General features: G+C 36.5%; 207 protein-coding genes and 1 riboswitch (1 of these 208 cut by a window edge). Of the genes, 87 read left to right on the top strand and 120 right to left on the bottom strand.

Features of this window, described 5'->3' with window-relative positions; all coding sequences use genetic code 11:
• Nucleotides 1-562 carry the 5' portion of a GNAT family N-acetyltransferase gene (locus tag SB679_RS08805; protein ID WP_410701880.1) on the bottom strand. It extends 113 nt beyond the left edge of the window, so the window shows 562 of its 675 coding nt (coding positions 1-562); the start codon lies at nt 560-562; the stop codon falls past the left edge of the window.
• A 158-nt stretch (nt 563-720) separates the two neighbouring features.
• Between SB679_RS08805 and SB679_RS08800 the strand changes: the two genes are divergently transcribed.
• The 12 genes from SB679_RS08800 to nhaA all read left to right on the top strand — a co-directional run bounded on the left by SB679_RS08800 (nt 721) and on the right by nhaA (nt 16,104).
• The gene (locus SB679_RS08800; RefSeq protein ID WP_034709724.1) at nt 721-1,137 is read left to right on the top strand and encodes a helix-turn-helix domain-containing protein; all 417 of its coding nucleotides are present in this window, start codon (nt 721-723) and stop codon (nt 1,135-1,137) included.
• Between the two features lie 245 nt (nt 1,138-1,382).
• A complete protein-coding gene (locus SB679_RS08795) occupies nt 1,383-2,762 on the top strand; it encodes a porin (protein ID WP_410701879.1) in 1,380 nt (459 codons plus the stop codon).
• A 49-nt stretch (nt 2,763-2,811) separates the two neighbouring features.
• Entirely contained in the window at nt 2,812-4,383 is a 1,572-nt protein-coding gene (locus tag SB679_RS08790) for an MFS transporter (RefSeq protein ID WP_410701878.1), read from the top strand.
• 43 nt (nt 4,384-4,426) lie between these two features.
• Nucleotides 4,427-4,654: a DUF6814 family protein gene (locus SB679_RS08785; RefSeq protein ID WP_034709720.1), complete on the top strand. Its 228-nt coding sequence runs from the start codon at nt 4,427-4,429 to the stop codon at nt 4,652-4,654.
• A gap of 63 nt (nt 4,655-4,717) precedes the next feature.
• The gene (locus SB679_RS08780; protein ID WP_410701877.1) at nt 4,718-4,912 is read left to right on the top strand and encodes a hypothetical protein; all 195 of its coding nucleotides are present in this window, start codon (nt 4,718-4,720) and stop codon (nt 4,910-4,912) included.
• Nucleotides 4,905-7,610 carry an ATP-binding protein gene (locus tag SB679_RS08775; protein WP_410702098.1) on the top strand — a complete coding sequence of 902 codons (2,706 nt, stop codon included), beginning with the start codon at nt 4,905-4,907 and terminating at the stop codon, nt 7,608-7,610. Before SB679_RS08780 ends, SB679_RS08775 begins: the two co-directional genes overlap by 8 nt.
• Nucleotides 7,607-7,978, top strand: coding sequence for a response regulator transcription factor (locus SB679_RS08770; protein ID WP_410701876.1), 372 nt, complete (start codon nt 7,607-7,609; stop codon nt 7,976-7,978). Before SB679_RS08775 ends, SB679_RS08770 begins: the two co-directional genes overlap by 4 nt.
• Nucleotides 7,979-8,119: 141 nt before the next feature.
• The gene (locus tag SB679_RS08765) at nt 8,120-10,006 is read left to right on the top strand and encodes an AMP-binding protein (protein WP_410702097.1); all 1,887 of its coding nucleotides are present in this window, start codon (nt 8,120-8,122) and stop codon (nt 10,004-10,006) included.
• Nucleotides 10,007-10,067: 61 nt separating this feature from the next.
• Nucleotides 10,068-11,975 (top strand): acetate--CoA ligase, encoded by a 1,908-nt coding sequence (gene acs / locus SB679_RS08760; protein WP_410701875.1) that lies wholly within the window; start codon nt 10,068-10,070, stop codon nt 11,973-11,975.
• 261 nt (nt 11,976-12,236) lie between these two features.
• Nucleotides 12,237-12,602 (top strand): hypothetical protein, encoded by a 366-nt coding sequence (locus SB679_RS08755; protein WP_410701874.1) that lies wholly within the window; start codon nt 12,237-12,239, stop codon nt 12,600-12,602.
• A 110-nt stretch (nt 12,603-12,712) separates the two neighbouring features.
• The gene (locus SB679_RS08750) at nt 12,713-14,923 is read left to right on the top strand and encodes a RelA/SpoT family protein (RefSeq protein WP_410701873.1); all 2,211 of its coding nucleotides are present in this window, start codon (nt 12,713-12,715) and stop codon (nt 14,921-14,923) included.
• A 2-nt stretch (nt 14,924-14,925) separates the two neighbouring features.
• Nucleotides 14,926-16,104, top strand: a complete 1,179-nt coding sequence (gene nhaA / locus SB679_RS08745) for a Na+/H+ antiporter NhaA (RefSeq protein ID WP_410701872.1) — start codon at nt 14,926-14,928, stop codon at nt 16,102-16,104.
• On the opposite strand, the gene SB679_RS08740 is transcribed toward nhaA, so the two are convergent.
• A complete protein-coding gene (locus SB679_RS08740) occupies nt 16,101-17,114 on the bottom strand; it encodes a YihY/virulence factor BrkB family protein (protein ID WP_410701871.1) in 1,014 nt (337 codons plus the stop codon). The genes nhaA and SB679_RS08740 overlap by 4 nt on opposite strands.
• Nucleotides 17,115-17,436: 322 nt before the next feature.
• On the opposite strand from SB679_RS08740, the gene SB679_RS08735 reads away from it, so the two are divergent.
• Entirely contained in the window at nt 17,437-17,910 is a 474-nt protein-coding gene (locus SB679_RS08735) for a 23S rRNA (pseudouridine(1915)-N(3))-methyltransferase RlmH (RefSeq protein WP_410701870.1), read from the top strand.
• A 189-nt stretch (nt 17,911-18,099) separates the two neighbouring features.
• Here the strand turns inward: SB679_RS08735 and SB679_RS08730 are convergent, their stop codons facing one another.
• The 9 genes from SB679_RS08730 to secD form a co-directional block, all read right to left on the bottom strand.
• Nucleotides 18,100-18,552 (bottom strand): tRNA (cytidine(34)-2'-O)-methyltransferase, encoded by a 453-nt coding sequence (locus tag SB679_RS08730; RefSeq protein ID WP_410701869.1) that lies wholly within the window; start codon nt 18,550-18,552, stop codon nt 18,100-18,102.
• 77 nt (nt 18,553-18,629) lie between these two features.
• Nucleotides 18,630-19,442 (bottom strand): tetratricopeptide repeat protein, encoded by an 813-nt coding sequence (locus tag SB679_RS08725; protein WP_410701868.1) that lies wholly within the window; start codon nt 19,440-19,442, stop codon nt 18,630-18,632.
• A complete protein-coding gene (locus SB679_RS08720) occupies nt 19,439-20,005 on the bottom strand; it encodes a phosphatase PAP2 family protein (protein ID WP_410701867.1) in 567 nt (188 codons plus the stop codon). The genes SB679_RS08725 and SB679_RS08720 overlap by 4 nt, the downstream gene beginning before the upstream one ends.
• Before the next feature lie 3 nt (nt 20,006-20,008).
• Complete coding sequence (locus SB679_RS08715) at nt 20,009-20,344, bottom strand: twin-arginine translocase TatA/TatE family subunit (RefSeq protein ID WP_410701866.1); 336 nt, start codon at nt 20,342-20,344, stop codon at nt 20,009-20,011.
• A 353-nt stretch (nt 20,345-20,697) separates the two neighbouring features.
• A complete protein-coding gene (locus tag SB679_RS08710; RefSeq protein WP_410701865.1) occupies nt 20,698-21,153 on the bottom strand; it encodes a DoxX family protein in 456 nt (151 codons plus the stop codon).
• Nucleotides 21,154-21,199: 46 nt separating this feature from the next.
• A complete protein-coding gene (locus SB679_RS08705) occupies nt 21,200-21,847 on the bottom strand; it encodes a hypothetical protein (RefSeq protein ID WP_410701864.1) in 648 nt (215 codons plus the stop codon).
• An 85-nt stretch (nt 21,848-21,932) separates the two neighbouring features.
• Nucleotides 21,933-22,832, bottom strand: a complete 900-nt coding sequence (locus SB679_RS08700; protein ID WP_410701863.1) for a helix-turn-helix domain-containing protein — start codon at nt 22,830-22,832, stop codon at nt 21,933-21,935.
• Nucleotides 22,833-22,881: 49 nt separating this feature from the next.
• Nucleotides 22,882-24,117 carry a TCR/Tet family MFS transporter gene (locus SB679_RS08695; protein ID WP_410701862.1) on the bottom strand — a complete coding sequence of 412 codons (1,236 nt, stop codon included), beginning with the start codon at nt 24,115-24,117 and terminating at the stop codon, nt 22,882-22,884.
• 150 nt (nt 24,118-24,267) lie between these two features.
• Nucleotides 24,268-27,162 (bottom strand): protein translocase subunit SecD, encoded by a 2,895-nt coding sequence (gene secD, locus SB679_RS08690; RefSeq protein WP_410701861.1) that lies wholly within the window; start codon nt 27,160-27,162, stop codon nt 24,268-24,270.
• Nucleotides 27,163-27,381: 219 nt separating this feature from the next.
• Between secD and SB679_RS08685 the strand changes: the two genes are divergently transcribed.
• On the top strand, nt 27,382-28,752 hold the full coding sequence (locus SB679_RS08685) for a PQQ-dependent sugar dehydrogenase (RefSeq protein WP_410701860.1): 1,371 nt from the start codon (nt 27,382-27,384) through the stop codon (nt 28,750-28,752).
• A gap of 98 nt (nt 28,753-28,850) precedes the next feature.
• Here SB679_RS08685 and SB679_RS08680 read toward each other — a convergent pair whose 3' ends face one another.
• From SB679_RS08680 to SB679_RS08660, 5 genes are all read right to left on the bottom strand, one after another.
• Nucleotides 28,851-30,056, bottom strand: coding sequence for a hypothetical protein (locus SB679_RS08680; protein WP_410701859.1), 1,206 nt, complete (start codon nt 30,054-30,056; stop codon nt 28,851-28,853).
• Between the two features lie 82 nt (nt 30,057-30,138).
• Entirely contained in the window at nt 30,139-31,497 is a 1,359-nt protein-coding gene (gene hemN, locus SB679_RS08675) for an oxygen-independent coproporphyrinogen III oxidase (protein ID WP_410701858.1), read from the bottom strand.
• Between the two features lie 91 nt (nt 31,498-31,588).
• Nucleotides 31,589-32,500, bottom strand: coding sequence for a sialate O-acetylesterase (locus tag SB679_RS08670; protein ID WP_410701857.1), 912 nt, complete (start codon nt 32,498-32,500; stop codon nt 31,589-31,591).
• Nucleotides 32,501-32,623: 123 nt separating this feature from the next.
• Nucleotides 32,624-33,637, bottom strand: coding sequence for a WD40/YVTN/BNR-like repeat-containing protein (locus SB679_RS08665; protein WP_410701856.1), 1,014 nt, complete (start codon nt 33,635-33,637; stop codon nt 32,624-32,626).
• A 61-nt stretch (nt 33,638-33,698) separates the two neighbouring features.
• Entirely contained in the window at nt 33,699-35,342 is a 1,644-nt protein-coding gene (locus SB679_RS08660; protein WP_051881758.1) for an APC family permease, read from the bottom strand.
• 167 nt (nt 35,343-35,509) lie between these two features.
• Here SB679_RS08660 and pnuC point away from each other — a divergent pair, with 167 nt between their 5' ends.
• From pnuC to SB679_RS08635, 5 genes are all read left to right on the top strand, one after another.
• Nucleotides 35,510-36,175 carry a nicotinamide riboside transporter PnuC gene (gene pnuC / locus SB679_RS08655; protein WP_410701855.1) on the top strand — a complete coding sequence of 222 codons (666 nt, stop codon included), beginning with the start codon at nt 35,510-35,512 and terminating at the stop codon, nt 36,173-36,175.
• 10 nt (nt 36,176-36,185) lie between these two features.
• Nucleotides 36,186-36,851, top strand: a complete 666-nt coding sequence (locus SB679_RS08650; RefSeq protein WP_410701854.1) for a hypothetical protein — start codon at nt 36,186-36,188, stop codon at nt 36,849-36,851.
• A gap of 94 nt (nt 36,852-36,945) precedes the next feature.
• Nucleotides 36,946-37,713, top strand: a complete 768-nt coding sequence (gene dapF, locus SB679_RS08645; RefSeq protein ID WP_410701853.1) for a diaminopimelate epimerase — start codon at nt 36,946-36,948, stop codon at nt 37,711-37,713.
• 31 nt (nt 37,714-37,744) lie between these two features.
• A complete protein-coding gene (gene mltG, locus SB679_RS08640) occupies nt 37,745-38,770 on the top strand; it encodes an endolytic transglycosylase MltG (protein ID WP_410701852.1) in 1,026 nt (341 codons plus the stop codon).
• Nucleotides 38,771-38,939: 169 nt separating this feature from the next.
• Nucleotides 38,940-41,459 carry a TonB-dependent receptor domain-containing protein gene (locus tag SB679_RS08635; protein ID WP_410701851.1) on the top strand — a complete coding sequence of 840 codons (2,520 nt, stop codon included), beginning with the start codon at nt 38,940-38,942 and terminating at the stop codon, nt 41,457-41,459.
• A gap of 63 nt (nt 41,460-41,522) precedes the next feature.
• Here the strand turns inward: SB679_RS08635 and SB679_RS08630 are convergent, their stop codons facing one another.
• Genes SB679_RS08630 through SB679_RS08610 form a run of 5 tightly spaced genes read right to left on the bottom strand, consistent with a single transcriptional unit; the run spans nt 41,523 to nt 45,344 of the window.
• On the bottom strand, nt 41,523-41,975 hold the full coding sequence (locus SB679_RS08630; RefSeq protein WP_410701850.1) for an adenylyltransferase/cytidyltransferase family protein: 453 nt from the start codon (nt 41,973-41,975) through the stop codon (nt 41,523-41,525).
• An 11-nt stretch (nt 41,976-41,986) separates the two neighbouring features.
• Nucleotides 41,987-42,751, bottom strand: coding sequence for a methyltransferase domain-containing protein (locus SB679_RS08625; protein WP_410701849.1), 765 nt, complete (start codon nt 42,749-42,751; stop codon nt 41,987-41,989).
• 11 nt (nt 42,752-42,762) lie between these two features.
• Nucleotides 42,763-43,785, bottom strand: coding sequence for a UDP-glucose 4-epimerase GalE (galE, locus tag SB679_RS08620; protein WP_410701848.1), 1,023 nt, complete (start codon nt 43,783-43,785; stop codon nt 42,763-42,765).
• 17 nt (nt 43,786-43,802) lie between these two features.
• Nucleotides 43,803-44,213 (bottom strand): hypothetical protein, encoded by a 411-nt coding sequence (locus SB679_RS08615; RefSeq protein ID WP_410701847.1) that lies wholly within the window; start codon nt 44,211-44,213, stop codon nt 43,803-43,805.
• Between the two features lie 6 nt (nt 44,214-44,219).
• Complete coding sequence (locus SB679_RS08610) at nt 44,220-45,344, bottom strand: DegT/DnrJ/EryC1/StrS family aminotransferase (RefSeq protein WP_410701846.1); 1,125 nt, start codon at nt 45,342-45,344, stop codon at nt 44,220-44,222.
• Nucleotides 45,345-45,430: 86 nt separating this feature from the next.
• Here SB679_RS08610 and SB679_RS08605 point away from each other — a divergent pair, with 86 nt between their 5' ends.
• Nucleotides 45,431-47,035 (top strand): S8/S53 family peptidase, encoded by a 1,605-nt coding sequence (locus SB679_RS08605; RefSeq protein WP_410701845.1) that lies wholly within the window; start codon nt 45,431-45,433, stop codon nt 47,033-47,035.
• A gap of 409 nt (nt 47,036-47,444) precedes the next feature.
• Here the strand turns inward: SB679_RS08605 and SB679_RS08600 are convergent, their stop codons facing one another.
• Entirely contained in the window at nt 47,445-49,979 is a 2,535-nt protein-coding gene (locus SB679_RS08600) for a phosphoenolpyruvate carboxylase (RefSeq protein WP_410701844.1), read from the bottom strand.
• 106 nt (nt 49,980-50,085) lie between these two features.
• Between SB679_RS08600 and SB679_RS08595 the strand changes: the two genes are divergently transcribed.
• From SB679_RS08595 to SB679_RS08565, 7 genes are all read left to right on the top strand, one after another.
• A complete protein-coding gene (locus SB679_RS08595) occupies nt 50,086-50,754 on the top strand; it encodes a hypothetical protein (protein ID WP_410701843.1) in 669 nt (222 codons plus the stop codon).
• Nucleotides 50,755-50,843: 89 nt separating this feature from the next.
• Nucleotides 50,844-51,575 carry a hypothetical protein gene (locus tag SB679_RS08590; protein WP_410701842.1) on the top strand — a complete coding sequence of 244 codons (732 nt, stop codon included), beginning with the start codon at nt 50,844-50,846 and terminating at the stop codon, nt 51,573-51,575.
• Nucleotides 51,576-51,651: 76 nt separating this feature from the next.
• A complete protein-coding gene (locus SB679_RS08585; RefSeq protein WP_410701841.1) occupies nt 51,652-52,257 on the top strand; it encodes a hypothetical protein in 606 nt (201 codons plus the stop codon).
• Between the two features lie 95 nt (nt 52,258-52,352).
• The gene (locus SB679_RS08580; RefSeq protein WP_410701840.1) at nt 52,353-53,018 is read left to right on the top strand and encodes a hypothetical protein; all 666 of its coding nucleotides are present in this window, start codon (nt 52,353-52,355) and stop codon (nt 53,016-53,018) included.
• Nucleotides 53,019-53,309: 291 nt separating this feature from the next.
• Nucleotides 53,310-54,473, top strand: coding sequence for an iron-containing alcohol dehydrogenase (locus tag SB679_RS08575; RefSeq protein WP_410701839.1), 1,164 nt, complete (start codon nt 53,310-53,312; stop codon nt 54,471-54,473).
• 240 nt (nt 54,474-54,713) lie between these two features.
• Nucleotides 54,714-55,175: a lipocalin family protein gene (locus SB679_RS08570; RefSeq protein ID WP_410701838.1), complete on the top strand. Its 462-nt coding sequence runs from the start codon at nt 54,714-54,716 to the stop codon at nt 55,173-55,175.
• 63 nt (nt 55,176-55,238) lie between these two features.
• Nucleotides 55,239-55,895, top strand: a complete 657-nt coding sequence (locus SB679_RS08565; protein ID WP_410701837.1) for a GDSL-type esterase/lipase family protein — start codon at nt 55,239-55,241, stop codon at nt 55,893-55,895.
• A 167-nt stretch (nt 55,896-56,062) separates the two neighbouring features.
• Here the strand turns inward: SB679_RS08565 and SB679_RS08560 are convergent, their stop codons facing one another.
• From SB679_RS08560 to SB679_RS08450, 23 genes are all read right to left on the bottom strand, one after another.
• A complete protein-coding gene (locus tag SB679_RS08560; protein ID WP_410701836.1) occupies nt 56,063-57,415 on the bottom strand; it encodes a DEAD/DEAH box helicase in 1,353 nt (450 codons plus the stop codon).
• A 305-nt stretch (nt 57,416-57,720) separates the two neighbouring features.
• The gene (locus SB679_RS08555; protein WP_410701835.1) at nt 57,721-58,233 is read right to left on the bottom strand and encodes a hypothetical protein; all 513 of its coding nucleotides are present in this window, start codon (nt 58,231-58,233) and stop codon (nt 57,721-57,723) included.
• A 29-nt stretch (nt 58,234-58,262) separates the two neighbouring features.
• Nucleotides 58,263-59,912, bottom strand: coding sequence for an ABC1 kinase family protein (locus SB679_RS08550; RefSeq protein WP_410701834.1), 1,650 nt, complete (start codon nt 59,910-59,912; stop codon nt 58,263-58,265).
• Nucleotides 59,913-60,128: 216 nt separating this feature from the next.
• Nucleotides 60,129-61,637 (bottom strand): nitrilase-related carbon-nitrogen hydrolase, encoded by a 1,509-nt coding sequence (locus tag SB679_RS08545; protein ID WP_410701833.1) that lies wholly within the window; start codon nt 61,635-61,637, stop codon nt 60,129-60,131.
• Between the two features lie 206 nt (nt 61,638-61,843).
• Nucleotides 61,844-62,362 (bottom strand): hypothetical protein, encoded by a 519-nt coding sequence (locus tag SB679_RS08540; RefSeq protein WP_410701832.1) that lies wholly within the window; start codon nt 62,360-62,362, stop codon nt 61,844-61,846.
• 89 nt (nt 62,363-62,451) lie between these two features.
• Complete coding sequence (locus tag SB679_RS08535) at nt 62,452-62,976, bottom strand: hypothetical protein (protein WP_410701831.1); 525 nt, start codon at nt 62,974-62,976, stop codon at nt 62,452-62,454.
• 147 nt (nt 62,977-63,123) lie between these two features.
• Nucleotides 63,124-64,653 (bottom strand): glutamine-hydrolyzing GMP synthase, encoded by a 1,530-nt coding sequence (guaA, locus tag SB679_RS08530; protein ID WP_410701830.1) that lies wholly within the window; start codon nt 64,651-64,653, stop codon nt 63,124-63,126.
• Between the two features lie 156 nt (nt 64,654-64,809).
• Nucleotides 64,810-66,048: a phosphoribosylamine--glycine ligase gene (purD, locus tag SB679_RS08525; protein ID WP_410701829.1), complete on the bottom strand. Its 1,239-nt coding sequence runs from the start codon at nt 66,046-66,048 to the stop codon at nt 64,810-64,812.
• Between the two features lie 248 nt (nt 66,049-66,296).
• A complete protein-coding gene (gene purH / locus SB679_RS08520; protein ID WP_410701828.1) occupies nt 66,297-67,814 on the bottom strand; it encodes a bifunctional phosphoribosylaminoimidazolecarboxamide formyltransferase/IMP cyclohydrolase in 1,518 nt (505 codons plus the stop codon).
• A 130-nt stretch (nt 67,815-67,944) separates the two neighbouring features.
• Nucleotides 67,945-68,535, bottom strand: coding sequence for a GNAT family N-acetyltransferase (locus SB679_RS08515; protein ID WP_410701827.1), 591 nt, complete (start codon nt 68,533-68,535; stop codon nt 67,945-67,947).
• Nucleotides 68,528-69,094 carry a phosphoribosylglycinamide formyltransferase gene (purN, locus tag SB679_RS08510; RefSeq protein WP_410701826.1) on the bottom strand — a complete coding sequence of 189 codons (567 nt, stop codon included), beginning with the start codon at nt 69,092-69,094 and terminating at the stop codon, nt 68,528-68,530. Before purN ends, SB679_RS08515 begins: the two co-directional genes overlap by 8 nt.
• A gap of 153 nt (nt 69,095-69,247) precedes the next feature.
• Entirely contained in the window at nt 69,248-70,240 is a 993-nt protein-coding gene (gene purM, locus SB679_RS08505; protein WP_410701825.1) for a phosphoribosylformylglycinamidine cyclo-ligase, read from the bottom strand.
• 267 nt (nt 70,241-70,507) lie between these two features.
• Nucleotides 70,508-71,059: an NADPH-dependent FMN reductase gene (locus SB679_RS08500; protein ID WP_410701824.1), complete on the bottom strand. Its 552-nt coding sequence runs from the start codon at nt 71,057-71,059 to the stop codon at nt 70,508-70,510.
• A 37-nt stretch (nt 71,060-71,096) separates the two neighbouring features.
• On the bottom strand, nt 71,097-71,825 hold the full coding sequence (locus tag SB679_RS08495) for a pirin family protein (protein WP_410701823.1): 729 nt from the start codon (nt 71,823-71,825) through the stop codon (nt 71,097-71,099).
• A 158-nt stretch (nt 71,826-71,983) separates the two neighbouring features.
• Nucleotides 71,984-73,147 carry an MFS transporter gene (locus SB679_RS08490; RefSeq protein ID WP_410701822.1) on the bottom strand — a complete coding sequence of 388 codons (1,164 nt, stop codon included), beginning with the start codon at nt 73,145-73,147 and terminating at the stop codon, nt 71,984-71,986.
• Nucleotides 73,144-74,676, bottom strand: coding sequence for a GMC oxidoreductase (locus SB679_RS08485; RefSeq protein ID WP_410701821.1), 1,533 nt, complete (start codon nt 74,674-74,676; stop codon nt 73,144-73,146). Before SB679_RS08485 ends, SB679_RS08490 begins: the two co-directional genes overlap by 4 nt.
• Before the next feature lie 234 nt (nt 74,677-74,910).
• Entirely contained in the window at nt 74,911-76,329 is a 1,419-nt protein-coding gene (locus tag SB679_RS08480; protein ID WP_410701820.1) for an MFS transporter, read from the bottom strand.
• Nucleotides 76,329-76,850 carry a nuclear transport factor 2 family protein gene (locus tag SB679_RS08475; RefSeq protein WP_410701819.1) on the bottom strand — a complete coding sequence of 174 codons (522 nt, stop codon included), beginning with the start codon at nt 76,848-76,850 and terminating at the stop codon, nt 76,329-76,331. Before SB679_RS08475 ends, SB679_RS08480 begins: the two co-directional genes overlap by 1 nt.
• A gap of 25 nt (nt 76,851-76,875) precedes the next feature.
• A complete protein-coding gene (locus SB679_RS08470) occupies nt 76,876-78,729 on the bottom strand; it encodes a glycoside hydrolase family 13 protein (protein ID WP_410701818.1) in 1,854 nt (617 codons plus the stop codon).
• A gap of 72 nt (nt 78,730-78,801) precedes the next feature.
• Nucleotides 78,802-80,958, bottom strand: a complete 2,157-nt coding sequence (locus SB679_RS08465; protein WP_410701817.1) for a glycoside hydrolase family 97 protein — start codon at nt 80,956-80,958, stop codon at nt 78,802-78,804.
• 108 nt (nt 80,959-81,066) lie between these two features.
• Nucleotides 81,067-82,143, bottom strand: coding sequence for a SusE domain-containing protein (locus SB679_RS08460; protein WP_410701816.1), 1,077 nt, complete (start codon nt 82,141-82,143; stop codon nt 81,067-81,069).
• A gap of 20 nt (nt 82,144-82,163) precedes the next feature.
• Complete coding sequence (locus SB679_RS08455) at nt 82,164-83,762, bottom strand: RagB/SusD family nutrient uptake outer membrane protein (protein WP_410701815.1); 1,599 nt, start codon at nt 83,760-83,762, stop codon at nt 82,164-82,166.
• Nucleotides 83,763-83,767: 5 nt separating this feature from the next.
• Nucleotides 83,768-86,518 carry a SusC/RagA family TonB-linked outer membrane protein gene (locus SB679_RS08450; RefSeq protein WP_410701814.1) on the bottom strand — a complete coding sequence of 917 codons (2,751 nt, stop codon included), beginning with the start codon at nt 86,516-86,518 and terminating at the stop codon, nt 83,768-83,770.
• Between the two features lie 337 nt (nt 86,519-86,855).
• Between SB679_RS08450 and metG the strand changes: the two genes are divergently transcribed.
• Both metG and SB679_RS08440 read left to right on the top strand, forming a co-directional pair.
• The gene (metG, locus tag SB679_RS08445) at nt 86,856-88,892 is read left to right on the top strand and encodes a methionine--tRNA ligase (RefSeq protein ID WP_410701813.1); all 2,037 of its coding nucleotides are present in this window, start codon (nt 86,856-86,858) and stop codon (nt 88,890-88,892) included.
• Nucleotides 88,893-88,926: 34 nt separating this feature from the next.
• On the top strand, nt 88,927-89,610 hold the full coding sequence (locus SB679_RS08440; RefSeq protein WP_410701812.1) for a hypothetical protein: 684 nt from the start codon (nt 88,927-88,929) through the stop codon (nt 89,608-89,610).
• A 143-nt stretch (nt 89,611-89,753) separates the two neighbouring features.
• On the opposite strand, the gene SB679_RS08435 is transcribed toward SB679_RS08440, so the two are convergent.
• The 7 genes from SB679_RS08435 to SB679_RS08405 form a co-directional block, all read right to left on the bottom strand.
• Complete coding sequence (locus tag SB679_RS08435) at nt 89,754-90,458, bottom strand: class I SAM-dependent methyltransferase (RefSeq protein WP_410701811.1); 705 nt, start codon at nt 90,456-90,458, stop codon at nt 89,754-89,756.
• Nucleotides 90,459-90,743: 285 nt separating this feature from the next.
• The gene (locus SB679_RS08430; protein WP_410701810.1) at nt 90,744-91,556 is read right to left on the bottom strand and encodes a siderophore-interacting protein; all 813 of its coding nucleotides are present in this window, start codon (nt 91,554-91,556) and stop codon (nt 90,744-90,746) included.
• A gap of 101 nt (nt 91,557-91,657) precedes the next feature.
• Nucleotides 91,658-93,871, bottom strand: a complete 2,214-nt coding sequence (locus SB679_RS08425) for a TonB-dependent receptor (protein ID WP_410701809.1) — start codon at nt 93,869-93,871, stop codon at nt 91,658-91,660.
• 192 nt (nt 93,872-94,063) lie between these two features.
• Nucleotides 94,064-95,656, bottom strand: coding sequence for an MFS transporter (locus SB679_RS08420; protein WP_410701808.1), 1,593 nt, complete (start codon nt 95,654-95,656; stop codon nt 94,064-94,066).
• A gap of 173 nt (nt 95,657-95,829) precedes the next feature.
• Nucleotides 95,830-96,948: an HlyD family secretion protein gene (locus SB679_RS08415; protein WP_410701807.1), complete on the bottom strand. Its 1,119-nt coding sequence runs from the start codon at nt 96,946-96,948 to the stop codon at nt 95,830-95,832.
• A 23-nt stretch (nt 96,949-96,971) separates the two neighbouring features.
• Entirely contained in the window at nt 96,972-98,282 is a 1,311-nt protein-coding gene (locus SB679_RS08410) for a TolC family protein (RefSeq protein ID WP_410701806.1), read from the bottom strand.
• Nucleotides 98,283-98,371: 89 nt separating this feature from the next.
• Complete coding sequence (locus SB679_RS08405) at nt 98,372-99,217, bottom strand: helix-turn-helix domain-containing protein (RefSeq protein ID WP_410701805.1); 846 nt, start codon at nt 99,215-99,217, stop codon at nt 98,372-98,374.
• A 71-nt stretch (nt 99,218-99,288) separates the two neighbouring features.
• Here SB679_RS08405 and SB679_RS08400 point away from each other — a divergent pair, with 71 nt between their 5' ends.
• Nucleotides 99,289-99,762 (top strand): DUF962 domain-containing protein, encoded by a 474-nt coding sequence (locus SB679_RS08400; protein ID WP_410701804.1) that lies wholly within the window; start codon nt 99,289-99,291, stop codon nt 99,760-99,762.
• Here SB679_RS08400 and SB679_RS08395 read toward each other — a convergent pair.
• Complete coding sequence (locus SB679_RS08395) at nt 99,759-100,826, bottom strand: DUF2891 domain-containing protein (RefSeq protein ID WP_410701803.1); 1,068 nt, start codon at nt 100,824-100,826, stop codon at nt 99,759-99,761. The two genes, SB679_RS08400 and SB679_RS08395, sit on opposite strands and share 4 nt — an antisense overlap.
• Nucleotides 100,827-100,982: 156 nt before the next feature.
• On the opposite strand from SB679_RS08395, the gene SB679_RS08390 reads away from it, so the two are divergent.
• On the top strand, nt 100,983-101,867 hold the full coding sequence (locus SB679_RS08390; protein WP_410701802.1) for a DUF4349 domain-containing protein: 885 nt from the start codon (nt 100,983-100,985) through the stop codon (nt 101,865-101,867).
• 51 nt (nt 101,868-101,918) lie between these two features.
• Here SB679_RS08390 and SB679_RS08385 read toward each other — a convergent pair whose 3' ends face one another.
• The 4 genes from SB679_RS08385 to dnaA all read right to left on the bottom strand — a co-directional run bounded on the left by SB679_RS08385 (nt 101,919) and on the right by dnaA (nt 105,125).
• On the bottom strand, nt 101,919-102,296 hold the full coding sequence (locus SB679_RS08385) for a hypothetical protein (RefSeq protein ID WP_410701801.1): 378 nt from the start codon (nt 102,294-102,296) through the stop codon (nt 101,919-101,921).
• A gap of 68 nt (nt 102,297-102,364) precedes the next feature.
• Entirely contained in the window at nt 102,365-103,063 is a 699-nt protein-coding gene (locus SB679_RS08380) for an SAM-dependent methyltransferase (protein ID WP_034709624.1), read from the bottom strand.
• A gap of 32 nt (nt 103,064-103,095) precedes the next feature.
• Complete coding sequence (locus SB679_RS08375; protein WP_410701800.1) at nt 103,096-103,569, bottom strand: low molecular weight protein-tyrosine-phosphatase; 474 nt, start codon at nt 103,567-103,569, stop codon at nt 103,096-103,098.
• Between the two features lie 101 nt (nt 103,570-103,670).
• Nucleotides 103,671-105,125, bottom strand: a complete 1,455-nt coding sequence (gene dnaA / locus SB679_RS08370; protein WP_034709622.1) for a chromosomal replication initiator protein DnaA — start codon at nt 105,123-105,125, stop codon at nt 103,671-103,673.
• Between the two features lie 134 nt (nt 105,126-105,259).
• On the opposite strand from dnaA, the gene SB679_RS08365 reads away from it, so the two are divergent.
• The 5 genes from SB679_RS08365 to SB679_RS08345 all read left to right on the top strand — a co-directional run bounded on the left by SB679_RS08365 (nt 105,260) and on the right by SB679_RS08345 (nt 110,726).
• Entirely contained in the window at nt 105,260-105,673 is a 414-nt protein-coding gene (locus SB679_RS08365) for an acyl-CoA thioesterase (RefSeq protein WP_410701799.1), read from the top strand.
• Between the two features lie 98 nt (nt 105,674-105,771).
• Nucleotides 105,772-106,620: a prephenate dehydratase gene (pheA, locus tag SB679_RS08360; RefSeq protein ID WP_410702096.1), complete on the top strand. Its 849-nt coding sequence runs from the start codon at nt 105,772-105,774 to the stop codon at nt 106,618-106,620.
• Between the two features lie 531 nt (nt 106,621-107,151).
• Nucleotides 107,152-107,856 (top strand): hypothetical protein, encoded by a 705-nt coding sequence (locus tag SB679_RS08355; RefSeq protein WP_410701798.1) that lies wholly within the window; start codon nt 107,152-107,154, stop codon nt 107,854-107,856.
• A gap of 110 nt (nt 107,857-107,966) precedes the next feature.
• The gene (locus tag SB679_RS08350; RefSeq protein ID WP_410701797.1) at nt 107,967-110,183 is read left to right on the top strand and encodes a DUF2339 domain-containing protein; all 2,217 of its coding nucleotides are present in this window, start codon (nt 107,967-107,969) and stop codon (nt 110,181-110,183) included.
• 111 nt (nt 110,184-110,294) lie between these two features.
• Nucleotides 110,295-110,726, top strand: coding sequence for a hypothetical protein (locus tag SB679_RS08345; RefSeq protein WP_410701796.1), 432 nt, complete (start codon nt 110,295-110,297; stop codon nt 110,724-110,726).
• A gap of 54 nt (nt 110,727-110,780) precedes the next feature.
• Here the strand turns inward: SB679_RS08345 and SB679_RS08340 are convergent, their stop codons facing one another.
• Entirely contained in the window at nt 110,781-112,058 is a 1,278-nt protein-coding gene (locus tag SB679_RS08340) for a replication-associated recombination protein A (protein WP_410701795.1), read from the bottom strand.
• A gap of 102 nt (nt 112,059-112,160) precedes the next feature.
• Between SB679_RS08340 and yidD the strand changes: the two genes are divergently transcribed.
• The gene (yidD, locus tag SB679_RS08335) at nt 112,161-112,412 is read left to right on the top strand and encodes a membrane protein insertion efficiency factor YidD (RefSeq protein ID WP_034709616.1); all 252 of its coding nucleotides are present in this window, start codon (nt 112,161-112,163) and stop codon (nt 112,410-112,412) included.
• A gap of 442 nt (nt 112,413-112,854) precedes the next feature.
• The gene (gene lgt / locus SB679_RS08330; RefSeq protein ID WP_410702095.1) at nt 112,855-113,703 is read left to right on the top strand and encodes a prolipoprotein diacylglyceryl transferase; all 849 of its coding nucleotides are present in this window, start codon (nt 112,855-112,857) and stop codon (nt 113,701-113,703) included.
• Between the two features lie 81 nt (nt 113,704-113,784).
• Here lgt and SB679_RS08325 read toward each other — a convergent pair whose 3' ends face one another.
• Entirely contained in the window at nt 113,785-115,302 is a 1,518-nt protein-coding gene (locus SB679_RS08325) for an NAD(P)H-hydrate dehydratase (protein WP_410701794.1), read from the bottom strand.
• Nucleotides 115,303-115,555: 253 nt separating this feature from the next.
• Here SB679_RS08325 and mscL point away from each other — a divergent pair, with 253 nt between their 5' ends.
• Nucleotides 115,556-115,936, top strand: a complete 381-nt coding sequence (mscL, locus tag SB679_RS08320; protein WP_410701793.1) for a large conductance mechanosensitive channel protein MscL — start codon at nt 115,556-115,558, stop codon at nt 115,934-115,936.
• Nucleotides 115,937-115,984: 48 nt separating this feature from the next.
• Here mscL and SB679_RS08315 read toward each other — a convergent pair whose 3' ends face one another.
• From SB679_RS08315 to SB679_RS08305, 3 genes are all read right to left on the bottom strand, one after another.
• A complete protein-coding gene (locus tag SB679_RS08315) occupies nt 115,985-116,944 on the bottom strand; it encodes a D-2-hydroxyacid dehydrogenase (protein WP_410701792.1) in 960 nt (319 codons plus the stop codon).
• 90 nt (nt 116,945-117,034) lie between these two features.
• Nucleotides 117,035-117,439 (bottom strand): phosphoheptose isomerase, encoded by a 405-nt coding sequence (locus SB679_RS08310; RefSeq protein WP_034709612.1) that lies wholly within the window; start codon nt 117,437-117,439, stop codon nt 117,035-117,037.
• 191 nt (nt 117,440-117,630) lie between these two features.
• The gene (locus tag SB679_RS08305) at nt 117,631-118,047 is read right to left on the bottom strand and encodes a carboxymuconolactone decarboxylase family protein (RefSeq protein ID WP_410701791.1); all 417 of its coding nucleotides are present in this window, start codon (nt 118,045-118,047) and stop codon (nt 117,631-117,633) included.
• A gap of 107 nt (nt 118,048-118,154) precedes the next feature.
• On the opposite strand from SB679_RS08305, the gene SB679_RS08300 reads away from it, so the two are divergent.
• From SB679_RS08300 to gcvT, 4 genes are all read left to right on the top strand, one after another.
• Nucleotides 118,155-118,991, top strand: coding sequence for an AraC family transcriptional regulator (locus tag SB679_RS08300; protein WP_410701790.1), 837 nt, complete (start codon nt 118,155-118,157; stop codon nt 118,989-118,991).
• 134 nt (nt 118,992-119,125) lie between these two features.
• Complete coding sequence (gene idi, locus SB679_RS08295; RefSeq protein WP_410701789.1) at nt 119,126-119,635, top strand: isopentenyl-diphosphate Delta-isomerase; 510 nt, start codon at nt 119,126-119,128, stop codon at nt 119,633-119,635.
• Between the two features lie 3 nt (nt 119,636-119,638).
• On the top strand, nt 119,639-120,109 hold the full coding sequence (locus tag SB679_RS08290) for a hypothetical protein (protein WP_410701788.1): 471 nt from the start codon (nt 119,639-119,641) through the stop codon (nt 120,107-120,109).
• Between the two features lie 8 nt (nt 120,110-120,117).
• The gene (gcvT, locus tag SB679_RS08285; RefSeq protein ID WP_410701787.1) at nt 120,118-121,194 is read left to right on the top strand and encodes a glycine cleavage system aminomethyltransferase GcvT; all 1,077 of its coding nucleotides are present in this window, start codon (nt 120,118-120,120) and stop codon (nt 121,192-121,194) included.
• A 196-nt stretch (nt 121,195-121,390) separates the two neighbouring features.
• On the opposite strand, the gene SB679_RS08280 is transcribed toward gcvT, so the two are convergent.
• A complete protein-coding gene (locus tag SB679_RS08280) occupies nt 121,391-121,744 on the bottom strand; it encodes an arsenate reductase family protein (protein WP_084681362.1) in 354 nt (117 codons plus the stop codon).
• A 118-nt stretch (nt 121,745-121,862) separates the two neighbouring features.
• On the opposite strand from SB679_RS08280, the gene SB679_RS08275 reads away from it, so the two are divergent.
• The 4 genes from SB679_RS08275 (at nt 121,863) to SB679_RS08260 (ending at nt 125,960) form a co-directional block, all read left to right on the top strand.
• Complete coding sequence (locus SB679_RS08275; protein ID WP_034709606.1) at nt 121,863-122,333, top strand: acyl-CoA thioesterase; 471 nt, start codon at nt 121,863-121,865, stop codon at nt 122,331-122,333.
• Between the two features lie 35 nt (nt 122,334-122,368).
• Nucleotides 122,369-122,436: riboswitch (Fluoride riboswitch) on the top strand.
• Nucleotides 122,437-122,467: 31 nt separating this feature from the next.
• Nucleotides 122,468-123,775, top strand: a complete 1,308-nt coding sequence (locus tag SB679_RS08270; protein ID WP_410701786.1) for a voltage-gated chloride channel family protein — start codon at nt 122,468-122,470, stop codon at nt 123,773-123,775.
• Nucleotides 123,776-123,864: 89 nt separating this feature from the next.
• Nucleotides 123,865-124,737, top strand: a complete 873-nt coding sequence (locus SB679_RS08265) for a LysR substrate-binding domain-containing protein (RefSeq protein WP_410701785.1) — start codon at nt 123,865-123,867, stop codon at nt 124,735-124,737.
• A 287-nt stretch (nt 124,738-125,024) separates the two neighbouring features.
• Nucleotides 125,025-125,960: a YeiH family protein gene (locus SB679_RS08260; protein WP_410701784.1), complete on the top strand. Its 936-nt coding sequence runs from the start codon at nt 125,025-125,027 to the stop codon at nt 125,958-125,960.
• 80 nt (nt 125,961-126,040) lie between these two features.
• Here SB679_RS08260 and SB679_RS08255 read toward each other — a convergent pair whose 3' ends face one another.
• The 10 genes from SB679_RS08255 to SB679_RS08210 form a co-directional block, all read right to left on the bottom strand.
• Nucleotides 126,041-126,250, bottom strand: coding sequence for a hypothetical protein (locus SB679_RS08255; RefSeq protein WP_410701783.1), 210 nt, complete (start codon nt 126,248-126,250; stop codon nt 126,041-126,043).
• Between the two features lie 252 nt (nt 126,251-126,502).
• A complete protein-coding gene (locus SB679_RS08250; RefSeq protein WP_410701782.1) occupies nt 126,503-126,679 on the bottom strand; it encodes a hypothetical protein in 177 nt (58 codons plus the stop codon).
• 277 nt (nt 126,680-126,956) lie between these two features.
• On the bottom strand, nt 126,957-127,151 hold the full coding sequence (locus SB679_RS08245; RefSeq protein WP_410701781.1) for a hypothetical protein: 195 nt from the start codon (nt 127,149-127,151) through the stop codon (nt 126,957-126,959).
• A gap of 168 nt (nt 127,152-127,319) precedes the next feature.
• Nucleotides 127,320-128,567, bottom strand: a complete 1,248-nt coding sequence (locus tag SB679_RS08240; protein WP_410701780.1) for an MFS transporter — start codon at nt 128,565-128,567, stop codon at nt 127,320-127,322.
• Between the two features lie 74 nt (nt 128,568-128,641).
• On the bottom strand, nt 128,642-130,213 hold the full coding sequence (gene rny, locus SB679_RS08235) for a ribonuclease Y (RefSeq protein ID WP_410701779.1): 1,572 nt from the start codon (nt 130,211-130,213) through the stop codon (nt 128,642-128,644).
• A gap of 233 nt (nt 130,214-130,446) precedes the next feature.
• Entirely contained in the window at nt 130,447-130,734 is a 288-nt protein-coding gene (locus SB679_RS08230) for a cell division protein ZapA (protein ID WP_410701778.1), read from the bottom strand.
• Nucleotides 130,734-131,036 carry a hypothetical protein gene (locus SB679_RS08225; protein WP_034709599.1) on the bottom strand — a complete coding sequence of 101 codons (303 nt, stop codon included), beginning with the start codon at nt 131,034-131,036 and terminating at the stop codon, nt 130,734-130,736. The genes SB679_RS08230 and SB679_RS08225 overlap by 1 nt, the downstream gene beginning before the upstream one ends.
• A gap of 137 nt (nt 131,037-131,173) precedes the next feature.
• A complete protein-coding gene (locus tag SB679_RS08220; RefSeq protein ID WP_034709598.1) occupies nt 131,174-131,956 on the bottom strand; it encodes a porin family protein in 783 nt (260 codons plus the stop codon).
• 3 nt (nt 131,957-131,959) lie between these two features.
• Nucleotides 131,960-132,691, bottom strand: coding sequence for a bifunctional demethylmenaquinone methyltransferase/2-methoxy-6-polyprenyl-1,4-benzoquinol methylase UbiE (gene ubiE / locus SB679_RS08215; protein ID WP_034709597.1), 732 nt, complete (start codon nt 132,689-132,691; stop codon nt 131,960-131,962).
• A complete protein-coding gene (locus SB679_RS08210; RefSeq protein ID WP_410701777.1) occupies nt 132,688-133,257 on the bottom strand; it encodes a hypothetical protein in 570 nt (189 codons plus the stop codon). The genes ubiE and SB679_RS08210 overlap by 4 nt, the downstream gene beginning before the upstream one ends.
• A 102-nt stretch (nt 133,258-133,359) precedes the next feature.
• On the opposite strand from SB679_RS08210, the gene SB679_RS08205 reads away from it, so the two are divergent.
• Both SB679_RS08205 and SB679_RS08200 read left to right on the top strand, forming a co-directional pair.
• A complete protein-coding gene (locus SB679_RS08205) occupies nt 133,360-134,427 on the top strand; it encodes a 3-oxoacyl-ACP synthase III family protein (protein ID WP_410701776.1) in 1,068 nt (355 codons plus the stop codon).
• 70 nt (nt 134,428-134,497) lie between these two features.
• Entirely contained in the window at nt 134,498-135,703 is a 1,206-nt protein-coding gene (locus SB679_RS08200) for a metallophosphoesterase (RefSeq protein ID WP_410701775.1), read from the top strand.
• An 86-nt stretch (nt 135,704-135,789) separates the two neighbouring features.
• Here the strand turns inward: SB679_RS08200 and SB679_RS08195 are convergent, their stop codons facing one another.
• Both SB679_RS08195 and SB679_RS08190 read right to left on the bottom strand, forming a co-directional pair.
• On the bottom strand, nt 135,790-136,542 hold the full coding sequence (locus SB679_RS08195; RefSeq protein WP_410701774.1) for a polysaccharide deacetylase: 753 nt from the start codon (nt 136,540-136,542) through the stop codon (nt 135,790-135,792).
• A gap of 84 nt (nt 136,543-136,626) precedes the next feature.
• Complete coding sequence (locus tag SB679_RS08190; protein WP_410701773.1) at nt 136,627-137,592, bottom strand: NAD-dependent epimerase/dehydratase family protein; 966 nt, start codon at nt 137,590-137,592, stop codon at nt 136,627-136,629.
• 342 nt (nt 137,593-137,934) lie between these two features.
• Between SB679_RS08190 and ggt the strand changes: the two genes are divergently transcribed.
• Both ggt and SB679_RS08180 read left to right on the top strand, forming a co-directional pair.
• A complete protein-coding gene (ggt, locus tag SB679_RS08185; RefSeq protein ID WP_410701772.1) occupies nt 137,935-139,623 on the top strand; it encodes a gamma-glutamyltransferase in 1,689 nt (562 codons plus the stop codon).
• Between the two features lie 192 nt (nt 139,624-139,815).
• Entirely contained in the window at nt 139,816-141,096 is a 1,281-nt protein-coding gene (locus SB679_RS08180; RefSeq protein WP_410701771.1) for a dicarboxylate/amino acid:cation symporter, read from the top strand.
• A gap of 75 nt (nt 141,097-141,171) precedes the next feature.
• On the opposite strand, the gene SB679_RS08175 is transcribed toward SB679_RS08180, so the two are convergent.
• From SB679_RS08175 to gyrB, 5 genes are all read right to left on the bottom strand, one after another.
• Nucleotides 141,172-142,023: a diacylglycerol/lipid kinase family protein gene (locus tag SB679_RS08175; RefSeq protein WP_410701770.1), complete on the bottom strand. Its 852-nt coding sequence runs from the start codon at nt 142,021-142,023 to the stop codon at nt 141,172-141,174.
• 44 nt (nt 142,024-142,067) lie between these two features.
• Nucleotides 142,068-142,901: an RsiV family protein gene (locus tag SB679_RS08170; protein WP_410701769.1), complete on the bottom strand. Its 834-nt coding sequence runs from the start codon at nt 142,899-142,901 to the stop codon at nt 142,068-142,070.
• A gap of 102 nt (nt 142,902-143,003) precedes the next feature.
• Nucleotides 143,004-144,935 (bottom strand): transglutaminase domain-containing protein, encoded by a 1,932-nt coding sequence (locus tag SB679_RS08165; RefSeq protein ID WP_410701768.1) that lies wholly within the window; start codon nt 144,933-144,935, stop codon nt 143,004-143,006.
• Nucleotides 144,936-144,937: 2 nt separating this feature from the next.
• Nucleotides 144,938-146,830 carry a DUF3857 domain-containing protein gene (locus tag SB679_RS08160; protein ID WP_410701767.1) on the bottom strand — a complete coding sequence of 631 codons (1,893 nt, stop codon included), beginning with the start codon at nt 146,828-146,830 and terminating at the stop codon, nt 144,938-144,940.
• 113 nt (nt 146,831-146,943) lie between these two features.
• Complete coding sequence (gyrB, locus tag SB679_RS08155; protein WP_410701766.1) at nt 146,944-148,878, bottom strand: DNA topoisomerase (ATP-hydrolyzing) subunit B; 1,935 nt, start codon at nt 148,876-148,878, stop codon at nt 146,944-146,946.
• 432 nt (nt 148,879-149,310) lie between these two features.
• On the opposite strand from gyrB, the gene SB679_RS08150 reads away from it, so the two are divergent.
• Nucleotides 149,311-150,654 (top strand): cytochrome ubiquinol oxidase subunit I, encoded by a 1,344-nt coding sequence (locus SB679_RS08150; protein ID WP_410701765.1) that lies wholly within the window; start codon nt 149,311-149,313, stop codon nt 150,652-150,654.
• Complete coding sequence (locus SB679_RS08145; RefSeq protein WP_410701764.1) at nt 150,651-151,655, top strand: cytochrome d ubiquinol oxidase subunit II; 1,005 nt, start codon at nt 150,651-150,653, stop codon at nt 151,653-151,655. Before SB679_RS08150 ends, SB679_RS08145 begins: the two co-directional genes overlap by 4 nt.
• Nucleotides 151,656-151,776: 121 nt before the next feature.
• On the opposite strand, the gene SB679_RS08140 is transcribed toward SB679_RS08145, so the two are convergent.
• The 5 genes from SB679_RS08140 to SB679_RS08120 all read right to left on the bottom strand — a co-directional run bounded on the left by SB679_RS08140 (nt 151,777) and on the right by SB679_RS08120 (nt 157,148).
• On the bottom strand, nt 151,777-153,114 hold the full coding sequence (locus SB679_RS08140; protein WP_410701763.1) for a T9SS type A sorting domain-containing protein: 1,338 nt from the start codon (nt 153,112-153,114) through the stop codon (nt 151,777-151,779).
• Nucleotides 153,115-153,675: 561 nt separating this feature from the next.
• Nucleotides 153,676-155,373 (bottom strand): lysine--tRNA ligase, encoded by a 1,698-nt coding sequence (gene lysS, locus SB679_RS08135; RefSeq protein ID WP_410701762.1) that lies wholly within the window; start codon nt 155,371-155,373, stop codon nt 153,676-153,678.
• Between the two features lie 252 nt (nt 155,374-155,625).
• Nucleotides 155,626-156,552, bottom strand: coding sequence for a 23S rRNA (adenine(1618)-N(6))-methyltransferase RlmF (gene rlmF / locus SB679_RS08130; RefSeq protein ID WP_410701761.1), 927 nt, complete (start codon nt 156,550-156,552; stop codon nt 155,626-155,628).
• A gap of 3 nt (nt 156,553-156,555) precedes the next feature.
• Complete coding sequence (locus SB679_RS08125; protein WP_410701760.1) at nt 156,556-156,930, bottom strand: c-type cytochrome; 375 nt, start codon at nt 156,928-156,930, stop codon at nt 156,556-156,558.
• The gene (locus SB679_RS08120) at nt 156,930-157,148 is read right to left on the bottom strand and encodes a hypothetical protein (protein ID WP_034709580.1); all 219 of its coding nucleotides are present in this window, start codon (nt 157,146-157,148) and stop codon (nt 156,930-156,932) included. Before SB679_RS08120 ends, SB679_RS08125 begins: the two co-directional genes overlap by 1 nt.
• 137 nt (nt 157,149-157,285) lie before the next feature.
• Between SB679_RS08120 and SB679_RS08115 the strand changes: the two genes are divergently transcribed.
• From SB679_RS08115 to SB679_RS08050, 14 genes are all read left to right on the top strand, one after another.
• Nucleotides 157,286-157,930 carry a hypothetical protein gene (locus SB679_RS08115; protein WP_410701759.1) on the top strand — a complete coding sequence of 215 codons (645 nt, stop codon included), beginning with the start codon at nt 157,286-157,288 and terminating at the stop codon, nt 157,928-157,930.
• A gap of 250 nt (nt 157,931-158,180) precedes the next feature.
• Nucleotides 158,181-159,602, top strand: a complete 1,422-nt coding sequence (locus tag SB679_RS08110; protein WP_410701758.1) for an anthranilate synthase component I family protein — start codon at nt 158,181-158,183, stop codon at nt 159,600-159,602.
• A gap of 18 nt (nt 159,603-159,620) precedes the next feature.
• Nucleotides 159,621-160,217 (top strand): anthranilate synthase component II, encoded by a 597-nt coding sequence (locus SB679_RS08105; RefSeq protein WP_410701757.1) that lies wholly within the window; start codon nt 159,621-159,623, stop codon nt 160,215-160,217.
• Nucleotides 160,218-160,264: 47 nt separating this feature from the next.
• Entirely contained in the window at nt 160,265-161,251 is a 987-nt protein-coding gene (gene trpD, locus SB679_RS08100) for an anthranilate phosphoribosyltransferase (protein ID WP_410702094.1), read from the top strand.
• A gap of 46 nt (nt 161,252-161,297) precedes the next feature.
• Nucleotides 161,298-162,074 (top strand): indole-3-glycerol phosphate synthase TrpC, encoded by a 777-nt coding sequence (gene trpC / locus SB679_RS08095; protein WP_410701756.1) that lies wholly within the window; start codon nt 161,298-161,300, stop codon nt 162,072-162,074.
• Between the two features lie 2 nt (nt 162,075-162,076).
• A complete protein-coding gene (locus SB679_RS08090; protein ID WP_410701755.1) occupies nt 162,077-162,763 on the top strand; it encodes a phosphoribosylanthranilate isomerase in 687 nt (228 codons plus the stop codon).
• 30 nt (nt 162,764-162,793) lie between these two features.
• Nucleotides 162,794-163,318: a hypothetical protein gene (locus SB679_RS08085; protein ID WP_410701754.1), complete on the top strand. Its 525-nt coding sequence runs from the start codon at nt 162,794-162,796 to the stop codon at nt 163,316-163,318.
• Nucleotides 163,302-163,841, top strand: coding sequence for a hypothetical protein (locus SB679_RS08080; protein WP_410701753.1), 540 nt, complete (start codon nt 163,302-163,304; stop codon nt 163,839-163,841). Before SB679_RS08085 ends, SB679_RS08080 begins: the two co-directional genes overlap by 17 nt.
• Before the next feature lie 8 nt (nt 163,842-163,849).
• Nucleotides 163,850-165,037, top strand: a complete 1,188-nt coding sequence (gene trpB, locus SB679_RS08075) for a tryptophan synthase subunit beta (RefSeq protein ID WP_410701752.1) — start codon at nt 163,850-163,852, stop codon at nt 165,035-165,037.
• Nucleotides 165,030-165,572 carry a hypothetical protein gene (locus SB679_RS08070; RefSeq protein ID WP_410701751.1) on the top strand — a complete coding sequence of 181 codons (543 nt, stop codon included), beginning with the start codon at nt 165,030-165,032 and terminating at the stop codon, nt 165,570-165,572. Before trpB ends, SB679_RS08070 begins: the two co-directional genes overlap by 8 nt.
• Nucleotides 165,569-166,303, top strand: coding sequence for a tryptophan synthase subunit alpha (gene trpA / locus SB679_RS08065; RefSeq protein ID WP_410701750.1), 735 nt, complete (start codon nt 165,569-165,571; stop codon nt 166,301-166,303). The genes SB679_RS08070 and trpA overlap by 4 nt, the downstream gene beginning before the upstream one ends.
• A gap of 77 nt (nt 166,304-166,380) precedes the next feature.
• Entirely contained in the window at nt 166,381-167,109 is a 729-nt protein-coding gene (gene lipB / locus SB679_RS08060; RefSeq protein ID WP_410701749.1) for a lipoyl(octanoyl) transferase LipB, read from the top strand.
• A 260-nt stretch (nt 167,110-167,369) separates the two neighbouring features.
• Complete coding sequence (locus SB679_RS08055) at nt 167,370-168,326, top strand: protein-glutamine glutaminase (RefSeq protein WP_410701748.1); 957 nt, start codon at nt 167,370-167,372, stop codon at nt 168,324-168,326.
• A 111-nt stretch (nt 168,327-168,437) separates the two neighbouring features.
• Nucleotides 168,438-168,722, top strand: a complete 285-nt coding sequence (locus tag SB679_RS08050) for a hypothetical protein (RefSeq protein WP_410701747.1) — start codon at nt 168,438-168,440, stop codon at nt 168,720-168,722.
• Between the two features lie 107 nt (nt 168,723-168,829).
• Here the strand turns inward: SB679_RS08050 and SB679_RS08045 are convergent, their stop codons facing one another.
• On the bottom strand, nt 168,830-170,053 hold the full coding sequence (locus tag SB679_RS08045; RefSeq protein ID WP_410701746.1) for an MFS transporter: 1,224 nt from the start codon (nt 170,051-170,053) through the stop codon (nt 168,830-168,832).
• Nucleotides 170,054-170,299: 246 nt separating this feature from the next.
• On the opposite strand from SB679_RS08045, the gene SB679_RS08040 reads away from it, so the two are divergent.
• The 6 genes from SB679_RS08040 to SB679_RS08015 all read left to right on the top strand — a co-directional run bounded on the left by SB679_RS08040 (nt 170,300) and on the right by SB679_RS08015 (nt 174,866).
• The gene (locus tag SB679_RS08040; protein ID WP_034709866.1) at nt 170,300-170,932 is read left to right on the top strand and encodes an NAD(P)H-dependent oxidoreductase; all 633 of its coding nucleotides are present in this window, start codon (nt 170,300-170,302) and stop codon (nt 170,930-170,932) included.
• Between the two features lie 27 nt (nt 170,933-170,959).
• Nucleotides 170,960-171,394 (top strand): MarR family winged helix-turn-helix transcriptional regulator, encoded by a 435-nt coding sequence (locus tag SB679_RS08035; RefSeq protein WP_410701745.1) that lies wholly within the window; start codon nt 170,960-170,962, stop codon nt 171,392-171,394.
• 3 nt (nt 171,395-171,397) lie between these two features.
• Nucleotides 171,398-171,820, top strand: coding sequence for an organic hydroperoxide resistance protein (locus SB679_RS08030; RefSeq protein ID WP_034709550.1), 423 nt, complete (start codon nt 171,398-171,400; stop codon nt 171,818-171,820).
• Between the two features lie 636 nt (nt 171,821-172,456).
• Nucleotides 172,457-173,584 carry a lactonase family protein gene (locus SB679_RS08025; protein WP_410701744.1) on the top strand — a complete coding sequence of 376 codons (1,128 nt, stop codon included), beginning with the start codon at nt 172,457-172,459 and terminating at the stop codon, nt 173,582-173,584.
• Nucleotides 173,585-173,647: 63 nt separating this feature from the next.
• Entirely contained in the window at nt 173,648-174,217 is a 570-nt protein-coding gene (locus SB679_RS08020; RefSeq protein WP_410701743.1) for a hypothetical protein, read from the top strand.
• A 55-nt stretch (nt 174,218-174,272) separates the two neighbouring features.
• Nucleotides 174,273-174,866 carry a hypothetical protein gene (locus tag SB679_RS08015; protein WP_410701742.1) on the top strand — a complete coding sequence of 198 codons (594 nt, stop codon included), beginning with the start codon at nt 174,273-174,275 and terminating at the stop codon, nt 174,864-174,866.
• A gap of 17 nt (nt 174,867-174,883) precedes the next feature.
• On the opposite strand, the gene SB679_RS08010 is transcribed toward SB679_RS08015, so the two are convergent.
• The 9 genes from SB679_RS08010 to SB679_RS07970 all read right to left on the bottom strand — a co-directional run bounded on the left by SB679_RS08010 (nt 174,884) and on the right by SB679_RS07970 (nt 184,648).
• Entirely contained in the window at nt 174,884-175,513 is a 630-nt protein-coding gene (locus SB679_RS08010; protein ID WP_410701741.1) for a peptide deformylase, read from the bottom strand.
• Between the two features lie 237 nt (nt 175,514-175,750).
• Entirely contained in the window at nt 175,751-176,623 is an 873-nt protein-coding gene (locus SB679_RS08005; RefSeq protein ID WP_410701740.1) for a ChaN family lipoprotein, read from the bottom strand.
• A 363-nt stretch (nt 176,624-176,986) separates the two neighbouring features.
• Nucleotides 176,987-178,015 carry a hemin-degrading factor gene (locus SB679_RS08000; RefSeq protein ID WP_317742597.1) on the bottom strand — a complete coding sequence of 343 codons (1,029 nt, stop codon included), beginning with the start codon at nt 178,013-178,015 and terminating at the stop codon, nt 176,987-176,989.
• 7 nt (nt 178,016-178,022) lie between these two features.
• Entirely contained in the window at nt 178,023-178,673 is a 651-nt protein-coding gene (locus tag SB679_RS07995) for a class I SAM-dependent methyltransferase (RefSeq protein WP_410701739.1), read from the bottom strand.
• Between the two features lie 2 nt (nt 178,674-178,675).
• Nucleotides 178,676-179,449 carry a heme ABC transporter ATP-binding protein gene (locus tag SB679_RS07990; RefSeq protein ID WP_410701738.1) on the bottom strand — a complete coding sequence of 258 codons (774 nt, stop codon included), beginning with the start codon at nt 179,447-179,449 and terminating at the stop codon, nt 178,676-178,678.
• Nucleotides 179,449-180,489 carry an iron ABC transporter permease gene (locus SB679_RS07985; RefSeq protein ID WP_317742594.1) on the bottom strand — a complete coding sequence of 347 codons (1,041 nt, stop codon included), beginning with the start codon at nt 180,487-180,489 and terminating at the stop codon, nt 179,449-179,451. The genes SB679_RS07990 and SB679_RS07985 overlap by 1 nt, the downstream gene beginning before the upstream one ends.
• A complete protein-coding gene (locus SB679_RS07980) occupies nt 180,473-181,351 on the bottom strand; it encodes a hemin ABC transporter substrate-binding protein (protein WP_410701737.1) in 879 nt (292 codons plus the stop codon). Before SB679_RS07980 ends, SB679_RS07985 begins: the two co-directional genes overlap by 17 nt.
• A gap of 23 nt (nt 181,352-181,374) precedes the next feature.
• Complete coding sequence (locus SB679_RS07975) at nt 181,375-182,499, bottom strand: HmuY family protein (RefSeq protein ID WP_410701736.1); 1,125 nt, start codon at nt 182,497-182,499, stop codon at nt 181,375-181,377.
• 10 nt (nt 182,500-182,509) lie between these two features.
• Nucleotides 182,510-184,648 carry a TonB-dependent receptor plug domain-containing protein gene (locus SB679_RS07970; RefSeq protein ID WP_410701735.1) on the bottom strand — a complete coding sequence of 713 codons (2,139 nt, stop codon included), beginning with the start codon at nt 184,646-184,648 and terminating at the stop codon, nt 182,510-182,512.
• A gap of 94 nt (nt 184,649-184,742) precedes the next feature.
• On the opposite strand from SB679_RS07970, the gene SB679_RS07965 reads away from it, so the two are divergent.
• Entirely contained in the window at nt 184,743-185,543 is an 801-nt protein-coding gene (locus SB679_RS07965) for a T9SS type A sorting domain-containing protein (protein WP_410701734.1), read from the top strand.
• A 239-nt stretch (nt 185,544-185,782) separates the two neighbouring features.
• Entirely contained in the window at nt 185,783-187,084 is a 1,302-nt protein-coding gene (locus SB679_RS07960; RefSeq protein WP_410701733.1) for a T9SS type A sorting domain-containing protein, read from the top strand.
• A 274-nt stretch (nt 187,085-187,358) separates the two neighbouring features.
• On the opposite strand, the gene SB679_RS07955 is transcribed toward SB679_RS07960, so the two are convergent.
• The 6 genes from SB679_RS07955 to SB679_RS07930 all read right to left on the bottom strand — a co-directional run bounded on the left by SB679_RS07955 (nt 187,359) and on the right by SB679_RS07930 (nt 192,058).
• On the bottom strand, nt 187,359-187,649 hold the full coding sequence (locus SB679_RS07955; protein WP_410701732.1) for a putative quinol monooxygenase: 291 nt from the start codon (nt 187,647-187,649) through the stop codon (nt 187,359-187,361).
• An 87-nt stretch (nt 187,650-187,736) separates the two neighbouring features.
• The gene (locus SB679_RS07950) at nt 187,737-188,624 is read right to left on the bottom strand and encodes a sulfite exporter TauE/SafE family protein (RefSeq protein WP_410701731.1); all 888 of its coding nucleotides are present in this window, start codon (nt 188,622-188,624) and stop codon (nt 187,737-187,739) included.
• A 1-nt stretch (nt 188,625) separates the two neighbouring features.
• Nucleotides 188,626-189,867 carry a sulfate adenylyltransferase subunit 1 gene (locus SB679_RS07945; RefSeq protein ID WP_410701730.1) on the bottom strand — a complete coding sequence of 414 codons (1,242 nt, stop codon included), beginning with the start codon at nt 189,865-189,867 and terminating at the stop codon, nt 188,626-188,628.
• A 71-nt stretch (nt 189,868-189,938) separates the two neighbouring features.
• The gene (gene cysD, locus SB679_RS07940) at nt 189,939-190,847 is read right to left on the bottom strand and encodes a sulfate adenylyltransferase subunit CysD (protein ID WP_410701729.1); all 909 of its coding nucleotides are present in this window, start codon (nt 190,845-190,847) and stop codon (nt 189,939-189,941) included.
• A 21-nt stretch (nt 190,848-190,868) separates the two neighbouring features.
• Nucleotides 190,869-191,561, bottom strand: a complete 693-nt coding sequence (locus SB679_RS07935) for a phosphoadenylyl-sulfate reductase (protein WP_410701728.1) — start codon at nt 191,559-191,561, stop codon at nt 190,869-190,871.
• A gap of 89 nt (nt 191,562-191,650) precedes the next feature.
• On the bottom strand, nt 191,651-192,058 hold the full coding sequence (locus SB679_RS07930) for an RrF2 family transcriptional regulator (RefSeq protein ID WP_034709507.1): 408 nt from the start codon (nt 192,056-192,058) through the stop codon (nt 191,651-191,653).
• Between the two features lie 174 nt (nt 192,059-192,232).
• Here SB679_RS07930 and SB679_RS07925 point away from each other — a divergent pair, with 174 nt between their 5' ends.
• The 7 genes from SB679_RS07925 to SB679_RS07895 all read left to right on the top strand — a co-directional run bounded on the left by SB679_RS07925 (nt 192,233) and on the right by SB679_RS07895 (nt 197,832).
• Nucleotides 192,233-192,661: a DUF4268 domain-containing protein gene (locus SB679_RS07925; RefSeq protein ID WP_410701727.1), complete on the top strand. Its 429-nt coding sequence runs from the start codon at nt 192,233-192,235 to the stop codon at nt 192,659-192,661.
• 163 nt (nt 192,662-192,824) lie between these two features.
• The gene (locus SB679_RS07920) at nt 192,825-193,826 is read left to right on the top strand and encodes a hypothetical protein (protein ID WP_410701726.1); all 1,002 of its coding nucleotides are present in this window, start codon (nt 192,825-192,827) and stop codon (nt 193,824-193,826) included.
• A gap of 187 nt (nt 193,827-194,013) precedes the next feature.
• Nucleotides 194,014-194,652: a hypothetical protein gene (locus tag SB679_RS07915; protein ID WP_410701725.1), complete on the top strand. Its 639-nt coding sequence runs from the start codon at nt 194,014-194,016 to the stop codon at nt 194,650-194,652.
• Between the two features lie 218 nt (nt 194,653-194,870).
• Nucleotides 194,871-195,689, top strand: coding sequence for a DUF2314 domain-containing protein (locus SB679_RS07910; RefSeq protein WP_410701724.1), 819 nt, complete (start codon nt 194,871-194,873; stop codon nt 195,687-195,689).
• 93 nt (nt 195,690-195,782) lie between these two features.
• Nucleotides 195,783-196,352 (top strand): Crp/Fnr family transcriptional regulator, encoded by a 570-nt coding sequence (locus SB679_RS07905; RefSeq protein ID WP_034709496.1) that lies wholly within the window; start codon nt 195,783-195,785, stop codon nt 196,350-196,352.
• A 129-nt stretch (nt 196,353-196,481) separates the two neighbouring features.
• Nucleotides 196,482-197,219 carry an SDR family oxidoreductase gene (locus SB679_RS07900; RefSeq protein ID WP_410701723.1) on the top strand — a complete coding sequence of 246 codons (738 nt, stop codon included), beginning with the start codon at nt 196,482-196,484 and terminating at the stop codon, nt 197,217-197,219.
• 193 nt (nt 197,220-197,412) lie between these two features.
• Nucleotides 197,413-197,832, top strand: coding sequence for a DUF1801 domain-containing protein (locus SB679_RS07895; RefSeq protein ID WP_410701722.1), 420 nt, complete (start codon nt 197,413-197,415; stop codon nt 197,830-197,832).
• Nucleotides 197,833-197,976: 144 nt separating this feature from the next.
• Here the strand turns inward: SB679_RS07895 and gldG are convergent, their stop codons facing one another.
• From gldG to kbl, 5 genes are read right to left on the bottom strand one after another with little or no spacing between them, the layout of a single operon-like run.
• Nucleotides 197,977-199,644, bottom strand: a complete 1,668-nt coding sequence (gldG, locus tag SB679_RS07890) for a gliding motility-associated ABC transporter substrate-binding protein GldG (RefSeq protein WP_410701721.1) — start codon at nt 199,642-199,644, stop codon at nt 197,977-197,979.
• A 4-nt stretch (nt 199,645-199,648) separates the two neighbouring features.
• A complete protein-coding gene (locus SB679_RS07885; RefSeq protein ID WP_410701720.1) occupies nt 199,649-200,377 on the bottom strand; it encodes an ABC transporter permease in 729 nt (242 codons plus the stop codon).
• Nucleotides 200,378-200,429: 52 nt separating this feature from the next.
• Nucleotides 200,430-200,981 carry a CopD family protein gene (locus SB679_RS07880; RefSeq protein WP_410701719.1) on the bottom strand — a complete coding sequence of 184 codons (552 nt, stop codon included), beginning with the start codon at nt 200,979-200,981 and terminating at the stop codon, nt 200,430-200,432.
• Between the two features lie 20 nt (nt 200,982-201,001).
• Nucleotides 201,002-201,544: a hypothetical protein gene (locus SB679_RS07875; protein ID WP_410701718.1), complete on the bottom strand. Its 543-nt coding sequence runs from the start codon at nt 201,542-201,544 to the stop codon at nt 201,002-201,004.
• Nucleotides 201,545-201,566: 22 nt separating this feature from the next.
• On the bottom strand, nt 201,567-202,763 hold the full coding sequence (gene kbl / locus SB679_RS07870) for a glycine C-acetyltransferase (RefSeq protein ID WP_034709482.1): 1,197 nt from the start codon (nt 202,761-202,763) through the stop codon (nt 201,567-201,569).
• A 161-nt stretch (nt 202,764-202,924) separates the two neighbouring features.
• On the opposite strand from kbl, the gene SB679_RS07865 reads away from it, so the two are divergent.
• Nucleotides 202,925-203,803, top strand: a complete 879-nt coding sequence (locus tag SB679_RS07865) for a cupin-like domain-containing protein (protein ID WP_410701717.1) — start codon at nt 202,925-202,927, stop codon at nt 203,801-203,803.
• A 231-nt stretch (nt 203,804-204,034) separates the two neighbouring features.
• Here the strand turns inward: SB679_RS07865 and SB679_RS07860 are convergent, their stop codons facing one another.
• The 4 genes from SB679_RS07860 to priA all read right to left on the bottom strand — a co-directional run bounded on the left by SB679_RS07860 (nt 204,035) and on the right by priA (nt 212,259).
• On the bottom strand, nt 204,035-205,960 hold the full coding sequence (locus SB679_RS07860; protein ID WP_410701716.1) for a M1 family aminopeptidase: 1,926 nt from the start codon (nt 205,958-205,960) through the stop codon (nt 204,035-204,037).
• Between the two features lie 193 nt (nt 205,961-206,153).
• Entirely contained in the window at nt 206,154-208,097 is a 1,944-nt protein-coding gene (locus SB679_RS07855) for a M1 family aminopeptidase (RefSeq protein WP_410701715.1), read from the bottom strand.
• 82 nt (nt 208,098-208,179) lie between these two features.
• Nucleotides 208,180-209,649: a D-alanyl-D-alanine carboxypeptidase/D-alanyl-D-alanine-endopeptidase gene (gene dacB / locus SB679_RS07850; protein ID WP_410701714.1), complete on the bottom strand. Its 1,470-nt coding sequence runs from the start codon at nt 209,647-209,649 to the stop codon at nt 208,180-208,182.
• Nucleotides 209,650-209,811: 162 nt separating this feature from the next.
• A complete protein-coding gene (priA, locus tag SB679_RS07845) occupies nt 209,812-212,259 on the bottom strand; it encodes a primosomal protein N' (protein WP_410701713.1) in 2,448 nt (815 codons plus the stop codon).
• A 108-nt stretch (nt 212,260-212,367) separates the two neighbouring features.
• Here priA and SB679_RS07840 point away from each other — a divergent pair, with 108 nt between their 5' ends.
• The gene (locus tag SB679_RS07840; RefSeq protein ID WP_410701712.1) at nt 212,368-212,850 is read left to right on the top strand and encodes a hypothetical protein; all 483 of its coding nucleotides are present in this window, start codon (nt 212,368-212,370) and stop codon (nt 212,848-212,850) included.
• On the opposite strand, the gene SB679_RS07835 is transcribed toward SB679_RS07840, so the two are convergent.
• From SB679_RS07835 to SB679_RS07810, 6 genes are all read right to left on the bottom strand, one after another.
• Nucleotides 212,840-213,748 carry an AEC family transporter gene (locus SB679_RS07835; RefSeq protein WP_410701711.1) on the bottom strand — a complete coding sequence of 303 codons (909 nt, stop codon included), beginning with the start codon at nt 213,746-213,748 and terminating at the stop codon, nt 212,840-212,842. The two genes, SB679_RS07840 and SB679_RS07835, sit on opposite strands and share 11 nt — an antisense overlap.
• A 125-nt stretch (nt 213,749-213,873) precedes the next feature.
• Nucleotides 213,874-216,360, bottom strand: coding sequence for a beta-mannosidase (locus SB679_RS07830; protein WP_410701710.1), 2,487 nt, complete (start codon nt 216,358-216,360; stop codon nt 213,874-213,876).
• A 268-nt stretch (nt 216,361-216,628) separates the two neighbouring features.
• Complete coding sequence (locus SB679_RS07825) at nt 216,629-217,291, bottom strand: copper homeostasis protein CutC (protein WP_410701709.1); 663 nt, start codon at nt 217,289-217,291, stop codon at nt 216,629-216,631.
• Between the two features lie 17 nt (nt 217,292-217,308).
• On the bottom strand, nt 217,309-217,860 hold the full coding sequence (locus tag SB679_RS07820) for a hypothetical protein (RefSeq protein ID WP_410701708.1): 552 nt from the start codon (nt 217,858-217,860) through the stop codon (nt 217,309-217,311).
• Between the two features lie 20 nt (nt 217,861-217,880).
• A complete protein-coding gene (locus tag SB679_RS07815) occupies nt 217,881-218,873 on the bottom strand; it encodes an isoaspartyl peptidase/L-asparaginase family protein (RefSeq protein WP_410701707.1) in 993 nt (330 codons plus the stop codon).
• A gap of 16 nt (nt 218,874-218,889) precedes the next feature.
• Nucleotides 218,890-221,157 carry a family 20 glycosylhydrolase gene (locus SB679_RS07810; RefSeq protein WP_410701706.1) on the bottom strand — a complete coding sequence of 756 codons (2,268 nt, stop codon included), beginning with the start codon at nt 221,155-221,157 and terminating at the stop codon, nt 218,890-218,892.
• 104 nt (nt 221,158-221,261) lie between these two features.
• Here SB679_RS07810 and SB679_RS07805 point away from each other — a divergent pair, with 104 nt between their 5' ends.
• Complete coding sequence (locus tag SB679_RS07805) at nt 221,262-222,068, top strand: DUF4197 domain-containing protein (protein ID WP_410701705.1); 807 nt, start codon at nt 221,262-221,264, stop codon at nt 222,066-222,068.
• Nucleotides 222,069-222,163: 95 nt separating this feature from the next.
• On the opposite strand, the gene SB679_RS07800 is transcribed toward SB679_RS07805, so the two are convergent.
• A complete protein-coding gene (locus SB679_RS07800; protein WP_410701704.1) occupies nt 222,164-222,532 on the bottom strand; it encodes a hypothetical protein in 369 nt (122 codons plus the stop codon).
• 285 nt (nt 222,533-222,817) lie between these two features.
• Nucleotides 222,818-223,471: a CoA transferase subunit B gene (locus SB679_RS07795; RefSeq protein WP_410701703.1), complete on the bottom strand. Its 654-nt coding sequence runs from the start codon at nt 223,469-223,471 to the stop codon at nt 222,818-222,820.
• A 278-nt stretch (nt 223,472-223,749) separates the two neighbouring features.
• On the opposite strand from SB679_RS07795, the gene SB679_RS07790 reads away from it, so the two are divergent.
• The gene (locus tag SB679_RS07790) at nt 223,750-225,555 is read left to right on the top strand and encodes an ABC transporter ATP-binding protein (protein ID WP_410701702.1); all 1,806 of its coding nucleotides are present in this window, start codon (nt 223,750-223,752) and stop codon (nt 225,553-225,555) included.
• A 61-nt stretch (nt 225,556-225,616) separates the two neighbouring features.
• Here SB679_RS07790 and SB679_RS07785 read toward each other — a convergent pair whose 3' ends face one another.
• Together SB679_RS07785 and SB679_RS07780 are read right to left on the bottom strand one after the other, a co-directional pair.
• Nucleotides 225,617-226,318: a CoA transferase subunit A gene (locus tag SB679_RS07785; RefSeq protein WP_410701701.1), complete on the bottom strand. Its 702-nt coding sequence runs from the start codon at nt 226,316-226,318 to the stop codon at nt 225,617-225,619.
• A 174-nt stretch (nt 226,319-226,492) separates the two neighbouring features.
• Nucleotides 226,493-229,234 carry a fibronectin type III domain-containing protein gene (locus SB679_RS07780; protein WP_410701700.1) on the bottom strand — a complete coding sequence of 914 codons (2,742 nt, stop codon included), beginning with the start codon at nt 229,232-229,234 and terminating at the stop codon, nt 226,493-226,495.
• A gap of 290 nt (nt 229,235-229,524) precedes the next feature.
• Between SB679_RS07780 and rplS the strand changes: the two genes are divergently transcribed.
• The gene (gene rplS / locus SB679_RS07775; protein ID WP_034709455.1) at nt 229,525-229,881 is read left to right on the top strand and encodes a 50S ribosomal protein L19; all 357 of its coding nucleotides are present in this window, start codon (nt 229,525-229,527) and stop codon (nt 229,879-229,881) included.
• The last annotated feature ends 805 nt before the right edge of the window (nt 229,882-230,686 follow it).

Below are 230,686 nucleotides of genomic sequence, written 5' to 3'. Positions count from 1 at the left end.
TTTCTTTGAACTGAATATCCTCAGTCTCTTTATCTATCTTGGTATCAGGAACGAAAAGCATTGCTGTACACAGACAGTTCTTACGTTCCTTCATCATTAAAATTTCATAATTCACACAGTTCTTACAACCGCTCCAAAACTCCTCATCCTGTGTTAATTCAGAATAAATAACCGGCTTATACCCTAAGTCGCTGTTTATTTTCATTACTGCAAGACCTGTTGTTAACCCAAACACTTTTGCGGTAGGATATTTTTCTCTTGACAACTGGAAAACCCTATTTTTAATCAGGGTTGCAACGCCTCTATTTCTGAATTTCGGAGAAACAATTAATCCTGAGTTCGCTACAAACTGTCCATGTGACCAGGTTTCAATATAACAGAAACCTACCCATTCCCCATTCTCGGTAGCCACCACAGCATTGCCTTCCGAAATCTTTTTACTTAAATATTCGATGGAACGTTTTGCGATTCCCGTTCCTCTACGCTGCGCAGAATCATACATTTCCTGCTGTATTTCACTCACATACATTAGATGTTCGCATGAGGAAACTTCTATTTCCATTTATTTATCTGAATTTTTTGGCAAATTTAAAGCATAATAACTTTACAATCCAAATTAAAAAGATATTTTTTTCGTTTAAATCTATTTTACAAGATAATATATCTTATTTGATTTTTATAACTTTGCTAAATTATTATATATTTGCTAAAATACTATACATGGAAAAGAAATGCCCCAAATGCAACAGTGATAAAATTGTAAAAAGCGGTATTGTCAATGAGAAGCAACGCTTCCACTGTAAGGACTGTAATTATTATTTTACGGTAAAAAAATTAGGCAAAAAGATTGATGATTATTATGTAACCAAGGCCCTTCAATTGTATCTTGAAGGATTAAGCTATCGTGAAATAGAACGAATTATAGGCGTTTCGCATGTTACCATAAGTTCATGGATCAAGAAATACAACATCACAAGACCTCCTCATTCTGAGTTCCATCCGGTATATAAAATTTTAAAGCAGCACGAATTAGTGGATTACATTGCTAAGGAAGAAAACCTTAAAGATTCCGGGATTATTATCACACAGTTTGCAGACAAATACATGCTGATTAAGTGGGAGAGATTTAAGAAGTAAGAGTTTAGATAGTCAGACATTAGACATTAGACATTAGACATTAGACGCTAGACATCAGATTTCAGATTTCAGATTTCAGACTACCAACTTTACAAATAGACTAAACACCAACAACCAAACATCAATAACCAACAACTATCAACCACAAACTATACTATTACCATTAATATATATTAAATTTTTATACATAAATAATTAATTACAATTTGGCATTCACAAAATTAACGCCAAAAAATTGATAATTTATGAAGAAAATACTCACATTTATTGGATTAGCATTAATTAGCAGTTCACTCTATTCACAAGGCTCTCCTGATTATGGAAGCGGATTGAAATTAAACATCACTCCAGAAGGTGACAAGTACGTCAGATTCATTCTTTGGGACCAGTTTTGGGTAAGAAACACCCAAATGAACCCCGGGAGTATGGTAGGCGGAGAAGCTACTGACAATTCCTGGAGCCTGGGAAACCGAAGATTACGCGCCTTGGCGTACGCTCAGATTTCTAAAAGATATATGATTCTGGTTCATTTCGGAATCAACAACCAGACCTTCATCAACGGAGGTGCTTCAGGAACAACCGGAACCGGCGGCTATGGAAACGGAAAGAAACCTCAGCTGTTTTTCCATGATGCATGGAACGAGTATGCAGTTATTTTACCTGGAGAAGCCGGAAAATTCAGTTTATCTTTCGGTGCCGGACTGCATTATTATATGGGACTTTCCCGAATGACGATGGGCTCCACCTTAAATTTCCTTACCGTAGACTCCCCTATTTTTTCATGGCCTTTAATTGATAATTCAGACCAGTTTGCAAGACAACTCGGAATGTTTGCTAAAGGGAAGTATGGAAAACTCGAGTACCGGTTCAGTTTAAATAAACCTTTTGCTACGGATCTGGTTCCGGTGAATGTAACAGATCCCTCGAAAGCTGTCGCAGTAGACAACAACGGAAATCCCAGCTTTTCAAAAGCCGGATATGTGGAATATCAGTTTCTTGATGAGGAATCGAATACATTACCCTTTAAAGTGGGTTCTTATTTGGGAACAAAGAAGGTTTTCAATGTAGGTGCCGGTTTTTACCATCAGGCAGACGGAACGAGAACTTCAGTGAATTCAACGGTAGAAAAACATGACATTACCCTTGTTGCGGTAGATGCTTTTGCGGATATCCCTCTTGGAAATGCCAAGCATAAAATGGCTGTTTCAGCGTATGCAGGTTATTATAATTACCAATTCGGACCGAATTACATAAGAAATCTGGGAATTATGAATATCGCTTCCAGCGACCCTAATTTTATCGGCAATAAAGCGATCGCAGGTCCGGGAAATCTACAACCTACCATTGGAACAGGTAATATTATCTACGCACAGGCCGGATTGCTTTTACCCAGCCAGGCAGAGAAACCAAAAATCAGGATTCAGCCTTTTGCAGCATACACCCATAAAAATTTTGAAGCGTTGGACAAATCTTCTTCACAATTCGATGTCGGAGCCAACTGGCTCATCGATGGACATCACGCTAAGATCACTACCCAATATTCAACCAGACCCGTATACAACAGCCCAACAGAAAAACCGTCTTCAAAAGGCGAATTTATTCTTCAGTTTCAAATTTATCTGTAAAAACTCAGGATGAACGATCACTTTTAACTAAAATCTAAAATCAAATACTATGAGCGAAATCCAATACGATAACATGACCGAAAAGCAGAAAAACCGCACGATATGGAGTGTGATTACTGCGTCATCACTCGGCACCCTGATAGAATGGTATGACTTCTATATTTTTGGAAGTTTGGCCGTTGTTTTAGCTACAAAATTTTTCCCGGCAGATAATCCTACGGCGGCATTTTTATCTACTCTGGCCACATTTGCAGCCGGATTTGTTGTAAGACCTTTTGGAGCCTTGTTTTTTGGGAGATTAGGAGACATCATCGGAAGAAAATACACCTTTCTTGTTACGTTATTGATCATGGGGTTTTCCACTTTCCTGATCGGATGTATTCCAAGTTATGAAACCATCGGGTTTATGGCTCCCGTTCTGGTTTTAATTTTAAGATTATTACAGGGATTAGCATTAGGAGGAGAATATGGCGGTGCGGCTACTTATGTTGCAGAATATGCACAACCTCACAGAAGAGGTTACTGGACTTCATGGATTCAGACTACTGCTACAGCGGGACTTTTCATTTCACTGATTGTTATTTTGATTACGAAAAATACCCTTTCGGCAGATGAATTTGATTCCTGGGGATGGAGAGTTCCATTCTGGATCTCTATTTTAATGGTCGGAGTTTCATATGTGATCAGAAAAAACATGAAAGAATCTCCCCTTTTCGCCAAAGCAAAAAGCGAGGGAAAAACTTCTAAAAATCCTTTAAAAGAAAGCTTCGGCAATAAATACAATTTCAAATTTGTACTGCTGGCACTATTTGGTGCTGCAATGGGTCAGGGAGTCATCTGGTATACTGGACAGTTTTATGCGATGAGTTTCCTGCAAAAGGTAATGAATGTAGAATCAGCGCAGGTTGATTCCCTGATGGCTACTGCATTGCTTTTAGGTACTCCTTTTTTTGTGTTTTTCGGATGGCTTTCGGATAAGATCGGACGAAAAGCCATTATGATGACTGGAATGCTGGTGGCTATTTTATCGTACCGCCCTATTTACGACAGCATGTACAAGAGCATTAATCTTGAAAGCAAAACGGTTGCGGCAAATGGTATTACAGAAAAAAGAACCGCTAAAATCCATAAAGATATTGCTTCAGACAGTTTAGTTACTTTTCATAAAGAAACATTATTTACAGATGGAACGTTAATCAAAAAAGACAGTATTGTCCACTGGTCTGCCAGCGGGCCTGTGATGAAAGAAGGTAAAGCTGAAGAGCCAAAAGTTTCACAATCATTACGACTGAGTGATGACACGAAATGGTATCTGGTATTCCTTGTATTTATCCAGGTGATATTTGTAACCATGGTGTACGGGCCGATCGCAGCATTCCTTGTGGAGATGTTCCCGGTGAGAATCCGTTATACTTCAATGTCGCTTCCTTATCACATCGGTAACGGGGTGTTCGGAGGACTCCTTCCGGCAGTTGCCACTTATCTGGTGACGGTAGGAAAAGACGCAGGACACCCGACATGGTATCTTCAGGGGCTTTGGTATCCGATTGGGGTTGCTGCCGTCTGCTTATTGATAGGATTAATATATCTTAAAAATAAGAACAATAATATTCATGATTAAATACTGAATCACTTAAATTTTTATTAATTTTAATACTACTAAAATGAACGGACTAAAAAAAATATTTGGCATTCTCTGGATCTTAATGGCTTTGGTGGTGGGATATTTCGGAATTACTGTCATGGGGATTCCAAAAATCACCTCAGGAAAACAGGAAGATCTGGTATTCGGGATCATCATTATGTTTGTGCTGATGCCTATTATCTCCGGCGGACTGGCAATTTTCGGATATTATGCGTTAACCGGTGAATATTCGGACGACAAAGCTTAACAATCATTATTGATCATTGATGAGTGCCCTTTGCAGGTATTCATCAATGGTCTTTTATTACTCATGAAAAAGAGACACGAACAAAAACTGATTATCCTGAGCATTGGACTGATGATTGCTTTCAGCATTCCTATTTCACTGTTGTTCAACAGTGAAAAGGATGTTTTCAGCTATCCAACTATTCTGATGTATATATTCGGGATATGGATGATTTCCATTATTGTATCTTTTGTAATCGTAAAAAGGTATGATGAGTAGTTTTGCTTTATTTATCGTCGTTTTGCTCTATCTGGCACTTTTGTTCCTGGTTGCCCATCTGGCTGAGAAAAAAAGGAGTAAGATATGGATCAACAATCCTTATATTTACGCCTTATCACTTGCTGTATACTGTACGGCATGGACCTATTACGGAAGTATTGGAGTAGCTGCCACCAGCGGGCTTAACTATCTTCCGATCTACATTGGTCCTGTTATGATTATTCCTGCATGGATTTTCATTAATACCCGCATTGTACGAATTTCCAGAGTGAATAAAATAAGCAGTCTTGCCGATTTTATTTCTTTACGGTACGGAAACAGCAGGAGCTTCAGTGCTATCATTACCATTGTCTGCCTTTTCGCCATTGTTCCTTACATTGGATTGCAGATCAAAGCGATTTCAGAAACCTTTCATTTGGTGACGGAAACTCCAATGTCAAAAAATATACTGACTGATAATGCGACTTTTGTCGTTGTTTTGATAGCATTATTCTCCTCTTATTACGGAACGCGGTATGTGGATGCATCGGAAAAACGTCTCGGTATCATTTCCGCTATCGCTTTAGAGAGTTTTTTAAAACTGTTTTTCATTATTATTTTAGGTCTTTTTGTGATCTATTTTGCTTTTGACGGATTTTCAGATATTTATGAAAAAGCCAGTCAGTTCAAAGATTTTAAACAAAAAAATACATTTAACGGAATTGAAGGTGCTTTAAACTGGATGGTTTTATGTATGATTTCAGCTACAGCAATCTGTATTCTGCCGCGACAGTTTCATACCGCTATCGTTGAAAACAGACAGGAAAAACATATTAAGACCGCCATCTGGTTTTTCCCGCTTTATCTTTTAATCTTTACGATTTTCATCTTTCCTATTGCATGGGGCGGAAGGCTTATTTTTAACGGTCAGAATGTAAATCCTGAATTCTACTCTATCCTGATTCCGCAGCATTTTGGCAATACATTAATTACCGTATTGGTATTTCTGGGAGGATTAAGCTCTTCCATTTCCATGATTATTATTTCTGCCATCACCTTATCGATCATGCTTTCCAACAACCTGATTATTCCTTACGGATTGTTAGGAAAATTCAAATCAGAACATGAGGTTCAAAACACAAGAACCATCACCAATATCAGAAAGATAAGTATCTTCGCACTGGTTCTTATGGCGTTTGGGTTTTATAAATACTTCATCCTCAAAACGTCACTGGATTCTGTAGGATTGATTTCTTTTGTGGTGATCGGACAACTGGCACCGGCATTTTTCGGAGCGCTTTTCTGGAGAAGAGGAAGCTACAAAGGGGCTGTAATAGGACTTCTTGCTGGATTGGCGATTTGCTATTTCGGATTGATCATCCCCCAGTATTATTTCTCTTACAATCAGGAATTTAAAGGGGCCTTACGAGGTATTTATGATGTTTTTAATTTTTTCAGCATTCCTTATTTAAGCAGAATCCCGCAGATATTTTTCTGGTCAATATTAGTGAACACGAGCTTATTCGCCATTATTTCAGTGAGTATCAAAGGAAATTACCGCGAAAGAAATTTTGCCGAACTGTATGTGGATATCGATAAATACATCCAAAACCACGAAAATGCATTTATTTGGCGCGGAACCGCCTATGTTTCGGATATTAAAAATATCCTGGAGCGTTTTTTAGGTAAAAATAAAACCGAACAGGCATTAAGAATCTTTAATTTAAAATACAATATTGATTCCCAAACTGAAACGGCAGATTCAAGGTTCATAAAATTTTCAGAAAATCTTCTGGCAGGAAGAATCGGAACCGCTTCGGCAAAAATTCTGATCGAAGGAGTGACGAAAGAGGACAAGATCTCTTTAAAAGAGGTTTTAAATATTCTGGAAGAATCTAAAGAAAATATCACCATCAATAAAAAACTAACAGAACAGTCTGATGAACTTAAGCTCCTTTCTCATGAATTAAGAGCTGCCAACGAAAACCTCATCATCAAAGACCGTCAGAAAGATGATTTCCTGGATTCGGTTGCGCATGAATTAAGAACTCCTATTACCGCAATACGTTCAGCCGGAGAAATTTTAGCGGACGATGATGATATTCCGTTAGACATCAAAAAAGAATTTTTAAACAATATTATTACGGAATCGGACAGATTGAGTGAAATCATCAACGATATTCTTTATCTTGATAAACTTCAGCATGGTGAAATCTCCCTGCACATCGGGAAAAACAATATTATTGAAACCTATAAAAAAGCGGTCAATCCTCTGCTTCATCTTATCCAGCAAAAAAACATTCATTTAAGTGAGGTAGATCTCCTGAATCATTATATTTTTGAATATGACGAAGCAAGGATGATCCAGCTGTTCCAGAATATTTTAGGAAATGCCCTAAAATTTACAGATGAGCAGGGAACGATACAAGCGAAGTTATCTGAAAAGGAAAATGAATTGATTATTAAAATCTTCAACACCGGAAAAACAATTCCTGAGGAAGATCTTGAAATGATTTTTGATAAATTTTATCAGTCCAGAAATCAGAATATTTTAAAACCTACCGGAAGCGGGCTTGGTCTGGCTATTTCAAAAAAGATCATAGAAGCCCACCACGGAACCATAAAAGCCGAAAACAGCGGATTGGGAGTAACCTTTACGATTACCCTTCCCGAAAAAGAAATACAAGATGAAGTTGAACAAAACCAAAGTACAGTATGAAAAAGATCATCATTGCGGACGATGAACATAAAATTTTAATGTCACTGGAATACAGTTTCAAAAAGAACGGGTATGATGTATATATAGCAAGAGACGGAACTGAAGTATTGGATTTCCTTAAAACTATGGTTCCCGATGTTATTCTCCTGGACATCATGATGCCTAACCTCGACGGCTACAGCACCCTGGAGATTATAAAGCAAAACGAAGAATTTGAAAACACAAAAGTCATTCTTCTGAGTGCGAAAAACAACCCTAAAGATATCGCAAAAGGTATGGAAATGGGCGCTGATGCTTATGTAACGAAACCCTATTCTATTAAGAAGCTGATGCAGCAGATTGAAGAGATGTTTATTGAGGGAGAGTAGAGATATTAGATATTAGATATTAGATTTCAGACATCAGACATCAGACTATCAACACAACGTATAGGCTAAAAACCAAAAACTAAAAACTAAAAACCAACAACAGACAACAGACAACAGACAACCAAAAACCCAACACCCATGATCAATGCAGATGCCTTATTTAAAAGAAGTATAGAAGACAAAGAAAATTTCTGGAAAGAACAGGCCGGAAATATCAACTGGTTTGAATTCCCAACCGATATTCTTTCGCCGGATAAAAATAACTATCCGCAGTGGTTTGCAGACGGAAAGCTTAATATATGCTATTTGTGCATCGATCAACATATTGAAGACGGCTTCGGAGAGCAAACTGCCATTATTTATGATTCTCCGGCCACCAATCAGAAACTTCAGTATACTTTTAATGAAGCGAAAGAGGAAATAGCAAAATTTGCCGGAGGACTCGCTTCTTTAGGTCTGAAAAAAGGAGATACAGCAGTCATTTACATGCCGATGATTCCGCAAACCCTTTTTGCCATGCTGGCCTGTGCAAGAATCGGTGTGATTCATAATGTTGTTTTCGGAGGTTTTGCACCGCATGAATTGGTGGTAAGAATTGATGACTGTAAACCTAAAGCACTAATTACTGCAACAGCCGGTGTAGAAATCGCGAAGAGAATCCCTTATCTGCCACTTGTTGAAAAAGCCATTGAGCTGGCACAGGATAAAGTCGACCATATCATCGTCTACAACCGCAGACTCACTGAAAACAAACACGAAATGTTTGAGGGGATTATTGATTATGAAGAACTTGTTAAAAATTCAGAACCTGTAGACTGCGTTTCCGTAGAATCTACCCACCCACTCTATTTACTATATACTTCAGGAACCACCGGAAAACCAAAAGGAATCGTTCGCGATACCGGAGGTTATGCCGTAGCTTTGAAATTTTCCATGAAGTACATCTATGGAATCGAGCCCGGAGAAACCTATTGGGCCGCTTCGGATTTCGGTTGGGCTGTTGGTCACAGCTATACTGTTTACGGACCTTTACTGAATAGAAACACCACTATTATTTTTGAAGGAAAACCCATTATGACCCCTGATGCCGGAACATTCTGGAGAATCATTTCGGAATATAAAGTTGCAGCCATGTTTACGGCTCCTACTGCTATCAGAGCGATTAAAAAAGAAGACCCCAATGGAGAGTTAGTCAAAAAATATGATCTATCCCACTTCAAAAAGCAGTTTTTAGCCGGAGAACGGTGTGATGTGGCTACATTAGACTGGTTTGCAAAGCATATCGGGGTTCCCGCCATTGATCATTGGTGGCAGACAGAATCGGGATGGCCGATGCTCGGACTCATGACTTATGATGAGAATTACACCATCAAAAGAGCTTCTGCAGGCAAACCCATTCCCGGATACGATATCAAAATTTTTGATGAAAACGGATATGAATTAGATGCTCATCAGGAAGGCTATTTAATTATCAAACTTCCGCTTCCACCGGGAGCACTTTTAGGCGTCTGGAAAGACTATGAACGGTATCAGAAAAGCTATTTATCACAATACAACGGCTATTATTTCTCCGGAGACGGCGCCATAAAAGATGAAGACGGATACATTTTCATCACAGGAAGAGTGGATGATGTGATTAATGTTGCAGGCCACAGGCTTTCCACTTCGGAAATGGAAGAAATTGTTTCTTCTCATCCGGACGTTGCAGAATGCGCTGTGGTAGGAATTGATGACAATCTAAAAGGGCAAATCCCTTTTGCCACCGTTGTTGTAAAGAACAGTTCTCTCATTACTGAACAGGACCTGGAAAAAGAGATCATTCAGATGGTTCGTGAAAAGATCGGTGCAGTGGCTTTCTTAAAAAACGCAATGACTGTCAAACGATTACCAAAAACACGTTCGGGGAAAATTTTAAGAAAACTTATTCGAACCCTGCTGGACGGTAAAGAATTTCAGATTCCTTCAACCATTGATGATGAAAAAATCATTGATGAAATTCAGGAAAAAATCAGGGAATATAGGGCTTAAGCCACAAATTAAACATAAATTTAAAATATAAACATTACAATTTCAAAAAAAAGAAAGGGATATGAGAAATTACTTAATAGAAGATTTACCGCATTATTTTGAGGAATATAAAAAGTCTATTAAAAATCCTAAAAAATTCTGGGATAAGATAGCAGATCAAAACTTTGTATGGTATCAGAGATGGAGTAAGGTGGTGAAGTACGATATGAGTGAAGCCAAAATTACCTGGTTTAAAAATGCCAAATTAAATATCACCAAAAACTGTATAGACCGTCATCTTTCTGTAAGAGGTGAAAAAACAGCCATTATCTGGGAACCCAACGATCCAAAAGAAGAAGCCCAGCATATTTCCTACAATGAGCTCTATACCAGAGTAAATAAAACCGCCAACGTACTTCGTGAAATGGGTATTGAAAAAGGAGACCGCGTATGCATCTATCTTCCGATGATTCCGGAACTGGCCGTTACCATGCTGGCTTGCGCAAAATTAGGAGCTGTTCATTCGGTCATTTTCGCCGGATTTTCCGCTGCTGCCGTTTCCTCAAGAGTAAATGACTGTGGAGCTAAAATGGTGATTACTTCAGACGGAAGCTACAGAGGAAGTAAAGTATTAGATCTGAAAAGCATTGTAGATGAAGCGTTGGAAAAGACTCCTACCGTAGAACATGTTTTAGTGGTAAAAAGAACCCATAACGAGATTAGCATGAAGGAAGGAAGAGACCACTGGCTGGCTGATCTTTACGAAAAAGCCTCTCCGGATTTCGTTACGGTTATTATGGATGCTGAAGATCCGCTTTTCATCCTGTATACGTCGGGTTCTACCGGAAAACCAAAGGGCATGCTTCATACCTGTGCAGGATATATGGTGTATACTGCCTATACTTTTAAAAACGTTTTCAATTATCAGGAAAATGATATCTATTGGTGTACCGCAGACATCGGATGGATCACCGGACACTCCTATATTCTTTACGGACCACTCTGTAACGGGGCTACCACAGTAATTTTTGAGGGGGTACCTACTTACCCTGAAGCAGATCGCTTCTGGGAAGTTATCGAAAAGCACAAAGTAACCCAGTTCTACACCGCTCCTACCGCAATACGTTCTTTAGCAAAAGAAAGTACGGAATGGGTAGATAAACATGATTTAAGCTCATTAAGAGTAATCGGATCCGTAGGGGAACCGATCAATGATGAAGCATGGCACTGGTTCAACGATCATGTCGGAAAAAAGAAATGTCCTATCGTGGATACCTGGTGGCAGACAGAAACAGGAGGCATCATGATTTCTCCACTTCCTTTTGTAACACCTACAAAACCTACCTACGCTACCCTTCCATTACCGGGAATCCAGCCTGTACTGATGGATGACAAACGTAATGAAATTACAGGAAATCAAGTTACGGGAAATCTTTGTATCCGTTTTCCATGGCCGGGAATCGCCAGAACCATATGGGGAGACCACCAAAGATATAAGGAAACATACTTTACAGCCTTCCCCGGAAAGTATTTCACCGGAGACGGTGCATTGAGAGATGAGGTCGGTTATTATAGAATTACAGGCCGTGTAGATGACGTTATCATCGTATCCGGACACAATTTGGGAACAGCACCGATTGAAGACAGCATCAATCAGCATCCTGCCGTTGCAGAATCAGCGATTGTAGGCTATCCTCACGATATTAAAGGAAACGCTTTGTACGGATTCGTTACGTTAAAAGAAACCGGCGAAAGCCGCCAGAAAGAAAACCTTAAAAAAGAAATCAACCAGTTGATTGCAGATCAGATCGGTCCTATTGCAAAACTGGACAAGATTCAGTTTGTTTCCGGGCTTCCAAAAACACGTTCCGGTAAAATTATGCGTAGAATTCTGAGGAAAATTGCAGAAGGTGACTTCAGTAATTTCGGAGATATCTCTACCCTACTGAATCCTGAAATTGTTGAGGAAATCAAAAATGAAAGGATTTAAATATTAAAGGATAAAGGATATTCAATACAAACGGACTTTACCTAACTTATACGCTCTGCACAATAATCCGTGCAGAGTTTTTTTTGTCAAAAAAAACAGATTATTTAATCATAAAACTTAAACAAGTGTTCAATAGACATTTTCAAACATTTTAACAATATATTATAGATAAAATAATAAAACACAAATTATATTGATTTTTTTATAAAATAAATGAAAATTAATGAGTACCTTTAAGTAGAAATTTTAAAAACCATCACCATGTCAAAAATATTAGCTGGATTATTCGAACCTCACAGCGATTACAAAAAGCTTGAGACAGATTTGGAAAGTTTAGGTTTTGGAAACTCAGAGTATATCGTGTACGTTAACGATACCCAACACAATACTCAATATTTAGCCAGTGTGGCTGTACATGACAATGAGCAGGTGGAAAATGCTCAGAATATTTTCAATCAAAATTCTGTTTTAAAGACCTATTTATTTGAAAACATGACCATACAACAAGCTGAATACCATAATATTAAAAGATTTATCGATGCCCGAAGCAAAGCTGAAATCCACAACAGTCCGGATGTGAAAATAAAAAGTTCTACCCAAGGCATAGATTCAGAATTAAAATTTTAAATACATTAAATCTAATAACCGGGAATCCGCAGGCTTGTTCTGCGGATTTTTTAGTGTTTGAAAAGTGCAAAAATTTTCGTATTTTCGTTTAAATATAGGCATTAGCACAAATGAGTTACGATTTAGAACAAGAAAACAAAGAAATCCTTGCAAGATATAAGGACCTGATTTCTAATACTTACAGGACTTTGGATGAGGAAAATAATAAACTTATCCGAAAGGCATTTGATATTGCCTTAGATGCCCACAAAGATCAAAGGAGAAAATCAGGAGAACCTTACATCTACCACCCCATTGCGGTTGCCAAAATTGTGGCAACAGAAATAGGTCTGGGAGCAACTTCCATTGCCTGTGCCCTTCTGCATGACGTTATAGAAGATTCGGACTATACGTATGAAGATATTAAAAAGATTTTTGGCGAAAAAATAGCCAATATCGTGAATGGATTAACGAAAATATCCATCATGAACCATCAGAATATCTCCGTACAATCTGAAAATTACAGAAAGCTTCTTTTGACACTTTCTGAAGATTTCAGGGTGATTCTGATCAAGATTGCAGACCGTCTTCACAATATGCGTACGCTGGAAAGCATGGCTCCGGACAAACAGAAGAAAATTGCTTCTGAAACCGTCTACATCTATGCTCCGATGGCACACCGTTTAGGATTGTATAACATCAAATCAGAGCTTGAAGATTTATCTTTAAAATATAACAATCCGGATGTCTACACAGAGATTACGGAAAAATTGGAACTCGCGAAAGAAAACCGCGAACGATACATCGAAGAATTCAAAACGGAAGTTTCTGAAAGATTAAAAGATGAAGGCCTTAATTTTACCATCAAGGGGCGTGCAAAAGCAATTTCCTCCATTTACAGAAAAATGCTGAAGCAGGGCGTTTCTTTTGAGGAAGTCTTCGATAATTACGCCATCAGAATTATCTATAAATCCGATGCTAAAAATGAAAAATTTCTGGCCTGGAAAATTTATTCCATTGTAACGGATGTATACCACAGTAACCCTTCAAGAATGCGCGACTGGATTACCCAACCCCGTTCTACCGGATATGAAAGTTTACATCTTACCGTACTTGGACCTGATAAAAAATGGATTGAAGTCCAGATCCGTTCTGAAAGAATGGATGAAATTGCTGAAAAAGGGGTGGCCGCCCACTACAAATACAAGGAAGGCTATAAACAAAGTACCGATGACCGAAATTTTGAAAGATGGGTCACTGAAATTCGTGATATCCTTGAACAGCAGCAAAACTTATCAACTTCTGAGCTTTTAGATAATATTAAGCTTAATTTATATTCAAAAGAAGTATTTGTCTTTACTCCGAAAGGAGAAATCAAGATTCTTCCTACCAATGCTACAGCACTGGATTTCGCCTTTTCCGTCCATTCGGATTTGGGAATGAAGTGTCTTGGGGCAAAAATTAACGGGAAATTAGTTCCCATCTCATATGTTCTTCAAAACGGAGATCAGGTGGATATCCTTTCTTCTCAGAATCAGAAACCAAAATCTGACTGGCTGGAATTTGTTGTGACTTCAAAAGCTAAGTCTAAGGTCAAAAGCTACCTGAATTCACAAAAAAATCAGCTGGTAGACGAAGGCAAGGAAATTCTTCAGAGAAAACTGCGTCACGCAAAAATTAATTTTAATGATGAAGAGGTTAACAAACTTCAAAAATTCTTTAACCTTAAATCCTCTCAGGAACTGTTCCTTAAATTTCAAACCAATGAACTGGATGCAAGCAGCTTAAGAAAATACATTGAAAGTAAGAATATGTTCAATAATCTGCTTTCAAGATTCAGAAAATCACCAGCGAAGAATCAGCATTTCGTAGAGCCTAAAGAGCAGAATCTCGATATGATTATCTTCGGAAAAGATGGAGAAAAACTGAATTATAGCTATGCAAAATGCTGTACGGTAATTCCCGGAGATAAAATTTTCGGATTCATCACCATTTCTGACGGAATCAAGGTTCACAGTGATAACTGTCCGAATGCCATTAACCTGAGAGCACAATATGATTACAGGGTAATTCCTGCAAAATGGGTAAATGCCGAAAGCTTCAAAAACAGAGTAAAAATTGAGATTGAAGGGCTTGATAGAATGGGAATGATCAATGACATTACAGCTGTTATCAGCGGCAGTATGGGAATGGACATGAAGAGTATGTCTATTGAATCCAATGACGGAATTTTTACCGGCAGCATCAACCTGGAAGTAAAAAACAAGGGCCAGCTGGAAGAAACATTTAAAAAACTTAAAGATATTGACGGCGTTTCCATCGTGAGGCGATTACAATCTTAGATATGAATTTAACTCTATATTTCAAGAAATTTTTCAACAGCAGCCAATCATCGGGAATAATCCTTATTCTCTGTGTGCTGGCTTCATTACTAATTGCCAATTCATCTGCAGGCGAAGGCTTTCAGAGCTTTCTGGACAAAAATGTGGGGACTCATCTCTTTCATTTGGAATATCCTGTCAGCATCTGGATCAATGATGGATTAATGGCCATTTTCTTTTTGCTGGTAGGGCTTGAGATAAAAAGAGAAATGGTGGAAGGTGAACTTTCTTCCTTCAAAAATGCCTCTCTGCCCATTTTTGCAGCGGTAGGCGGTATGCTGGTACCGGCACTTATCTATACATTCTTCAATGCAGGTACGGAATATGCTAATGGCTGGGGAATTCCTATGGCTACTGACATCGCTTTTTCACTGGCAATTGTTTCTATGCTGGGAAAAAGAATTCCCAATTCCATCAAAATTTTCCTTGCTGCTTTGGCCATTGTGGATGATTTAGGAGCTATTTTAGTGATTGCCATCTTCTATACAGATCAGATTCATTGGATCTATTTACTTTTGTCCGCAGGGGTAACGCTTCTACTATTTTTGTTGAACTTTTTCAAGGTTACAAAACTTATTTTCTATATTATTCCGGGATTATTTTTATGGTATTTTCTGCATCATTCAGGAATTCATGCAACGATTGCCGGGGTTGTACTAGCTTTTTCAATTCCGACAAATGTCTCCAATGTCACTATTTCTCCTTTGGAAAAACTGGAGCACAAACTCCATCTTCCGGTGAATTTCCTCATCATGCCTATATTTGCTTTAACGAATACCAATATAGCTTTTAACAGTGAAATGGTTCAGGGAGTGACAAGTACATTAGGATTGGGGATTATTGGCGGATTGGTAGCGGGAAAACTGCTCGGTATTAACCTTTTCTCTTTTATAGCCATTAAAATGAAGCTAAGTTCGCTGCCTCAAAACAGTTCGTGGACACAGATGATTGGGGTTGGCCTGCTGGCAGGAATAGGTTTTACTATGTCAATTTTCATTGCATTGCTTTCCTTTAAAGACCAGATACCGATTCAGGATGAGGCAAAATTTGCCATTCTAATTGCTTCTTTTTTATCTGCTGTTCTGGGATTTACCGTATTAAGAATGAGTGCTAAAAAGGATCCTAACCTGATAGAAAATTAACTCTTTTTCTTGTAATTTTCTAATTTTCTGCGATGCTCTTCACTGCTTTCACCAGGTTCAGTGATCATGAAATGGTAATTGGCGGTTTCTTTTTTAATTTCATCGGACATTAATTTTTCGATCCGTAATTTTCTGATGGCCATATTCAGCTCATTCCCGAATAACAGTAGGTAGACATTCACATTCACCCAAACCATTAATAAAATCATACTTCCAATGGAACCGTAAAGAACGTTGTATCGGGCAATATCTTTCACATAAATCGCAAATAAATACGTGGTAGCCACGAACAATACCGTCGTGAGAATGGCTCCTGGAACCGCCTGTCTGAATCTGGAAATTTTCACTGTTCCCAGCCAGTAAAATAAGGTCAGAAGGATAAAATAAAACAGAGGGAAAGAGACAAATCCAATAATCTTGGAAAGGTTTTTCACCAGCCACGAAACATCATAAGCCGGGGTAAAAAGCTTCATAACGACCTCCACATAATAGACTCCGAAAAGTGCCATAAAAACGATGGTAATAAAGCCTATGGTAATAAAAAAAGAAAGGATGAATTCTTTTACATCGGTAAGCTTTTCGTCCGAATTTTCATTAAAACCATTAATAAGAGAAAAAGTGCCGTTGGTGGCAAATACCAATGCCAGAACGATCGTCAAATTACTGATTCCCTTCATATTCGGGATGATATTGGTCTCAATATATCCTCTCACATCATGTTCCATATTGGATGGAATAATGTTATGCATCAGGACTTCAAAAATATAAAACTGCAATTTGTCATAGTGCGGCATATACGGTAAAACGGAAAGCAGGAAAAGAAGAAATGGAAATAAACTTATCGTAAAACTCCAGGAAATTGCCGCCGCTTTTCTTCCAATATTCCCTTTAAAAATTCCCGAGATATAAATCTGAAACAGCTGCCAAAGCGATATTCCCAGAACAGGAATATGGATATCATCAAAAAAATCCTGAACCTTTATAATAAACCTGGGAACTTTTATAGCCATCTTATCTTATTTGTGTTTCCTTTCATACAGTTTTTTCAAATTACACCTTTAACTTCCGAATAAAGAAGCTAAAAAATCAAAAAAAACATGCAGAAGAGCAATTTCAATTAATCACAGTGAGTTGATCTTGTAAAAATACAGAATTTTTAGAACATAAGAAATTTGAGGATTATTCAACTGAAATACTTTATAATGAAGTGATATTTAATTTTCCATTTAGAGATCATCTCATAAACCCCGGTTCATCCCTATTCTTTCCCGTACAATCGTACCTCCACAAAAAATAGTATCTTTGGGCTTTCTATTGAAACCCTCTTAAGAAATGCGAATCAGTTTACTTTGTATCGGCAAAACAGACGATAAGGAAATCACGTCTTTAATCAATTATTACCTCACCCGACTTCCCAAGCACTGGAATTTTGAAATTACTGAAATTCCGGACGTTAAAAACACCAAAAATCTGTCACCGGACCTTTTAAAGAAAGAAGAAGCTAAACTTTTCATGAACGCTATCGACAAAAATGATCTGGTTGTGATTCTGGATGAAAAAGGAAAACAATTTACCAGCCGGGAATTTGCCCAGAAAATTGATACCTGGATGAATTCTTCCGTTAAAAAAGTACATATTTTGATTGGCGGTGCTTACGGCTTTTCTGAGGACATCTACAACAGGGCCAACGAAAAAATGTCATTATCTAAAATGACATTCACGCATCAGATGATCCGTTTATTTATTGTTGAACAGCTTTATAGAGCCGACCAGATCTTACAGGGAAAACCTTATCATAATGATTAGCAGGAGACTTCAGATGTTAGATATCAGATTTCAGACTATTTACTTTGTGTAAAGACTGAGAGAACAAAGAACAAAGATGCTAGATTTCAGACATTAGATTTTAGACTGTAAGCTTAACACACAGCCTAAACACTAAACACTAAACACTAAACACTAAACACTAAATACTAAAAACCAACAACCAATCACCTACTTCAAATCAATCTGTCTTTTCGCTTCACCAATCACAAAAGCAACTGAATTGGCAATATTAAAGCTTCGGATTAATTTTGACATCGGAATGGTTAAGTGATTGTCAAAAGAATCTAAAACCTCTTTACTCAAGCCTACACTTTCTTTACCGAAAACTAACCAGTCTCCGTCCTGGAAATCATTTTCTAAATATGATTTTTCAGCATGTGAACTCATTAAAAACACACGGGAATGATCCGGAATTATTTTCATCCACTCTTCAACATTGGGATATTCGGAAACATCAAGATGTACCCAATAATCCAAGCCAGACCTTTTTAAGTTTTTATCATTAATTACAAATCCAAATGGATGAATGAGGTGCAGTCTACTTTCTGTCCCCACACATAATCTTCCGATATTACCTGTATTATTAGGTATTTCCGGTTCTACAAGAACGATATTCAACATGTATATACTTTAGTAATTTTTAAATTGATGGTCTTACCCGATTGATTGTACAGAAAAACCTTATGATAATAATGAATCTATTTTGCAGGGCATTTAGCATAATAATCCGCCAATACAGCTTTTTCATATCCTAAACTGACTGCTTTATCCAAATTAGCGCAAGCTTCTTTTTGCTTAGCTCCATCAAGCAGGATTAACGCTTTAGTTACATAGGACTGTGCAAATTTTGGATCGATAGAAATAGCTTTATTAATATCAGAAAGGGCTTCTTTTTTTTTTTTCATTTTAAAATAAACATCTGCCCTGCCATTATATAACAGAGATTCAGGTTTTTCTGAAATCAACTGATTATAATCTTTTAAAGCTCCTTCCAGATCGCCGTTATTTTTCTTTAAGCTTGCTAATCCGGTTTTTGCGTAAATATTGTCCGGAGCAAAGGTTAAAATCTGGTTTAAATCTTTGATAGCCAATTCTTTTTTACCCTGGCTGTCGTAAATTTTGGAACGGGTTAAATATAAATCCGGATTTTCTGCATCTACACGAAGCCCGTTAGCAATATACTCCAAAGCTTTAGGCTTATTTCCTTTCTGGCTATATAGAGAAGCCAGGTTGGCATAGACAGAAACTGACATAGGATTGGCCTTCAAAGCTGATTCATAGGATTTAAAAGCCAGAGCAGTCTTCCCCAGCCTTCTTTGAGCTGTGCCCAGATTGTCATAATATTCTGCCTGGTATTTTTGGATTTGCTCTTTTTCCGCCAGCTTTGAATACTGTTCTTCTGCACATTTGTAATCTGCATTTTTAAAGCATTCGTCTGCTGTTTTTTTGTCTTGAGCGTACAGTGTACACGAGGTAAAAGCTAATGCTCCCAGTAATAAATGTTTTTTCATGGTGTTATATTCTGTTTGTTGATGACTTTTTTGGCGAGTGCACCAAAGCTCACTCCCAATAAAATTCCAACAAACGCCCCCACCAAAATATCTATCGGGAAATGCACTCCTAAATATATGCGACTATAGGAAACCACTATAGCCCACACAAATATAGCATAAGGAAACCAATTGAGTTTCTTTTTTAATAAAATACCAAGATAAGTTGCTAAAAAGAAGGTATTAGAGGCATGGGCAGAATAAAATCCAAACTGTCCGCCACATTTTACAATCCTCATATGATGCTCCAGTGCAGGGTCGTGGCAAGGTCTCAGCCTGGCTACTCCATATTTGAAAATACCCGCTAACTGATCAGAAACGGTAACTCCGATTGCTATAAATAAAAGAATAAAAACTAAAGATCTTAGTTTGAAATTTTTATATAAAAAATAAAGAAATATAATATAAAGTGGAACCCAGATCCATGTGCTTGAAATCAGCATCCAAAACTGGTCAAAAGAAGTATCCCCCAAATTATTAAGGTACAAAAAGACCTTCTTATCTTCCTGAATAAGCTCTTCCATGAATTATCTGCTTACAGGTCCTTCATATGTTTCGTCGTCGGCAGGCTTAGGTTTTGGAGGCTCATTAGAAGCGGTAGGATCACTAAGAATATCTTTCTGAACATCTTTCATTGGATTAAAGTCTTTAGCCGCATCCTTCACCTTCTCTATCTCGCGCTTAATCTCAGAAACCGGGTTGTCGGTTTCCTTCATAATTTCAGTTTTGATGTCCTCCACTGCACCACGCATTTTTCTAACACCTGACCCTAAGTCGCGTGCTATTTGAGGAAGTTTATCCGGGCCGAATAATACAACGATCGCTATCGCAATCAGTGCCATTTCTCCAATGCTTAATTCCATGCTGTAAAATTACAAAAGATTATACATATTATTATAGGTAAATACGAATTTTAAATAAATTTTAATAATTATGAGCGATTGGGTTGTTGGTTATCAGTTGTTGGTATTTGGTGTTTGGTTGATACGTTGAATTGAATTGATAGTCTGACGTCTGAATCTAGCATCTTGGTATAATCAATTATTAACAAAATTTAATTCTATATAATGGGAATTATATTGTCATTTTAATTATATTTACTCCAATAATATCGTATGTAACATCGTACATCACTTTCCATATATACTCATTCTTTCACAATGAAGCAGGGAACCCAAATTGGATTCCCTGTTTCATTAGTATCCTATTTTTTTGTTTACTCTTTATTTCTCCTGTTAAATATCCACTCATCTGCTGAAAACTTTCCTGCGCCTTCAAATAAAAGAGCAACCGCAATTCCTATTACCAGAATATCAAACTGGCAGCCCTCCCCTTTTTGAGTTCCGAACCAATTCATGAAAAATCCATTCTGAATGTGAGCCATCAACATAATGCCTATCATTAATCCGATAAATGATATGGCCCAAAGTCTCGTCGCATAGCCTATCAATAAAAGAAATGAGCCCAAAAACTCAACCATAATTACTGTAAGTGCAGCAACAAACGGTAGGTTTAGATCGTGTGTAAAGACGTCCATTGTTTTACTAAATCCCATTCCACCGAACAGCCCAAACACCTTCTGAAGCCCATGCGGAATAAAAATAATACTCAATGTCCATCTGAGAAAGGTCCCGGTCCATGTATCATTTGTTTTAAAGAATAAATGTTTCATAATAAAGATATTAAATAATTGTATACAATAACGATGATTTATATTTTTAGTTAAATAATTTAGCCGCAGCAAATACCCCGTAATTCTGCTTACTTTCTTTAAAAGGTCCGTAACTGTCAAAATTGGCTCCAGCACCAAAAGTGATGGATTTATAACTCAACCCTACTCTGAGCATCAAGTAGCTGCGGGCATGCTCGCCATCCTGGATGGTTTCGGAATAGAGTCCCTGGATGCGGGAATATCCTTTCCAGTTTTCATTGATTTTGGGTTTATATTCCATCATAACAAAACCTTCAGCAATACTACTTTTGGAAAACCCTATAAACCTTGGATTTACAATCAATAAAAAATCGTTGAAATTCTTGGAATACATAAATCCGGCAGTAGGCCGTAGACCGGTTGTGGGTGTATAATGAGAACCTCCCATCAAACGGATATTCTTGATGATCTCAAAGGTCAGATTAGCCTGAATCATGGCATCTTTAGAATGATCTTCCGACCATTTGGAAGAGATATTAGCCACACTGAAAAAGCCCAGTTTCTTACTTCCTTCAAATGTTTTATTCACTGTCATCTGGGAAGCAAATCCTTTGTTTCCAGCCAAGGCCTCAAATAGTACAGGTGGATTGGAGGGTGAAATACTGGTCTGGGAACTAAACAGCAGCGGAAGCAATCCGGCTGAAAAAAGAATCATTTTTCTCATGTTTTTAACCGTCATCAATTATATCCACAAAATTCTGAAATACAATAGAATAGGGTTAGAACAGATAAATCCAATATTAGGACAAATCAATCCCTTTCCGATAATCTGAAGGACTCATACCGCTATGCTTTTTGAAAAAGCGGGAAAAATAGGAAACATCGTCTACCCCTAACGTAAAAGCAATTTCTGAAACCGAAAGATGCGGCAACGAAAGCAAAGCCTTCGCTTCCATTAATAAAGCTTCATTGATAATTTCGGAGGCTGTTTTCCCAGTTGCATTTTTTATGGATTTGTTCAGATGATTGGGCGAAACACTGAGAAGATCGGCATATTCCTTCACTGAATGTAAATTTTGAATCTGATTGGTGATCAGTTTCCGGAACCGAAATACCAGTGCTTCATTCGCTGAAAGATCAGGGCGTGGGAGTTTCTCTATAAAATGCCGGATTTCCCCTAATACCGTAAAGAGGTACAAACGGATAAGATCAAGACCTTGATTATGACGGTAAAGTTCCTCCATCTGCTGAAGGATTACAAAAATTCTCTCCCGGTGTTCCTGATCGAGAAACAGAGTGGGATCATAGATAATATCAGCGTAATTCAGTATCTCCTGAAGGTATTTAAGCCCGGGCCCCTCTGCAATAAATTCATTGGAAAAATGGCAGTAGAACCCTTCCATATCGGGGCTATTATGGATAAAGGTCCGGATCTTATGAGGAGGAAGCATCATAATCATCCCTTCCTCTACTCCAAACAGGCTGGAACATACCATTTTTTCTATACTTCCTTTCCTGATGAATACAAAGTCATTGACCGTTTTCCGGTGCGGCTGGGAAGGAGTTTTAGCGTCTTTAAGTATGTGAAGCGGTTCTATAAAAAACTCATTCAGTTCTTTTTTAACCGCACTTTTTTCTTCCCAATCTATATCCAGGATGGGTTTGAAATCACCAGGTTTATATTGAGGAATACGGCTCATAAGATCTGTTTAATGTAAAATAATTTCTATCTTTTAACGATCAGCTTAATTACAGTTTTTTGATCTGATTTTTATTTTTTTTCTGAAAAGCATTATAAGTCATCACCACACTTATTGCCATTAAAATAAATGCCAGGAAAAAAGGTGCTCCTGAAAACTCAAAAGGTGCCTCATCATGGGTAAAGAAATAAAACAGATTGGTCATCAATGGAGGTCCTATGATGGAAGTTGCACTCATTAAACTGGTCAGTGCTCCCTGAAGTTCTCCCTGTTCATTGGATGGAACGCTTTTCGTAATCACCGACTGAAGTGCCGGCCCGCAAATCCCTCCTAAACAGTAAGGAACAAGAAATACAAACATCATCCAGCCTTCTGTAGCAAAAGCAAACAGCAGCATTCCTAATGCATATAAGGCTAATCCGTAATAAATACTTTTTTGCTCACCCAACTTCGGAGTAGTCCAGCGTATCAGCACGCCCTGAACCAAACCTACTAAAAGCCCAACTACTCCCAGTGAGATTCCAACCATTCTTTCTGTCCAGTTGAATTTATACATGGTGAAGAAGCTCCAGTTACTTTGTACAGCATGTCCTGCAATGTATATTAAAATAAGGGCAAAGATCAATCCTGAAATTTCCGGGTGTTTCCCTAAAAACTTAAATGAACCGACAGGATTAGCACGCTTCCAGTCAAATTCTCTTCTTTTATCTTTATCTAAACTTTCAGGAAGGACAAAATACCCGTAAAGGAAATTTAAAAGGCATAAACCTGCCGCTGCATAAAAAGGGACTCTTGCACCATAATGGCCCAATAAACCACCTAATACAGGCCCGATAATAAATCCAAGACCGAATGCAGCACCAATAAGACCAAAGTTTTTGGCCCTGTCTTTATCTGTGGAAATATCGGCAATATACGCACTCGCTGTTGTTACACTGGCTCCCGTAAGCCCGGCAATAATTCTTCCGAGAAACAGCCACCAGATGGTAGGCGCCAGTGCCAGGAAAATATAATCTACAGCAAATCCAAAGAGGGAGATCAGGATAATAGGTCTCCTTCCGTATTTGTCACTCAGGTTTCCTACAACTGGAGAAAATATAAACTGAGTAAAAGCATATGCAAAGCCCAGCCAGCCTCCATATTTTGCAGCTTCACTGATATCTGCATGAATAAGTTCCTCAATTAATTTCGGAACCACGGGAATAATAATCCCCCATCCTGTAATATCAATCAGCAGGGTGATAAATATGAAACCTATGGCTGCCTGTTTTTTTGAATTTTCCATAATCTTGCAAAAATAACGAAATCTAAAAAATAATGATTCTAAATTTCACAATATTAAAGAAGTATAATAATTAATTTATTGTTCTGTGTTTCTTCCACAAAAAAGGCCGCCTCTTTCGAAACGGCCTTACTTTATTTATTGTAGCTCAAATTACTTTGAAGCAAGTTCTTCTTTTGTTGAAGTTGTTCTTCCATGTACTTCGTCTTCTTTCCCTGTTTTAAGAAAATCATAAGCGATTGCCGAAGCAATGAATATGGATGAGTACGTACCGAATCCGATACCGATTAACATGGCAAACATAAATCCTCTCAGGTTATCTCCGCCAAAAATAAAGATGGCAAGGATTACAAGGATCGTAGTAAATGAAGTGTTGAATGTTCTACCTAGCGTACTGGAAATAGAGTCATCAAATAATCCAGCTAATGTTAATGATTTCTTTTCTCTCAGATATTCTCTAATTCTGTCAAAGATAATAACCGTATCATTGATTGAGTATCCTAATACCGTTAAAATCGCTGCAATGAAATCCTGGTTGATTTCCATGTTGAATGGCATATACTTGTGAAGTAGTGAATACGTTCCCAAAATAATTACCGCATCATGGAATAGAGCTGCAACTGCTCCCAGAGAGAACTGCCATTTTCTAAATCTGAATAAGATATAGATAAAGATCCCTGCTAATGCAGCAACTACTGCAAGAATACCATGAGTCTGGATATCGTCTGCTACCGTAGGTCCTACTTTTTCAGAAGAAATAATTCCTGCATGTTCTTTATCAGCAGATTTGAAATCATGCAATGAAATATTTGAAGGAAGGTTTGTTTTTAAACCGTCATATAACTTCTGTTCAACAGTCTGGTCAGCTTTTAAAGATTCGTCATCGATCAGATAATCAGTAGAAATTTTAAGCTGTTTAGCATTACCAAAAGTTTTTGCTTCTACTGAAGAGTTTTTACCGTCTTCTGTTTTAAATACTTTGATCAAATTCTGCTCAACATCTTCAGCATTTACATCTTTATCAAATCTTACAATATAGTTTCTACCTCCTGTAAAGTCAATCCCGTATTTGAAACCATGAATAAACATAGATCCAAGAGAGATTATCGTAAGTACAGCAGAGATGATATATGCATATTTTCTTTTTCCGATAAAGTCGATCCACGTATTTCTGAATAGATTCTTTGTAGGTGGAGTCCAAACAGAAAGGTGTTTTCCTTTTTCCAATCTTGTGAAGATCATCACTCTTGAAAGCAATACAGAAGTAAAGAATGTCATTAAGATACCAATTCCTAACGTTAAAGCAAATCCTTTAATAGGACCTGTTCCAAATAAGAAAAGTACTCCAGCCGTCAATAATGTCGTTAAGTGACCATCAACAATGGCACTCAATGCATGTTTGAAACCGTCTTTATAAGCTTCAAGAATACTTTTTCCTGCAAATAATTCTTCTTTCGTTCTTTCATAGATAATTACGTTCGTATCTACCGCCATGGCCATTGTAAGAACAATACCCGCGATACCAGGAAGCGTAAGCGTAAAGTCTCCGGAATCCATAATTCCGAAAATATAGAAAAGGTTGATAATCATTGCAATTACAGCATACACTCCTGCACCACCGTAATAGAAAATGATATACGCAATAATAATCAAGAATGCGATAATGAATGAAATCATTCCGGCATCAATAGACTCCTGTCCTAAAGACGGACCTACCTGAGTAGCCTGAACCACTTTAGCTCCTGCCGGTAATTTACCAGCTCCTAAAACGTCAACCAATTCTTTAGCTTCTTCCTGAGAGAAGTTACCAGAGATCTGAGTTCTACCGTTAGGAATAGCGCCTACTACATTAGGTGCTGTATATACTCTTCCATCCAAAGTAACAGCAACTGGTTTACCAACGTTTTTCTCTGTTAAGGTTTTCCATTCTTTGGCCCCTTTAGAGTCCATCTGCATGTCTACAACCACTCTGCTTAATTCATCATAACTGATGTTTGCAGATTCTACTGCACCGTCTACCGGAGCTTTTTGGTTGATGCTACCTCTGATAGCATACAGTACCAGGTCATCAGGACTTGTAGACTCAGGCTTATACCCCCACAAGAACTGTGTATATTTAATGTTAGCAGGACGTAAAGACTGTGCTACTTTGCTGTTCAAAATCTTGTTAACAGCAGCAGTATCAGATAATTTTACGTTTGCAACACCATTACTTCTTAATTTGTCAAGCTGTAAAAGGCTCATGAAGTTAACATTCTTGGCAACTCCCATAGAATCTCCTTTTGCAGCAATCATTGTAGTCAAGGACTGGAAATAAGGTGCAATTTCAGGAACCTGCTGTACTTCCCAGAATTGAAGTTTTGCAGAAGTCTGAAGCATTTTTTTCACCTTATCAATATCTTTCATACCCGGCATTTCCACAGAAATTCTGGCAGTACCAGGAACTCTCTGAACGTTCGGTTGTACCGCTCCCAGCTTATCAATTCTCGTTCTGATCACCTCAAAAGCTGTTCCTACAGAAAGATCAATTCTTCTTTTAATGATGCTTTTTACCTGCTCATCAGTAGTATTGTACTTGATTTCTGACAAATTGGTATTTCCGAAAAGCTCCGGATCTGCCAGCTTAAGGTTGGTTCCTTTAGCTCTATTCAGTGCATCAAATTGTTCGAAGAAGTTGTCGATGTAAGATTTTGTCGAGTTTTTCTGAGCTTCATCAGTTTTATTTAAAGCTTCAATAAGAACAGGATTCGTAGAATAATTGGTTAAATCATTCACCAAATCTCTTTGGTTGATTTCCAATAGAACGTTGATCCCCCCTTTCAGGTCAAGACCAAGTTTCATTTCTTTGTCCTTAGCTTTTGTATAATAAAGCTTTGTATAGCCTAGATTAAGAGTATCTTCCTTTATCCGTTTGATCTCTTTCTCGTTTCCTTTCGCAGCTTCGATCTGCGATTCAATTTTGCTGGCGTACCAGGTTGGTAATAGCTCGTTTAAGCAGATCAACCCTAGGACAATAGCAATAATTGTAATAAGTCCTTTTCCTTGCATTTTGTTATAACTACGTTAAATTAAGTCGGCAAATATAATGATTTTCTTTATATTTTATGAATTTTTTAACAGCAGAAACGGTTTATTTTCAGATATATCGGCATTTTAATTTCTTTTTAGTATTTATCATTTTTTCATCTGAATTGTAGTGAAATTTTCAAATTCTTATTGGTATGAAATTTTCATTCATCTAATCAACCCACTAAACATCAAAATATTATGAAAAAACTACTTTTTAGCGTAAGTATTTTTTCTTCCTTAATTCTTAATGCGCAAAACATTAATTTGGAAGAATTTGCTACCGGACTCACCAGTCCGGTCGAAATTACCAACGCCGGAGACAGCAGGTTGTTTGTTGTACAGCAAGATGGAATCATAAAAATTGTCCAGCCAAATGGAGCCGTCAATGCCGCCAATTTTTTAAATATCAGTTCAAAAGTTACCTTTAATGGTGAAAGAGGACTTTTAGGACTTGCATTTCACCCACAATACTCTACTAACGGGTATTTTTTTGTGTACTATAACAACACAGTAGGAAATATTACTCTTGCCAGATACACCGTCAGTACTACCGATCCTAATACAGCAGATCCCAACTCTGAAAAAATCATGCTGAATATTACGAAACCTTTTACCAACCATAACGGAGGTAGTATTCACTTTGCTCCTGACGGAAATTTATGGGTCATCACCGGAGATGGCGGAAGCAGCGGAGATCCTAACAACAATGCCCAAAACAAAAATGCACTGTTGGGAAAAATGCTTAGAATTGACGTTAATGCTACAGGTCCATATAATATCCCGGCAGATAATCCTTTTGTGGGTACCAGTGTTGATGGTGCCGATGAAGTCTGGGCCTACGGGCTTCGAAATGCATGGAAATTTTCTTTCGACCTCACAACCGGAAATGCAATGATTGCAGATGTAGGCCAGGGAGCCATTGAGGAAATCAATAAAATGCCGATCACCCAGGCGGGACTTAATTATGGCTGGCGTTGTTATGAAGGAAACAGTGCTTATAATACTGCCGGTTGTCCCAGTTCATCAACGTTCACTTTCCCTGTAGCAGTCTATGATCATTCGGGAGGGAAATGTTCTATTACAGGAGGATATGTGTATAGAGGAACTCAATATCCGTCACTGCAGGGAAGATACTTTTTTGCCGATTACTGTTCTTCACAAATCGGAATACTGAACACAGACAACTCAGTAATCTGGACATCCGCGTATTCGGGAAGCAATTTTTCAACGTTTGGACAAAATGCGCAAAAAGATCTATTCGTAGCAGCACTGAATACCGGGAAAATTTATAAAATTACGACCGGAACATTGTCTGCCCACGAAAACAGCCCTTTAAATGAATTAAAAGTGTATCCTAATCCAGCTTCAAAAAAAGTATTTATTGAAGGTCTACAGGATAAAAACAGTACCGCTGAAATTATCAGTGCCGAAGGCAGAAAAGTGTTGGAGAGTGCCAAGATCAACAGTGATAACAGTGTAGATATTTCAGGAATTCCTTCCGGAGTTTACTATCTCATTTTGAAATCCGGAGATCTGAAATCGTACAGCCAGAAATTGATTGTAAAATAACTTGAGCTCAAAGCTGGAAGCTAATATTTGACAGTTAATTTCTAACAAGTTATCACATCAGCTTATCCCAAACTCCGGTTAAATAAGAATTCAAGGCCTCAGGAAACTTTTTCTGAGGCTTTTACATAATATAAAACTCCGAAGACTGGCAGCATTATCAAAGATTTTTCAAGCAGAGAAAAACGCTCTATTTCATCATCCATTAAAATATTCGGCACAAAGGCTACCAATAGAATTGAAATAACGCAAATGATGATCTCAAACAGAGATATTTTTTGTGAAGAATACGTTTGATATTTAAATCTGGAACTTAAAATCCAGAATCCCAAAAACAAAACCATATAAGGAAAAGTCCATATTCTATAGGTATCCCAAGCTATTGCATGCAGCAGCAATGGAAATAAAGTAATTGCAGCAAGCAAAAGGAATAAGTAAATATCTTTCCGGGATATGTTATATACGGTATAAAGCAGAAAAAGTATTGGAGTTCCATCCATTATGGAAGCCTTGGAACGAAATACTCTCTGAAAGAAATGCGGTCCTTCATCAGCAAGGTATTCACTGAATTTTCCTGTATATGCTCCGGAAACTGAACCGGCTACTTTATTTCCGACAAATTCGATATGTTTTAAGTAATGAAACAGCACTGAGTGATAATCATGTCCATACAATTCCTGATACACTAATATTCCTGCTGTTGCAATCACCGGTAAGAGTAATAATAGGCCTGTTTTTTTCAATAAATCTTTAGTAAAACTGTTTTTCAATGAAAATTGGCCATCAGGAATTTCATTCACTACCACCGCAAAAAAGCATATGGGAAACATGAGAAAAAATGATATTTCATGAACAAAAATACTGATTGCCATCAGCAGTGAGGCCAGCAAAATCTTTTTATGGGTAATCAGCTGGACGGCAAGAATCGTAAGGAGAAAAATAATATGATCCAGATATCCTATAAGATGGGCAGAAAACACCATATACTGAGACAGAAAAAAGATCAGATAAAATATTGTTTTCCGGATGGTATCCTGCGTGTTTCTATACGTTTCCTTTACCGCAATAACGACCAGCAAAATATATAGAATAGCTAATATAACGGATGATATCAGTACTATGTTAAATTCATTTTTCTGAAAAAAAAGACCGAAAATTTCTCCTGCCAGTCCTCTTTTAATAAAACCGAATCTGTAATCCAGCATCCAGTGTGCTTTTGACCAACTGTTGGGAAACCTGATAGCTTTTGCAACACTAAAAACAAGTGCATAGGAATACAAAAAAACTAACAGGACCTTCCGATTCATCGATTTTTTAAGTAATGAAATTATTAATACTGGATTTTAAATCTTGACACAATAATTTACCATCTGATTTATATCGTTTGACTTATATCGTCATCGAAAAAATTCTGGTTTCAGGCTTATTACGCATCATTCTGAGGTCAAAAACCATTGCTACATTTCTCGTAAATGCCCTTCCCTTTTCAGTAATTTTAATTTCCTTACCATGAATTTCTACCAACTCATCATTTTCCATTTCTTTCAGCATTTCCAACGCATTGTCTAATTCAGGGAAAGAGGTCTCGGCATCAAAAGAAGTTTCAAGCTGACACATTAAGTTCAGAATATGTCTTCTCACAATCAGATCTTCTTTATTTAAAATATGTCCTTTCACAACAGGAATTACTCCTTCTTCAACCGTTTTTTGATATTCTTCAACCGTTTTTACATTTTGAGCAAAAGCATACCATGAATCTGAAATAGAAGACATTCCAAGGCCTACCATCAGCTGGGTCTTGCTGGAAGTATATCCCATGAAGTTTCTGTGCAGTTTTTTTTGAATTAATGATTGGTACAAGTCATCATGCTCCAGAGAGAAATGATCCATTCCCACCTCAATATATCCTAAATCCTGAAGCAGTTTTTTTCCATCTTCATACAGACGGCGTTTTTCTTCTCCACTTGGTAAATCATTTTCATCAAAACCTCTCTGTCCTACTCCTTTGACCCATGGAACGTGGGCATAAGAATAAAATGCAAGTCTGTCCGGTTTTAATTCAAGCGTTTTCCGGATCGTATGCTCCATCGCATCCCAATGTTGATGCGGAAGCCCGAAAACAAGATCATGACTAATCCCTCTGTACCCGATTTCTCTTGCTAATTCTGTTACTTCCTTTACTTTTTCAAAAGGCTGTATTCTGTTGATTGCTTTCTGAACCTTCGGATCATAATCCTGAACTCCAAAACTTACTCTGCGAAATCCAAGATCATATAATGTCTGAAGATGTTCTCTTGTCGTATTATTCGGATGTCCTTCGAAAGAAAATTCAGGATGTTCTGCAATCTCTACGGTTTCAAAAATCCCTTCCAGTAATGCTTTTAAATTTTTTGGAGAGAAAAAAGTAGGTGTTCCACCTCCAAGATGAAGTTCCTTTAATTTTGGTTTTTCATTAAAAAGCTCCAGATAAAGCTTCCACTCTTTCAATACGCTTTCAAGATAAGGAATCTCAACACTATGCTGTTTCGTAATCCTTTTATGACAGGCACAGAAGGTACATAAAGCCTCACAAAAAGGAAGATGTATATAAATAGAAATTCCCTCTTCCCCATTGGTCTCGTTAAAAGACCTGATTACACTTTCTTTCCATTTTTCAGGTGAAAATGTAGTCTCATCCCAATAAGGAACCGTAGGATACGAAGTATATCTTGGCCCGGGAATATTATATTTATCTATTAAAGAATTCATTGAAAATTTAAATTTTATAGGTGGAACCTCAAAAACGGATTTCGTAATGCAAAATTAAAAATAAGTTATGGATTTTGAATCATGAGTTATATTAGGGTTTATTTTCGAAATTTATAATGAGTCTAAATACTTCGTTTGCAAAATTCTCACCCAGATCGATATAACCTGCACTGTCATAATGCCATGGATCATTACCATAATTGTATTTTTTTGTGGACCGTACAATGGCGGCGTTCTTATCATCATTGGCAAATTTTTCCTGTGCATACTGTACCAGCTCTCCTTTTGGCCAGACTTTTCCTTTTTCATTTTTCCCTGAATCTGAAATTTTCCCGATCACTACAGGAAGATCATCTGTTAATAAAACCGCCCGCATCTGATTTATCAATACTTTCAAATGATCGTAATAATGATTGGCAATCTCCTCCGTATAGCCTGCATCACTTTCGCCCTGCATCCATAAAATCCCTGAAGGAACCAGTTCATCTTTTTTCCCGTTTCCGTCAATATCAGTTTCGGCTAAGGCATTTTTTAATGTTTTCAAAAAATGATCGTATTGATTGATTCCGTTTTTACCCTGAAAATCGGCGTCCCAACATCCAAAATCTGCTGCTGCAAGACTATCGATAGAAGTTCCTTCCCTGGCATATTTGATCAACAGAATTTTGTCTTTAGGAAACAATTCCTTCATTCTTTTTGCAAATGACAATTCCAATCCAAACCTGTCTGAAAGCGTATTGGTTTTTCCGTCTGTTTTAAATCCCGTTCCATGGCCCGGTTTTAAGACTTCCCATTTTCCGGTTCCTCCATTTGTCTCACCATCTGCTGCGGAGTTTCCCTGAAAAATATAAACATCTTTGTAATTTTTCAGATCATTGGGAAGATCTTTATTGTATCCAAATCCGTTCATATTCGATTGTCCGGCTAATATGAATACTCTCATTTTCTGGCTGAAAAACAGAGCCGGAAGGAAGAGCATCAGCATTAATTTCATATTCTTCATGTACAATTTTGTGTAAAAGTAAGGCGAAGTAATTTTAAACAGACTGTATTCGTAAAGATATCTTCTATTTCTCCGATCTACATTTTAATTTGGCCATTGATTATTATTGTATCTAAAATCAAATTAGAGTTTTATTTCGATAACGGCTATTCTGTCTTTTCCTGCCAGTACCAACGAGTTTTTATTTACCCATTTCCCAACGAAAAACCCTTTTTCATCTGAAATTTTTTTCCATGTCTTCCCAAAATCTGAAGAATAGCTTATATGCTGATCTCCAATTGCGATGATTTCTTTTCCTTTGGAGCCCGGTTTAATTTTCACGCAAGTGGTATACCCTGCATTCTGCCCGGAAGCCTGAATCTTCCAGGTTTTTCCACCATCATAAGTGGTTGCAATATTGTTGATATTGGCTTCTTGTTTGGTATAATCTCCGCCAGCTGCAATTCCGAACTGGTCATCATAAAAATCTATAGAGTATATTCCCTGGGAAGATTCTCCCTGAATAACAGGCGTATTAAAAATTTCAAACTGATCATTTTTACGAGTAAGCCTTATTATTCTTGACGCTTTACCTCCTGTTGCAATCCATACATAATTTTTAGTGGAAGCAATATTGGTATTGCTAGCTGCAAATGCCGCTTCACCTTCTTTTAATTGAACGTCATTCTTAAGGAAACTCCATTGATTATTGTTATAAACGGTCAGTCGTAATTTTCTATACTCTCCGTCTGAATCACTAAAAGCATAAGCGAGATGATCATTGACAAAGTGGAAAGCATCATAAAAAGCAGTTTTCGTCATGTCTGTAAAAACAACCTGTGATGTCAGGTTCTTTTTATCAATCTTAAAAAAACGGGCAGGACTTTCAATATTAATGGTATAAAAATTATTTTGATCCTGAGCTAGTGTTCTAAACTGAAGTTTTTCGTCGTACAGTTTAACCTGTTTCTGGTGATCCGGGTTTTTAAGATCTACAAAACCAAATTTTGATTCCGTGCCACTGTACCATACTTTTCCATCATAGATTTCAAGAGCACGTATGCTGATCTTATCCGTGAATATCGTTTTGAAACTCACCTGCTGGGAAAAAGCCAGTATTCCGGCACAGGCCAGTGAAAGTGAAAATAGTTTTTTCATATCAGACAAAAATAAAAAATCCACAGAAATCTGTGGATTTTTTTTAATTTATATTTTAGTACTAATCTAAATTTGGTTTTTCTAAAGGCTCCTGTTCAGCTTTAAAAGTTTCTCCATATTCTCCGTTTTGAAGTTTAGAGTGTCTTTTACTGTAAAGGAAATAGATAACGACTCCAATCAGCAACCATGCAAAAGAATATTTTTGAGCTTCGATGCTTAAGTTGAAAATCAGGTATACATTAATAGCAATTCCTAAACATGCAATAACCGGTAGAGCAGGAACTTTAAAGTTTCTTTGTAAAGCAGGTTCTTTTACTCTTAATACCCAAACTGCTACACACACCATGGTAAACGCGAACAACGTTCCGAAGCTGGTCATGTGTGCCAGATCGTTAATAGGCGTAAGAGAAGCAACTACAGAAATAACTCCTCCTAAAATAATAAGGTTTTTGGTAGGAACTCCTGTCGTAGGATTTACTTTTGCAAAAGTAGCCGGGATCAATCCGTCTTTAGACATTCCTAAGAAAATTCTGGACTGTCCCATAATCATTACCATCAATACAGAAATCAGACCTACTGTCGCTGCAATCGTGATAATGTATCCTGCCCAGGCATATCCTGCAATATCAAATGCATAGGCTACAGGAGCTTTAATAGCGTCCGGATATTTTCCAAGTGGATTAAAATCAGTATAATGCATCATCCCTGTTAATACAAGGGAAACCAATATGTATAAAAGAGTACAGATAATCAGTGAAGCAATAATCGCGAAAGGCACATCCTTCTTAGGATTAATGGCCTCTCCAGCCTGTGTTGAAACGGCATCGAATCCTACATACGCAAAGAAAATAGCGGATGCTCCGGCTACGACTCCTCCTATTCCATAGGCTGAATGGGAAACCCCATTCTCGGTAATAGTTGTAGCTTCAGGAATAAACGGCGTCCAGTTCTGAAGACCATGTCCGGAATTAATAATAATAAATGCTCCTGCAACAATCACAAAAATAATCGCTGAAACTTTAAGGATTACAATAAAGTTATTTGCTTTTGCCGCTCCTTTTGTTCCTCTGATTAAGATTGATATTACAAACAATACAATCACCAATGCCGGAAAGTTTAAGAAAAGTTTCATATTGAAAATTTCCGGAGCACTGTTGTACATATCGATAGTCGCTTGAAATGCTTTTAATTTATCCGGAGATAGATTACCGTCTGCAATTTGTTTTGTGGCTTCACCAAAAGCTTTGTGTGCTGTTCCAGGATCTGTTGTGAGCCACATGGGAAGATGAAGTCCAAACATTTTGAGCAGTTTCCCAAAATATCCGGACCAGGATACGGCAACCGTCATGGATCCCATGGCATATTCTAAAATTAATCCCCATCCTATGACCCATGCAAAAATCTCACCTACTGTTCCGTACGCATAGGCATACGCTGAACCTTCCACGGGAAGGATGGAAGCAAACTCCGCATAACAGAGCGCTGCAAATACACAGGCAATCCCTGCTATGACAAATGACAGCGCCAGTGCCGGCCCTGCATTATAATAAGCTCCTGTTCCCGTAAGTACAAAAATTCCTCCTCCGATAATTGCTCCGATTCCAATAGCAGTAAGACTCCATTTTCCTAAAACGCGTTTCAACTGACTCTTTTTGATATCAGCTTCATAAGCGCTCATTGGTTTCTTAACCCAAATTTTAGACATATTTTATTATTTATTAAAGATTTACGAAAATATAAAAAATTTAGAAATACTAACGTTTATTGGCAAACTTTCATCATTAAATTTAAATTTTAAAATATAAAAAACTGATTTACATACAATTTAACTCATTTTTCGGCCATTCTGAATTTTTCCTTATTTTTGGGCGCATGAATGTATACGATCTTTTTGTAAAGCCCTATGAAACGTACACTGCTTTACAAATTTTACTGGAAGCCACAGGAGCCTTGTTTGGAGTCCTGAGTGTTTATTTTTCCATTAAAAAAAACATCTGGGTCTACCCTACGGGCATCATTTCTACTTTGATCTATGTATATATCCTTTTTAATTTTGGTTTACTGGGTGATTGTATGATCAATGTATATTATACGGCAATGAGCATCTACGGCTGGGTGCTATGGGCTAAGAATTCCGAAGATAATATTCACGTCGAAGTTTCCTGGGCCACAAAAAGAGAATGGGTATTTGGTATTTTTCTTTTTATTTTAAGTCTGGCTCTGGTTACAATTATTTATTATTATAAACCTTATATTGATAATGCCTTCTCTATGGAAGGAACCAATTTGGGACTTTATCATCTTGATTGGGCAAATTGGCTGGACGTACTCACCACTTCTATATTTTTAGTCGGCATGTGGTTTATGGCTAAACAGCGCATTGAGAACTGGATCTTCTGGATCATCGGCGATTTTATTTGCATGCCTATGATGATTTTTAAGGGACTTGGAATCACTTCGGTTCAATATTTGGTATTTACTATAATGGCTATCATCGGATACCTTAAATGGAAAAAAAGTTTTAAAGAAAAAAAATAGCAATAAAGTCATGAAAAATTTATTTAAAATAGCGGTAAGCATTTTTGCTATAGCTAGTTTATCATCATGTTTAGCGTATGCTGACGGGTATGGCAGCAACGGTTCTTCCTATGGATATGGAGACCCCTATTATAATAACGGAAATTATTATGCACCTTCAGGTTATTATGGAAGTGGAGGTTATTATGGTAATGACGGATATTATTACAGAAACGATGTTAATTATTATTATGATAACGGCTCTCCCTATTATTATTATAACAGCGGAAACAGCAGAAGAAAAGTATATGTTGAAAGAAGATCTACGGTAACTTCACAGAGACCGAATAACGGATTCCAGAATACACGTACTACCAATAACAACGGTTATAATAACAGCGGTGGGTTTAACAACAACAGAGGAAATAATAGTAATAGCAACAGCACCCGAAACAGCGGCGGAGGTTTCAGAACGCAGAATAATACGTATCAGAACCAAAGCAACCAGAATAACCAAAACAATGGTGGTTTCAGAAATACGCAGCAGTATAATCAAAACCAGAATCAAAACAACACCAGAAGCGAATCTTCAAGTGGTGGATTCAGAGGAAGCAGCCAGAGCAGTACACCGCCAAGCAACACACAACAGAATACCAATTCTAACCGACAACAACAAAGCGGAGGCGGGTTTAGATAAAACGATTATAAATAAGAAAACGAACAGCTAACACTGTTCGTTTTTTGTTTGAAATATAGTAATTTTGCTCGTTAATTTTATACAGAAGAAAAATATGGAATTTTATAAATATCAAGGCACGGGAAATGATTTTGTAATGATAGACAACCGTGACCTTCAGTTTCCTAAGGATACAGAAATCATCGGGAAGCTTTGTGACAGACGTTTCGGGATTGGTGCAGACGGACTTATTTTATTGGAAAATGATGATAAATACGACTTCAAAATGGTGTACTACAACTCCGACGGCGGTGAAAGCACCATGTGCGGAAATGGAGGAAGATGCCTGGTTGCTTTTGCATTTTTCCTGGATATTTTTGAAGACAGATGTAAATTCATAGCCATAGACGGCGAACACGAAGCTGAAATCCACAATGGGATCATCAAATTAAAAATGATAGACGTGAATATGATCTCTACTGACGGAAACGATACAGTAATGGATACCGGATCTCCGCATTATGTAAAATACGTTGAAGATTTAGTGAATTATAATGTTTTTGCGGAAGGAAACGGCATCAGAAATTCAGAAAATTATAAAGAAAAAGGCATCAATGTGAATTTTGTTGAAAAAATTACGGATGATGAAATTTTCGTAAGAACCTATGAACGAGGCGTTGAGGACGAAACTTACAGCTGCGGAACAGGAGTTACTGCTTCTGCTTTAACTTTTCTTCAAAAAAATAATCTAATCTCTGTAAAAGTTAAAACTTTAGGTGGAAATCTTAAAGTACATGCTGAAAAAAACGGAAATTTCTTCCAAAACATTTGGCTTGAAGGTCCCGCAAAGCAAGTTTTTAGAGGTAAAGTAGATCTTATTTAAAAAACAACAACTTTTAATCAACTTTTTAATAATGAAAAAAGCTGTCCTCATTATCATTCTGCTTATTGTTATAGTAGCAGGATTTTTTGGTTTGAGATTTTATACAACATACTATGGAAACAACGTAGAAAAAGACGGATATGTTTTGATTCCCCGTAAGGCGAATTTTAAGCAGATCATGGATTCTATCGCTCCGTATATTAAAAATAAAGAGTCCTTCGAAACCGTGGCAAAAGACAAAGACCTGGAACAGAATTTTAAAGCGGGCCGCTATCATATTCAGAGTGGTGCAGGAAACACTCACATCGTTAATATGATTAAAGCGGGAAATCAGACCGCCAATACATTTAGAATTGGGGATTTCGGGGATATCTATCAGATGGTAGGTAAAGTGACGAAAAAAACAGAATCCGATTCTCTTCAGTTTGTGAATGGTTTTAATGCCATCGCTGTAGAAAAAGGCTATCAAAATGCGGAGGATCTGAAAAAATATTTCTTCATAGACAGTTATAATTTTTTCTGGACCGTAAGTCCGAAAGAATTTTTCAAAAAATTTGAAGACCAGTACAATGAATTCTGGACCAGCGAAAGAAAAACTAAGGAACAGCAGTCCGGATTAACGAGAGATCAGATCTATGCCCTGGCCTCTATTGTTTATAAAGAATCAGGAGGGAAAAAGGATGAGATGAGAACGATCGCAGGATTGTACCTGAACCGTTATAGAAAGGGAATGAAACTGCAGTCTGATCCTACGGTAATTTATGCGATTAATAAACAAACCAATTTTAAGGAAACCATCAAAAGGGTTTTTTATAAGCATTTATCCACTCCGTCACCATATAATACGTATGCCAATGCAGGTATTCCACCGGGGCCTATTTGTGTGGTAGACAAAAATTCTGTAGACGCAGTTTTAGAGGCGGAAAAAAATGATTATATATTCATGTGTGCAGATCCTGCAAAATTCGGATATCATAAGTTCACAGCCAGTGCTGCAGAGCATGCGGTGAATGCAAAAGCTTATCAGGATTGGCTCAATTCAAAAAATATTAAATAAAAAATAAATTTAACTTTATTTTAACAATTCTATAATTAACAATTAGCATTTAAATACGACATATACATTTCAAACAATAAACAAATCGTAATATTTTGAAATTCAACCCAATTAGTAATTTCACAATATTAAGAGTTATACTTTCACGATTTTACACAAAAAATACCTTATGAACCAGACGGAAATTATCAACATTTTCACAAAAAAAACCTTAGGGCTTACGTTTGTACTTTCGGCAGCAGCAATGGCATTTGCACAGGAAAAAGCACCGATTTCAGGAACGATCGTTAACAAGAGCAATCAGCCTGTTCCTTATGCATCTGTAACCTTTACCAACAAGGCCAACAAGGCATTAAGTGATGCAGCCCTGACCGATGAAAAAGGACTGTACAAGCTAGACCTTGCTCCCGGAAATTATGATATAACAGTAGAGGCAATTGATCACAAAAAAAATACGGTTAATAAAGACATTAAAGGACCTGGAAATATCGGCGCACTATCTTTAGAAGCTGAAGCGACAAGTTCAATAAGTACCAAAACCCAGGAAATACAAGGGGTTGTAATTACTGCCGCAGCTACAAAGCCTTATAAAGTAGAGCTGGATAAGAAAACGTATGATGTAAAAAGTGACTTAACTTCTGTGGGTGGAAACTTACAGGATGTATTACAGAATGTCCCTTCTGTAACTGTAGATACGGATGGAACAGTAAGTATGCGAGGGAGTTCTAATGTAAGATTTCTAATTAATGGGAAGCCATCAGCTTTACTGGGAATTGATGATGGAGCTAATGCTCTGCAGGCTATTCCAGCTGATCAGATTGACAGAATTGAAGTCATTACCAATCCTTCTGCAAAGTATGATGCATCAGGAACCGCAGGTATTCTGAATATCATCCTTAAGAAAAACAATAAACTAGGGTTTAACGGGAGTGTAATCGGTACACTAGGCTACCTTCCAAAAACAAATCTTAATGTAAACCTTAGCTGGAAAAAAGGGAACTGGAACTGGTTCTTAAATGGCGGTGGCGGCTATCAGGAAGGAAAAAATAAAAACAGAGCAACGACTAATTATACATCAGGAACTCTTCTTTCTGCGTATCAAAACAGCGAAAATAAAACTCAGTCAAACAATTACAATGCGACTGCAGGAGTGGTGTATGACATATCTCCAAAGACTTCTATTAACTTAAGTGGAACGATCCGTACTTTTGATAATACCAGCAATAACCCGATCAATTATATTGATAATATGCTGGACGGCAGTACTGTGCTCTCCGCTCGTAACTCAATCGGGGCCAATACCAATACGGGAATGCAGGGAGATTTCGGAATCGATCATAAATTTGATGATAAGGGTCAAAATATTTCATTATCATTAAGTTTACAGAGAAACCAGTCTAATAATAACTCTGATATCAACGCAACAACCAATAATATTTTCAGTTCTTACACCAATACTAAGGTAAAAACTTTAAACAAAGCCTTAGTAGGAAAACTTGATTATGAACTGCCAATTGGAGAAAATTCAATGTTCAACGCGGGGTACAAATTAGATTATAATGATAACGATTATGACTATTTTGCACAACAACAATTGTCATTAAGCGCACCTCCGGCCATTATGGGGAGATTTACCGGACTTTCGAATTACACCGAAATGTTTAATGCATTTTATGCACAATTCAAAAGTAAAATAGGACCTGTAAATTATCAGGTAGGTTTAAGAGACGAAATTTCTAATATTGAATTTTCTTATCCGTACAGAAATCCTCAATTTCCGGATGCCAATACCAATGTGGTCTTAAACAAAAAGAAAAGCTACAACAACCTTTTCCCAAGTGTATTTTTAAGTTATGATTTTGCAAAAAACAATCAGATCTTATTAAACTACTCCAGAAGAATAGACAGGCCCAGATCATTTTTCATGATTCCTATTCCTTCACCAAGTGATGTAAGAAACTTATTCCAGGGAAATCCGGATTTGAATCCTTCTTATATTGACTCTTTTGAATTAGGATATAATTTATCTAAAAGCAAAGTGACTATCAACCCAACTTTATATTATAGAAAGGAAAAAGATAATGTACAATTTGCGGTCATTCAAAATTTAGCTGATCCGGGGTCATTTACTTCTACTCCATTTAATGTGGGATCAGAAGACCGATACGGTTTAGATTTCAATGGTACTTATGATCCTTTTGCATGGTGGAAAATCATGGGAAATGTTGATTTATTTGGATATAAAACTAAAGGTGATCTTTACGTAGATGGGAATTTCGTTCAGTCTTATGACGGAAGCGGTTTCTCTACAAGAGCAAGATTAGCCAATACGTTCAAACTTGACAAAACATTTAGCGTTCAAATTCAAGGAAACTTTAGAGGCGGACAAAAAAATGCCAGCCAGGAGCAGAAATCTACTTATTTCTTTAATCTAGGGGCTACTAAAACCATCTGGAAAGGAAATGGTACTGTGGCATTTAATATTCAGGATATATTTAATACCCGGGCAAGACAGGTTACTAATTTTGGTCCCAACTATACAAGAGAAATGTATATGCAGTGGCAGCCAAGACAGTTCTCGCTTTCTCTAACCTACCGATTCAAACAAGGAGAAAAAGTAGAACAGCCTAAGAAGAAAAAAGACATCAATGCTAATGACAGCGGCGATGACCAGCAAGGACCAATGTAAAATATAAACATAAAAAAATCCCGAAATGAGAATTTCGGGATTTTTTTTATAATCTGAGTTGAATTATTTTACAGTTTCAGCATCTAAACTCTTTGCTTTTTCAGCTTCAAAAATTCTTTTTCTCAGGTCACTGGAAGAAAACCGATGATCTCTTTTGTTATAAAAGATCTCTATTCCTTTCTCTTCACAGTATTTTTTCCCTGTAAAATCTCTATCCATATAATCATCTCCGATGATTCTTACATCGATTACAAAAGATTTTAAAATATCTTCCAGATCTTCTTCCGTATAATAGGGAATGATCTCATCTACTGCGTTTACTGCCTTAAGCTGAATATAGCGCTCAACGATGGTTTGGGTCGGTTTGTTTTTGTTGGGACGATCGTGTGACGGATCAATCTGCAATCCAACGATCAGATAATCGCATACGGTTTTAGCTTCTTCAAGCATTTTGATATGTCCGGCATGCAATAAATCAAATGAGGAAAATGTAATACCTATTCTTTGTGTCTTCATAGTGTTAATCATTAAAATTTTGCTGATATAAACGTTCTTTTAAATGGATAAAAGACCGGTGATTCGGGAAATAAATTGTGTAATTCTTTTTTATAGTCGTTTTTAAACGGTTCTTTCAGTTCTTCCGGAAGTTTATCCACGTAAGGAAGCATTGCTGTTCCGGATGTAAATGTAAAAATAGCATCCGCATTTTCAAGAACATGAGGAAATACTTTTTCATAAACGGTAATTTCACTTCCGTTATGATCAAACAGTATTTTTGCATAATTTTCTATTTTTAATACTGTATATTCTCTCTGCCAGGAATTGTAGGCACTTTTATAAGGTTCCTTGTCCGCAACTTTCCTAAGCTGCTGATGAACGATATATTCATGATTGGAAGGAATCTGTACTGCCAGCTGGCCCCCTTCCTTAATTTTACTGATAATTCTTGGGAAAAGTTCTTTATGATTGCTGCACCATTGTATCGCAGCATTGGAAATGATCAGATCAAAAGTTTCATTCAGATTGAGCTGTTCTTCAATGGATCTTTTTTCAAAAGATAGTCTGCTTGTTTTATAATGCTTCGCTTTTTCAAGCATTTCTGCGGAAGAATCTATGCCTATGACTTTAGAATCTTCTAAATAATCCAATAGTTTAGAAGTTAATTCTCCTGTCCCACATCCCAAATCAATCACAGAGAGATCGGACTTCGATTTCACAAGTTTTAATAAATCAAAGAAAGGCGCAGAGCGCTCTTCTTTAAACTGATCATATACTTCCGGATTCCAAGCCATAATATTATATTTTATGCGTTTCGTGAATTCAAATAATTTTGCCACTGCCACACGGTTCTCAAAGATTCCTCCAATGAAGTTTCTGACTTCCAGTGAAGTTCTTTTTCCGCTTTATCTGCGTTCGCATAGGCAATGGTAATATCCCCTTCTCTCCTTGGACAAATCTGGTAAGGTACCTCTACATCATTAGCTTCTTCAAAAGCTTTTACGACTTCCAATACGGATGATCCTTTACCTGTTCCAAGATTATAGACATCAATAACACTTTCCTCACTGCTGTTGTTCATTAATTTTTTCAACGCGTCAACATGAGCTTTGGCCAGGTCTACAACGTATATATAATCGCGAATCGGAGTTCCATCCTCTGTATCATAATCATTACCCCAAATGCTTAATTTCTCACGGATTCCAGCCGCAGTCTGCATTACATAAGGAACCAGATTACTGGGAACCCCAATCGGAAGCTCGCCAATCAGCCCTGAAGGATGAGCACCAATGGGATTAAAATATCTCAAAAGTGTAATTTTTTTATTATATGCTTTCGCAAAATCCATCAGAATCTCCTCTCCCATCTGTTTGGTTTTTCCATATACACTTTCCGGGAGTTTCAATGGAGTGTTTTCGTTAATGGGCATTACCTCAGCCTGTCCGTAAACAGTACATGAGGAACTGAATATCAAGTTAGAAATTGATCTTTCTTTAAATTCCTGCAGAATATTGATCAGGGAGAATAGATTATTTTCATAATAATCTACAGGTTTCAGCTGGCTCTCTCCTACTGCTTTGTAAGCTGCAAAATTAATACATCCTTCAATAGAATAAGCATCAAATACCTGAGTCAGAAGTTCTCTCCTTTTTAAATCGAAAGGATAAAAAGCCGGCTTTTTACCTGTAATTTCCTCTATGTTTTTTAAAATAAATTTTTCCGAATTGGATAAATCATCTACAATAACGACTTCAAAGCCGTTATTAAGAAGTTCTACAACGGTGTGGGAGCCGATGTATCCAAGTCCGCCTGTAACAAGTATTGCCATTTTTTTGTAATAAATTTTTATTCTTTGTGTTGTCCTATTTCTTCTATTTCGTTTTCTGGTTTACCTTTTTTGACTTTATATTTATTAACAATTATTAAAACTGCTATAAATGATAATGCATACGTACAGGTACTATAGCCACGAGAGAAACCATGAGCCAAAATCTCAGTTAATGCAGCCTTTCCGGATAAAATAATAAATAAGCATAAACTAATATTAAGAAATAAAATAGCTCTGTTGTATTTTTCTATTAAATTAATAAAAGCAAACAAATTAAGAATCAGCGAGAAAGAAGTAAATAATAATTTAAATACTGTAAAATTATTAAATGCCGAAATTACTGCAATGAATGAAAACAGCAGTAGTGAAAAACTAACCGTTACTGCTAAATAAAACACTGCCTTCTTTTCAAAAAGTCTTTTATTCATTTAATCTTATCCCATAAACTCTAATACCGCATCCGTAATATACTTCAACTGTTCTTCGTCTAATTCCGTATGCATAGGAAGTGATATCACCTGATCCAACAATTTGTCTGTATTTACAAAATCAGCATCATTGCTTTCCTGGAAATACGCTTTTTGTTTTCTTAATGCTACCGGATAATAGATCATAGCCGGAATTTCTTTTTCAGTTAAGAATTTTTGCAGATCGTTACGTTTCCCGTTAAGAATTCTCAACGTGTATTGATGGAATACGTGTGTAGAATTTTCCGCTCTTTTTGGAGTAAGGATATGCTCATTACCTGCAAAAGCTTCATCGTAATAATCAGCCGCTTTTCTTCTTGACTCATTATAAGAGTCCAGATTAGGAAGCTTTTTTCTTAATACAGCCGCCTGAATACTGTCTAACCTTGAGTTTACTCCTACCTCATCATGGTAATATCTTTCATACATTCCATGATTTACGATACCTCTTAGACGATGTGCCAGTTCATCATTATTAGTAAAAATAGCACCTCCATCACCATAACATCCAAGGTTTTTTGATGGAAAGAATGAAGTGGTTCCTACGGTAGACATGGTTCCGGCGTGTTTTACCGTTCCATCTGAAAATGTAAACTGTGAGCCTATCGCCTGAGCGTTGTCCTCAATAACGTATAGATTATGTTCTTCAGCAATTTTTAAAATTTCTTCCATATTCGCACACTGTCCAAAGATGTGTACAGGAATAATTGCTTTCGTTCTAGGGGTAATTGCTTTTTTAATCTGATCTGTGGAAATCGTGAATGTATCGTAATCTACATCTACCAAAACAGATTTTAGTTTAAGCAGATGAATAACTTCTACTGTTGCTGCAAAAGTAAAATCGGCAGTGATTACTTCGTCCCCTTCTTTCAGGTCTAAAGCCATCAAAGCAATCTGTAAAGCATCCGTACCATTGGCACAAGGAATTACATGCTTTACGTCTAAATAAGATTCCAATTCATTCTGGAAGGACTTTACTTCAGGGCCGTTGATAAAGGCCGCCGAATCCATTACATTTAAAACTGCATTATCTACGTCATTCTTTATTTTGTAATACTGACTTTGTAAGTCAACCATCTGAATTTTTTTCATAAACAAATATTTGTGTAAAAATAAGGAATTTAAAATCCTTTCAAAAATTTTATTGATTTTGTTTTATCTTTATATAAAATAATTCCATGAAAAAACTTTTACTCTTTTGTATTTTAACAGGTTACTCGGCTATGCAAGCACAAACAGCTCTTGTATTTGTTTATTTTACAGATAAACCCAATAAAGCTGCATTTTATGCCAATCCTCTTTCTGAACTTACTCAGAAGGCCCTCAACAGGCGTACCACATTAGGTATTTCGCTTAATGATCAGGATGCACCGATTGAGGCATCTTACCTCCAAAATCTGCAGAATCTGGGATTCACGGTTACCGATTATTCCAAATGGCTGAACGGAGCAACCGTAAATGCTACCCCAGCACAGATCACCTTATTGCAGGCACAACCTTATGTACAATCAGTGGAAAGTTTTGCAAAAAATAGTACCGGCGGAACAAAAATGGCGAATATTAATAAATGGGATGACATTTCAGGCACCCATAAAACGGTCACTACTTTTGATTATGGATCGGGTGCAGATCAGGTAGATCAGGTCAATCTGAGACCTCTTCATCTGGCAGGATACACCGGAACCGGAATATCTATCGCTGTGATCGACGCAGGCTTTCCCACAGTGGATACAGGGTCTGCATTTTCAAGATTATGGACTAATAATCATATAAAAGCGGGCTATGATTTTGTCACTAAAACCAGTAATATTTACAATACTTCCCTAAGTACGCACGGATCTATTGTTTTAGGAGCAATTGGTGGCTATATAGAAAGTACTTTTGTGGGATCGGCTCCTGATGCTGATTTTTATCTTTACCGAAGCGAAAATGCAACTGTAGAAATCCCCGAGGAAGAAATATATTGGATCGAAGCTGCTGAAGAAGCCGACCGTAAAGGCGTAGATATCATCACCTCATCATTAGGCTATTATACTTTTGACGATTCACGGTATAATTATACATACGCCAATATGAACGGAACTACTTCCTTCATTGCAAGGGCTGCAGAAATTGCTACCAATAAAGGAATTTTTGTTCTGATAGCCGCGGGAAACTCAGGAGCTCAGCCATGGCATTATATTTTAACCCCTGCAGATAATGCAAAAGTATTCAGCATAGGTTCTGTAGATGCATCAGGAAATTCATCAGGATTTTCATCATTCGGTCCCAATTCTGTAGGCGTTATCAAACCGGACGGAAGCACAAGAGGCACCGCCACCGCAACTGTCTACAACAATACAACCACCACTGCCAGTGGAACATCCATTGCCACTCCGATTGCTGCCGGAGGTGCTGCATGTCTGATCCAGGCATTCCCCACTATGAACAGGGACCTTATGAGAACCAAGCTAAGACAGACCGCCTCATTATATCCCAATCATACCGACCAGATGGGATATGGTATTCTCAATTTCGGAAGCCTTTATAATTCTACTCTGAATACCTCAGAACTGGTGCAGAAAGAAAAGTTCGCGATATTTCCAAACCCGGTTAAAAACATCTTGAATATTGCTTCTGAAAGTGATATAAAATCATTAGAAATCTATGATAATTTAGGAAGGTTTATCAGGAAAAACACAGGTGAAAAATCTATTAAGGTGGAGGATTTTGCCAAGGGTGTTTATTATCTGAAAATCCAGACTAAAGATCGGGTGTATTATGAGAAGTTCATTAAGGAATAGTCTTTTCCTACTAATTTTTTTGTCTCGCAGATCGAGCAAATTGTGCGGATTAAAATAACATCTTTGTGAACTTTTGGGGTTTAATTTCTATAACCACAGATTTCGCAAATGAGCACAGATGATGATGCTAAAATCGCATCGATCGGGCGAATTGAGCAGATCTTTTTTGCTCATGATGAATAAAAATATTTTATTTTTTTTAACTAACTTATGTGAGCTTATTCATGAATCATCATTTGAACTTAACTAAGGTGTTCAAAAGCCTTTGTGTCTCTGTTGTTTAAATTTTACAATCACAGATTTCGCAGATGAGCACAGATGATCATGTTCGACGCACGCACATAATATAAAAAAACAAAATCCTCTCGTATTGGGAGGATTTTGTTTTATCATGTTTTTGAAGATAATTTTATGCTGAGTTTCGGCTTGCATTGATATTTCCAAACAGAGAACGGGTTACCAGCTTTTCATAGGCTTCTTTATCTCCTTCTCCTTTCTGGATCTTCATTAACGCATATTGTTGAATACTCAGGAGCGGAAGTACAATTTTCTCACGGATCTTTACTGATTTTCGGGATAACGGATCTTCCTCCTGAAGCATTTTAAATCCAGTCAGTTCCAGCATAATATTCTTTGAAAGGTTATATTCTTCAAAAAGGACATTCCAGAATGCTCCGAATTTAGGATTGCTTTTAATGTAGTACGTCAATGGGAAATAGGACTTATTCATACTCATCATTGAGTTTAAGACTAACGTTTTAAAGAAATCGGATCCTTTGTAAAGATCTCTCACTTCTTCAAACCGTCCCTGTTCTTTCATCTGCTCCATGGCAAAACCGAATCCAAAGAATCCCGGTACATTCTGCTTCAGCTGAGACCAAGAACCCACAAACGGAATAGCTCTCAGATCTTCAAATCTAAGCTCACTGTCGCCTCCTCTTTTTGAAGGGCGGCTTCCGATATTGGTTTTCCCGTAATATTCCAGGGTACTCATTTCCTGCAGGTAAGGAACAAACATGGGATGCGCCTTCAGATCTGAGTATTTTTTATAACTGATATTGGCAAGTTCAGTAATTAATTTTCTTTCTTTTTCGGTCAGATCTTTTTTAGAATTCTTGAACACATCATTTTCTACACCGGCTGTTAAAAGCTGCTCAAAGTTGTATTTTGCCTGTTCTTTATTTCCAAAAATACTGGTGATAGTCTGTCCCTGAATCGTTAATTCAATCTTGTTATTGGCAATAGTATTTCCTTGGGAAGCATAGAAATCGTGGGTTTTCCCACCACCTCGTGCCGGTGGACCTCCTCTGCCATCAAAGAAAACGACTTTTATGCCGTTTTGTTCTGAAAGGCTGGTAAGTACTTCCTTAGCTTTATAGATTTCCCAGTTTGCTTTCAGGTATCCGCCATCTTTCGTTCCATCTGAGAAACCGAGCATAATCGTCTGCTGATTTCCTCTTTTTTGGAGATGTTTTTTATAGATAGGATTCTGATACAGTTCACTCATCACCTTTTCAGCATTATCCAGACCTTCCATCGTTTCGAAAAGCGGAACAATATCCATATTGATATCCTGGTCCTGATATCCGCAGATTTTAAAGAAAGCATAGACATTCATGACATCTTTTACGGCATCAGAATTAGAAATGATATAGCGGTTCATTCCCCTGAACCCATTCTGTTGTTGGATTTCTGTAATTTGTGAAACCGTCAGTAATGTATCTTTTATAATATCTTCAAAATCTTCCGGACTTACTTTATCTGAGATTTGAATTAGTTTATTGAATTTTTCTTCCTGACTGGCTTCTTGATTTCCATATACTTTTGCAAATACATCATCTATTACTTTCTGATGAATGCGGCTGTCCTGGCGGATATCCAACGTGGCAAAATGAGTTCCGAAAATTTTCACACGGTCTCTGAAGTTCACCAACAGATCAAGGAATAGTCCATTGTGCTCATTAACCAGGATTTTTTCCGCTTCCTCTGTTTTCTTAAGAATATCTTCAGAAGTAATGGCTTTTCCGTCGAAAATGGCACCGTATAACTCTTCGCTAAGCAGTCCTAATACTTCTGAAACGCCTCTAAAACTTAATCTTCTTCTGATAAATTTAAGGTGGCTATAATAAGATTTTAAAATTGCTGAGCGTAGCTCTTCTGCGACTCTTTTGGTTACATCGGCAGTTACAAAAGGATTCCCATCTCTATCACCTCCTGGCCAGAAACCAAGCTGAATAATATCTTCATGAAGATGAAAATGACCGTTGCCAAAGGTTTTTCTGATCTTCGTAAACAGTTCTCCTATGGTATCGTAATAGACATATCTTAAATAGGAAATAATGCTGAGCGCCTCATCCACTGGAGTCGGCTTTTCTTTATTCACAAAAGGGGTTTTTCCCAGCTGTTGCAGAAGCATATCGATATTGGTAACAGAGTCTGTAGTGATCGCTGTTCTCAGGTCCTGAATAATCCGCTGTACAGAGCTTGGATAAAACTGTGTCGGGTGAGCCGTAAACACAACTTTTACCGTGAAATCTTTAAGTTTCTCACGAACTTTTTCAAGCTTGTGATCCAGAAGTGAACGTTCAAAAAGATTAGTTACCGTACCACTGTCGCTTTCGGAATGAAGGCTCGGAAATGCAGCATCTTCAATACTGTCGAACAGTACGACCTGTCTTTCTATATATTGTATGATTTTGAAAAGCAGTTCTAATTTCTGCTCTTCTGTATGAAGGTCTGTATGGCTTTTAAAGAATTCTTCAACTATTTCTTCGGGAGTTTTCCCGGCCTCATAGCCGTTCTTACTTTCCTCATAAAGAAACGGGAGAAGCATCCCGATATTCGTCATTTTATCATAAGGCAGGCTCATAAATAATGAATTGTAGATCTGGAATTTATTTTCCACGATCTGCCTGAATTTTTCTGCGCGTTGGTCGTGTATCATATTAACAAATGTAGTGGATTTTGTTTTTAATCGGAGTGAATTTTTTAGAAAATTGCACTAAATGATTTTATATATTTGAAATTATTTACCCAATCAATTAACAAAAATGAAATTTCAGTTTGGAATTATATTTTACAGCATTCTTGAAATAATAACATTATTATCAGGCGTTTATTTTTTTAAACTGGCTCCTGTCTTTTCTATTATCTTTTTCATTGCTTTTATTACCATCGCAACTCTTTTGTATAAAGAATATACCGATAGCAAAAGAAAACCTGAAGTAATGAATGAAAAAGAAATTCCTAAAGAGATCAATTTAAAAAAACCTCTAACCTATTCCATTACTACTATTTTCAGTTATTTGATTTTCATTATTGTAAGTATATTTTTTCTAATACTTTACATTGACAAAACACCGAAGCAGGAAGTATTTATCATGATAATGCCGATCGCAGTAATTTTACTTTTTATTATACTCATTATTATGAAAATCCGAAAGGTATCAGATGTCATTATATCGATTAATACTGTTGGAATTCAATTATATAAACAGCCAAGAATGAACTGGGGCAATATAGAAAATCAAAGGTTTAGAAAAAGGTATGTAAGTCATCCGGAATCACGTTTTAATGAAAGAGGAGAAATTAATTACCTGGAGTTCTTTTGTAAAGGTGAAAAATTTGAAGTTATCATTGATGAACTTGAAATTAGCCCCGCTCTTTTAGAGCATTATCTTAGCGTTTATAAAAAGATTTCAGAAAAACAATCCAACTGATTATATATAATTAATTTGTAATAAAACGATGATATTACAACAGTAAAAATTTGAAATAATTACTATCTTCAGTCTCTTCTAAAAAACTAATGAAAAACATACTCCCTTTTATATTATTATTTCTCTGTTTCAACGCTTATTCTCAGAACAGGAAAAAAGACACCCTAAGCAACGGAATGCCGGATTGCACGGAATCTTATAAGAATGACAGCATCTACTTTAAAAAAATAACTAGTGAAGGGAGAAAAACAGATTATAGGGAGCTCAATAAATTAATTATAGAACATCTTATTCCTGAAAACATTCCTTCCAAAGATCTTGTCGTCTATCTTAATGAAAAAGTTGTTGCTGTGATTTGTCCCGAGGGATCCGATTGGTGCGCCAGCGGTTTTAATGTAAAAAATCCCAATTATAATGATTCCCATTTTTGGACACCGCAAACCCTGAAAATTTTCAATCAGCGTTCTAATAAAAATATCATTCCCAAAAAGATAGAAATCGGAGGTTCATATGCTCTTCAGTATATTGATAAGGAGCATCCGTTTACCAATGAGTCTACTCAGGAATATATTTTAAGGCAAGATACCGGGGAATATCTTCAGAAAAAGTATCATGTCATCCATGACAAAGACCATACACCCGTTAATTTGGCCTTGTCCAACTCTATTCTTATGAATTTCTTCAATTATTTAGACCAAAAAGTAATGGTTATCATAAAATATAATCATGTAGGCAACAGAGGTAAAGAGCAACGAATGACATTTCAGTATACCAACAAAAAATGGAACCTTATATCGCATGAAGCGTTCGATTTGAATTAATTAAAATCCGAAGTTCATGAAGTAAAATGGCAGAGATCAAATCCCATTTTTATAAATTTGTACAAACACCTTTCTCATGAAAATAATTTCTGTTGTCTTTGTTTTAACTTCCGGTCTGATCTTTTCGCAGACAGCCAAAACAATTCCTACTGATTACAGAAAAATTCCGGAAATATTAGATACTGTTGATTATCTGTATCCATTTGTGAAGCCGGACAAGAAATACGCCTACTGGAAGGTGCTGCGAAACATCAATGACCCGGAAAAAGCCATTATTTATGAGAGTCAGATGCCGGATTATATGACTATTAATGAACCGCCTCCTTCACAAGGATTTTTCCAGGAATGCGTAACGGAAAACTGTTTCTCTTACGTGATTGCCTGTAAAAGTGAACGGGCAGAATATTTCACCAATGAACAGCAGTTAAGAGATTTTATAGGATCTGTTGATAATATCTCTGAAGCCCTTCTTGTCTCAAAAACATATGGCTACACCTTTGATTCAAAAAATATACTCGGCGGATCTTACAAAATGGAAAATGATTATTTCCTGCTGTATCTTTCAAAACCAAAGGACTGCCCTGCCCCCAAAGAATCTTTTTTTATAAGAATCAATAAAAAAACCGGAAAACTGGAAGCAAAGAGCAATGGACTGTATAAGAATGACCATTGCACTCAATAGCGATCAACAAAAATATTTTCAATTTTTTCGTATCAGTATTACGTCCTTTTTTTGAAATTTCTCTATCTTGGCCGTCATTTTCAGCATCCTTTATAATGAAAGAAAAACTAGCAACCATCATCTTTATAGCCTTAGGAATTGCATCAGCTATATTGGGCTTTTATCTTATTCGGGAAGAACCTCTTTTTTCACTTGCGTTCTTTATCGGTTCCATCAACTGTGGAATTTCTGCATTTCATGAATATTCGTATTATACCCATAGAAACCAACCTATTGATGAGAGAAATTTACCCGGTGAAATGATTATCAAGTATTCTGTATCGGAAATGGTGAATAGTTTTTTAGGCTACTCCGTTTTTATAGCATTAGGTATATTCTTCTTAACGATGGTTGGATTTGATTATAAAAAATATCAGAAAACCGACTTTGCTTTACTTGCTCTTGCCGCATTTTTCATCATCACTTATGGATTCAAAATCGTTAAAGTAATCCGGAAAGTTATTGCTCCTCCGATAATAAACATCAGTACTCAGGGAATTGTCTTAGATTCTGCATTCGTGATGAGCTGGGATGACATCGAGGATGAAAAAATAACGATGAAAAAGGAATCTTATTCTCCCTATAAAAAAGGAGCAAAATATCTTTCCTTATTTCATCAAAATAAAAAAATAGAAGAAAAAATAGATTACCTTGATGTAGCGGATTATACCCTTGAACAGTATTTAAAAATATACAGGACCCGTTCTCAGCAAAACGGTTAGATCAATTTTCTGGGCAGGAATAATGTTTTTAATATCAACCACGAAAGCCACAAATATCTTTTTTGAATGCCTAAAAATTGGTAGACTCCCAATTCCCCTCCCTTGGAGGGGTGGCAAATCAAAGATTTGACGGGGTGGTTTAAAAAGAAAACAGACTTACTTCTCCCGTAGCAGAAATTAAAGCAAAATTTCAATAGTTTTCATCATATTCAATCATATTAATTTTACCACTTTCTTAACTTAAATTTAATTGGGCATTCCGTACATTTGAACTACAAAAATTTAAGAACAATGCTTAATTTCGAGTTTAAAAATCCTACAAAAATACTTTTCGGGAAAGGCGAAATCGCTAAAATCTCCAAGGAGATTCCTAAAGACGCCAATATATTAATGATTTACGGTGGCGGAAGCATCAAGAGCAATGGTGTATACGACCAGGTAAAAGAAGCGCTAAAAGACCATCAGGTACATGAATATGGCGGGGTTCCTGCCAATCCTGAATATGAGGTTTTAGTAGAAGCTTTACAAGTTATAAAAGAAAAAAACATTACGTATCTACTGGCTGTGGGTGGAGGTTCTGTTATTGACGGAACAAAATTCCTTTCTGCCGCTGCCAATTACACTGGTGAGCCATGGGAAATCCTTAAAAAACCGGTACGAACTTTTGAAGGGGAAGCTATGCCTTTCGGAAGTGTTTTGACGCTTCCTGCTACAGGTTCAGAAATGAATTCAGGGTATGTGATTTCAAGAAGAGAAACGAATGAAAAATTATCTTCCGGAGGCCCGGGACTTTTCCCGCAGTTTTCTGTATTAGACCCTGAAGTCATCAGATCTATTCCTAAAAAACAGATCGTTAACGGAATTACTGATGCTTATACGCACGTTTTAGAACAATATATGACCGCTCCTTCTTCTGCAGATCTTCAGGAAAGAATTGCAGAAAGTATCCTGATCAGTCTTCAGGAAACGGCTCCTAAAGTATTGTCAGATGATTTTGACTACAATGCTGCCGGAAACTTTATGTGGTGCTGTACAATGGCGTTAAACGGATTGATCCAAAAAGGAGTTATCACCGATTGGGCAGTACATGCCATGGGCCATGAACTGACTGCTTATTTCGGAATTGATCACGCGAGAACATTGGCTGTCATTGCTCCTTCTCATTACCGTTATAATTTTGAAGCCAAAAAAGGCAAACTGGCACAATATGCTGAAAGAGTCTGGGGAATCAAAGAGGGAACGGTAGAAGAAAAAGCAGAACAAGGTATCAAAAAAATGGAAGAATTTTTCCACAGTTTGGATATCAAAACAAAGCTTTCAGAATATACTGAAGAGTACCAGGGAACTGCTGAGAGAGTAGAAAAAGCGTTTACAGAAAGAAACTGGCTGGGATTAGGTGAACACAAAAACCTGACACCCCAGGATGCTTCAAAAATTGTAGCCATGAGTTATTAAAAAACAGGAAGCTGGAAATATGGGCTTTCAAAAGAAGTTTATGATAAGCTATAACTGGTGATGCAACCACTGATCAGGAATTATCCTATTTCTTCTGATTTTATTTTAGTATAAATCAACAAATTTCCAGCTTCTTACTATAAACTTTATTTATTTATAAACATTCGTTTAAAAAACCGTAATTTCATTATAAATATTTCAAATTTATTTATATTTTAGCATATTCTTAAATTTGTGAAAATGAAAAAACAGCTACTTTTATTTGCCTTTTCTGCGTTGGCACTTACTTCTTGCGAAGATGATAATATTAAAGCATATGAGATCGATATGCTGAAAGGAGATTGGAAAGAAAGCAAGAGAGAGGTTATTTCCGGAAAAGACAATAAAACCGTGCTTAACACTCAAGTCCCTACGGGATGTAGTGCAAAAAATACGCTTTATTTCAGAACTGACTTTTACACCAGTTATACCGCTTATTCCGGAAATGGAATAGACTGTCAGGTAAATGCAGCTACAACAGGTAAATTTACGTATGATGAGGAGAATAAAGCTCTGAACATCAAGTTTGATAATAATGATGAGGAAAAATATAAAGTAATGGTCCTGACAAGCCAGGATCTGAAAGTCATGACACTTTCCAACAATATCGACCAAAACGGCGATCAGGTTGCCGACTATACGTACATTACGTACAAAAGATAATCACAAACTCCCGGTTTTATCGGGAGTTTTTTTTATTTTTATGGTACTCTTAAATTAGAAACAATGAAGAAGATTTTTTCAGCATTCCTATTGCTGTCTTTTGCCCTTTTCTTTTCACAGGAAAAAAAGCCGATGTTCTGGCAGGACATTCAAAATTTTAAAAAATTAGATCAGGAACAGGCGCCCCCAAAAGATGCTATTCTGTTGGAAGGAAGTTCATCCTTTACAAAATGGACGGATGTTGCCAACTATTTCCCGGGCAAAACGATCATCAACAGAGGTTTTGGAGGATCCAGACTGACAGATCTTAATGATTTCGCCAATGACCTTCTTGACCCTTATCGCCCTAAGCAGATTATTGTCTACTGTGGTGAAAATGATTTTGCCGATAATCATCAGCTAAAAGCTAAAGAGGTGGTAAAAAGGTATAAAACGTTCTACAAAAAGATCCGCGAAAAATTTCCGAACATTCAGGTAGATTATATTTCAATGAAGTATTCTCCAAGCAGAAAGGAACTTTGGCCGCAGATGAAAGAAGCGAATAAAAAAATTGCCGCTTTCATGAAAAAAGAACCGAATGCAGACTTCATCGATATTACAAAAGTAATGGAAGACGCTAACGGAAATGTAAGAAAAGATCTTTTCGTGGAAGATATGCTTCATATGACACCAGAGGGATATATACTCTGGACTAAGGTTATGAATCCTTATATGAAATAATGGTAGGTTTCCTTTAAACCACCCCGTCAAATCAAAGATTTGCCACCCCTCCAAGGGAGGGGAATGGGATCCTATGAATTAAAGTGGCTTACAAGTTTTATTGCCTGCTTAAAAGTCCAAATAAGTTCAGTATAAAAAAAGCTTCACTGTGATAGTGAAGCTTTTTATTATTTCTTTCTCTTGGATTTCGAGATGGTTTTCTGCTGAGCACGGTTGGCACCGAATTTTTTTGGAGTTTTTCTTTTTGAAGGTCCACCCCAGTTTTCTTTTTTGTTCTTTTCCTTTTTCTCGTGGAAAGCTCCCCCTCCTTCGTAAAGTTTCACCTGAGCAGGATTCTTCATTACGATTTCATCTTCTTCTGAGGCAATTTTCTTAGGATTGATGGTTACTTCTTCAGGGAAATCAACAAACTTAAGTTCTTTATCCATCAATAGCTCAATGTCCAGGATTAAAGGTTCTTCTTTCTTCGTTACGAAAGTGATGGCTTTACCGTCTTTATCTGCTCTACCTGTTCTACCGATTCTGTGGATATATTGCTCCGGAACTTCGGGTGTTTCAAAATTGATAACGTGGGTAACATCAGAAATATCCAATCCTCTTGCCATGATATCTGTAGTGATCAGACCACGTACTTCTCCGTTCTCAAAGCTTTTCATTGCTTTCAGTCTGTAGTTCTGGGATTTATTGGAGTGAATTACATCAAATTGTCCAGGGAAAAGTTCATCAAACTTGGTAAACAATACGTCGGCATTCTTTTTATTGTTATTAAAAATCAACACCTTGGACATATCTTCATTGTTTTTCAATAAATGTTCAAGAAGATTAATCTTTGTATTAAAGTTTTCTACTTTGTATCCAGTCTGATCAATTTTTTCAAGCGGAGTTCCTGATTTAGCTAATGATATTTCAATAGGGCCTGCAAAATACTGAGCCAGCATTTCGTCCACCGCTTCGGTCATTGTTGCGGAGAAAAGAATATTCTGTCTTTTCTCTTTCATCATCTGAATAATGTGAGATAACTGAGGTCTGAAACCTAAGTTAAGCATCTCATCAAATTCATCAATAATTAATTTTTGAACTTCTCTCAGCGAAATTGCGTTATCAATAGCCAGGTCCATTACCCTTCCCGGTGTTCCCACCAATATATCGCATCCGTCATTGAAAAGAAGTTTCTGAGTGTTGATATTCTTTCCACCGTAGATCCCAATTACTCTTGCCGTAATGTTCTCTGTTAATTTTTCAATAATTTCTGCTACCTGTACTACCAATTCTCTTGTAGGAACCAAAACTAAAACACTAGGGTTTCCGCTTTTGCTGTATTTCCATGCTTTAAGCACCGGCAATAAATACGCTAGCGTTTTTCCTGTTCCAGTTTGTGCAATTCCCATTACATCTCTTCCTGAAAGTATGGGCTTCAGACTCTTCTCCTGAATAGGCGTAGGTTCAAATAATTCCAAATCCGCCAAAACATCAAGAATTTTAACCGGCAGGTCAAAATCTGCAAAAGTGAGTTTTTCCATTTTGCAAAGATAAGTATTTAATTAACTTGTTAAATGTACAATGTATAATGTAAGGGGTAAAAAGTATAATGTGTGATGGAAAGTGTAAAAGGTAGAAAGTATAATGTACAATGTATAGTGTAAACAATATACACACATTCAATTAATAATCAACTATTTAAACCATTTATTTTGAGATTATACTATATATTGATTCTTTCCCAAATTATCTTTTATCATAAACCTTTATAAAATAATTTTTAACAAAATCCAACAATTCTGAAACTATGAAATACATTTTACTTTGTACCATGTACACCGTACATTTATTTCAGTTGTACACTTTTACTGATTATTTTAATATCATCATCGAGCCACTGACTTGATGTAATGATTACATATCCTTTCTTTTTCGTATCTTTTTTAATAGGAAATTTATCTTCCTCCCACTGTGAACAGTGAGTAGAAATAGGCTCTACCAAAGGTTTCCATCCTGCTTTTGAAAGCGTATATGCATAAAAAGGATGCCAGCAACTGGTACACCAGCCGGGATAGAAGCCAATTTCGTCCTTTCCATCGCCATTCAAATCTTTAAGGTTATAGAGGGCTCCACTATTGGCAGGTGAAATGGAAAAAGGTTTTATATTTTTATCACTGAAATAAATTGTCGTTTCGCATTTCCCATCACATTCATCACTGCAGTCGTTTACTTTTACAAAGGCATATTCTTTAGTTCCGTTGCCGTCAAAATCTCCTAAAATACCATCTTTATCCGATTCCTGAGCATATGAAAAAGAGAAACAGCATATTATTGAAAGGGTTGCAATAAGGGTTTTCATGATTGTTTATCGTTTACAATTGATTTGTTTTACTTTCTGGTTATCCTTAATAGAAGTATGATCACTAGCAGAATAGAAAATAAAAATCCAAGAATTGCCACCACAGACATTTCTCCAATTCTAGGGCCCGCTTCAGAAACAAAAACGATCGCCGTTGCAATCATGTTTGCGCCTAAAATTATGGCTAACATAAGATTGACCGTGCTTGATTTAATCAGCTGATTTGTCTTTTCTATATTTTTAAATTCGGTAGAAACGGTGAATTTATTCTCGTCCAGTTTTTGAAGAACAGAGCGGAGTTCTTTGGGAATTTCATCTACATTATCCGTAAAATTCATCATTCTGTCCATTCCGGTTTTCAAAAGATTTTTGGGATTGATCTTTCGGGTAAGAATTTTTTTCGTGTATGGACTTAAGCTTTTAACGATGTCCAGATCAGGATTGATGGTTCGCCCTACTCCTTCTATCAATCCTATTCCTTTAAACAGCAGATAGAAATAATCCGGCATGTGCAAGCGGTTATCTTTCAAAACATCTTTCATTTTATTGATGATCTCCTGAGGATTTATTTCTTTCAGGGAGGTGCTGTGTACAAAATTCAGAATATCTTCAACATCATTTTCAAATCTTCTCTCATCCGGAATTTCATAGCTTACGGCCATTTTCTTAAGTGATCTTACAATTTTATGAGCATTTTTAGCCACAAAACTAACAATCAGATTTTCCAGGATCTCTTTATCATTCGGTTGAATCTTTCCTACTGCTCCAAAATCAATGAAAACAACTCTGCCATCTTTTTTTACTAAAATATTTCCGGCATGGGGATCCGCATGAAAGAAACCATAGTCTAAAATCTGGGAAACAAACAATCGTAATCCTACTTCAGAAATCTTTACAGGATCGATTCCATGGGCAATAAGTCCTGTTTTATCTGTTACCTTGATTCCATCAATAAACTCCATACAAAGGACATTATTATTGGATAAGTCTTCATAAATTTTCGGAACGTATGTTTCTTTATTATTTTTAAAATTCCGGGCAAACTGCAGGATATTATTCTTTTCGTTGATTAAAGATACTTCCTCCAGCAACGATTTTTCAAAAGTTGAAATAGCCTGTTTCAGATTAAGCTTTTCTCCAATATCAGAATAGGATGAAATGATTTTTTCAAGGTCTTTAATTAAGAGAAGATCATCTTCAATAACCGTCTGAACATCGGCTTTCTTAATTTTCAAAATGACTTCGCTGCCATCGAGTAATACAGCTTTATACACCTGTGCAATGGAAGCTGTAGCCAACGGAATATGCTGAATTTCCTGAAAATAGTCTTTCACCGAGATATTGAATTCATTCTCCATGATTTCTTCCACATTCATTTCTACGGTTTCCACTTTATCCTGGAGTTTTTGCAGCTCCTGAACCAATTCCGGCGGAAGCAGATCTTCTCTGTTGCTGAAAGTCTGGCCAAGCTTTACAAAAGTAGGTCCCAATTCTTCCAACACCAGCCTCATTCGTTCATAAACGGTTCCTTTTGATATGATTTCATCGTCATTTCCTGCCTCTTCTTCCTGTTTATTACCGCTGTTCATTCTTGCCAGCATATCCTTAAATCCGTATTTGCTGAGTACGGAAATCAAACGGGCGGATCTTTTCAGTTTTCTTTGTTGCTTGTCAAACATATTTGTAAAAATAGTGAGTTGTAATGTAATTCCAAAAATTATTCCTATTCTACTTTCTGTTAAGTAGACGTCAGATATCAGACGTCAGATACCAGACTTACAATCAGAATATTAAAGCTTAAAAGTGGATATAAATATATTCCGAATTTCTTTAAATTTTTTATAATTAAGAATTAATGAATATATAAATCCCGCTGAATGAGCGGGATTATTATTTTATTGTGATCTAAGATAAGTTTCATACAAATCATTTCTCCGGTCTTTCATTACCTGTACGGAACCGTTGTAATGAAGGTCTTTCAGAAGATTCAGGTCGACATCCACGATCAAGGTCATCTCTGTATTGGGGGTTGCTTCTCCTTTAACCGCATTGGATGGGAAGGCAAAATCTGAAGGGGTAAATACAGCAGCCTGCCCGAACTGGATATCCATATTATTTACTCCCGGCAGGTTTCCTACACATCCGGCAATGGCTACATAACATTCATTTTCTATAGCTCTTGCTGCTGCACAGTGGCGCACTCTGATATAGGCATTTTGGGTATCAGTAAGATAGGGTACAAAAAGAATTTTCATTCCCTGATCGGCCAAAATTCTCGGTAATTCCGGAAATTCTACGTCATAACAAATCACAAGCCCTATTTTTCCGCAGTCGGTATCGAAAACCTTGATTTCGCTGCCCCCTTTCATTCCGTAGTATTTCCTTTCATTTGGTGTGATATGGATCTTTCGATATTCGTCAATCCTTCCATCGCGGTGAAGAAGATAACTTACATTATACAGATCATTATTTTCAAAAACCGGCATACTTCCGGAGATAATGTTTACGTTATAACTGATGGCCAGTTCGGAAATTTTATTTTTAATCTGTTCTGATAATTTAGCCAGTTCTATCATACTGTCCCTTTCTGAAAGCTTATTGAAAGGCGCTAATAAAGGTGTGTTGAAAAGCTCCGGGAAGAGTACAAAATCTGATTTATAATCACCCATCACATTCACAAAAAACTCAACCTGTTCATAAAAGGCATTGATATCTTTGAAATGCCTCATCTGCCACTGCACCAATCCAAGACGTATGATGCTGTCCTGCATCGTATTGGGTTTTTTGCTGTAATACACATTGTTCCACTGTAGTAAAACTGCATTTTCTCTCGAGGATTCGTCTTCGGGAAGGTATTTTTTCAGGACTCTGATCGGCAGGAAATTATTGGACAACTGAAAGGACAATACGGGATCATAGATTTCCTTATCTCTTACTTTCCGGATATATTCTCTGGCCGACATTTCGTGGCTGTATTTATGATAACTCGGAATTCTTCCGCCCAGAATAATGGATTTCAGATTCAGCAGTTCACAGAGTTCTTTTCGGGCGTCATATAGTCTTCTTCCAAGACGCAGTTCACGAAACTCGGGATCTACGAACACTTCTATTCCGTACAGAACATTTCCTGTGGAAGAATGGGTATTAAAAGTATAATTTCCTGTGATATCGCTATAGGTATGTTCATCGCCAAATTCTTCATAATTCACAATGATGGAAAGGGCTACTGCGGCCAGTTTTCCATCTACCGTTATGCAGATTTGTCCTTTAGGAAATATTTTAGTCAGCTTTTCGATGCTTTTTTTAGACCATATCGATTCTGACATCTGTGGATACGCTCGCTTCATTGTTACGACTAATTCATCGTAATCCTCCACAGTCAGAGGTCTTGTCTCTATTTGCATTTGATGTAATTTTACTTAAATTTAAGAAAAAAATAATCAATCACACCCTTCATTATCGGTATGATTTTTCAATATTTTATGTCTATTTGATCACACTTAGCCTGTTTTTATTCAAGATATTATCTGAACTTCATAGAAATATCTGCAGATAATGGGTCTTTGCCCACAAATATATTCATCAAAAAAAATCATGATTGTATTGAAAATTAGTAGGAAGAATCCGGAACGGTGAGTTCAGAAATAGTACTGAATTCCACAGAATCTTTCGCTGTATTGTACTGTATATGCATCGCCCGCCATTTTTTATTGACTACGTCTTCTTTTTTGGAGAACTGTTCCTGAATCACAAAATGCTGCTTCATATGATCAAAATCCTCATATTTTAGTTTGAACGTATTTTTAAGCTTTTCATCTACCAGAAATTCATATCCTTTGTAGGTAAAATATCCATATTTTTTTGATTGGATTTCTTTATTGATTCGTGGTGAATTTTCTTTGATGAATACAGGCTGGTTGTTGGCTAATAGAAGTTCTACCTCTTTTTTCTCCGGCTCAATGATTCCCGAGACCGTTATAAATTTCACGGTTTTCTTGTCATTAGAATCTGCAATAAATTCATCAATTTCTTTAATCAGTTTATTACTACTGATAATGGTATGGATGTCAGGATTTTTGGTACAGCTGGTCAATAGGATCAGAAGCCCTGCAAATAGAATTTTTCTCATGGTATCGTTTTTCAAAGACTACTAAAATAGAAAAAAACGGTGAAATTTTTATAGTTGGGCTTGAAATATTGAAAGTATTCTACTCTTCTTTAAGTATTTCTGAATATAAAGTCTTCAGCAATTACAAACTGGTTATTAATCATTAGCAACTGATGGGGCTTTATTATCTTATCACCGAAGTGTCTGATTAAAACATGATGTTTGCTGCATACTTTTTCCAGTTTTTCCAGAACTGAAAAGGGAGCATTCAACAATTTGCCGCTTCCTTTCTGGATATTCTGAAGAAATATTTGTTCATCTATTCCCGTTTTTATTTTGATATAGTCTTTCCAATGCCTCCACCCCTTCAGGCTTTCTTCAATAGATTTTTGAATATCATCAACGAAAAGGTCTATTTTTTCAGGTGCAGAATTGATATAGGTTTCATTATGGTTGATTAATAAGGGATGCTCTCTGTATAAGGTAAGTATTCCATTTTCTTTTTTCTTTATTATGGATTCTTTCTTATTCTTAAAATCAAAACGAAACATATTATTGTCAATAGCAAGAATAATATACGTGGTCTGGAAATCTTCTATTTTTACTGTTCTATTATGGAATTGTTCAATTAGCATATTTCATGATGATTAGTTTTTATTTGTAGTTATCTAAGCTTCTTTAGGTTTACATCTTAATTAAATTTAGAAAAAATATTCAAGTAATCATAAAAAAATCCTGCTTATCAAGATAGGCAGGATTTATATTATCATTTCAAAGCAGGATTATTCCCACTCAATCGTTGCTGGCGGTTTGCTTGAAATATCGTAAGCTACTCTGTTGATTCCTCTTACTTCATTGATGATTCTGCTTGAAACAGTATCTAAAAACTCATAAGGAAGTCTGCTCCACGTGGCCGTCATAAAGTCGATGGTATTCGCAGAACGAACGACTGCTGTGTATTCATAGGTTCTTTCATCACCCATTACTCCAACTGATTTCACAGGAAGTAATACAACGAAAGCCTGAGAAACTTTTTCGTAAAGATCATTTTTATATAATTCTTCAATGAAGATATCATCAGCTTCCTGAAGGATTTTTACTTTTTCCGGATCTACAGCTCCCAGAATTCTGATTCCTAATCCAGGTCCAGGGAAAGGGTGTCTGTGTACCAAATGATGTGGAATACCTAATTCCTCACCCACCTTTCTTACTTCGTCCTTGAAAAGCTCTCTTAAGGGCTCTAACAGCTCGAAATCCATTTCTTCAGGAAGGCCGCCCACGTTATGGTGAGACTTGATCACTGCTGAAGGACCGTTTACGGACTGACTTTCGATCACATCAGGATAAATAGTTCCCTGTGCTAAAAATTTCGCGCCTTCAATTTTATGGGATTCTTCATCAAAAACATGAATAAATTCGTTTCCAATGATTTTTCTCTTTTGTTCCGGATCGTCAACGCCTGCTAATTTGGTAAGGAATCTTTCTGAAGCGTCAACCAGTTTAATATTCATATTAAAATGCTCGCCGTAATTTTCCATTACTTTTACATCTTCATTTTTTCTCAACAAACCGGTATCTACGAAGATACAGTTCAGCTGATCTCCAATTGCTTTGTGTATCAAAACTGCCGCTACAGAAGAATCTACTCCTCCTGAAAGTCCAAGGATCACTTTGTTGTCTCCTACTTTTTCACGGATCTCTGCAACTGTTTTTTCGATGTAGTTGGTCAGCTTCCAGTTTTTCTCTGCATTACAAATACTGAAAACAAAATTTTCAAGCATTTTTCCTCCTTCTTCTGTATGAGATACTTCCGGGTGGAACTGTACGCAATAAATCTTACGTTCAGGATTGGAAATAGAAGCGATCACTCCAGATTTTGCATTTAATTCAAAACCTGCAGGCAGTTCTCCTACTTCATCAAAATGGCTCATCCAAACCACAGAGTTTTGAGCCACTCCTTTTAGTAAAGCATTTTCTTTAATAATATCTAAATGAGCTTTTCCATACTCACCTTTTTCTCCTTTATTTACTTTTCCGCCTAACAAATGTGCCGTAAGCTGCATTCCGTAGCAGATTCCCAATACAGGAATTCCCTGCTCGTATAATTCTTTTTCAACTAAATGGGCATTTTCCGCATTTACAGAACTTGGACCTCCTGAAAGGATAATTCCTCTCGGCTGCTTTTCTAAAATATCCTGTAATGGGGTGTTGAAAGGTAAGATTTCAGAATATACTCCCATCTCACGGATTCTTCTTCCGATAAGCTGGTTGTACTGAGATCCGAAATCCAATATAATAATACCGTTATTCATTGTATAATTGATTTTAATTTTGAAGATGTCAGACTTCAGATATCAGATGTCAGACTTTTTAGTCCAGGATCTTTTATCTTATGACTGATATCTAAATTTTAGCTTCTTTACAAAAAAAGACTTGGAAATGTTCCAAATCTTTTTTCATGATTTTTATTAAAACTTCCCGATGTCTTCTCTGTAAAAGCTGTAGTCGAAGTGTACATGAGCTGCATCTTCGTAGACTTTCTTGCGGGCATCGTCATATGTAGCACCTGTAGCCACAATGTTGAGTACTCTACCACCGTTGGAAACTACTTTATCTCCTTTTTTAACAGCGCCTGCGTACAATAGCTGGCTATGTTTTACTTTGTCTTCTCCTACGATTTCAAAGCCTGTTTCTATATTTCTTGGATATCCTCCGGAACACATTACCAGACAAACTGCTTTTTCGTTTTTAAAAGTAAGCTGAAGGTCTTTTCCTTCCATACAGTCGTTGATAACGTCTAACAGATTGTTTTCCATAAGGGCCATCAATACCTGAGTTTCAGGATCTCCGAATCTCATGTTATATTCAAGAAGGTATGTTCCGTTTTTAGTTACCATTAATCCGAAGAAAATAATTCCTTTGAAACTGAATCCTTCTGTTTTTAATCCTTTAACGGTAGGCTCCAGGATATTCTTTTCGAAATCTGCTTCATGTTCTGCTGTAAATTCCGGGCTTGGTGCCACAGATCCCATACCACCGGTATTAGGTCCTGTATCCCCGTTTCCGGCTTTTTTATAATCTTTCGCTGCAATACATGGGAATAATTTTTCACCGTTTGAGAATGCAATAATTGAAGCTTCAAAACCTTCCAGATATTCTTCGATCACTAAGCGGATCCCTGCATCTCCATAAATCCTGCGGATCATGAAATCATGGATCGTAGCTTCAGCTTCTTCTAAAGTATCGCAAATAACAACACCTTTTCCTCCTGCTAAACCACTTGCTTTGATCACCAAAGGATATTCCTGCGTCTGCACATATTCTTTAGCTTCGTTATATGAATCAAATACTACAGCTCTTGCTGTCTTGATATCATAGGTCTGCATAAATTTCTTAGAGAAAGCTTTGCTTCCTTCAAGGCTTGCCACTTTTTGGTTGGGACCAAAAACTTTCAGATCATGCTTTTTAAATTCATCCTTTAAGCCTGCTACAAGCGGTGCTTCAGGACCTACGATCGTTAAATCTACTTTTTCTTTAATAGCAAAATCTCTCAGTTCTTTAATCTCTGATAAATGAACATTTTTCCCTATTACATCGGTTGTTGCATTTCCGTTGGCAAAAAACATTTTACTCACTCTTGAGTCTTTCTGAAGTTTTGCAGCCAAAGCAGATTCTCTTCCACCTTCACCTATGATTAATATTCTCATACTTTATATAATTAACTAGTCTATAATATTACAAATATATAATTTTGAATGCTATAAATACAATCTCAAAATATAATTTTCTTAGTGTTTTTCTTTCTTCTCAACAGTCATTTTTAACACCGTATTTACTGGTATTTCTTTTAAAACCTATGGTATTAAGCTTTCAAAGGCATTAGTACACACAGTCAGAATTAAAAATCCCTGTCTAAAAATTAAAGATTTCCACTAACATTTTAATCTTAATTTAATTAATGGAAAAAATGTCTAACCCCAGTAAACATCATCGGGATGCCATGCTCATTGGCTGCTTCGATGCTGTCCTGGTCTTTTACACTTCCTCCAGGCTGAATGATCGCTTTGATTCCCTGTTCTGCACAGAAATCTACAACATCACGGAAAGGGAAAAATGCATCAGAAGCCAATACCAGGTCTCCTGTGAATTTTTCTTTAGCTCTTTCAATCGCCTGCTGGGTAGCCCAGATTCTGTTCACCTGTCCACCTCCGATACCGAAAGCCTGAATTCCATTAGAAACAACAATTGCGTTGGATTTCACATATTTTACTACTCTCTGAGAGAAAAGTAATGCTTTTTTCTGTTCTTCTGTAGGTTGTACGTTTCCTACCACTTTAATATCATCAGAGAAGATACTGTCGTTGTCCTGAACCAGAATTCCGCCATCTACTTTCACCCAGGTCTGCTTGTCGGAAACCGGATTTACAATTTTAATAATTCTTAGGTTTTTCTTCTTTCTTAAAACTTCTAATGCTGCTTCGTCAAAATCCGGAGCCATTACAATTTCAAGGAATGTTTTGTTTAATTCTTCTGCTGTTGCTGCATCGATTTTGTAGTTCATTGCAACAATTCCGCCAAAGATAGAAATCGGGTCACATTCGAAAGTTTTCTGGTACGTTTCCAATGCTGAAGTTCCGATCGCCACGCCACAAGGGGTAGAGTGTTTTACGGCACAACATGCCATTTCCTCTTTGAATTCAGTCACTACTTTCCAGCAAAGATCCATATCGCGAAGGTTGTTAAAAGAAAGTTCTTTTCCTCCTAACTGTTCGAAATCTTTCATTGCTCCGTTCTCGAAAGTAGAAACGTAATAAGCTGCTGTCTGATGAGGGTTTTCACCGTATCTCAGATCAAACACTTTTTTGTAAGATGCGTTAAGATACGTTGGATATTCTTCATCTAAAAGCATTCTTGAAATAGCTGCATCATAAGCTGATGTAAGGTTGAATACTTTTCCGGCTAATTTCTTACGGGTTTCAATGTAAGTATCACCATTCTGCTCCATTTCAATTTTTACCGTAGCATAATCTTCTACATCGGTAATCACCGTAACAGAGTCAAAGTTTTTGGCTGCTGAACGAAGCATTGAAGGACCACCAATGTCAATAAATTCTACTTTTTCATGTAAAGAAATATCCTTGTTCACATTTTCAAAGAAAGGATAAAGATTTACGATGACCATGTCTATAAGCCCGATTCCATATTCCTGAACCGTCTTCATATGCTCTTCATTGGAACGTACTGCAAGCAATCCGCCATGAACTTTCGGGTGTAAAGTTTTCACTCTACCGTCCAGCATTTCAGGGAAATCGGTTACCTCATCAATCTGAATGGGATGTAAACCAGCTTCTTTCAAATGTTTGAACGTGCCTCCTGTAGAAATCAACTCGTAATTTTGGGCTTCCAAAAACTGAGCGAATTCGGTCAATCCACTTTTGTCAGAAACACTGATTAATACTCTCTTTTTACTCATTTTACTTTCAATTTTTTACTTTTTACAGCTACTTCAAACTGTATTCCCGGTCTTTCACCCCCGGATTTACTTTTATTTTACTTAGATTTTTTTAATTTTTCGAAATGTGAAGTGTTTTCATTAACAATTGCTAAATCTTTTCTTTCAAATTTTCTTTGACACTATTAAACCATTCTTCTTTCAAAATGCTTAATACAATTGCATCAATTCTATTTCCTTCCGAATCTTTTGAAAAGTTCCTTAGGATACCTTCTTCTTTACAGCCAATGCTCTTCATTGCAGAAATACTCCTTATGTTAAGATTATTAGCCCTAAACCCAACTCTTTCCATATTCCAAATTTCAAAAGCAAACTCCAGCATCAAGTACTTGCAGTTTTTATTTACATAGGTTCCCTGATAACTTTTCCCATACCAGGTATACCCTAATTCAAGGGTTTGATTAAATTTATTAATAAGGTAAAACCTTGTACTTCCTATGATTTTTTCATCTTTCTTATCAAAAACCACAAAAGGATATTCTGTCTGATTTTGCCTGTTATTAAGTGCTGTAGTAATATAATTTTTAAGATTTTCAGCACCATTTGCTCCCAATGCATTAAATTGCCAAATATCAGGTTCTTCCTCAGAAAACTTCAAGAGCAAATCGAAATCCGATTCTTTTAAAGGTCTTAAAAGAATTTTATCATTTTCTAAAATATATTCTTCTGCTAAATCAATCATTATTTAAAATCTTATTGATCGCTATCGGGAAAATTTCATATTCAATATGATGTACTTTTTCTGCTACTGTTTCGGGTGTATCATCTTCTGTTACTTCAAATGATTTCTGAAGGATGGCTTCTCCTTCATCAATTCCCGGAGTTACAAAATGTACAGTCGCCCCGCTTTCTTTTTCTTTAGCTTCAATTACCGCATGATGCACATGCATTCCCCACATTCCTTTTCCTCCGAATTTCGGAAGTAATGCAGGATGGATATTAATTATTTTACCGGTCCAGTTTTCACAGAACTCAGGTTTCAGAATGGAAAGGAATCCTGCCAACACGATCAGATCTGTATTTTCAGGAATGACTTTGTTTAATTCTGTACTAAAGTTTTTTCCTCTTGGAATCAGTATACTTTCTATAGCATGATTCTTAGCTCTTTGCAGTCCGTAGCATTCTCTGTCAGCCACTACCAAACTGATTTTCGCATTCTGAATAGCTCCGGATTCAATGGAATCTATAATTCTCTGAAGATTGGTTCCTGAACCTGAAACGAGTATGACGATGTTTTTCATTTTTATTTTGTGAGCTTTGTCAAGGTTTTAAGCATTAACAAAGCTTTGAATGTTATTAACTAGCCCCGATTGCAGCGGCATCCTTTTTTGTTGCGGCCGGAGCGAAGCGGAGGCCGTAATAAAAAAGATATAGCAGAAAGCGGGATTAGGCTCCTAAAATTTTAAATCTATTTTTTCAGTTCCTTCCGTGATTTCACCAATTTCGTAAGCATCATCTAAAAGGTGTAATACTTTTTCTGCATGAGCAGGGTCTACTACCACGATCATTCCTACTCCCATATTGAACGTTCCATACATTTCTTCACGGGCAATATTTCCTCTTTTTTCCAATTCAAGCATTACACTTGGAATCTGGATTTTGGAAGCATCAATAGAAGCACACAAACCTTGAGGAATAATTCTTGGAATATTCTCGTATAAACCACCTCCTGTAATGTGAGCAATACCGCAAACTGCTATTTCTTCCAACAGTCTGTGAATGTCTTTATAATATAATCTTGTAGGAACCAATAAGGTTTCATATAATGGTTTTCCTTCAAATTCTTCTTCAAAATCAGGGAAGATTTTTCTGACCAAAGAAAATCCGTTTGAGTGGAATCCTGAACTTGGCAACGCAATAATCTTGTTACCTGGTTTAATTTTTGAACCATCAATGATCTGATCTTTTTCTACAATTCCTACGCAGAATCCGGCAACATCATAATCTCCAGGCTTGTACATTCCTGGCATTTCAGCAGTTTCACCACCAATTAATGCACAGTTATTGTCTTTACAAGCTTCTACCATACCTAGTACGATTTCGGCTGCAATTTCAGAATCCAACTTTCCACAAGCTAAATAATCTAAAAAGAATAAAGGCTTGGCTCCGTGGCAAAGAATATCATTAGCACACATCGCAAAGCAGTCTATCCCGATAGAACCGTATTGTTTGGAATCTAACGCTACTTTCAACTTTGTTCCTACACCATCCGTTCCGGAAACCAAAACAGGATTTTTGTATCCACCAATCTCGTAGAAAGCACCGAAACTTCCCAAATTGTTCAATACATTGGAATTGTGGGTTTCGCTTACCGCTTTTTTGATCTTGTCAACGGTTTTGTACCCTTCTTCTTTGTCTACTCCTGCAGATTTGTATGTGTTGCTCATTGTATTTAGATTTTTAGAAGCCAGATTTCAGATTTCAGACGATTGGGTCCAGATCTAACTTCTGATGTCTCTTTTATATTTACTTTTTATATCAATTTTGTAAAATAAAAAAGCCGACAATCTGGGTAGATTATCGGCCGTTATTTTATCTCAGAATTTCAGAGTCCACAGTTTCTCCTTTTTTTGAAAAACATTCTTTGAAGGTGGACTGAATTTTCATCTCTTTTCTTTTTGCAAAAATAGTAATTTTAAATTAATATTCAAATTCTATTTTTCAAGGATTGTTTCAACGGCTGCAATCTTTTTTATTTTATCCTTTAATTCACTGTCTTTCTCTTCGTTAGAAATCTTCTGAGCTGCTTTATCAAAGTTATCATTAAAGAAAGGAAGTGAGAACGTTTCTATGATATTTCCTCCATGAAAAGGAAAACGCTTCGTTGCTGCTTCTAAAACACCTGCTCCACCTCTTGCTCCCGGCGCTGCAGACATCAATAACATAGGAACTTCATTCCATACCGTTCTGTCTTTAATTCTGGATACCCAGTCAAAAACATTTTTAAAAGCCGTAGAGTACGTACCGTTATGTTCCGGTAAGGAAACCAAAAGTAGGTCTGCACCATCAATTTTGGCTGCAAAATTCTTTGCTTCCTGAGGAACACCGCCTGTTAATTCTCTTTCATGTTTGTAAATAGGCATTTCAAAAGCATCAAGATCGATTACTTCTACTTCTGCATTTTCAAATTGAGTGGATGCATACGCCACTAACTGCTTGTTCATTGAAGCTGCCGAGTTGCTTCCTGCTATTGCTAAAACTTTCATTATTATGTATCTATATTTTAATCGTTACAAATTTAGTTTATTTAAGGTAAGAAGGCAATTCCATAGGAACTTCCATCAAAAGAATTTCGGTATCTTCCTCTGCTTCTATATTAAAACTTTGGGTATCCCAGATTCCTAATCCGTCTCTTTCATTCAGAAGCCTGTCTCCTACTTTAGCACTTCCTTTTAGTACAAATGCATACACTCCGTTTCCTTTTTTATTGAGGGTATAATTTTTACCGTTCCCTTTTGTAAAATTCGCCAGATTGAACCATGCATCCTGATGAATCCATACCCCATCATCATTTTTATCAGGTGATAAAATTTGCTGGAATCCATTGATCTTTTCTCCTTCTTTAATATTTTTCTGATCGTATCTGGGCTCTACATCTGCTTCTCTAGGGAAAACCCATATCTGCAGAAATTTCACAGCTTCATCTTTGTTTTTATTGTATTCGCTGTGCATCACTCCGGTACCAGCGCTCATCACCTGGATTTCACCTTTTTTGATCACCGCAGTGGTTCCCATTGAGTCTTTATGCTCTAAATCTCCTTCTAAAGGAATGGAGATAATTTCCATGTTTTTGTGCGGATGTGTTCCGAAACCCATTCCCTGAGAAACGGTATCGTCATTCAAAACCCGTAATACCCCAAAGTTTGTCCTGTCATTGTTCTGATAGTTTGCAAAACTGAAGGTATGGTAACTGTTTAACCAGCCATGATCGGCATGGCCTCTCGTATCTGCTTTATGATAAACTGTTTTCATATTGTCATTATTTATAATACAAATGTACGGGTTGTAGGGATGGGAAATGTTGACGTAGGATAAGAAGTTGGGTTGTTGGTGTTTGGTGTTTAGTTTTTAGCCTGTGCGTTAAGCTGATGGTCTGATGTCTGAAATCTAGCATCTTGCCTCTCATCCAATCAAAAGGCTTCTTTTATCTTAGAATTTTTCTTCAGGTAGAAAAGGATATCACAGATAATAATTGTGCAAAAAATTAAAAAAACCAGGATTTCAGAGGTATAATTGGAAAAATTACCCAGCACATTCGTTACAACACCTGTACCGATTTGATTGGCTGCCATAAGAAATCCGGAAACCAATACGGAAAGTGTGGGAAATTCCACCGTTCCCCAGCCAATGGATCCCGGAAATATGCTGCCCATAAAAAAGCCAATGAAAAACATCAGTACCAACAGGATATTGATGTTAGGATCTATCAAAAGAATGAAAAGCAATACTCCAACCAGCAAAGGAGAGAAAAGAAAAATTCCGGACAGATCATTTTTTTTAGCAAATAATCCAAAAAGCAATCGGTTCAGGGCAATACCGCCCCAAAATAATGAAAGTCCAAGGCTGGCTTTATTATTATCCAGTCCTTTATTTTTAAGGATAATGCCTCCAAAGCTTCCAAAAGTTCCTTCAATACAGCCATACAGCACTATAACAGCAAAAAAGATCCATAATTTACGGGGAATTCTGAGGTGCCCCGGAAGTTCAAAAAATGCTCCTTTTTCCAGTTTTAAAAATAAGAAGGCTAAGCATGCTATACTTACCACAATGAAAATACTTCCGGGAACATACATCCAGTTTTTAACATCCCCGATAAGGTTCATCATCAGTGGTGAGGTAGAAGTTCCCAATCCTACCAAAAACTGCAGAAGTAAAATGGCGGAAGATTTCCCTTCTTCAAATAAACTTGCTGCTAAAGGATTCAAAGTCGTGATAGAAAGACCAAAACCCAGTCCCATGCATGCTACCAGAATCATAAGTATAGGAAACAGCAGGTGGGAATTCATATTATACTGTAACAGCCATAATATTCCGGTAGAGACGATCATCAGTATAAGACCAGAACCTAAAACAATTTTAGGTCCCAGTTTATTAACTAAAAATGGCGCTCCCAAACATGAAATAATGATACAGATTACCTGTGGAATGAATAGATTCCCAAATTGTGATGAAGACAGCCCAAATAAAGACTGATCTGTAAAAGCCGTTCCCAGTGCGGGAAATACAACGAAATTAACTCCGGTTAAAAAAGCCAGTATAAAGACAACAACAATGGTAACCGTTTTAGAACTCATGATGTCAGTACTTCATTTTTAAGATGATCTCCTACTCTCAGAGCCATTGCAATAATGGTAAGTGCAGGATTTACAGCGCCACTGGATACAAAAAATCCGCCGTCTACAATATAAAGGTTTCGCAGGTCGTGGGCTTTACAGTTGGTATCTACCACTGAGGTTGCCGGATCAAGCCCCATCTTTGTAGTTCCGTTCTGGTGGGCGGGTGAAGCGACATCCATTCCTTTACTGAAATAGAACCCTTTAAACAGAAAAGTCTCAAATTTTCCTGATGCTTTGAGTGCTTTTATTAATTCTGATTTAAGAAATTCATGGCCTTTCTGATTGTTTTCGGAATAACTTATTTTGATCTGTCCGTCTTCTACAGTCACCCTGTTTTCCGGATCGGGAAGATCTTCTGAAGTCAGCCAGAAATCAACCGCATGCTCTGCCATCAGCTCAAAAGTAAAACCGGGTGCCGCCACCGGACTGTCTGCCTTTATCTGATGAGCATCCGATTTCCCCAACATCTGAATATGTCCCAATGGGAACTCATAGTCTCTGTTGGCATGGTAGAAATCATTAATCCCGAATGTTTTTCCAAATTTTGTTGGATTCGGTTCTATATATAGTGCAACGAGTGCCGTATTCTGATGAAACATATAGTTCCGCCCCACCTGATCTGAAGTATTCGCCAACCCATTCGGAAACTGTTCGCTCTTACTTTCCAACAGGATCGCAGCAGAGTTAATAGCTCCTGCCGAAAGGATGACAAGCTCTGAACTGAGTATTTTAGTTTCTCCATTCTGTTCTACAACGACTTCGGAGATTTTCGTTCCGGAAGCATCTGTATTGAGTTTCAAAACTTTTGTATTAACCATCAATTCAACATTAGGATATTCTAATGCTTTGGCTAATGCACAAAGATGGGCATCCCCTTTTCTTTCAGCTGCATCGGGGAAACCATCAAAACGATCTAAGATGTAGGGCGCATTTGCTGTTGTATGAGGTGTAAAATTAACACCAATTGGCAGTTCAAAAGGATGAAGTCCATAATCCGTTAATTCATCCACAATTTCCTGAATTCTTGGCTCATGTGGTAGTGGTGGATTTGGATAAGGCTCCGAATCAAATGGTTCTGTAGGATCCGATCCTCTTTTACCATGAACATGAAAAAGCTTTTCAGCTTCCAGATAGTAATTTTGTAAATCTTTATATTGAATCGGCCAAGCCGGGGAAACACCGCCATAATGCTTTATTTCTCCAAAATCTTCTTCCCTTAAACGAAATAGCGCTGCCCCGTAGAATTTGGTGTTTCCACCCACATTATAATGCATTCCCGGCCGGAATGGTTTTCCATGTTTATCCAGCCACAAATCATTTGTGGTATACCTGTTTTTTTCAAAAACCTCAACGGAATCCCAGTTTTCTTTTTCTACCGGAACATAATCTCCTCTTTCAATAATCAGAATTTTTTTACCGGTATCGGCCAGTCTGTATGCCATTGTTGCTCCTCCTGCTCCACTTCCTATAATGATGATGTCGTACATTTTTAATAATTTGATTACTCTAAATTATAGAATTAAAATAAGGCCTAGCTTAATAAAAAATTAAAATTCAATAGATAATATAAATGGGTATTGGAATTTAGATGCTAGATTTCAGACATCAGATATTAGATTTACAATCTAACCGTTATATTCAAATTTTTATTTTACCAACAAAAAAAGCGGACTAAAGTCCGCTTCTATTGATGTTATGATAATATAATTTTAAATTGAATTTTAAAAATGAACCTGTTGAATTTCTTCTTCGATCTCTTTTGGAGTTTCATCTCCTGATTTTATAAAGATCATCGTAATCACTGCTGCAATGAGCATACATACCCCTCCAACGACAACATAATCCATGGCCTGGTTTCCGAAAATATTGCTGACAATCGGACCTCCGAAAACTCCATTTATGATTTGTGGAATTACAATGAAAAAATTAAATATTCCCATATAAACTCCCATTTTTTTCTGTGGAATAGCATCAATCAACATTGCATAAGGCATCGCTAAAATACTCGCCCACGCAAACCCCAGTCCGATCATAGAAATTTTAAGGTACGCCACATCTTTAATGAAATACATTGAGATCAGCCCTAGTCCGCCACAAAAAAGTGCCAGCGCATGCGTCTGTTTTTTCCCGATCAGTTTAGCAATCGGGGTTAGTAAGAAGGCAAACGGAATCGCCCAAAGGTTATAATATCCGAATAATTTCCCGGTAAGATCCCCGGCTTTATTGAATTCCACAGAATGAGTATCCTGCGGCGAAAGTCCGAAATGATGGGTCGCAAGGGCACTAGTCGTAAATACCCACATGGTAAATAAGGCAAACCATGAGAAAAACTGTACGGCTCCCAGCTTTTTCATCAGCAAAGGTATTTTAGCAAAATCTTTAAAGATATCACTGAATTTAGAGTGTTCTTCAACAATCTCTTTTCCGTTTTCAAATGATGCAAATTCCTGTGGAGAATATTCTTTAGTCGTTACTATTGTATACAGAATGGACAGTATTAAAACACCCGCTCCTATATAGAATGCATAAATCACATTATCCGCCACAAAACCGGCCTGTGCTACATTAGAAATCCCTAATTTAGTAAGCCAGTCCGGCAAATAGGAACCAACAACCGCTCCTATCCCGATTAATATGGTCTGTACTGAAAACCCAATAGTTGCCTGATGTTTTGGAAGCATATCTCCCACCAACGCTCGAAAAGGTTCCATAGCAACATTAATGGAAGCATCCATCATGGCTAAAAATATTACCGCTAAAAGCAATACATTCGCGGCCATCATCTGGGTTGCAGAAGCTGCATTAGGAAGCATCACCAAACCAATCGCACACAAAACCGCACCAATTAAAAAGTAAGGTTTTCTTCTCCCCAACGGACTCCAGGTGTTGTCGCCCATATGACCGATGATCGGCTGAACAATAAGTCCTGTGACTGGGGCAACGAGCCAAAACCATGATAATTCGTGAACATCTGCTCCGAAATTGGCTAAAATCCTGCTCGCATTTCCGTTCTGCAAACCGAAAGCCATCTGAATACCTAAAAACCCCATGCTCATATTGATGATCTGAGCCATGGAAAGATTCGGCTTTTTTACTCTTCCAAATTTACCATTATCCTGTTTCCCTACCATCTCTGCCATTATTGTTTCAGTTTTTGAATTAATATATCTTCTATTGGCGTCTTTTCAACGACTACTTTATCCACGACCTCATTAGGAACGGTTACAGAAAGTACATATTGTTTTACTTTCCAGCTTCCGTTTATTTTTTCAACGACTCCGGAACCTCTGCAGATTTTCATCTGAGTATCCAGTAATTCGTCAAACCAAGCCAGTTTCCCGTCTTTGCTGAAATATATATTTCTTTTTAATGCTGTAAAATTCCAGGTTCTTTTTTTATCAAAATGGGGTTTTGCCCAGATCATAAAAGCTTCTTTATCCCAAACTTCGGTAGCATCGGTTCCAATAAAGGTAGATTCGTCCGCAAAATAATTGAAATAAGCCGTAAAATCTGCCTTCGCAGCAGCTGTGTTAAAAGCATCAAGCATCGTATTGATCTCAGCTTTTTCTTTTCCCAATTGTGCAGCTGCCGATTGTGCAGAAATCCCTGTAAAGCTCCATATACAGAGCATCAGAGTATATAATATCGTTATTTTTTTCATGTTTTAAAAAGTAATTTATTTGAGATTATTTCTGTAACTCAATAATAAACGAAGTTTTTGCAGGAATCGTTAAGCTGTTTTGCAGAGAAATTTCCTTACCGGAAATCACTTCTTTTCCTTTTGAAGTTGTATTCAGGGATTCTGCAAAACGTTTAAGATCTAATGTTGTATCCTTTTCATTATTATTGATCACCACCATTACACTTCCTTTATCATTGTACCTGAAATAAACAAACACATTATCCTGTGGAATATAATTCTTTGTTTTTCCGGTGTGAATCACTTCTTTTCCTTTTCTCCAGTTCAGTAGCTTTTGGGTAAACTGATAATATTCTTTTTGTTCGGCAGTCTGATCAGAAGGCTTAAAAGCATTCTGCTGATCTGATTTCCAGCCTCCCGGAAAATCTCTGCGGATATCTGCATCACCTCCTTTATTTTTATCCCCTCTCATTCCTACTTCAGAGCCATAATAGATCTGTGGAATTCCCCGGACAGTAGAAATTAGGGTAAGAGCCATCTTGTAGGCCTTGGGATCTGCATTAAAAATTTCATTCCATCTTTCGGTATCGTGGTTTTCAAAAAACACCATGACATTATTGATGTCTGGATATAGGAAATCGCTTGCAAAAACATTGTAGAGTTTAGTTAATCCGCTATCCCATCCGTCTTTTTCTTTAAACGCTTTAGGCATATCACCGTAAAGCATAAAATCCATAACAGAAGGCAGATTAGAGTTATAATGCGCTGCCTCTCCGGTTTTTGAATCTTTTTGCCATGCTGAAATGTAGCCTGCGGTATTCAGCCATGTTTCCCCTACGATATTGAACTTTGGATATTCATCCGTAATTGCTTTGGCCCATTTTGCCATGGCTTCTTTATCATTGTAGGGATATGTATCTACCCTGAAACCTCCTAACTCAGCATATTCAATCCACCAGATGGAATTCTGGATCAAATATTTTAAAACTAAAGGATTCTTCTGGTTGATGTCCGGCATTGTGGTATCAAACCAGCCATCCAGTGCATATTTTTTATCAATCTCTGATGCGTTGGTATCAAACTGGGTAGTGGTTTTGTAATTGGAACGAAAAAATCCTTTGTCTCCTTCACTGAACTGATGAATCCAGTCTTTTTCAGGAAGGTCCTGTATCATCCAGTGTGAAACTCCCCAATGATTGGTTACATAGTCCATCACCAGCTTCATATTTCTTTTATTCAGGTTACGGGAAAGCTCGCGGTATTCCTCATTGCTCCCGTAGCGGCTGTCAATGTTGTACAGGTCAGTTTGTGCATACCCGTGATAAGAATATACTTTTTCGTTGTCCTGGTTTACGGGAGTTAGCCATACAGCAGTTGCCCCCATATTTTGGATATAGTCCAAATTGTTAATGATTCCCCGCAGATCTCCACCATGTCTTCCGTTGGGAAGGCTTCTGTTGGCTTTTTCCGTGAGTTGAGGATTGGAGTCATTCTTCTCATCGCCATTGGAAAAACGATCCGGCATGATAAGATACATGACATCTTTTGAACTAAAAGATTCTCTGTTCGCTGAATTAGCTAACCTTTGCTTTAGTTCGTAAGTATAGGTGCTTTTATTTTTAGTATCCTTTTTACTGGTGATCGTAAACTTCGGAACGTTAATCTCGTTTGTATTGACCGTAAGAAAAACGTAGTTAGGATTTTCAACCTTTTGGATGTTCTTTATCTTGATGCCGTCTGAAAGTTCAATTTCACTTTTGGCAATATCTTTTCCGTATACTAAGATCTGTAGTTCAGGATTTTTCATTCCTTTCCACCAAAAGGCAGGTTCTACTTTCTGAATTTGAGAAAAAGCAACTGAAGCTATCGAAATAGCAAAAACCGTATATATTTTTTTCATGCTGGATTTGATTAAAAAACCTTACAGGCTGTGTCTACCTGCAAGGTTGTATTTATTACTGCATTATTGTCATTATTTTACTGGCTTGATGGAAATCGCAAAACCTCCACTTCTTGCCATTTTGAAATTCAATTTAGATTTGTCTGTAATCTGTTTTTTGTAGATGTTATAGCTTTGGGGATTATCGATATAATCGGCGTCTTTTCCATCTTCATAAATGGTTGCTTCATATTTCTGTCCTTTGTCCAGGAATGAGAAATCTACTGTATAGTCGCGTTTGTTCTCATCAGTAATCCCTCCTACAAACCAGTTGTTTGTACCTTTTGCTTTTCTGGCAGTGATGACGTAATCTCCCGGCTCTGCCGATAGAATTTTGGTATCATCCCAATCTGCAGCCACATCTTTAATAAACTGGAAAGCATCCATATGCTTTTTGTAGTTTTCGGGTAAATCTGCTGCCATTTGAAGCGGCATATACATGGTAACATACAATGCAAGCTGTTTTACTAACGTAGTTTTTACAAATCGTTTATCTCCAGGGAAATAGTAATCTAATTTTGTCTGGAAGATCCCCGGCGTATAATCCATAGATCCACCCATCCATCTTGTGAAAGGAAGAATTGTTTGATGGTCTGCGTTGTTTCCTCCAAATGCTTCGTATTCCGTTCCACGTGCTGCTTCTGCAGAAATATAGTTTGGATAGGTTCTGCTTTCTCCTGTAGGACGTACAGATTCGTGAGAATTAACCATGATTTTATATTCATTGGCTTTTTCTGCAATTCTGTAAAAATGGTTGATCGTCCATTGAGAATAATGATGTTCTCCTCTAGGAATAATATCACCTACGTATCCTGTTTTTACAGCATCATATCCATATTTGTTCATCAGTTGGAATGCTTTGTCGGACCATCTTTCATAGTTGGTGGCAGAGCCTGAGGTTTCGTGGTGCATGATCAGCTTAATGCCTTTAGAGTGTGCATATTCGTTCAGCATTTTGATATCAAAATCCGGGTACGGCGTGATAAAATCGAAAACAAATTCTTTTGAATGTCCAAACCAGTCTTCCCATCCTGTATTCCAGCCTTCGATCAGCAATCCTTTGAAACCGTTTTCTGCTGCAAAGTCAATGTATTCTTTAACTTTTGTATTGTTGGCTGCGTGTTTTCCGTTCGGAGTCAGCTTTGTAAAATCTGTTTTACCCAAATGCACATTTTCTGCGGTAGAGTAAGCCCATTGAGATTTCCCAATGATCATTTCCCACCATACTCCCATATATTTTGTAGGGTGGATATACGAGGTATCGGTATATTTTGTAGGTTCATTAAGGTTAAAGATCATTTTAGAATCCATTACTTCTTCCGCTTTCGGAGATACGATAATCGTTCTCCAAGGCGTTACAGAAGGTGTCTGAATATATCCTTTAGCGCCCTGTCTATCAGCAGTAAGGTGTGTTTTGAATTTAAAATTCTGAGCATCTACCTCTAAATGTGAAGCGGGATAATCTAATACAGCCGCTTCCGCAACGTTAACATATAATGGATTTTTGCCTTCTTTTTTAAGCATCAATGGAGACTGAACTGCATTTTTAACCAAAGCCTGGGAAGCATTGGCATCAAAAGCTTTATCCCATCTTGCCGGAATTTCAGAAATTTTTGTTTCCTGATACTGATATTCCTGAGAATCATAATCTGCAACAATCCACCAGGCCTTCATATCTGTTGGAAAATCGATCTCAGAATCTTCTTCTCTGATCACAAAATAATTAAGATTTTTCTGCTGCGGGAATTCATATCTGAATCCCAATCCATCATTGAACAACCTGAACTTCACCACAATACTTCTTTCTGTAGAAGCCTGATTTAACGTCAATGCTAATTCGTTGTAATGATTGATGTAATTCTTTTTCTCTCCTAGTACCGGCTGCCAGGTTTCATTTTTAGAATCTCTTTTTTCTTCTGTTTTTGTAAAACCGTTATTCAGATCAAATTTTGCATCTTCAGGTTTTGCAATTTCAGAGGCGAATTTTATAGAAGTATCTTTAAATAATCTCAATCCTAATTTGGAATCTTCCACCACGGTTACCCCGTTATATTTCAGGTTGTAGTAAGGAACGCCCTGTTTCAGCTGAAAGTTCATTTCAAACTTTCCATCCGGCGATTGTAAAGATTGCGCATGTACACTCCCAAACATCATTGAGAGCAAAAATGCCCCAACTGTAAATTTCTTCATAATGACTATTTATATGCTTTAAAAATAAAGAAAGTGCTGCTAAAAAGCAACACTTTACTTTATAAATTCAATGTAAATTAATAATAAATGTTTACTTTTTATTGTGTTTTAATTTACTGGTATTACAGAAAAATCTCCCGTCATATCATTAAAGTACACATTATAAGTAAAGGTCGTAGTTACGGGAATATTTCCTCCTCCTATAACTGCTGTTCCAAAAAACTCCTGAGCTACTCCCCATCCCGTTGTCCAGGCATGATTCGCTCTAAATTTAAATTCTCCGGAGCTTAACATGACATTTTTCTTCACCCAAACATGCGGATCAAAAGTTGACTGTTGCATATCTACATCGGTATTCCAATCACTTGAAGCTGTTCCAATCATAGAAATTGAAGTATAAGTCGTGGTTGGAGCCGGAACTGCGGTAAATGTATATGTTAATGCAGAAGTATTTATGGTCAATTTGTAATAGCCAGACCCTGCAACTGTAATATTGCCTGATGCACCGCTTGTACTTAACACCCCTGCACTACCCATTCCATATTGAGTGTCCCATGATCCCGGAGTTTTAATTATTTTAAATCCTCCCTGTGCAAAATAACCTGTATAAGTATACACATTTGCAGTGTTTGTTTTAACTAGTGGATATATTTTTGCATTTGCAACTACATTATCCCAAGCCCCTGCTGTAGCATCACCTATCAGGAATAAATCAGTATAGGTATACACTGGCCCATTAATAAATGGAGTAACTTTTAAAGGAAGAACGTTTGAATAGTGAGTTTTTCCTACCGCGGTAGATTTTACTCTAACTTCTATATCAGTTGCAACAACAGAACTTACTCCCATTGACAAAACAATATTATTAAGATTACTCCCAATCATACTGTAAGCCTTTGTTCCAACTGGAATCTCTACAACTTTCGGACTTGCAAAATTTGTTCCTTTAAGTGCCAACTCTAGTTGATTTGTAATCTGTATAGGGACCCCAAAATCCGAATTTATCCAACTAAAAGCAACAGCTTCATTTGCAGACTGAGCATCTAATAATACAACTGATGTTTTATTTGCAGAAATTACAGGATTAGATCCATCATTTACTACAGCTAAATCCTCATCTTTATCACAGGAAGTCACAAAAAATGCAACTACAAAAAGTGTGAATATTTTAAATAAATATTTCATTTTAAAAGTGTTTTTTTTTATTAATAACCTGGGTTTTGTACCAAATTAGGATTTGCAACGATATCATTGGCAGGAATTGGGAACAGATTTCTGTAATCTTCCACTGCTTTACCATCTTTCACACCTCCTTTCCAAGGCCATACATATGAACCAGATGTAAATTTACCATAACGAATTAAGTCAGTTCTTCTTGTGGCTTCCCAAGACATTTCTCTTGATCTTTCGTCTAAGAAAAAGTCTGTATTAATCGATGCAACAGAAGTTCCTCCGGCTCTTGTTCTTAACGCATTTACATATCCTAATGCCGTAACAGCATTTCCTCCACTTCCTCCTCTCATCACTGCTTCACCATACATTAAGTAAATGTCTGCCAGACGGTACAAAGGAATATCTGCATCTACAAAATTACCAGATGCATCTGATCCGGGAGCTCCGTTAGCATATTTTATATTTTTATACTTGATAAATGCGTAACCATCTGTAAAGGTTGCAATATTATTTATTTCTAAATTCTGACCGTTCGTATAGAAATTTCCTCTCTGATCATTTGGAGAGCCTGCAAATAAATTAACAAGCGATTTTGTAGTTCTTAAACCACCCCATCCTCCGTTGACTCCAAACTGATCAGCAGGCATTGATCCTCCAATGGCAGCATGTACCATAAAAGTAGAACCTCCATACGTTTTTGTACTTGTACCATCATAGTTTACAGACAAAATAACTTCAGGATTAGCCACATTATTATCAGCCATAAATAATGAACCATAGTTTGGTTTTAATGAGTATCCTGCACTGATTATTTTGTTACAATAAGTAATGCAATCCGTATATCTTCCTGTACCCGTATAAACCTGTGCATTTAAATATAATCTCGCTAATAATGACCAAGCTGCAGCTTTATCTGCTCTTCCATACTCATTTGTTCTTGCGTCCTTAAGATCATTGGCACACGCTAATAATTCTGCTTCCACATATTTGAATAATTCTGCTCTGGCAATTCGTGGTGGAGCACTACTGATAATATCTGTAGTTTCTGTTATATAGGGAACATTTCCGAACAAATCTAATGCATGATAATAAGACTGAGCTCTTAAAAAACGAGCTTCTGCCCGCATATATTTTGCTTCTGTAAGATTGCTTCCTGAAATACCATTTGTAGCAAGTTTTTCGTCTGTTGTATTTTTGATAAACTCATTACTTACGGCAATTACATTAAATATTCTATAATAAATAGCAGTTACAAAAGGATTGGAAGAGTCCCATGCCATTTTATGCATTTCCGGAAGACCTGAATCAGACCAGGCAATAACAGCTTCATCTGTTGTTAACACTTGCATACTGAACATTTGACGTAAATAATTAGAAAATCCACCGTCAATACCTCCAATATCAGTATTTGCATCTCCGTTGTTCTGATCACCCTGTCCGCCAATAGCCAGCCCAGCATAAATTTTTGCCAAAGCCGGTTTATAATTATTAAAATCTTTGTATAATACCGCAGAAGTAAGTCCTAAGCTAGGTTCTCTTTCCAGATCTCGTGAACACGATCCTGCTGAAATTACAGTTCCTAATACAATAGATCCTATAATTAGTTTTTTGTATAAATATTTATTTCTCATCTTAATTAAAATTGAAAGTTAAATCCTACTGAATACACTTTAGGTCTTTGATAAAATCCATTATCTACACCATTGAAAATCTCTGGATCAATGCCTTTGTATTTCGTAATTACAAATACATTTTGCGCCATCGCATTTATTCTTAAATTGGTTCCTTTACCCATGAATTCTCCTACATTGTAGCCAATTGTAAAATTATCCATTCTTAAAAATGATGCATTTTCAACGAACATATCAGAAAATAATTGAGTTGTTGCAAACTGGGTGCTTAAAACACTTGTATTTGTATTACTCAAGAAATTATTTGCCTGAATATTTGCTATTGAGCTATTGGAAGCAGAATTATTATAAACATAGTTCCCTAAGATTGCTCTAATTGTAGTTCCAAAATCCCATTTTTTATAAGATACTTTAGTAGAAAATCCTAAAATAGCACTTGGATTAGGAGATTTATAAAAATACTTATCTGAATCATCTATCTTACCATCTCCGTTTCTATCTACATATACACCTTCAAGAGGTTTACCATTACTATTATAAACCTGCTGATAAACAAAGAAAGAATTTGGGGCATACCCTACAGAATTCCATTCTATATAATTATTAATTCCTGTAATATTTGATGATGATGTTTGGAATCTATAGTCAGCATCAACATTTTGAGAGAAACTGATAATTTTAGGATTAGCTTTACTGAAATTGAAATTAACATCCCATGTTAAATCCTCATTTTTAATGGGTACAATATTCAAACTAAATTCAATTCCTTTATTATCAATTACCCCTACATTTTTTGTAACAAAATTATTCAGACCTCCTGCCCAAGTCGGAACATTGGCAATTAGACTATTATCATCAGTTCTTTTTGCAAATAAATCAACAGAACCACTAATTCTGTTATTTAGTATTCCAAAATCCAACCCTATATTTTTTGCAGTAGTCGTTTCCCATCTTAAATTAGGATTATAAATATCAGGCCTAAGCAACGTATAAAAACTATTACCAAACTGATATTGTGAAGTACTGCTGTTACTATATGAGTAAGAACCAAAAGCGGTATAAAAACCACCGGTCTCCTGTTGTCCAGTCTGTCCCCAGCCAGCTCTTAATTTTAAAGAATTAATAAACTTACTATCCTTCAGGAAACTCTCTTCATTGATTTTCCATGCAGCTGATACTCCTGAGAAATTACCCCACAAATTATTTTTATCTGTCCCGTTCCAAAAAGTAGACGATCCATCTCTTCTAATCGATGCGTTTATGATGTACCTGTTTGCTATAGTGAAAATACCTCTTGCATAGTAAGATTCCATTGTTCTTTGATTATCTCCGGCTGTTGAATAATCAGTTTTTTGATTATTCCCATAATAAGTTGGAGCAATAGGAGTTATCTCATGCTTATCCTGATAAGAGTATCCTCCAATAATATCAATATTGGTAGAGATTGCCTCTATTTTCTTTACATAATTAAAATAAGTCTCTAATAATTTCCCTTTCGCTTCTTGCGAATACGGACGATAAGATCCTAAAGTACCGATACCTTGTGCATAGTTTCCTGATACAGCAGTTGAACCATTACTTTTTGCATAATCATAAGAGATATTTGCTACCAACCTTAAATCTGGTAAAAAATGTAACTTATAATCTACTTGTAAACTTGGAATAATTCTATAAACAGATGAAATATCGCGTTTGCTATATAACAATCCCAGAGGGTTTCTTGTTCCGTTAACATTCAGTCCTGTTGCAGTATTACTGGAATCCAGCCACTCATAATATCCTCCATAATTGGAATTGCCTGAATATATAGGCTGTGTAGGATCAAAATAAGTAGCAGCACCTATCGCCCCCCCATCAGGAAATCTGTTTTCTGTAAATGTTCCTTTGAAATTTGCATTGATTGACAAGTGATTGTCAAAAAACTTAGGAGAAAGATTCAATCCCACAGAGGTTCTTCTAAATTCATTAGTCCTTACGATACCATTCTGTTCGTTATATCCTAAAGATAATCTATAAGGCAGTCCCTTAATTCCACCTGAAAAAGCTACATTGTTATCCGTACCCCAAGCCTGCTGATAAATAGCATCCTGCCAATTGGTATTTGCATTTCCTAAAAAAGATTTTTGTTGTGCCGTTCCATAGGTATTCACAAATCCTCTAAATTGGTCCGCATCCATAACGTCAGCATTACCCATTTTAGTGGAAACAGAAAAATTAGTATTAAAATTCACCTTGAATTTTCCTGCAGTCCCTTTTTTGGTCGTAATTAAGATAACCCCATTAGTTGCCCTGTTACCATAGATAGCAGTAGCAGAAGCATCTTTTAAGATATCAAAGGTTTCGATATCATTGGGGTTAATTAAAGCTAATGGGTTTGTAGCCCCCGCTAAACTGTTCGTTTCCAACGGAACGCCATCAATTACTACTAAAGGATCATTATACTGAAAAGAAGAACTTCCCCTAACCCTAATCGTAGATCCGGAGCCGGGCGCTCCGCCATTTCCCGTAACCTGTACCCCAGGAGTTTTTCCGGCAATCAGCTGATCTGCCGATGTTGCACCCCCATTAAAATCCTTGGATGAGATAGAAGAAATCGATCCGGTCAGATCCGTCTTCTTCTGCTTACCGTATCCAATCAATACAACTTCATCAATTTTTTTCTCTTTTGTGGTAGAGTCTTGTATCTGCGCATGCATAATTGAGCTTGCCAATAAAAAAGCAGGCGCAATCTTTAATACCATTATAGAATTTTTCAAAATATAGTTTTTAAATAAGTTCGTTTTTTTCCAGTGTTTTTGGCAGGAAGCCAGTGTTGCAATTTAAAAAAAAAATATAATTATCATAATTTTAATGAAAAATTATCATAATTTGTGTACATTAAACGACATCAATACACTAAAACATTGTTTTACATATCATTACATTAAAATATGCAATGCATAACATATACCTAGTTTTAACAATAAGTTAAACATTTGTTTAACTGCAATTCATATTTAAAGTCGTAAAAGAAACTTATTGCTCATTATCGCAACAGAGAAGAGGCGGATTCGGGAGATTATGCTTATCTTTGCAGACAAAATTTTACTATAAATGTCAAACAGAAAGATGATTACGGCAGCTTTGCCTTATGCAAACGGACCGGTTCATATAGGACATTTGGCAGGTGTATATATTCCTGCGGATGTCTACGCAAGATTTCAAAGAAGATTAGGAAAAGACGTAGCTTTTATCTGTGGTTCCGACGAACATGGAATTCCTATTACCATCAGAGCCAAAAAAGAAGGAGTTACGCCTCAGGATATCGTTGATAAATACCATGAAATCATTAAAAAATCTTTTTCTGATTTAGGAATTTCATTTGATGAATATTCGAGAACGACTTCTAAAAAGCATCATGAAACCAGTCAGGATTTCTTTAAAGTTCTTTATGAAAAAGGGAAATTCACGGAAGAAGTTTCTGAGCAGTATTTTGATGAACAGGCTAATGAATTTTTAGCGGACCGATATATTGTAGGAACTTGTCCTAACTGCGGTAACGAAAATGCGTACGGAGATCAGTGTGAGAAATGCGGTTCTACCCTTTCCCCTTCTGAGCTTATCAATCCAAAATCGATGCTGAGCGGAAATGTTCCGATCCTTAAAGAAACAAAAAACTGGTACCTTCCTTTAAATGAATATGAAGACTTCCTGAATGAATGGATCATTGAAGGTCATAAAGATGATTGGAAACCAAACGTTTACGGACAGGTAAAATCATGGCTTACGGATGGTTTAAAACCGCGTGCGATGACCAGAGATCTTAACTGGGGTGTTCCTGTTCCCCTTCCGAATGCAGAAGGAAAAGTGTTGTATGTATGGTTTGATGCTCCTATTGGCTATATTTCTTTCACCCAGGAATGGGCAGAGAAAAACGGAAAAGACTGGAAAGACTACTGGCAGAGCGAAAGCAGTGATTTAGTGCATTTTATCGGAAAGGATAATATTGTATTCCACTGTATTATTTTCCCTGCGATGATGAAGGCTCACGGAGATTATATCATGCCTAAAAATGTTCCTGCCTTTGAGTTTTTGAATCTTGAAAATGATAAAATTTCAACATCAAGAAACTGGGCCGTGTGGGCTCATGAGTATGTTCAGGATTTCCCTGGGCAGCAGGATGTATTAAGATATTCTCTTCTTTCTTCAGCACCTGAAACTAAGGATAATAATTTTACCTGGAAGGATTTTCAGACGAAAAATAATTCTGAGCTGGTTGGAATTTTTGGTAATTTCATTAACCGTGTTGCGGTTTTAATGCATAAATATTACAACGGAGTTATTCCACAGGGAGATATCAATAGTCCGGAATTAAAAGAAATCAATAAAGCTGCAAAAGAGATCTCAGGATTTCTGGAAAATTATGAATTCAGAAATTCATTAACAGCTTTAATGAATCTTGCCCGTTTTGGAAATCAGTATCTTCAGGTGGAAGAGCCTTGGAAAACCATTAAGGACCATCCGGAAAAAGCAGCTCAGTCATTATTTGTTGCAGCTCAGATTGCTGTTGCTTTGGCTCAGTTATGTGAACCTTTTATGCCTTTCAGTTCTGAAAAGCTTTTAAATATGTTTAATGTTTCGGCTGTGAAATGGAATGATGTTGAAACTCAATCGGTATTAATAGAAAGTGGTCATACTATTAACGAAGCCTCTCTTCTATTCTCAAAAATCGAAGATGATGTGATTGAAGCTCAAATCCAGAAATTAGAAGATACAAAACAAAATAATAAAAAAACAAATCCTAACGCAAACCCTATGAAAGAGGAAATCACCTTTGATGATTTTACGAAAATCGACCTGAGAACAGCAACCATCATTGAAGCTGAAAAAGTAGAAAAAGCGGATAAGCTTTTAAAACTGACTGTTGATACAGGCGTTGACGTAAGAACAGTGGTTTCTGGAATTGCTGAAAGCTTCACTCCGGAAGAAGTAATCGGAAAGCAGGTAATGATTCTACTGAACCTTGCTCCGAGAAAAATCCGCGGAATTGAATCTCAGGGAATGTTATTACTTACAACAAAAGAAGATGGTAAATTATCTTTTGTTACGCCGGATGACAGCGATGTAAAAAACGGTATTGAAATCGGATAAATTCTAATTAAAACTATATAAAATGGGCATTTTTATGCCCATTTTTTTATTAATCATGGTTAACAGAAATGTCTTAAAGAAACTTTCCAGTTTTGAATTAGAAAAATATGTAATAGAAGGTAACCGATTTACTCCCGAAGCGGTTCAGATGGCTTTTGAAGTTCTTGAGGAAAGAGGACGAACTTTTACAGACGAAGAGAAAATCAGTATTCAAAATATCATTCAAAACAAAAGGGAATCTGAAATAGCAAAAAAAGACGAAGAAATTGAAGACTGGAAAGACCATATTACTACAGATTCAGGTGCCGTCAGATTATATTCAAGAGCATTACTTTTGAGTTCAAGTATGTTTCTGGGAACTTTTTATGGTGCTTTTTTGTTAAGTCTAAATTTTATAAAACTAAAAAAATATGCTTCAGCAGTATTTACTATGGTGTTCGGAATCATCTACATCCCTTTTCAATATTATACTTACAGATTTTTAATGGAAAATGGTTTTTCAAGCTCTTCAAGATATAGTCCCGAAATTCTTCCTTTAATTTTAGGCCCATTAATTTTAATTATAATCTGGGTTCTAATGATGCCTAAAAGACTTGTCTATAGAGCGCAGTCATTCATTTTGCCAGTAATTCTTGGAATTGCCATGCTGATTTTGATTTTCATCAACTATCAGGAATTGTTTTCAAGTTATTTTTTACTAAGACTTACTAAATTATAATATAAATTTCTAATGTTGAAAAAGTATAATCTTCAATATTTTAGACAACAAAAGACGCATAAATTTTATGCGTCTTTTGTTGTCTTATTGTGTTGAAATATAAAATGCTGAGCGGAGTCAAAGCATTTTATTTCTATTTTACTTTATTTTTTAGTCAGTTTTGCTAAATAAGAATCTTCATCCTGCATCACTTTTTCAATGTTGAAGCCATTGCTTTCGGCAGCATTTTGTAATGTATTAAAATCAAGATACAGCCATTTGATCGGATCTTCTGATTCTCCTTTGTAATGAACAACATAATCTAACTCACCGTAATATCCTCCCGCTGGAATTAAAACTCCACCATCATAGTCGCGATCAAACATATACAAGATATCTGTACTGTCAATAAGAATCTGACCGTTTTCGTTGAGTAAAGTGTTTAATTTCTGAAGGTACGTATCAATTTTTGAAAGGCTTTGAAAAATCCCGGTTCCGTTCATTAACAGTAAAACAGTATCAAAAGTTTCTCCTGAAAAATCCAGCATATTTTCACATACCGCTTTTTTGATTCCTCTCAACTTACAGATTTCAATAGATTTAGGGGAAATGTCCAATGCCAGTACTTCAAGATTTCTTTCATTTTGAAGATACAGGGAATGCGAACCCGCTCCTGCTCCTATATCCAGAACTTTTCCATTTGCTGATTCCAGGGCTTTTTGCTCTACTTCATTCATTTCTTCAAAATCCCTGAAAAGATATTCTACCGGAAGCTCATCAAGTTCAGAAATTGAAGTCTCGGTTTGCAGATCTTCAGGATTTTCATTGTGGTAATAGTCCCAAATCGCCTTACCCATTAAGTCTTTCATAGTTCTCTTTTAAAGTCCCAAAGATACGGGTTTTTACATGTAATGGATATATTGTCATTTTATATGATGAAACTCGCTTTATTAATACTACCTGCTCTATATGAGATTGAATAGTATGACCACCATCTAGCCCCGATAGAAACGGTTACCCCACAGCTGAATTGGAATAAGCAAGGCAGCGAGGAGTATGAGTGGATAGCGGGAATTAGCTTCAGAAAAATAAAACACAATTGTCCTTCTGCAAAGTAATGATACAAAAAACCCGGTCATTTGCCCGGGTTTTGTTTATTCTATAATTTCCTTTTCTTTCTGGCGATCTGCCTGGGATTCGTTTTCTGCAACCCCTGCCTTCCAGTAAGAATAAGCGTATAGTTCCTGGGAGGTCCAGCCTTTTTCTTTTCTCAGGTAAGAACGGATCTCTTTAACGCTTGAAAATTCACAGGCTACATATCCGAATTTGGATGTTTTTGGGATCTCAATGGTTTTCACTACCTCAGCAAGTTCACTTTTCACCTGGGGTTCCGCATTATGAACCCATCTGAATTCGATATCGGCTTTGGTTTCCAGGATCTGTTCGTCTTCTTTTCCATGTACTTCAATGATGCATACGCCTTTTGCCGTGGCCGGAAGAGTTTCCAGTATAGCACTCAATACAGGAATTGCTGTTCCGTCCCCAACCAGAAAATACCAATCTGCCTCCGGATATAATTCTTTAGGTTCAGCACGCATCATCACGCCCAATTTAGACCCTACTTCAGCATCTCTAACCCACTTCGAAGCAGGACCTCCATCTCCGTGATCCACAAAATCAATGAAGATCAGATTTTTCCCCAGATCAATTCCTCTGTGTGTATAGGTTCTTACGGTGGGAGCAATCGATTTATCAGGATGAATCCACTGATGGTTTTCATCGAGTGTAGGAAAATGAATTTCATTCAGTCCCTGAGGCGGAACTGCAATTTTATTGTTATCCCCGATCGTCGTATGTTTAAACTGCTGAACATCGGGTGAGTATAAGTACACTCTGATAAAGTGGTCAGTGATGTATTCTTTTCTGGTCACTTCGGCAATGATCTGCCCTATCTGAACTTTAGCCATAACTGAAATTTTAAGGTTATATCCGGCTTTTCTGGTTGCTTCAAAGCCGGAATGATAAATATGTACACGTAAACCAAGACGAAGCCACTTAGTTTAACTTTTTAAAAATCGAATGTATAGGAAAGATTAAATGTTCTTCCTCTTCCTTTATAATTGAACATATCAGGAAGTCCGTACGTAGAATACAGAATCTGTGAACGCTTGCTCCAGATCGTCTGATAATCTGTATTAAACAGGTTCTGAATTCCTAAATTAAATTTCCCCCAATTGAACCGGTACCCTACCATTAAGTCGGAAGTATTATAGCCGTCAATCTCATTATTAAGATTATCCGTCAGTTTGAAATTCTGTAGAGACTGGAATCTGAATGACCAGTTTTGGATAGTATATCCGATATAAGTCACCAATTTTGAAGGCGACGCATTATACACTTCCTGTTTGATCCATTCTCCATTGGTATCTACTTCAGATTTGATTAATAATCCACTGGCTCCGAAATAAACCCCGTTGTTCAGGATGTAGGATATTTCAGCTTCAATTCCCATATTTCTTAATTTCAGATCATTTACCAATAACTGGAACGTCTTTTTATCTACGGTTACAGTCTTGTCCGAGTTGCTCATAAATCCGGCAACCTGACCTCGTAAACCTCCTGTATTGATTCGGTATCCTACTTCAAACTGATTGGTTTTAATAGCCTGCAGCGGCTGTTCTTTTACATTAATACTGGACGTTACATCCCAGTTATTCGTCATGGTATTTAGAGTATATATTCCAATTCCGTAATATTTGGATGGATCTGCCAGACTTACTCCCTGGGAAAATGTTCCCCAGACCTGATGCTGCTCATTAAATTTATATAACAATCCGGCATTGGCCAGGGTCATATTATAGGAACTTTTTCCGCCCGGAATTGCTGAAGCTGAGCTTCCATATCCCATTGCTACCTGAGTCTGTTTTTCGGAGGCAACAAAATCATCTACGTTGACATTGATATTCTGATAACGGATCCCGGCATTCAGCTGTAGTTTTGGAAGAATATTATATTTTGCCTGTGCATATCCTGCATAACTTTGAGACCTGTTGGTAGGATATCTTCCCAGGCTATATTTGGTTTCATTGACCAATCCGCCGCTTGACATGGTCTTGGCAATATCATAGACGGACTGATTCCCTTCAAACTTTTCAAAATCTACATCTACTCCATACGTTACATTAAGTCCGCGCCATGATTTGGATAATAATGCCTTCAATCCTGAATAATAAGTGTCCTGTTGGGAAGAAGACATATAAGAAATGGTAGCCGGTATTTTCACACTTCCGGGGAAGGGATAAAATCCTAATTTTTCACCCCGTGTTGCCAGCTGTACGTACAGATCCTGCCCTCCTAAAATACCATTTGCATTATACACTACTGTTCCCATGTATCGCTCTGTTCCTACATTTTTATTGGAAGAGAAACCATCACGCATTTCCAGCAGTCCTGCGTTTTTCGTGGTAAAAGCACTTAAGTTCTGGCCTAAATAAAGGCTTCTGTCTCCATTAAATTTAGAATTATAGTATTGAAGTGAAGCTGTAATTTTATGTTTATTGTTAAACTGATATCCTCCTGTTGCCAGAATATCAATGGTTTGATTATACTGAAGATCAGTTTGCGTAATATCCGTTAAAAGCTGCTTTTCATCTGCTCCATATACCCCGCCGTTCTGCTGATAAGCAATTCCCAATCTTCCGAAAAGCTTCTCTCCTTTTCCTGAAATAGACTGTGCAGCGCGGAAATCGTGATCGTCTTTGCCCATAAAACCAGTACGTACACCAAGTTCTGTTTCACCGCTGATTCCTTTTTTGGAAGGAGTTTTGGTAATGATATTAATAATTCCACCGGTGGCATTTCCCCCATAAATAGCACTTGCCCCTGAAAGCACTTCTATTCTTTCTATATTAAACGGGTCAATAGCATCCAGCTGGCGGCTGATGGTACGGATGCTGTTCAGGGAAACTCCGTCTATCATGACCAATGCAGAACGTCCTCTCATATTCTGTCCGTAATTGGTTCTTCCCTGAGGGCCAATATCCATACTTGGAATCAGAATAGAAAGCATTTCTTTAATAGGAACTCCGCTTTTTGCCTGCTCCTGGATTTTTTCTTTCTGTACAACCCATACCGTTCCGGGAATATCTGAGATTTTTGTAGGTTTTCTGGAGGCTACAATGACTACATCATCAATACCTTTAGATGTTACGGAATCTTTCGCGGTTTGAGAAAATGCCAATCCCGAAGCCAGCAAAGCTATGACTGCATACTGCTTTTTCATTCTTTTTAAATAATAGTTTTTATAATGGCTTCAAAGGTAATTCTTATTTAGAAGCAATAAAAATAAGACATTATGAAATTTTTCATATTTATTAGAAATCAATTAAAAAAAATCGACATCAATAGGCCTAAAAACGTAAAACCCCAGCCTTAGAAAAGGTCCGGGGCTTTACTCGTGAAAAACAAGGTATCGTTATATCGCAGGTCCTGCTGCGTCTTTTATATCTTCCAATAATCTTTTTCTTTCCCTAAGTCTCCTTCTGGCAATCACAGATTTTCCACTAAGCACTCTTATAAATTTTAAATACCGGAAACGTTCTTTTCCGAAGTGATGGGTTAGTATGTATACCAATACTCCAAATCCAGTCAGAATGATGTACCCGAATATTTTTTTACCGGAGGCGATGACTGCATTCAGCTGGATGGATTTCATATTGGCAGCGATATTTTGAGGATTCACCGTCATCCCGTCAATATATACTGCAAGATCTCCTACTGCTATAATCTGAAAACGGTATTGGAACCATGAATACAGCGTAGAGAAAAATCCGACCGCCAAAAAAGTACGCCATACAAGCACAAGTCCGATTGCTGCCAGCATTTCATCCATTTCCAATTTATCTAATGTATAGAACCAAACTGAAATGAATAAGGAACATGTTCCATATCCTTTCAGGAACATGGGCAGATACCAGTTTTCATAATTAAACTCCAGTACCATGGAAAAGTACATGATAATTGCATAGCCCATCATTGCTGAGAATCCTGAAAAAATATACATTTTCAGCGGAATCTCCTTTTTAAACCAAAATATAGCAATAATTCCCGCTAAAATAATCCCCGGAATCATCAGGACACTCAATCTGGCATTGGTCAGCTGGTCATATCCCAGTACGCCCACAGCAAATGTATTTTGAATAGAAGTAGTTCCCAGGAACATTCCCAGCCAAAACAGCATAAATAATCCATGCTGAACATTATTCCTTTTAAATATAGCAAAGGATAGATAAGGTCTCTTCAACGTCATCTGCCGGATGGCCAGCAATGCAAAGCTCACAAAAGAAGCAATACTTGCATTCATAATATTTTTGGAATTCCACCAGTCCTGCTGTTTTCCAAAAGAAAAAACATAAGCACCAAATATAAAAGTGGAAACAAAAAGCAGAATACTGAGCCAGTCAATATAATGCAGCGGAACTTTTAAGGCAAAATATTTATCATGCATAAAAATCCAGTGGATGAGTGCAAGAATAAAGCATAAAATGGAAACAATGAGATAAAAATGCTGCCAGTTATACCGAATGGAAACATCTGCAGCATAATACGCCGCCACCTGATTCATGACTAAAACAAAGGTGTAAAATGCTCCGTAAAACATACCCCGGTGCCCGATCATCGCCATTAATGGCAGGAATAATTCAATCGTCACCATCATTTTTAAAAATCCGATAACGAGTGATGTAAAAATAAAGATCATCGGCTGCTGGCTGGTAGCATTCACATAACTAAGGAATCCCAGCAGTACGAGAAGCAATATCATTTTGTCTCTGACCTTAAATCTCATTTTCATTCTGAGAACGACAGGCATACAAGCTCCCATCCCAATCGTGGTGGCATAATTTGCCCACATAAAATATTCTGTCATGGCACCAGTACCACTTGCCACATAGCTGATATTACCGGTATACACTCCACCCAGCGGCATCACTACCGTAAGCAGCAATACGATCAGCAGCAGCTGTATGGGTTTTGGTACCCAGTCATGATATAATCCTTTGTTGTACATTTTGTTGTTTTTTTAGATGTCAGACGCTAGATGTCAGACTGTACTTGTCAACGCATAAATTTCAGTGGTAAGAATATATCATCTTATTCAAGCAAAAAACTGAAAATCTGATGTCTGATGTCTGATGTCTGATGTCTGATGTCTGAAATCTAGCATCTTGGTTCTCGCCAATCCTAATCAATATTCACATTCATATTCATTCCTGCACTTAGCTTTGCTATGTCTTCTTTTTTATTGGAAGATGTGAACTCTATCCTTACAGGAATACGCTGCTGCACTTTAATAAAGTTTCCGGTAGAATTATCTGTAGGAACGCTTGAATATCTTGAACCCGTAGCTGCAGAAACAGCGGTCACAATTCCTTCAAATTTCTGTCCGCCTAAAGCATCGGCTGTCATCATTATTTTTTTACCAATTTTTACATTAGGCATTTGGCCTTCCAAAAAATTAGCTGTTACCCATTTCTGCCCGTTCAACACAATGGTAGCCACCTGTTGTCCGGGTTGAATCAACTGACCCTCAGAGATAGTTCTTCGTCCCATAATTCCGTTATAAGGTGCGGTGATTACGGTATAAGACAGGTTGATTTTTGCCATATCCAACGCTGATTTTGTTCTTTTAATTTCAGCGTCATTAATCCCCAGTTTACTTTTAACCTCAGTAGTAGAAAGGTTTGCCGACTGTTTCTGATTGACCAATGTTTCATAGGCCGCCTTTTGAGCATCATATTCAGTTTTTATCTGATCATACTGCTGTCTGGTTACCGCTTCAGAAGCTAGAAGGTTTTTGTATCGGTTTAAATTCTGTTCTGCATTCCACAATCTTGCTTTAGCACCGGCAATATTAGATTCCATCACACTAACATTATTGGAAACGGTATTAACGGATGAACTTGTTGCTGATCTTTGAGCCAATGCATTTTGATAAGCCGCTTCAGCCTGGCCTAATTGGGTTAAAAGCTCACGGTCATCCAATACGACTAACGTATCCCCTTTCTTTACCTGCTGGTGCTCAATGAATCTGATTTCTTTGATATACGCTGAAACCCTGGTATTGATGGGATTAATAAATTCCTCCACCTGAGCGGCTTCTGTATAGGTTTTGTCTCCAATATGAAAATATTCACGGATAAGCCAGAAGAGTCCGAATCCTATCACCAGAAAAACGATGATGTTGGAGATGATTGCCCTGATCTTATTTTTTTTATTCTGTTTATGTTTGGTAGATGCTCCAGACTGTGCAGCTGCGGGAGCAGCTTGTGTATGTTGAGTATTTTGTTCCTTGTTTTCCATTATCTTGATTTTCAGTTTTACAATTAAAGAGTTCCTGTAGATTTCAGTACATTATAATATTGATACAGTACATTGATTTCTGCATTGGCAAAATCCAGCTCCGATTGTAATTTCTGGTTTTGTGCATCGATCATTTCAGCCTGTACGGCTAGCTGATTCAAATATTTAGCTTCCGTAATCTTATAGTTTTCTTCGGCTAATTTTTTCGCATCATCCAAAATTTCTGCCTGCTGGATTGATTCCTGGTATTTCACATAGGCTGCATTAACGGCCATATCTACATTCTGCTGTACCAAAGTCATCGCATCACCTGCCTGGGTCTTCTGCAATTCTCCAAGTTTTACCCTTTCTTTCGTTTTATACAGGTTATCAATATTATAACTTAAAGAAACTCCGGTCTGCCATCCTCCGGAATACATATCCAATACAGGATTTCTTGTTGTGATCGGACGCTGCATTGTATATCCTCCAAATCCTGCAACCGTAGGCATCTTATCCGTTTTGATGATTTCAATATTCTTGTTGGCAACATCGATATTTTTCTTTGCAGATTTCAATTGAGGATTAGTCTCATGGGCTAAATTGATATAATAGTCCATCCCAATACCTGTTTCTTTATTTGTCAAACTCTCAATGGGTATGATCTCGGTATCTGTAGGCAGACCTAAAGCAATACTCAGGTTATAATTAAGTATTTTCTTATTATTGGCTAACGTTAAAATTCCCTGATCCAGATTTTTAATCGCCAGTTCTCCACGGATCACTTCATTTCGGGTCACCATTCCCTGCTGATAAAATTTCTGGATATTTTTCAGACGTTCCTGAGCCAGTTTTTTATTATTCTGGAAAACAGATTCCTGATTTAAAATCTTATAGACATCCAGATAATTGGAAATCACTAAAAATTTAACATCCTGCCGGTTTCTTTCTAAATCCAGTTCAGCCAGCTGCTCGCGGAGTCCGGCCAATTCAATAGACTTATTCACCAATCCTCCTTTAAAGATAAGTTGAGTGGCCTGTACAGCATATGAACTTCCGTAATGAGGCATCGGAATCGTTGTTGAATTGGAAAAATCACTGTCTATAGCAACTACGTTTCCCAAATAAAACTGACTTGTAGAAGCCGTAATGGTGGGTAGTTTTTGAAGTTTTGTGATTCCTGTCTGCTGTTTGGCAATATCTATATTCTGAGCGGTTACTTTCAGCTGCTGATGATTTTGAACAGCAAGCTCTACCACTTCTTTTGCGGTGAGCTGTTTAATTTCTTGTGAAAAAAACAGCGCAGGAAATAGTGCTATCACGAGTGATAGTGCTGTTTTTACATTCTTTGTCATTTTACCTTGTTTTACGAGGACAAAGTTACAGTGGAAACAGGATCAGGGAAATGCTTGATATCGGGAAAAAGATGTTCAAATGTAGGATTTTAACTTTCGAACTGATGACGATACTGAACGGGACTAAGCGCCAAATGCTTCTTAAAAAAGTGAGAAAATGAGTATTGATCACTGAATCCAAGAATAGATGAAATCTCTGAAACAGGCTTTTTTGAAGAGTTAAGTAACACCTTAGCTTCATTCATTACAATAACCGCTATAATTTGGCTCGCCGACTTGCCGGTAATGGTTTTAACCACAGACGAAAGATGTCTTGTTGTAATCGACTGCCGTTGGGCATAAAACTCTACAGTTCGTTCTGAAAGATGGTATTCTGAAAGATCAGTTAAAAACAGGAAAACAATCTCTTCCTGTCTGGACATCTGGCTCATTGAATTATTATCTTCATTAGAAATAATTCCAGCCATCTGGTAAATAAAAACAGAAAATAAACTTTCCACAATTTCCTGTTTATAGATCATTTCCGTAGAAGAATCTAAAATAAATTTAAGAAAATTGACGCTTTTCCAGACAATTTCCATCTCATCTTCCTGAAAAGGAACGCCTTTATTCATCTGCTGTCTGAAATACCTGTAGGCAATCAAACGATTAAATTTCAAAGATAAAGCAGAAATAAATTCTCTTTTATAAGACACCATTCTGGACTGGAAATCATCACTTACAGAAACCATTTCGTACACAGTCTGCGGGTCTGTTACCATAAACATATTGGCAGAAAGTTCAAGGTCGCTGAAATGCTGGCGGAGTTTTATCGTTCCTGTTTTGATAAAAATAAAAGCGGGATTATCGGGCCGGAAAGGCTTATCAGCGGAAATTCTTTCAAAGATATTTTCCTGGGTAAAAATCTCAACTCCATATTTTTCTAAGATAGACATAACGCAAATGTAATCAAAGTCTTTAGTGATTACAAAATTTTATTAAATTAGTCTTTTCCAAAATGGTCATCATGAGAAAAGTAGATTTATTTTTTGCGGAATACAGCGAAAGCCATAGAAATGCAGCTAACAAACTGATTCACTGGATCTGTGTCCCTTTGATTTTCTGGACGATATTAGGTTTTATCTCTCTCATTCCATCGCCTCACTTTTGTACACCCTATTTCGGATGTATCAGTATAGTAAGCACGATCACTATCATTTTGGTGAGTCTTTTTTATCTGAGACTTTCTATTTTAATCAGTCTCATTATGATTTTCGTGATGATTCTGATGGAACATTTAACCTACACCGTTAATGTACAATTCGGTAAACAATCATGGATCGTTTACCTTTCTGTTTTCGTAATCACCTGGATTCTGCAGTTTGTAGGGCACAAAATAGAAGGAAAAAAACCATCCTTCCTTAAAGACATTAAGTTTCTTCTCATTGGCCCTATCTGGCTCTTAAGTTTTATCTTAAAAAAAACAGGAATACGCTATTAATCTTCCAGGGCATACACCGCAAAACTGGCCAGCCAGTGATCTCCGCCATAATTCCCTTGAAATAATAAAGGAAGTCCATTCGCTAAAAATACATTAGCTGTTTTCTGGAAATTCTTTTTCAACGGATGGCCGTCAGGAAGTGTTTTCGCAATCCCCTTCATACACCATGCTTTTGTAAATGACAGTCCAACCAAATGAACCGTCTGATAATCGCTAAGATCACTTACTACAGGTATTTTTTCTATATTCTCTACACTTCGCTTCTCATAGAAATTATTCAGCCATTGTACATATTCTTTTTGAGGAATCACTCTACGCATCAGATCTGCAATTTCAAGGCTTGGCGAGAAAAAGTCTGAACCGTCAGGCTCTAAATAGGCCGGAGTTTTCTGGTCTTTTAAAAAGAAATATTTTGCTTTTTCTATAAGCATGTCTTCAAACGCTTTGTCTTTATTCGCCCGGGCCCAGTCTATGGCAAAAGCCATAGCAAAGGCAGTATTGGGATGAACTCCGGTTCTGTTTGGATACGTTTGTTTGGGAAGATATGTTTTCCAGGATGTTAGAATACGGTCTGTCAAAGGCTTCAAATTCTGGTGCCAGAGTTTAGCTTTTGGATGGTCCCATGTGGTTAGCTCTTCATCAAGTTTCAGCAGCCACGCCCAGCCGTACGTTCTTTCAAAAGTGCCTGTGAGCTCATATTTATTGAAATAATCCGCTTCCGACTGCAAATTTTCTTTTTGAAAGGATTCGTCAAGAATCTTTTCAATCTCTTTGGCTACCGAAAGGTCAGGTTTAGTCTTTAATAGCCGAACCAGCATCCAGTGTCCATGAACCGAGCTATGCCAGTCGAAACAACCATAAAAAGTTGGATGAAGCGCTTTTGGTGTTAAAGAAACTTCCTTTTCATTGTTAATAATATGAGCTGTTTTATTAGGATATTCCTGGTTGATACAGTGAAGCGGTTTTTCCGATAATTTAACAGCCATTTCATCGGTCAGTTTCGGAACTTCCTGAGCATAGATTACAAATGGGGCACATATAATTGCTAAAAGACTCTTTTTCATTTGATAAAAATATAAAATAATTTAAACTCCGTCCTCTTTAAAACTATTAAAAATGCTTCATTGCTATTTTAGAGGTAAAATCCATTAAAAATCATCTATTTGAAAGTAAATTTTCATTTTGAGCATAATTTTTGATATCATACAGAAAAAATAATCATGAAACGTCTATTGATATTACCTCTATTCTGTTTAATTTCCATTCATTGCAACAAACAACAGCCTCAGTCTGTCAATGCTGATCTTGTAGAAGTTTTACAGGAAGATAAGGCGTTTGAAACTCCACCGCCCCCGCCCCAGGAAAGTCCTGTAAATAAAAATACGATGGCTTATATGCCAGCAAAGGTAGATCAACAGGAACCAGAACCCAGTGTAGAACCAATTTCTAAAAAGATCATTAAAAACGGAGAAATCAGCATTCAGGTGGGTGATGTCAAAAAAGCACAACAACAGGTGGGTGATATTCTCAAAAAAAATAAAGCATATATACAAAAAGAAGACTACCAGAATACAGATACTGCTGAAAAAATAAGTTTGGTTATCCGGGCTCCCCATCAGGAGTTTGATGGCCTTATCAATTCTTTTTCAGACGGAATAGGATCTGTTACCTCAAAGAATATTTCTACTAATGACGTGACCGAAGAATATACTGATGTTTCCATACGGCTGGCTAATAAAAATATTTATCTTGAAAAGTATCGCAACATGCTAAAAACTGCGGCTACCACAAAAGACATTCTGGAAATTCAGGAAAATATCCGTGAACTTGAAGATGAAATAGACACTTCTGAGGGAAGGCTTAGATTCATTGATGATCGTGTGGATTTCAGCACGCTACATTTGGACCTGTATAAAGAAAAGGTGCGAAGTTCTGCCACTTCAAAGATTGGTTTTGGAAGCCGGTTTGCAGATTCTTTAACGGAAGGATGGAATACTTTTGTAGGCTTCTCTCTCGGGCTTATAGCACTTTGGCCGTTTTTATTGATCATTCCGCTCATTATTTTTCTGTGGAAGAAGTGGCGATCACGAAGAAAAAATAAATAAAAAGAATCCGGCTATAATTAATAGCCGGATTTTTTATGTATTGAATTAGAATTAAGCGTTGAAGTGAGATTTCACAGCTTCTAATACCTGTTCTTCAGACATTTGCTGAGAAGAGTCTAATGTAATCTTTAGATTTTTGTACTGTGCCGTATCTAAAAGATGGTTTTTCAATTCTTCCTGAGCAACACCAGGACCAGTAACAAACAGCTCAACACTATTGGTAATGGCTTTTTCAATTTCCTTGAAATACTTCTCCTTGTGCGCATTCTCTGAATTATGAAATGCATATTCACTGGAGTTACCACCCGTATTTTCTGATTGTATCGTATCAAAAATTTCAAACTCTGAGACATTCTGGCCGTCATTATTTTTAACAATAACTGCTTTTTTTTGATCTAACCAAAGACCTGCTAATTTTTTTTCTGACATTATTCAATTTTTTAATATTAGCTAAAGCGCAAGAATAATGCTAAAGATACGTTAAGGGCGTGTTAAACTTATTTTCCTAACACAAATACAGCAGGGATTTTATGGAGTTCCGGCTTGTGTTTCTGCCATTCTTTGATGGTTCTGGTCTTGATAAATTCATGCTCCGGATCGTTGATATTGGCTGCAATACAAAGTTTTGTATTGGGTGATAAAAATTTGCACAGATCTTCGAAAAGCGGATTGTTTCTATAAGGTGTTTCCATGAAAATCTGAGTATACCCGGTTTTTTCAACGAGGCTTTCCAAATGAAGCATCTGTCTTTTTTTCTCCCCTTTCTCAATTGGTAAATAACCATTAAAACTAAATTCCTGGCCGTTGAAACCACTGGAAATCAACGCTAAAATAATTGACGAAGGCCCCGAAATAGGGATTACCCTGATATTTTTTTCATGACACCATTTAACGATCAGATTTCCCGGATCTGCAATACAGGGAAGTCCGGCCTCTGAAAGCAGACCAAAATCCTGGCCCTTACGCATCAGTTCCTGAGCTTCTTTAATATCAGCATTTTCCGTGTACTTATCCAGTAAAAACAGTTTTAAATCTGCTTGTTTTTTCTCAGGTGCAAAAAATTTAATAACCTTGCGGGCTGTTTTTTCATTTTCTACAAAAAAATAATCCGTCTGCATGATATATTCTTTCATGACCGGTGAAAAATGGCTGATAGAAGTATTTTCTGATAAATAAGCTGGAAGTAAGAAAAGCATTGTATAAGGTATAAATGGTGAATAAAATTAAATTATTTTGAATTTTTAATGGCTGAAAATTCAGTCATCAACTGTTGTGCAATTGTGTTACATCTTTTGTCCAGTAACTGGAAAACATGCTCAAAGTCCTTCATATCTCCCCAGTACGGATCGGGAACTTCTGTATCTGAATTGCTTCCATCCGCTTCTAAAAACAAAGAGATCTTTTGTTTCTGTTCATGATGAGCTTTCGACATTACATCCTGATAGACTTTACGGTCCATACAATAGATGAGATCAAAATTTTCAAAATCTGAATTCGTAATAGGTCTTGATTGCTGCATTGAGATGTCTATTCCGTGATTGGCCGCAGTCTTAACAGCCCTTTTATCGGGATGCTCTCCTTCGTGCATGGAAATAGTACCGGCAGAATCTACAAAAAATGCATCGGAAAGTTTGGTTTTCATAATTCCTTCTGCTAAAGGGCTTCTGCATATATTTCCCAAGCAGACCATCAATATTTTCATATTTTCAAATTATAACTGGAACTAAAATTTTAAACAAATCTAAATAAAAAATGAAGAATATCCCTATTCTCCATTTTCTTTATTGTCAGTAAATTATGATCTTACTTTTTGATTCTTTCTGAAAGATCTTTAACGTATTTTTTTACTTCTTTATCTATTTTAGATACATCCTTGATGGTGTCACAAGCATACATTACCGTAGAGTGGTCTTTTCCGCCCATTTCCTCCCCTATTTTAGTAAAGGTGGCATTGGTAAGTTCTTTAGAAAAATACATCGCCAATTGTCTCGGCAGAGCGATTTCTCTTTTTCTTGTTTTGGATAAAAGCTGTTCTTTTTTGATTCCAAAATAGTCGCACACCACTTCCTGAATGTAAGGAATATTGATGATCTTCTTTTGGTTGGCAGCAATTTTACTGATGGTATCTTTTAACAGTTCAAGACTTAATTCTGTTTTATATACTGTAGAATAAGCAATTACAGAATTGATAACCCCGATAAGCTCTCTTACATTGGTTTTCGTTTCTGAAGCCAGGAAATCCAGCATATCATCGGTAAGGACAATTCCGTCTCTGCTTAATTTATCTACGATAATTTTTCTACGGGTCTGTAAATCCGGAGATTTAATTTCTGCGGAAAGTCCCCATTTGAAACGGGAAACAATTCTGTCCTGGATATCCATGATATCCGCCGGAGCTTTATCTGAAGTAAGGATAATCTGTTTTCCATTCTGATGCAGGTGATCAAAAATATGGAAGAAGCTATCCTGAGTAGCTGATTTTCCGGATAAGAACTGAATATCGTCAATGATCAATACATCGACCATCTGATAGAAATTAGCAAATTCTGTCTGCTTATGGGCCTTTGCAGAAGAAATAAACTGCTGAATGAATTTTTCAGAAGAAAGATAAAGAACTACTTTATCTGGAAACTGGCTTTTCACTTCTAAACCGACAGCCTGTCCTAAGTGGGTTTTTCCAACACCATATCCTCCATATAAGAATAATGGGTTGAAAGCCGTTGCACCCGGTCTTTTAGCAATGGATCGTGCTACTGTAGCTGCAAACTTGTTGCTTTCCCCTTCTACATAGTTATCGAAAGAAAAATCAGACTTCAGGTTAGAGTCGATATTTACTTTCTTAATTCCCGGAACAACAAAAGGGTTGACGATATTTGATGAAAATCCCTGCGGCATTGTTTCCTGAGTTCTTGGAGTAGGGACGCTTTTCCCTTTCATATTCATAGTAACGGGTTTCTCTAAACCATTAGGTCTGTTTTCCATTACAGAATACCATAATTTAACTCCTTTTCCTATATTTTTCTTAAGGGCAGCAGAAAGAAGAGATAAATAATTATCTTCGATATATTCCTTGTAAAAATCACTCGGAACCATTAACGTAAGGTTATTATCAGCCAGGGAAATAGGCTGAACTTTATCAAACAGTAAATCGAAAGATTTTTCAAGCTTCTTTAAATCAGAATTGTCTTCAGCCGCGTTCAAATTGTCTCGCATGAACTGAAGGCACTTCCGCCATATCATCATTAAATTTTCATCCATATTTATGCCCCGATTGTTCTTAGTTAGTCCGTTTTTTAGAAGGAAGACAAAGGTCCACTTTTTTCTTTTTAAAAAAAAATATTGCGGGTATTGATTATTTAAAAATATATTTGTATGTATAATTTGAGACGAAAATGATACATACAAAACACTCATTACGAGTACGTTACGGAGAGACAGATCCTATGAAATATGTTTACTACGGTAATTACGCCGAGTACTTCGAAATTGGAAGAGTAGAGCTATTCCGAACCATAGGAATGTCATACGATGAGATTGAAAACCAAGGAATTTGGCTGCCTGTCTCGGAGTATAAAATTAAGTATTTGCGGCCTGCTTTATATGATCAAAAATTAGAAATCCATACGTACCTAAAAAAAATTCCGGGAGTAAAAATTGAATTTGAGTATGAAATTTACAATGAAGAGCATACTAAAATTACCGAGGCTTCCACTACCCTTTTCTTTTTAGATTCCAACACCAATAAAATTATCAAGTGTCCGGATTTTCTGATCCAACTGATTGAAGAAAACTGGAAAGAGGAATAATCTGCTATAATAATTAGGGTTTAGCCTATTTAATGATGATATTTGAAGTGAATAAAACAAAATGAGAAAAAAATAACTTTTTAATTGATATGAAAAAGATGAAGATTGCATTCTTAGGTCCGCATGCCAGTTTTACCCAGCTGGCGACCACACAACTCTTCCCGAATGAAGAACTTTTACCACAGGCCAATATTCTGGACTGTTTCAATGCAGTAGAAAATGGAGACGTCGACAAGGCAGTCGTTCCCCTGGAAAATTCTATTGAGGGAACGGTTTCTATGACCCTGGATTATTTATACAAAACACCGGCGATTAAAATTGAGGCTGAAGCCGTAATGCCTATTGCCCACCATCTGATGATTCATCCTGAGAATACTATTGAGGATATTGAAATCATTTATTCACATCCTCAGGCGCTGGCGCAGAGCTTCCATTTCCTGGACACTCATTATAAACACTATAAAAGACAGGATTTTTCGTCCACTGCAGCAGCGGCAAAATATGTTTCTGAAAACAAGGATATGAAGATTGCAGCGGTGGCCAATCAGTTTGCTGCCAATTTATACGGTTTACAGATTATTAACCGTAATATCCAGGATTTTGAACAAAATCACACCAGATTTATTGTGATTTCTAAGCAGAATACTCAATACCAGAACAGCAGCCTTCAGGTAATAGGCGAAAAATCGGGTTTGCTGATTACCCTTCCTGAAGATCATCCGGGAGGACTTCATCAGGTTTTATCTGTTTTTGCATGGAGGAAGATGAACCTTAGTAAAATTGAATCCCGAACCTTAAAAACAGGACTTGGGAATTATTTTTTCTTTATGAATGTAAACGGAAAATGGGAAGACGTCTTGCATGGAAACGCGTTACAGGAACTCGAATCAATCAACGCAGATGTTGACTTCCTTGGAAATTATAAAGAATTCCTGTTGGAAAGTTAAAAATAGTCACATCGTTATTTAATATAGCACTGCTTATCATAAGCAGTGTTTTTTTATGGACAGAATTAAAGCTAAATGATCTAAGATAATTGTTAATACATGATTTTGCTCTTCTTCTGTTGTTTATATAAAAAAAGAAACCACCTTAAATTCCAAATTTTTCTGATAACTGCAATAAATCATTCTTACCTATTTTAAAAAAATAATTAACTGCATTATTTTTCATCACTTATGGCAGTCGATTGAGTCATACTGCTAGATTGGCAGTTAATAGCTATGACAAAAAAACCTCTTAAAAAATAAATTAATTCAATTTAAAGAGACTTAATTAGTTAATAATATTAACATAAAATCTATTGAATCCCTTTGAAAACCTCGATCAATAAAGAAAAAAAAAGAATATTATTAATCATAATATAAACATATGTTTAATAAATTCACACTATAAATGAAATATAACTGTATTAAATATAGTCATAAGGCACGATTATTGCATTATATAAAATTGAAAACTAATTAAAAATTTAACACATGAAAACTAAGATTTACAGCTTACTTATGGCTGTGTCCGCAATCCCGGTTTTTTCACAAGTCGGGATTAACACATCCACGCCAACTGCTACCCTTGACGTTAATGGAACAGTGAAAGTTCGTGATATTCCTGCAACAACCGCATTGCCAGGGTATCAAATTTTGGCTCTTAATCAGGGAAGTGCTCAAATAGCTCAGGTAGACCCTCAGGTCCTGCTGAATGCAAATACGAATACTTCAGTGTATGCTGCAAAAAAAACAGCAGGAATCAGTTTACTGACTTTGGGACTATTTCCTTCGGGCTTTAGAGCAGTTAACTTTCTGGCAGCAGAAAGAACACTGGGTGACGCTAGTTTATTTTCTGATACAGATCACTACTACACTATCCCTTCTTCCGGAGTATATCAAATAGGGTTTAGTTTCCGTTATGGTACAGGTCTTCAGGCATCCATATTAGCCAACGCACCTGGTATTGGAATTGTCAGAACAAGAGCGGGAGTCGCTACAACTATTGATAACCGCCCTTTCAGTGGTGCAAATCTAATCCTTCTGAGTCTTACGATTTCTGAAGGCAGCATCAATTCATTGTATACCTTGCAGGCTGGAGATCAAATCACATTAGGTCTTACCGGATCTACAGCACTTGATGTGGGATTATTAGGCTCCAGTGTAAGTTCATTTTACATTTATAAGGTGTCCAATTAGAAAGACATTCAAATCTAATCACTCTACACAATTAATCCATCTCAGTTTCTGTGATGGATTAATTGTAGCCTCTTCACAAAGATTTATCTATATTTGGTAAAAACTACAGAATGAATGAACTTCTTCTTATTATATTAATTATAGCTGTTGTATTCATTTTCGGCCGGTTAAACAGTAAAATTAAAAGACTGGAAAATGAAGTTTCGCAGCTTAATAAGAGAATCAATACTTCTTTAGATCAACCAAAAACAATACAAGACCCAAACCTGCAAGAGGATCATACGGCCGTTACGCAGGACAACATTCTAAAGGCCAGTACCCCTCTGGAAACACCTGCTACAAACAACAGCCCAATATTACCGCAAGAAAAAAATTGGATTACTCCTGTTACCGATTTCTTAAAACAAAACGCACTCACAGTTATTGGAATCTTCACCCTAGTTTTGGGAATAGGTTATTTTGTAAAATATGCCATTGATAATAACTGGATCGGTGAAACTGCAAGAGCCGGAATAGGTCTCTGCACGGGGGCCGGTATTTTACTAACCGGCTATTTCCTGAGAAAAAACTACGGTGTCTTTTCATCCATCATTACAGGTGGAGGGATTGCTGTTTTATATTTCACTACTACTATTGCATTCAGGGAGTATCATTTATTCACCCAAAATACGGCTTTTGCAGTCGCTACTTTTATTACCATCGTTTCAATTCTTCTCTCGTATTACTATAAGAGTGAAATATTAATTATTTTTTCATTAATAGGCGGATTCTTGGCTCCTTTAATGATCAGCACGGGACAAAGTAATTATTATTTTCTTTTCACCTACCTCACTTTGTTGAATATCGGAATGCTGGTTCTTGTATTCCTGAAACAGTGGAGAAGTATCGGATGGGTCTCATTTTTCTTCACTACTTTATATATATTGTATTGGACTTATAATCAACCTCAGCTTCTCAGCATTGTATTTTATAGCATCAATTATATTATTTTTTATGTTTTTGCATTACAGGAGTATATTAGGAAAAAGACCCTATCTGCTTCCGATATATTGATGTTGGTATTAATTAACTTCTCCAGTATCATTGGAATGGTTTATATTTTTAACAAGCTCAATTATGAACCGTCAGCTATTTTCCCCATTATTTTTGCTTTAGTGAATGGAGCTCTTCTTTTCAGGGAAAATGCACAAAAAAATATAGGTATTGCTTATTCCGTTTTTACAGGAATTACAATCAGTCTGGTTACCATTGCCATTGCTTTATTGTTCAAAGTTCATTTAATTACCAGTGTGTGGGCTGTAGAGGCTACTCTACTGCTATTCCTATGGAAAAAAACCAATCTTAAGATTTTTAAAACGTGTTTCAGCGTTCTGTTTCCTTTAGTCATCATAGCGCAGATCATGACTTGGTTACAATACATCAATGCAAATCAATTAGCTGTTGTCTTCAATCCAATATTTTTAACAAGTTTAGTTACTATCATTTCGATGGTTGTTAATCTGTTTTTATTAAAAAAAATACATGAAACCCAGAAACAAGGCTTTTTTCCTGAAGCTATTTTTTCCACGATAAGTTATGCAGTGATCTATACGGCGATGCTGCTGGAGATCATTTATCACATCTCAGGAATGCAGGGATCTGTGATGATAAGCATTAGTGTACTGTTCAGTATTTATTATCTTTTTATCTTACTCTTGTTAAAAGAGCAATTATCTCTGAGCAACAGTTTCCAAACCGGACTTATTTATATTTTCCTTTTTCTGGTGGCAGTTCATGTTTCTTTTTCGGCATCTGAGGTTTCAACATCTATTTTATCACATACAATTCCATTTAGTTTCTATTGTATACACTTACTGTATTGGCTGCCGTTTCTGTATTTATATATTACGACTCCCCGTTCGTCTAATTTTTATACCACAAAAATATCGTACTGGATCATTTCTTTCGTCTTTGTGCTTTCGGTAAGTTCTACTTTTTATCATCTTTATATATTAATTACGGCGAATAATATTCCTTCTTCTTACAAAGCAAGCCGGCATTTTAACATTCTGTATCTCCCGATCTTGTGGACAGTTATTGCCACAGCTTTTATTTATATTGGCTTACAAAAGAAAAATCCGGAGTATAATAAAATAGGTTTTGCGCTTATCGGCATTATGGTAGTAAAGCTGTATGCGTACGATGTCTGGCAGATGGATAACATTTCAAGGATCATAGCATTCATTATTCTGGGAATCATTTTGCTGCTGAGTTCATTTACGTTTCAGCGGCTTAAAAATATTATTACCAATCTCGTTGAGAAACAGGATGAAAACATGCACTCATAGCATCAACAAAAGCATATGTTTATATAATATTTAAATTATAATAAAAATTTATTCAGATTTTATAAAAATTAACTATATTTATCACGTTTTTAATAGTTACATATTCTGATTATGAAAAAAATCCTATACTCCTTTTTCCTGTTATCATTTGCTGCTTTATCTGCACAAAAGAATCCTTCCGTAAAGTTTGCAGTAGCCAATGACGTTGTCGGGACTGTAGATATGTTTAATGCCAGAAAGAGCATTGTGCAGAGTTCAAATGTCTATAAAACGCAGGCTGCTTTACCCCAGAATCTAAAAAAATACAGCTACATTGCCGATCAGGGAATTACTGAATTTAAAATCAAAAACGGATTTCAGGGTTTAGATAAAATAGCCCTGTCACAACTGAATGAACAGAATAATATCGCACAAGATACTCCTGTCTTCATCGAAGGTTATGAGTTTCCTAATACCAAAACAATGGTGTACGGAGACATTCTAGTTAAAACTGAAGTTAAAGATTACAACGGTAAAAAATCTTTATTTATTACCACTAAATAGTTTTCTATATCATATTTATAACAAAGGATACTCTTTCGGGTATCCTTTATTGTATTAGTATTTGTGAGTCCATTTTTTCTTGAGCTCTTCGTAGATTTTCTTTTCAGTAGCATTATTTCCAGGTTCGTATATTTTCACGTCCCTGATTTCCTGAGGCAGAAAGTCCTGCTCTACAAAGTTTCCTTCATAAGAATGAGCATATTTATATTCCTTTCCGTAGTCCAGATCCTTCATCAGCTTCGTAGGTGCATTTCTGAGATGCAGAGGAACCGGAAGATTTCCGGTTTGTTTTACGAGTGCTAACGCATCATTGATGGCCATATAGGCGGAATTACTTTTAGGAGAAACCGCAAGATAGACTGCCGTTTCACTTAAAATAATTCTCGACTCGGGATTTCCGATGACATTCACCGCCTGAAAACAGTTATTGGCGATTACTAAAGCATTAGGATTAGCCAACCCGATATCTTCAGCAGCTAAAATAAGCATTCGTCTTGCAATGAATTTAATATCCTCGCCACCGGCAATCATCCTGGCCAACCAGTATACCGCACCATCAGGATCACCGCCACGCATTGACTTGATGAACGCTGAAATAATATCATAGTGCTGCTCACCATTTTTATCATACAATGCCATCGTCTCCTGAAGAACTGAAAGCACATCAGCATTGATGATTTCATTTGTATCTGAGTTTTTATACTGATTAAGCACCAGCTCTACAGAATTGATCAATTTTCTGGCATCTCCTCCGGAATATTGTATAAAAGCCTCTTTTTCAAGGATTTTAAAATCAGTACCTTCATCTTTATTATACCTTTCGGAGGCTGTATCTATCAGCTCCTCGAGTTTCTCATAACTCAACGCTTTCAGCACATACACCTGACTTCTTGAAAGTAAAGCGGAAACCACTTCAAAACTCGGATTTTCTGTAGTTGCTCCAATCAGGACAATCCATCCTTTTTCAACAGCATGAAGAAGGGAATCCTGCTGGGATTTGTTGAAGCGGTGGATTTCATCAATAAATAAAATCGGTGATTTTCCCGAAAACAGATTTTGATTTTTGGCATCTTCAATAATATCGCGTACATCCTTTACTCCTGAAGAAACCGCTGAAAGCTTATAAAAATTCCTTCCCGATTTTTCAGAAACAATTTCTGCAAGCGTTGTCTTCCCGGTTCCCGGAGGTCCCCAGAAAATCAATGAATTCAGCGTATTGTTCTCTATCATTTTTCTTATCGTGCCTTTTTCTCCGGTAAGATGTTCCTGCCCGAGAACTTCTTCCAAAGTTTTCGGTCTTAATTTTTCAGCTAGTGGGATATTTTGATTCAAGATAATTTTAAATTTTTGAATGAATGTTTCAAAGTCTGACCGCCTGAAACTTCTAACAAATTTAAACTAATTTTCATTTTTTTACCCTATTTTTGCAATGTTTTGAAACTTACATTCAATAAAATCATTACTTTTCCGCTGGTAATTTTAATAAAATTTTACCAATGGTTCATCTCGCCGTTACTTCCTAAAAATTGCCGTTATGAACCTACCTGTTCGCATTACATGGTGAAAGCGCTGCAGGTTCACGGGATATTTAAAGGATTCTGGCTGGGAATCAGAAGAATTTCAAAATGCCATCCCTGGGGTGGAAGCGGTTATGATCCCGTACCTCCAAAGAAATTAAATCAGTAAACCAACTATTAAATAAATAGAAATGAGTCATATTTTTTTCAGAATTTACCTCGTCGTATTTGTATGCATCACTCAGTGTTTTTTTGCACAGGAATATCCCGGAGGCTTATCTGACGGAACTCTAAAAGTAAATGAAACCGCTCTTCCCGTAAAAATTTATTCTACTACTGAAGCAGGTGATCTTAATGCTTTTCCCGACAAAACTACCGAAAATAATGTTTTGGTTATTTTGAATGAATCAAGTTTTGAACCCTCTTTTTACAGCTTTACTGCAGGAACTCTTGCCAAATATAAAGCTTCAAGATATCAGCTGTTAGATAAAAATTTCAAACCGATCGGCAACCAGATTACGGAAGATAATATCAGGAACTTTAAGTATGCTGTAAAATCCAACAAGCAGATTACAGCCAATGATCATGTAACACTTGAAACTCCTTTCTCCATCTGGGATCCTTCCAAAGGTATCCAGCTTGGTCCAATTACTTTACATTTCTACAGTTTAATGTTTGTTCTTGCTTTTGGTCTCGGTTATGTTATCATGAGTAAAATCTTTAAAATAGACAATGTTAACCAAAAATATCTGGAACCTCTTTTTACCTGGACTTTAATCGGAACAATCCTTGGGGCGAGATTAGGACATGTTATTTTCTATCAGCCTGAATTATTTAAAGAAGATTTCTGGAGCGTATTTTTACCGATCAGCACCAAAAACGGTTTAAAATTCACGGGATTTTCCGGTCTGGCAAGCCACGGAGCCACTATAGCCGTTATCATTACTACATTATACTATTCGTTTAAGATCATCAGAAAAAATCCTTTATGGGTACTGGACAGAGTAGGAATTGTTGTGGCGTTGGGCGGTACTTTTGTAAGATTGGGAAATTTCTTCAACTCTGAAATCATAGGAAAACCGATTGATCCAACTTCTCCGTTTGCTATACTTTTTCCGCAGCAGAGCAGTGAATACGGCGCTACGGTTCCCCGCTATCCTACTCAGCTATTCGAAGCATTCGGGTATATCTGTCTGTTTGTTTTGTTATGGATTCTTTACACAAAAACAAGTAAAAAATATCAACAGGGCTGGCTTTTCGGATTGTTCTTTATCATTCTTTGGGCCATCAGATTCTTTGTAGAATTCTTAAAAATGCCTCAGGGTGATGAGTTCATTCAAATCGGAGGATTGAATACCGGACAGGTGCTTTCTATTCCGTTTATGATTGCAGGAGTTATCATTATGTTTATGTCAAATAAATTTAAGATCACTCAGGCTGAAAACGAAAAACCAGACTAGTATACATCTTCATTGAAGACGATCTATAAAAAAAGGCAAATTTGCGATATGCAAATTTGCCTTTTTTCTTTCCTTTATATATTAGAGTTTTATCGCCGTCATTTTATGAAGTTCTTCAAAAACATGTCCAAATTCATTGATTACATCGGTAGGAAGCATCGCCTCCTGCGCATGTTTTTCAGCAGCAAGATCGGCTGCCCTTCCATGAAGCCAGACTCCAAGAATACAGGCATCTTCTTTAGAGTATCCCTGTCCCCGCAGAGAGGTCAGCACTCCTGTAAGAATATCTCCACTTCCTCCTTTTGCAAGGCCTGCATTTCCTTTTATATTATAGAAAACGTTTCCTTCGGGAGTAACCACCTGGGTGTGATGGTCTTTTAATACAATATAAATATCCAGTTCTTTTGCTTTTTTCCGAGCTAATACAAGTCTTTCGAAAGAATCTTCGGTACTTCCAAATAACCTCTCAAATTCCTTAGGATGTGGAGTTATAATGGATTTTTCAGGGATCATTTTCAAATTTCCTTTAGCTTTTGAAATTATATTTAAAGCATCAGCATCTAAAATCAAAGGTTCATAATAATTTTTCAGAAATGATAAAAATGCTTTTTCTGTTTCAGGGTGGGTTCCCAGACCGGGACCAATTCCGAAAACAGCATCTTTTTCCATATCAAAATGGTCAATATACTGATTTCCCCCTTCAATAAACATCGCTTCCGGGCATGAAACCTGAAGGATATCATATCCGCATCTCGGAGCCAAAGTGAAAATCAGGCCGGCACCGGTTTTCAAAGCTGATCTTGTAGCCAGTACTGCCGCACCTATTTTCCCATAGCTTCCGCCACTAATCACCACTTTACCATACGTTCCTTTGTGGGAAAAATCTTTTCTTGGTTTAAAAATATGCTTAACCACTTCATCATCAATCACAAAATCATTCGTTTCTGTCGCTGAAATATATTCCCTGCTCAAACCAATATCCAAAATAATAACTTTTCCTGCATCAGGCCCTGTTTCAGGGTGAAGGAAGCTTTTCTTCCAGGATTGAAAGCTCAATGTATAATCAGATCTTACAACCGTAGCTCCCGCATCAGAAAAACTGTCTGCAAACAGCCCTGAAGGAAGATCAATAGAAATCTTAACATTCTCTTTTAAATTGATCTGATTCACCAGTCTTTTATAAATTCCTTCCAACGGTCTGGACAGTCCTGTTCCAAAAAGGGCATCAATAATCAGTGTTTTGCTGTCAAAATGATACTGATCAATTTCTTTAAATTCCCTGATTGAAATTCCGGAGACGTCTTTTAGTCTTTTAAAGTTAACCGCAGCATTATCTGAAAGCTTCATTTTAGGATCCTGCATAAATACATCAACATCAAACCCTTTCAGATAAAGCATTCTTGCTACTGCAAATCCATCTCCGCCATTGTTTCCGCTTCCGCAGAAAACGGCACATTTTCTGTGATTTTTACAATTTTCGGAGATCCAGTCTGCACATGCCAGTGAGGCTCTTTCCATCAATTGTACGGAAGAGACAGGTTCGTGGGAAATAGTATATTGATCGCAACGCCGGATCTGTTCTGCAGTGAAAATTTTCATGATTGATCGTAAGTTTCAGGCAAATTACAAAAGATTTTCCTAATATAACCACTCATAACCCGTTGCATATGAAAAACATTCCTGTTCCATTATCCTTCAAAACAGCTTAAATTAAAATTCATCATTCTCATAAAAACCAGGATTAATTATCCATTAATTCATTCTGTATCGAATAAAAAAACCTTCAAATTTCACGTTTTTTACATTTTTTAATTATATTTTTGTGTATATACTAATTAAAAAAATATAAATTATGGGATTTGTTACTGAGTTTAAAAGTTTTGCTTTTAAAGGCAATGTTCTTGATTTAGCTGTCGGTGTGATCATTGGTGCAGCTTTTGGAAAAATCGTTTCTTCACTGGTAGAAGATGTTATTACACCATTATTGTTAAATCCGGCATTAAAAGCTGCTGGTGCAGAAAACATTTCTAAACTTTCCTGGAATGGAGTGATGTATGGGAATTTTCTTTCTGCAATCATCAACTTTTTATGTATCGCCATGGTTCTTTTCTGGATTATAAAGGGTGCTAATAAAATTTCCAAAAAAGAAGATCCGGCTCCGGCAGGACCTACAGAAGATCAAAAATTATTAATAGAAATCAGAGATTTACTGAAAAGCAAGAACACTATATAACATAAAAACACCTCAATTGAGGTGTTTTTTATTTCTATCCGATTCAAATTAATGGATCTGTAAAATGCTGGAGATCTGTTCTGCCAAAGAAAGACCAATTCTGTCCTGAGCTTCCATCGTTGACGCTCCTGTATGAGGGGTCAAAGAAATTTTAGAATGCATAAGAATATCTTTAGAAGGTGTTGGCTCGTTAATGAATACATCCAATCCTGCGAATCTTACCTTTCCGGAATCAAGAGCTTCTATTAATGCCTTTTCATCAATCACTCCGCCTCTTGAACAGTTTACGACAGCAACACCGTCTTTCATGATATCAAATTCATTTTTACCAATCATATATCCGTCTTTTTGAGCCGGAACGTGAAGGGTAATAAAATCTGAATGCTTTAAAACATCCTGTAAAGGCTCAGTTTCAATATCTACATTGATGAACTGATTGTTATAGAATTTTACTTTAATACTGGCTCTTCCTATATTATTATCAGCAGCGATTACTCTCATGCCAAGTCCTAAAGCAATTCTTGCAACCTCCTGTCCGATTCTTCCCATCCCTACAATACCGATAGTTTTCCCTCTTAATTCAATCCCTGCAGCATATGCTTTTTTAAGACCTGAAAAATCTGTATCTCCTACTACTGGCATTTTCCTGTTGGAATCCTGTAAGAATCTTGCTCCTGAAAACAGATGTGCAAAAACAAGTTCAGCAACCGATTCTGAAGAAGCTGATGGTGTATTGATCACATGAAGTCCTTTTTCTCTTGCATAATCTACATCGATATTATCCATTCCTACTCCTCCTCTTCCGATAATTTCAATCGAAGGACAACCATCAATAATATCTTTTCTTACCTGTGTAGCACTTCGTACCAGTAATGTACGGATCTTGTGTTCATTAATGTAATCTACCAAAAACTCCTGCGGAACTTTTGCAGTAATCACTTCAAATCCTTTCTCAGTTAATGCATCAATCCCAGATTGATCCAAGCCATCGTTTGCTAAAATTTTCATAAATACAATTTATATTTAAAAATTAAAGAGATTTAAAGAGTAAAAAAATCCTTGTGATTTCTTATTCCTTAAATCTCTCCATTATCTGTTTTAATCTTCTTTAAAAACTTCGATAGTAACCTGCTTTTCTACCAAATCCGTAAATTTCCCTTTGTATCTTGTAGCTCTCACAAGGTGATTGTCGATCCAGTGGTAGTTTCCGCCTCTTGGTTTTCCGCACAGTACGCTGTGGTATTTAAAACCATGCTTATCCAGCCAGTCTATTGTAATTTGTTTTAGATTTTCTGTTCTTGAAGTGAAAAAGCAGATCTGGTGTCCCTCGTCATACCATTTGTTCACGGTTTCCAAAGCATCCGGATAAGGTTCACAGGTAACCATTCTTTCTGGTTCTTCATTGGGAACATCATCTGTAATGGTTCCGTCAATATCAATTAAATAGTTTTTTACCCCGTCCTTAAGAATTGGACTTATATGCTCATTATATTCTAATTCCATCCATAAAAAATTGAATTGCAAAGTTAAGGTTTTTACATGTAAAGAAATCATTAAACTTAGTTTATATTGATTTTTAACATCATAAACATGCATTTAATGGATAAATTAAACATTTACCTTGCTGTTTCTGCAATTATGGTTAAAATTTTTCTTTTTTTATCCTCAATTTTCAATATAAAATTATGTAAAGACTAAAATTTATCACCCAAACTTATCCGCAACCGGTTCAAAGCATTCATTAGGGAGATACTGGCAGTTAATTCTACGACTTCTTTTTCTGAAAACTCTTGCTGCAAATCTTTAAGAATATATTCTGTTTCTTCTGTCAGATTAGTTACTGTATCAGCCCATCTTAATACCAGTACCTGTTTGGTACTGAATGAAACAGAATGTTTATATCCGGGAATTTTATCTATTAAAGATTGTTCAAGTCCCATTTCCCGCAATTCATTGGAATGAAAGCTGCAGCAATATGAACATCCATTTAACTGTGATATTCTTAATTCGGCAAGGGCGATAAGCGCGTTATCCATTCCGGAATTTCTGATACTTGTATGTGCCTGATACAAGTGCCCCACTGTTCTTTTTGAAATCTCTTTATAATCCATACTTTTTTTGACAAAGTTAGCAGTACAGCCATTTTTAAAAGAGTATAATAAACTGATCATTGAGTAAAAATAAAAGATTTATTTTTGCAAATCCAGACTTCACAGGAATGAATCACATACAGGAACTTATTGAAATAGAAATCGCTGAACTTACAGAGTGGCAGGACAGATTCCGTACAAACAGTTTCTTTGAACTGGTATTCATTCTTAAAGGAAAAGGAATTCAAAGTATAGAGTATAAAACCAGGAATTACCAAAAAGACGATTTTTTTCTTCTTCCCTATTCCAAATGTCATGCTTATGAAATTACAGAGCCAACGACATTTCTGTTCATCCGGTTCACAGAGCATTATTTTAAAAATCTTAGCAATACATCCATAGATTATCTGCAATGGTACAGCAGGCTTAATTATATTATTGGTTTTTATGATTTCAGCACTGGGCTGCCTATTGTGAATGAAAAAGATAAAAATCTGGTTAAGAAACTTTTTGAAATCATTTGGAACGAGAAAGCACAACCCTCAGAATACTCAGAAATAGTTACAGCCAATAGTTTGTCTTCTCTGCTGACCATCATCAGCTCAAAGTTGAATCCGGAAGTGTCTCAAAAAAATGACAGTAAATTTTCGGAGATTATTCAACACATTAATCAGAATATTATTGATGAAAATAAACTATCTGTCGCTTATCTTTCCGAGCGTTTCAATATTTCCAACAAATATTTCAGCGAATATTTTAAAAGAAACAGCCACGAATCCTTGAAAGAATACATTCAAAAAACAAAACTTCAGATTGCTGTCAACAGAATACAATATACCCAGACTCCTCTTCAGGAAATTGCCTGGAGTTTAGGTTTTACCGATGGAAGCCATTTAAATAAATCTCTGAAAAAACATTTCGGACTCATTGCATCTTTACTAAGAAAGGCAAAAAAGCAGGAGTAATAGATTATATTTAACAGTATTACCTGCTGAAAAACACCACAATCAGGGCCTCTGATTACGCTCAATATCGCTTTCGGATATGATGTTTTCCCAAAAATTTCCAAAATACATTTATTAAACTTACATTTGTAGAAATGGAAGAATTCGTAGTTTTAGTAACTCCTGAAGATGAAGTTTTGGGTCTGATGGAAAAACAGCAGGCTCACATCAATGGTTTGCTGCACCGTGCATTTTCTGTATTTCTATTCAACAGCAAAGGCGAAATGCTGCTGCAAAAAAGAGCTTCGGGAAAATACCACTCTCCCAACCAGTGGACCAATGCAGTATGCTCACATCCCAGAGAAGGTGAAACGTATCTGGAAGGCGCTAACCGCAGATTAAAGGAAGAATTGGGAATTGAGGCTGATCTTTCGGAAAAATTCAATTTCATTTATAAAGCAGACGTCGGCAAAGGCCTTTGGGAGCATGAACTCGACTATGTTTTTATTGGAAATCATGAAGATGAGTTTCAGTTAAACAAGGATGAAGTGAAAGAAGTACGCTATATTTCCATGGCCGATCTGGATACAGAAATAATGAATTCCCCTGAAAATTTCACAGAGTGGTTTAAGATCATTCTTGAAGAATATAAGCACCATTTTTAAGTGATGAAAAAAACAGCATTAGTACTAGCTTTTGCATTGGGAAGCTTTGCCTTTGCCCAAAAAGCACAGAGTTTTGACAGCTCCAATTATTCCATCAACATTCCCGAAGGATGGAAGTCTACCAACGACAGTGATATTATCAACATTTTTCCTACTAGCGAAATCGGGGCAATTACCATTTCGGAATATCACGATTTAGACCTTCCAAAGGCAGAAATGAAAAAATTCATTCTTGCTCTTTATCAGTCTAAGGAAGAGGAACAAAAGGTAAAAGAAAATAAAGGTAAAAAAGGATATACAGAATATTTTTACGAGTATTTTGATGAAAAAGAAAAACTTTTCTGGATCACCAGGGCTTTCCAGAAAGACAAAGATCTTTATCTGGTTTCCATCAACTGCGGACAGAAATACTGGAACGGGAACTACATGAACCTTTTCAACGAAACTTTCAATAGTTTTAAAATAAAGAAATAAAAATTAATATGAAGAAAACGGCCTTGTACGACAAACACGTCTCTTTAGGAGCTAAGATCGTACCTTTCGCAGGTTATGAAATGCCTGTGCAATATTCCGGAGTAACGGAAGAGCATTTTGCAGTAAGAGAAAAAGCAGGATTATTTGATGTTTCCCACATGGGACAGTTTTTTGTTGAAGGTCCGGAAGCTAAAGATTTGCTGCAGATCGTTACAACGAATAACGTTGATGCTTTAGAAAACGGAAAAGCTCAGTACACTTGTCTTCCCAATGAAAATGGCGGTATTGTAGATGATCTTATCGTTTATAAAATTGAAGACGGAAAATATTTCGTAGTGGTAAACGCTTCTAATATTGAGAAAGACTGGAACCACATCGTAAAGTTCAATAAATTCGATGCTGTTCTTACGAATGCTTCTGATGACATGTCTTTACTGGCTGTACAAGGGCCAAAAGCTACTGAAATCCTTCAAAAACTGACTGACATCAACCTTTCTGAAATTCCTTATTATCATTTCACGATAGGGTCTGTTGCCGGAGTAAATGATGTTATTATTTCCAACACCGGATATACCGGAAGCGGAGGTTTTGAAATTTATTTTAACAATGACAATGCTGAATTGCTTTGGGACGAAATCATTAAGGCTGGTCAGCCTGAAGGAATTATTCCATGTGGATTGGCAGCAAGAGATACGCTAAGACTTGAAAAAGGTTTCTGTCTTTACGGAATGGATATCGATGATACCACTTCACCTATTGAAGCCGGATTGGGTTGGATTACGAAATTTGACAAAGATTTTGTTTCCAAAGATATTTTCGCCAAACAAAAAGAAGAAGGTGTTACCAGAAAACTGGTTGGTTTTGAGCTTCAGGATAAAGGGGTTCCAAGACATGACTACCCTGTTGTAGATGCAGAGGGCAACGTCATTGGAAAAGTAACTTCCGGAACTCAGTCTCCTATGAAAAAGATCGGTTTGGGATTGGCTTATGTAGACAAACCACACTTCAAATTAGGCTCTGAAATCTTTATTCAGATCAGAAATAAAAATATTCCTGCAAAAGTGGTAAAAACTCCTTTTGTATAATCGAATATAAGATCATATACAAAAACCCGCTGAGCATTTCAGCGGGTTTATTTTTTATTTTTATGTAAAGAGACACCTAATAACATTTCATCCCAACCTAGCCATTTATCTATAAAACAGTATATAATTACACACTATTTTCAGCTAAAGATTACTCTATTATTGGTGCTATCATTAAATAAAAACTGGTGTTGAATTAATTTTTTCCAAAAAAAGATTCCAGCTCGGAAATATTCTTTTTATCATTTCCAACAAAAACGTGGGTATCGGTAAGGAAAACCGGACGCTTTAAAAATGTATAATGATCAAGAAGTAATTCTTTATAATCTTCTTCCGTCAAAGTTTTCACATCGATTTCTCTCAGTTTAAGCTGAGTAGATTTTTTACTGAATAATGCCTCATAAGATCCTGTATGCTTGTACATTGCTTCTAATTCTTCTTCCGTGATAGGATCTTTTTTGATCTCGCGAAGCTCCCAATCTTTAAGGCTAAACTTTGCTAATATTTTTCTGCAGGTATCGCAGCTATTAAGATGAAATACTTTTTTCATTATTATTATTGAATTTCTATTATTACACAAATGTAATCTTTTAAAAGTTGATACATCTAAAGTCGTATTTATCTGAAGTTTAAAAATTATTAAATATCTTTATTCAAATTTTATAAAAATGCAGAACAAACCTATTACCTTCCAATTTATTTCAGAGCCTTCGGATGTCAATTATGGAGGAAATGTACATGGAGGAAGTGTTATGAAATGGATTGATCAGGCCGGCTATGCCTGTGCTACAACGTGGAGTGGGAATTATTCTGTAACAGTGTATGTAGGAGGCATCCGTTTTTACGAGCCTATAAAAATCGGTGAAATTGTACAAGTGGAAGCCCAGGTTATTTATACAGGTTCTTCAAGTATGCATATTGCCATTAATGTTTTTTCAAGAAATCTGAAACAGCCGGTTTTCGATAAAAAAACCCATTGTATTATTGTATTTGTTGCGGTAGATGAAAATGGTAAAAAATTACCGGTCCCAAAATGGATTCCGGAAACCGAAGAGGAAAAGCAGCAGGAAAAATATGCTAAACGCCTTATGGACCTCAGAACACAGATTGAAGATGAAATGAAACCATTTATAAAATAAACTGAACAGTTTTTTATTGGTTATTATTATATTTGTAAGATCAAGGAAATGGTGTTCTTCCTTCCCCAACCGCTTTACAAAAGCTGATGACGCCTGATTAACAGATTATTAACAATAACTGATCAGGAATTATTATGTTTAAACATCAACGAAATTTAAGTAAAACAATATCAGTGTACACCCGGTTTTTCTTTAGAAAATTTCCGGCACTTCCCTCTATTGCAAAATGGCTGTGCATCAGTATCATCATCGGCTTACTGGTAGGAACGGTATCTGCAGGCTTTCTGCAATCGCTGCAATGGGCTACTGATTTCAGGGAAAACCATATCTGGCTTATTGCTTTTCTTCCGGTTGCAGGATTTTTAATAGGACTTTTATATTACCGCCTGGGCAAAGATATTGAAGCCGGGAATAATCTTCTGATCGACAGCATTCATGATCCTAAAGAAATTATTCCGTTCAGGATGGCACCTTTTGTCTATCTGGGAACAATAGCTACACATTTTTTTGGAGGTTCTGCAGGCCGTGAAGGGACTGCACTTCAAATGGCTGCTGCCATTGCAGATCAATTGAGCAAGCCTTTTAAACTTAACAAAGAAGAAAGGAAAATACTCCTTATTGCTGCCATCGCTGCAGGTTTTGGGTCCGTATTCGGAACTCCGCTGGCAGGTGCCATTTTTGGCCTTGAAGTTTTTTTAATAGGAAGGATTCGTTATAATGCTATTTTTCCGGCTTTTGCCTCTGCAATACTCGCCGATTGGGTAACAGATCTTTGGCAGGTAAAGCACACCCACTATCATATTGATCTGGTTCCGAAACTTGAGTTTCTGCCTATCTTATACAGTATTTTGGCGGGCATCGCCTTCGGAATCTGCGCAGCAGCATTCAGTAGGTGTATTCATTGGGCAGGTTCAGTTTTTAAATCAAAAATTACATACCCTCCCCTGCGTCCTGTTGTTGGAGGTATTCTGGTTGCGGCAGCAGTTTTCGCAATGGGAACAACTAGATATATCGGACTGGGAATCCCAGTCATTATAGAATCTTTTGAACAACAGCTTCCCCTATATGATTTTGCCCTAAAAATGATCTTTACGATCGTTACCCTTGCCGCAGGTTTTAAAGGGGGTGAAGTTACTCCTTTGTTCTTCATAGGAGCTACTCTTGGAAGCGGTCTAGCTCTTTTTATCCCACTCCCATTTGGTTTACTGGCCGGTATGGGATTTGTTGCTGTATTTGCCGGAGCGACCAATACCCCATTAGCCTGCATCCTGATGGGAATTGAACTGTTTGGAGCGGAATCCGGGATCTACATTGCCATTGCCTGCGTCGTTTCTTATCTCCTTTCCGGACACAACAGCATTTATACGAAGCAAAAAATTGGTGAACCCAAAAACAGCAGATATGGAAATCATCAGGATAAAAGTATGTCTGAGATTCGGTGACGGGAATGAGAAGATAAGAATCAAGATGTCAGATGTCAGATTTTGGAAATTGTTTAATTTTATTAAATTCATTTATTTACACTTATAGAATGTTTGATTACAGGTTAAAAGTTTTTCATACCACTGCTACCAGACTGAGCTTTACAAAAGCTGCAGAAGAACTGCATATTTCCCAACCTGCTGTAACCAAACACATCAAAGAGATTGAAAATCAGCTGAACACCAAATTATTTGACCGGAAAGGAACTTCCATCCAGCTCACTCAAAGCGGAAAAACTTTGTACGGATATGCCGAAAAAATCCGCAATCTGTACCGGGACATGGAGTTCGAAATCGGACAAATCAATCAACAGCATAAAGGAAAACTGATTATTGGTGCCAGTACAACCGTTGCACAATATATTCTTCCCGAGATTTTAGCAAAATTCAATACGTATTATAAAGACATTAAGATTGAGCTCCTCACCCACAATACGGAAGATATTTCAGAACTGTTGAAACAGGGCAAGATCGATCTGGGTATCATTGAAGGTGAATCGCAGTCTTCCTATTTTGATTATAAAATCTTTAAGCCTGATGAGATCGTTCTGGTCGCAAAAACAGACCATCCACTAGCCCATAAAAATCTGGTTTTAAAAGATCTATATAATCTAAACCTGATTTTCAGGGAACAAGGTTCTGGAACTCTGGAGTTTATCCAGAACCGCTTGAAAGAAAAGGGCATTCATATCGATGAACTGAATACCGTCATGCATCTGGGAAGTAGCGAAAGTATTAAAAATTATCTGCTCCATTCCGACTGCATGGCATTCTTATCGATCAGTACGGTTTTAAATGAATTGAAATACAATTCCTTAACCATTATCGACATTAAAAATTTCAGTATCGAAAGAAATTTCCATTTTATCCTTCCAAAAGGTGAACAATCTGAATTGATTAGGTTCTTTTTGGCTAAGGTGTGATTTTGTGTTTGGTTGATAGTTACTGGTTGTCTGTTGTTGGTGTCTAGTGTTTAGTGTCTAGTTTTTTGGCTGTGCATTGAATTGATAGTCTGATGTCTGATGTCTGATGTCTGATGTCTGATGTCTGATGTCTGATGTCTGAAATCTAGCATCTTGATTAACATCTCATTTCTAAACTGTTATTTCTCTACAACCCATAACCAAAAGTTATTCTATATAACAAAATACGATATACTTTGTAATAATAAATTATGGAATTTTGAAGAATGATTTCAAAACTTTATATTATGAAATATTTCATTCAAAATGGAAAGTCTAAAAGAATACTATTTATCCTTCTGGCTCTTTTATGTCTTACTCCATTAGTTTCCTCTCCTATTGCACTGGCATTGGGTTTTGCACTGGCAGTATGTATCGGAAACCCATTTGAAAAACATCTTCACCGGTATATTCAGCTTCTGCTTCAGATATCGATTGTTGGCTTAGGCTTTGGGCTCAAATTGAATGAAGCACTCCAGGCAGGAAAAACAGGATTTACATTGACTGTTATGAGCATTGTTACGGTCATGATACTGGGATATTTTTTAGGAAAACTTTTTAAGCTGGAAGGAAAATTATCCTATCTTATTTCTGTCGGAACTGCCATCTGTGGCGGAAGTGCTATTGCCGCAGCTTCTCCGATTATAAAACCCAGCACCAAACAGATTTCTCTGGCGCTCGCCATTATTTTCACCCTGAATTCTATTGCCCTGTTTGTTTATCCTGCCATTGGACATTTATTAAATCTGTCTCAAGAACAGTTTGGGCTTTGGTGCGCGGTGGGGATTCATGATACAAGTTCTGTAGTCGGGGCAGCAGGAAAATATGGAAATGAAGCGCTAAAAATAGCAACGACAGTAAAATTAGCCCGTGCTTTATGGATTATTCCGGTATCTCTGATTACCATGTTTATCTTTAAGAATAAAGAAACTAAAATCAAAATTCCATGGTTTATAGGATGGTTTATAGTGGCAATTGTACTGAATACTTACTTCCCGGCCTTTGAAACGATAAGTACAACCATCACCAATATCTCAAAATCCGGTCTCAATCTTACGTTATTTTTTATCGGTTCCAGCCTTTCGATAGAAACGTTAAAAACCATTGGTGTAAAACCGCTGGCAGTTGCTGTACTTCTTTGGATAACAATAAGTACAGGAAGTCTTTTGTTTATTATTCATTAAAAACAACAGGAGCCATTTGATATTCAAAAGGCTCCTGTTTTATTAAATGTGGAAATGTTTAATTCTATGAAATAAATAACTTAGTCAGCGGGTGATCCGCATGTATACACATCCGGACATGCAAAATACTGAGAACAGTAATCAGGACCTGTAGAAGCCCCTGTACAACTGCATCCGCATAAAGAAAAATCCGGTGTCCCCGGTTTAGCAGTTTTCCCGTTTCCTCCTGAAATACTTTTAAGATCTTCTTTTCTTAATTTCTTTGCATTTTTTACAAAGTTGTTTGTCATGTAATTTATTTTTAATGGTTAATGATGGTTTAGTTATTTTCAAATTTAACAAAAAAAATATAATTCACGAGCAATTGAATATTAAAATTAAAATATATTTGATTATATAAAAATATTACACAAACATAATCAAATAATGAAATCGATATTAAACTTCTTTTATATCATAGTGCACAAAAATAACCCCTCTGAAATTAAAGGGGTTATTATTATTTACATGTGAAAATTAATCTTCACAATAATGGCTACTGTTTAACAAGTATGCACTTGCAGGCATCTAATATACGCTGAGCAATAATCAGGACCTGTTACAGCACCTGTACAACTGCATTTGCATAAAGACAGATCCGGCTTAATGATTCCTCCTACGATCGACTTAAGATCAGTTTTTCTTAGCTTTTTAGCATTTTTCAAAATGTTGTGTGACATGTGATTTAATTTTTGGTGTTAATAATTTGTCTTAGTCTTCAAAATTACTCAAAAATATGATATTGACAAAAAATCACACAAAAACACAAACAACAAACGCATTAAATGTATTTTTAATGAAAAATTAATAACCAAAACATCTCTTAATTAACTATCGCCATTAAATAAATTGCTATTTCAGAAATAAATATCCTTTTTACCCAACAAATAACCCCTCTGAAATCAAAGGGGTTATTATTATTTTAATGTCGAATTATATTTCTAGGATAATATTATTTTAGATAGCCGTACCACATGTGTATACCTGTGGGCATCCGAAATACGTTGAGCAATATTCAGGACCTGTAACAGCACCTGAACAGCTGCATCCGCATAGAGACAAATCCGGCTTAATTTTACCGATTCCTCCTACGATGCTTTTAAGATCTTCTTTCTTTAATTTTTTAGCGTTTTTAAACATGTTGTTTGTCATGGGTTTTAATTTTTAGTATTAATTATAGTTTTAGTTACTTCCCAAAGTTAAACAAATATCTATTACCCAAAGCATAATTGATATGGCTTTTTATTAATTTATTAATATTATTTCAACCCATATAGGATCAACATAAAAACATATTCAAGTATTTATTATATAATTCATCTATTCTGTAAAATCCAGATCTTTGTTATGGGTTTCTGAAATGGTAAAAGATGAATAGAAAGCCAGCCCAAAAACAACGGCTCCTACCACGGCTGCACTCACGATGACAGAAAAGTCATTTTTAAGATGATCAAAAGAAAAAATCATCACAGGAACCAGCCCTCTTACCATATTGGGAACGGTCGTCGTAGCGGTATTCCTTATATTGGTTCCGAACTGTTCTGCTGCCAGTGTGACGAACATTGCCCAATATCCCGTTCCCAATCCAAGCCAGACGCAAAAGATATAATATTTGGTTTCTGTATCTGTATTCCCGAAAAGCATTATAACCGCACCAACCAACGTAAAAGCCAGCATATAAAAAATAGCCATTTTTCTGGATCTCAAAAGATGAGAGATAAAACCACTTAACAGGTCGCCGACAGAGATGCCTACATAAGCCCACATAATTGCTTTACCCGGGTTGATCTCCTTTATTCCCATTTCAGGCGCAAATTGATTGGCTAATACCGCCAGAATCCCAATACAATACCAGGTAGGCAACCCTACTGCAATACATTTTAGATACCGTATCAATCTATCCTTATTGGTGAAAAAAGAAAGGAAATTACCTTTGGATACAGATTGGTGATCTATTTTTTTGTAAATCCCGGATTCTGAAACACTTATTCGGAGAAACAGAAGCATAATTCCCAATACTCCACCGATGATATAAGAAATATTCCATCCACCTGCTAATTGTACGGTCAATTGGGCAACAACCGCGCCCATTAGCCCAAAACCTGCAACCACCGAAGTTCCTATTGCTCTTAAGTTTTTAGGAAGGCTTTCGGAAACCAATGTAATTCCGGCCCCTAATTCTCCTGCTAGACCAATTCCCGCAATAAACCGTAATCCGGCATAGGAATATACCAAATGTTCTTTTGGAAAGTACGGTAAAAACCCACAAGCTATATTAGCCAGAGAATATACAAGGATAGAACCGAAAAGTACTGAAAGACGTCCTTTTTTATCTCCAAAAATTCCCCAAAATATACCGCCTATCAGCAGTCCTACCATCTGGCAGTTCAAGATAAAGGTACCATCAGCATCAGGATTGAGGCCTAAAGCTTTTAAGCTGGGAATCCTTACAATTCCAAATAAAAGAAGGTCATAGATGTCTACAAAGTATCCCAGCGCAGAAATAATAACCGGAATTGAAAAAATATATTTCAGTTTTGAAGACAAAGGCATTTCAGTCGTTGACATTTTTTAAATTTTGATAAAAATAAAAAACCTTTCAATTACTTGAAAGGTTTTTATAAAATATCTTGATCCGATTATTATCTTGCAATATTTACGGCTCTTGTCTCTCTGATTACCGTTACTTTTACCTGTCCCGGGTACGTCAGTTCATTTTGAATTTTTTCTGAAATATCATAAGATAACTGAGAAGCAGTTTCGTCATTTACTCTTCCGCTTTCTACCATCACCCTCAATTCTCTACCTGCCTGGATCGCGTAAGCACTTGATACTCCTTCGAAGCTTAATGCTGCAGCCTCAAGATCTTTCAAACGCTGGATATAAGATTCCAGTACCTGACGTCTTGCTCCCGGTCTCGCTCCTGAAATAGCATCAGCTACCTGGATGATCGGAGATAATAATGAAGTCATTTCAACTTCGTCGTGGTGAGCTCCAATAGCATTGATCACCTCAGGGTTTTCTCCGTATTTCTCAGCCCACTGCATTCCTAATAAAGCGTGAGGAAGTTCAGACTCCTGCTCAGGAACTTTTCCGATATCGTGAAGAAGACCTGCTCTTTTCGCTAATTTTACATTTAACCCTAGTTCCGCAGCCATTGTCGCAGCAATATTGGCCACCTCTCTTGAGTGTTGAAGCAGGTTCTGTCCATAAGAAGAACGATATTTCATTCTTCCTACAATCTTGATCAATTCCGGGTGAAGCCCATGAATTCCAAGATCGATAACGGTTCTTTTCCCAACTTCAATAATTTCCTCTTCGATTTGTTTTCTTGTTTTTTCTACAACTTCTTCAATTCTTGCAGGGTGAATTCTTCCATCGGTAACCAATCTGTGAAGTGATAATCTTGCAATCTCTCTTCTTACAGGATCGAAACATGAAAGAAGGATCGCTTCCGGAGTATCATCTACAATAATCTCTACTCCTGTTATAGCCTCCAATGCACGGATATTTCTACCTTCTCTACCGATAATTCTACCTTTTACTTCATCAGATTCAATGTTGAAAACAGATACTGAATTTTCAATAGCCTGCTCCGTTCCAATTCTCTGAATGGTTTGAATGATAATTTTTCTGGCTTCACTTTTAGCGTTTAACTGCGCTTCTTCCATGATGCTCTGTACATGTGCCTGAGCTCTTGTTTTAGCTTCTGCCTTCATGGATTCTACCAACTCAGCTTTAGCTTCTTCAGCGCTATAATTAGATATTCTTTCAAGAATTTCGACTTTTTTATTGGTAATAGAGTCTAATTCCTGTTGCTTTCTATCTAAGGCTTCATTTTTCTTGGCATAATCAGCAATCTGCTTATCCAGGTCTTTTTCAAGTTTTCCTGTTTTGCTCAGTTCGTCATTTACCTTGTTCTCTTTGTCCTTAATTCTTTTCTCGCCCTCCTGCATTTTTCTTTCTCTGGACTGGATGTCTGCATCGTGCTGAGATTTCAATTCAAGGAATTTTTCTTTGGCCTGAAGGTTTTTTTCTTTCTTTATGGATTCAGCTTGTACGTTCGCTTTTTCTATTAAATTTTCGGCATTTTTCTTGGCATCATCTATAATAAATTTAGCTTTAGTATTCAGTGAACTTTTAGAGGATAGCATCCCTAAAACTGCACCTACTACTAAGCAGATCACGCTTATAATAATAGCGGTTGTTGTCATAATATATATTGAGTTTTAATTGTCATCATAATCATATTTACATAAAAAAAGCCCACAATAATTCAGGGATTGAGAGTAAACTCCTAATCAACACGATTTGAACTGATTTCCACTGTCTGTAATCCGGGAATCCGGCACGCCATTCGATGGACATTTGTTCGGTTATTGCTTAGCGTTGAGTTTACCTTAAATGTGTTAGAACTATTGTAGGCAGAACTTTTGGGAAAAAATATCTATTTCCCGTTTTCATCCAATGACTGATTAATTTGCGTTAATCTCTCGTTGGTTGAATGTATATTTTTTTCGTAATTGAGAGAAACTACTTCTGCGTTGGTTCCCAGTTTAAGGGCACACATCGCTAAAGCATCCTGTTTATCTCTAACATCGAAGTTTTGTTCAAAATCTTTAATCATATTCTCTATCTGCTTCCCTACTTTACGCAAAGTTTCCTCCTCTGCTGCCGGTACGTTCAGCGGATATACTCTTCCAGCAATGTTTACGGTTATTCTTCTTACCTCCATTATAATCCACTGTTTTGAAGCTGAGCAATACAGAAATCAATCTCTTTCACTAATCTGTTAATATGATTTTTCATCAACCTATTGTGTTCAGGATTTCCTGATATTGCTGAATAAAGTTTTATATTTTTTTGTTCTTCTGCTAATACCTGATTTTTCCGTCTCTCTTCATCATATTTCTTCTTCAGATCTTCATGTTCAGCATTTAGTTCTGATAATTTTTCAGCAAGACTCTTATAATTCTTTTGTAAATTCCAAATCTTTTTTTCTAATTCTGAAAAATTGTTTTCTAAATCTTGAAGCATTTCAGGTTTTGTATATTCTAACTAATAGCAAAAATAAAAAAATATTGACATTAATAAAAATAAAACGCTCTATATTTTGATATCTATACAAAAAAGGAGGTGCAAAAGCACCTCCTTTATATCTTAAGTCCTATTTTTTATTCAAATTTCAACATGAAAAATACAGCTCTGGTCTGTAATGTAGATACTGCAGATGTCCAATAAGGAGGAGTTGTTGCATTATCTGCCACTTTTTCGTTGTTCATAAAGAATGTTCCTCTGATAGCCGGAGTCAGTTTAAATTTATTGAAATATAACTGAATTCCCATTTCAGCAGACCATGCAAAGTTATGCGTTGTAGATCTGAAAACCTGCTGCATGTTGTCATCTGTAGAATCTGAATTCGATTGAAGGTTAACAATATAGTTCACCCCCGCTGCCACATATGGTCGTGAGTTGTACCATCTCTGACCATGAAGTTCTAATAATACAGGAATGTCTACCAATGTAGATTTGATTTCTCTTACTCTGTCTTTGTCCGTTAACGGAATTGGGATAAAAGCAGGATTTGTCAAAGTTCCAGCAGCGTACTGGTCATTCGACTGTGTATTAAAAGTCAATTGCCTCTGAGCAAATTGTAAGCCTGGTTCCATTCTTAGATCCAGATAGTCGCTCAGTCTCCACTTACCGATAAGTCCGGCACCAAAACTGTAGCTTTCTTTGGATGTAACAAGATTCTGGTTACCATTCATACCGTATCTCGGGTTTAAGACAATACGATAGTCTAGTTTATTGCCATTCAAATAAAAACCCCAACTAAATGTCTGTTCGTCGAAATCTTCCAACTTATCCATTCTGTTTCGGGTTCTGAATTGCGCATCTGCAAAAATGGCAATATTTACTGAGGCTAAAACCAGTGCTTTTAATAAAAATTTATTCATAGGTTACTTTGTTGCTTTATAAATTGTGGCTATACCTAAACTTAGTTTTTTATATTCAACTTTTTTAAATCCTGTATCCAAAAGAATTTGTTTCATCTTCTCCCCGAAAGGAAATGCATTTACAGAATCCGGAAGATATGTGTATGCCCTATTATCTTTAGAGATCAATCTGCCGATGGCAGGTAATACGTTTTTGAAATAAAACATATAAAATGGCCCTAAAAACCCCTCAACCTTTGAAAACTCAAGTATGTAAACACTCTTGTTATCTTTAACTACTCTTCTTAACTCTGCTAAACCTTTTCTAAGATTTTCAAAATTCCTCACTCCAAATGCAACGGACACAGCATCAAATCTATTTTCCTCAAAAGGTAAATTCTCTGCATCCCCCTTTTGCATGGAAATTTTGCCGTCTAAATTAAGTTTTTTTATTTTAATAACGCCAACATTTAACATTTGTTGCGATAAATCTAAACCAATTACTTTTGCATTGGTTCCTTTTTCAATTGTGATGGCCAGATCCCCCGTTCCTGTAGCCACATCCAGCACTTCTTGAGGGTTGTCATTTTTCATCCATTTGACCAGCGTATTTCTCCATAAAACATCAATTTTCATGGATAAAACATGATTTAAAAGGTCATATTTGGGTGCAATGTTGTCGAACATATCCTCTACCTGGCTCTTTTTAGGAGCTTCAGAATTGTAGGGAGTTACTTGGTTGATATCTTTTGTCAAAACTTATAATATTCTTTATAATAATTAAGGTAATCTTGTTTTCTGAAAATCTTGGATCTTGATTCTACCTGCTGTATATTCTTGATAAGCTGGTCATAATCCTCATCTACATTATAGTAAAAATCTTCAGTGTAGAGTTTATTGAAGCCTTTTGCCCCTCCAAAATATTCTTTCCCGTCAATTATGGTTTTATCAAGGTTCAAAAGTAATGAATCTTTTTTAAGATTATACCCATAATATTGGCGGTTAACATAATAATCCTGATGAGCTATGTTTAAAAGCCCGCGGATTTTGTTAACTTCAAATGCAGAATCATACAGCATTTTCTTATTCTGGTCAAAAACTTTAATGGAGTTTTTTCCCTGTTTCAGATCTACGTGCACATACTGGCCTGCTGAAATAATGCCTTCAGAGCCGTTATTAATCTTATAATAGTATGTATTGGGTGTAGGGTTGTCTACCAGGAAATAATTTTTCTTTGCTAAAAAAAGGAAGTAGATCCCAAAGGCAGCGATAAACGCCACAACTGCAACAAGTAAGCCTTTTAAGGACGGATTATTTTTCATAGATTGTACAATACAAGTTTTGCAAATTTAATAATATTTTTAATTTTTCGTTATTAATATTAATTATTAACTTTGCGTCTTTAAAAAAAATCAAATAAACGAATGCCGAATACAATCATTATTGGTTCTGGATCCTATATTCCTAATAGAGTTATTGGTAGAGACTTTTTCATGAATTCTGAGTTCTACACAGAAGATGGCGTGAAAATCGAAAAGCCTGCTGAAGAAATTATTTCAAAATTCGTGGAAATTACAGAGATAGAGAACAGAAGGTTCATAGAAGAAGATCTTTCCAACTCGCAAATCGGTTACGAAGCTGCTAAAATTGCTATTGAAGATGCAAAAGTAGATGGAGAGGAACTGGATTATATTATTTACGCCAGTAATTTCGGAGAAGTTACGGTAGACGGATATGTAAACTTCATGCCCAATATGGCAGCGAGGGTAAAAAATAAGCTTGGAATCAAAAACAGAAAATGCATTACCTATGATATGATTTTCGGTTGCCCGGGCTGGGTAGAGGCCATGATTTTAGCCGATAACCTGATTAAAGCAAACGCAGCTAAAACAATCCTTGTGATTGGTGCTGAAACATTAAGCCGTGTTACGGATCCGCATGACAGAAACAGAATGATCTTTGCTGACGGTGCAGGCGCAGTTGTAGTAAAAGCTACCGACCAAGATAACGTAGGAATTATTGCCCACAATACAATCTGCGACAACGGTCCGGAATTGTGTTACCTGGAAAACGCTTCTTCTATCAACGCTGATGCCGATCAGAAACGTCTTTTCGTAAGAATGCAGGGAAGAAAAATCTATGAGTACGCCCTTAAAAATGTACCTGTAGCCATAAAAGAAACCATTGAAGATGCTGATCTTTCCATTCAGGATATTAATAAAATATTGATCCACCAGGCTAACGCTAAAATGGATTATGCAATGATTGAGAGACTTCACAGACTTTATGACGTGAAGGATTACGATCATTCGATCTCACCAATGACGATTCAGGAGTTTGGAAATTCTTCTGTAGCGACCATTCCTACCATGTTTGATTTAATAATTAAAGGAAAAATGGCAGGTCAATCGTTTAAAGATAAAGGTAACATTGTGATGACTTCGGTAGGTGCCGGAATGAACATCAATGCTATCGTTTATAGATTTCCTTAAAAATATTTTAATTAACAAAAAATATAAAAAGCACAGGGAAATATTCTTTGTGCTTTTTTTAAACTCAATTATGCAAAGAAATTTTTTAATCATTGCTGCAATCTTCTTATTTTTAGAAGTTTACATTTATCAGGCAGTAAGAACGTTAACAGATAATTTCTGGATAAGACTTGGTTATTGGATCGCGTCTTTAGCTGTTTATGGGATTTTCGCCTATGAAATCACTCATTATCAAAAATCAGACAGAAGTACGATGAGGGCGCAGATTATGATTTCGTTGTTTGTCGTATTTATTTTGCCTAAAATCTTCATCGTTTTATTTTTATTAATTGATGATATTTTCAGAACAGGAAGTTATTTAATTGGATTAACACGTCCGACAGAAAACTTTTTCCCTGAAAGAAGGAAATTTTTAAGCTTAATAGGATTAGGTTTAGGAGGAGTTCTTTCCGCCCTTTTCATCGACGGAATTACCTTTGGGAAATACCGCCACAAAGTGAGAAGAGTAAGAATAAACTTTTCCAATCTTCCAAAAAGCTTCAAAGGATATAAAATCGTACAGATTTCAGACGTTCACAGTGGAAGTTTCAGCGATCCGAGTAAGCTGGAACACGCAATTAACTTAATTAACGAACAAAATCCTGATCTTGTTTTATTCACAGGAGATATGGTGAATAATGTTGCTGATGAGTTTAAACCTTTCATCCCTTTATTTTCAAAAATTAAAGCGAAAGACGGAAAATTTGCCGTACTGGGAAATCATGATTACGGGGATTATGTAACCTGGACTTCATTAGATGCCAAAAAGAAAAACCTTGACACCCTTATCGAGTATGAAAAGCAGGCAGGTTTTGATATGCTGAGAAACGAAAACAGAATCATCGAAAAAAACGGAGAGAAATTATACATTCTTGGTGTTGAAAACTGGGGACTCAAGCCATTTCCTCAATTTGGAAAAATTGATGATGCACTCAAAGGTGTACCGGAATCTGCTCCAAAAATTTTAATGAGCCACGACCCCACCCATTTTGATTATGTGGTAAAACAACACCCTGCAAACATTCATCTGACGCTTTCCGGCCACACGCACGGAATGCAGTTCGGGTTAGATCTGAAAAACATAAAATGGTCTCCGGTTCAATACCGTTATCCAAAATGGGCGGACCTTTATGAAAGTGAAGGCAAAATGCTGTATGTAAACAGAGGTTTTGGAGTATTGGGATACCCGGGAAGAGTCGGTGTTTTACCGGAAATTACTCTTTTTGAATTGGCTTAATATTTTTCTCCCACGGATTTCACAGATTTACACAGATGTTTGTGTATATTTTTATAATTTGATAGGAACCTGTGGGAGAAGAAAATCTAAAAAATATAATCTTTCATACGGGAAGTAGCCATCTCCTTCTCGTTGATCCAAGAAAGGAGGGCATCTAATTTGTCCTCCATTTTTTTGCCTGAAAATAAGCTTCTGTAGAAAGGAATTTCAAACGGGTACTTTTTAAAATCAGTAAACTGCCACGAGTTCAGATAGATCAGAACGAAATCATCATTCTTCAATGTTTCAAACACCATATTCTTGTAGTATTTCATCGGCAGCACCTGAAATACAAAATCATTATATGGCAATTGGCTGTAAGGAGAAATACTTTCCGGAACAATACTCAATCCGTTTTCTTCGGTGATCTCTGTGTTTCTTTGTAAGCGTTTGAAGGGAAAAAGAATTTCCGCATTATCGATATTGGAAACATAATTGAATTCCAACATTTTCAAATCTTCCTGACGAAGCCGGACATCTTTCTGACGAATTCCCCTGACTTGTTTTTCTAAAAATTCTTCCGTCTTTTTTTTAGCTTCTTCAATTTCATCCAAGTTTGAATCTTTATTATAAAAAGCAATTTCATGCCCTTGGGATGAAATTGCTTTTATAAGATTCCGGAGTTTTTCAGTGAGTGAAATCTCAATAAAAAAGCTCGCTTTATTGTCATGAATATCTAAAGTTCTGAGAATAGCTTTTGTATTATCTTCTGTAATTTTCAGTCTTTCAGCATCAGAGATCTGAACACCATTTTTAGTATCAGCTTCAATATTTATTACATTAAAAGTGAACAATACCATATAAACTATTTTCTATATAAATTTTATAATCAACATTAAGTCAGATGTTAAAACTATTTTTATTTAAACTAAATCTTTAAATAATTAATTTTTACCTAATTTAACTTTCAAATTCTCAATCATGTCCTTAGACATTTCAGAAATTCCAAAATCGTATGTCAATCCCCAGTCTTTTTTAGCAATGGAATCATCAATGGATGACGGCCAAGAATCTGCAATAACCTGTCTGAAATCAGGTTTATAATCAATCGTAAAATCCGGGATTTCTTTCTTAATTTCTTCTGCTAATTCTTTTGGTGTGAAAGACATTCCACCTAAATTATAAGACGAACGGATCGTTAGACTTTCTTTTGGAGCTTCCATTAATTTCAATGTTGCATTGATGGCGTCATCCATATACAACATCGGCATTGCTGTATTTTCTGAAATGAAACTGGTATACTTTCCTTCTTCAACAGCTTCGTAAAAAATCTCTACAGCATAGTCGGTAGTTCCTCCACCCGCTGGAGTTTTCCATGAAATCAATCCGGGATATCTGATGCTTCGCACATCTACTCCATGCTTGTCAAAATAGTATTCGCACCATTTTTCACCGGCCATTTTAGAAATCCCATACACTGTAGTAGGATTTAAAACAACATCCTGAGCTACATTTTCTTTGGGAATTCCTTTTCCAAAAACTGCGATTGAACTTGGCCAGAAAATCTTTTTAAGCAAACCTTCTTTAGCCAATTCACAGAAATGAAGTAATGGTTCCAAATTTAATTTCCATGCGAAAATAGGCTGCTTTTCTGATGTTCCTGACAGAAGTGACGCCAGATGGTACACTGTTGTGATTTCATAGTCTTTGATGACTTGTTTTACCAATTGGGTATTGGTAACATCCATTCTTTCATAATATCCGGCAGACGTAATTCCTTTCTGCCATCTATCCAATCCTGAAGCGACTACATTTTCAGCGCCATGGATTTCAACAAGTCTGTTTGTAAGCTCTGTGCCGATCTGTCCCAGGGCACCCGTAATCAATATTTTTTCCGTATAGGATTCCATTTTTTACTTTTTTTAGAATTGTACAAAAGTAAAAAAATCATGCTAATCATAATAAAAAAAGACCATTGTTTTTAATGTTGAAAAGGAAATTAAATAAGACTCGTAAAAAAGAAATCTTTCCAATACATTCTCATCATTTATATTTTTATAAAAAATAACGTTCATCATAAAAGTCCTTCATTGTATCAACAAAAAGACTATTATATCGATAATATAATTATATAAATCCTTAAAAATCAAATAAAATACAACCTGGCTAAAAAAGTAAGAATGCACGTTTCATGGCAACAGCAATGGTTCTCATTAAAAAAATATATACTTTTGTTCTTTAAACTCAATGGTATGAAAAAGATTTTTATTGCGACCGTACTTTTAGCCGGAAATTTTTGTTGGGCTCAGTTCACTGATATCAACATCGTAAAGGAAGTTAAAGTAAAAAACAAAGGCGTTGTGGTATCTGCACATCCTTTGGCAAGTGAAGCAGGAGCAAAAGTATTAAAAATGGGCGGTAATGCCTATGATGCAATTATTGCCACACAATATGCCCTGGCAGTAGTGTATCCTCAGGCGGGAAATATAGGCGGAGGCGGCTTTTTGGTGGGAGTGAAAAATACCGGTGAGAAATTTACGCTGGATTACCGGGAAACGGCTCCTAAGAAAGCTTCCCGTGATATGTATATTGATAAAACAGGAAAAGCCAATACCGATTTATCTCAAAACGGAAGGTTAGCAGTAGGGATCCCAGGAAGTATTGCCGGTTTTTTTGCTACTCTGAAATATGGTAAGCTTCCTATGGATAAAATTATCCAGCCAGCAATTGATCTTGCTGAACAAGGCTTTGCTATTACAGAAAAAGAAGCTGATATGCTTAATACCCATAAAGAAAGCTTCCAGAAACATAATTCATCTTCTATCATTTTTGTGAAAAATACGCCCTGGAAAGCAGGTGATATTCTGGTTCAAAAAGAACTGGCAGAAACGCTGAAGCTTATTCAGAAATTGGGTACAAAAGGCTTTTATGAAGGAAAAACGGCTGCTCTTTTGGTAGCTGAAATGAAAAGAGGAAATGGGATCATTACCATTGAAGATTTAAAAAATTATAAAGTTGCCGAAAGAAAAGCACTAGAATTTGATTATAAAGGAAATAAGGTAGTTTCCATGCCGTTACCATCCAGTGGCGGAGTTCTTTTAGCTCAAATGCTTAGAATGGCGAGCTTTGAAAACCTTGAAAAATACCAGCAGAATTCTACTCCGGCTGTACAGATTATGGTGGAAGCAGAACGAAGAGCTTATGCTGACCGGGCAGAATATATGGGCGATCCGGATTTCATCACGGACAAAACCAATTATCTGATTTCTGATGAATATCTTAAAGGAAGATGGAAAAGTTTCAGCTTCAATAAAGCAACTCCCAGTGCGGAAGTAGGAAAAATCATTAATCAGCCTAAGGAATCCACTGAAACCACTCATATTTCCGTAATCGATAAGGAAGGAAACGCAGCATCGGTAACCACCACATTAAATGGATATTACGGAAGCAAAGTAATGGTTTCGGGAGCCGGATTCTTTTTAAATAATGAAATGGATGATTTCTCTATAAAACCCGGAGTTCCAAATATGTTTGGGGCTGTAGGCGGTGAAGCGAATTCAATTCAACCTAATAAAAGAATGCTTTCTTCAATGACCCCTACTATTTTACTAAAAGATGGAAAGCCCTTTATGGTAGTGGGAACTCCTGGTGGAACTACAATTCCTACTTCGGTATATCAGTCTATTGTAGACATTGTGGATTTTAAATTAAATGCCAATATTTCTGTGAATGCCCCTAAATTCCATCACCAGTGGCTTCCGGAAACCGTAACGGTAGAAAATAATTTCCCTGAAGCAACTATTGCAGAGCTTAAAACCAAAAATTATGTGGTTGAAAAGATCAAACTGATTGGAAAAACAGAAATGATCGTTATTGACAGTAATGGAAATATTCAGGCGGTTGCAGACGGAAGAGGTGATGATTCTGTTGCGGTTGAATGATAATTGGTTTGGTTGATGGTTGTTAGTGTTTGGTTTTAGTTTTTAGTGATCGGATGCAGATTCGTGTGGTGAAAAATAATGGTTTTTTCAAAATGCTGTGGATCAGTTGAGAATGTATTTTTATGATTTTCATCATGAATCCCGATAAAATTTTCTTATTTTTCGTCATTCAAAAATCAAAAATTATTGCATTTGAAAGCTAAGAAAATACACCACCAACTTTACTTCCAGGTTATTATCGCGATCATTGCCGGGGTTTGTCTAGGAAGATTTTATCCGGAATTAGGAGAAAAGATGAAACCACTGGGAGACGGCTTCATTAAATTGGTAAAAATGATCATAGCTCCGGTTATCTTCATTACCCTTACTCTGGGAATCGCCCATATGACGGATCTTAAAAAAGTAGGAAGAATTGCGGTAAAGGCCATGATCTACTTTTTTACTTTTTCTACATTAGCTTTGATCATAGGATTGGTTGTAGGAAATATTTTACAGCCGGGCTCCGGATTAAATATTGATCCTGCCACTCTTTCCGGTGATGTTTCCCAGTATCAGCAGAAAGCCCACGAATCTACACTTACAGGATTTATCATGAATATCATTCCTGAAACGTTATTCAGTCCGTTGATTGGTGAAAATATCCTTCAGGTGCTGCTTGTTTCGGTATTAATGGGAGTGGCTTTAGTGTTAACGAAAGAAAAAAGCAAAAGAGTAACGGAATTCCTCCAGGATCTGTCGACTCCTATATTAAAAATTGTCCACATGCTGATGAAAATGGCTCCTATTGGAGCTTTCGGAGCAATGGCTTTCACGATTGGAAAATACGGTCTGCATTCTGTTATCAACTTATTATTGTTAGTGGGCACATTCTATATTACCTCTGCCCTATTTGTGGTGCTGGTATTAGGTACTGTTGCCTGGTATAACGGATTTAATATTTTTAAGCTGATCTATTACCTTAAAGAAGAACTTTTACTTGTATTGGGAACAAGTTCTTCAGAATCTGCACTTCCGGGTGTGATGGAGAAGCTCGAAAAAGCCGGCTGCTCCAAAGCTATCGTAGGTTTGGTAGTACCCACCGGTTATTCTTTTAATCTGGACGGAACCAATATCTACATGACTCTGGCTTCTTTGTTTATAGCACAAGCTTTGAATATTCATCTTCCCATTGAAAAACAGATCATGCTTCTTCTGGTGGCCATGCTGAGTTCAAAAGGAGCTGCCGGAGTTACAGGTGCCGGATTCGTTACGCTCGCAGCGACACTGGCTGTTGTACCTGAAATTCCTATTGCCGGTATGACCTTGATCTTAGGAATTGATAAATTCATGAGTGAATGCCGTGCTTTGACGAATGTCATCGGAAATTCTGTAGCCACCATAGTGGTTGCTAACTGGGAAAAGCAACTGGATAAAGAGCAATTGCATTTTTGCCTGGATCATCCTCATGAAATTGAGAAAAAACTTGAGATGTAAAATAAACATCTGTAAACATAAACCCCGGTTTCAGCTAGCTGAAACCGGGGTTTATTATTTTAAAATTGTAAGCTATTATATAAGAATATTTAAGCTCGCAGGTGATACTTTTACGTGAATAGGTGATTTTATTTTATTAAACTCACCATCAAGATGCCAATTTTTGGTATTGACCTTAAATTCTATTTCTGAAACAGGAAGATACGTTACATAATCATCGTCTTTCAGTTTTTTGGTAAACATCCTGTAGGCAAAAAGAGCGGAATAGGATAATGGAAATTTTTTCACCAGTACCATATCTACCAGTCCATCACTTTTGCTTGCATTGGGTGCGATGTACGCATTGTTTCCAAATTGGCGGGTGTTTGCAATATTCAGCATAAGATATCTTCCATTGTACTTCTGATACTGTTCATCGGAAAATTTCACCTTTATAGGTTTGTAATTAAAGAAAGTTTTAAGGGAAACCTTAATATAATTTTTGAATCCACGGTCTGTTTTTTCAAATTCTTTGACCACTTTACCATCAAATCCTGTCCCTGAAACATTGATAGACAGCCTTCCATTGACTGTAAATGTATCAATCTTCCTTGATTTTTTAGCCGTCAGTTTTCCGAGTAGTTCGTCCAGATTTTTGCTAAACTTCGTTTCATTGGAAAATCCGTTTCCTGAGCCTGCCGGAAAAATTGCCAGGATTTTATCTGTACTTATGAGATTTTTTGCCACAGTAGAAATAGTTCCATCGCCTCCTATTGCTACAAAAATATCAATCTTGTCAAACTGTTTTTGGATAAAATCGTCTGTTCCCTGAATAGATTCTGAGATATAGTACAGGGGATCCTGAACCTTCTTTCTCAATTCATTGAGAAATGGCTGATAATTCTTTTTAGCTGAAAAAGGATTAATAATAAAAGCTACTTTTTCCATCACCGCAAAAATAGAAAATGCTTCTGTAATTGGAAAACAATAATTTACTTAATTTTCATTCTTTCTTTAAATTCCGGAGTTAAAGTACCTTTTAAATCCACCCAGGAAACAGGAATGATAATATCTCCTGCGGCAAAAGCTGTAATCTCGTATGGACTGTAATGAAAATACAGGTTTTTATCGTCAAAGTAAAAATTATTTGAAACAGGAATTACATCAACCAAAAGCATCTCTGAATTTTTCACTTCACCTTTTTCATCGGTAGTTCCACTTGGTACCGTATTAATATTCTTCATTAAAATAGGCTCAAGCTTACTTCTAGGAATGGTAGTGATGTCTTTAAGCTCCAATTTTCTATTATTTTTAAGATCAAAAACTCTTTCTGTATATCCATATTCATCATGAGCACCCCCGATATACGCATTTGAGGAATATTGTATATGCATATAACCATTGGTATTGGAAACCAGCTTCATATCAGAATCTGTATACCAGGTTTGGGCATTGGTGATATCAGAAATAAAGTCTTTAGTATCCTGCTCCGTGGAAGTGAAATATTGCTTCTTCTCATTTTCCAGATAAGCCTGCAAACCTTTTTTAGAAAAGTCTCTGCTTCCCTTATTATTCAAATAAATGCTGTCCAAAAGCTTTTGGTCTTTTAATCCAGGAAAAACAAGGAGCTTAGAGGTATATCTCAGACTTAAGAATTTACCTATTTTAATGGAATCATCTACTTTAACAGAGTCTACTTCAAATTTCTCAGGCTGTGCAATCTGCTCGGTTTGTGCAGTATTTGCAGATTTAGTATTTTCAGCTTTTTTACATGCTGAAAAAATAAAGAAGGAGGAAAGCGCCAGGATGGCAGTCGTATTTTTCATAATTACTATTTTTTATAAATATGCAAAAACCATTCAAAAGATGAATGGTTTTTAAAAATATTTTGTTTTAATGTAAATAAGGCTGTGCTTTATATCAAAAAGTTATTTTTTAATAAGGCTTATTACCTGGTTTTCATTTTTAGAAGCGGTTTCCCATATCTTTTTAAATGCGGGATAATATTCTTTAGGATAATCAGGGCTGGCGATTTTCGTTGTTGAAGTTACTTCCAGCTTATTTCCTTTTTGTTCTACCGCATAACTGTATTCTATCTCTTTATCTTCAGTTACAATTCTTTTATTTTTAGGCATTTCTTCTATGCTATAGCCTTCCGGAATCTCAAGAATTATCTTCTTTACTTTTGTATAAGGCGATAAAAAATCTATAGGATATTTTCTGGCTTCTGTCTGATCAAATTCGTTAGAATTTTTATTTAAAAATAGCATTGGATTGATGATCATTTTTTTTCCAATCTTATCAATCAGGTTGTCTGCAGAAAATTTCATTTTGCTTTCAAATTCACCATTTTCCAGAACTTTAGAATCAATCTCTGTAAAATCTATTGCGTAATTTTCTTTGTATTGCTTTTTATATTTTTCTGCATTTTCATCATAACTTTCTTTAGCAAACATGGCAAATGAACCGGTATCTTTATCGGTATACATTCCTGAAATACTTCCATCTTCATTTATTTTTGCCTCGGCAGTAAGATAAGTAAAGCTTGGTTTTGCATTAACCATCTGGATTTGTTTTACTTTGTCTTTGGACAATAGAATACCAAATTGGTTCCAGTCTCTGGGAGGAAGTTCATCTATAGAAGATTGTTTTGCAGTAGCATCATAAATATGGAAGCCGTCTTTTGTTTCTATAGCCGCCAACACGAAATTCATATTAGAAACGTTGGGTGATCCCAGATTGATCAACCCGTTTTCTACTGTAGAAATAATAAGAGGATCGGCTTTTAACCCAGCTTCACGAAGCATCATAACTAAAAGAAGATTGATTTCTGCAGCATTTCCTGTTTTAGTTTCAATCAATTTTTTAATTCCATCTTCTGTATAAATACCTTTATCCTTGTTCCATGTAAAATTTTTCTGGACATATTTAAGAATGAGATCAGCTTTATCTGTATCATTTTTTAGGTCTGAGATCCCAGCTGGCAAGATTTCACGTGCAATTTTAGATCTTTTCAATTCACCTCCAAAGTCTTCATCCTCATACAGCCTTTTCATCACCTGCTCCCAAGAGGATGAGTAAAGCTTAATTTCCTTAAAATTTGTGGAATGAAGTTCAGCACTTATCTTTGTTCTGTAGTTTCTATCATTTCGTACAAATTTTTCAGTTTTATATCCTTTTAGGTTTTCATATCCAAATCGATACGTTCTATAGCTAGTCCCATATAAATTTGTCTCTTCTACCATCCTATATTTAGGAGAAAGAGATCCTGTATAATTTACATTATAGGCGATATAAGAGGGAGTATCTAAAATATACTCGGTATACAAAGCTGGTGTATCAGATTCTATAACTATTTCTGGAATTGAAAACAGAAAGGGAGATACAACTTCATATTGATATTCCAGAATAGAACCGTCTTTTACATTAGGATAGGCAAATTTAGTAACGGTTACGTATTTACTTTCTTTGCTTTTGTATTTTGAGCTTTTTTCGACTTTAACAGGATTTGCTATACCATTTTCCAGATTATAAGTCAGTGCTTTTATTTTATTTAATGTTTCATGATTGTTTCCACTCTGATATAAAGGGATCTCGAGATTCAACCAATCTTCAGCTTTATCTTTGTTATAAATCTTTACTCTGTAAAAATATGTTTTATACAGGTTCCCTGTTGTAGCATCAATCATAAAATGAACCGATCTGTACAGAATTTCAGCGGGTGTATTCTCATCTAGAACAGATTTCTGTTTTGATAAATCGGTGTCGTTGAATTTGGGAGGATTCAGAAATTCCTGTTTCTGGGCATGTACTAAGACCAGACTTGCAGATCCCAAAAGGAGTAATAGTATTTTTTTCATCGTTATATTTTTGTAATTAAAATTTTGGAATTATCAATATTAATGGTCTTTTTTCTAAAGCTTACATAATCATTGTACTTTTCTTTCGGGTATAATCCTTTATTAACGTGGATTTTTCTAAGCACTTTGATCTGTTTTTCATTTTTAATAAAATGTAAAGTGTAGCTCCCGAATTCAGAATTAACAGTAACATCGTCAGGAACCTCGTCAATTTTGTAATTCTGCGGAATGGTAAAATTAATTTCAAATTCGTCTTCAAATGATTGTCCTATTTCGAAAGGCAGCTTTCTATTTTCATTTGTTTTATAAATAGGATTTGAATAGATAGGAACTGCTCTAAAAATAAGGCTGTTTCCTGTGTTTTTAGAAAAGTTATTGGCTTTAAAATCTACATCATAAACAGTCTGCGCCTGATCTCTGTCATTGATGAAATTTTTCATTTCAATCTTCTCACAGTTCAAAACATCTAACTGACTTTTTAGAGCTTCATTTCTTTCCTTAGCGGTTAAATTAGTTAACCCTAAACTATAATCATATTGACTTCCAGTATAGGAAAAATGACCTTCACCAGTTATACTATTATCTTCATTAACTTTTACTTTAAGTAGTTGTCTTTCTTTATTTTGCTCTGCCGAATATACCGGGGTATTAATAATATCAATCCCATTCTGTTTAATAGAAAGTACATTTCTGTCTGTCGTTGTATAATTTAAGTGATTAAATGCTACCTGTTGGGAGGTATTTTCAAGCCAGATATTTGCTTTTTCAGCAGGCACCATTAAAATAACATGATTCCCACCCATCTTTGGAAATTCCGGATCAAAAGAAATTTGCGACGGGCTGGAGTTAATCACACAGTAATAAGAAGGTATTCCCGCTTCATCCAACAGTGTTTTCATATAATTGGTAAGCCCTTTACAATCCCCATAGCCTTTTCTCTGAACTTCGTCAGGCAGCATCGGCTGCCAGCCTCCAATTCCTAAGGCTACAAAAATATATCTGGTTTTTGTCTGCATATACTGATATACCTTTTTTACCTTTTCTTCGGTCGTTCCCTGAAGATTAAGAGCAGCCACTTCTGCTTTTATAGCAGGTGTTGATAAAGAAACCGGCTGTAAAATACTTTTGTAATACCATGAACCGAAATCTGACCAGTTATTGATACTTCCTTCTTTCCCTTCAAGGTTGAACTGCGTCAGAGCAAAACTTACTTTAGGTAATATTTTGACAGGCTGCGGCAATAACTGAAGGTCTTCAATAGCAGGAATATTTTTATATGCATATGTTTTATCTAAAGCCCCACCACTTTCTGTTACTGACGCATATTCATATTTTGACGGGTATGTTTTTGTTTTAAGATTGATTCCCGATGTATTAATGATTTTAAACTGAGCTTCCTCTAAGGATACATTTGTAGAAGTAAACGGAACAAAATCAGGAATAAAGATGGTATTTTTATTCGTAATCTGATAAGAAAAATCGACTGTATACGGATATTGGGCCGGAGTAAATGATAAAGCTAATATCCGATTATCTGAATAAAAAGCTCCCTGGGGATTATTCGCAAAATCTGCCAGGTCTGATTTAGAAAAAGATTTCACCTTTTTACCAGACTCATCATAGATTGTAATTTTAACATCAGATATATTGTCTCCTTTTTCATAAGGAATATAGACCGCAGCTTTTGACACGCCATCTTTATTAAGAACTGTCGTTACGGTATTGTACTGATATTTTATTTCATCAATTTTATTAATTTGTACGGTCGTAAAATCCCTTCGGATAACAGCATCAGCGTTTTTCTTTAAATTTTCAGGAATAGCAGCAGCCGGGAAGGTCTGTGCGTAGTATATCGAAGCTATGGAGAAAGCTCCAATACAAAGTATTTTCATCATAGTTATTTAAAATTAGGCAAAAATAGTAAAATCTTAACAAATGTTAAAATTATTTTTTTTGCACAAAAAAAGGCTTCATTGCTGAAGCCTTTATGTATTTATTCCCAGATTAATTATGCATCAATCTTAGCATATTTAGCATTTTTCTCGATAAATTCTCTTCTTGGCGGAACTTCATCTCCCATTAGCATAGAGAAAACACTGTCGGCTTCTACCGCATTGTCAATGGTTACCTGCTTTAGAATTCTATGTTCAGGGTTTAGAGTTGTTTCCCAAAGCTGTTCAGGGTTCATTTCCCCAAGACCTTTATAACGCTGTACCTCAACACCTTTACCATCAGGAGATAATTCCAGAGTAAACTGCTCACGTTCTTTTTCGTTATAGGCATATACTTTTTTGTTACCTTTCTTTAATAGGTATAAAGGAGGTTGTGCAATATAAATATATCCGTTTTCAATAAGCTCTTTCATAAATCTAAAGAAGAACGTAAGAATCAATGTAGAAATGTGAGATCCATCGATATCAGCATCGGTCATGATAACCACTTTGTGATATCTTAGTTTAGCCATATTCAATGCTTTGCTGTCTTCTTCTGTTCCTACAGAAACACCAAGAGCAGTATAAATATTTTTGATCTCTTCGTTATCATACACTTTATGAAGCATAGACTTTTCAACATTCAAAATCTTACCTCTCAAAGGAAGAATTGCCTGGAAATGTCTGTCTCTACCCTGCTTTGCTGTTCCACCTGCGGAATCTCCCTCCACAAGGAACAATTCAGATTCTTCAGGACTTTTTGATGAACAGTCAGATAATTTTCCAGGAAGTCCGGAACCACCCATTGGTGATTTTCTCTGAACCATTTCACGAGCCTTCTTCGCTGCCTGTCTTGCTTTTGCTGCTAAAACTACTTTTTGAACAATAATTTTTGCTTCATTAGGATTTTCTTCCAAAAAGTTGGTAAGCATTTCTCCTACAATTTTGTCAACAGCTCCCGAAACTTCAGAGTTTCCTAGTTTCGTTTTCGTCTGACCTTCAAACTGAGGTTCCATTACTTTTACAGAAATCACCGCTGTTAATCCTTCACGGAAGTCATCACCAGTAATTTCCACCTTCTCTTTCTGGGGAATCCCTAAATCATCTGCATATTTCTTCAAGGTTCTCGTCAAAGCACGTCTGAAACCTGCTAAGTGAGTTCCTCCTTCATGAGTATTGATATTGTTTACATAAGAGTGAAGATTTTCACTGAATGAAGTATTATAACGCATGGCAACTTCTACAGGAATATCATCTCTTTCTGCTTCCATGAAGATCACATTCTCCATGATAGACTCTCTGTTTCCATCGATATATTCAACGAACTCTTTTAATCCTCCTTCAGAATGGAAAACTTCCGCAGGAAATGATCCGTCTTCGTTAGGGTTTCTCTCATCAACAAGGGTTATTGTAATTCCTTTATTAAGGAAAGCCAGTTCACGTAATCTTGTTGCAAGAGTATCATAATTGTAAACTGTTTCCTGAAAGATTGTACTGTCCGGCTGGAAGAAAACTTCTGTTCCTCTTTCGTCGGTAGTTCCTATTTCAGCAACATCTGCAAGTGCTTTTCCTTCTGAATATTTTTGTTGATATAATTTACCGTTAAGGCTTACTGTAGCCACCAATAGAGTGGAAAGTGCATTCACACACGATACCCCAACTCCGTGAAGACCTCCGGATACTTTGTAAGAATCTTTATCAAATTTTCCTCCCGCTCCAATTTTGGTCATTACAACCTCTAAAGCGGATTTTTGTTCTTTTTCGTGAAAATCTACAGGAATCCCTCTACCGTTATCTTTTACAGAAATACTTTCTCCTTCATGGATAGTTACCAAAATGGTATCGCAATACCCTGCCAAAGCCTCATCAATAGAGTTATCTACTACCTCATAAACCAAATGATGAAGACCTCTTACTCCTACATCACCAATGTACATAGATGGTCTTAATCGAACGTGTTCCATGCCTTCTAATGCCTGGATACTACTAGCTGTATATTGTTTTTGACTCATATAAAATTAATAAATTTGCCTAATGCAAAGACCTACAAATATCGTGATTTTTTTCGACTTATGAAAGTTAAAATGTGTCAAAAAAGTATTGTTTTAAATATAAAAAAACAGACTTTGGCCAGTATGATTATTGATGGTTCTTTTACCAACGAACTTTATACTTTTCAGAATCAATTTTTTATCACTTTAAAAGATAATCTTATCCTTTATTTCTTTTCAATCAATTTTTCGAATCTTCACAGCATACTATCTTTTCATTTAAATTGCAAAGTTCATAAGACACTATAAAAGAATCTGATCTCCGGTACAAAGCAACAAGTTTAACGCGCAAAAGCATCTAAATTATCATCTATTTCCCAAACAGCAACTGTATTAAATCATATTATACATCCGTATTTTATATGTAAATTTATGTACCCAAAAATTGATATTATGGATGATTTCATTGCAGCGCGTGCGCAGATGGCTATATCTCTTGGCTTCCACATTATTTTCGCCTGCGTAGGAATGGTGATGCCCTTCTTAATGGCTTTTGCCCACTGGAAATACCTTAAAACCAATAACGAAGTATATAAAGGCCTTACAAAAGCCTGGAGCAAAGGTGTAGCCATCCTTTTTGCTACCGGAGCCGTTTCAGGCACCATGCTTTCCTTTGAACTTGGACTTCTCTGGCCGGGATTTATGAAACATGCTGGACCTATTTTCGGAATGCCATTCTCTTTAGAAGGTACGGCTTTCTTTATTGAAGCCATTGCAATAGGTTTTTTCCTGTATGGCTGGGATAAATTTAACAAATGGTTTCATTGGTTCTGTGGATTTCTTGTAGGATTAAGCGGACTGGCTTCAGGAATTTTGGTGGTTGCTGCCAACGCATGGATGAATTCACCTTCAGGGTTTGATTATATTAATGGACAATACGTCAATATAGATCCTATTAAGGCTATGTTTAATGAAGCCTGGTTTCCACAGGCGCTCCATATGACTGTTGCTGCATTTTGTGCTACAGGATTTGTAGTAGCCGGAGTTCACGCCTATTTAATAATGCGTAGAAAGAATGTGGAATTCCATACTAAAGCTTTTAAAATAGCAGCAGGCTTTGCATTGATTGGTGCATTCGGAGCGCCCTTAAGCGGAGATGTAGCCGCTAAATCTGTTGCAAAAAGACAACCTATTAAACTTGCTGCGATGGAAGCCCATTTTGAAACTGAAAAAGGTGCTCCTTTTATTCTTGGTGGTATTCCTGATGAATCAAAAGGAGAGGTAAAATATGCGGTTAAGATTCCAAAAGTATTAAGCTTCTTGGTAAGTAATGATTTCAATGCTGAAGTAAAAGGTCTGAATGACTTCCCAAGAGATGAATGGCCTCCTGTTGCCGTAGTACACTATTCTTTTCAAATTATGATCTTCTTTGGTGTTGTGATGATATGCATCGGAAGTGTTTATTTATATGCTTTTTTCTTCAGGAAAGAATGGCTTTCTAAAAACTGGCTTCTAAAAACATTTTTTTTCGCGACTCCTTTTGGATATATTGCACTGGAAGCAGGCTGGACGGTAACGGAAGTCGGACGACAGCCCTGGATTATTTACGGTGTCATGAGGACTATAGATGCAGTTACCCCGATGCCGGGAATTCAGTATTCCTTCTACTTTTTCACAGCTATATTTGTTTCTTTATCATTGATCATTATTTTCCTTTTGAGAAGACAGATCAAGATGGTCCCAAAACTTTACGACCCTACCGATATTCAGTTTAAAACTAAAAACAAAGAATTATGATTTACGTTGTTATAGGCTTTCTTTGGCTTTCCATGTGTCTTTATCTTATTTTAGGCGGAGCTGATTTCGGAGCGGGAATTGTTGAACTTTTTACTTCTAAAAAGGCGCGTCCCAAAACAAAAGAAATTATGTATGAATCTATTGCACCCGTTTGGGAAGCGAATCATATGTGGCTGATTATTGCCATTGTTATTCTTTTTGTAGGATTTCCGGAAATTTACACGACAATGTCGACCTATCTTCATATTCCTCTAGTTCTGATGCTTTTGGGAATCATCGCAAGAGGAACCGCTTTTACTTTCAGGCATTACGACGCCGTGAAAGACGAATGGCAGATTTTATATACCCAAATCTTTTACTACGCAAGTCTGTTAACGCCTTTTTTCTTAGGGCTCATTGCTGCAGCTACTGTTTCTCAGTCTATCAACCCGGATGCTAAAACATTTTTAGACCTGTATATTTTCAGCTGGCTGAATTGGTTTGGTGTTGCCGTAGGCTTATTTACAGTTGCCCTTTGTGCTTATCTGGCATCAATTTTTTCATTAAGAGAAACCCGCGATAAGCTAGATCTAACCTTAATGATCAAAAAATCTAAACAGACCATGATCTTCGTAGTCTTAACAGGAGTATTGGTATTTTTAACAGCGTATTTATCTGGTATTCCTTTGGTAACTTGGGTCTTTTCAAAACCATTGGGTATTATGGCTATTTCTTTTGCTACGGTTGCTTTAGGATTAATTTTCCGTGCAATGAAAAACCGAAAATTACTCCCGGTACGTGCACTGGCAGGCTTCCAGGTGATTATGATATTAGTCGCTGCAACCTATCAGCACAATCCGGATATCATCCTATTAGGAAACGGACAGCACCTTTCATTGCTGGAACACATTGCTGCCCCGAAAACAATTTCAGCACTCGGTTGGGCTTTGATGCTGGGATCGCTGTTTATATTGCCTTTTCTCTTTTACCTGATGTTTTCTTTCAGTAAATTAAAAAAATAATAATAAATAATTTTTAAAGTTTCATAACTTCTAAATAAAAGAAACTGATGTAGAATTCTACATCAGTTTCTTTTTAAGATTAAATATTATAATTGTTAGCCAATGATATCAAGTCTACAAATTAATCTTTAATGAACTTTGTCTGATAGCTTTTTTTGTTTGTCTTTATTAGCAACAGATAAGTTCCTTTTGTAAGATTGGCTACGTTATTTTTCAAAACAAATGTTTTTACTATTGATCTTCCCACCATATCAAAAATTTCTACTGACTCCAACTTTTCATTATTATATAATTGTATATTGAATTCATCCTGAACCGGATTAGGATAAATAGATAATTTCCCTGCTTTATCTATTTCTGATGTACTTAGCACTGCGGTTCTAATATACCTTGACAAATATGTTTTATATGATCCCATTGTATATCGATATTTATTTATAATCAGAAACTTATTTCCTGGTACTATTTTAGCATCAATTATAAATCCGGTATTATCTTTCGTATAGTAGAAAGAATTATTATTAAAAGTATAATCTTCAGCACCATTAGACTTTAGTCTCATAATAATTTTCATATCAGGATAATTTCCAGGACTACCATCAATCATTTTTCCTCCAAAAAAAACGATGTTTCCATCTGAATCAAAATCAGCAGTATAAAAACTTGGCTTTATAAATTCTGTTATAGTTTTTACTCCATTTATTCCAAAATTAGTATCGATTAACCCATTAGAAGTATACTTCTTAATTGTCATTGTAGATGAAACGCTATCAATAGAAAAAGTAATAATTTCGTCAGTATTTTTATTCAAATAGAATGTTCCTAAAAGCGCAGTTGGATTACCATATGTTGTATCTATGTTACCATTAAAATCAAGTCTGGAGCTTCCAGCAACATTACCTATGTATAAATAATTATTAGAGAGTCTTATAATTGAAGTAGCAGTATTAAAGTTAAAATTGTTATCAGTTTGCCCATTAGACAGCAGTTTCTTTATTTTACCTGATAAATCTTGAAGATACAAATTTGAATTATTATCAATAAATGCTTTTTCAATTGGATAATTTATTGTCACAGTACCATTAATACCGTAAGACAAGTCCAAAACTCCATTTGAATCATATTTATTTATAGTACGACCTAGATTTGGGGACGATAGATTCCAAAATATATAAATATTTTGATCATTAGCAACAAGAGTTTTTCCAGGTTCAAAATTGGCCACCGGAATCGGAATGGATCCATTAACTCCAAAACTCAAGTCATAGCTTCCGTCCTGAGTTTTTTTTTTCAGATTTAACCCTCCAGTTGACAATAGAGTATTTCCATTTGGTGTAAATAGATATGGAAATGTCTCCCAACCAGTAGGGCCTCCAATATAATTTGGATCAGAAGTTACATAAAATTGACTTTTAATACTAATTACTAAAAGGAAAATAAAAAGATAAAGTAGTTTCATAAAGTTTGTTTTTTATCCTCTCTAGAAAATTTGCATAAATATAGTATTTCTTTTCAAAACATTATGGTAGTTTTATCATAAAACGATCTCTAACCCAATTTCCCCCTTAACGACTTTTCTTTATTTCACATTAAATTTCATTTCCACACTAATAAAAACTGTTTAAAACAACTAATTATCCAATTAAAAAAAAATATCAATGAGTAATCTATATTTTTAACTTTTTTTATTTTCTAAAAGTTTAATTTTAGTCGATTTTTTAGAAATTGCTGCATTGGACGTTTGGTTATTATGTGAGTTATCCCCACTCAATATTATAAACAATTGATAATTCTATCATTTATATGAAATACATCAGTATTGGCTTCTATAAAACTCATTACTTGTAAATTAGAATATAACGTTAGGAAATTTATGTATTGATATACTAAAATGCTAATAGATAAATATTTCTTATTAAAGCTTATATTTTTATTAAAGATCATTCTAAGTTAATCCTCAAATATCTAGACAAAAAAAGCGAACATTAAGTTCGCTTTTTTTGTCTAGATATTTTTTATTTTATGTTAGCTTAATCATAAGAATATCATCAATCTTCTCCACTTTCACCAAATTATTCTTAGTTAAAGTTTTAGAAGCTTTATCCCATTTCTTTCCTGAAAGTTTACTCGCTGTTTTAACGTCATTTAAAGAAAGCTGCTCACCTGATTTTAAAATGTCAAGGATTGCTTTTTCATCCTCTCCCAATTCGATTTGAGCCACTGCTTTTTCCGGTCTCATCTGAGGGAAGAATAATACTTCCTGGATGGATGCATTATTGGTAAGGAACATAATTAATCTGTCCATTCCAATTCCTAATCCTGATGTTGGCGGCATTCCGTACTCCAACGCTCTAAGGAAATCTTCATCGATAAACTGTCCTGCTTCATCATCTCCTTTTTCAGCCAGTTTCAACTGCTCCTCAAAACGCTCTCTCTGATCGATCGGATCATTAAGCTCTGAATACGCATTTGCGATTTCTTTTCCACAAACCATTAATTCAAAACGCTCAGTAAGCCCCTCTTTGCTTCTATGTTTTTTAGTTAAAGGTGACATTTCGATCGGATAATCCGTAATGAAAGTCGGTTGAATGAAGTTTCCTTCACATTTTTCACCGAAGATCTCATCTATCAGTTTTCCTTTACCCATGGTTTCATTCACTTCAATTCCGATTGACTTGGCAAAATCAAACAATTCCTGTTCAGTTTTTCCAGTGATATCAAAACCTGTAAATTTCTGGATAGCTTCTGTCATAGAAACTCTTGGATATGGTGCTTTCCAGCTGATCTGATGTTCCCCGAAAGTAGATTCAGCATTTCCGTTCACCTGAGTTGCACAGAATTCCAATAACTTTTCAGTAAAATCCATCATCCAGTTGTAGTCTTTATAAGCCACATAAATTTCCATGGCGGTAAATTCCGGGTTATGGGTTCTGTCCATTCCTTCATTTCTGAAATTTTTAGAGAACTCATATACTCCGTCAAAACCTCCTACGATCAATCTTTTCAGATATAATTCGTTGGCAATTCTTAAATATAATGGAATATCCAACGCATTATGATGCGTTATAAATGGTCTTGCCGCTGCTCCTCCTGGAATTGACTGTAGAATAGGTGTTTCCACCTCAAAATACCCTGCAGTATTAAAGAAAGTTCTCATCGCGTTGAACAATTTTGTTCTTTTCACGAAAATTTCTTTGATATGAGGGTTTACCGTTAAATCTACATAACGCTGTCTGTATCTTAGTTCAGCATCGTTAAAGGCATCATGCACTACTCCATTTTCATCCGTCTTTGCCTGAGGAAGGGGACGTAATGCTTTTGTAAGCAGGGTGAAATTTTTAACCAACACTGTTTTTTCTCCAACTTGTGTTGTGAATAAATCCCCTTCAATTCCAATAATATCTCCGATATCTAAAAGATGCTTATACACCTCATTGTATAACGTTTTATCTTCTCCTGTACAGATCTCATCTCTGTTGAAATATACCTGAATTTTACCTGTAGAATCCTGCAATTCAGCAAAAGAAGCCTTCCCTTGAATTCTACGGGACATCAATCTACCAGCGATCTTCACCTGTTTATTTTCAGAGAAATCCTGTTTTATAGACTCAGTAGTGTCTGTGATTGTATACTCATCCGCAGGGAATGCATTTATTCCCATTTCTCCAAGCTTGGTCAGCTTTTCTCGTCTAATGATTTCTTGTTCTGATAATTGCATTGTATCTATTTAAAATAACGTGCAAAATTAGTGATTTTTGAATTGATGGTCAATGCCTTTTCTCAGAAATTTATTAAATGTAGGAAAGGGATGTTAATTGTGAAGGCTCAATTGGCTTCGTCGTTAAATTTCCAACCCGGATTATTTCGGATTATTAACAGTTTAAATGTGAAATGTGAAATATCAATTGTGAATTTGTTTACTCTGATATTGATTGACCACTGACTTGTAAAGCAAAATTAACCATTCACTTTACATCACAATCTTCCGATCTTGCTGAGGAATAAACGTCCAGGCTAATATTCTGCTTATTTTTTGACCCTGGGCCATATCAATTGTTTTGAATTCTATTGCTTTAATTTTCTTTAAAAGTGAGGTCAGTGGGTGCAGATTATCTTTTTTAGAAACTAAACACGTAAACCAAAGTACCTGTGATGAATACAAAGCACTTTCATGAATCATTCTTGTGATAAAGGCCAATTCACCTCCTTCACACCATAATTCGGATTGCTGACCACCAAAATTAAGATGAGCTTTCTGAGTCTTTGATTTGTTAAGATTCTTTGTTTTTCTAATATTCCCTTTTATCGCAGACTCTTCAGAATCATGAAAAGGTGGATTGCACATTGAAAACGTGAACCGATCTTTATCGCCAATAATATTTTTAAATATATGAGCCGGATCAGGCTGTTGCTTTAATTGAATACTCGAAGATAAATTCGGATTATGCTGTAAAATCTGTCTTGCATTATCCAGAGAATCCCGGTTGATATCCGTTCCCAGCATAGTCCATCCATAGGATTGGTGAGCAATTAAAGGATACACAAGATTAGCTCCTACTCCAATATCCAACCCTATTACAGAAGCTCCTGTCGGGATCTCTTTATTATGTTCAGCCAGTAAATCGGCAATATAATGTATGTAATCTGCCCGTCCCGGAATGGGAGGACAAAGATTAGCATCAGGAATATCCCAGTTTTGCACATTATAAAAATGCAGCAACAGGGCTTTATTAAGCAGTTTTACAGCCTTTGGAAGGCTGAAATTAATCGTTGCCGTTTGATAGGCATTCACAAATACATACTGCTTCAGTTCCGGCACACAAGAAATAAGCTGATCAAAATCATACGGATTACGATGCAGATTTCTTGTGTGCAGACTGGACTTTTCGATAGCCATATTTTACTTTTTCTGACTTAAAATATAGGCTACCATTTTTTTTGCATCTTCTTGAGATACCTGAGGATGGGCGGCCATAGGAACACTTCCCCAAACTCCACTTCCGCCTTCTATAATTTTGGAAGCCAGCAGGTCAATATCCTTTTCCGAATATTTTTCTGCAATTTCCTTATAAGAAGGTCCTATCATTCTCTCGTTAGCAGAGTGGCATCCTGAACAGTCTAATGTTCCGATAATCTGATCACCTGAAAGGTTTGATGACGCAGGTTTTGAAACAGATTGCGTTTCAGAAGATGTGGATTCTACTGCCGTATTTTCTTTTTTAGAACAGGAAAAGATCAAAAGACCTAACGCTCCTGCCAAAAGGAATTTTTTCATTATTTTTTTGCTGTAGAATCTGTTTTAGCAGCTTCAGGAGCAGGGGTTACAGGAGTCGCAGCTACCGGTGCTGCAGGTTTTGCTGAAGAATCTGCTACAGTAGGTGCTGCTGGCTCTTCAAGCATGGTGTTGCTGTCTTGCAATGTATGATCTGGCTTTTTAGAACAGTTTACAACGAATAAACTTCCGATAAATGCAATTGCTAATACTTTTTTCATTATTTTTTCTATAAAATTTAAGCAAAAATATAAAAAATAAATGGTTGAAATGATGACATCTGACCACTTTACCTATATTTTCAGAAAATTTTAAGGTTATTGTTTATTATGAATAAAGAAAATTTTAAATTTAAACGATGATAACTCTTTCTAAAATACTGTTTTTCACCAGCCATCACGGTTTTTATACAACGATTATTCTTTTTGTATTTTTTGGTATGCTTTCTAAGGCAATGAGAAAGGCATGGTTACTTATTCCTATTATTCCGCTGGCCATTCTGAACGGATTGGCAGGAGAATTTTTAAACGCATGGTTCCTGAACACATATGGAGTTGAGAGTACAGCAGTTATAACGTCTGATACTGAAACAAATTCGACCCTGAATGAGCAGTACATCCATGATTATGAAGCTATCGTCAAGAAACAGGATGGGAAATATGTCGACACCTTTTTTTCAACTACAACAGCGGCCATCTACCCTATCGAAAATGCCATCAGAATTCCGCAGGTTGAAAAAGCGTTTCCGGTGAAGTACATTCCGGGATATGAGAAAAACATTGTGATTCTTTACTACCAGTCTGAAGAAGGAAAAGTGCTGCTGGAATACGAAAAAAAGGGACCTGTAGAATCTGCAAGAATTAAATATGAGACAGACAAAACAAATAAAAAATTCATTAAGGAATATATTGAAGCTTTAGAGGAATACAACAAGTTCAATGAGAAGGCAGAAAATAAAATAAAAATTGAAGAATTAAGAAAAGAATTGACACAGCTGAAATAATGATTCCGGCTTTAAGTTTTTTTAAGTTGTATTTTTATTTGTTTTTATCATAAAAATTTTTCTACATTTGTCACATGTTTACAATGAGCAACAATACATGGTGGTGGCTTTCAAACTCTTCGTCGGGTCTGGAGTTATTGTCACGTTGCTAATTTTGCAATACAAATAATTAACAATAATATATAAAGGCTTTGACGGATACCGTCGGAGCCTTTTTCATTATGTCCTATCAACAAAAAATAAACAGCAAATGCTTAATCAGAAAATAAAAATAAAAACAGTATCAAAGAAGACATTGGGAGATCTGCAGACTCCAATGAATATTTACCTTCAGATCCGCGATAAATTCAGAGATACGATTCTTTTGGAGAGCTCGGATTCTAAAAATATTGATAACAATTTTTCTTTCATTGCAATCAATGCTGTGGCAGGAATTGAAATTAAAAACCTTAAAGAGTTTGAAATAAAACTACCCAATTCTGAACCGGTTAAACAGTTTATCATTGATAATACCATTACAGATGTATTTGCAGAGTTCAGCAATATGTTTGAGTGCGAAAAGACCAATGATTCCATTGAAGAAACTGCCCAAAGCCTTTTCGGATATACCAGCTTTGAAGCAGTACAGTTCTTTGAAAATGTTACATTAAAAGCACAGAGCCCGGAAGTAGAGATCCCTATTCTTCGATACAGATTATACCAATACGTTATTGCCATTAATCATTATAATGACGAGATGCACATCATCGAGAACCAGATGGAAGGGGTGAAATCCGATCTTCATCTTTTGGAAAATTTAATTAAAAATAAAAATTCGGTGATCTACCCTTTTGAAAAAACGGGTGATGAAACCTCTAATATTACTGATGAAGAGTATATTGAACTGGTAAAAACCGCTCAGAAGCACTGTATGCGAGGGGATGTTTTCCAACTGGTGCTGAGCAGAAGGTTTGAACAAAAGTTCCAGGGTGATGAATTCAATGTTTACCGTGCTTTGCGAAACATCAACCCTTCTCCTTATCTTTTCTTTTTTGATTATGGAAATTACAAATTATTCGGTTCTAGTCCCGAAAGCCAGTTAATCATTAAAAACAACCAGGCTATTATCCATCCTATTGCGGGAACATTTAAAAGAACGGGACATCTGGAAACTGATCTTGAGGCTGCAGAAGCTTTAAAACACGATCCTAAAGAAAATGCAGAACACACCATGCTGGTAGATCTGGCAAGAAATGACCTTGGAAAACTCGGAAAAAATGTTACGGTTACAAAACTGAAAGAGATTCAGCTTTTCTCTCACGTCATCCATATGGTAAGTGAAGTAACGGCCGATCTTCCGGAAGATATTAATCCTTTAGAAATGGTTTCAGCGACTTTCCCTCAGGGAACGTTAAGCGGAGCGCCGAAACATAAAGCCCTTCAGCTGATTAACCAATACGAGAAAGATTCCCGTGGGTATTATGGCGGATGTATCGGGATGATAGGACTGAACGGCACCTGCAACCAGGCTATTATGATCAGGACTTTTTTAAGTAAAAACAACACTCTGTATTATCAGGCTGGTGCAGGAATAGTCGCCAAATCAAATCCGGAAAGTGAATTGCAGGAAGTGAATAACAAACTCAACGCGCTTAAGAAAGCCGTAGAAAAAGCAGAAAAAATAGGATACTAATACACAAAGCAGCAAGAAATGAAAAATACGATAGAACCATCAGCATCCAAAGTCTTAGTTTTCGACAATTATGACAGTTTTACCTACAACCTTGTTCAGATCATTGAAAGAATTCTGAATCAAAAAGTAGATGTCGTAAGAAATGATAAAATTACTCTGGAAGAAGTTGATCAATACGACAAAATAATACTGTCTCCAGGCCCCGGAATTCCTGAGGAAGCTGGAATATTATTAGATCTTATCAAAAAATATGCACCTACCAAAAGTATATTGGGTGTATGTCTGGGACAACAGGCAATTGCTGAAGCTTTTGGAGGAAGTCTGATCAATCTTTCCGAGATCTTCCATGGAGTGGCTACCTCAACTGAACTGGTAAAAGACGACACTAAGCTTTTTAAAAATTTGTCAAGTGGCTTCGAAGCCGGCAGATATCATAGCTGGGCGGTCAACCGTGAGGATTTCCCTACAGAACTGGAAATTACCGCTGTTGACAAAGACGGAATGATCATGGCTCTGCAGCATAAAACTTATGACGTACATGGCGTTCAGTTCCACCCCGAAAGTATTTTGACTCCCGAAGGAGAAGTGATTATTAGAAATTTCCTTTTACATTAAATTCCAACCTCATGCAAACACCCTCAACCACCATAAAAACTCCTCAAATGAAAGAAATCCTGGAATACCTGTTTAATCATCATACCTTATCCAAATCTGAGGCTAAGGCTATTATGATTGAGATCGCGCAGAATAAGTTCAACGCGACAGAAGTAACGGCTTTCATCAGTATTTTCCTGATGCGAAGCATTACCCTGAAAGAACTGGAAGGTTTCAGGGAAGCCTTGCTGCAAATGGCCGTTTCCGTACAATTAGATGCCGCTGATGCACTGGACATTGTAGGAACCGGAGGAGATGGCAAAAACACCATCAACATTTCAACACTGGCTAGTTTTGTAGTGGCGGGAGCGGGACAAAAAGTAACCAAACACGGAAATTATGGAGCCTCAACCATTACGGGTTCGTCCAATGTGCTGGAAGAGCTAGGTTATCAGTTTAAAAATGATTCCGATCAGTTGAATGAAGAACTGGAAAAAGCCAATATCTGCTTTTTGCATGCGCCCTACTTTCACCCGGCCCTTCAATCTGTCGGTTTATTGAGAAGATCTCTGGGGTTAAGAACATTTTTCAACCTGTTAGGTCCGTTGGTAAATCCTGCAAAACCGCAGTTTTCAGTGATTGGAGTCTATAACCTGGAAATTGCCCGGATCTATCAGTATTTGTTACAAAAAGATGACAGAGACTTCATTTTGGTTCACGGACTGGATGGATATGATGAGATAAGTCTTACCCACGACAGCAAGATTATTACAAAAAAGGGCGAGGAAATTTACTCTGCCGAAGATCTTGGTTTTGATCCTGTAAGCCATAAAAGTATTGAAGCAGGAGAAACACCTCAGGAATCCGCAAAAATATTCCGGAATATCTTGGAAGGAAAAGGGACAGTGCAGCAAAACTCTGTTGTACAAGCGAATGCAGCGGTTGCGCTTTATTACACCCATAAATTCGGAAGCTATGATGACTGCCTGTTGATGGCACAGGAGAGTTTACAAAGCGGAAAAGCCTTAAAAAGCCTTGAAGCACTACTCCATTGATAATGAAATGTAATGCATTTCGTGAATAGAATAAAAAAACACTTCAATGACAATATTAGACACTATTATAGAAAGAAAAAAAGAAGAAATTGCTTTTTCGAAGTCAAAAATCTCTGTCGAGCAATTAAAAGGTTCAGAGTTTTTTGACAGAAAAAAATTCTCTTTACAAGAATCTATACAAAATAAGACCGGGATCATCGCTGAGTTTAAAAGACAATCCCCATCAAAAGGAATCATTAATAATACGGTTTCCCCTTTGGAGGTGGCAAAAGCATATGAAAACTTCGGAGCAAGCGGAATCTCCATTCTCACCGACAAAGATTTTTTCGGAGGAAGCTTTGAAGACATTATCACTGTTCGGAAAGAGACCAGTATTCCTATCCTCCGAAAAGATTTCATGGTGGATGAATACCAGTTTTATGAAGCAAAAAGTATGGGTGCTGATGCGGTGTTATTAATTGCCGCCTGCCTTTCTCCTGGCCAGGTTCAGGAGTTCACCGTACTTGCTCATGAATTGGGAATGGAAGTTTTACTGGAGATTCACACTGAAGAAGAGCTTGCTCATTACCATTCCGAAATAGATCTTGTGGGAATTAACAACAGGAATTTAAAAGATTTCAAAGTTGACCTCCAGCATTCTATTCAACTGAAAAACAAACTGCCAAAGAATACTTTATCTGTTGCCGAAAGTGGAATTTATTCTCTGGAAGACTTCCATTATTTAAAAGAAAAAGGATTTGACGGGTTTTTGATGGGCGAATATTTTATGAAAAATTCAGATCCCGCCCAAGCATTTGAAGAATTCACAAGCAAAGCAATATAGCCATGACACAACAGATGATCAATACAAAATCACCTAAATTAAAGGTCTGCGGGCTGACACAGCTCGATCAGGTCCAGGAATTAATTTCTATGGGCACGGATTTTCTTGGATTTATTTTTTATAAGAAATCACCAAGATATGTATTGAATCATCTGAATGCAGAAGATCTGTCAACCATTGATCACCAGGGAAAAGTGGGCGTTTTCGTTAATGAAGATCTTCATACTATCACAGAAATTGTTCAAAAAGCGAATTTGAATTTTGTTCAGCTTCACGGTGATGAAAATGAAATTTTTATTGATGAATTAAAAGAAAAACTGGATTCCAGCGTTCAATTGATCAAAGTAATCAGAATAGGAAGTGAAAAACAGGAAGTGATCCGTATGATTGAAAAAACCATCAGCCATCAATCATCTGCCATTGATTATTACCTATTTGATACTGATTCAAAAGATTTCGGCGGAACGGGAAAACAATTCGACTGGAATTTTCTGAATGAATTTGAAATTCCAGTACCTTATTTTTTAAGCGGCGGCATTTCCGAAGATAATGTAGAACATATAAAAAACTTAAGGCAACAGCCTTTTGCATTAGATATCAATTCAAAATTTGAAATAAAAGCAGGAATAAAAGACGTAGACAAAATAAAAAAATTCAAACACAATTTTTCGATAATGAAAAGTATGTAAAAAGACTTTTCGCAAAAACGTAGACTGACAATGATGAATATACACCAACTTAAAAAAACATTTTATAAAACATTATTTCCACCAAAATTTGAAAATGAAAGAATCCAAACTTTATACAATTTTGTCTCTCAAAATGAGAATAAAGTCGAACATTGGGAAATAGACGGATTATTATCTCAATTCATTAATATTATTAAAATTTATAATGAAACTGATATCGAGTATTTTTTCAAAACGATTAATTTATGGAACAGCTATTACTTGGTTATTATATCCGATAAGTTTTTAGATCCTCTGGTAAAGGCCAATATAACGTATGATTTTGGAAACATTTATGCTAAAATTTTCCTGGCCTACGAAAATCTGGATTCTTATTTTTTAATTGACAATCTTGAGATTGCAGTTACTATGTACAATTCAAAATTAGATAAAGACACTTTAGTGAATGTAGCAGATAAAATCAAGCTCCTGTATGAGAAAAAACTGATTACCAAGCAGCAGTTTGATTATAATATGGCTTTTATAAAAAATTTAACCGATGCATTACCAGATTAAAAAACCGGACGAATTAACGGAAACTGAAATACAGAATATTCTGAAGTTATGGAACATTTCAGCATGGAACACCATGACGTCAAAGGATTTCCGTGATTTTTTCATCCAGTCTGAGTTTCATCTTCTTCTTGATTCCATGGAAGAAATACGGGCTCTTATCCGGCTTAATTTTGATTTTGTACTCGAGATTTCCGGTAAAAAATATCATTTTGCAGAAGCTGTCGGCCTTGTTTCCGCTGAAAAAGATAGAGGATATGGCAAAAAACTGGTTTACTATTTTATTGAAAACAGCGTTCAAAGAAACAGAGATGTCATTGGATTCTGTGTTTCTGAATTACGTATTTTTTATGAAAAATGCCAGATCCCTATTTTATATAACAAAGCAAAAGAAATACAGGAAAAAAATGGTTCTGACTGGATGGATAGCGAAGATGATGATATTTTAATTTTCAATGCATCCGAAGAGAGAAAAGCAATACTGAATCATCTCGATTCTACCAATAAAGCTTATTTAATACAATAAAAAAAGAAATGAATTATAAAAATCCCGACGAACACGGATATTATGGAGAATTTGGAGGTGCCTTCATTCCCGAAATGCTCTATCCGAACGTAGAAGAACTGAAAAACAACTATCTTGAAATCATTGAATCTGAAGATTTCCAGCATGAATATCAAAACCTGCTTAAAGATTATGTAGGACGTGCCACTCCACTCTACCTTGCCCAAAATCTGAGCAAGAAATACGGAACAACCATTTATCTGAAAAGAGAAGACCTCAACCATACCGGTGCTCATAAGATCAATAATGCTCTGGGACAGGTATTGCTGGCCAAACGTCTCGGGAAAACCAGAATTATTGCAGAAACAGGAGCTGGACAACACGGTGTTGCGACTGCAACGGCCTGTGCATTACTGGGATTGGAATGTATCGTTTATATGGGTGAAATAGACATTCAGAGACAGGCGCCAAATGTGGCAAGAATGAAAATGCTGGGTGCGGAAGTCATTCCCGCTACTTCAGGTTCAAAAACACTGAAAGATGCTGTTAATGAAGCTTTAAGAGACTGGATCAACAACTCTATAACAACTCATTATGTGATCGGAAGTGTGGTGGGACCCCATCCCTTCCCTGATTTGGTAGCAAGATTCCAAAGTATTATTTCTAAGGAAATCAGAGAGCAGCTGCAAGAAAAAACAGGCCGTTCAACTCCGGATTATGTGATTGCCTGTGTAGGTGGCGGAAGTAATGCGGCGGGAACGTTCTATCATTTTGTAAATGAGGAAAACGTAAAGATCATTGCTGCTGAAGCAGGCGGGCTGGGCATAGATTCCGGTAAATCTGCTGCCACTACATTTCTGGGAACATTAGGTGTTTTACATGGAAGTAAAAGTCTGGTTATGCAGACTGAGGACGGACAGGTTATTGAACCTCACTCTATTTCAGCAGGTTTGGATTATCCCGGAATTGGACCATTTCACGCTCACTTATTTAAAGAAAAAAGAGCAGAATTTTTTAGCATCAATGATGAGGAAGCCCTTCGATCTGCTTTTGAACTTACAAAACTGGAAGGTATTATTCCGGCGTTGGAAAGTGCGCATGCTCTGGCAGTTTTAGATAAAAAGAAATTCAATGAAAATGATGTAGTTGTGATCTGTTTAAGCGGCCGTGGGGACAAGGATATGGAAACATATTTGAAACACATAGGTAATGACTAGGAAAGAATTTCTCAATATTTTACAATGGTCAATTGTCATTTTTGTATCCTTAAACATGAGTATTTATGGTGGTGCTAAGTTTACACAATTCGGAGAAATTTCTGTATATACAAGACCCTTATTCTCCTATTCAGGAATGGATATTATGTGGGCATTTTATTCTTATTCAAAATCTTATGCAATTATCTTAGGAATATTTGAAATCATTGGCTCACTATTATTTCTTATTCCAAAAACAAGAATTGTCGGAGGCTTTGTACTGTCGAGCATTCTTATCAATATTATTTTACAAGACTATTTTTATGATGTTCATAGAGGAGCAATGGCAAATGCAATTACCTATCAGATTCTGATCTTCATTGTCCTGTTTATGAATAAAGAGAAATTAATTGCTATCATTAAAAGCTTAGCGATCGATTTCCATTTTCGGAGAAAGAAAATAGTACTTAATATAATAGTGTTGATTTGTCTCTTATTTATTTTGATGCTAACTCAAAACGCAGTCGGACTTTTACTAAATTTTTTAAAAATATGAAAAAACTCAACATATACTTTACGGCAGGTATTCCACAATTGGAAGATACAGCAGATATCATACGGCTTATTCAGGATTCCGGGGCGGATATGATGGAAATCGGAATGCCTTATTCTGATCCGGTTGCAGATGGGCCCGTTATTCAAAAAGCTCATGAATTGGCCTTACAAAACGGAATGACGATCGAGAAACTTCTTTCCCAGTTAAAATCCATAAAAAATGAAATTAAAATTCCGGTTATTTTAATGGGATATATCAATCCTGTTTTGAGCTTTGGATTTGAAAATTTCTGTAGAGAGTGTTCTGAAAGTGGAGTTTCCGGTTTAATTATCCCCGATTTACCTCCTATTGAATTTGAAAAGAATTATCAGAAAATTTTAGAAAAATATCATCTTAATTTCACCTTTCTGGTAACGCCTGAAACAGCTGACGACAGAATTCTATACCTGGATTCTCTCAGTTCCGGATTTTTGTATGCGGTAAGCTCCTCATCTACCACCGGAAATAGTAATGCCGTTTTGAAAAACGAGGAATACCTTTCAAGATTGGCAGCTTTTCCTTTAAAGAATCCTGTAATGATCGGTTTTGGGATACAATCTAAGCAGGACTTTGAAAATGTCACTGAAAAAGCAGCCGGAGGTATCATCGGAACAGCTTTCGTTAACATCCTCCTGAAAGATAAAGATTGGAAGAATACGGCCATAGATTTTATTAATTCAATAAAAGGCTAAAATTCACTAAATTTGTATGTCAAAAAAATGGTATGAAATCACGATTTACATAGCCATTAAAGAAAACGACCTGCCATATGAATACAAACCCCAATAAAGTAGTAGCATTTGAAGATTTAGGGATCAAAGAATATCAACCCGCATGGGATTATCAGGAACAGCTGATGAAAGGGATTATCGATACCAAAATACAAAACCGGAATCTGCCTGCTGAAGAACATCATACCACCTCCAATCATTTTCTTTTAGTGGAACATCCCCATGTTTATACATTAGGAAAAAGCGGTCATGAAGAAAATATGCTGGCCGGAATCGATCAATTAAAGGAGATTGATGCTACTTTCGTGAAAGTTAACCGTGGTGGTGACATCACTTATCATGGTTTTGGACAGATCGTTGGCTACCCTATTCTGGATCTTGAAAATTTCTTCACCGATATCCATTTATATATGAGAAATCTGGAAGAAGTGATTATCAGAGCCATTGCGGAATTTGGTCTTAAAGGTGAACGCTCCCCGGGAGAAACCGGAGTCTGGCTGGATGTAGGAAAACCTTATGCCAGAAAGATCTGTGCCATGGGTGTAAAAGCTTCCCGTTGGGTAACACTGCACGGTTTTGCCTTGAATGTAAATACAGATATGCGGTATTTCGAATATATAATTCCCTGCGGAATCAAAGATAAACAGGTGACATCGGTGAAAAGAGAACTTGAAAGAGAGCTTACTCCTGAAGAAGTTGATCACCTGAAAGCAATGATCAGAAAACATTTTGCAGATGTTTTTGGCGCTGAATTAGTGAATACATAAAAGGAAACTTAAAAAAATAATATCAACCCTGCCGCTTTTAGTGGCAGGATTTTTATGTATTCTGACCCTTCATAAAACTGAATTTATTAATTTTTTACTAAAATCTTATCATTTATATAGAATTTTTATTTACATTTAATATCACACAAAAGTGAAGTATTATGAAAACAACACACCATTAAAAAATTTATGCAAACTCCCATTACACCTAAAAAACCATAACCAAAGAAACACACCATTAATCACTAAATATAATAATCATGAGAAACTTTTTTTTATCAATGATGGCATTTGTGACGATTTTGTCATCTACTGCCTGCTCGGATTCTAGTGCCAATCAGGATCCTAATTTAACCAGCAAAGAAGCTAATATCGCTTTGAAAGACATTGGAAAGACTGTTCCGGTAGGGATAGACGATGAAAAAGGAAAACTGAAAGTTTCATTTATTGTAACGGCCCAGTTTTATACTATTGAATCCACCAAGGAAAATCAAAAGTACATCGACATCATCAGACAGGCTGTAAAAGATGAATCACCTGTCCATGTTTACATCATCCCTAACACGACTACCATCGCGAAGGTTGAAAAAGGAACTGAGGAAGATGTGGCATATTTCAAATCTGCATTAACTAAGGAAGTACGCACTGAGACCAGCAAATTAACCAGTGTTATTCCTGATCTGGCTACCTTAAACAGTCTGTTTGCGCAGATTAAAAGCCAGTCTTGCGGAACGACAACGGCTTCATCACCTTGTATTACATTCAGATATCCTGTGGACGGATGTTATGCAAGAGCTCACAAAATGAGACAGATCTTAATCAACAATGGATACGACAGCGAAAAGCAGTTTGTATACGGAAATCTAAAGGCATCTACCGGTACCTGTTGTGTAGCATGGAGTTATCATGTAGCTTTATTAGTAAGCTTTAAAAATTCTGCGGGAGTTACTGAAAAAAGAATTATTGACCCTTCCCTTTTCGCCAGCGGACCTGTAACGGATACTGCCTGGAGAAATGCATGCATCAATACGTCTTGTGGATCTGCATCTGTATCTTCTTATGCAAACACTGCAGGAAATGTGTATTACAGAAGTCCGGCCGGTTCTTTACTGTATGACAATAATTATATCAATACGAATTGTGTACTCACTACATTTTCATTATTGTCAGGATGTTCTCCTTCACCGGCTCCTGATGTATCAAGTTGTGGATTTTAATTCATTATAACCTATAAAACAGCTTCTGTCTTTTTTATTCTTATATTGGCAGAAGCTGTTTATCAATAACACTTTTTTATGAAAGCATGGACCTATATACTATTCTTATTTATGATAACATCTTGCTCCGGGAGTTCAGCTAATGCAAATTTGCAGGACTTAACATGGTACAACAAAGCAACCATAAGCCAGATTTCGGAAGACCCCGATCATCCGAAGGAATTCCTGCGTATTTCTATCGGAATAAGCCCGCAGGTTTTTTACCTATCGAAAAAAAATGCTTCCTATACCTCTCTTTTGGAGAAGCTCAATCAGAGCCTTCAGAAAGGAAAAAAATTCAATATTGGCATTGAGAATAACACGAATATTATTAAGCAGATTACTGATCCGAAGTAATTTTTAAATAAAATCTTAAAATCCTTATCTTAATTACTTAGCAGTTTTTTTACATTTAGTTATCACTTAGCTCAGACACTACTATTCTAAATAAAAAATCTATTTACTTAATCTTTTGATTTGTTTAAATTCATTAAAGAAGGAGTCATAAAAGAAGCTATTCCTACCAGGAAAATAATAAATCCAAGAATGATAAAAGTAAAATTCACTCCTATTGTATCTGCCACAAAACCAGTACATACCAATCCCAGCATAGTAGGCAACACTTCTATACTGAAATACATAGAAAATACACGGCCCAGAAGTCCTGGAGGAATTTCTTCCTGTACTATAGCTGTAAATCCGGCACTGTAAAAAGATCCGGCAATACCTCCAATACCTGTAAGTACTGTAAAAAACAGAAAACTTTGTTCTGATAACCACCCGGACCAAAGAAATGCAGCGCCAATAAGGAGATGTGATATATTTACAATAATCACCTTCCGGATACCCGATTTCCAGATTCCTAACAGCCCTCCTCCTATCAACATACCCATTCCCCAGGTTGTTTCAATGATACTCATTTCAAATTTACCTCCATGAAAATGTTCAATAGTCATTAATGGAAATAATACCGAGATCGGCATAATGCAAAATCCGGCAATAATAGAGTATAAAAAAAGAAAAGACAACCCTCTATTTCTAAGAACTTCCCCCAAACCAATTTTCATATCCTGCCATACCTGAACTATATCTGGTCGGGGTTTAGTTTCTTCATTTTGGGAAGGAATGGAGATAAAAAACAGTGAAAAAATAGCAATCGCTGCTCCTGCAATATCTAATAGCAATACATTGCCAATCGATAATAATCCTATTGCCAAAGCCCCAAGTGCAGGTCCTGCAATATTGGAAATAGATTTTATAATCTGGTTGATTCCGGCAATTCGTAATAATTCTGATTGGGGTGCCAATAAAGGTATAGACGCCTGCAGTGCCGGCATATGAAATGCTGACCCTACAGAACGTAATCCGAGCATCAGATAGATGAGTTCAAGATTTTCATACCCCAGATAAAAGCTGATAGACATTAGTAAGGTACAGCCAGCAATACCACCATCTGCCAACATCATTGTTTTTTTCCTGTCCCATCGATCAACATACACACCGGCAAAAGGTCCTATTAATGCTTGTGGCAATAAACCGGCAATAGCAGCATAAGCAAGTACTTCCGCAGAACCTGTTTGAAGACTCAGCCATATGATGATTGCAAATCCTACTGCAGAACTGCTGATCAAAGAGAAAAACTGGCCCATCCATAAAAAACCAAATTTTCTTTTCCAAGTATTATCCATGCGTAAAAAGGTATTATAAAGAGGCAAAGATAAATAAATAATAATAAAACAACAATACTGTTGTTTTATTATCTCACTTCAAATAATAAAATAAAACCTTGTCAATTATAATTGATTAAATCAATTATAGCATTTTATAAAATTAAATTGTACACAATTTAATTTGGCACTATCTTTGCGATATTATTTACATCTGAGAAATATGCTCAGAAAATTATTTTACATATCAATAAAAAAATATAAACAATGTCATTATTAGAAGACTTAAACTGGAGACATGCGGTAAAAGCATATGACCCAACAAAAAAAGTATCAGAAAAAGATCTATATACTATTTTAGAAGCAGCAAGGCTTGCTCCTACTTCCTCAGGACTTCAGCCATTCCGAGTGATCGTAGTTGAAAATCAGGAATTAAAGGAAAAAATGGTTCAGGGAGCATTAAATCCTGAAGTCATGAGAGATTCTTCCCACGTTTTGGTATTTGCTGCTTGGGATCATTATTCTAACGAAAAGATTGATAAAGTATACGATCATCATACGGACGTAAGAGAACTTCCAAGAGGACGTTTCGGAAGTTATACCGATAAGATCAAAGAAATGTACAATGCCCAGACACCGGAACAACATTTTGCACACACTGCCCGTCAGACCTATATTTCATTAGGATTAGCGATGGCTCAGGCTGCTGAATTAAAAATCGACAGTACGCCGGCAGAAGGTTTCAGCAATGAAGTGGTGGATCAGATTCTTGGTCTTAAAGAATTAGGATTGAAAAGTGTAAGCTTACTGTATCTGGGATACAGAGATGAAGAGAAAGACTGGCTTTCAACGATGAAAAAAGTCCGCGTTCCTATGGAAGAATTCATTATTAAAAAATAAAGTCTGTAGAAGACTTGCCCTACTCTTATGGAAAATTTAAAAACTCCCAAATTAGAAAATCAGATCTGCTTTCCGTTGTATGTGATTGCAAAGGAGATCACCGGATTATACCGTCCTTTTCTTGATGAGTTGGATATCACGTATCCTCAATATCTTGTGATGATGGTCCTTTGGGAAAATGACGGTCTTACCGTCAGCCATATTGGTGATCAGCTTTTCCTCGACAGCGGAACCCTTACTCCACTTCTTAAAAGACTAGAAGCAAAAGGATTTATCGTAAGGAAAAGAAATAAAGAAGATGAAAGAGTCGTAGAGGCATTTCTTTCAGAGTCAGGGAGGGAGTTACAGACAAAGGCTTGTGAAATCCCGGGTAAAATTCTGGAAAAGATAGATGTTGAACCTGAAGATCTGGTACAACTGAAAGAAAACATTCAAAAAATAGTAAGCAAAATAAAAAAATAAAATATGAAAACATTATACACTACAAGTGTTACCGCTACAGGCGGAAGAAATGGTCAGGTAAAAAGTGAAAATGGAGTTTTGGATCTTGAAGTAAAAATGCCAAAAGCCTTAGGCGGTGCCAATGATGATTTTGCCAATCCTGAAATGCTTTTCGCAGCAGGATATTCAGCATGTTTTGACAGTGCCCTGAACAGGGTCATCAGTTTATCGAAAACAAAAACTGGTGAAACTACTGTAGTAGCTAAAATAAGCATCGGACAACTGGAAAATGGCGGATTCGGATTGGCTGCAGAACTGGATGTAAATATTCCGGGAGTATCCATCGAAGAAGCACAGGAACTAACTGAAAAAGCGCATCAGATCTGTCCGTATTCTAATGCAACAAGAAATAATATTGAAGTAAAGCTTTCGGTAACGAATAACTAAGTCAGAATTACTTTGATGATGTACAATCTGTTTCCTTTGGAAGCAGATTTTTGTTTTTTATCTGATTTATAATTTATATTTTTACGAAAATACATTTTAACTTAATTAAATGTATTGATCAAAACACAAATTTTACACTAATGACCAATCCTAAACTTTTTATTCAGTATCATAACGCAGATAAACTTAAAACCTTTCCAGCTGAAGAAACCAATTTTAATTCATTAGTCTCTGACATTAGACTTGATGACAGAATACAAATTTTAAACTGGGTATACACAACTAAAAAATCTGTACGAAATTCAAAGGATAATATCTGTTTTTAATTGTTGGAAAAACTGAAAATAAAATTAAAAATTATTATTTGTGGTGTTATTTTAGAATTGAAGAATGTAATACTGAAAATGATGGTACAATAGTCGCTTCTGGAAAAGGTAGATATTTAGAACATCCAATTTTTCTTAATAATTTGCCAGATTTTGGTAATTTCAAAAAATTCTGTGGAAATTTTGGAATAGGCTTTCAAAACATTGATAATAATATTTTCTCCCAGACGTTAAATTCTTACACAACTGAACTTTAAAAAAGATTGACCCAAATATCACTATTTTCTGTATCTAAAATTTCAAATAAACATTGAAAAAATTACTCACACTTACCGTTACAATTTGTACCTGGCTGACTATATATTCGCAAAACACCTATGTTTTTTTTGGCTCCTTTAATAGAGACAAAACTACAGAAGGAATTTATGTCTATCAACTTGATCCCAACAGTGGAAATTTATCGAAAATTACCACCGTAAAGAATATTTTAAATCCATCCTATTTAACAGTATCTCCGAACGGAAAATATATTTTTGCCTGCACAGAAAGTAAAACTAAAAATGCAGGAAGTGTAAGCAGTTTTGAATTTAACCCCGAAGATAAAACGCTGGTTTATATCAACAGTCAAAAAAGCGGTGGAGAAAATCCCGTGTATCTAACTGTTCACAAAGATGGAAAATGGCTGGTCAATGGAAATTATACTGAAGGAAGTGTTTCCGTATATCCCATTTCAGAAAACGGAACCATACAACCTTTTGTTCAAAATTTTCAATTTACAGAAGGAAGTATAGATCCGGAAAGACAAGATCGTTCTCATATTCATTCGACTGTTTTTTCTCCTGATTTTGATTATCTTTTTTTACCGGATTTGGGTGCCGATAAAATAAGAACATATCATTTTGAAAATGGAAAACCGGAACCATTGCAAACCGCAGAAAAACTTTTCACACCTACCCCATTAGGAAGCGGAAGCGGCCCCAGACATTTCACCTTTCATCCGAACGGAAAATTTGCGTATTGTATTGACGAACTAACGGGAACAGTAGATGTTTATGCCTATAAAAATGGACAATTAAACAGCATTCAAAGAATCAATACCCACTCTGAAAAGTATAAAGATAATTTTGAGAGTTCAGACATTCATATTTCTCCTGATGGTCAATACCTGTATGCATCCAACCGAGGGAGTGAGAACAATATCGCCATATTTTCTATTCATAATGATGGAAAACTGGAAACAGTAGGCTATCAATCAACCAAAGGAAAACACCCAAGAGTATTCGCCATTGATCCAACCGGTAATTTCTTAATTGCTACCAACGCAGTAAGTGGAGACGTTGTTGTATTTAAGCGAAATTTTAAAACTGGACTGCTTAAAAGAGTGGGTAAAAAATTGAAAATAAAAAATGTTTCCTGTGTTCAAATTAAAAAATATTAATCACTTTTTTATAAACACCTATCTATTCTAGCTCATATTACTTATCTAATAATATATCATTAAATGAAAACAAATAAATTACTTCTTTTATTTACACTCCTTATATTTTCTGTTGGATATTCACAAATCGAACAAATAAAAAAAATTGACAGTATTTTTGACAAGAAAACTGAAGAAATTCCTGTGAAAAATAAAAATTCAAAAAAATATTGGAAATACGCTTCTGAAATTAATTCTCAAAGAATTGCTGAATATGATCAATTATTGCATGAAATATATCAAAAAGATTCTGCTGAAATTCCAACATTACAAATCCAACAGGAAGACAAAATCATTAGTTATAAAAATAATGGGATTGGTGGTTTCCGAAATGAAGTTGGTGGATATATCGATATGATGGAACATCCATTTTTTCCCAATTTAACTGGCTTAACTTTAAGATCTGAACTAAAATGGATTATAGATGAAAATGGTTTCATTAAAAAGGTTGAAGCAATAGGTGAAAATGAAGCTTTTAACACTTTAACAAAAATTGCTTTATACAAAACAGAAGGAAATTGGATTCCTGCTCAAAAAAATGGACAAAACATACAATCGAGTTATAGATTTCCGGTTAGTATTCAAATAGAATAAAAACTGGCATTAATAGCTATTACAAGCAATACATAATCTTATCAAAAATCCACCAATGAAATTAATTGTCTATATATTTTTTATTCTTTTACTTTTTAATTGCTCTCAAACTAAAAAAGAGGAAGGTCCATTATTAGTGTCTAAAAATAATTTCAGTGTATCAGGTTTTTATAAAAAATTGGATAGTTTAAACGAAGCTCAGAGTAAGAATGACTCTTTAGAAGCACCTATTATTACCAATAACAAAAAATTAAACAAAAATTATCTGCATGGAGCCATTCACTTTTTAATCCTTGATAAGGATAACTCTTATTACGTTATAGACCACCTGAAACCATTTATTTTACTATGTGGAAATACAGGTGAATTCTTGAAGCAAGATTCAATTGATTTTATAGAAAAAAGTAATGTACTGACTGATCAATCCCGGCCTATAAGGACCTCTCAAATAATAAAAATCCTTAAGCAGCATCAAAATGCAATTGTAAATACGGAAAATACAAACCCGTTAAACATTTCTTTCGCTTTAAAAAATGACACGCTGGAAGGTTCAACAATGTATCGTATTATAAGTTTCATGGAAAACAATGGAATGAAATCTTACACCATCCGGAGAATGAATGCATACGAACTTAAAAAAGTCAAATAAAACATAATATTCACTAATTATCTCGTTTTAGAATCACTTTTCTTATACGCATCCACCGGTTGATAGGTATTATTCTTTTCTTTTTCCTTTTTATCTGAAATTAAGATCCCAAAAAGATGGTCAACTTCATGCTGGAAAATGACCGCTGTAAAGCCTTCTATCATTTCAGAATACTTCTGCCCTTTCAAATCAACATACTGTACCTGAATTACTTTACTTCTGTAAAACTGATCTCTGAATTCAGGGATGGAAAGATCACCTTCCGGCCCCAAATTCTGAAGTTCCGATCTCCAAACGATCACAGGATTAATGAAATATTCTATCGGATCGCCTTCTTTATCAAAACGCTGTACCCAGACAATCTTTCTGTTGATTCCTACCTGTGGTGCAGCGATTCCCACTCCGCCATCCGTTGAAAGAAGTGACGCTTTCATTCTATTAACCAAAACGGCTGTATTCGGATCAACGGGATCGATTTCTGTGGAAAGACTGAGTAAGGTTTTATGCTGATTGCTGTCAGTTGTCTGATAAATAGGCAGTGCGGTACTGATATCTCCCTGGTTGATAATCGATAGTTCATTGGAGCTCAATTTCTGAGCATTTGCCAGACTGATACAAAGAAGGAATAGGAAGGATATTTTTTTCATTAGTATTGAATGTTATACAAATATAGAAATTGCGGATAAGGTTTTAGTTACAACCATTTGATTTGTTTTTATAATTTTCATAAAATAAAAAATGGGCTAAAGCCCATTTCTATTGAATATTGTATCACATGTTACTACAAAAACGGGCTAAAGCCCGTTTAAAATACATTCAATATGTTTTTTACAAATTTCGTATAAATAAAATCTGCATGATTTGCTCAATCTGCGAGAGACAACCTAAAACGTCTTCGTCATATCCGTCGGAATAATCAGATTGAATTCCGTGGGTTTATATTCTTTTTCAGGAACTTTCAACTCAGGATTTTCAGATTCAAAAACAGAGATCACCGCCATTTTCAAGGTTGGATTTTTCTGCTTGATGTACCAATAAATTCCGCCAAATTCTTTGCTATGGTAATTTCCGTTATAGTGAATAAACGTTTTCCCGGCCTGCCAGCTTTTTAGAATAGATTCAGCCATGGTGGCATCTTTTGTAGCCTGGGCAGAAATAAAGTTCATCACTTTAGTCCCTTCTGCATGTTCTCCCATCATCGCTTTCATTTCCGTATAGCCGGGAGTATCCAGCGTAACTTTAATCGGAAGCTGTGCGATGTATGTTTTTTCTTTTTCACTTAATCTATTAAGAGATTCGAGTCCTTCTTTTGAGGTTTGAGAAGCGTATCTTCTCGGAATATTAGTCGCAACGAAAGTCAGTTTTTTATCTTTGGCAAAATCTACCAGCGGTTTATAATCTGTAGGATAATTATTCCATAAACGGGCAGAATCTTTCAGCGTTTTCGCATCAAATTTCCCACTCAGGTATTGATTTAACTGGGATTGATTGTCTCTTTCAAACATTTCCGCACCCAGCATGATCTGTCCGTTTTTCTTTTCATATAAAGCTTCGGTAATTTTTAGCTGAAGCCAATGATTAATTGAACTGTTGTGATTTTCACCAAAGAAAACCACATCATATTGTGCCAGCTCTTTAACCAATTTATCTGTCTTGATTTCCTTTCCTTTTTGATCATAAAATTGATAGGCCTTGAAGTTTTGAGCATGTAATGAACAAAAACCGGCAAGCAATATCGCTATGAAAATATTTTTCATTGTATTGAATTTTAATGATTTTTTTAATATTAATTATTTTCACAAATATCACTAATTTTTTATCAAGCAGCTTCCTTGAAAATTTAATGTTTTTTTGTTGGAAATCGCAAAGGCGCAAAGATTTGGATTTTTAGGAAACATTTAAGGCGCAAGAAAATTAAAAATTTTCAGCAAGTATTCATCTACAACGTTATAAATTTTATCTGCGATAAAATCCTTGCGCCTTAAAAACATGATCTAACCTATAGTATTGCGTCTTTGCGATTTAATAGTTAAAAAATCAGTTTTATTACTATTATATTTAAATGAAATAAAAAGCCGTCTTGAAAAAACAAAACGGCCTCCATTCAAATCATCTAATTATTAATTCTCTAAAGAAGCAACAAGATCTTTCCACTCCTGAAGTTCTGGAATTCCAGGTTTTCTTTTTCCAAAGAACTGAACGATGAAATCCCCTTCTTTGTTAAATACTTCAATCGCGGTAACTTCTCCGTCTTCAGTAGGTTTTTTAACGATCCATGCTTCTGCAATTTTCGTTACATCCAAATGTAAGTTGAAATCAGGGTCCATGACGTTGAACCACTGCTGGTGCCAAAGAACTTTTTTCACCTCTCCTGTGTGGATCTGGATAAGACCTCTGTTTCCAACAAAAACCATGATCGGAAGGCTCTTTTCAGAAGCATCTTCAAGAACATTGACCACTTTGGCATTATCAATTTTGGTAGCATATCCTTCAGGAGCCAAACGTAAAGCCTGTGTTCTGCTTACTCCGAATTTTCTGGTCATCATGAAGAAGTCATGAGTATCTTTTAATTCTGTCCATGATTTTTTAAATCCTTCTGCATCAATTTCAGAATCCGGTTTTTCAGCCGGTTTTGGAGCTACCGCTTCAAAAGTAAATTCCACATTCTGATCTTCCGCTTTGAATTTTTCAACGATCGCATCGAAAGCTTCTGCATTGCTGTCTTTTGTCAAATAGATTTTGTGCAAAGCCAATCCGTCTTTTCCAAAGAACTGAAGACTTTTTCTGTCTCCTTCCACGACTCCGAAAGCAAACTTCCATGCGCTAAGGAAAATTCTAAGGTCGATATCCTCTCCAACGAAAAGCTGTGCATGCGGGCTGCTGAAATCTCCGTTCAGGTAGGTTCCTTTTCTCTCATGTACACACTCATCGTTACGGGTAAGTGCCATTACTTTTCCTAATTGTTCTACTTCAGTCAGGATATTCTGGAATTCCGGCTTTAGAACAGTTACACCTTCGCCTATGCTTGTTATTAATAATTCAGCTTCGCTTACGCCTAATTCTACAGCAGCATTTCTTATTCTTACATGTGGATTTTCTGCTTTCAGAGCTTCCCACTTACTTTTGAGATCGTTTACTAATGTGCTCATTGTATGATTATTTTTTTATGGTTAAAACTGTATAAATTCTTTTTATTTTTTCGTTTCCGGTTTTGCTTGTAATTTCTTCTTCTTTTTCAGAAATTTTCATTCTTTTAAAATGACTTTTAGAAACTACATCTTCCATTTCATCGTTGTTGTATAAAGTAAAATTATACTCAGTAAAAGGAAGTGTTTCCATGAAATCTCTTTGTCCAAACGTTAAAACAAAGGTTCCGTCATCCTTCAGAACTCTGTAAATTTCATTTAAAAATTCAACGGGTTCTTCCCAAAAATAGACGGTATTCACCGTACATATTTTATCGAATGTCTTGTCTTGAAAAGGAAGTTTTTTTCCTTCATACAAAACAAAATCAGCCTGATTTTCAAATGCTTTATTTAAGCTTTTGGCTTCCTGATGCATGGTTTCAGAAATATCGATTCCTGTGTATCGTATATTGTTAGCAACAGATATAATATTTTTCAGGTGTCCGGCATTTCCGTGGCCTATTTCAAGGATATGTTCATTATCTTCTATCAGAAGAGTTCTGATGCTTTCCAGGGTCATCCCTATGTTGGTGGCATTCATCATCTCGCCGATCTCAATTCCTTTTTCTCCCTGGGGATTGGCAAGATGCTGGGCAAGGATTTTCAGTTCATCTTTTTCCATAATTATCCAAAAATGATCATTGGGTTATTTGTAATGGGATGGTCACAGATGGTACACGGAAAATTATAGGCTTTGCTGATGGTATCAGCAGTGAAAACTTCCTGTGGTGTTCCATGGGCTGCAACTTTCCCTGATTTCATCAATAAAATTTTATCTGCAAACTGCGCTGCCAGATTCAGATCATGCAAAACAACAATGGCTGAATTCGCTTTTTGCGTAAATTTTTTAATAATTTCCAACGCTTTATACTGGTGTTTTACGTCTAGATTATTTAGCGGTTCATCTAAGAACAGAAGTTTGTGGGCAATGTCATTCTGAAGTTGCGCCATCACTCTTGAAAGATGTACACGCTGCTTTTCTCCTCCTGATAATGTATTGTATTCTCTGTCTTTCAAATGAAAAACATCGGTTTCATACATCATATTATTCATGGCTTCGAGGTCTTCTTTTCTGGGCTGCGCATCGAAATATGGATACCTTCCCATCATGACCACATCTTTTACTTCTAATGTGATGTCATTGCTGTTGTGCTGGGAAAATTTAGCTTTATGCTGAGATAATTCCCTCACATCCCAGTCTGTAATGGGTTTGTCTTTAAATACAATATTTTGTTTTCCCTGTTTTACTTCATTAGCTAAAACACTCAGAAGACTGGATTTTCCTGCTCCGTTGGGACCGACAATTGCTAAAAACTCGCCATATTCCACAGAGACATTTATCCCATCCAGAATATGAAATTCTTTATGCTTGTAACTGACCTGATGTGCTTTTATCATTATAGCGATTTTTTAAATTTGAGCAGAATAGCGATAAAAATAGGGCCTCCTATGAGAGAGGTCAAAATACCGATCGGCAACTCGGAAGGAGCCACAATACTTCTGCTGAAGGTATCTGCAATTAAAAGTAAAATGCTTCCGCAAATAGTTGACAACGGTAAAATGAACGTATAATTTGATTTAAATAAAAGTCTTAAAATATAGGGTACGATAAGCCCTACAAAACCAATAGTTCCTGAAAATGCGACACATGTTCCCACCATTAAGGAAGTGATGATCACAATCTGTTTTTTCAGTCTTTCTACATTGATTCCTAAGTGTTCAGCATCTTTTTCGCCCAGCATCATTGCATTCAATGCTTTACCCTGCGGAACCAGGATGATATAGGAAATAACCAAAACTACAGTTAAAATGATATTTTTCGTCCAGGTTGCGGCCGCAAGACTTCCCATATTCCAAAAGGTAAGATCCCTTAGCTGATCGTCTTTAGAAATATAAATCAGAAAACCTGTAATTGAAAATCCGATAGAGGTAATGGCAACACCGCTTAACAGCATCATCACCACATTGGTTTTTCCTCCGCTTGTGGAAATCCTGTACACCAGCATCATTGCTAATAAAGCCCCTAAAAAAGCCGAAATACCTACCAATGAAAACTGCACCATTTCAGGAAGATATTGTTTGAAATGTCCTCCTAAAACAATGGCAATGGCAGCAAGTAATGTAGCTCCTGAAGTTAAACCTATCGCTTCCCCGGTTGCCAAAGGATTTTTAAACAGCCCCTGCAGACTGGTTCCTGAAACCGCCAGCATACTTCCGATAAGAATGGCCATGACAATTCTGGATGCTCTTACATCCCATATCACATATTTATCACTTAAGGATAAACTTGTGTCTCCTGCGATCACTTTTCCTAACACTTCAAACGCAGATCTACCACCGAAGTCGTAAACCCCTGTATTAAGAGACCATACTGCTATGATGACAAGCAGTATGGCACTTATAGTTAAGTAAAAGTATAATTTACTTTGTGTTCTCAATTAATAGTTTGTTTAATCCTACTGCAGCCTCTCCTAATCTTGGTCCGAAACTTGAAACCAAGCCTCCGTCCATTGCGATGATCTTCTTGTTTTTACCAGCGTTGGTCTGAGAAACACCCGGCATTTTCAATGCACCTTCGTTTCCACCTGCACCCTGTAATCCTGTTGAGAAGAAGAACAATACATCCGGGTTAGCTTTTACAACTGCTTCAGGAGTTAATGGTTTGAAATCTTCGAAATCAGTTACAGCATTTTGTCCGCCTGCAAGACCGATCAATGCATCCATTGGAGTTTTTGTTCCTGAAACCATCAGCATATTTCCTCTGGCATAAATGAATAAAACTTTTGGCTTTTTGGCAATCGGCTGGATCTGCTTAAGGTCAGCATCGATTTTATCATTCAATTTCTGATAATCTGTATTGCCTAAGGCTTTTGCCACCTGCTCTATTAATTTTTTAGTTCCTGCTACTGTAAACTCCTGATCAAAAACCTCAGCTTTAATTCCTGACGCTTTGATCTTTCCTAATAATTCCGGGTTTACATCTTTATTAGAAGCAAGTACTAAGGTAGGCTGTACAGCCATAATCGGCTCGATAGTCATTGATCTTACGTGTCCTAAATCTTTAGCCGTAGCTTTCAAAGATTCGGGATATGTACTGGTAACATCGTATCCTACGATTTCTTTCTCGTGTCCTAAGGCACTGATTATTTCTGTAACACCGCCACTAAGGGTAACGATTTTATTATTGCTTTTTGGCACTTCAGAAGAGGTTTCTGTTGCATTTTCTTTTTTAGCCCCTTCTTCTTTTTTGCATGAATACACTGCTAAAAGAACAGACGCTACCAGAATGAATTTTTTCATGATATACTATTTATTTGATTTTATTATAAAGGCTTATATTCAAATTGAGGGAATCCTCTTTCGCCAGCTACACCAGTTCCGTCTGTTGTACTTTTCGTAAGTCTGGTAAATTTCAGTTTGAAGTAATATCCTTCAGCATCTTTGATTATATAGAAACGATCACCATAAACTTCAAGACCGTTATTGCCAACGGGATTTCTCCAGTCTGCTCCAATTACTCTGTGGTCATTATAAATAAATTTAGACTGATCTACATTGGCAATTTCAAAATTATTATAAGCATCCAGTCCGGATCCTGAAGTAACTAATACTTCGTAAGCTCCTACTCCGCCCACATTATTATTATTTACAAAATCAGCATAGATATAGCTTCCCGCTCCAGAAATCACATTGGTGAATACTGTAAAACAAAGATCCCACTTGTTTTTTTCAGGCTGAATAAATACTTCTTTCTTATTTTTCAGGCTTACAAAATTGTAGTTGTATGCTGTATTTTTAGCGACTACAATCTCAGAATAATTGGACCCGTCCAGATCGGCAGATTTTACTTTGTATCCGTCACCAGCTCTTACAATCTGAACTTTTTTCCAGCCTCTGCTGTCTCCTCCTGTGGTTACAGATCCTACCGCAACACTTCCCGTATAAATTTCTTTACCCATATTCACAAGGTAAATTCCGTTTTCCGAATCATTGGCTTTGATGTCATCAATGGCAGTATAATCTGTTGGAAAATTTCCTTTTACACTATCAATATAAATTTCGTTGGCTGCATTGAAGTTGGCAACCTGAACCTGGGTTTTTAAAGTAGAAACACTTGCATCCGTTACCTGATCGAAAGTAGTCACATTAGGGATTTTTGCTGCTGCCATCATAATAGACGAATTTAAAACGACTTTAAATTCGCTTCCGGAATACAATGCAAAATCCCAATCTGTTCTTTTTGTTAATTTCTGTACAGGCCCTTTCGTAACAGGGTCAATTTCACTAAGATCAATCCAGACCTGGTTGGGCTCTGTAGCGCCGCCTACTGTAGGATCTCCAATTGCACCTTCAATCGGAGCAACTGCCACAGCATCTTCATTATCATTAATACAAGATTGTGAAATAAATGAAGCCCCTATTACAAGGCAAAAAAGTATTTTTTTCATTGTAGTTCTTTTAAAAATTATAATTGAGACGGGCAAAATAACTTCTGCCATAGAAAAGATTCTGGTTATCAGCACCTGCATTATGACTGTCCCCGGCAACCGTGGTATTTCTGATGGATGAAACATCAAAAATATTTTTTACTCCTAAGCTTAATTCCACATGATTATTGAAGAAAGGCTGAGAAACGGTAAAATTCATCATATTGAAAGCATCAATTTCTCCTAGCACATATTCTCCCGGATTTGTTGGATCCTTTGCATCTGCTTTATGAACATATTGTCTGCTTTTTCCGGTATATTTATAATAAAGGGCGAAAATCGTTTTCGTAGAAGGCAATGTATAGTTAGTGCCTAAGTTTGCTTCCACATAGTAGTTGAAATCATCCGGCGAAGTAAGATTTCCGGTATTCATCACTCTGGATATTCCCATGGCAGAAACTCCTGTATTGATGCTCCAGTCTCCTTTTCTTACATTCACCCCGCCACCGAATAGTATCGATTTATAATTATCAACATTCACATAAGTATATTGAAGCGGGCTTGGGTTAGTAATCACACTTTCGATTCTGTTTTTTACATTCAGGTACATTCCTGAAAGGCTTAAATTGAATTTCCATCCTGCAGAAGAATGGGTGATATAATCCCAGAACAGTCCTGCTGAATATCCCGTTTCAGGTTTCAGGTTTTCGTTTCCTCTGATATCGTGGTTGTTATCCACTAAATACGTATACAACTCATCATACGTAGGAAATCTGTTCGCAGAACCGAAAATCCCTCTAAGGTCTGAGTTTTCTGTAAAATTATATTTTGCAGTAAATGAATAATTAAATTGAGAATCAAATTTATCGCTTAAAGCCAATCGTACTCCAGGACGTACGGAAAGATTATCAATCACTTTCCATTCCGCAGACAGGAAATTGGCATAGTTAAAGATCGTCCTGTTGATATTATCTTTACCTGTAGTTCCGAAAGTTCCTGTAGAACTATCTGCAAAACCTTTGGTTCTGTCTAATTCATATCCAAGCTGAAAGTTAAATTTCTCGCTATCCAAAAAATTACTGAACATCCCTCTTGAGTATAACACTTCGGATTTGTAAAAAGTGTTTTTTTCTTTTCTTGAAATTTCCCTTCTGTTTGGAACATCATATTCGTAATCCTGATATTTCCTTTCCTGGCTTTGGTAAGAGAAATCACCATTATAATTGATTCTACCAAGTTTGGTCTGAATATTAAACTGATGAATCCATCTTTTGGTAAAATAATCTTTATCATCTGATGTAAAGGTTCGCTGACCCTCACCAAGTGGAAGTGAAGTCACTCTCGGATCGTAGAAGTTGATATTTTCTGAAAGGAAGTTGATCTTATAAAATAAGGTCGTATTGTTTTTGGAATAACGAACCGCAGCATTGGTAATCAGCTGATCTTTTGGCTGCCATTCATAGCCTCTAAGATTGTCATTATCCGGATTGAAATATTTATATCCATTGTATTTTCCTTTATATCCCTGAAAGTCATTATGGTTTATATCTGCTGTAATCGTCCAATTTTCAGATAATTTATATCCTAAGTTTAAGGATTGAATGTGTCTTCCGTTTCCTTTTTTAAACCAGTCATAATCCTTTCCTACCGTTTCTTCCTGTAAAGAAAGCAATGCATTGAATTTTTTAGAATACGTTTTTTTTGTAATGATATTGATCACTCCGGCAACTGCATTATTACCATATTCTACTCCCATTGATCCTTTTACAATCTCAATACGTTCTATATTATTGACATTCAGTTTGGTAAGATCAACAAGATTTCCCATTCCCTGGTCACTTACCACCGGAATATTGTCGATCAGTATTTTGGTATATTCACCGCTCAATCCCATGATATTGGCATTGGAATCACCACTGCCTCTATTAGGCTGAATCAGGATATTAAGATTTTGATTGAGAACTTCTGCAACATTGGTTACAGCCATATTTTTAATCTGCTGTGCATCAATTACTTCAACTTTATAGATAGATTTGTTGATGGATTGCTGCATGTACTGCCCGGTGATAACAACTTCTTCTATCTTCTTCTGATTAAGAGAATCTTTTTGCTGTGCACTGATCCAGAAAATCGTGGACAGAGACAGTATAGAAAGCACTTTCTTCTTCATAGACGCAAAATTTTTGGCAAATATAGTTCTTTATTTAGAACAATTAAAAATAATTACTTATTTTTGTAGAATAATTCTAAATAAAGATAACGTTATGAAATTAAAACTACTTTTAGGAACTTTAATGCTTACGGCGATTACCGCTAATGCGCAAGTAGCTACAATTAATGAAAACTTTGACAACTTTACTCTTGGGAATACCACTTTTCCACAAAATAACTGGTCAGCAGTAATCGCAGCCAATATTTTGCCTTTCCCTCCTGCACCGATGATGATTGTTGCAGGTACAACAGATAAATTTATTCAATCTTATGCTGGTAACAGCGGAACTTCGCCTTCATATCTTATTGCTCCGCACATCGTAGCTCCTTCCGGGGATAAAAGTGTATCCTTTATTGCAGCTCTGGCAGCAACATCTCCCGGTACAGGAACTATTCAGGTTGGATTAGCATCTAACCCTGCTGATATGTCAACTTTTGTAGCCGTAGGAAATGAAATATCTTTAACTACTACTACATACCAAAATTATAGTATCCCTGTTCCTGCTTCTACTTCTTCTTATTTAGTTTTTAAATTTACACCAACAGCAGCTCATACTGCCATACAGCTTGATAATGTAGTTTATAATACTACTACTTCCTTAGCCGTTACAGATGCTGTAAAATCAAAAGAAGACATCAAATTCGTTGTTAATACTGATAACACTGCTTTACAATTCGTAACCAGAAAAGATCCTAAAAATATCCAGATTTATTCTGCAGCAGGACAAAAAACAGCTGAAGGAAAATTAAACGGTCAGAAATTTGACATCAGCGGTTTACAGGCTGGTGTATATTATATGCTTATTGAAACTGCTGAAGATTCATTAATCAAATCAAAATTCATTAAAAAGTAAGACTCATTAGATTCACTCTTATAATGTAAGGCTGGTTTATGAAATTCATAAACCGGCTTTTATTTTTTTAAATATGATCACTACACCTTGTATTGAAGAGACTTTATATAATATTTTCTGAAGCATGATTAAAGGTAAACACGATAAATGTCATGTTTTTATTTAGAACAATTAAAAATAAATATATATTTTTGTAGAATAATTCTAAATAAGGAAATCATATAAAACCTTTACTTGTTATGAAAACAAAATTACTTTTGACCTCTTTGTTTGCTCTTGCAGTTCAGCAAACGGTAATAGCACAAACGGATGCTAACGGATATACGACGGTGAATATGTCGATGGGAAGCGGATATCAAAACCGTGTATTTTTTGACTTAAGCGCGAATAATATGGTATCTCAGCCGGCCAATTCATGGGATGTTGCTTTTTACAGAGCTTCATCAACTAATTTTGGAACAAGAATCAATGATGCACATGATATCAAAGTATACCAGGCATCTTCCAACCCGGCAGACTGGAATACCATCACTACCAACAGCATAGCTTCTTACGGAGCACCCCTTTTTAATATTGATAATACCACCTTTTTACAGGAAGGAGCCTTCGAGCAAGGTTCCGCCACTTATGGATGGGGAGAATATAATCCCGGCAATCACCATGTAGAGGGAAAAGTGATCTTTATCTTACAGTATGCATCCGGCGCCTCCGTAAAATTCATGATTGATGATTATTTTGGAGGCTATACTTTTAAATATGCCAAATGGAATACTGCAACCTCATCGTGGGACGCTACACAGACCAAGACAGTTGCTAACGGCACTGATGATGCATTTTTCAATTATTTTTCATTCACTACAGGGGAAAAAGTAGCTAATCTGGAACCGGCAAGAGCCAACTGGGATATGATGTTTACAAGATATTATACCGATTATCCTTATATCGATCAGCAAGGTAACCCTCAAACGATGAAATACAGAATGTCCGGTGTGATTCAAAACTCTGCTAACATTACTGTTGCAAAAGTACAGCCAGAAACGCAAGCTACTCCTTCGTCTACCATTCCGGCTTCTACAGCATTTTCAAGCAATATTACGGCTATTGGCCATTCATGGAAGCCAACATCAGGAGCTTATACAGATGTAGTATATTACATAAAGCAAGGTGCGGATTATTACAGAATGTATTTTACTTCTAACGAAGGTACGCAGACTGGAAATATGTACTTCAAATACAAAAAAATAACGGGTACTCTTGGGATCACAGAAGTTAGCAAAAAAGCTTCTTTCGGAATCTATCCAAACCCAACTACGGCTGACAAAAAAGTAACGGTATTGTTTGATGTTAAAGAAAAGGCATCTCAAAAAGGAAGTGTAGAAGTATATGATCTATCAGGAAAGAGAGTGCATTCTGAAGAACTTAGCAACCAAACCGGTTTCTACAAGCAAGACTTAAATTTATCTCACCTGACTTCCGGAAATTATCTGGTAAAAATTACCTATGGAGGCAGTACGGAAACTAAAAAACTTATCGTAAATTAAATTTTAATACTTTCTATTTTTTCTATAAAAAGGCTGCCTACGAATTGTGGGCAGCCTTTTATATATTGTAATGGTAGGGTTGATAGTTGATAGTTGATAGTTGATAGTTGATAGTTGATAGTTGATAGTTGATAGTTGATAGTTGATAGTTGATAGTGTAAAATTACGAACAATCAAGATATAAGACATTAGATTTCAGATTATCAATTTATTATGCAGAATAAACTCTAAAAACTAAAAACCAAACACTAAAAACCAACAACAGACAACTAAACTAGTAAATCTTAAACCCCTTATAAACCTCCGTAGACTTCTCCGTCATTCTTGAAGAATCTCTAAGAAAGTTTAAAAGATGGTCCTGCCCTACATGCATATTATGATGCTCAATGCTTTCCCACAGCTCGATCAGGAAAAAGGTCCCTTTGTTATCTTTGTCTTCTATCAGGTCATACTGAAGGCATCCTTCTTCTTTTCTGGTCTCTTTTACCAGGTTTTGAAACAGCTCTACCGCTTCCATCAGATAGTTTTCACTGAACTTAAAAAGCGCAATTATATGTAAACTCATGTTCTATTTTTATGGGTGTAAAAGTAGAATATTTTCAAAACCGAATGTGATTTTAGGGATCTTATTTTTCCACAATAAACACAATATTTAATTAAATACTGATTTATAAATAGTTATAGAGCTCATCACAATTACCAAGGTTCCAATTATCACAAACATTTTCTTTACAGGAAGTCTTGAAGTAAGCATCGCAGAAAAAGGAGCTGTAATGATTCCTCCGATCAGTAATCCCAGAATAATATTCCAGTGCTGGATTCCCAGCGTAAAGAAGAACGTGATTGCAGATGTAAGTGTAAGGATAAATTTGGCTACGGTAGAACTTCCAACTGCAAATCTTGGGGTAAAAGCGTTTTTGATTAAAGTTCCTGTTACCAAAGGGCCCCAGCCTCCCCCAGCAAAGGAATCTATAAAACCTCCGATTACTCCTAATCTCGTTAGGTTGGTTTTTCTTTTTAAGGATTTATTTTGCTTTGGTTTAAAAGCATTCGACAAAATCTGAAATCCAAGGTACAGGGTATAAAAAGCAATCACCGTTTTAGTGATTTTGGAATAATATTCTCCAAGATACGTAAGTGATAATGCTCCGATAATAGCTCCTATCACAGCAGGAATCGCCAGTTTTTTCACCAGGCTTTTACTTACATTTTTCAGTTTGATGTGGCTGATACTTCCGGCTGCTGTTGTAAAACTTTCTGCAGAATGAATACTGGCACTCACAATATGCGGCGGAATATTCAGGAATAAAAGTGTAGTCGTACAGATGACACCATAGCCCATTCCCATGGATCCCGCAACGATCTCGGCCAAAAACCCGATCAGAAGCATCCAGTAAAATATATAATTATCCTTCGCTAAAATGACCAGAAGTTCGTCCAGAAAACCCAGCTCATACATCGAAAAAACGCCAATAAACAATATCGCGATCGTGACGAAGAACACATTGAGTCTTATTTGTACTTTTTTTGAAATGACCATATTATAGGATCATCACTGCTCCCACAGTTGAATTACTGGTTTCATCAATTAAAATAGCATTTCCGGTATCGCGGCTGTCTTCAAAACTATCAAACACCAATGGTGAAGCTGTTTTCAATCGCAGTTTTACGACTTCATTCAGTTTGATATTTTCGGTAACCGGTATTTTTTCAAGGGTATTGACATCAATTTTATACTCAATTTCCTTGATAATGGCTTTCAGGACTTTAGCTTTATGTTGAATAAAATATTTGTTTCCTTCCTGCAATTCTTTTTTGTCCAGCCAGCAAACCACGGCTTCAATTTCATTTTCAACTTTCGGAAGATGGTCTGTTTTCACTAAGAAATCTCCTCTGCTGATGTCGATATCATCTTCAATATGCAGCACGGCAGGCTGATTGGTAAAAACAGATTCCACTTCTCTGCCGCCGGTTTCTATTTTGGATATTCTGGTCTGGATATTTTGAGGAAGTACGGTAATTTCATCTCCTTTTTTATAAATCCCCGAAATTACTTCTCCGGCATATCCTCTGTAATCGTGGTGTTCATCCGTTTGGGGACGGATGACGTACTGAACCTGAAATCTTGGGTTTTCTGTATCATTAAGCTGATCAATTTCAACATGTTCAAGATAATCGAGAAGTGCGGGTCCTTCGTACCAAGGTGTATTGGCAGATTTCTCTACAATATTATCACCCTGAAATGCCGAGATGGGAAAATAGTTCACATTTGTTAATCCCAGTTTTTGGGCAACTAACTCATATTGAGCTTTAATATCATTAAAAATTTCTTCAGAATATTCTACTAAATCCATTTTGTTAACTGCTACAACAACATTCTTCATTTTCAGCAGTGACGCAATAATGGAATGCCTTCTCGTTTGCTCGATCACCCCTTGTCTGGCATCAATCAACACTACGATAAGCTGAGAGTTAGACGCTCCCGTGATCATATTTCTGGTATATTGAATATGTCCCGGAGCATCTGCAATAATGAACTTTCTTTTAGGTGTTGAAAAATACCTGTAAGCTACATCAATGGTAATCCCCTGCTCTCTTTCTGCTCGTAAACCATCGGTAAGAATGGCGAGGTCTATCCCATCCGAATTTTTATTCTTTGAATGCTTTTCCAATGCATCCAGCTGGTCGATCAATATATTTTTGCTGTCATACAGGAGTCTTCCGATCAGGGTACTTTTACCGTCATCTACACTTCCTGCTGTTATAAATCTTAATATGTCCACGTGTTGTTTAGTTATGAATTAAATATGTGAATGATGTATCATAATGGATATCGCTGAACGGTAATTTCTCATTAAAAGTAACCGCCTTTTTTACGGTCTTCCATTGCGGCTTCTGTTACTCTGTCATCAATTCGGGTTTCGCCACGCTCAGAAATTCTGGAAGCTGTAATTTCATTAACGACCTCATCCAAAGTTTCAGCAGTACTTTCCACGGCTGCAGTACAGGTCATATCACCTACTGTTCTGTAACGGATTCTTTTATTGACAATGGTATCATTTTCATCAATCTGAATAAAATCTGAAACGGCAATGAGTTGTCCTTCAAATTCAATCACATCTCTGTCATGAGCAAAATAGATAGAAGGAAGCTGAATATTTTCTTTCTTTAAATAACTCCAGACATCAAGTTCTGTCCAGTTTGAAATAGGAAATACCCGCACATTTTCACCTTTGCTGATTCTTCCATTATAGATATTCCACAATTCGGGACGCTGTAATTTCGGGTCCCATTGTCCGAATTCATCGCGAACAGAGAAAAAACGTTCTTTAGCTCTTGCCTTTTCTTCATCTCTTCTTGCTCCGCCGATGCAGGCATCAAACTGAAATTCTTCAATAGTTTCCAACAGCGTATGCGTCTGAAGCCAATTTCTGGAGGCAAATTTCCCTTTCGGCTCCGTTAATTTTTTCTCACGGATCGTATCTTCCACCTTTCTTACGATCAATTCTGCACCGATAGTTTCGGCTAAATAATCTCTGAACTGTAATGCTTCCGGAAAATTATGCCCTGTATCAATATGTACCAAAGGAAAAGGAATTTTCATAGGTGCAAAGGCTTTCATCGCCAAATGAACCAGCGTTATAGAATCTTTTCCGCCGCTAAAAAGCAGTGCCGGTTTTTCAAATTGAGCCGCAATCTCCCGCATGATATAAATGCTTTCGGCTTCCAGCTGTTCCAGATAGTCTAATGTATGGGTACTCATTATTATTTTTGAAAATGTTAATTAATTGGTATGCAGACCGCATTCTTTATGTGAAGATTCCCACCACCATCGTCCTGCGCGTGGGTTTTCGCCTTCTTCTATTGCTCTTGTACAAGGCTGGCATCCTACACTGATAAAGCCTTTTTTATGTAATGTCAGTTCCTGAACTTTATGTTGTTCCAGATAATCTAAAACATCCTGGTATGACCAATGAATGAGCGGATTGTATTTGTAAAGTTTACGTTCCTCGTCCCATTCGATCACTGGCATGTTTTCACGGTTTTCAGATTGTTCGGAACGAAGCCCTGTAATCCATACATTTGCATTTTCCAATGCACGGTTTAGGGGTTTTACTTTTCGGATAAAACAGCATTCTTTTCTGTTTTCTACTGAATGATAAAAAGCATTGATTCCTTTTTCATTAACGTATTTTTCCACTTCAGAAGCATCCGGAAAATAGACTTCCGTATTCACTTTATATCTCGAATTATTCTTTGAAAGCAATTCGTAATGCTCATAAAAAAGTCTTCCCGTATCTAAAGTAAAAACTTTTACAGGAAGTTTGTTTCGGAAAATCATATCTGTAATCACCTGATCTTCCTGACCCAATGAGGTTGAAAAAACAACTCCCTCAGAGAATTTTGTTGAGATAAATTTCAATGCCTCTTCTGCTGAAAGCTGTTTCAGGGTATCTGCATCTTCTTTTGAAATCATATTGTATCATTTGATGTTCATGCAAATATCTAATAAATTAATTACTCTACCAAATAAGTAGACTAATTATTCAAAAAAAATGGATCTGATCAGTCGATCAAATCCAATAATGTTTTTTCTTCTAAAATTTTGAGTGAAGCGTCGCGAACCTCGATCAACACATCATGCAGACCGCAATGATCTTCGTTACAATCTTCACATTTTTCGTAAAAGTTCAGACTTACACAAGGAAGCATGGCAATAGGACCGTTTACCAAACGGATAATCTTGGCAAGCTTTACATTTTCAGGCAATTCCCTTAAAAAATATCCTCCGCCTTTTCCTTTTTTACTATCCAGAATATCTGACTTTTTAAGTTCAAGCAGAATATTTTCCAGGAATTTCAATGGGATCTTTTTATGTTCCGCAATTTCGGAAATAAGAACCGGGCCTCCATTCCTTTTTTCTACAAGGTATGAAAGTGCCTTAAAAGCATATTGAGATTTTTTTGACAACATTACAGCAAATTTAAGAAAATAGTTTCAATTGGATGATTATAATATTGAATGGTTGTTGGTTGTCTGTTTTTAGTTGTTGGTGTTTTGTTTTTAGTCTTTGATGTCTGATGTCTGATGTCTGAAAAATAAATCCTCACTTTTGCCTTTCTGCCATTAAATTATTAAGTTTGCTCTATGTTCAGTAAACAAGAAGCACAACAGTTAAAAAAGGAGTTTTGGACGGCTTTTGGTAAGTCATTTCCCAGAAAATGGATTTTATATGATACAAAGGTGAAAGATCTTTCATTTAAGTTTAATGCCGACAATAAAAAGGCAGAAGTGTCATTGGATATTGAAATGAAAGATGAAATCTTCCGGAATGCCTATTATGAAAAGATATGGTCTTTGGAAGATATATTAAAAGATTTCATTGGTGATTTTCATAAGGAAGAACATTTTACGCTCGAAAACGGAAAGGTGATCAGCAGAATCTGGATCGAAAAACACGGAGTTTCTGTTTTCAATAAAAATACATGGCAAGAAATTTTCGAATTTTTTGTAGAGAAAATGGATGGCTTTGAAAGGTTTTATTACGAATATGAAGATTTCATAAAAGACGTTTAAAGATTTCGTATAACCGCTCTCTTTGAATTGCTGGTAGAATTACTCATCAGAATCTTTCAATTATTCAGGAGTTTTTATTGGGATCGGTCCGTTTTATTTTCAGAAAAATTCGCGCTTTTTTTTAATATATCCAGATTCAAAGTAATCAGGAAACAGTCACATAATGGAAATTTTAGAACAATACAACCTGCGTTTTATCCGTCGTCCTTTCATTTTTCATCATGGAAAAACAATTGTGAAGAAACAGGCTGTACATGATGAGGATGATGAATATTGGGGATATTTTCTGAACCGCTACACGGATCCTGATGACATTGATGCTATTATTACTACTATTGATGGTATCGTTAACGAAGATTTTCATTATTCTGAATATGCATCAGACATCTATTTAAAGTCAATACACATTGAGTATACAGATACAGCACTCCTCTTTCAAACCAGAGATGATGCACTGATCCGGAAAGTTCCTTTTGAGGAAGTTAGAGAAATCCTCCTGCTCTGGAAAAGTTTCATTATGACTCCTCTTCCACTCTCTTCTCCAACTCATAAAAACACTTTTCAAATGCCGGTAACTACCTACTTTGAAGATCACAACAGAAAACGGATCAATATTCCTGAAGAAGCTTCTTTGTACCATTATAAAGTATATGAAGAAAATGGATCGATTCTGAAAAGAGAAGAATATGACGAACATAAACTGCTCACTGTGTTTTATTATGTACAGGATCATGAAACAGAACAAGAGGTCATAGAAACCATTGGTAAAGATTATGCGGGAATTGAAGGATTTGCGGTGGTAAAAACTGAAAAACTTAATGGGTATACAAAAGAGATCAATAGATTTTATACTGCTGATGGTACTTATGATGAATTCTGTATCACAGCTTTATTCGATCAGAATAACTATATGATTTATGAACGGGAAGAAAGTTATTTTAAAGGAATTCATGATATTGAAACCCGGAAATACTATGTTGAGGATGCAAAAAAAATCTTTGAATTTGTCTATAAAAACAGCGGAGAACTTCTGCTTATGAAGGGTTTTGAACCGCCATTTGTTGTTGAAAATAATAGCAGTATTACCGTTTCCGAAATAGAACTGTTTTTCCCTGACTTTTTATCTCAACATCCTTATTATAAAAATGCAGAAATAATTCCCTGATTTTGTGGTTTTTAATATCTTTGAAGATAACAAGCAAGTGGTAAATGTAAAATAATAGCAGACCAGTTTCAGTCAATATAAGAAGTATCATTAAATACATTTCTGTTAATAAAGAATAATGAGTTTTAAGATAATGCAATGCCTGTTTCCGGCTTAATGAATGCAACAACGAAATACCCCTAAGGACATGAAAAAAGTATACAAAAATATTTTCGGAGAAACCGTTTCAAAAGCTGCAGCGGAACAATTGAATGAATATCATCTTTATTATTACCTGAAAGACTCCGGTCTCCTGAAACAGATTGATTTTGTAAGTGATGATGAAATATACAATATCAATTACTTTCTACATGAAGAAGATGAAAATGAAGTATTCAATGATTTAAAAGAGAAATCCAGTTTCTTTGATATAGAAAAAAGGGAAACACTCGGCGACTTTATTATTGCGACCAACAAGCTGTATTCATTAACCGTAAATGAGGAGCCGCTAATTTCAAAATCTATATTCACTACTACGGATCCGGAAAATTTCATCTGTTCCCAGGTTATTGATAATGAAACGTTGGAACCCGTATTGGACAGGACTACCAAATGCTGGTATACCAATGATGAAAACGGAGAAAGATATGCGGCCATAGAATTCAGTTACCAGGAAGACGGAAAACTGGAACTTGCGATAGACAAAACGCCTAACCGTGAGGACGACCAGGAATGGGAATATTATGATTACGGGACCTTTCAAAATCTTCAGAAGAAATTCACAGAAAATATCAGCTATTATAAAACGGCAGCCATGCTTCCCAAAAAAGCGAGCAAAAACTCTTAGAATAGACACTAATAAAAAGTCATAAATATTCATAATTTTATTTAAAATTTACATAGAGGCAAAGCATTACTATGCTTATTTTCGTATTTTAGACCTCATGAAAGTGCCGGTTTGCGGGTGCTCAAACATTCTTTGACATTGTATCCGGTGAGGACTCACCAAAACTATAATCCGCAACTTACTTCTATTCTCACATACATCACAACTTAATAATAACAATGGAAAACAACTCGTTTATTTTTACTGACGGAACGGACCCTAAAATGATTGAAGCGTACAAAAAAGCGCAGGACACCTTTAAATATTTCTGGAGAGAACAATCCTGGGAATACAGAAGAATTATTCCCGGACTTAATCTTGCATGCGTAAAAGCTGCCTTTTCACAGGAAGACCCGGAAACCGGAAAAAATATTGTAGAACATATGTGGATCAATGACATCGATTTTGACGGCGACCACGTAAAAGGTTACCTCATCAATGAGCCTAATGATCTTACGAATATACAGCCCGGAGATTATTTCGAAATTCCTCTCAATGAGATCAGCGACTGGCTTTTTGCCATCACCCCAACGGTGAAAAAACCTACAGGACTTTCAAAACTCTTCTCTTCTTCTCAGGAACCTATTCCTAAAGCCTACGGCGGATTCACTATCCAAAAAATGCGTGCTGATATGCCAGAAGATGAAAGACAGGAACATGATGATGCCTGGCAGCTGGATTTTGGAGATTTTAATGATATTGAAGTCGTTCATGAGCAGAAAGAAAAACCTGAAAATCTTATCGAACATCCGATGAGCAGAAATATGAAGGAAGATTTCGTTAAATTCTTACAGGAATATCCGAATGAATTAACCAATACAGATGATAACGGTTTAAGTCTTCTTCACAGAGAAACCATTGCCGGAAATTTAAGTTCTGTGGAAGTTATTCTGGAAGCCGGAGGTGACAGAAACCTTCAGGCACAAAACGGAAAAACAGCATTGGATTATGCGAAACAGTTACAATGGAAACATCTGATTCCTGTTCTGGAAAATTAATATACAAAGAGAAGCCTAAGGTTTCTCTTTTTTGTTACTCATTATTTACCAAATGACAAATACTAAAAATCTAAGTTTGATTAACTTGCTGTCATGAAAGAATTATTTGAATATATTTTAAGGTTTGGAAATCTCAATCAGCAGCAGATCGATTTTATGTCTAGTAAAGCTGTAGAAATAGAGCTTTCCAAAGACGAATATTTTTCGGAAGCCGGAAAAATTGCCAGCCAGGTTGGGTTTATCGTAGAAGGGATTCTCAGGGTCTGCTATTATAATAATAAAGGCGAAGAAATCACTAAATATTTCATCGAAGAAAACAATCTCGTTGTAGATTTGGAAAGTTTTGATAATGAAATCTGCTCCAGTAGTTATGTTCAAGCTATTACAGATTGTAAACTGATCGTTTTTTCCAGAAAGGATTGGCTGGAACTTTTACAGACCATTGTCGGCTGGGAAGTGATCGTCCATAAAATTATTTCAAGAGCACTTATTCAAAAAGTAGAAAGAAGAAGTCCCCTGGTTTCAGAAGATGCCACAACCCGATACCTGAAATTTATGGAAATCTACCCCAACGTAGTTAACAGAATCCCACTTTCCTACATCGCATCTTATCTGGGAGTGACACAATCTTCGCTGAGCAGAATCAGGAAAAATATCAGGTGAATGAAAAGATGAGAATCGAGAACCAAGAGACAAGTTAGATACAACTATATTTTTTTGCTTTTTGTCAAATGACAAATACAATCTTATTTAATTAGCAGAATTTTACCTCATCAATTAAAAACAAAGAATATGAATTCAGTATTAATTACAGGTGCCAACAGAAGCATCGGCCTGGAAACAGCAAAACAACTTTCAGCAAAGGGATTATTCGTCTATTTGGGAAGCCGGAATCTTGAAAAAGGAGAAGCTGTTGTCAAGGAACTTAATGATCAGGGATTTCAACACATTAAAGCCATTGAAATCGATGTTACCAATACTGATTCCATTACAGCCGCAAAAAATAGCATTGAACAAGAACAGGGAAAACTGGATATCCTGATCAACAATGCAGGAATCCTGGGAACAAATCCGCAAACTGCTGCAAATGCTTCTATTAAAGATATTCAAGAGGTATTTGACACCAATTTCTTTGGGGTAATCAGTGTTACTCAGGCATTTTTAGAACTGCTGAAAAAATCAGAAAGTCCAAGGATCAGCAATATCACGTCCGGACTCGGGTCATTAACGTTACACAGCGATCCAAACTGGAAATATTATCATGTAAAAGCAGCAGCTTACGGACCGTCAAAAGCAGCATTGAATGCCTATACCATCGTTTTAGCTTACGAATTGAGAGATCTGCCATTCAAAGTCAATGTAATTGATCCGGGATATACCGCAACCGATTTTAATGGCCACAATGGTCCGGGCTCTGTAGAAAGTGCCGCTTCTTTTATCGTTAAACACACCCTGACTGACGAAAATGCTCCTACAGGACAGTTTTTCAGCAATGATATTGAGGATGAGGTTGGAATTAGTCCTTGGTAGTTGTTTTGTATTATGTAAAATGTATTAATGTGATTAAAAAGAGACTTTTCGGTTTCTCTTTTGTATTTTTAAATATAAAACTCCTTAACCAAAAAGTTGTTTACCATGAAAAATCATCTCAGTCAATAGTTTCTTTGGAATATGATCCGATTCTTTAAGAAGAGTTATTGACGTAAGACACTTTATGAAATATATGGATATAGAAGAACAAATCAAAAATTATATTGCCTGCCATTCTGAACCAAAACGCAGTAATTTGGAAGAGCTACACCAGATCATTTTGCAACTGATGCCGGAATGCAAATTATGGTTTCTGGATGGTAAAAACAGTGAAGGCAAAACAGTCTCCAATCCCAATATAGGCTATGGATTTCAAACGATACAATACGCTGACGGAAGCAGCCGGGAGTTTTACCAGATTGGTCTCAGTGCCAACACAACCGGAATCTCCGTCTATATTTTGGGTATTAAAGATAAAACCTACTTATCACAAACCTATGGAGAAACCATAGGAAAAGCGAGTGTAACTGGATACTGTATTAAGTTTAAAGCGCTTAAAAATATAGATATTAAAGTGCTTGGGCAGGCAATACGGGATGGAGCTGGACAATAATAAACTAAATAAAAATAACTATCTCAGGAAATAGACAAACTGAATTACTCTCAAAATACTTAAATAATTGTCATACAAAAATTATGATCCGGCATTTACGTACAAACAAAAAGAGAAACCTCACGGTTTCTCTTTTTATATTATTTAATTAAACTTCCTCTTTCTTAACCAGAAGAACAAAGCTCCAAATAGCCCAATAATCACTAAAGGAAGTAGCAAATTGATCCATTGCCACGTACTTTTTTCTTCGGTAATTCTTTGTCGGTCCAGTAGTCTTTCTTCGATGTTTCGGTTTCTGAGCTCCATCAGGTTGCTGTCGTCCAGCAGATAATCCAGTGCATTTCTCAGGAACTGCTCGTTTCCGAACTGCTCATTGGTCAGCATGTCTACTCCTAAAGGTAAGGGTTCTCCTTTGATCACTTTGTTTCTTCCTACATCACCGTCAGCAATGATGATCATTTTATTGTCGGGACTCTGGCTTTTGAAACCAGGGTAAGATTTTCTTTCAATTCTTGAAGCATAGGCAGAACTAAACTTCCCTTCCAGCGCTACGGCAAAGATCTTCGGGGTACTTGGCTTTTCCATTTGTCCTAAGCTGTCTACACTTGCAATTTCTTTAAGGTCAACATAATTCGGAACCTGCTTCAACAGGGTTCTTTCACTTGATTCAAAAAGAACTCTGGTTTTAATATTTTTCCTTCCTAACGTATCAATAGAAGTTGGAAATTCAAATTTCACCGGATTGATGTTTTTCGTCACAGGATTATCCTGCTCAGCAATTCCCAACGGGAAATACGGCCACGGAAGACTTGTATACTGGGGGTTCCCTCCTACTTCTCCGGTTACCAGTCTCAGTAGAGCAAACTTTTTAACATCTTTTACCAAAGCCGGATTGATTCTGATTCCATAATTGAAAAAGAAATCGGTCATATTGATATCCACAGGGAAAGGCATGATTTTTTTAGACCGGGTCAGGGTATCCATTTCTGCATTCACTGCGTCGATCATCCAGAGGGTCTTACCGCCGTTCATGATAAACTGGTCAAGGATCACTTTTTCACCGTCTGTGAAAGCTTTTCTAGGCTTTGCAATAACCAGTGCACTCATCTGTTTTAATAAAGGAAGATCGGCAACGGTAAGCTCAGTCTGATTTTTAGGAATAATAGGACCTGCGTCATAATTTTCCAGTGCCAGATGCATAAAACCCTGGAATTCATCGGGGCTTAACTCGTCCTGATTCACCAAAACCCCTACTTTCTTTCTTTTATCGGCAGAAATATTTTTAATATTCGAAACAAGACTGTATTCCAGTCCTTCAATAGATCTGGTCAGCTGCTGATCTGCATCAATTCCTGTCTGCTGCACCACCAACGGGATAGATACTCCGCGTTTGTCATAACGGATCACCGCATATGGAAACAGCGTAATCTGAGAAACTTTTCCGTCTCTGATATCAGGCAATACAGAAGGCTGCATTCCCATCGCCATCAAAGTGTCCTGGGACATTTTGGTTTTAATAGGATCTATGAATTTAAAATCAATGTTGGGATTAATCTTTCTGAACTCTTCCAGCATAAATTTCGTTTCTCCTTGCAGCTGTTTAAAGCTTGCCGGAAAATCACCTTCCAGATACACTTCAATTGTCATTGGCTTTTTAATTGCCTTTACAACTTTTACAGTACTATCGGAAAGGGTATATCTTTTTTCTTTGGTTAAATCTAAACGTATTCCTGATACTGCCAGAATAACAGCTAACGGCAACACCACAAAAAGCAAAATTCCTAACGGAGATTTAAAGGATATCTTCTTCATAATTCTACTTCTTTTTATTGATAAAATGATTGGACAATACTAACGAAACACCGATAACCAAAACAAAATAGGCAACATCTTTAAAATCGATAAGCCCTCTTGTAAATCCTAAGAAATGCTGGTAAAAACCTACATTCTGAAGGATAAAGTCGGCACCGCCTAATAATTTATAGCTGGCCAGCTGCTCGATCCCGAAATACATGATGAAGCACATAAAAATGCCCAGCAGATAAGCCATGATCTGGTTTTGAGATAATGAAGAAGCTAAAATTCCCACCCCTGAAAAAGCAGCGATTAGAATAATCAGTCCGATATAGCTTCCGAAAGTCATTCCCATGTCGATATTTCCGGCAGGAACTCCCAACACATAAACGGTATAGAGATAAATCAGTGAAGGAATAAGGCATAAAATTCCAACAATCCATACGGAAAGGAATTTTCCGATGACAAGATCTGAAACTTTCAGCGGTTGTGAGAAAAGCCAATTTAGGGTTCCCGTCTGCTGTTCTTCTGCAAAGGTTTTCATGGAAAGTGCAGGCATAATAAACATCAACAGCCATGGAACCAACACAAAGTAACTCTGTAAGGAGGCCATTCCGATCTCAAATATATTGGAATCGTTGTCGAAAAAAAACAGAAAAAGAGTCGCTATCAGGCTGAAGGCTGCGATGATGATCCATGCGCTCCAGTTTCCGAAGTAACTCCAAAGTTCTTTCTTTAAAATTGCAATCATAGTTTTTTTTGTAAAAAAGTAAAAGGTATTACAGTGTATAATACCTCAACCATTATTTCTTCTTTTTATTTTTGTTAACGAGTTTCACGGTCATCATGATCAACACTACCAGAACGAAAAATCCGGTAATTAATTGCCACCAGTATTCAATAGCCATCGATTTTAAAATCACGGTAAAGACTACAAGGAATAAAATGAAAGTGGCAATTTCATTGGCCTGTCTCAATTTTATATTGGCTGTTTCAAGGGTATTTCCGTTAAGGGCTTTCAGCACCAGCACTTTTTTCCAGCACCAGTAATGATAGACGACCAAACCGATCAGGAAAGTCAGTTTTAAATGAAACCAGGACATTTTCATCAATCCGGGATTCAGAAAAATCATCACCAATCCGCAAACCGCCATGATAATGCCGGCCGGAACGGTGATAATGTTCCACAGCCTTCTGGCCATGAACGTGTACTGCTCGCGCAGAATCCTCTTTTTATCTTCAGCAAATTCGTCTGTATCTTTATAATAGACAAAAATCCTTACGAGATAGAAAATTCCCGCAAAATAGCTCACCATAAAGATGATATGCAGGGCTTTTATTATGGTATAAAGCATTGTTGGATATGCTAATGGGTTTAATTATGGTCTGTTACCTCCACTGCTTCTATATTGGATTCGTCTGGCTTCAATATGATTTTTTTTGCTCCCAGCTTGGTATAATATTTCTCCATTTTGTTCAAGTGATCATCGCTGTTCTCTTTTCCTTCGATCTGATACCCATAGTCACTCCAGATCTTGATAACAAACAGATCTTTCACCAAAATTCTATAATTAGGCTGTTCGAACTTCCCAGCAATATAGCTTTCCATATCTTTTTTGGAGACAAACTGATAAATGAAAACTCCTCCGTCATTCAGATCATCATCGGGATTATCATAAGTGAATGCATAGATTGTCTTAATCTTCGAAGCGATATCAGAATCCGTAATTTTAACAATAATGTTGGGATCACTTGTCACAAAGGGCATTTTTGTGATCCCTATATTTTTCATTTCCTGATTTATTCTGGCAGGTTTCATCCCCTGTAGTTCAACATTTTTAAGATCGAAATCCATAATGTTTTGTGCAGAGAAGCTTTGAAAACAAACAAAACCAATGATGAGCAATATTTTTTTCATAAACCTGCTTTTATATATACGATTAAGAAATTACATTAAGCTCTCTTCCTACTTTTTCAAAAGCAGCAATTGCTTTATCCAAATGAGCTCTTGTATGAGCTGCAGAAAGCTGAACTCTGATTCTCGCTTTTCCTTTTGGTACTACCGGATAGAAGAATCCAATCACATAAATTCCCTCGTCCATTAACTTTTCAGCCATTTTTTGAGCAAGAGGCGCATCGTACAGCATCACAGGAACAATCGCAGCATCCCCGTCAGGAATATCAAAGCCTTTAGCTTTCATTTCTGTTCTGAAATACACTGCATTTTCCATGACCTGATCACGAAGTGAAGTATCATCAGAGATCATCTCCAACACTTTTAAAGCTGCCCCTACAATTCCGGGAGCCAGTGAGTTCGAGAATAAATAGGGACGAGAGCGTTGTCTCAGCATATCGATGATTTCTTTCTTACCGGAAGTAAATCCTCCCAATGCACCACCAAGAGCCTTTCCTAAAGTAGAAGTGATGATATCTACTCTACCCATTACTTCATTCGCTTCGTGGGTTCCACGTCCTGTTTTTCCAATGAAACCTGTTGCATGGGAATCATCTACCATTACCAATGCATCATATTTATCAGCAAGATCACAAACTCCTTTCAGGTCCGCAACAATACCGTCCATTGAGAAAACTCCGTCGGTAACGATGATCTTGAAACGGTGGTTCTTTTCAGAAGCTGCAATTAACTGCGCTTCCAGATCCGCCATATTATTATTTTTGTAACGGTATCTTGCCGCTTTACAAAGACGAACTCCGTCTATGATTGAAGCATGGTTCAGTTCATCTGAAATAATAGCATCTTCTTCTGTGAATAAAGGTTCGAAAACCCCTCCATTCGCATCAAAACAAGCTGCATACAAAATAGTATCTTCAAGTCCCAGAAACTGAGCAATCTTCTCTTCCAACTGCTTATGAATATCCTGAGTTCCACAGATAAAACGAACCGATGACATTCCATATCCATGAGAACCAATCATGTCCTGAGAAGCTTTCATCACTTCAGGATGGTTTGATAATCCCAAATAGTTGTTGGCGCAGAAGTTCAACAGCTTTTTACCGTTCGCTTCTATTTCCGCACTCTGTTGAGAAGTAATAATTCTTTCTCTCTTGTAAAGCCCGTCATTATCAATATTTTGAAGTTCGTTCTGTAAATTTTGAAGATATTTTTCAGAGATCATTTTTAGTAAATTTTTAGATGCGCTAATTTAGTAAAAAGGCTGTAAAGTATAAGCTTTTATGGTTTTAATTCTAAAAATTTGAATGAAATACTGGATTTTTGCACAATAGTCTACCATTTTAGTAGGATAATATTTATCTTTGTCTTTCAAAATTCATGAAAATGAGGTTATCACCAGTAGAAAGAGCTAAAGCATTATCATCCCGAGATTTTTTAAATACCTATATGAAACCCCGAAGACCTATCATTCTGAAGGATTTTGTAGATCCGGGAAGCCCGGCTTTCAAAAAATGGAATTATGAATACTTTAAAGAAATTGCCGGAAATCAAAAGGTGAATATTTACGGAAGCGAACTGGAATCACTGGATCGGGTTGCCAGCAAACCTATTGCGCAGTCTACCTTTTCAGAATACCTGGATCTGATAAGCTCCTCACCTACTGAAAACAGACTTTTTTTATTCAATTTATTAAGCCTGTATCCGGCGCTTAAAGATGACATCCATTACAATGATGTTACCAACGGCAAAATATTAAAGTGGCTCCCTTTTATGTTTTTTGGCGGTGAGGGTTCTATTACCAGAAACCATATAGATATTGATATGTCTCATGTATTCATTACCCAGTTTCAGGGGATTAAAAGGATTTGGCTTTTTCCCTGGGAACAATCGGATCTGATGTATAAACTACCCTATAATTTTCACAGCATCCCTAATATTAAAGAACCTGATTATGATGAATTTCCTGCACTGCGCTACCTCAACGGGTATGAAGCTGTCATAGAACCGGGCGAAACTCTTTATATTCCTTCCGGATGGTGGCATTACATACAATATGAAACTGAGGGCTATTCTGTCTCTGTGAGGGCGTTACCTTCAAGCTGGCTAGAAAAGTGGCGGGGGTTTAAAAACGTAGTACTTATCCGGCATTTTGATAATGCCATGCGAAATATTTTCAGAGAAATATGGTTTCGCCACAAAGTAAACAAAGCAAAAAGAAAAGCTTTAAGAGCCATAAAAAAACAAAAAAGCTTCCTGATTTGAAAGCTTGTTCTATATTAATTATTAACCATTAAAAATTTTATACCATGGAATTACTTTATGCCATAACATCAGCTGAACGTTCGCTGTATTTCTTTTATCCCATTTTTTACTAATTTTTTCCAACTATTAAAAAAACCTCTCCATAATTATTTTAAACAATAATATTGGAGAGGTTCATATTATCTGGATTACCCTTATTCAAGGGTTGTATTTCTATACAATCCGCTAATTCTAATGCTTTATAAATTTGATATTCTTTTCGTTTATGCTGAAAACATACGTACCGGGAATCAATTCTGAAATAGCAATTGGTTTATTAGGCTGGTAGGTATCTTTCTTCATTAATCGTCCATCGATAGAATGAATGCTGTAATCCGCTACTTTATGGATTCCTTTTATATACAGTTCATTTTTAGCAGGATTTGGATATAATGCAAAGTTTTCAATCTCTGCAGATGCTACACTTAACGTTGTATCTTGCGAAACGGTCGAATTTTTTTCTAAAATCTGGTATTCATAATTAAATTCAACACTGGCTACCGGAAAGGAAACTGTTTCATAGAAATACTGATTGTTGGAAGTGTTATTCAAAGCAAAATAAGCGGTTTCTCCTGCTGTTCCGGTAACCTTGATTGGTAACGGCATTTCAAAGAAGCTCACTGAAGCATTACTCTGTGTCTGAGACGCTTTAAAAATCATCTGATTTCCTGATTTCTTCCATTTAATAGTATACGTAGGATATCCTTGCCCATACAGCCAATCGTTAAAAAACTCTGTAAAGTCTTTCCCTGTAGACTGCAGAAACGAAGCCTTAAAATCATTCGTACTGGCATATCCATACGCAAGATTAGGTCTTGCATGATAGTCCTTCAACGCCTGATAGAAAGCTGTGTCACCCAATATACATTTAAGCATTCGTACAATATATCCTCCTTTTGCATAAGAAAGTCTGCTGCTGAAAATCCGGTCTGTATCGGAAAGCTCTGCATCAGAAACATAGGTACTTCCTCCAGTGCTTCCTGTGATAAGGTTTTTCTGACCTAATAAATAGCTCATAAACTGGGTATTCGTCATTAAGAGTTTTTCATTGGCAAGGTGTTCTCCAAAAGTGGCAAATCCTTCATTCAGCCAAATATCATTCCATGTAGCACAGGTTACTTTATCTCCAAACCATTGGTGAGCCAGTTCATGAGCAATAATATCCTTGCTCCAGCTACCCATGGAAGACATCGTTTGGTGCTCCATACCTCCTCCCCACTGGAATTCCATATGACCGTACTTTTCGTTTCGGAAAGGATAAGATCCGAAATACGTTTCAAAAGTCGTCATGATCTGTTTCGTCCATTCAATATTAGCCATTCTCGTGGTGTTGGAATTGGTAGACGGATATACATAATTCACAAACGGAAACGGAGGATTTCCGATGGTGCTGTTCAGTTTTACATAATTGGTAATGGAAAGCGCAATAAGATAGGCTGAAGTAGGATAAGCCGTTCTCCAGAAAGTGAGCTTCTGCCCGTTCGGAAGAGAGGTTTCAGACATCAGTTTTCCGTTTGCTGCCACATTGTACTGTGAAGGGGTCGTAATTTTAAAATCAAACCGTTCAATTTTATCATTAAGGCTCTGCTTGGTAGGAAACCAGTCCTGAGCACCATATGGTTCACTTAATGTAGAAAGAATAGCGGTCCCGCCTTGAGCTCCGTTAAAAAAAGCATCGTAATCCTGTGAAGGAGCTCCAGAATAATTAATGGTCAGGGAATCCAATGTATTTGCCGGAAGCCATGCCGGAAAATCTATTTTCAGTTCCTTGGTCGGAAGCTGTTGAAATGTCATATCCGTTCCATGATATTTCACCTGAGATACGGACAATTCATCCGAAAGATCAAAATAGATAGTACTCATATTCTGATTCGGTTTAAAATGAGACGTTACAGAACCGGAAATTTCATAGATGTTAGGATCCAAAACGACATCCATCCGCTGATACTGGAGGTCATAATTTGAGGTATTAGGATTTACATTGTAAGTGGTCATCTTTTTAGCAAAGGATTTCTTTTCCATTGCAATCATCCCTTTCTTTTCAATATTATGTTCATTCTGAGCGTAAAATTGCTGCGGTATCAGCAGTCCAAAAATAAAGAAATAAAGTATTCTCATAGTCAATATATTACTGGGCCCAAATATAGATAAAAAACAGACTCATTAACGATTAAAAGGTTATTACAAGTAAAATAAATATATTTTTAAACAATAACAGATATTGAAGGAATATATCACGACAGTATTCATGATATTATTATTATTTCATAATTACAAAAGCGGATATTTCCCGTCAAAAAAAATCCGCTTTTTAATGCTTGATGAATTTTATATTTTGATCTTTGATGGTGAAAATATATGTTCCGGGAATCAGTTCGGAAATGACAACTGGTTTATTAGGCTGGTAAGTATCTTTTTTCACCAACCGCCCATCAATCATATGGATCGTATAATCGGTTGGTTTATGAATTCCTTTTACATAGATTTCATTTTTTGCAGGATTTGGATATAAAGCAACATCTTCAAACGCTGCAGATGCTACACTTAACGTTGTATCTTGCGAAACGGTCGAATTTTTTTCTAAAATCTGGTATTCATAATTAAATTCAACACTGGCTACCGGAAAAGAAACCGGTTCTGAAAAATATTGGTTGTCGGATGTATGATCTAAAGCAAAATAAGCCGTTTGTCCACCTGTTCCGTTGACTTTAATAGGTAAAGGCATTTCAAAGAAGCTCACTGAAGCATTACTCTGCGTCTGGGAAGCTTTAATGACGATTTGGTTTCCGGACTGTTTCCATCTGATGGTATAGGTAGGGTATCCTTCTCCATACAGCCAGTCACTGAAAAATCCGGTAAAATCCTTTCCTGTAGACTGTAGTAATGAAGCATTAAAATCCGAGGTTCTCACATAGTTATAGGCTAAAGCTGGTCTGGCATGATAATCCCTGAGAGCCTGAAAGAAAACGGTATCTCCCAACATCCATTTCAGCATCCTTAAAATGTAAGCACCTTTAGCATAAGAAAGTCTGCTATCAAAGACTGCATTAACATTCGCCAGATTGGAGTCCGAAACATAGGTACTTCCTCCCGGAGAAGAAGTAATTAAATCTTTCTGCCCCAAAAGATAGGCCATAAATTCTGTGTTGGACATCAAGAGTTTTTCATTGGACAGATGTGTTCCAAATGTAGCAAAACCTTCATTCAGCCAGATATCATTCCATGCTCCACAGGTTACTTTATCTCCAAACCACTGATGAGCCAGCTCATGACCGATAAGATTTTTGCCCCAACTTCCCAGCGAAGACATCGTCTGATGCTCCATTCCACCTCCATATTTAGATTCCATATGCCCATATTTTTCATTACGGAACGGATAAGGTCCAAAATAAGTTTCAAACAGATTCATTACCTGTTTGGTCCATTCTATATTAGACATACTCGCTGTATTGGCTGCGGTAGATGGATACACATAATTCACAAAAGGAAATGGCGGCGTTCCCATCGTATCAGTGATTTTTGTAAAATTTGTAATAGAAAGTCCTATAAGATAAGCTGATATTGGATAAGCCGTCCGCCAGAATGTTAATTTTTGCGCATTCGGAAGTAATGTTTCTGACATGAATTTTCCGTTGGCGGCTACACTATATTGTGACGGGGTAGTAATTTTAAAATCAAACCTTTCGATCTTATCATTAAGGCTTTGTTTGGTAGGAAACCAATCCTGAGCACCATAGGGTTCACTTAAGGTAGAAAGAATAGGAACTCCGCTTTGTGTCCCGATAGAAAAAGCATCGTTAATCGATAAAGGATTATTATTTGCCGGAGCACCGGAATAAAATATCGTTAATGAATCAAGCGTATTGGCTGGAAGGGCAGCCGGAAAATCTATTTTCAACTCTTTTGTCGCAAGCTGCTGAAAGAGAAGACTGCTTCCGTGATACTGAATCTGAGAAACCGTTAAAGTATTATCAAGATCAAAATAAATACTTCCCATAGTCTGATTTGGCTTAAAATGGGACGTTACGGATCCCGAAATATTGTATACGGCCGGATCCAGACTCACTTCCATCCTCTGATACAGAAGATCGTAGTTCAATGTATTAGGATTAAGGTTGTAAGTCGTCATCTTATGGGTATAAGATTTCATTTCTTTAGCGACCAACCCTTTCATTTCGATGTTTTGATTGAGATTTTGAGCATAGAGCTGCTGGCCAAACATCAAACTTATCAATACTATGTAAAAATTTCTCATATTCAGATGGTTATACATCCAAAGATAAAAAAAACCTTCTAATCATTGATTAAAAGGTTTTTATAATATTAAGGTAAATATTTTATAAATCTAAGGCAGGTTCCAGAATTTTCTCCATCCTTTTCTTCACCATATCTACTGATCCTGCATAATTGTTAACCATTAATGAAAATACTAATGTCTTTCCGGAATTCGTTTTTAAATATCCTGCTAATGTTTTCACCTTATTCAGGGTTCCTGTTTTCGCAAATATTTGTCCATTTCCTGTTCCGATAAACATTCTCTTTAAGGTTCCAGACTGCCCGCCTACCGGTAATGAGGTAAGATATGCGTTATAATACTTTTGATTCATTAAAGATGTCAAAAATTTCACCTGAGAGATCGGTGTTATATTATTATTTCTTGAAAGTCCGCTTCCGTCCATATAATTCAACCCGTTCATATCAAAATCACTTTCTTTTAAGTGACCTGTTACTACGATTCTTCCAGATTCCAATGTCTGATCACCCATTTTCTGGAAACCAACTGTTCTTAACAATGCTTCTGCTAAAGAGTTATCACTGTGCTGGTTGGTATAAAAAATAATATCACCCAATGTCGGAGATTTGTATGCTGAAACCATTTTTCTGCTTTCAGGTTCTGCATCTGTCATTCTGGGAGTTACTTTTCCTGTAACCGGAATACCACTTTTCACTAACGTTGTTCTGAATGTATTGGCCAAATATGCCGGAGCGTCCGGTATTTTTGTAGTCAGCGTTCCATTACCCTCATATTTATCTGCAAAAACCATTTGGTTCATATAAGGAGAAACATAGAAGTACTTTTTCTCTGATGATGAATTTCCTTTTTTCGTGATCAGTTTCTCGTTTGCAGGATTAATTTCGCGGGTAGTCCCTACCGGCAAATAGTAGTTATTATTCTCCAGCCAAACAACATTTTCCGGAAGCCTTGCAATATTGCCTTTGAAAAGCGCTGTTTGGATAATAATATCACCATTTACTTTTTTGATACCTTCACGGGATAATCCGCTCATGAAATCTGAAATAATATCTCTATAAGACCAGGCACCGGCTTTGTTTGTTCCCATAGAAGGGTCTCCGCTTCCTACCACATAAAGATTTCCATTCAGCACTCCATTTTCATCAATGTTTCCTGAGTATTCCAGCTGAGTCATCCAACGATAATTCTCACCTAACAGGTTTAATGCTGTTTCAGTAGTTAATAATTTCGTGGTAGAAGCCGGAACCAAAGGAGTATTTTCATTATACGAAGAAATGACTTTCTTCGTTTTCGGGTCGTACACTACAAATCCCCAGGTTGCATTTTTCAGCACAGGATCGGTCATCATAGTGTTTACATTAATATCTACAAGCTCTTTAGCCGATAAAATCGTTTTCTCAGCCGATGAACTGATAGGGGAAGGCAAGCTTAAGTTGCTTCTTGGACTATCGTACATCTGAGAGTAAAGAACAGTAGAAACGGTAGATTGGGCAAGGAAAAATCCGGAAGCCATTACCGCTGCAGTTGAAACATATTTTCTGAAATTTACCATCTATATTCGTTTAGTTTCTATGTCTGGAGCTCATAAAAAACGATTCATTATAATCATTCAATAAAAGAGCCAAACATTAAATCAACGACCAAAAGTAGAAATTATTGTTAGAAGTGCAGCTATTAACGAGTAATAAAAGACCGTAAAGTATGTTAAAAATTGTTAAAAATCAACAAATACATCTTTTTTAATGCTTTGATAAGCAGTAATTTCATCAAATTCATTCAAACTTAATAAAACCATCGCTTTGAATTTCTCATAGTTTTTTCCGCGCGGCAATTTTAATAAAATCTGGAACTGGTAGAAATTATTGATCCTTGCGATCTGGGATTTTTCCGGACCCAAAACGCATTCCTCAGGAAGGTATTTCCGCAGAATAGAACCCAAAAACTGGGACGCACGGTTCACTTTATCTTCCCTTCTGTGTTTCAGCTCTATCATAATGAGCTTTGTGAAAGGCGGATAGTGAAATTTCTGGCGTTCTGTGAGAAAATATTTATAGATTTTCGGAATATTATTCATTTTGATCAGCTGGAAAACAGAGTGATCGGGATTAAAAGTCTGGATCAGGATTTTCCCCTTTCCGGAAACTCGTCCTGCCCTGCCGGAAACCTGCGTAATCAGCTGATACGCCCTTTCTTCTGCCCTGAAATCCTGGACATATAATAAGGAGTCTGCTTTTGGAATGGCCACCAGCTCAATATGATCAAAATCCAGCCCCTTGGAAATCATCTGGGTACCGACTACAATATCCGTTTCGCGATCTTCGATTTTCTCATACAGCTTTTCATAGGCAAATTTCTTACGCATAGAATCTACATCCATACGATCGACTTCTTTATCCGGAAATAATTTTGAAACTTCCTCATGAATCTGCTCTACACCTACTCCTTTCTCATTCAGATTTTCAGAGTGGCATTTGGGACAGGTTCTTGGTTTTGAAGCTCTCTGGCCGCAGTAATGACATTTCATTTCATTGGCAGCTTTGTGATACGTCATGACGACGTCACAATTCGAGCAATAATTCACGTAGCCGCAGCTTTCACATTCCAATACATTAGAATAGCCTCTGCGGTTATGAAGAATAATAGCCTGATTTTTTTCGTCGATTGTTTTTTTGATCTCTTCAATGAGCCTTAATGAGAAATTCCCGGAAACTTTTTTGGAATCCTGAGCTTCTTTAAGGTTAATCAATTCATATTCCGGAAGCTTTACATTCCCAAATCTCTCGTTCAGGAAAATATACTTCATTTTATCTTTTCTCGCCCGAAAATAACTTTCCACGGAAGGCGTTGCAGAACCTAAAATTACGCCCGCTCCATAAAATCCACCCAATATTAAAGCTGAATCCTTTGCATTAAAATGCGGGGTAATTTCTCTTGGCCGATAAGCGGAATCGTGTTCTTCATCTACAATGATCAATCCCAGGTTCTGATAGGGTAAAAACAGAGCATTCTTTGTTCCAACAAGGATTTTAATGTCATTCTGTTTGATTCTCCTCCATACTTCTACCCGTTCAAAATCTGTGAGTTTCTGATGATAAAAACCAAGATGACGGCCATATTTTTTTTCTAATCTTTGTGTAATTTGCTTTGTTAAAGCGATTTCAGGTAGCAGAAACAGTACATTTTTCCCGTTGCTGATGCACTCTTCAATTTTCTCAAGGTAGATATGCGTTTTTCCTGATGAAGTTACTCCGTGAAGGAGTACATTTTTATTTTCCTCAAAAGCTTCATCTATTTCCAGTTTGGCAGATTTCTGTTCTTCGGAAAGCTCTTCGATTTCCTCAATTTCCCCTTCGTAGCTTTCGAGACGGTCTTTCTGCATATAATATTCTTCTACAAGATTTTTATCTGCTAAAGATTTGAAATGGGAGCTTCCAAAGAATCCGTCTTCAAACAAAACGGCCTTTTTAATGGGAACATCCGGTTTTTCGGTCTGCATTTCCAAAATAAGAAGAAAAAGATCTTTCTGTTTGGGTGCTTTATTGAGTTTTAAAAGAATTTCTGTGAGGTTTTGATTGCTTAGCACTTCATTATTGATCTTTACGTAAGCAACTTCTTTGGCTTTATATTTTTCAGCTATTTTTTCATCAATCTCAATGTACTGAAGGTCAATCAGGGAATTGATAGTTTTAATAATCTCTTTTTTTGCAATAAACGCCTCAATATCGGTAAGGTTAATCAGCTGTCTGACTTCCAATGCCTGGATCAGATACATTTCGTTTACATCAAGGTTCTCAAAATCGACCTGAATATTCGGTTTTAACTTGAGATAAGTTTCACTTTCAAGTTTTAAGGATGAAGGAAAAGCAAAACGGTAAATTTCGCCCAGCCCGCACAAATAGTACTCTGAAAGCCAGTTCCAGAAGTCGATCTGTTCCGGCGGCATGATCGGGGAATCATCAAGAAGGCTGATGACCTCTTTGGCGACAAAATTTTCCGGTGCATTGTCATGAAGGTCAAAAACGATTCCCGTATAGATTTTCTTTCCTCCGAACGGCACTAAAACCCGCATTCCAAGCTGGATATCAGGAATTAATTCGTCCGGAACTTTGTATGTGAAAGAACCTTTTAAGTTGAGGGGTAAAATTATCTGGGCGTACTGCAAGGAAATTAATTAAAGTGTAAAATTAGATTTTTCTTTAGAAAACTGCAATTATTTCTATTTTTATAGCCGTTAAAAACATATTAATATTTTAATTTAAACTTCATAACCATGAAAAAATTCTTTTTTTTACTCTCATTATTTTTAATCATTAGTATTCAAGGGCAGGAAAAAGTACTTTTAAACAAGGGAGAAATAACCATTCCTATCGGACAAAAAATCATTCTTCAGCCTAAAATCCGAAACAATATAATCATCGGATTTACCATGGTTCAGGATCAAAAAGCCATTGATTCCATTGATCTCATGGAAATGTTTAAAAATCTTGAAAGGGATAAAATTACTGACAACAGCATAGAAATGACCTTTTCTGAAGCACAGATGATGAATACCCCACTTTTTGTATTAATTACTGTTCAAAAAACAGGAAAAAAGATGAATTTTAAGGCTAAGATGAGATTAAAAGGAGGTTCAAGTTATTCATCCACTTCCATCATGCCTGTCATCAGCAATGCAACTTCTGTTGAACAATGGAAAGATCCGATTGATTCTATTATACTGTATGATTTTGAATTGGAGCCTGTTAAAAAATAAGATCAATGAGGAAATACCAGACTGTCGAAGTCACAAATCCTACGAGGATACTGAATCCTATGATTAAATTGGTCAGTTTGGTATTTAACCTGAATTGTTCTGCAATGATACTTGAAGTGACTACTGTAGGCATTGCAGCCTCAAAAATGGTAATTTTCGCTACATCTCCTTTGATCCCTACTAATAAAGCCAATCCTAATACCATTGCCGGTGCCAGAATCAGTTTATAAAGCATCGATGTTGACATTTGGGGGATTAATTTTTTCCAGCCGTTAAATTTCAACTGAAGTCCCACTGAAAATAAAGCCAGCGGACTCACGGTTGCTGCAAGTTTATCAAAGAATGGTTCCGCTGCGGTGAAATCAATGAATTGTGAAAGTACTAATGCTGCAATACAACCTATGAGAGGAGGAAATGTGATCAATCTTTTTAATATAAACAGAGCACTTACTTTTCCGGATCTGCTTCCTCCTTTTACCGCCGCAATAATTCCTAATGTTGACAGGGCAAAAAACATCGTCTGGTCACAGATAATTGCGATACTTAACAGGCCTTCTCCGTAAAAAGCACTGATCAAAGGAAATCCGATAAAAGAAGTATTGCTATACCCGCTTACCAGCTCCATGGTGCTTCTTGATCTTCTTGAATACCCCTTGCTTTTACTGTAGAACATCATAAAAAAGAAGCAGAAAACAGCAATAAGGAAAGTCGCAACAATAGGGAAAAGCATTTCCATTGTCCAATGAACTTTGGGCAGATATTTAAAAGAAACTGCAGGCAGTGCAAGATAAAGAATCCATGTATTAATGCCTTTGTGGGCATCCGGATGGATAGATTTTGTTGCTTTGAATACCATTCCGGCAATAATGCATACTGCAATCAAAACAAAATTCACCATAATTCTAAAGAAATATGAGGCAAATTTACGGCTGAATTTTTAGTTGGACACCGTAAATTTTTATTTATTTTCCTAAAATAGCTGCCGTGATCATTTTATTCAAAGTTGTTATGAGGAAAGCAATTTTAATTCTTCAGTACATCCCAAAGGGTCATCACCTCCACTTTTTCGAATGGTTCAGATACTTGTATGATCCGGCTTGTGTTGGGAAGCAGATCAAAAAAGTTATCGCTGAAATGATAATCTCCCATCAGATAAACATCTTTCGCCAAAACGTCAGTCGAAACCTGTATTTGTGTGGAAGAGATTTTTTGTATGGTAATGGTAGGTTTTGCCAGCTTCAAATCTTTTGGTTTGGAGAAGAAATGGGTATTTTGGGCTATTACCTGCCCTTTTCCGTCTTTTAAAGTTAATTTCAAAAAAACCTCATTTTTATCTGAATCAGGAATTACATTTTCAATTTTAATAGGGTCAAACTTTACGATTCCTTCCAATGTTTTTCCGTCACGAAATGTGGTTATTTCATTGACAACTTCCCCATTACATTTGATAGCCTGTATTTCCACTACAACATCATTGAATTTGTTTACGCCATCATTTACCGCATAAAAATGTAGCGCTCCGTCTTTTTCTTCGGTAAGAAGAACCTGTTGTTCAAAACTTCTTTTCAGCTGATAATGCAATGCCTTCCAGTTTCCCGAATAGTCTATGGAAGACCAGGAAACGACAGGCCAGCAGTCATTAAGCTGCCAGTACAATGTTCCCATATTGTACGGTTTTGCCCGTCGGTGCGCCTCAATGGCGATCTGCATTCCTCGTGCCTGGAGCAATTGTGAGACATAATTATATTGAACAAAATCCGTTGGAATTGTATAATCACGCTGCATGTATTCACTGATGATTTCCCAGCCTCTTGCATGTTTTTCGTGGGCTTTTATCGTAGTATTTTCCAGATTCAGATCCAGATTTCTGGAAAACATTGATTTTGTGGTTTCCAGCGTTGGCATTCCCTGAAAACCATATTCAGACATAAACCGTCCCACTTTTTCGTTGTAGATTTCAAATGGCTGTTCTCCCCACCAAACGCCCCAGTAATGGGAATCTCCTTCTGTTAAGCTTTCTTTATGTCCCCATCCGATTGAGGGTGAACTCGGCCAGTAGATACTGCTGAAATTGGCTGTATATTTTTTTATAGCATTGGGAATCACTTCATGAAAAATCTTCTTATAATCTTTCCAAACCTGTAATGAATCTTCTTTTGAATATTTAAATTGTTTCTGATATCCCCAATTGACAATCGCTTCATCAATTTCATTATTTCCGCACCACAACGCTAAGGAAGCATGATTTTGAAGTCTTTCGACCTGATCTTTGACTTCCATCTCTACATTTTTTTGAAAATTATCATCTGAAGGATAAAAGCTTCCTGCAAACATAAAATCCTGCCAAACGAGAATTCCGTTTTCATCACAAGCCTTGTAAAATTCGTCGTCTTCGTAGATTCCGCCGCCCCAAACACGAATCATATTCATATGGGCATCTTTACAGTCTTTAATGAGCTTTTGATATTTATCTTTACTCATCCTTGGAGAAAAACTATCACCCGGAATCCAGTTGGTTCCTTTGATATACAAAGGCTTCCCGTTTACTTTAAAATAAAAAGATTTTCCTTTTTCGTCTTTTTCCTGAATTAATTCAATTTTTCTTAAACCAATGGAATAGTTTCTTTCTTCTAATAGTTTATTATTCCTAAACAGTTTAAAATTAAAATTTGTCAAATCAGGATTTCCCATTCCGTTTGGATTCCAGATTTTAGCATTGTTTATGACCTTTGCACTTCTTATTGAAATGTCACCTTTAAAAATATCAGCCTCTAAAAGCTCATCATTAATGAGGATTTTATATTTTCCCTTTTTCCGGATGTCAAGATTAATTCTAAGATCTACCAATGCCTGATTAGAAAGGGAATCTCTCCTCGAAATCCCTATGGAATTCATTTTTGCAAAATTCCAGAAATTGAGTTTTACCTCTTTCCAAATTCCTGCGGTTACCAGTCTTGGTCCCCAATCCCATCCAAACTGGTATTGAGCTTTCCTTACAAAGCTTCTGGGAGATTCCGGCATGGTAAACGGAACTTTTTTAGCGAGTTCTTTGCCCTCAGTAACCGCTGATTTGAAATTGACCTGTAACAGATTATCTCCTGATTTGAGATATTCTTTCACCGGGATCTCCCACTTCCTGAACATATTGTCCGTTTTTCTCAACAGTTTGCCATTGAGATAAATCTCTGTGAAAGTATCTAATCCATTAAAAACCAAATCAATATTTTGATTTTCAAGTTCTTTTGGAGTAACGGTAAAAGTCGTATGATACTCCCAGTCTTCATTTTCTACCCACTGCACTTTTTTTTCATTATCATCTTTAAAGGGATCCGGAATAAGTTTATGATCCATTAAATCCATATGGACTGTTCCGGGAACTGTTGCAGAAAGCCAGTTTTTATCTTTTGTATTTTTAAACTGCCATTTTTCCAAAGACAGACTTCTTTCTGAAAACTGTGCAGAGAGTATATTCTGAATAAGAAGAAAAGCAAAAAGGAGCGTTTTATTCATGAAGGAAAATATCAATTGTAACGATTTTATTTGTCATTCTGAGGAACGAAGGAATCTCTATACACTTCATTTCGAACCATTAAGATTAAAATGAAGCTTTAAGAATGTGAATTTGAGATTCTTCACTTCGCTCACGCTTCGTTCTGAATGACAGTTGCTTTGTCATTTCGACGACAGGAGAAATCTCTTTCTTCTTTTTATAATGAGATTCTTCACTCCGCTTATGCTTCATTCTGAATGACAAACTACGTGTATATTCTAATAAAAATCAACTATTTTTCAAAGCCGCAATTTCATCTGTATCAGCAAATGAACCGCCATCGGTAATTGCAGAAGAGTGAAAATAAACAGCATTGGAGTATGCTCTTATTTCCTGAATATTGGTTGAACGGAGACCGCCGCCCACCAGTATTTCTATTCTGCCATTGGAAAGTGCAACCAGCGTTTTTAAATTTTCTTTTCCTTCTGAAACATTAGGCATCTGCCCTGAGGTTAGAATGGTTGTAAAACCGCATTCTATTACTTTCTCCAAAGAATCTTCCAAATCTCTGGCTCTGTCAAAAGCACGATGAAAAGTACAGGGTAAAGGATGTGCCAATTCAACTAAGGTTTTATTTTGGCCCATATTCACTTGTTCCTGTTCATCTAAAATTCCAAAAACGAAACCATCAACATGTAAGGATTTTAATTGAATCAATTCTGACTTCATTTGTTCAAATTCTGAATCAGAATAGGTGAAATTTCCACCTCTGGGACGAATCATTACAAAGATGGGAATGTTGATTGTTTCACGAAGTTGTTTCACTGTTTCAAAAGCGGGTGTTGTTCCGCCTTCACTTAATCCGTCGCACAATTCTATTCTGTCGGCTCCATTTTCAAAAGCTATGATTGCAGATTCCGGATTGAAACAGGCTATTTCTATTTTTGACATTTTAGTTTACTTTAATTTTATTCTTTTTCAATAACATCTGCTATCAGAAATTTATTTCCTTTTTTTACGACTCCTATTTTACGATCAAAAAAAGCCTTGACACCTTCATCTCTTAATTCTACATCGAAAACAAAGGCATCGTCTCCTGAAATAGCAGCTAATTCACATTTTGAAACTTCAATATGTACCCAATCCTGAGCGGAAATAAGAAATCCTGTATTTATCCCTGCATATTTTGTATTGAATTTATCTTTCCATTTATCCTGAAATTCCTTTAAGGTAAGACTTCCATCTACATCCATGTCTACATTGGTAGCATCTGTTTTATACTCATAATAATCTTTGGTTGTAATATCCTGCATCGCCTTATCCATGGTAGAAAGATCTGTTTTGAAAAATTTTTCAATACTTGCCACCAGCCATTTTTTGGCTTCTTCAGATTCATTGGACTTACCTTCTGAAACCACTTTTTCTTTTGGAATATCTGTGACTGGTACTATTGTTTCTTTCTTCTCTTCTTTACAGCACATCATCATCAATAATAAAGAAGTAATGATTATTTTTTTCATATTTGATTCTATCTAAAAATTTATTTTAAAGCAAATTCAGGTTTTTCCAGACGGTTTCCTTTCTGATCCTGCACGGCAAAATTAAACCCATCCTGAATACAGTAAGAACCGTATTCTCCTTTTTTATTCAATGCGATAAAGCCTACCTGAATATCTTTTAAATCTTTATTTCTTCTCTGGGCAATCTTCACAATCCTTTCTACAGCTTCTTTACAGGCCTGCATAGGATTTCTTCCCTGTCTCATTAATTCAACAACCAGATGGGTTCCCACAGTTCGGATTACTTCTTCGCCATGACCTGTTGCTGTTGCAGCGCCCACTTCATTGTCCACAAATAATCCAGCTCCGATAATTGGGGAATCTCCTACTCGTCCGTGCATTTTAAAAGCCATACCACTGGTGGTACAGGCTCCGGAAAGATTTCCCTGTGCATCCAATGCGATCATTCCGATTGTATCATGGTTTTCAATATTGGCAACGGGCTTGTATTCACTGGTTTTCAACCATTCCTTCCACTCTTTTTCTGATTCCGGAGTGAGCAGGTTTTCTTTTTTGAAACCTTGGGAAACAGCAAACTGTAATGCCCCATCACCAACCAACATCACGTGAGGTGTTTTTTCCATCACTGCTCTTGCCACAGAGATAGGATTTTTAATATTTTCCAAGGCAGCCACGGAACCGATATTGTAGTTTTCATCCATGATACAGGCATCCAATGTTACTCTGCCGTCTCTGTCAGGGCGACCGCCATAGCCTACGCTTCTTTCGTTGGGATCTAGCTCCACTAACCGAACTCCTTTTTCCACCGCGTCTAAAGCACGGCCGCCTTTTCCTAAAATGGTCCATGCTTCCTGATTGGCTTTTAATCCAAAATTCCAGGTTGAAAGAACGATCGGTTTGTTAATAATGGCACTACTTTCAGGTAATTCTTTAGCAATCAGGTCCAGCGGATTCAGCAAAAATGCGGAAGACACCAACGCTGTGTTTTTTATAAATTTTCTTCTAGAATTCATAATTTAGGTGTTATAATTATAGGGCTCCGATTTCATCTACGAAAAGCCATGCCTGAGAATTTGCTCCCGGATTTCCGGCAGGAATAATTCCGGCATTTTCTATTTTGAGTTTGATATATTTTGAGTTTTGAGTTCCTACATTCAGTCTGATCTTTCCCTGTGCATTCTGAATTTCATCTTTCCCGATTTCTTTGATCATGGTAAAATTCTTATTGTCATCGGAAATAAATACTTGGGCAGATTTCGCCAAATGAATCCAACTTCCTTTATTTTCCAGGGTATTAAAATAGACTTCCGTAAAATTTGTCTTTTGCCCAAGATCAATAACAGCTACTACATCCTTTCCCTGAAAACCCAGCCACGTTTTGCCCAACTGTCTGGGATTGCCTATAATACCATCTACCAAGGTAAAAGCACCTCCGAATGAATAATTTTCACTTGGCTGCTGTTCTAATGTGATTGTTTTCCCTGTTGTTTTGGAAACTGTAAATGTTTGGGAGGATATGGCACTTTTCAACTGATTATTTTCAAAATAAGCTGATTTTATAGTCGTTGACTTCAACACCGGAATCGGTTGCTGATACGTTTGCGATTGTAGTGTAGGATCTGTACCATCCACTGTATATTTTATTCCGGCTGGATTTTGTGAGGTTGAAAGTTCATAGGCAATCCCATTATTTCCCGGAATTACTTTTGCAGAAATATTATAGATACTTTTTGCATAATTAATATTCATTTTATCTAATGCTGCAAACTGATGAACCACTCTGTTTTCAAAATCTTTGTAATTTTTTGAATCGGCAGTTCCCCATGCAACTTCGGAAAGCGCCATAATCCTTGGGAAAATCATGTATTGTACTTGTTTAAAATCCGGAATATATTCTGTCCATAAATTAGCCTGTACCCCCAGAATATATTTTGCCTGTTCTGCATTCAACTCTGCCGGCACAGGGCTATAAGAATATACTTTATCTAAAGGAGTAAAACCTCCGAATGCATTGGGTTCCGATTGCGGATCACCCTGATAATGGTCAAAATAGCAATATGATCCGGGAGTCATTACAGCAAAATGACCGGACTTTGCCGCTTCAATTCCACCATTTACGCCTGTCCAGCTCATCACAGCAGCATTGGGAGCCAATCCACCTTCTAAAATTTCATCCCATCCAATGATTTTTCTTCCTTTTTTATTAATGTATTTTTCTATTCTCTGAATGAAATAACTCTGTAACCCATGTTCATCTTTTAAGTTATTTTTTTTGATCAGTTCCTGGCAGTGGGCACATTCTTTCCATCGTGTTTTGGGACATTCATCGCCTCCTATATGGATGTATTGGGATGGGAAAAGTGCGATCACTTCATCCAATACATTTTCTAAAAAGGTAAAAGTCTCTTCTTTCGGGCAAAATACATCATCAAAAACACCCCATTTTGTAGCGGCCTCAAAAGGTCCTTTGGTACAAGCCAGTTCAGGGTAAGCGGAAAGTGCCGCTAATGCATGTCCAGGCATTTCTATTTCGGGAACAATGGTAATATGGCGTTGTTGAGCGTATTTCACCACCTCTTTAATCTGTTCCTGCGTATAGAAATAAGGCCCGTACGGTTTTCCGTCAAACGTATTGTCGACATATGCTCCGATCATCGATTCTTTTCTCTTTGAACCGATTTCGGTAAGCTTAGGATATTTTTTTATTTCAATTCTCCAGCCCTGATCATCTGTTAAATGCCAGTGAAAGGTATTGAGTTTATACATCGCCAGATAATCAATGTACTGTTTTACTTCTTCTACGTTGAAGAAATGACGGCAGACGTCCAGATGCATTCCCCGCCATGCAAACTTCGGCTGATCATTGATTTCCATAGCTGGAATTTCTCTGCTGTCTTTATATTCTTCAAAAAGCTGTATCAATGTTTGAAGTGCCAAAAAATAACCTTGTTTGGTATAAGAACTTATTAAAATTCTTTTCGGAGAGATGTAAATAGAATATTTTTCTTTATCCTCTTCAGGATGAATAGGGATTTTCGGTTGTGGTACCAGCATATGCATCACATGAACCTTTTCTGTACTGCTGCTGGTTTGAAATTTAACCTGGGAACCCAGACGTTTTTTGAAATATTCTGTTTCTTCTTTGGGGAGCTTATTATTCAATATCAGCGTCTCGGGAATAATGAACGTACCTTCCTGCATGGTTACGCTTTGAGGATAAGGTATTAAATCCAGTTTCGTCTGAGCATGAAAAGCAGTTGAAACAAGAACAGAAAATACAAAAAGAAAACGTCGCATCTAAGTATGATTTAGGTTGTAGCGAATATAATTATTTTATTAAAAACTTAACTTATGATTTAACCTATTCCCCAATAAAACATCTAAATTTGCAAAAATATACAATGAGAAAAATTATTTTAGTAACAGCTGGACTTTTTGTTTCAGCTTCTTCACAGGCACAAATTTTAGATGTTATAAAATCTACAGTTAAAGATAAAACAGGTATTGATCTTAATACTCCGATCAAAACAAAAAGCACTACAAGTACCACTACCACTACATCATCCCCCAAAACTTCTCCTATAAATCTTAATAGTCTTACATCAACAGAGGTTTCATCCGGATTAAAGCAAGCCTTAAATCTTGGAGTTACTGAAGGAGTAAAGAAATTAGGAGTTACTGATGGTTTTTATAAAAATGACCTGGTTAAAATCTTAATGCCTGAAAAATTAAGAGCAATTGACACAAAACTTCGTATGGTAGGCCTGGGAAGCCTTGCAGATCAGGGAGTAAAATTACTGAACAGAGCAGCTGAAGATGCCGTTACTGAATCAGCTCCTATTTTTGCCAATGCCATTACTTCGATGACAATTACGGATGCAAAAAATATTTTATTGGGAACGGATAATGCAGCAACTAATTATTTGCAAACCAAAACTCAGAGTCAGTTGTTTACAGCTTTCCAGCCAAAAGTGAAGGCATCTTTAGGAAAAGTAGGTGCTGATACGGTTTGGAAAAGCCTTATTTCAAAGTACAATATGCTGACAGGACAGGCGGTAACCACCGATCTTAATGAATATGTAACGACTGAAACCATTAACGGTGTTTTCAAAATGGTTGCAGAAAAAGAAAGCGGAATCAGAAATAATTCTGTGATGAGAACGACAAGTATTTTACAGAAGGTTTTCGGAGCTCAGGATAGTAAATAATATCTTTTTTTAAGAAGTAAAAGCCAGAATAAACATGTTTACTCTGGCTTTTTTGTGTTAAAATGTCACACTTTTAAACTTGATAAAGATGTTTCCTATAAAGGACAGAAAAGAATAAGAAGTAGATTATTCGTAGTACTAATCGTTGATCCTGCATAATAGTAGTAAGACCAGGTGACCCCACCCGGAACTACAGGTTGGTTTAACCACCACGCACGGCAAGCAGTGCTGCCCAGATAGGCTATATTCCCATATGGAGCGGAAACGTTGGCAATTTGGTCTGCTTCTGCAGCATTACGTGCAGCTACTCCTGTTCTCTTGTTTACAACATAATACGTCGTTGCTTTCAATTTTTCGGCTGGAGCTGTAGTTGTATTGGGATTAATGTTTGCCTTGGGGGCAGGCGACAGTGAAGTGTAGCATGTTAAAAGTGCCGTTCCTAAAATAATAACCAGATTTGTCATAATAAATTTTGTATTTGATGTTTCCTACTCTTTTAAAAGCTTTTGGGATTCCGCTTGTGATTAATTCTATAGCATAAAATTGTAGTTTATTATCTGTAGAATAAAGAATCAACTAGTAAGTGTAGAAATTCATCTAGTATTTGTTTCCATCTGCCTGGTAACTGTAAATTATAGTATGAAATATCTAATTGAGATTATTAACTAAAAGAAAAAACAGTAAAGATCCGAGAATCTCTACTGTTTAGTATGTGTTTTATTAAATTCTGTGTAGTTTTTGCAGACTTTTTAAAACTGCATTTCAGGGATTTCTCCTTCTATGATCAGCTCTGCTTCTGTAGATTGTACGATATGTTCTACTGAAACACCAGGTGCTCTTTCTACCAGCTTGAATCCTTCTGGAGTTACATCCAACACTGCTAGTTCGGTCACTACTCTTTTTACGCAATTAACACCCGTTAAAGGCAGTGTACATTTTTTCAGAATTTTACTTTCTCCTGCTTTGTTTACGTGCATCATGGCAACGATAATATTTTCAGCAGAAGCCACCAAATCCATAGCACCCCCCATTCCTTTTACCATTTTTCCCGGAATTTTCCAGTTGGCAATATCTCCGTTTTCGGAAACTTCCATTGCTCCAAGAATGGTTAAATCTACTTTCTGGCCGCGGATCATCCCGAAACTGAAGGCTGAATCGAAAAACGAACCTCCAGGCAGAATAGTGATCGTCTGTTTTCCAGCATTGATGACATCTGCATCTTCTTCACCTTCGAAAGGAAAAGGGCCCATACCGAGAACTCCGTTTTCACTCTGGAATTCTACGGAAATACCCTCTGGAACGTAGTTGGCAACCAAAGTAGGGATTCCAATTCCCAGGTTTACATAGTAACGGTCTTTCAGTTCTTTTGAAATCCTTTTAGCAATTTGTTCTTTTGTAAGCATAATAAAAACTTAAACTGCAATTTAATTCTTTTCACTTGAATACAAAAGATCTTTGTTATTCAAAATTACCACCACCACTTGGATTCGGGATAAAGCTTTCATTTTTAGATATTATATCCCCGATAAATTACCCTGAGGCAAAGTTTCCTGAAAATATCAGTAATTTCTAACCTCTCTCCTCCGGCTCCAGCCGCATTATATTAATTTTCTTAACCCAAACTCATGTTAGTACTGTAAGTCAAAATAATATCTTTAATTTTGCACCATTATTTTGTAGAATGAAAATACTTTTAAAATACCTTAAGCCTTACAAATGGTTGATCGCCTTTTCTTTGTTTTTGGCAACCATTAACCAGGTTTTTTCTTTATTTGCGCCAGCTATTACTGGTAATATCCTTGATAAACTGGTTACCCATCCTAATTTCTTTGATAAAGAAAAACTCTTACCCAGAAATCTGAATCAATATTTATACGGAGACGGAATTTACCATGGTGTGTTTTATTTTTTAACATTACTCATCGGAACTGCGATGGTAAGCCGGATTGCTAAAGCTTTTCAGGATTATGCAGTAAGCGTTATCACTCAAAAATTTGGGGCAAAAATCTTTACGGACGGCTTGAAACATTCAATGGCATTGCCTTATCAGGAATTTGAAGATCAAAGGAGTGGTGAAACCCTGTCAATTTTAACAAAAGTAAGAGAAGATACCGTAAAATTCATTACCAGTTTTATTAATATCTTCTTCGGAATTTTGGTCAGCATTATTTTCGTTTCGGTGTATGCTATCCGCTTACATTGGTCGATCATGCCTGTCTATATCTGCGGAATTTTCCTGATTGCATTCATTACCAATTTATTGAGTAAAAGAATAAAAAGTATTCAGAAAAACATTGTTTCGGAGACCACCGCTTTAGCTGGAAGTACTACAGAAAGTTTAAGAAATATAGAAATTGTTAAAAGTTTAGGATTAACCAATCAGGAAGTGATCCGTTTAAATAACAATACGTACAAAATTTTAGGTCTTGAACTCAGAAAGGTGAAAAGCATTCGTTCTTTGAGCTTTATCCAGGGAACAATGGTCAATTTTCTTCAACAGATGATTACGATGACCTTATTGCTTTTAATTTTTAAAAATATTGTAACTCCGGGACAGTACCTGTCTCTTATGTTTTATGGTTTCTTCATTTTCGGACCAATGCAGGAAATCGGGAATATCATCATTTCATACCGTGAGGCTGAGGCTTCTCTTTTTAATTTTGATAATTTAATGAAAAAAGAAGTGGAAGAAAAACCGCTTCATCCCAAACAAATTGGTGCTATTGAAGAATTGGAATTTAAACACGTTTCTTTTAAACACCAGTCTGCCCAGTATAAAGCTTTAAATAATATCTCTTTTGATGTTAAAAATGGCGAAACTATTGCTTTTGTGGGACCTAGTGGTTCCGGGAAAAGTACATTGGTAAAATTACTGGTTGGATTGTACAGACCTCAGGAGGGAAATATTTTTTACAATACTATTAATGGAAAAGAATTCGATTTTGATGAACTGAGAAATCAAATTGGTTTTGTGACCCAAGACACTCAGCTTTTTGCAGGAACCATTAAGGAAAATCTTCTTTTTGTAAACCCTAACGCTACAGAATTGGATCTGGAAATCGCTTTACAGAAATCAAGCTGTACAGCATTGTTGGAACGAGCTGAAAAAGGTATAGAAACTGTCATTGGTGAAGGCGGACTGAAATTGAGTGGTGGAGAGAAACAAAGAATTGCCATTGCACGGGCACTTTTAAGAAAACCTCATTTACTGATTTTTGATGAAGCCACTTCAGCGTTGGACAGTATTACTGAAGAAGAAATAACGTCTACGATTAAAGATATTTCAAAAGAAAAGGAACAGATCACGGTACTTATTGCGCATCGTTTAAGTACAATTATGCATGCAGACCGGATTTATGTCCTTGAACGCGGACAGGTGATAGAAATGGGTTCCCATAACAATTTAATTGCTGAAAAAGGTTTGTATTACGCCATGTGGCGACAACAGATCGGGGAAAGAAAGATGCTCATTTCACCGGAAGCATAACACAAAAAAAGCGCTGAAATATTTTCAGCGCTTTTTGTTTTAAATATAGTCTTTGCAGAACTTATTCTTTTGTTCTGACCGTTCTCTGCTCAATTCTTTTTTCAAATTTTTCGCCCTGGAAAATCCTTTGGATCATAATTCCCGGGATATGAATTTCGTTAGGATCTAATTGTCCCGGTTCCACCAGTTCTTCTACTTCGGCAATGGTGATTTCTGCGGCACCAGCCATAGGATGGTTGAAATTCCTTGCAGATCCTTTAAAAATAAGGTTTCCGGCATAATCTCCTTTCCAGGCTTTCACGATAGAGAAGTTTGCTTTGTAAGCATGTTCCAGGATATGCGGTTTCCCATCAAAATCTTTCACTTCTTTACCTTCTGCGATCTCCGTTCCGAATCCTGCAGGGGTATAAAAAGCAGGAATTCCTGCCTGAGCAGCTCTGCATTTCTCTGCAAGAGTACCTTGCGGCGTCAGTTCAACATCCAATTCTCCTGAAAGCATCTGTCTTTCGAATTCTGCATTTTCTCCTACATAAGAGGAAATCATTTTTTTGATTTGTCTTTTATGAAGCAATAATCCTAATCCAAAATCGTCAACTCCGGCATTATTTGAAATACATGTTAAGTCTTTTACATCACTATCTACCAAAGCATTAATTGAATTTTCAGGAATACCGCAAAGTCCAAATCCGCCCAACATTAAAGTCATTCCATCTTTAATTCCGTCTATGGCCTCCTGTGCATTTTTTACTCTTTTATCTATCATGATAACATTAGATTTTCTGTTGCCTAAATTTAATAAATTTTCTCATATATCCGATACTAAGGATTTTTTGATTATATCTTCCATTTGACCTGCCTGTAAGAATGATTCTTAATCGATAAAAAGAAAGCGCAAATATTTAATTCCCGCTTCTTTTGTGTGTGATATTGTAATGATTTACTGTATCACTAGTTTTAAAGTAAATAACTTTCTTGTGTGAACTTTCACAAAATACACTCCTTTCGGAAGATTTTCATTCACGAGAGAAAAACGCTGATTGTGAATATTTTTTGATTCGTACAAGAGTTCTCCTGAAGCTGATACCAACTCAATTTTTTCAATCGGATAATCACTTTTAATGAAGGTAGGTTCTCCCGGTTTTGTAGGATTGGGATATAAAATTACATTTTTCTGGGTGCTGTTTTTTACTTCATCAGTTCCTAACGTGGCCGAAGTCACCTGAAACTGCGTCCTGTTCGAAACTTCTGTATAGGAATCATTGGTAAACATTACCATATAATAGTTTCCGGGAGTCGTTGGAAGAGCTGTCCCCTGGATTGTTTTAGTACCTTGAGTTACTCCATCAAAATAAGTATAGGAAACAAAGTTATCATCCGGAATCTGAACATTCTGAGGATAAATTCCCAGCCAGTCTTTGATAATCCCCGGAGAATCCGTCCATGAAGCCGTAATATTTTCCCCTAGTGTATACACCGGCTTGTTGATCCATAATTCTGTTACAATATCCCCTACTTTAAAGAATACTTTGTCACCGATTCCAGTATATCCGTCTTCCAATAAATATTGCGCGTAATAATATCCTTTCGGAAGTCCTGTAAAATTAAGGGTTCCCGCAGGTGTGGTTACATAATTCCATTTGAGAGAGGTATTGGTTCCCGGCGTCTGGCCCATTTTATAAATACCGATCCAGTCTTTTACCAGATTTGGTCCGTTGCTGAAATTTATAACAACCGTTCCGCCCACAGGATATGTATCGGCTGTAGTTTGAAGCTGTACCTTTGGCCCTACATAAAAGTTTTTTCTGCCTGTAATTTCCGTATATCCGTTGTTAGCAAAGAAACCTGCAAAATACTGCCCTTTAACCGCCATACCATTGCTGAAAAGAGCTGTTCCTGCCGTCTGTCCGTTGGTATAAACAAATCCTTGGGAAGTCACAGAAGCCGGAGTCTGTCCTTTTTTATAAATTCCCGCCCAATCCTGCTGGTTCCCCGGGCCTCCCGTGTAAGTAGCCGTTATCGGTTCATTTTGTGTGTATTCAGTTTTATCTAAAACAAAAGTCGGATTAGAGACTACACTTCCTGTAATTTCAAACTGTTTGACATCACTCCAGTCACTCCACTCCAGATTTCTGTCTCTGTATCTGGTTTTCACATAATATATTCCATTGGATATAGAATTGGTGGCAAATGTTGCCTTGGTAATGTCAATTCCGGCGTTTAAATTTTTTGTTTTATCAGGAGTTGTATTTCCGTCTTTTCCGAACCAGTTCTCATAATCACGGTACAATTCCTTTTCAATCACTGAAAAATCAGCTGCCTTACTTATTAAAAACTGGGTGGTATTTAAAAGTTCTCCGTTTGGCGATGAAAAAGCACTTCCATTTAAAGTCAACGGTAATGTTACCGGAGCAGAGAATGTATTTGTAATAGACGGTTTAGCGGGTTTAGGCTGATTTTTATACCTATGAAAAGTATCGACCAGTTCATTATATTTTTTATTATATACTCCACCGATAGAATAACATTCCACATCTACTTTTCCACTTAATACATCTACTTCAACAATCTGGTACGTCCAGTCTGTCAATGTTTTCTGAACATCATCAAAATCCTGCTCTGTGGACATTCCCCAATATTGATCCCAGGCCGTACCCCCGGAAATTATCTGATAGTTAGGTGTATTTTTAAGCTGTCCCCTATGATATAAGTGGTGATGCGCTCCAACATGCATTAAATATTTATTGGAAGTCGTTAAAAGTGGTACCGCATTATTTCTTACCCATGTAGAAATATCTCCCACATATTGCTCTGCCTGATAAGGTCTGTGACTTAATGAAATAATCCAGTCTACCGTAGAATCATTATTGGCAGCATTTAAAATCTGCTGCAGCCATGTTTGCTGTTCAGAACCTGTATGTTCGGAGCTTAAACTTATAAATAATACATTTCCTGCCTGCTGGGCATAATAGTTTTCATTTCCGGAGGCGATATTTTTATATTTAATTTCATCAATATAAAAATGGGCATAATAAGAGTTCATCCCCATCGTCCCATAGGTTTCATGATTTCCTACCGTTGTCTGTATTGGAAGATACGGTGACAGCTTGATATTCTTTTTAAAATGAACATTCTCATAATGATCTAATGTCCCTACATCTACCTGGTCTCCTACCATAAAAGTAAGCGCAACATTATCAGAAGGATCTGAATCTGCTCCAAATTTTTGTTTTAATTTTTTAAATGCATTTAAGGTAAGCGTATCATATCTTGGTTCAGCTTTGATCTGGTTATCTCCCATAATCAAAAACCGGATTTTACCATCTGCAGTAGCCGCCTGTCCCGGTAAGGGAAGTGTTCTGAAATTATATATGGCAGATTCACTGGTTCCTGTTTTTATTTTATAATAATATTTTGTGTTCGGCTGTAAATTGGTAATTTTTGCAGTGTGGTAATAGTAGTTATTATTGTATCCTGTATCCGAAAAGATATTAGTAGTCCCTGTAACGGTCACATTCAGACTGGTTGGTGAATTTCCATAAATAACCGTTGTCTCATTATTGGAAGCCGTTTTCCAATTAACAATCATAGAATTGGGCGCCGGATTCTGTAAATAAGGAAATAAGGTCTGCCCAAATGCCATGTTGACGACCAAACAAAAAAAGAATAAATAATTTTTCATAATACTTTTAAGTTTAAAAATAGGGAGTAAGACATGGAATTATATGTTAGTAGCCTTAAGACCCCCTATTTATATTTCGTGCAAAAGTAGAAGACCAATGTAAACTCAGGCTGATATTAAAATCAATGGTATGTTAATTTTTAAGAATGGAACCTGCTGAAAACAGGTAGTTTAATAACATAAAATTATTTGTTTATTTCAAAAACTATTTTGTATATTTGCAATCTGTTATTCAACCTCTGACGAAAAGCGTGTAAGTTGCTTAGCCTTAACATTTTATTTTATTAAAAATGGATTTATTAAAGTACGTACAAGACAAGTACATTACAAAAAAAGAATTCCCTGAATTCAAAGCCGGTGATACAATCACTGTGTATTACGAAATTAAAGAAGGACAAAAGACAAGAACTCAGTTCTTCAAAGGTACCGTAATTCAATTAAGAGGTACTGGATCTACAAAAACTTTTACCATCAGAAAGATGAGTGGTGATGTAGGTGTAGAAAGAGTATTCCCTATCAACATGCCTGCTCTTCAAAAAATTGAAGTTGACAGAAGAGGTAGAGTTAGAAGATCTAGAATTTATTACTTCAGAGACCTTAGAGGTAAGAAAGCTAGAATCAAAGATGCTGCTTACAAGAAAAAGTAATTCAGACAACAATACATACAAAAAGAGGCTGTTTCCATGTGAAGCAGCCTCTTTTTATTGATCATTACCTAAGCTCTCTATCTATTTTTTAAATAGTGTGAAAATATTGTCAGGTAAAATTCTGGTTTCATTTGTATTAAAAACTGTTTATTAAATACTGTCAGTTGAATTATTCCTGAGAATAAATTATATATGATAGTATGTCGTTCTTTCTAAGCAAAAAATTATTGGGAAAGTTCCTTATTAAAAGGAGTAAAGACGGAGCCAATTGTATTGATTTTAAGAAGCTCCTGGATAAAAGACAACTTTTTTTGAACGTATCTGTATATTTCGGCTAAAGCCGGTGGATTTTTATGTATTGATTTATTGCTTGATTCATTCATTGAGGCCGGGCTAAAGCCCGACCCTATTGAATATTTCCTACGCGGGATAGAATATGGGAGCCTATGAACTTGAGTTTCGCGTTGGGAGCTTAAGTATTCCTATTCCTTAAATCTTTTTACTCCTGGATGATTGATGTATAATAGAAAGTAGTTGATTGACACAATTGATTTGACTCTAACAATACAATTTGATTGATATATCTATACTGTAATATTGTTACATTGTTATGTTACATTTATTTTGAGGTATTGGTGTATTAATATAATGATTGGAGTAATGATAATGCTTGAAGTATTGAGATGTTGGAGTTGGGGTATATGCAAAAAAAAGTCTCATACAAGTACATGTATGAGACTTTTAATAAAAACTGGCGGCGTCCTACTCTCCCGCTTTCGCAGTACCATCGGCGCTGGCAGGCTTA

This window comes from Chryseobacterium sp. SIMBA_029 (assembly GCF_046535275.1).
Taxonomy (GTDB): domain Bacteria; phylum Bacteroidota; class Bacteroidia; order Flavobacteriales; family Weeksellaceae; genus Chryseobacterium.
Note: the sequence above shows the minus strand (reverse complement) of the source record. Positions and strands in the feature narration are given on the sequence as shown.

Excerpts from the sequence above, each read along its gene's own strand:
- SB679_RS08800 (WP_034709724.1), top strand. The coding sequence starts at position 721 with ATGGAAAAGAAATGCCCCAAATGCAACAGTGATAAAATTGTAAAAAGC.
- SB679_RS08795 (WP_410701879.1), top strand. The coding sequence starts at position 1,383 with ATGAAGAAAATACTCACATTTATTGGATTAGCATTAATTAGCAGTTCA.
- SB679_RS08790 (WP_410701878.1), top strand. The coding sequence starts at position 2,812 with ATGAGCGAAATCCAATACGATAACATGACCGAAAAGCAGAAAAACCGC.
- SB679_RS08785 (WP_034709720.1), top strand. The coding sequence starts at position 4,427 with ATGAACGGACTAAAAAAAATATTTGGCATTCTCTGGATCTTAATGGCT.
- SB679_RS08780 (WP_410701877.1), top strand. The coding sequence starts at position 4,718 with ATGAAAAAGAGACACGAACAAAAACTGATTATCCTGAGCATTGGACTG.
- SB679_RS08775 (WP_410702098.1), top strand. The coding sequence starts at position 4,905 with ATGAGTAGTTTTGCTTTATTTATCGTCGTTTTGCTCTATCTGGCACTT.
- SB679_RS08770 (WP_410701876.1), top strand. The coding sequence starts at position 7,607 with ATGAAAAAGATCATCATTGCGGACGATGAACATAAAATTTTAATGTCA.
- acs (WP_410701875.1), top strand. The coding sequence starts at position 10,068 with ATGAGAAATTACTTAATAGAAGATTTACCGCATTATTTTGAGGAATAT.
- SB679_RS08755 (WP_410701874.1), top strand. The coding sequence starts at position 12,237 with ATGTCAAAAATATTAGCTGGATTATTCGAACCTCACAGCGATTACAAA.
- SB679_RS08750 (WP_410701873.1), top strand. The coding sequence starts at position 12,713 with ATGAGTTACGATTTAGAACAAGAAAACAAAGAAATCCTTGCAAGATAT.
- nhaA (WP_410701872.1), top strand. The coding sequence starts at position 14,926 with ATGAATTTAACTCTATATTTCAAGAAATTTTTCAACAGCAGCCAATCA.
- SB679_RS08740 (WP_410701871.1), bottom strand. The coding sequence starts at position 17,114 with ATGGCTATAAAAGTTCCCAGGTTTATTATAAAGGTTCAGGATTTTTTT.
- SB679_RS08735 (WP_410701870.1), top strand. The coding sequence starts at position 17,437 with ATGCGAATCAGTTTACTTTGTATCGGCAAAACAGACGATAAGGAAATC.
- SB679_RS08730 (WP_410701869.1), bottom strand. The coding sequence starts at position 18,552 with ATGTTGAATATCGTTCTTGTAGAACCGGAAATACCTAATAATACAGGT.
- SB679_RS08725 (WP_410701868.1), bottom strand. The coding sequence starts at position 19,442 with ATGAAAAAACATTTATTACTGGGAGCATTAGCTTTTACCTCGTGTACA.
- SB679_RS08720 (WP_410701867.1), bottom strand. The coding sequence starts at position 20,005 with ATGGAAGAGCTTATTCAGGAAGATAAGAAGGTCTTTTTGTACCTTAAT.
- SB679_RS08715 (WP_410701866.1), bottom strand. The coding sequence starts at position 20,344 with ATGGAATTAAGCATTGGAGAAATGGCACTGATTGCGATAGCGATCGTT.
- SB679_RS08710 (WP_410701865.1), bottom strand. The coding sequence starts at position 21,153 with ATGAAACATTTATTCTTTAAAACAAATGATACATGGACCGGGACCTTT.
- SB679_RS08705 (WP_410701864.1), bottom strand. The coding sequence starts at position 21,847 with ATGATTCTTTTTTCAGCCGGATTGCTTCCGCTGCTGTTTAGTTCCCAG.
- SB679_RS08700 (WP_410701863.1), bottom strand. The coding sequence starts at position 22,832 with ATGAGCCGTATTCCTCAATATAAACCTGGTGATTTCAAACCCATCCTG.
- SB679_RS08695 (WP_410701862.1), bottom strand. The coding sequence starts at position 24,117 with ATGGAAAATTCAAAAAAACAGGCAGCCATAGGTTTCATATTTATCACC.
- secD (WP_410701861.1), bottom strand. The coding sequence starts at position 27,162 with ATGCAAGGAAAAGGACTTATTACAATTATTGCTATTGTCCTAGGGTTG.
- SB679_RS08685 (WP_410701860.1), top strand. The coding sequence starts at position 27,382 with ATGAAAAAACTACTTTTTAGCGTAAGTATTTTTTCTTCCTTAATTCTT.
- SB679_RS08680 (WP_410701859.1), bottom strand. The coding sequence starts at position 30,056 with ATGAATCGGAAGGTCCTGTTAGTTTTTTTGTATTCCTATGCACTTGTT.
- hemN (WP_410701858.1), bottom strand. The coding sequence starts at position 31,497 with ATGAATTCTTTAATAGATAAATATAATATTCCCGGGCCAAGATATACT.
- SB679_RS08670 (WP_410701857.1), bottom strand. The coding sequence starts at position 32,500 with ATGAAGAATATGAAATTAATGCTGATGCTCTTCCTTCCGGCTCTGTTT.
- SB679_RS08665 (WP_410701856.1), bottom strand. The coding sequence starts at position 33,637 with ATGAAAAAACTATTTTCACTTTCACTGGCCTGTGCCGGAATACTGGCT.
- SB679_RS08660 (WP_051881758.1), bottom strand. The coding sequence starts at position 35,342 with ATGTCTAAAATTTGGGTTAAGAAACCAATGAGCGCTTATGAAGCTGAT.
- pnuC (WP_410701855.1), top strand. The coding sequence starts at position 35,510 with ATGAATGTATACGATCTTTTTGTAAAGCCCTATGAAACGTACACTGCT.
- SB679_RS08650 (WP_410701854.1), top strand. The coding sequence starts at position 36,186 with ATGAAAAATTTATTTAAAATAGCGGTAAGCATTTTTGCTATAGCTAGT.
- dapF (WP_410701853.1), top strand. The coding sequence starts at position 36,946 with ATGGAATTTTATAAATATCAAGGCACGGGAAATGATTTTGTAATGATA.
- mltG (WP_410701852.1), top strand. The coding sequence starts at position 37,745 with ATGAAAAAAGCTGTCCTCATTATCATTCTGCTTATTGTTATAGTAGCA.
- SB679_RS08635 (WP_410701851.1), top strand. The coding sequence starts at position 38,940 with ATGAACCAGACGGAAATTATCAACATTTTCACAAAAAAAACCTTAGGG.
- SB679_RS08630 (WP_410701850.1), bottom strand. The coding sequence starts at position 41,975 with ATGAAGACACAAAGAATAGGTATTACATTTTCCTCATTTGATTTATTG.
- SB679_RS08625 (WP_410701849.1), bottom strand. The coding sequence starts at position 42,751 with ATGGCTTGGAATCCGGAAGTATATGATCAGTTTAAAGAAGAGCGCTCT.
- galE (WP_410701848.1), bottom strand. The coding sequence starts at position 43,785 with ATGGCAATACTTGTTACAGGCGGACTTGGATACATCGGCTCCCACACC.
- SB679_RS08615 (WP_410701847.1), bottom strand. The coding sequence starts at position 44,213 with ATGAATAAAAGACTTTTTGAAAAGAAGGCAGTGTTTTATTTAGCAGTA.
- SB679_RS08610 (WP_410701846.1), bottom strand. The coding sequence starts at position 45,344 with ATGAAAAAAATTCAGATGGTTGACTTACAAAGTCAGTATTACAAAATA.
- SB679_RS08605 (WP_410701845.1), top strand. The coding sequence starts at position 45,431 with ATGAAAAAACTTTTACTCTTTTGTATTTTAACAGGTTACTCGGCTATG.
- SB679_RS08600 (WP_410701844.1), bottom strand. The coding sequence starts at position 49,979 with ATGATACACGACCAACGCGCAGAAAAATTCAGGCAGATCGTGGAAAAT.
- SB679_RS08595 (WP_410701843.1), top strand. The coding sequence starts at position 50,086 with ATGAAATTTCAGTTTGGAATTATATTTTACAGCATTCTTGAAATAATA.
- SB679_RS08590 (WP_410701842.1), top strand. The coding sequence starts at position 50,844 with ATGAAAAACATACTCCCTTTTATATTATTATTTCTCTGTTTCAACGCT.
- SB679_RS08585 (WP_410701841.1), top strand. The coding sequence starts at position 51,652 with ATGAAAATAATTTCTGTTGTCTTTGTTTTAACTTCCGGTCTGATCTTT.
- SB679_RS08580 (WP_410701840.1), top strand. The coding sequence starts at position 52,353 with ATGAAAGAAAAACTAGCAACCATCATCTTTATAGCCTTAGGAATTGCA.
- SB679_RS08575 (WP_410701839.1), top strand. The coding sequence starts at position 53,310 with ATGCTTAATTTCGAGTTTAAAAATCCTACAAAAATACTTTTCGGGAAA.
- SB679_RS08570 (WP_410701838.1), top strand. The coding sequence starts at position 54,714 with ATGAAAAAACAGCTACTTTTATTTGCCTTTTCTGCGTTGGCACTTACT.
- SB679_RS08565 (WP_410701837.1), top strand. The coding sequence starts at position 55,239 with ATGAAGAAGATTTTTTCAGCATTCCTATTGCTGTCTTTTGCCCTTTTC.
- SB679_RS08560 (WP_410701836.1), bottom strand. The coding sequence starts at position 57,415 with ATGGAAAAACTCACTTTTGCAGATTTTGACCTGCCGGTTAAAATTCTT.
- SB679_RS08555 (WP_410701835.1), bottom strand. The coding sequence starts at position 58,233 with ATGAAAACCCTTATTGCAACCCTTTCAATAATATGCTGTTTCTCTTTT.
- SB679_RS08550 (WP_410701834.1), bottom strand. The coding sequence starts at position 59,912 with ATGTTTGACAAGCAACAAAGAAAACTGAAAAGATCCGCCCGTTTGATT.
- SB679_RS08545 (WP_410701833.1), bottom strand. The coding sequence starts at position 61,637 with ATGCAAATAGAGACAAGACCTCTGACTGTGGAGGATTACGATGAATTA.
- SB679_RS08540 (WP_410701832.1), bottom strand. The coding sequence starts at position 62,362 with ATGAGAAAAATTCTATTTGCAGGGCTTCTGATCCTATTGACCAGCTGT.
- SB679_RS08535 (WP_410701831.1), bottom strand. The coding sequence starts at position 62,976 with ATGCTAATTGAACAATTCCATAATAGAACAGTAAAAATAGAAGATTTC.
- guaA (WP_410701830.1), bottom strand. The coding sequence starts at position 64,653 with ATGAATAACGGTATTATTATATTGGATTTCGGATCTCAGTACAACCAG.
- purD (WP_410701829.1), bottom strand. The coding sequence starts at position 66,048 with ATGAGAATATTAATCATAGGTGAAGGTGGAAGAGAATCTGCTTTGGCT.
- purH (WP_410701828.1), bottom strand. The coding sequence starts at position 67,814 with ATGAGTAAAAAGAGAGTATTAATCAGTGTTTCTGACAAAAGTGGATTG.
- SB679_RS08515 (WP_410701827.1), bottom strand. The coding sequence starts at position 68,535 with ATGATTGATTTAGCAGAAGAATATATTTTAGAAAATGATAAAATTCTT.
- purN (WP_410701826.1), bottom strand. The coding sequence starts at position 69,094 with ATGAAAAACATCGTCATACTCGTTTCAGGTTCAGGAACCAATCTTCAG.
- purM (WP_410701825.1), bottom strand. The coding sequence starts at position 70,240 with ATGAGCAACACATACAAATCTGCAGGAGTAGACAAAGAAGAAGGGTAC.
- SB679_RS08500 (WP_410701824.1), bottom strand. The coding sequence starts at position 71,059 with ATGAAAGTTTTAGCAATAGCAGGAAGCAACTCGGCAGCTTCAATGAAC.
- SB679_RS08495 (WP_410701823.1), bottom strand. The coding sequence starts at position 71,825 with ATGAAAACAGTTTATCATAAAGCAGATACGAGAGGCCATGCCGATCAT.
- SB679_RS08490 (WP_410701822.1), bottom strand. The coding sequence starts at position 73,147 with ATGAGTTCTAAAACGGTTACCATTGTTGTTGTCTTTATACTGGCTTTT.
- SB679_RS08485 (WP_410701821.1), bottom strand. The coding sequence starts at position 74,676 with ATGTACGACATCATCATTATAGGAAGTGGAGCAGGAGGAGCAACAATG.
- SB679_RS08480 (WP_410701820.1), bottom strand. The coding sequence starts at position 76,329 with ATGGCAGAGATGGTAGGGAAACAGGATAATGGTAAATTTGGAAGAGTA.
- SB679_RS08475 (WP_410701819.1), bottom strand. The coding sequence starts at position 76,850 with ATGAAAAAAATAACGATATTATATACTCTGATGCTCTGTATATGGAGC.
- SB679_RS08470 (WP_410701818.1), bottom strand. The coding sequence starts at position 78,729 with ATGAAAAAAATATATACGGTTTTTGCTATTTCGATAGCTTCAGTTGCT.
- SB679_RS08465 (WP_410701817.1), bottom strand. The coding sequence starts at position 80,958 with ATGAAGAAATTTACAGTTGGGGCATTTTTGCTCTCAATGATGTTTGGG.
- SB679_RS08460 (WP_410701816.1), bottom strand. The coding sequence starts at position 82,143 with ATGAAATATTTATTTAAAATATTCACACTTTTTGTAGTTGCATTTTTT.
- SB679_RS08455 (WP_410701815.1), bottom strand. The coding sequence starts at position 83,762 with ATGAGAAATAAATATTTATACAAAAAACTAATTATAGGATCTATTGTA.
- metG (WP_410701813.1), top strand. The coding sequence starts at position 86,856 with ATGTCAAACAGAAAGATGATTACGGCAGCTTTGCCTTATGCAAACGGA.
- SB679_RS08440 (WP_410701812.1), top strand. The coding sequence starts at position 88,927 with ATGCCCATTTTTTTATTAATCATGGTTAACAGAAATGTCTTAAAGAAA.
- SB679_RS08435 (WP_410701811.1), bottom strand. The coding sequence starts at position 90,458 with ATGAAAGACTTAATGGGTAAGGCGATTTGGGACTATTACCACAATGAA.
- SB679_RS08430 (WP_410701810.1), bottom strand. The coding sequence starts at position 91,556 with ATGGCTAAAGTTCAGATAGGGCAGATCATTGCCGAAGTGACCAGAAAA.
- SB679_RS08425 (WP_410701809.1), bottom strand. The coding sequence starts at position 93,871 with ATGAAAAAGCAGTATGCAGTCATAGCTTTGCTGGCTTCGGGATTGGCA.
- SB679_RS08420 (WP_410701808.1), bottom strand. The coding sequence starts at position 95,656 with ATGTACAACAAAGGATTATATCATGACTGGGTACCAAAACCCATACAG.
- SB679_RS08415 (WP_410701807.1), bottom strand. The coding sequence starts at position 96,948 with ATGGAAAACAAGGAACAAAATACTCAACATACACAAGCTGCTCCCGCA.
- SB679_RS08410 (WP_410701806.1), bottom strand. The coding sequence starts at position 98,282 with ATGACAAAGAATGTAAAAACAGCACTATCACTCGTGATAGCACTATTT.
- SB679_RS08405 (WP_410701805.1), bottom strand. The coding sequence starts at position 99,217 with ATGTCTATCTTAGAAAAATATGGAGTTGAGATTTTTACCCAGGAAAAT.
- SB679_RS08400 (WP_410701804.1), top strand. The coding sequence starts at position 99,289 with ATGAGAAAAGTAGATTTATTTTTTGCGGAATACAGCGAAAGCCATAGA.
- SB679_RS08395 (WP_410701803.1), bottom strand. The coding sequence starts at position 100,826 with ATGAAAAAGAGTCTTTTAGCAATTATATGTGCCCCATTTGTAATCTAT.
- SB679_RS08390 (WP_410701802.1), top strand. The coding sequence starts at position 100,983 with ATGAAACGTCTATTGATATTACCTCTATTCTGTTTAATTTCCATTCAT.
- SB679_RS08385 (WP_410701801.1), bottom strand. The coding sequence starts at position 102,296 with ATGTCAGAAAAAAAATTAGCAGGTCTTTGGTTAGATCAAAAAAAAGCA.
- SB679_RS08380 (WP_034709624.1), bottom strand. The coding sequence starts at position 103,063 with ATGCTTTTCTTACTTCCAGCTTATTTATCAGAAAATACTTCTATCAGC.
- SB679_RS08375 (WP_410701800.1), bottom strand. The coding sequence starts at position 103,569 with ATGAAAATATTGATGGTCTGCTTGGGAAATATATGCAGAAGCCCTTTA.
- dnaA (WP_034709622.1), bottom strand. The coding sequence starts at position 105,125 with ATGGATGAAAATTTAATGATGATATGGCGGAAGTGCCTTCAGTTCATG.
- SB679_RS08365 (WP_410701799.1), top strand. The coding sequence starts at position 105,260 with ATGATACATACAAAACACTCATTACGAGTACGTTACGGAGAGACAGAT.
- pheA (WP_410702096.1), top strand. The coding sequence starts at position 105,772 with ATGAAGATTGCATTCTTAGGTCCGCATGCCAGTTTTACCCAGCTGGCG.
- SB679_RS08355 (WP_410701798.1), top strand. The coding sequence starts at position 107,152 with ATGAAAACTAAGATTTACAGCTTACTTATGGCTGTGTCCGCAATCCCG.
- SB679_RS08350 (WP_410701797.1), top strand. The coding sequence starts at position 107,967 with ATGAATGAACTTCTTCTTATTATATTAATTATAGCTGTTGTATTCATT.
- SB679_RS08345 (WP_410701796.1), top strand. The coding sequence starts at position 110,295 with ATGAAAAAAATCCTATACTCCTTTTTCCTGTTATCATTTGCTGCTTTA.
- SB679_RS08325 (WP_410701794.1), bottom strand. The coding sequence starts at position 115,302 with ATGAAAATTTTCACTGCAGAACAGATCCGGCGTTGCGATCAATATACT.
- mscL (WP_410701793.1), top strand. The coding sequence starts at position 115,556 with ATGGGATTTGTTACTGAGTTTAAAAGTTTTGCTTTTAAAGGCAATGTT.
- SB679_RS08315 (WP_410701792.1), bottom strand. The coding sequence starts at position 116,944 with ATGAAAATTTTAGCAAACGATGGCTTGGATCAATCTGGGATTGATGCA.
- SB679_RS08310 (WP_034709612.1), bottom strand. The coding sequence starts at position 117,439 with ATGGAATTAGAATATAATGAGCATATAAGTCCAATTCTTAAGGACGGG.
- SB679_RS08305 (WP_410701791.1), bottom strand. The coding sequence starts at position 118,047 with ATGGATTATAAAGAGATTTCAAAAAGAACAGTGGGGCACTTGTATCAG.
- SB679_RS08300 (WP_410701790.1), top strand. The coding sequence starts at position 118,155 with ATGAATCACATACAGGAACTTATTGAAATAGAAATCGCTGAACTTACA.
- idi (WP_410701789.1), top strand. The coding sequence starts at position 119,126 with ATGGAAGAATTCGTAGTTTTAGTAACTCCTGAAGATGAAGTTTTGGGT.
- SB679_RS08290 (WP_410701788.1), top strand. The coding sequence starts at position 119,639 with ATGAAAAAAACAGCATTAGTACTAGCTTTTGCATTGGGAAGCTTTGCC.
- gcvT (WP_410701787.1), top strand. The coding sequence starts at position 120,118 with ATGAAGAAAACGGCCTTGTACGACAAACACGTCTCTTTAGGAGCTAAG.
- SB679_RS08280 (WP_084681362.1), bottom strand. The coding sequence starts at position 121,744 with ATGAAAAAAGTATTTCATCTTAATAGCTGCGATACCTGCAGAAAAATA.
- SB679_RS08275 (WP_034709606.1), top strand. The coding sequence starts at position 121,863 with ATGCAGAACAAACCTATTACCTTCCAATTTATTTCAGAGCCTTCGGAT.
- SB679_RS08270 (WP_410701786.1), top strand. The coding sequence starts at position 122,468 with ATGTTTAAACATCAACGAAATTTAAGTAAAACAATATCAGTGTACACC.
- SB679_RS08265 (WP_410701785.1), top strand. The coding sequence starts at position 123,865 with ATGTTTGATTACAGGTTAAAAGTTTTTCATACCACTGCTACCAGACTG.
- SB679_RS08260 (WP_410701784.1), top strand. The coding sequence starts at position 125,025 with ATGAAATATTTCATTCAAAATGGAAAGTCTAAAAGAATACTATTTATC.
- SB679_RS08255 (WP_410701783.1), bottom strand. The coding sequence starts at position 126,250 with ATGACAAACAACTTTGTAAAAAATGCAAAGAAATTAAGAAAAGAAGAT.
- SB679_RS08250 (WP_410701782.1), bottom strand. The coding sequence starts at position 126,679 with ATGTCACACAACATTTTGAAAAATGCTAAAAAGCTAAGAAAAACTGAT.
- SB679_RS08245 (WP_410701781.1), bottom strand. The coding sequence starts at position 127,151 with ATGACAAACAACATGTTTAAAAACGCTAAAAAATTAAAGAAAGAAGAT.
- SB679_RS08240 (WP_410701780.1), bottom strand. The coding sequence starts at position 128,567 with ATGTCAACGACTGAAATGCCTTTGTCTTCAAAACTGAAATATATTTTT.
- rny (WP_410701779.1), bottom strand. The coding sequence starts at position 130,213 with ATGACAACAACCGCTATTATTATAAGCGTGATCTGCTTAGTAGTAGGT.
- SB679_RS08230 (WP_410701778.1), bottom strand. The coding sequence starts at position 130,734 with ATGGAGGTAAGAAGAATAACCGTAAACATTGCTGGAAGAGTATATCCG.
- SB679_RS08225 (WP_034709599.1), bottom strand. The coding sequence starts at position 131,036 with ATGCTTCAAGATTTAGAAAACAATTTTTCAGAATTAGAAAAAAAGATT.
- SB679_RS08220 (WP_034709598.1), bottom strand. The coding sequence starts at position 131,956 with ATGAATAAATTTTTATTAAAAGCACTGGTTTTAGCCTCAGTAAATATT.
- SB679_RS08210 (WP_410701777.1), bottom strand. The coding sequence starts at position 133,257 with ATGAAAAATAATCCGTCCTTAAAAGGCTTACTTGTTGCAGTTGTGGCG.
- SB679_RS08205 (WP_410701776.1), top strand. The coding sequence starts at position 133,360 with ATGCCGAATACAATCATTATTGGTTCTGGATCCTATATTCCTAATAGA.
- SB679_RS08200 (WP_410701775.1), top strand. The coding sequence starts at position 134,498 with ATGCAAAGAAATTTTTTAATCATTGCTGCAATCTTCTTATTTTTAGAA.
- SB679_RS08195 (WP_410701774.1), bottom strand. The coding sequence starts at position 136,542 with ATGGTATTGTTCACTTTTAATGTAATAAATATTGAAGCTGATACTAAA.
- SB679_RS08190 (WP_410701773.1), bottom strand. The coding sequence starts at position 137,592 with ATGGAATCCTATACGGAAAAAATATTGATTACGGGTGCCCTGGGACAG.
- ggt (WP_410701772.1), top strand. The coding sequence starts at position 137,935 with ATGAAAAAGATTTTTATTGCGACCGTACTTTTAGCCGGAAATTTTTGT.
- SB679_RS08175 (WP_410701770.1), bottom strand. The coding sequence starts at position 142,023 with ATGGAAAAAGTAGCTTTTATTATTAATCCTTTTTCAGCTAAAAAGAAT.
- SB679_RS08170 (WP_410701769.1), bottom strand. The coding sequence starts at position 142,901 with ATGAAAAATACGACTGCCATCCTGGCGCTTTCCTCCTTCTTTATTTTT.
- SB679_RS08165 (WP_410701768.1), bottom strand. The coding sequence starts at position 144,935 with ATGAAAAAAATACTATTACTCCTTTTGGGATCTGCAAGTCTGGTCTTA.
- SB679_RS08160 (WP_410701767.1), bottom strand. The coding sequence starts at position 146,830 with ATGATGAAAATACTTTGTATTGGAGCTTTCTCCATAGCTTCGATATAC.
- gyrB (WP_410701766.1), bottom strand. The coding sequence starts at position 148,878 with ATGAGTCAAAAACAATATACAGCTAGTAGTATCCAGGCATTAGAAGGC.
- SB679_RS08150 (WP_410701765.1), top strand. The coding sequence starts at position 149,311 with ATGGATGATTTCATTGCAGCGCGTGCGCAGATGGCTATATCTCTTGGC.
- SB679_RS08145 (WP_410701764.1), top strand. The coding sequence starts at position 150,651 with ATGATTTACGTTGTTATAGGCTTTCTTTGGCTTTCCATGTGTCTTTAT.
- SB679_RS08140 (WP_410701763.1), bottom strand. The coding sequence starts at position 153,114 with ATGAAACTACTTTATCTTTTTATTTTCCTTTTAGTAATTAGTATTAAA.
- lysS (WP_410701762.1), bottom strand. The coding sequence starts at position 155,373 with ATGCAATTATCAGAACAAGAAATCATTAGACGAGAAAAGCTGACCAAG.
- rlmF (WP_410701761.1), bottom strand. The coding sequence starts at position 156,552 with ATGGCTATCGAAAAGTCCAGTCTGCACACAAGAAATCTGCATCGTAAT.
- SB679_RS08125 (WP_410701760.1), bottom strand. The coding sequence starts at position 156,930 with ATGAAAAAATTCCTTTTGGCAGGAGCGTTAGGTCTTTTGATCTTTTCC.
- SB679_RS08120 (WP_034709580.1), bottom strand. The coding sequence starts at position 157,148 with ATGAAAAAAGTATTAGCAATTGCATTTATCGGAAGTTTATTCGTTGTA.
- SB679_RS08115 (WP_410701759.1), top strand. The coding sequence starts at position 157,286 with ATGATAACTCTTTCTAAAATACTGTTTTTCACCAGCCATCACGGTTTT.
- SB679_RS08110 (WP_410701758.1), top strand. The coding sequence starts at position 158,181 with ATGCTTAATCAGAAAATAAAAATAAAAACAGTATCAAAGAAGACATTG.
- SB679_RS08105 (WP_410701757.1), top strand. The coding sequence starts at position 159,621 with ATGAAAAATACGATAGAACCATCAGCATCCAAAGTCTTAGTTTTCGAC.
- trpD (WP_410702094.1), top strand. The coding sequence starts at position 160,265 with ATGAAAGAAATCCTGGAATACCTGTTTAATCATCATACCTTATCCAAA.
- trpC (WP_410701756.1), top strand. The coding sequence starts at position 161,298 with ATGACAATATTAGACACTATTATAGAAAGAAAAAAAGAAGAAATTGCT.
- SB679_RS08090 (WP_410701755.1), top strand. The coding sequence starts at position 162,077 with ATGACACAACAGATGATCAATACAAAATCACCTAAATTAAAGGTCTGC.
- SB679_RS08085 (WP_410701754.1), top strand. The coding sequence starts at position 162,794 with ATGATGAATATACACCAACTTAAAAAAACATTTTATAAAACATTATTT.
- SB679_RS08080 (WP_410701753.1), top strand. The coding sequence starts at position 163,302 with ATGCATTACCAGATTAAAAAACCGGACGAATTAACGGAAACTGAAATA.
- trpB (WP_410701752.1), top strand. The coding sequence starts at position 163,850 with ATGAATTATAAAAATCCCGACGAACACGGATATTATGGAGAATTTGGA.
- SB679_RS08070 (WP_410701751.1), top strand. The coding sequence starts at position 165,030 with ATGACTAGGAAAGAATTTCTCAATATTTTACAATGGTCAATTGTCATT.
- trpA (WP_410701750.1), top strand. The coding sequence starts at position 165,569 with ATGAAAAAACTCAACATATACTTTACGGCAGGTATTCCACAATTGGAA.
- lipB (WP_410701749.1), top strand. The coding sequence starts at position 166,381 with ATGAATACAAACCCCAATAAAGTAGTAGCATTTGAAGATTTAGGGATC.
- SB679_RS08055 (WP_410701748.1), top strand. The coding sequence starts at position 167,370 with ATGAGAAACTTTTTTTTATCAATGATGGCATTTGTGACGATTTTGTCA.
- SB679_RS08050 (WP_410701747.1), top strand. The coding sequence starts at position 168,438 with ATGATAACATCTTGCTCCGGGAGTTCAGCTAATGCAAATTTGCAGGAC.
- SB679_RS08045 (WP_410701746.1), bottom strand. The coding sequence starts at position 170,053 with ATGGATAATACTTGGAAAAGAAAATTTGGTTTTTTATGGATGGGCCAG.
- SB679_RS08040 (WP_034709866.1), top strand. The coding sequence starts at position 170,300 with ATGTCATTATTAGAAGACTTAAACTGGAGACATGCGGTAAAAGCATAT.
- SB679_RS08035 (WP_410701745.1), top strand. The coding sequence starts at position 170,960 with ATGGAAAATTTAAAAACTCCCAAATTAGAAAATCAGATCTGCTTTCCG.
- SB679_RS08030 (WP_034709550.1), top strand. The coding sequence starts at position 171,398 with ATGAAAACATTATACACTACAAGTGTTACCGCTACAGGCGGAAGAAAT.
- SB679_RS08020 (WP_410701743.1), top strand. The coding sequence starts at position 173,648 with ATGAAAACAAATAAATTACTTCTTTTATTTACACTCCTTATATTTTCT.
- SB679_RS08015 (WP_410701742.1), top strand. The coding sequence starts at position 174,273 with ATGAAATTAATTGTCTATATATTTTTTATTCTTTTACTTTTTAATTGC.
- SB679_RS08010 (WP_410701741.1), bottom strand. The coding sequence starts at position 175,513 with ATGAAAAAAATATCCTTCCTATTCCTTCTTTGTATCAGTCTGGCAAAT.
- SB679_RS08005 (WP_410701740.1), bottom strand. The coding sequence starts at position 176,623 with ATGAAAAATATTTTCATAGCGATATTGCTTGCCGGTTTTTGTTCATTA.
- SB679_RS08000 (WP_317742597.1), bottom strand. The coding sequence starts at position 178,015 with ATGAGCACATTAGTAAACGATCTCAAAAGTAAGTGGGAAGCTCTGAAA.
- SB679_RS07995 (WP_410701739.1), bottom strand. The coding sequence starts at position 178,673 with ATGGAAAAAGATGAACTGAAAATCCTTGCCCAGCATCTTGCCAATCCC.
- SB679_RS07990 (WP_410701738.1), bottom strand. The coding sequence starts at position 179,449 with ATGATAAAAGCACATCAGGTCAGTTACAAGCATAAAGAATTTCATATT.
- SB679_RS07980 (WP_410701737.1), bottom strand. The coding sequence starts at position 181,351 with ATGAAAAAATTCATTCTGGTAGCGTCTGTTCTTTTAGCAGTGTATTCA.
- SB679_RS07975 (WP_410701736.1), bottom strand. The coding sequence starts at position 182,499 with ATGAAAAAAATACTTTTTTGCCTTGTAATAGGGGCTTCATTTATTTCA.
- SB679_RS07970 (WP_410701735.1), bottom strand. The coding sequence starts at position 184,648 with ATGAAGAAGAAAGTGCTTTCTATACTGTCTCTGTCCACGATTTTCTGG.
- SB679_RS07965 (WP_410701734.1), top strand. The coding sequence starts at position 184,743 with ATGAAATTAAAACTACTTTTAGGAACTTTAATGCTTACGGCGATTACC.
- SB679_RS07960 (WP_410701733.1), top strand. The coding sequence starts at position 185,783 with ATGAAAACAAAATTACTTTTGACCTCTTTGTTTGCTCTTGCAGTTCAG.
- SB679_RS07955 (WP_410701732.1), bottom strand. The coding sequence starts at position 187,649 with ATGAGTTTACATATAATTGCGCTTTTTAAGTTCAGTGAAAACTATCTG.
- SB679_RS07950 (WP_410701731.1), bottom strand. The coding sequence starts at position 188,624 with ATGGTCATTTCAAAAAAAGTACAAATAAGACTCAATGTGTTCTTCGTC.
- cysD (WP_410701729.1), bottom strand. The coding sequence starts at position 190,847 with ATGAGTACCCATACATTAGACTATCTGGAACAGCTGGAAGCCGAAAGC.
- SB679_RS07935 (WP_410701728.1), bottom strand. The coding sequence starts at position 191,561 with ATGATTTCAAAAGAAGATGCAGATACCCTGAAACAGCTTTCAGCAGAA.
- SB679_RS07930 (WP_034709507.1), bottom strand. The coding sequence starts at position 192,058 with ATGTTGTCAAAAAAATCTCAATATGCTTTTAAGGCACTTTCATACCTT.
- SB679_RS07925 (WP_410701727.1), top strand. The coding sequence starts at position 192,233 with ATGTTCAGTAAACAAGAAGCACAACAGTTAAAAAAGGAGTTTTGGACG.
- SB679_RS07920 (WP_410701726.1), top strand. The coding sequence starts at position 192,825 with ATGGAAATTTTAGAACAATACAACCTGCGTTTTATCCGTCGTCCTTTC.
- SB679_RS07915 (WP_410701725.1), top strand. The coding sequence starts at position 194,014 with ATGAAAAAAGTATACAAAAATATTTTCGGAGAAACCGTTTCAAAAGCT.
- SB679_RS07910 (WP_410701724.1), top strand. The coding sequence starts at position 194,871 with ATGGAAAACAACTCGTTTATTTTTACTGACGGAACGGACCCTAAAATG.
- SB679_RS07905 (WP_034709496.1), top strand. The coding sequence starts at position 195,783 with ATGAAAGAATTATTTGAATATATTTTAAGGTTTGGAAATCTCAATCAG.
- SB679_RS07900 (WP_410701723.1), top strand. The coding sequence starts at position 196,482 with ATGAATTCAGTATTAATTACAGGTGCCAACAGAAGCATCGGCCTGGAA.
- SB679_RS07895 (WP_410701722.1), top strand. The coding sequence starts at position 197,413 with ATGGATATAGAAGAACAAATCAAAAATTATATTGCCTGCCATTCTGAA.
- gldG (WP_410701721.1), bottom strand. The coding sequence starts at position 199,644 with ATGAAGAAGATATCCTTTAAATCTCCGTTAGGAATTTTGCTTTTTGTG.
- SB679_RS07885 (WP_410701720.1), bottom strand. The coding sequence starts at position 200,377 with ATGATTGCAATTTTAAAGAAAGAACTTTGGAGTTACTTCGGAAACTGG.
- SB679_RS07880 (WP_410701719.1), bottom strand. The coding sequence starts at position 200,981 with ATGCTTTATACCATAATAAAAGCCCTGCATATCATCTTTATGGTGAGC.
- SB679_RS07875 (WP_410701718.1), bottom strand. The coding sequence starts at position 201,544 with ATGAAAAAAATATTGCTCATCATTGGTTTTGTTTGTTTTCAAAGCTTC.
- kbl (WP_034709482.1), bottom strand. The coding sequence starts at position 202,763 with ATGATCTCTGAAAAATATCTTCAAAATTTACAGAACGAACTTCAAAAT.
- SB679_RS07865 (WP_410701717.1), top strand. The coding sequence starts at position 202,925 with ATGAGGTTATCACCAGTAGAAAGAGCTAAAGCATTATCATCCCGAGAT.
- SB679_RS07860 (WP_410701716.1), bottom strand. The coding sequence starts at position 205,960 with ATGAGAATACTTTATTTCTTTATTTTTGGACTGCTGATACCGCAGCAA.
- SB679_RS07855 (WP_410701715.1), bottom strand. The coding sequence starts at position 208,097 with ATGAGAAATTTTTACATAGTATTGATAAGTTTGATGTTTGGCCAGCAG.
- dacB (WP_410701714.1), bottom strand. The coding sequence starts at position 209,649 with ATGGTAAATTTCAGAAAATATGTTTCAACTGCAGCGGTAATGGCTTCC.
- SB679_RS07840 (WP_410701712.1), top strand. The coding sequence starts at position 212,368 with ATGAAAAAATTCTTTTTTTTACTCTCATTATTTTTAATCATTAGTATT.
- SB679_RS07835 (WP_410701711.1), bottom strand. The coding sequence starts at position 213,748 with ATGGTGAATTTTGTTTTGATTGCAGTATGCATTATTGCCGGAATGGTA.
- SB679_RS07830 (WP_410701710.1), bottom strand. The coding sequence starts at position 216,360 with ATGAATAAAACGCTCCTTTTTGCTTTTCTTCTTATTCAGAATATACTC.
- SB679_RS07825 (WP_410701709.1), bottom strand. The coding sequence starts at position 217,291 with ATGTCAAAAATAGAAATAGCCTGTTTCAATCCGGAATCTGCAATCATA.
- SB679_RS07820 (WP_410701708.1), bottom strand. The coding sequence starts at position 217,860 with ATGAAAAAAATAATCATTACTTCTTTATTATTGATGATGATGTGCTGT.
- SB679_RS07815 (WP_410701707.1), bottom strand. The coding sequence starts at position 218,873 with ATGAATTCTAGAAGAAAATTTATAAAAAACACAGCGTTGGTGTCTTCC.
- SB679_RS07810 (WP_410701706.1), bottom strand. The coding sequence starts at position 221,157 with ATGCGACGTTTTCTTTTTGTATTTTCTGTTCTTGTTTCAACTGCTTTT.
- SB679_RS07805 (WP_410701705.1), top strand. The coding sequence starts at position 221,262 with ATGAGAAAAATTATTTTAGTAACAGCTGGACTTTTTGTTTCAGCTTCT.
- SB679_RS07800 (WP_410701704.1), bottom strand. The coding sequence starts at position 222,532 with ATGACAAATCTGGTTATTATTTTAGGAACGGCACTTTTAACATGCTAC.
- SB679_RS07795 (WP_410701703.1), bottom strand. The coding sequence starts at position 223,471 with ATGCTTACAAAAGAACAAATTGCTAAAAGGATTTCAAAAGAACTGAAA.
- SB679_RS07790 (WP_410701702.1), top strand. The coding sequence starts at position 223,750 with ATGAAAATACTTTTAAAATACCTTAAGCCTTACAAATGGTTGATCGCC.
- SB679_RS07785 (WP_410701701.1), bottom strand. The coding sequence starts at position 226,318 with ATGATAGATAAAAGAGTAAAAAATGCACAGGAGGCCATAGACGGAATT.
- SB679_RS07780 (WP_410701700.1), bottom strand. The coding sequence starts at position 229,234 with ATGAAAAATTATTTATTCTTTTTTTGTTTGGTCGTCAACATGGCATTT.
- rplS (WP_034709455.1), top strand. The coding sequence starts at position 229,525 with ATGGATTTATTAAAGTACGTACAAGACAAGTACATTACAAAAAAAGAA.